Here is a 230,686-nt window from a genome sequence, read left to right on the forward strand (position 1 = left end):
GCGGTGTGGGGGCCGGCGGGGGGGGGGGGCCCCCCCCCCCCCCCGCCGGGGGCCCCCCCCCCCCCGGGGGCGGGGCGGGGGGGGGGGGGGGGCCCCCCCCCCCCCCCCCCCCCCCCCCCCCCCTCTCCATGCCCGCGTTCACTCCCGTACCGCCCCGAAGCGGATGTCGTGCGTGCCCTGTGGGTGCATCACCTTCAGCATCCGCTCGCCCTCCGCGACGAGTTCGCCGCGCTGTCGGTCGTCCAGCCGGCCGAACGGCTCCACGACCAGGGCGTGTTCGTCCAGCCGCCACAGCCCGGCCAGGAACCCGTCGACGAGGAAGGTGCGGTAGGCGATGTTGCCCTGCCAGTGGCGGCCCCGGTGTTCGGGCGGTACGACACGGCCGCGGTCGGCGTGGGAGAGGAGCAGGTTGTCGAACTCGGGCAGGAAGCGCGGCGGGGCCGGGGTGTCCGGGTCGGGGCGGGGCGCCTCCGGGACGTCGAAGAGCTCGACGCCGTTGTCGTCGTGGAAGGTGAGGAGCCGGGGGCGGAGGCGTTCGAAGACCTCGCGCAGCCGGGTCAGGCCGGCCCAGGCCTGCATGTCCTTGACGGACGCCGGTCCGAAGGCGGCGAGATAGCGCAGCACGGTGTCGTCGGGGGCCGGCGCCGGCTCGGCGGGCCTGCCCAGCCAGTGCTCGGCGGTGGTGAGCGTGACCTGGCCACTGCGGCCCCACAGTCCGCGCGGGGTGATCTGCACGAGGGGCAGTTTGCAGCGGGCGGCGACGGAGAGGGACTGCGGGTCGGCGTCGGGCCACACCTTCAGCAGGGCCTCGCGCAACTGCCCCATGGTGCGCGGTTCGGCCTCGACGAGTTCCCGGGCGTGCGCGGCAAGGCGGTCCAGGTCGACACCGGCGAGTCCCTTGCGGAAGACACGGAGCTCGCGGTCGCGGGCGGACTGCACCAGGGGCCGCAGGGTGAGGCAGTCGTCGGCGGTGTGGGTGTGGATGGTCGAGCGCATGGTGACGAGGCGGGCCACCGTCCGGTCGGCCATCGGCCGGGACAGCGCCTCGGGCGTGAAGCCGTCGAGGCGGGCGGCGAGGGCGTAGTAGGGCGGTTTGACGTTCTGCGCCTGGAGGCCGACCAGATGCCCGACCGCTTCCTCGGCGGACATCGGGGAGCGGCTCAGCAGCAGCTGCCGCGCCAGGGTGGCCCGGTTGAGGGCCCGCGTACCGAGGACACCGGCCGGCTTCGTCTTCGTCATGGGAGCACGCTAGCGGTCCTCTAGGTCGGTTTCTGTCCTCGATACGCAGCCGGCGCCGGGCCGATTGCCCTCCCCCGGACCGGGGCACTCGGTGGCACTGTGTACGGACGAGAGCGACCGGGACCGCGAAAGGTCCTGCTGACCGGGTGGTTCAGCTTCCGCGAGGGCGAGGCGACCGCCGGGGACGTGCTGGCGCTGCGCCGGGTGGAGGAGGTGCTGCGGGGCGCAGGGATGGCGTACGACGTCGTATGGAGCCCCGGCTTCCGGCCGGAGGCGCTGCACTTCGACGACGTTCGGCCCGGCGACTACTCGCACCTGGTGTTCGTGTGCGGGCCGCTGCACGGTCCGCAGGTCGAGGAGCTGCACCGGCGCTTCCCGCACTGTGTGCGGATCGCCGTGGGGACGTCGGTGATCGACCCGGACGGCGCCGCCGTGACCGGCTTCCACCGGGTACTGGCGCGGGACGCGCCCGGTACGGCACCGTCCGAGGATCTGGCCGCCCGCGCCCCCGCCGCACCCGCGCGGCCCGTGGTCGGGGTGATCCTCACCGACGGGCAGCGCGAGTACGGGGAGCAGAGCCGGCACGGCCAGGTCGCGCGGGGGGTGACGCGCTGGCTGGCCGGGAAGGACTGCGCCCGGCTGGAACTGGAGACCCGCCTCGACACCCATGACTGGCATCTGAGCGCGACACCGGCGCAGGTGCAGTCGGTGCTGGCCCGGCTCGACCTCGTCGTCACCGACCGCCTCGACGGGCTGGTGCTGGCGCTGCGGGTCGGCACGCCGGTGCTGGCCGTGGACCCGGTGGCGGGCGGTGCGAAGGTGACCGCGCAGGCGCGGGCCTGCGGCTGGCCGGCGCTGCTGGCCGCCGAGGGGCTGGACGCGCGGCGGCTGGACCGGTGGTGGGACTGGTGTCTGACCTCGGGCCGGGTGGCCGCCCGGCAGCTGCGGGACGTGTTCCGCGAGGGCCGGGTGGCGGACGGTGCCGACCGGCTGGTGGAGGTGCTGGCCACGCGCGGGTGACGACCGCGGGTGACGACTCTCACACGCTCCCCCTCACCTGCGTGAGGGCGACCCAAAACGGACTATACAAACCGTGTATAGACGGTACGTATAGTCCGGGCCATGCCTTCTCCCACCAGCAAGACGAAAAGATCGGGGGCCGCGTTCCCGACGGGTGCGATCGTGGTCGCGGCCACGGCTCTGGCGCTGGCGCTGACCGGCTGTACGCGGCTGGAGACGACCGCCCCCAGCGCCGTCCGCGCCACCGACGTCCAGGCCCGTCTCGGCACCGTCGACTGCCGCGAGGTCAAGTGCATCGCGCTCACCTTCGACGCGGGGCCGAGCGAGCACTCCGCGCGGCTGCTGGACATCCTCGAGGAGGAACGGGTCCCGGCGACCTTCTTCCTCCTGGGCAAGGGGCACATCGACACCTATCCGGAAGTCGTGAAGCGGATGGCCGACGAGGGGCACGAGGTGGCGAGCCACACCTGGACCCACCGCCGTCTGACGGAGCTGAGCCCGGACGAGATACGCGAGGAACTCGAACGCACCAACGCGGAGATAGAACGCCTCACCGGCCGCCGTCCCACCCTGATGCGCCCGCCGCAGGGCCGCACCGACGACACCGTGCACGGCATCAGCCGTGAGCTGGGGCTCTCCGAGGTCCTGTGGAGCGTGACCGCGAAGGACTACCAAACGACCGACTCGGATCTCATCACCCGGCGCGTGCTCGCGCAGTCCTCACGTGACGGCGTCATCCTGCTCCACGACCTCTACGACGGCACGGTCCCGGCCGTTCCCGGCATCATCGCCGAGCTGAAGAGGCGGGGGTATGTCTTCGTGACGGTTCCCCAGCTGCTCGCTCCGGGGGTGGCGGAGCCGGGCGAGGTGTACCGCTGACAGGCGGCCCCGCTTTCTAGGATGGCCTCGTGGCCGTCTTCCAGCTCCAGCGCACGGTGCCGCTGCCCCTCGACGAGGCTTGGCGGCGGCTCACCACGTGGTCCCGGCACGGGGAGGTGGTGCCGCTGACCCGGGTGACGGTTCGTACTCCGCCGCCGACCGGGGTGGGCACCCGGGTGGTGGCCCGCACGGGCGTCGGCCCGCTCGCCTTCGACGATCCGATGGACGTGACGGTGTGGCAGCCGCCGTGGGACGACACGCCGGGGGTGTGCCGGCTGGAGAAGCGGGGCCGGGTGGTCATGGGCTGGGCGGAGATCGAGGTACGGCGGGGGCCGGAGGGCGGGGCACGGGTGATATGGCGAGAGGAGATCCGGGTCCGCTTCCTGCCGCCCGTCTGCGACACGCTGCTGGCGCGGGCGGGACGCGGGGTGTTCGGACGCGCGGTGAACGGGTTGCTGCGGCGGGGGTGAGCGGGGGAATTCCAGCAAGCGGTCACACCGCAGCCGCCTGCCCCGCACTCCGCGGCCCTGCCGCCGCCGATCCGCGTTCGGCGTGCTGCCGCCGCCCCTCCGCGGGCAGACGTGCCGCAGGACGGCACGGGTGGGCGCGACGGCACCCCCGTGAGCGCCGGGCCGCGCAACATCCCCCGCTCCCGCCGACCCGCGTTCGGCAATGCCTGCCGCCGCCGATCCGCGTTCGGCGTGCTGCCGCCGCCCCTCCGCGGGCAGACGTGCCGTCAGACGTGCCGCAGGGCGGCACGGGTGGGCGCGACGGCACCCCCGTGAGCGCCGGGCCGCGCAACATCCCCCGCTCCCGCCGACCCGCGTTCGGCATGCCTGCCGCCGCCCCTCCGCGGGCAGACGTGCCGCAGGGCGGCACGGGTGGGCGCGACGGCACCCCGCCGGCGCCGGGTTGCGCAACTCCCCCGCTCAGCCGTCACCCCGGGTGGCTGCTGGACGGGGGTGGGTGAGCGCTCGCCCCGCTGAAGGGGGTGCCGCTGCGCCCACCCTCCCCCACTCTCGGCTTCGCTCGAGCGGGGGGACCCCCATCGCCCCAGCGGCACGACTGCCCGCAGCTGCGCGGCAGAGCCGCCCGCGGCGGCGCGGTGGGCGGGTTACAACGCCCCCGTTGTGAGGTGTTCCGGGCGGATGGGGGTTCTCGTCAGGGCCAGGCCCGTGGCGTTACGGATCGCCGACAGCACCGCCGGGGTCGAGGAGAGCGTCGGGGCCTCGCCCACGCCCCGTAGGCCGTAGGGGGCATGCAGGTCGGCCATTTCCAGCAGATCGACCGGCATGGTCGGGGTGTCGAGGATCGTCGGGATCAGATAGTCCGTGAAGGACGGGTTGCGTACCTTCGCCGTCCTCGGATCCACGACGATCTCCTCCATCACGGCAACACCCAGCCCCTGCGTACTGCCACCCTGGATCTGGCCGATGACGGACAACGGGTTCAGCGCCTTCCCGACATCCTGCGCACAGGCCAGCTCGATGACCTTCACCAGCCCGAGCTCCGTGTCCACCTCGACAACCGCGCGATGCGCGGCGAACGAGTACTGGACATGCCCGTTCCCCTGCCCGGTGCGCGGATCGAAGGGCTCGGTCGGCCGGTGCCGCCACTCCTCCTCCACCTCGACGGCCTCGTCCCCGAGAACGTCCACCAGATCCGCGAGGACCTCCCCACCGTCGGTGACCACCTTCCCGCCCTCCAGCAGGAGTTCGGCCGTCGCCCAGGCCGGGTGGTACGACCCGAACCGGCGCCGCCCCAGCTCCAGCACCCGTTCGCGAACGAGCTCACACGCGTTCCGCACCGCGCCGCCGGTGACGTACGTCTGCCGGGACGCGGAGGTCGAACCCGCCGAACCCACCTGTGTGTTGGCGGGATGGATGGTCACCCGGCCGACACCCAGCTCGGTGCGGGCGATCTGCGCGTGGACGGTGACGCCGCCCTGGCCGACCTCCGCCATCGCGGTGTGCACGGTGACGACCGGTTCACCGCCGGCCACCTCCATGCGCACGCGCGCGGTGGAGTAGTCGTCGAAGCCCTCGGAGAAACCGACGTTCTTGATGCCGACCGCGTAGCCGACCCCGCGTACGACGCCCTCACCGTGCGTGGTGTTGGACAGGCCGCCCGGCAGCTGGCGTACGTCCGCGCCCTCGCTGGACTCCCACTGCCGTTCCGGCGGCATGGGCATCGCCTTGACGCGGCGCAGGAGTTCGGCGACCGGCGCCGGGGAGTCGACGGGCTGACCGGTGGGCATCAGCGTGCCCTGTTCCATGGCATTCACCTGGCGCAGCTCCACCGGGTCCATGCCGAGCCGGGCCGCCAGCCTGTCCATCTGCGCCTCGTAGGCGAAGCACGCCTGCACCGCGCCGAAGCCACGCATGGCGCCGCAGGGCGGGTTGTTGGTGTAGAGGGCGATGGCCTCGATGTCGACGTCGTCGACGGCGTACGGGCCGACGCCGAGGGAGGAGGCGTTGCCGACCACGGCCGGGGAGGCGGAGGCGTAGGCACCGCCGTCGAGGACGATGCGGCACTTGACGTGGGTCAGCCTGCCGTCGGCCGTGGCACCGTGCTCGTAGAACAGCTTGGCCGGGTGGCGGTGGACATGGCCGAAGAAGGACTCGAAGCGGTTGTAGACGATCTTGACGGGTTTGCCGGTGCGCAGGGCGAGCAGACAGGCGTGGATCTGCATGGACAGGTCCTCGCGGCCGCCGAACGCGCCGCCGACACCGGCCAGGGTCATCCGTACCTTGTCCTCGGGCAGGCCGAGCACGGGCGCGATCTGCCGCAGATCGGAGTGGAGCCACTGGGTGGCGATGTAGAGGTGGACGCCGCCGCCCTCCTCGGGGACGGCGAGTCCGGACTCGGGGCCGAGGAAGGCCTGGTCCTGCATGCCGAAGGTGTACTCGCCCTCGACGATCACGTCCGCGCGCTCCCGTGCCGCCGCCACGTCCCCGCGCACGATGGGCTGGCGGTGGACGATGTTGGGGTGCGGGACATGGCCGAGGTGGTGGTCCTCGCGGTTCTCGTGGACGAGGACCGCATCCGGGGCGAGGGCGGAGAGCTCATCGGTGACGACCGGGAGTTCGCGGTACTCGACCCTGATCTTGGCGGCGGCGCGGCGGGCGGTCTCCGGGTGGTCGGCGGCGACGACGGCGACCGGTTCGCCATGGTGGCGGACCTTGCCGTGGGCGAGGACCGGGGTGTCCTGGATCTCCAGGCCGTAGTTCCGCACGTCCGTCGGCAGATCGTCGTACGTCATCACGGCGTGGACGCCGGCCGTGGCGAGGGCCTCAGCGGTGTCGATCGACACGATCTCGGCGTGGGCGACGGTGGAGCGCAGGATATGGCCCCACAACATGTCCTCGTGCCACATGTCGGAGGAGTACGCGAACTCGCCGGTGACCTTGAGGGTGCCGTCGGGGCGGAGGGTGGACTCGCCGATGCCGCCCTTGGTGCGCGAGCCCTGGGTGAGCGTGGCGGGAAGACCGTTGACCGGCATGGTCAGACCCCCTCGGACCCGCGGGCGGCGGCGAGGCGGACCGCGTCCATGATCTTCTCGTAGCCGGTGCAGCGGCACAGGTTGCCCGACAGGGCCTCGCGGATGTCGGCGTCGGTCGGGTCCGGGTCGCGCTCCAGCATCTCGTCGGCGGCGACCAGCAGACCGGGGGTGCAGAAGCCGCACTGGACGGCGCCCGCGTCGATGAACGCCTGCTGGACGGGGGCCAGTCCGGACTCGTCCGGTGGCCCGCCACCGGAGCGCCGCCGGGCGAGGTCCGCCAGGCCCTCCACGGTGACCACCTCGCGCCCCTCCGCCTGACCGGCCGCGACGAGGCACGAGCACACGGGCACGCCGTCGAGCCGTACGGTGCACGACCCGCACTCTCCCTGCTCACAGGCGTTCTTGGAACCGGGCAGACCGAGCCGCTCGCGCAGCACGTACAGCAGCGACTCGCCCTCCCAGACGTCGTCGGCCTCCTGGGGGCGTCCGTTGACGGTGAGGTTCAGGCGCATTACGCGGCTCCCTCCGTGGGGCGGCGGGCGTCGCGGTACGACTCCCACGTCCAGGTCAGCGTGCGGCGGGCCATGACACCGACGGCGTGGCGGCGGTACTCCGCGGTGCCGCGGACGTCGTCGATGGGGTTGCAGGCGCCGGCGCACAGGTCGGCGAACCGCTTGGCGAGCGACGGGGTGATGATCTTCCCGTTGTCCCAGAAGCCGCCCTCCTCCAGTTCCGCGTTCAGGAACTCCTCGGCGGCGAGCGCCCGAACGGGTGTCGGGGCGGCGGAGCCGATCCCCGTGCGCACGGTCCGCGTATCGGGGTGCAGGGCGAGACCGAAGGCGCACACGGCGATGACCATGGCGTTGCGGGTGCCGACCTTGGAGAACTGCTGGGGGCCGGCGGCCTTCTTGATGTGGACGGCGCGGATCAGCTCGTCGGGCGCCAGCGCGTTGCGCTTCACGCCGGTGTAGAACGCGTCGATGGGGATGCGGCGCGTGCCGCGCACCGACTCGGCCTCCACCTCGGCGCCGGCGGCGAGCAGCGCCGGGTGGGCGTCGCCGGCCGGGGAGGCGGTGCCGAGGTTGCCGCCGACGCCGCCGCGGTTGCGGATCTGCGGGGAGGCGACCGTGTGGGAGGCGAGGGCGAGGCCCGGCAGCTCGGCGCGCAGCCGCTCCATGATCCTCGCGTACGGGACGGAGGCGCCGAGCCGCACACTGTCCTCGCCGACCTCCCACTCCCCGAGCTCGGCGATGCGGTTCAGGTCCATCAGGTGGCCGGGTCTGCGGTGATCGAAGTTGATCTCGACCATCACATCGGTGCCCCCCGCGATCGGCACGGCGGCGGGGTGCTCGGCCTTCGCGGCGAGCGCCTCCTCCCAGCTGGCGGGGCGAAGGAAGTCCATGACCGCTCTCTTCTCTTAGGGTCGGGGGCGTCTGGATCAAGCCAATCCGTGTGCGGTGCTCCCGTCTCGTCGACGCGCGGTTCACTCGGCGTGGGGTCAGTACACCGCCGTGTGCTCCACCCGGGTCAGTCACGGAAACCACGAAGGAGTTGGCTGGCCAGCGCAGGCATCTTGTAGATTCGTATGAACGGAGGTCGTCCGTGGCCACCTCACCTTCCTCCGGAAACCGGGGACACGGTCCAGGACACGGCCGGCACCGCTGATCAGCCACCCGACGGGCCCTCGCCGGAAGGTCCCGCCACGGTCCACCGGACCCACCGAGACAAGACACGACGGAGACGAGAATGCGGCTGCGCGCACTGCTGGACACCGACGCGCTGGGCCTCAAGCTGCTCGGCGGCGAGAACGAGCTGGAACGCGGTGTGCGCGGGGTGATGACCACCGACCTGCGGGACCCCAGCCGCTATCTCTCCGGCGGTGAGCTGGTCCTGACGGGGCTGGCCTGGCGTACGGGACCCGCCGACTCGGAGCCTTTCGTACGACGTCTGGTGCAGGCCGGGGTGGCCGCGCTGGCGGCCGGCGAGGCGGAGCTGGGCGATGTGCCGGAAGACCTGGTCGTGGCCTGTGCGCGGCACCGGCTGCCGTTGTTCGTGGTGCACGAGTCGGTGGCCTTCGCGACCATCACGGAGCATGTCGTACGGCAGGTGTCCGGTGAGCGGGCGGGGGATCTGGCGGCCGTGGTGGACCGGCACCGGCGGATGATGACCGCGGGACCGGCGGGCGGCGGCCCCGACGTCGTCCTGGACCTGCTCGGCTCCGACCTGGATCTGCGGGCCTGGCTGCTGTCGCCCGTCGGCCGGCTGATCGCGGGGTCGAAGACCGCCGGGGCCCCGGGCGGGGAACCGGTACTGCCGGCCGAGCTGTGCGCACGGCTGGCGGCGGAGCAGCTGGCGGCCGCCCGCACCGGCCGGCGCCGGCCGCACCGCGTCACGCTGGACGGGACGACGTACAGCCTCTTCCCGGTGCGCCGCGGCGGGCGGTCCGCGCCGGCGTCGGACGACATACGCGAGACGGTGCTGTCGGACTGGGTGCTGGCGGTGGAGGCGGACGCCGGGGACTGGGCCGAGGAGCGCCTCGACCTGCTGCACGGGGTCACCCAGCTGATAGCCGTCGAGCGGGACCGCAGGGACGCGGCGCGCACGGTACGGCGCCGGCTCGCGCAGGAGGTGCTGGAGCTGGTGCAGACGGGCGCCGCGCCCGCCGAGATCGCGGCGCGGCTGCGGGTGGCCGCGCCGGTGCTGCTGCCCGGGCTGGGCAGCGCGCCGCACTGGCAGGTCGTGGTGGCCCGCGTCGACTGGGACGGCGGGGAGGTCGACGGCGGGCCGGTGGCGCGGGCGCTGCTGGAGGAGATCCTGGTCGACCCGGCGTCCACGGGGCCCGAGCCCTCCGACCGCGTCGCGGTGGCCCATGCGGCGGGCGAGGCGATCGCCCTCGTACCGCTCCCGGCGGTCACCGGCGGGCACGACGACTCCGGTACGGGGATTCACGCCGACGCGCTGCTGGAGTCCGTACGCGATCCGCTCACCGCCGGTCTGGACGGCGACGGCCGGCTCACCCTCGGTGTCTCCGCCGCCGTGCACTCCGCGGAGGGGCTGCGCGGGGCGCTGGAGGAGGCACGGCACGCCCGGCGGGTGGCCGCGGCCCGGCAGGGCCGGGTCTGCGCGGCCGGCCACCAGGAGCTGGCCTCGCACGTCCTGCTGCTGCCCTTCGTCCCCGACGACGTACGACGTGCCTTCACCGCCCGTCTCCTCGACCCCCTGCGCGACTACGACCGCCGGCACCGCGCCGAGCTGATCCCCACCCTGGAGGCGTTCCTCGACTGCGACGGCTCCTGGACCCGTTGTGCCTCGCGGCTCCATCTGCACGTCAACACGCTGCGCTACCGGGTCGGCCGGATCGAGCAGTTGACGGGCCGTGACCTGTCGCGCCTGGAGGACAAGCTGGACTTCTTCCTGGCGCTGCGGATGAGCTGATCCGACACGAGCCGTGCGGCGGTTCGGGCCCGTGGACCATGACTTTGTGAAATCCTTCACCCACCCTCTTGGCCGGGCCCTGTGGTTCGTGCTGAGATGCGGCCACCACTCAACAGCTCGATGGCGTGCTCGGGGAGGGCAACGTGGCGCATACCGCCATGTCCGGTGACGGAACGACCGCCGAAGACGATCCTCTCCAGACGGCGGTGTGGCGACTGCGCTCCCGCGCCTGCTGGGCGGACGCGGCCGCCCTGCTCGAGCCCGAGGGGCCGAAGGCGGCGTTGCAGCGGGCGTCACTGCTGGTGGAGCGATGTCTGTACACCGAGGCGGGGTGGGAGCAGGCCGAGGACGCGCTGCGTACGGCCGAGGCGGCCGCGCACTCCGACGACGAGCGGGGTGCGGCCGCTTGTGAACGCGGGTACTTGGCCTATGCCGCCACGTTGTTCCAGGTCCGCGACCGTGCGGACGAGGCGCGGGCGGCGCTGGGGCGGGCGGCGGCGCTGATCGCGCCGGGGGCGGCGGGGCGGGCTCTGCTGGACTTCCGGCGGGGGTTGATCGCGGAGAATCTGACGCGGTCGCCGCAGGCGGCTCGGGCGGCGTATCGGCGGGCCCATGCGGGGGCCACCGCCCACGCGGATCCTCTGCTGCTGTCGGGGACTTGGCGGCATCTGGCCGGACTGGCGTTGCGGGAGGGGGAGCTGAAGGAGGCGCGGCACGGGTTCGCCGAATCCCTCCGCATCCGGGAGGAGTTGGGGTACCTGGTCGGTACGGCGCCGGCGTTGGCGTCTCTCGCGGATACGGAGTCCGAGCCCGAGGCGTCCCGCCTCCGCGAGGAGGCGTCCCGCCTCCTCCGTCTCCTGGGCGGGGTCCCGACATGGCTCGCCCGCCAGCTGGCTCCGCCGGGGGCGGCTACGGCGTAGGGGGTGTCATCGCCCCCGCCACCCCTGCCCGACTCAGCCCCTCCGGCGTTTGAGGAGCGGGGGTCCGGGGGCAGCGCCCCCGGGGGACGGGAACGGGAAGGGGCGGCGGGGGCGAAACAAACCTCACCCGACTCCCCCGAAGTGCTCCCCCACCAACACCCCCACGACATCCGCATCCCCCGCGATCAACGCGTCCAGCAGCGCCGTGTGCTCATGCGCGTCAGCCACCAGCTCCACCCGCCCCCGTACCAACGGCCACTGCGCCCGCCGATGCAGATCCCCCGCGGTCCGCACCAACTGCTCATTCCCCGCAAGGGAAAGCACCGCACCGTGAAACGCCCGATCACACTCCGCATACGTAGCCCGGCACCCCGACGACGCCGCCCGCACCGTCGCCTCCGCCAGCGGCCGCAGCTCGGCCCACCGTTCGGCGGACACCGTCCTCGCCAGCCGCAATATCACCGGCACCTCGACCAGCGCCCGCACCTCCGCCAGCTCGGCCAGCTCCCGCGCCCCCCGCTCGACGACCCGGAACCCCCGGTTGGGCACGACCTCCACCGCGCCCTCGAGCGTGAGCTGCTGCATCGACTCCCGGACGGGCGTCGCGGAGACCCCGAACCGCTCCGCCAGCACGGGCGCCGAGTACACCTCCCCCGGCCGCAGCTCGCCCGACACCAGCGCGGTGCGCAGGGCGTCGAGAACCTGCCCCCGCACGGAGGACCGCTGCACAACGGCCCGGGGCTGCGGAAATCCGGGCTCACCGTGGGTGTGCTCACCACGGGCGTCCCCGTCGGGCCGTTCGCACCGCTCCCGCCCGTTCGCCTGCCCCACCGGCTGGGCCGGCACCCGGACCCGCCCCGTCGCGGCGGATCCCTGCGTGCCCTGCTTCACAAGGTCCTCCTGCGGACGTATCGGTACTTGATGTCATTACGGCGGGTTGTCACCTGTCCGTCAAGCACCTTAAGGGCACAGGGGGCACCGGTTCACATCTCCGCGATCTTCGGTAAGGTGAGCCTTACCTTTATTGCCCGGCTCCTCGAGACCTGAAGGAGTGGTCCCATGCCCGTGCCCGGTTCGGTCGTCGCGGACGCGTACGCCCGCCTGGCGGAGGCCCTCCCCGCCCTGGCCGTCACCGAACTCGGCGCCGGCGAGGAGGCGCCCACGGGCGGCGGCTGGGTCGCCGCGTCGGGCCTGGCCGAGGGCGGAGCCGAGCTGGAACGATTCCTCACCTGGGACGACACCCAGGTGCTGCGGGACTACGGACAGCAGGGCCGTCCGGACGTGATCGCCGGCTTCGGTCTGCACCGGTACGCCTGGCCCGCCTGCCTGCTGATCACCGTGCCGTGGTTCCTGCACCGGCGCGTGCCCCGCTACCCCGTGACACACGTCTCCTTCGACCGTACCGCCGAGGGTCTCGCCGTGGGACGCATGGCCGTACGACCGGAACGTTTCGCCTGTCTGCCCGACGATCCGGCCGCCGCACTGCCCGGCGCCCACGTGGTGCCCGACGAGGAGGCACTGCGGGCGGAGGTGCGCGCGGCGGTCGCCGAGCACCTCGAACCCGTCATGGCCGGTTTCGGTCCTCTGATGCGGCGGCGCGGCCGGGCCCTGTGGGCCACGGCGACCGACGAGATCGTGGAGAGCCTGCGGTACATCGCCCAGCTGCTGGGCGAGGAGGAGCGGGGGCTGCGCGAACTGGAGCTGCTGCTGCCGGGCACCACGAAGCCGTATGTGGGCGCCGCGACGTTCCGCCGGCCGGGCGGGCCCGGAGGCGAGCCGGGACCCGTCACCCGGGACCGGGTCAGTTGCTGCATGTTCTACACGATCCGTCCCGCGGACATCTGCGCCACCTGCCCGCGCACCTGCTCCACCGGGGTCACCAAGGTCACCGCGGCCAACGGGGTCACCGGGAAGCGGGTCAAGGAACTGGCCGCACAGGCGAGTTGACGTTCCGCCGGACGGGACCACACCCGTCCGGCGGGTAAGATCGTCCGGTCTCCGCCCCCACGGAGGTCACAGGTCATTCACAATCCCCTCACCCGCCACGGGAACTATCCGTGGAACCACTCTTACGGGTAGTGTCATTCGAACTCAACTCCTGCCTGTCATGCGGCAGTTCGAGCAGAATGCCGCCCTGGGGTCCCCCTCGCACTTCCTTGGCGGCCTCTTGCCCCGAAACCCCCTGAAGACGGCGGCGGTTGGGCCACTATGGCGGGCGTTACGCCCTATCCCAATGCAAGGGACCCCTAGATGAGACTGACCGACATATCGCTGAACTGGCTCCTTCCGGGCGTCGTGCTGCTCCTGGGCATGCTGGCGGCGGTGGCGGTGCTGGCGCGTGGCAAGCGCTCCTCGGTCAAGAGCACGAGTGCGGACGACTCCTGGGAGCGCAGCGAGGAACGCCGCCGGCGCAAGGAGGCCCTCTACGGGACCGTCTCCTACGTACTGCTGTTCTGCTGCGCCGCGGTGGCCGCCGCGCTGTCCTTCCACGGCCTCGTCGGCTTCGGCGAGCAGAACCTCGGCCTGTCCGACGGCTGGCAGTACCTCGTCCCCTTCGGCCTGGACGGGGCGGCGATGTTCTGCTCGGTGCTCGCCGTACGCGAGGCCAGCCACGGTGACGCGGCGCTCGGCTCACGCATACTCGTATGGACGTTCGCCTTCGCCGCGGCCTGGTTCAACTGGGTGCACGCTCCCCGGGGCCTCGGACACGCGGGCGCCCCGCACTTCTTCGCCGGCATGTCCCTGTCGGCGGCGGTCCTGTTCGACCGCGCGCTGAAGCAGACCCGCCGGGCCGCCCTGCGTGAACAGGGTCTGGTGCCGCGCCCGTTGCCCCAGATCCGTATCGTCCGCTGGCTGCGCGCGCCCCGGGAGACGTACGGCGCCTGGTCGCTGATGCTGCTGGAGAACGTGCGCAGCCTCGACGAGGCCGTCGAGGAGGTACGCGAGGACAAGGCCCGCAAGGACGCGGCGAAGCAGCGCCGGCGTGACCAGCAGCGGGTGGAGCGGGCCCGGCTGAAGGCGATCAGCCGTGGTCACCGCGGTCTCGTGGGCCGGGGCGGCGGACGCGAGCTGGAGGCGCCCACGATGGAGCGCGACTCCGACGTGGTCTCCGCGGAGCCTGCCATATCGTCGCCGGAGGCCCTGCCCGCTCGCGCCGCCCGGCCCTCCCTGCAGCCGGTCCGCACCCGCGGTGACGCGATGACCGTCGACCTCACCGCCGAGGACGACACCCAGGCCCTGCCGCGTCTGGACTCCCTGGAGCGCAAACTCAAGGATCTGGAGCAGCAGTTCGGCTGATGTGCCCTTTGGCGGCCTGAGGGGCGCGGTATCCGCACCCCTCAGGCCGCTTCCGCGTCGAGCTCGAACCAGACGGACTTGCCCACCCGGTGCCTTCTGACGCCCCACTCGTCGGCGAGCGTCTCGACCAGCACCAGGCCCCTGCCGTGCGTACCGTCGTCGATGCTGGGGGCCCTCGGCCTGGGATCCGGTTCGACGAAGTCCCGTACCTCCACCCGCAGTCCACGCGGCCCGACGACGGCGGTCAGGACCGCCTCCCGGCCGGTGTGGACGAGCGCGTTGGTGACGAGCTCGCTGGTGAGCAGTTCCGCGACCTCGGAACGCTCCGGTGAGCCCCAGTGCTTGAGCAGTTCTCTCAGTGCCCTGCGGGACTCGGGCACCGCCCGCAGATCCGCCCGTCCCAGTGTGCGCCTCAGCCGGTCCACCGAAGTCCGGCTCTTCATGGCCCCCGTCATGGCCCCCGCCCCCGCGCCGATTCCCCCTGTGCTCGGACACCTTCACGGGAATGCTTGCCCGGTCACCCACGCGCCAGTCATACCGGACGGTCACGAACGGTGGTTGGCCGAAGTGCGATGGCCACACAGCCGGCCACACGCCTGCGCGGGGCCGTCCTCCCGACCCCCGTGGCGAGAGGACGACCCCGGCTTCTCACGGTGGTCGTGGTGGAACGTGCGGCTCAGTACAGCTTGTTGACGGCCTTCTTCGTCGTCTTCTTGAACGCGCTCACCGGGGCGTCGTCGAAGTCACCCAGCTGTCCCCAGCCGACGACGGTCACGGTCTTCCCGTCGCGCCCCACGGAGAGCAGGTGGATGTCCGTGGCCCCCCAGGACGTCTCGGTGTGCAGCCCGTGCACCTTCGCGCCCTCCTCGACCGGCAGGGCACCGTAGTAGCGGCCCTCGGCCTCGACGTCGGGGTAGGTCTGCTCGATCCGGTCGGCGCAGGAACGGATCTCCTCGTTCAGCAGGGCGGCCAGCGCCTTGCCCTTGGCGGCGGAGCCGGTGACGACGGTGACCTGTACGGCGTTGGTGTCCAGGTCGGTGGAGTAGACGCGGTGCCGGTAGTCGTACGCCGGTACGCCCTCGCCGAGGCAGTAGGCGAGTTCCGCCGGGAAGCCGTCGGTGACCGGGCCCGCGGCCCAGTCGGACGACGGGTGCGGGGGCAGCTCGGACGCCGCGAGGAACTTGGGCGGGGCGGCCGCGCCGGCCGGCGCCGCGAGTGCCGTACCGACGGCGAGGGCGGCGGCCGTGAGGGTCGCGAGGGCGGCGGCGCGGGTGTGCTTGGGCATGGGTGGTCCCCCGTGTGGTGAGCGTGATGGAGAATGCGGGACGGTACGCCCGTGACGGTCCGGATGGTCGTCCGGCGGCCGTCGGGGCGGTCGCGGTGCCAAGAGCATCGGCCGTCCCGGGAGACGGGCGCAAGCGTCGTCGCCGGTTTCGCCGGCATGGAACCATCCCAGCCCGTTTGACGTGCAGATACATGGGGTGCCTGGGATGCCGTCCCAGGGCCCCGACCGGTCCGGACGAGTGCGGGGTGACGGTGTCGGCACAGGACGACGTGGCGGAGTTCGCGGCGCTGCTGCGGAAGCTGAAGGAACGTACGGACCGCAGCTACGGCTCGCTGGCCCGCCGCCTCGGCATGAACACCTCGACGCTGCACCGCTACTGCGCGGGCGACGCGGTCCCGGTCGACTTCGCCCCGGTGGAGCGGTTCGCGGCGCTGTGCGGTGCGTCGCGGGCGGAACGACTGGACCTCCACCACCGCTGGCTCCGCGCGGTGGAGGCACGCCAGCGCCCGCGGGGAGTGCCGGGTTCACCCGCGAACCCGGACGCCGCCCCCGGCGAACAGCACCCGGCGGCACGGGAGGGCACCGGCACCCCGGCCGTCGCCGGGGGTGAGACACCGGGCGGCCCGCCCGGCAGCCCCCGGACACCCCCCACCGGCGAACCCGGCGGGCGCCCCGCAGGCCACAGCGCCGCGGACACCACCGGCGTACCGGATACGACGCCCCGGGCCGAGCCCACGTCGCACGCCGGTGCACGCCTCGGCACCGCACCGCTTTCCGGCGTCCCGAGCGGGCGAAACGACGAGATCCGGCCGACCGACGGACCGGGCACCGCGAGCGGGGCCGACCTCCCCCACCACGGTCGGAAGCCGGGCGCGGACCCCGAAACGGGTGACGCCGCCGCGCCGCCCCCGGACACGGTCACCGGGCCGGGCGCCACCGACGGGCCCTCCGGCCAGGACAAGCCGAACCCCACCACACCAGACCCCGGCAGGACGTCCGCGCAACGGCCCTGGTACCGGCGGCGGGGACGGGTGCTCGTCGCCATGGCCGCCGCCTGCGCGCTGCTCGCCACCGTGGGGAGCCTGTCCGCGCTCCCCGACGACCGGCGGGCGTCCGCCGAGGGCGCGAAGCCCCGGGACGCGGCCCCGAGCGTGTCCAGTGGTTCCCCCACGACATCCCCGAGCCGCACACCCTCGCCCTCCGGCTCCCCCTCCCCGGCCACCAGGACCCACCCGGCCTCCTCCTCGCCCACCCCCCGGCACAAGCCCGCCGCTCCCGGCACCTCCGAGGCCCCCGCCGCCCCTCCCCTCACCTGGTCCGCCGACTCGCAGGCATGGGCGTACGGATGCGGGCACGACTACGTCATCGCCAAGCCCCCGGACCAGGTCCCGCCGCCACCGGCCCCGCAGGACGCCGGGACGTGGGCCGCGACGCAGGCGGCCGTGCACGGGGGCGAGACGCTGGTGGAGCTGTCGGTGCAGGGGACGTCCGAGACGGCCGTCGTCCTCACCGCGCTGCGCGTGCGCGTGGCCGGCCGCTCCGGGCCCGTGCCGGGGAACGCGTACGCCATGGACCAGGGCTGCGGCGGCGCGCTCACCCCGCGCTACTTCGACGTGGACCTGGACAAGGACCGGCCGATCGCCCGCGCGGTCGCCGGGAACGACGCCGGTACACCGATCCCGGCCGTGCGGATGCCCTACCGGGTCTCCGTGAACGACCCGGAGGTGCTGCTGGTCACCGCCCGTGCCGCGGGCTGCGACTGCCGCTGGTATCTGGAGCTGGACTGGTCCTCGCGGGGCCGCACCGGCACGGTCCGGATCGACGACCACGGCCGCCCGTTCCGCACCAGCGGAATCGAGGGCCTGCCCCACTACGAGTACGACACCTCGTCCCGCGGCTGGCAGCCCCGCGCCGGGTGAACGCCGTTACGGACGGGGCACGTTGCGCAGGTTGGAGCGGGCCATCTGGAGCATCCGGCCGACGCCCCCGTCCAGCACCATCTTGGAGGCGGACAGCGCGAACCCGGTCACCATCTCCGCGCTGATCTTCGGCGGGATGGACAGCGCGTTGGGGTCCGTGACGACGTCGACGAGGGCCGGGCCCTTGTGCTTGAACGCCGACTTGAGCGCGCCCGCGAGTTCCTTCGGCTTCTCCACCCGTACCCCGTAGGCGCCGCACGCGCGGGCGACGGCGGCGAAGTCGGTGTCCTTCATGGCGGTGCCGTGCGAGGGCAGTCCGGCGACCAGCATCTCCAACTCCACCATGCTGAGCGAGGAGTTGTTGAACAGGACCACCTTCACCGGCAGGTCGTACTGCACGAGGGTGAGGAAGTCGCCCATCAGCATGCTGAATCCGCCGTCGCCCGACATCGACACGACCTGCCGGCCCCGGTCGGTGAACTGCGCCCCGATCGCCATCGGCAGCGCGTTCGCCATCGAGCCGTGGGAGAACGAACCGATCACCCGGCGCCGGCCGTTGGGGGTGATGTAGCGGGCCGCCCAGACATTGCACATACCGGTGTCGACGGTGAACACGGCGTCGTCGGCGGCGAGTTCGTCCAGTACGGAGGCCACGTACTCGGGATGGATCGGCACATGCTTCTCCACCTTGCGCGTGTACGCCTTCACCACCCCCTCCAGCGCGTCCGCGTGCTTCTTCAGCATCCGGTCGAGGAACTTGCGCTTGTCCTTGGTGCGCACCCGGGGTGTGAGACAGCGCAGCGTCTCCTTCACATCGCCCCACACGGCGAGGTCGAGCTTGGAGCGCCGGCCGAGGATCTCGGGCCGCACATCGACCTGGACGATCTTCACGTCGCCGGGGAGGAAGGCGTTGTAGGGGAAGTCGGTGCCGAGCAGGATCAGCAGGTCGCACTCGTGGGTGGCCTCGTACGCGGCGCCGTAGCCGAGCAGTCCGCTCATGCCGACGTCGTACGGGTTGTCGTACTGGATCCACTCCTTGCCGCGCAGAGCGTGCCCGACCGGGGACTTGATCTTCTGGGCGAACTCCATGACCTCGGCGTGCGCGCCCTTGGTGCCGGCGCCGCAGAACAGGGTGACCTTCTCTGCCTCGTCGATCATGTCGACGAGGCGGTCGATCTCGGCGTCGCCGGGGCGGACCGTGGGCCGGGAGGTGACGAGGGCGGTCTCCGCGGGATTCTCGGGGGCGGCGTGGTCGGCGATGTCGCCGGGGAGGGTGACGACGCTGACGCCGGAGCGGCCGATGGCGTGCTGGATGGCGGTGTCCACCAGCCGGGGCATCTGCTTCGGGCTGGAGATCATCTCGCTGTAGTGGCTGCACTCGCGGAACAGCTGCTCGGGATGGGTCTCCTGGAAGTAGCCGAGGCCGATCTCGCTGGACGGGATGTGCGAGGCGAGGGCGAGGACGGGGGCCATGGAGCGGTGGGCGTCGTACAGCCCGTTGATGAGGTGGAGGTTTCCGGGCCCGCAGGAGCCGGCGCAGGCGCCCAGCCTGCCGGTGATCTGGGCCTCGGCGCCGGCGGCGAAGGCGGCGGTCTCCTCATGGCGCACGTGGATCCAGTCGATGGCGGAGTTGCGGCGGACGGCGTCGACGACGGGGTTGAGGCTGTCGCCGACGACGCCGTACAGGCGTTTGACTCCCGCGCGGGTGAGGAGGTCGACGAACTGCTCCGCGACATTCTGTTTGGCCATGTCTTCCGTCTGCCCCTCGGGGGTCGAAGATGCCTGACGGTTTCCATGAATTCACACCGGGCGCGCTCACGCCTCCCAGACGGCCGCGGCCGTACGGTCGTCCGCGTACCCCTTGACCCGTACCTGGGTGTCGGCGAGGAACGCGGCGAGGCCGGGCGGTTCGGGGCCGGACCACCGGTCGGCGAGGTGGGCGAGGAGCGCCGGTTCGCCGCGCAGGGGGTCGGCTAGGCCGGTGCCGCACATCAGCAGGGTGTCACCCGGGCGGGCGACCGAGGTGCGGAAGCGGAAGGGTTCGCGGGGCGGCTCGGGGGCGGGTTCGTACGGGCTCGGGGGTGTGGGGATGCCCAGGTCCATGGTGAGGCGGTCGCCGTCGGAGGTCTCGGCGGGCGGCGAGCCGAAACCGACCACGGGTTCGCCCCTGGCCTCGGTGGTCCCGGGCTCGATGTCCTGCCAGGCGCCGTCCCGCAACCGGAACAGTCCGCCGGGGCCGACCCCGAAGAAGACCCGGGTACGGCACTCGGGGTCGGCGGGCAGCAGGAGACAGCGCAGGGTGGCCGCGTAGAGGTCCGGTGCGAGGCCCTGTTCGGCCGCACTGGCGCGGAGTCGGCCGAGGCTGCGGTCGGTGAGGCGGTGCAGGCCGGACTTGAGGTCGCCGCGCCGGGCGGCCCCGATGTCGTCGGCGAGGCGCGCGTGGCTGCGGCCCACCGCCGCGCCGATCCACCGGCAGGCCTCGGCGGCGGCCCGGTGCGCGCCGGGGGAGGTACGGGCACCGGTCGCCAGCGCCACCAGGACGAGGGCCTGTTCCCCGGTGCCGAACCGGGCGGTCAGCAGCGCGTCGCGGCGGAGTTCGCCCCGGTAGCGGGCGGAGTCCCCGCGTACGGAGGCGGCGCGCAGGGTGCAGGCCCCGTACCGGGCGCCGTCCAGCACGGTGTCGGACACCAGGCCGTCCAGTGCGTCGGGGTCGGCCGGCGGGAGGGCGGTGGGCTCGGGGTCGTAGGTGGGCGGCCGGGAGCCGACGTGGGCGCGGGACGGGAGCGGGCCGGGGGGCGGTTCCATGCGCGTGGTGCGGGTGGCGGGCGGGCGGGCGGTCGTGGGGGTCCAGGAGCCGAAGGCCGCGCCGGAGGTGGGGGCGGCCGGAGGAGGGTCCACCTGTCCCGCGGGCGGGGCGGTGGCGGGTGGCTGCCCGGGCGGCAGGGGAGCCGTCGGAGGCGAGGCCCTCATCGACGGCCCGGAGGGCTCCGGCCCCCGGGGCGGCGGCTCCCAGGGGGCGCGGGGCGGGCCGCCGCCCGGCCGGGGGTCCGGAATGGTCGGGGTGGGAGGGGGGTCGGCCGGGGCCGGGCCCCCCAGCGTCCCCGACGCCGACGCGAAGCGGTCGTCCAGGGAGTCGGGCGCCGGTACGGGACCCGTGTCGTCGGTGGTCTCGTCGTACAGCTGGCCCCACCAGTCGTCCTCGGGACCGGTGGGCGTTCCCCCCTGCTGGCTCATGCCCTCAATTGTCCACCGCGCGGGCCGCTGGGAAACGGGGCATCGGGAAAATCCCCGTCCCGCGCCACTCCCGGTACGGCGGTTGACCGGAGGTGACCGGGCACGTTCCCGTTCTGCGCCGCTGCCCGGACTCCTGCACCCTGGACAGATGGGAGCCTGGGACCTCCTGCTCACCGGACTGGTGCTCCTGCTCGGACTGTGGGGAGTGCTGGTGCCAGGGGTGCCCGGGTCCTGGCTGGTGTGGGCCGGGGTGCTGTGGTGGGCGCTGAAGGATCCTCGGCCCGTCGCGTGGTGGGTGTGCGTGGGGGCGACCGTGGTGCTGTTCCTGTCGCAGGTGGTGCGCTGGGCGCTGCCGCCGCGCCGGCTTCGGGAGGCCGGCGTCGACGGGCGGCTGCTGACGTACGCGGGCTGCGGCTCGTTCGCCGGGTTCGTCCTGCTGCCCGTGCTCGGCGCGGTCCCGGGTTTCCTCGCCGGGGTGTGTGTGGGCGAGCGGCTGCGGCTGGGACGACGGCGTGAGGCGGTGGCGGCGCTGTGGACGGTGATGCGTTCGGGCGGCTGGAGCCTGCTGACGGAGCTGTTCACCTGCCAGCTGATCACGGCGGCGTGGCTGGGCGCGGTGTTCTGGGGCTGACGGCTCTCAGGCGCGCAGCACGCCCTCACGTGTGAGCAGCTGGACCTTGCGCTCCAGGCCGCCGGCGTACCCGGTCAGCGAGCCGTCGGCGCCGACCACCCGGTGGCAGGGGCGCACGATGAGCAGCGGGTTCGCCCCGATCGCGCCCCCGACGGCCCGTACGGCGGCCCTCGGGGCGCCGATCCGCGCGGCGATCTCGCCGTACGAGACGGTCGCCCCGTAGGGGACGTCGTCGAGGGCGGCCCACACCTTCTCCCGGAACGGGGTGCCGGTGGCGTGCAGGGCCAGCCGGAACTCCTTGAGGTCGCCGGCGAAGTACGCGGTGAGCTGCCGTTCGGCCTCGCGGAACGGTCCGGGGTCGCGCCGCCGGTCGCCGGCCGGGGTGCGTCCGCCCTTCTGTCCGGGGACGGACAGCGACGTCAGTGCGCCGTCCGGGGCGGCGGTGAGCAGCAGCGGCCCGACGGGGCTGTCCACGCTCGTCCAGTAGGTGGTCTCCATGATCTACTCCAACTCTCCTGCGGCGCGCAGGTGGTTCAGGGCGTACGAGCGCCAGGGGCGCCAGCTGTCGGGAACGTCGGGTCCGGGCGGGGCCACGTCCGGGTCGCCGAGGGCGCGGGTGCGGATCGCGGCGATCGTACGGACGTCGAGGCCGGGGACGGCGGCCAGCGCGGTCCGGGCGTCGTCCCGGTCGGCGCCGGGTCCGAGGCGTACGGTGCCGTCGGCGAGGGCGGTGGTGAGCGCGCCCGGGGGACCGTCGGGTTCGGCCTCGGCGAGGACGTCGGCCTCGGGGAACAGGTGGGTGAGGCCGTGGCAGGGGGCGTCGAGCCGCTTGCCGTACGTCTGGACGAGCCGGGCGGCCTCGTCGCGGCCCACCAGCGCGCGTACCGCGAGTTCGCCGGGGTCGACGGTGCCGGGTGAGCGCAGTCCCGGCCGGGCGGCGACCAGCGGGGCGAGCCGGGTGTCGGCGCCGAGCCGTTCGTCGACGGCGTACGGGTCGGCGTCCAGGTCGAAGAGCCGCCGCAGTCGGTGTACGGCGGTGGTCAGGTCGCGGAGGTCGGTGAGGTGGAGGCGGGTGTCGAGCCAGCCGCCGGGCCGGCCGCCGGGCTCGTCGACGGCGGCGATGCCGGTGCCGTGGGGCAGCCGGAGCGTCCGCCGGTAGGTCCGGGTGCCCAGGGTGCCGGTCATCTCCTCGACGCCGGGGACCGTCTCGCGTTCCAGCAGGTCGAATACGGGTCCGGCCTGGTAGGGGCCGCGGTGGGCGAGCCGCAGGGGGATTCCGGCGGAGGGGGTGGCGGTGCGTGCCCGGCCGCTGCGGGGCGCGGTGGCGCGCAGCTCGCTGGGGGTGGTCGCGTAGACGGCCCGGACGGTGTCGTTGAACTGCCGCACGCTGGCGAATCCGGCGGCGAACGCGATCCGCGTGACCGGCAGGCCGGTGGTCTGGAGCAGGACCCGCGCGGCGTGCGCCCGCTGGGCGCGGGCGAGGGCGACGGGTCCGGCGCCGAGCTCGCCGGTGAGCTGGCGCTGCACCTGGCGGGCGCTGTAGCCGAGCCGGGCGGCGAGTCCGGCGACGCCGTCACGGTCGACGACGCCGTCGGCGATCATCCGCATGGCCCGGCCGACGACGTCGGCCCGTACGTTCCACTCGGCGGAGCCGGGCACGGCGTCCGGGCGGCAGCGCCGACAGGCGCGGAACCCGGAGCCCTGCGCGGCGGCGGCGGTCGCGAAGAAGCTCACGTTGTGCCGCTTGGGGGTGACGGCGGGGCAGCTGGGCCGGCAGTAGATGCCGGTCGTCCGCACGGCGAAGAAGAACGCCCCGTCGAATCTGGCGTCCCGGCTGCGCACCGCCTCGTACCTGCTGTCCTCGTCCTTCATGCCGTCCAGTCTCCGCCACCCGGGAGGCCCCGGCTGGCGGAAATCGGACATGGTGTCAGGAGTGGCGTCCCCGCTTGGCCTCCATCGCCGCCCTGCCGATGGCGCCCTTGCGCTTCCAGTCCTTGCGGATCTCCGCCCGGAGCCGGGCGTCGGTCTTGGCGACGATGTACTGGTTCTCCCGGAGCAGCTTGCGGTAGCTGTCCAGGCGGCGCTGCGGGAGGTCACCGGTCCCGATGGCGTCGAGGACGGCGCAGCCCGGTTCGCTCTCGTGGGCGCAGTCGTGGAAGCGGCAGTTCTCGGCGAGTTCCTCGATCTCGGCGAAGACCTGGCCGACACCGGTGCCGGCGTCCCACAGGCCGACGCCTCGCAGGCCCGGGGTGTCGATGAGGACTCCCCCGCCGGGCAGGGCCAGCAGGTTGCGGGTGGTCGTGGTGTGGCGGCCCTTGCCGTCGACGTCCCGGGTGGCCTGTACGTCCATGACGTCCTCGCCGAGGAGCGCGTTGGCCAGGGTGGACTTGCCGGCGCCGGACTGCCCGAGCAGTACCGAGGTGCCGCCGGCCGTGATCGCGGCGAGGACGTCGAGTCCGTCGCCGTCCCGGGCGCTGACGGGGAGCACGGTCACGCCGGGCGCGCTGGTCTCCACGTCCTGGACGAGGTGGGCGCGGGTGACCGCGTCCGGCACGAGGTCGGCCTTGGTGAGGACGACCACGGGCTGGGCCCCGGACTCCCAGGCGAGCGCGAGGAAGCGTTCGATCCGGGCCAGGTCGAGTTCGGTGGCGAGGGAGACGGCCACGACGGCGTGGTCGACGTTGGCGGCGAGGATCTGTCCCTCGGACCGCTTGGAGGAGGTGGACCGTACGAAGGCGGTACGGCGGGGCAGATACGCGCGGACGTAGCGCGGGTGCCCTCCTGGTTCGACGGCGACCCAGTCGCCCGTGCAGACGACCCGCAGGGGGTCGTGCGGGGTGACGAAGGCGGTGTCGGCGCGCAGGGTGCCGGCGGGGGTGAGGACGTCGCACTGGCCGCGGTCGACCCGGAGCACCCGGCCGGGCAGCAGCCCTTCCGCGGCGTAGGGGGCGAACGCGTCCGCCCAGGCGTCGTCCCAGCCGTAAGGGGCGAGTACGGAGGAAACGGAGGTGGAGCTGGAACTCAAGGGGGTGACCCTTCGGGTGGGTGGCCCCGGCGGGCGCGCTCAGGCGCGCGGACATGGGTTCAGCCGGTGGCCACGGAGGTGAACGTGATGGATTCCTGAATGCGGGCAGCGCCCGGCGCAGTGACAGCCATCGGTCGACACCTCCTCACTCCACGAAGTTCCGGTACGGCGGCACGCGGCCGCCGTGTCGTTCTGTGATCCGCTGTCACAGTAGCCCGCGACCGCCCCGGCCCGTCAACCGGTTTTTCCGGCGCTCACACCGGCGCGCAGGTGCGGCCGTTGAGGGTGAAGCCGGACGGCGGGTGGTTCGTTCCGTCCCGGGAGGCGAGGAAGCCGAAGGCGAGTTTCCCGCCGGCGGCGACCGACTGGTTGTAGTCGGCGGCGGTGGCGGTGACCCGGGTGCCGTCCTGGTCGGACGCGGCGTCCCACATCTGGGTGACGCGCTGGCCGTCGGGGAAGGTGAAGCCGACGCGCCAGGAGTCGAGGGGGTCGCGGGTGGTGACGGTGACGGTGGCCTGGAAGCCGTCGGGCCACTCGTTGACCACGTCGTAGTCGGCGCGGCAGGCGGCCGGTTCGCCGCGGGCGGTGCTCGCGGGCGCGGCGGAGGCGGAGTGGGTGCCCTGGGGTTCGGGGTCGGGGTCCTCGGGGCCGGGGTTCTCCGGCCCCGGGGTGCGCTCGGCGGACGGTGTCGCGGAGGCCGACGGGGACGGGGTGGCGAGGGGGTCCCTGGCGGCGGAGGGCAGGGAGGGGCCGGGGTCGGCCGCCGGCTGCCGGTCGGCGTCCGGGCGTTCGGCGCTCTCGTCGGCCCTGTCGCCGAACGGCATCAGGGAGACCACGAGCGCGAGCAGGGACACCAGGAGGGCGGCGACCAGCGGGCCGTGCCGGCCGAGCCGGCTGCGGGGCTCGCCGTCCGCCGGGTGGCCGCCGTCGGTGTCGGCCGGATCCGGGCGGCCGGCCCCGAGCCGTGCCTCGGCTGCGCGGCGGCGGCGTTCCAGATAGGCGAGGCCGCCCCAGCCGATCACGCCGCCGGTGAGCGCGCCGGGCAGTCCGCCGCCGTGCAGGCGAAGGCAGGCGGCGGCCTCGGCGCACCGGTGGCAGGTGGCGAGGTGGCGGGAGAGGTCGTCGGGGGCGTCCGATGCGGGCGAGCGGGTGACGGCGTCGAGGAGCCGGGCGTAGCTGCGGCACTCGGCGTCCAGCGGGGAGTCGATGTGGTTGCGGTGGCAGCGGTCGCGGAACAGGCGCCCCACCTGGGCGAGTTCGTCGGCGGCGGTGGCCGGGTCGAGGCCGAGCCGACGGGCCACGAGGGGCAGCGGGAGGGACTCCGCCTCGGCCAGCCACAGGAGTTCGGTGTCCGCGGGCTGCAGATCGCGCAGTCCGCGCAGGGCGACCGGGCGTTCCAGGGGCGGGCCGGTGTAGCGGGCGGCCTGCTCGGAGTGGAGCCACAGCCGCAGATCGGGGTCGAGCTTGTGGCCCTGCCCCGCCTCCTCCCAGGCGGCGGCGGTGCTGCGGACGGCGGTCAGCAGCAGGGGGATCCGGGGCAGCCGGGAGGAACGGCGGCTGCGGACGGTGGCCGACTCCGCCTCGCGCAGTTCCCTTATGCCCTGCGCGAAGGCCTCGCGGGCGAGTTCGGCCGCGGCGGCGGAACCGGCTGTGCACAGGTCGGCGTAGGAGAGCGCCGCGTCCCAGCACTCGGTGAACAGCGCCGCCTCGGCGGCACCTTGAGGGCTCGGCAGGTCGGGCATGAGACTCCCGCATCACGAACGAGGTCAACTTGCCATCGTGGCAATAAAGTTGGGGGAAACCTCGCGGCAGTGGCAGAGCTTTTCACGACCTCGCTACAAATGACAAGCGCTTCCCTCACTTTGTGTGGCGGCATGGCCACACCTCGCAGGGGCCGTACGCAGGGAGATACGCGCGAAGGACCGGAACGTCTCAGTTCCGGTCCTTCGGGTCCCGCGCCGTGCTCCGCCGGCTCAGACCGTCCCGGCGGGCTCCTGGGCCGGGAGGCTGTCCATGAAGGAGCTGACGGAGAACACCGCGTTGCCGGGTCCGGGCGGGCCGTAGCCGGGGGGCGAGGAGAGGCCGAAGTCCTCCATGGTCTGCCGGTAGGCCTGCAGCAGCCGGATGTGGTACTCCAGCGGCGCGCCGTGCGGGTTGGCCTTGCCGAGCGGGGTGGTGGGCTCGGGGCACCAGGTGGTGAAGCGGGGCGTGATGCCGTGCGACATGAAGAAGCGCAGGCCCTCGGTGGTGGAGTCGATGGCCTCGTCGACGGTCTTGAAGCCGAAGGGCTCGGCCATCTCGACACCGGCGACGAAGTTGGGAATCACGTTGCGCGCGCCGAAGATGTCCGCGGAGTCAAGGATGCGCTTGTGCCACTCGTCACGGCCGACGTACCGCTCCTTGCCGGGGCAGTACATCTTGAACAGGTACTCGTCCCACACCTCGTAGTTGGGGTGGTAGATCTGCACGCCGTAGTCCTTGAAGCGCTGCACGGCGTCCTTGGGCAGCGCCTGGGCGACGACCTTGCCGATCCAGCGGCCCGGGAAGTGCTCCTCGATGGCCTTGGCGTAGCGCCCGTAGAAGTCCGCCTCGTCCAGGCCCTGTACCTTCGACGTGATCGCGCCGCCGGTGAGCGTGTAGGCGGTGGACGTCTTCGCCGTGTCGTACGTGTTGATGATGTCCAGCGCCTCGAGGACCTCGTCGACGTCCTTCACGCCCGTGTACGGACGGCCCGCCGCCTTGTGCTGGCGCCAGTTGTGGTTGATGTCGCAGTACTGGCACTCCTCCTTGGCGCCGAAGTACTGGCAGACCCGGAACGCGGTCAGGTAGATCAGGTAGCCCCACTGGATGGTCGGGGCCACCTCCATGACCGACTTCCCGTTGGCGAGCTTGTGCCGGTAGTACTCCGGCATGGGCGGCACGCCGACGTCGGAGATCCGCTTGCCGTCGAGGTAGAGGCCGAGCCGGCCGTGTTCGTCGGAGGCGACGCGGTACGGGGAGGCCGGGTTCACGCGTACGGACACCACCGTGCGGCGCAGGTCGTAGGGGCCTCCGGTGAGGATGATCTCCTCCGGCGGACGGCGCAGCGCGGCCTCGCCCAGCTCCGGCAGGGTGCCGTGGTCGAAGGAGAAGATGAAGTAGGACTTCGGTTTGACCTCGCCGTCCTCGTTGTCGCTGAGCGCGGAGGGGTCGAAGGCCACACCGCCGCGCAGCAGGTCCTCCTTGAACACGGCCTCGCGCGGCACATGGGGGAACCGCTCCATCAGATCCTCGACCAGCGCGGTGCGGCTGCCCATCGAAGTGTCTCCTCCCGGTTCGGACGTACGACTCCTCACGGTATGCCCCCGCGAGGAGATCCGGGGTGCCGGGTCCCCCCCACGTGGCGTGGACCACTCCCGGGATAGGTTCCGGCGGGGGACCTTTTCGGTCCCGATCGTCAGGAAGGACGAGCGATGGCCGAGACCGTGACCAACTGGGCGGGCAACATCACGTACGCCGCCAGGGAGCTGCACCGCCCGCACAGCCTGAACGCGCTGCGGAACCTGGTGGCCGGGAGCTCACGGGTCAGGGTCCTGGGCAGCGGGCACTCCTTCAACGCGATCGCGGAGCCCGGCGCGGACGGCGTGCTGCTCTCCCTCGACGCGCTGCCGCCGGAGATCGACGTGGACACCACCGCCCGGACGGTACGGGTCGGGGGCGGTGTGCGTTACGCGGAGCTGGCGCACGCGGTGCACCGGTACGGGCTGGCGCTGGGGAACATGGCGTCACTGCCGCACATCTCGGTGGCCGGCTCCGTCGCCACCGGCACCCACGGTTCCGGTGTGGGCAACGGGCCGCTGGCCTCGTCGGTGCGCGCGGTGGAGATCGTGGTGGCGGACGGTTCGCCCGTGCGGTTCACCCGGGGCGTGACGAACCGTTTCGGCGGTGTGGTCACCTCGCTGGGCGCGCTGGGCGTCGTCACCGCGCTCACCCTCGATCTGGAACCCGCCTACGAGGTCGAGCAGCACGTGTTCACCGAGATGCCCCTGGAGGGGCTGGATCAGGCCACGTTCGAGACGGTGATGTCGGCGGCGTACAGCGTGAGCCTGTTCACCGACTGGCGGGCGCCGGGCTTCCGTCAGGTGTGGCTGAAGCGGCGCACCGACCAGCCGCTGCCGGACTTCCCCTGGGCGGCCCCGGCGACGGAGAAGATGCACCCGGTGCCGGGCATGCCGGCGGTGAACTGCACGGAGCAGTCCGGGGTGCCTGGTCCCTGGCACGAGCGGCTGCCGCACTTCCGGGCGGAGTTCACCCCGAGCAGCGGCGCTGAGCTGCAGTCGGAGTATCTGCTGCCGCGCGAGTCGGCCCTCGCCGCGCTGCACGCGCTGGACGGCATCCGGGAGACGCTCGCCCCCGTGCTGCAGACCTGCGAGGTGCGTACGGTCGCCGCCGACGAGCAGTGGCTCAGCCCCTCCTACGGCCGGGACACGGTGGCCCTCCACTTCACCTGGATCGAGGACACCGGGACGGTGCTGCCGGTGGTGCGGCGGCTGGAGGAGGCGCTGGCGCCGTTCGACCCCCGCCCGCACTGGGGGAAGGTGTTCACCACCCCGGCGGCCGGGCTGCGCGCCCGCTACCCGCGGCTGGGCGACTTCCGGGACACCGTCGAGGACCTGGACCCGCGGGGCACGTTCTCCAACACCTTCGTACGGGACGTGCTCGGCCGCTGACAGGACTTCGCTCAGCCCTTTTCCTAACCCCTTGTCGAAAGCTTCGCCCGCGCCATAGCCTTGCCGCGCGCCGGTGCCCGTCGGCGCGGCCCGGCAGGGATGGGGGCGGCTGACGGTGAAGCGCACATCGCGGGACATCCGCACGGCCAACCGCTATCGGGTGCTGCGCCAGATCATCGCCGCGTCACCGACCTCCCGGCAGCGCCTCGCGGCCGCCACCGGTCTCAGTCTCGCCACCGTCGCCACCCTGGTCGGCGAGCTGCTGGACCTCGGCATGATCACCGAGGTCGGCTTCGAGGAGTCGGCCGGTGGCCGTCCCCGGGGGCTGGTGGCGGTCGACGCGCCGGGCGGCGCGCTGATCGGGGTGGATCTCGCCGAGACCTATGTCCGGGTCGAGCTGTTCGACCTGGCGCTGAACGTGCTGGCACGCGCCGAGGAGTCCGTGCGCCCCGGCGAGAGCCGGCCCGAGCGGGTCGTGGGGCAGGTGGCGACGGCGGTGGGGGCGGTGGTCGCGCAGGCCGGGGTGGAGAGCGCGCGGGTGCTCGGGGTCGGGGTGAGCGTGCCGGGCCAGGTGGACCGGGACACCGGGGTCTGCGCGTACGCGCCGAACTGGGACTGGCACGACGTGCCGCTGCTCGATCTGCTCACCGGCCACATCGCCTACCCCCTGTATCTGGACAACCCGTTGCGGGCCTGCGCGGTGGCCGAGCTGTGGTTCGGGGCGGCGCGCGGGCACGGGGACGCGGTGGTGGTGAACCTCGGGACCGGGGTGGGCGCGGGCCTGGTGCTGGGCGGCGCGGTGCACCGGGGGGTGAGCAACAGCGCCGGCGAATGGGGGCACACCACGCTGGTCCTGGACGGGCGTCCCTGCCACTGCGGCAACCGGGGCTGTGTGGAGACGTACATTGGCGCGCCGGGGATCATGCTGAATCTGCGGGAGGTGAGCCCGGACGGTCCGCTGCTGCGGGCCGACGACCAGACGGCCACCGTCGAGGCGCTCGCCCGCGGCGTCAGGGACGGCGATCCGGTGGCACTGAAGGTGCTCGGGCACACCGCCCGTTATCTCGGCGCCGGGATCGCCGATCTGATCAACCTGTTCAACCCGGAGGTGGTCGTGCTCAGCAGCTGGGTCGCGGCCGCGTTCGGCGAGCCGCTGCTCGACGAGGTGCGTACGGCCGTCACCCGGCACGCGCTGCGCCGCCCGCTGGCGGCCACCCGGATCGTCCTCTCCCCGATCCCGACCGACCCGGTGTGCCTGGGTGCGGCGACGTTCGCCCTGGAGGGCGCCCTGCAGTCGGCGGGGAAGCGCGCCAGGAGCCGTACCGCCGGCGGTCGCCGGTAACTCCCGTCCCGCGCCCGTTCGTCATCACAAACGGCGCACAACGCTTCGCACCGGCTTCGCCCAACCCCTTGCCGAAGTATTTGCCGAAGGTTAACGTCCCGCGCACCGCAAGTCCTTGAGCGCCATCCCGCCGACCGCCGCACTCGAGACAAGGACGCCGCCATGCCGGAATCGGGCAACCGCAGCTGGGACCGTCGATCAGCACTCCGCGCCGCGCTCGGCCTCGCCGCCGCCGGCGGTCTGGCCGCCTGCGGCGGCAACAACGGGCGCGGGGGCGGTTCGGGATCGGGCAAGAGCCTGGTCCAGTACTTCCACGCGTACGGCGAGGCCGGCACCGAGCAGGCGATCAAGCGGTACGCGAAGGCCTACAAGGACGCGAACGTGTCCACGCAGTGGATCACGGGCTCCAACTTCGAGAGCAAGCTGTTCGCCTCGCTGCTCACCGACAAGGCGCCGGACGTCTTCGAGTTCCATCCGCAGATCCAGCTGGTCAAGAGCGGCCAGGTCGCCGATCTGACCGAGCTGATCGACCCGGTGAAGGACGACTTCAACCCGGCGGACATCCGGTCGCACACCGTCGACGGAAAGATCTACGGCGTCCGTATGATCGACGACCCGCAGTTCTTCTTCTACCGCAGGTCACTGTTCGACAGGGCCGGGGTCGGCATCCCGCGGACGCTGGACGAACTGGTGTCAGCGGCAGCCGAGTTGACCACCGACAAGGTCAAGGGCATCTATCTCGGCAACACCCTGCACTCGATCGTCAATCCGCTGATCTGGGCGTCGGGCGCCGAGACCCTGGACGAGAACAACGAGATCGCCTACCACACGGACGGTGTCGCCGGCGGTCTCCGCACCCTGCGCAAGCTGTTCACCAGCGGCGATCTGCTGCTCGACGCGCCGACCGACTTCTGGGACCCCTCCGCCCTCAACCAGGGGCTCACCGCGATCCAGTGGTGCGGCATGTGGGCCATGCCGCAGATGCAGCAGGCGCTCGGCGACGACCTGGGGATCTTCCCCTTCCCCAAGGTCACCGACGCGGGCAGACAGACCGTGTACAACGGCGGCTGGTCGATGTTCGTCAACGCCAAGGGCGGGAACGTGGAGGCCGCCAAGGAGTATGTGAAGTGGCTGTGGATCGACCGGAAGGAGTACCAGGAGGACTGGGCGCTCTCCTACGGCTTCCACATCCCGCCGCGCACTTCGCTCGCCGAGTCCGCCGACAAGCTGAAGTCGGGTCTGCCCGCTGAAGGGGTGCGGCTGTTCAACGAGTTCGGGCACTTCGACAACATCGGCTGGACCCAGGCGATGATCAGCGCCCTGGAGGACGTCCTCGCCAACTGTGTCCGCAAGGGCGGTGACCCGGAGGCCGAACTCGGCAAGGCCGACGGGAAGGTGGACCGCGAACTCGACAAGCTCTTCGGCTAGGCCGGCGGACGGGCGGTCACACGATGCCGACGACCACCACCCCCCAGGTCAGCGCACCCGCCCGGTCACGGCGGGGGCTGCGGGCGCGCAGCACCCTCGCCTTCTGGCTGTTCACCGGCCCCTTCCTCATCGGCCTGCTGATCTTCGTCTACGTCCCCATCCTCTGGAGCGCCTGGCTGTCGTTCTTCGAGGCCCGCTTCACCGTCACGCCCAGCGAGTTCGTCGGCTTCGAGAACTACCGGACGATGCTGACGGACGACGACTTCATGGGCTCCCTCGTCACCTTCACCGTCTTCGCGGTGATCATCGTCCCGACCACCTGGGCGCTGTCCCTGGCGCTCGCGCTCGCGGTGAACCGGCTGCGGTTCATGGGGGCGTTCTTCCGCTCGGTGTTCTTCCTGCCGACGGCGGTGAGCTATGTCGCCGCCTCGCTGATCTGGAAGATGTCCATCTTCAACGGTGTCCGGTTCGGGCTCGCCAACACCGTCCTCGGCTGGTTCGGCGCCGACGGCACGGCCTGGCTGGCGAGCCCCGACCCGCCCTGGTACTGGCTGGTCATCGTCACCGTACGGCTGTGGCTGCAGGCCGGGTTCTACATGATCCTGTTCCTGGCGGCGCTGCAGAACATCCCGCCGGAGCTGTACGAGGCGGCGGCCATCGACGGGGCGCGGCCCGGCTGGCAGACGTTCCGGTACATCACCCTGCCGCAGCTGCGGGCGACCTCGACGGCGGTGGTCCTGCTGCTGCTCGTGGCGGCGTACCAGGCGTTCGACGAATTCTTCAATCTGCTGTCGAAGACGACGTGGGGGCGTCCGCCGCTGGTCGAGCTGTACTACAAGGCGCTGGGCGAGAACCAGGACTACGGCGCCGGCAGCGCGGGCGCGCTGATCCTGACGCTGCTGATCTGTCTGGTGACGCTGTTCCAGGGCCGGATCATGGGCTTCGGCAGGGCGGAGGGCTCCACGTGACCACCGGGACTTCGCGCCGGGGCCGGCGGGGGAACGCGCTCGGCTCGGCGGGCCTGTACGCGGCCACGAGCGTCGCCGCGTTCCTCTTCCTCGTGCCCTTCTATCTGATCGTGCGCAACGCGCTGTCCACCGATCCCGAGATCACCGGCGAGGACTGGCAGTTCTTCCCCGGCGACATCCAATGGGGCAACGTCACCGAGCCGTTCGACGATCCGACGGTCGACTTCGCCCGCTCGCTGTGGAACTCGGCGGTCGTGGGCGTGGCGCACACCGTCGGCACGCTGCTGGTGTGCTCGCTCGCCGGCTATGGGCTGGCCCGCATCCCCTACCGGCACGCGAACAAGGTGTTCTACGCCGTACTGGTGACCCTGATGGTGCCGACGGCCGTCACCTTCGTGCCCAGTTTCGTGCTGGTCTCCTCGCTGGGCTGGGTGGACAGTTACCGGGGGCTGATCATTCCGGGGCTCTTCAGTGGTTTCACCTGCTTCCTGTTCCGGCAGTACTTCCTGGGGTTCCCGAGGGAGCTGGAGGAGGCGGCGCGGGTGGACGGGCTCGGTTACTGGGGCGCGTACTGGCGGGTCGTCGTGCCGAACTCGCTCAACTTCTTCGCCGCCATCGCCACGATCACCTTCATCAGCGGCTGGAACTCCTTCCTGTGGCCGCTGGTCATCGGGCAGGACCCGAGCGCCTGGACGGTCCAGGTGGCCCTCTCGTCGTACATGACCAACCAGACCGTCAACTTCCATCTGATCTTCATGGCCACGGCCATATCCATCCTCCCCCTGGTCTGTGTCTTCCTGTTCCTCCAGCGCTGGCTGGTGCAGGGCATCGCCCGGACCGGGATCAAGGGCTGAGCCAGGAGACCCATGACTTCGCGCACCCCGGCCACCGGCTATGTCGAGGACGTTTCCCCCGGCCGCGGGGCCTGCACCGGATGCGGCACCGGCTGGACGCGGTCGAGACGGACGGTGACGCGCTGACCGTACGGACCCGGGTGGCGCCCGCCGGACGCGAGACGGGCCTGCGCACGGTGTACCGGTGGACCTCCGACGGCACCCGGGTACGGCTGACCGTCTCGGTCGTGCCGGAGGGCGACTGGCGGGTGCCGCTGCCCCGGCTCGGCGTCCGCTTCGGTCTCGCGGGCACGCCCGAGGACGCCGTCTTCTGGTACGGCGGCGGCAACGAGGCCTACCCGGACACCAGGGCCGCGTCCCGGGACCTGCTGTGGGACGCGGGCGTGGGAGAACTGCAGACGCCGTATGTGCGCCCTCAGGAGAACGGCGCCCACGCCGATGTGCGCCGGGCGGAGGTCGGCGGTCTCCGGGCCGACGGCGACCCGGAGTTCTGGTTCACGGTCAGGCCGTGGACCACCGAGCACCTGGACGCCGCCCGCCATCGCACCGACCTCGTGCCCGGCGACACGGTGTGGGTCCATCTCGACCACCGGCTGCACGGCATCGGGTCCCAGTCCTGCGGACCGGGCCCGCTGCCCCGGTACCACCTGTGGCCGGAGCCGGTGGAGTTCTCCTTCGTGTTCTCGCGGCCGCGCGACTGACGTCCCCCGGTGGTCGACGGAAGGACGAGCGGTGCGTGCCCGGGGCACGGCGGCTCGCGCACATCTGATCGGTAGGCTGGGGCTTCCTGCTCAGGTCTGCCCCGGAGGCCGTCATTCCCCGCGCCGGACTCACCACCGACCGTCTGGTCGCGGCCGCCGCCGACCTGGCCGACGAGGCGGGCTACCAGAACGTCACGCTGTCCGCGCTGGCCCGGCGTTTCGGTGTGAAGGACGCGAGCCTGTACGCGCATGTGCGCGGGCTGCGGGATCTGCGGACCCGGATGGCGCTGCTCGCGGGCGGGGAGATGATCGACGGGATCGCGGCGGCGGTCGCCGGACGCACCGGCGGGGAGGCGCTGGCCGCGTTCGCCGACGCCTACCGGGAGTACGCCCTGGCCCACCCGGGCCGTTACGCGGCCACCCAGATCCCGTTGGACCAGTCCCTGGTGGCGGACTCCCCCGCGCTGCGCCGCACCGCCGAGATCACCTACGGCATGCTCCGCGCCTATGACCTGGAGGAGCCGGACCTCACCGACGCCGTACGCCTGCTGCGCAGCACCTTCCACGGCTTCTGCGCGCTGGAGGCCCAGGGCGCGTTCGGCGATCCCCGCGAGGTGACGGCATCATGGAACAGGTCGATCGGGGCTTTGCATGTCGCGCTGCTGAACTGGCCGCGGGAGCGGGCGGATTGACCGTCGGGTGAGTGGGCCGGGTGTGAGACGGCGATAACAGCGGTACGGACGTGGAGTCGGAGCCGGTCAGGCAGGAAGGGGGTGCGCGCCTTGTCCCAACCACGCCTGAGGCGGCGCCCCTTGGACCCCCAAGGCCCCGACCCGGCACCCCCCGTGGCGGGAGGCGGCCCCCCGCGTCCCGTGCGGTTCGTGGGCTGGCTCGGCGGTATCGGCTGCGCGGCCGCCGGGTACGGGGTGTTCCAGTTCCTGTTCCAGGTGCTGCCCGACTCGCTGGGCGGGGAGGCGGCGCGGTATCTGATCTCCACGGTGAGCGGCGTCGGCACCGGCCTCGCGGCCTGGCTGGCGGCGGCGCTGGTACGGGCCCGGACGGCCGAGCCCGCTGCCCCGGCCGTCCCGCCGGGGCGCGTCACCGGCCCGGCGCCGGGTCCGCTGCCCGAGGTCTTCGCCTCCGCCTACGACACCCTGGTCGCGCAGGTGGCGGTGGTGGACGACCCGGACCGGGGGCGGCTCACCGGCTGGTCGCACTCGCTGGGCGAGAGCGGCCCCGGGCGACCGACGTCCGTGGGCACGTCGTACGGGCTGCAGACGCTGCTCGACCTGGGGATGACCGACGGCCGGCTGCGGCCGGGCGAACTCGTCGACACGCTGTGGCGGCTGCGGCTGCCGGGCGGTGGCTGGTCGGCCCGGTCACAGGGGGCGGAGGCACGCCCGGAGGTGACCGCCCTGGTGCTGGGCGCGCTGGCCCGCGCGGGGGTGTCACCCGACCGGCTCGCGCAGGAGGTGGACCGCTGCACGACCGCGTTCACACATGAACGGGACCGTGCCGGGCGGGAGTCGACGCATGTGGTGACGACGGTGCTGCGCGGGCTGCTGCGCGCGGCACCCGGCAGCGACGCCCTGCCGCCGCTGCGCGAGGTCCTCGTCGACGGGGCGATCAGCGACCGGGGCCGGGAGCATCTGCGCTGCTGGGGCTACCGCCTCGACGCGCCGTACGGGCCGCCGTCGCCGCTGCACACCGCGCAGGCGGTGGTCGCGCTGGAGCGTGCCGGACGGGTCCTGGGCGAGAGCGCGGGGGTGCGGGCCGCCCGGGAGGACGGTGTGCGCTGGCTGTTGTCCTGCCCCGGCTCCGCACACCACTCCTGTCAGGACCTGGAGAACCTGCGCGAGGAGGTGCGCCGGCCCCGCCCGGACGACCCCGCGCATCACGAGGTCCTGAACGTACGGCACTTCACCGCGACCTGGATCCTGCGGGCCCTGCTCTCCCGGGGCGCGCTGGAGGTGGCCCGCCAGGACGGCCTCGAGGGGACGTGGCGGGAGCTGGTGGACGGGGCCGCCGCGGCGGTGCGGGCGGGGCAGCGGGACGGCATCTGGACCTGGGGCCGGGGCGACAGCACCGAGCTGCGGCACCCGATGTGGATGACGTACCAGGGCCTGTCGGCGCTGCGGGCACACGCTCTGTGGAGCTACCGGCCGGACGACCGTTGAAGCGAAGGGGTGGAGTGCGTGGGGGGACGGCAAGTGGCGGCGGCCCGGCGGTTACTGACGCGGACGCTGGACGGTGGGCTGCCGGAGCGGGAGCAGGTGTCCGCGGCGGGCGCGGTGGTCGCCGAACTGGGTTCACCCGAGCGGTTGTCGGAGCTCGTCGGTGAACTGGTCCGCGGGGAGGGCGATCCGGAGGGCTGTGCCCGGCTGTCGTACCGGCATGTGCTGGGATTCGACAAGCTGTTGCTGATCGACGCCGGTCCGCGGCACATGCTGCGCGTGCATCTGTGGCACGCGGGCGGGGGCGGTACCGGCCGGGAGGACATCCACAACCACCGCTCGGCTCTGGCCTCGCACATCGTACGGGGGCGGCTGTGCATGGAGTTGTACGAGACGGCCGGCGGTGAGGGTTTCGCGGCCGAGCGGTACGAGGAGTCCCTGGCGGACGGGTCCGCGGACTGGCTGCTGACCCCGGCGGGTCCGGCGCGGCTGCGGCTAACGCACACCGGCCGCTATGCGGCGGGGAGCACGTACGCCCTGCCGGCGCACACCCTGCATCGCGCGTGGTGCGACACTCCGATGCCGACGGTGACGCTGTTTCTGGAGACGGGGGCCGAACGGCGGCGGCACACCGATGTGTTCACCGCGGCGGGCCCGCACGCGGGCGCGGTGCCGAAGCAGCCGCTGGACGTGCCCGGCTATCTGGCCGCGCTGAACGGTCTGGCGGAGCTGCTCAGGAGTCCGTGAGGGCCTGGCGTACGACGTCGAGGTTGTAGGCGTCGATGTCGACGCCGGTCAGCTCGGCGGGATACAGCCAGGCGTGGGTCTGGTCGGGGAGGGGGAGGGTGACGCGGTCGGTGAGCGGGCGGACCAGGAAGTTGTCCTGCCAGTTCTTGGTCTCCTGGCCGCGGTAGTCGCTGACGAAGGAGGACTCGCCGACCTTGCGGACGATCTCGCCGAGCAGGCCGGTCTCCTCCTTCAGTTCGCGCAGGGCGCCGTCCCGGGGGTCCTCGCCGGGTTCCAGCTTGCCGCAGGGGACGCCCCAGACCCGGGGGAGGAACTTCTCGGTCTCGCTGCGGCGGACCAGGAGTACGCGGCCCTTGTCGTCCCTCACGACGGCGGCGGCCAGCCGTTTCTCACCGGGGGGTTCCATGTCCATGGTTCCTCGGCTCCTCGGTTCCTCGCCGGAGATGAGTCCAAAGGGTCTGATACCCGCGAAAGGGCCGACTGTACCAAGCTTTCTCCGCCCCCGCCGCCCCTACCCGTCCCGACCTGGGGCTCCGCCCCGGACCCCGCTCCTCGAACGCCGGAGGGGCTGCGTGGTCAGCCCGTGGCGTCACAGGCGCAGGCCTGGGACGCCCCGGTTCCGGTCGGGGCGCCCCAGGGGTTCATCCCACCCCGAGTGTGCCATCGAGCACCAGATGCGGGGGCACCTTGTTTGATCTCATGTCCCGCGATTCCACTGCTGGTTGGTGCCTCCGGTGCAGGTGTACGTGATGATCGCGGCGGAGTTGGCCGTGGATGCCCCGTTCACGTCGAGGCACTCCCCGGTGGCACGGGACCTCACGTTCACGTACGAGCCCGTCGTGGTGAGCGACCACTGCTGGCTCGTCGCGGAGGCGTCGCAGTTCTCCTGTGTGACGGTGCTCGCGTTCTCCCGCACGCACAAGCTGCTGCCCCGGACCATGAGTTGGTAGTAACCATTTCCGACGGACTTGAACCAGAATTTCTGATTGCCGCCCCCGTTGCAGTCGTACTGTTTGATCTGCGCGCCCGCCCACAGCGACTGACCGGTCACATCGGCACATCTGCCGCTGTGCCGGGCGGTCAGCGTGTTGTACGTGGCCGGCGTACCGCCGACCGTGCCCGCGGCCGTGTCGACGGTCAGCTCCGGGGACCAGGTCATGGACAGTGACGTCGACGACGGGAAGGTCAGCGGCAGCCATACGTACCGGGAGTCGTTGACGGTCCCGCCGAAGGAGTTGCCCCAGCGGTCGCCGAGATACAGGTACGAGGTGCCCGACGTGCCCTGTAGCGGCAGCACGTACGCGGTCTGCGAGCCGTAGGCGGTGGAGTCGCCGACGTTGGTCATCGCCGACCAGGGCCCCGAGAGGCTGGTGGCGGTGGCGTACTGCTGCTGGTTGGGGCTCCAGCCGGTGGCGCCCGACGTCAGCATGAAGTAGACGCCGTCGCGCTTGAACAGGGCCGGGGCTTCGCGGTGACCGCCGGGCCAGGGGTTGGCGACGAGGCTCGCGATGCCGGTGTAGTCGGCGGTGAGCCGGTAAATGTGCAGGTCGTAGTTCTCGCGGGCGGCGGAGACCATGTAGCCGGCGCCGTCGGTGTCCGTGAACACGGTGATGTCGCGGGACATGTGCTGTCCCAGCGGCCGGAAGCTGCCCCGCCAGGTGTAGTTCCCGTCCACGGTGTCGGAGACGGCCACGGCGGCGCGGGCCTCGCCGTAGTCGCTGCCGTTCTCCTTGTGCATCCACATCACGAACCGGCCGGTGGACGCGTTGTACATGACCTTGGGCCGCTCGATGTTGGCGGTGGCGAGTTCGGAGTGGCTGTTCTCGGTGAGGACGTGGTTGCGGAACTCCCAGTTCTTCAGGTCGGTGGAACGGTAGGCGTCGACGTAGCGGAAGGTGTTGTCGGCGTTGCGGTGCTCGCCGAACCAGTAGTAGTAGGCGCCGACTTTGAGGACACCGCCCCCGTGGGCGTGTACGGGGCCGCCCGAACCGTCCGTGAACTGGACGCCGTTGGCGACGGTCCCCGGGGCGGCCTGGGCGGGCCCCGCGGTGACCAGGGCGCCGGCGAGCGCGAGACAGAGGGCGAGCAGTAACGCGTGGGCCCGTCTCATGTCACGCCCCCTCGGTGTCGGCCACGGGGACCCCGAAGTCGGGGGTGCCGTCCGGCTTCCAGCCCAGCTTCTGGACACGGGTGTGCCGGTTGGGATCGTGCAGCGGGTCGCCGGTGATCTCCTTGTACTGGCGGGCGTGGTAGACGAGCACGTCGGTACGGCCGTCCTCGGCGACGGTGAAGCAGTTGTGGCCGGGGCCGTACTGCCGGGTGGTGTCGTTGCCGGTGAAGACGGGGACGGGCGACTTGGCCCAGTTCGCCGGGTCCATCAGGTCGCTGTCCTCGTCGGCGGTGAGCAGGCCCACGCAGTAGTGGGCGTCGGTGGCGCTGGCCGAGTAGGTCATGAACAGCCGCCCGTTGCGGTGCAGCACGTAGGGCCCCTCGTTGACGGCGAAGCCGATGCGTTCCCACGCGTACTCGGGTGTGGAGAGCCGTGTCTGGGGGCCGGTCAGGGTCCAGGGGTTCGCCATCTCGGAGAGCCAGATGGCGGTGTTGTTGTCCAGCCCGGGTTCGTGCTGGGCCCAGGCGAGGTAGCGCTTTCCGCGGTGCGCGAAGGTGGTGGCGTCTAGGGAGAAGGTCTCCCAGGCGGTCCTGATCTGACCCTTCTCGACCCAAGTACCCTTGAAGGGGTTGGCGTTGGCGTTCTCCAGGACCCAGATCCGGATCGCCCACACGTCCTCGGCGGGCGCGGCGGCGAAGTAGATGTACCACTTGCCGCCGACGCGGTGCATCTCGGGCGCCCAGATGTGGGCGCCCATGTTCCCGGCCGGGTGCGCCCGCCAGATCACGGACTCGGCGGCCCGCCCCAGCCCGCCGAGCGTCCGGGACCGGCGCAGAATGATCCGGTCGTACTCGGGGGCGGTGGCGGTGAAGTAGTAGAACCCGTCGGTGTGCCGCGCGATATGCGGATCGGCACGGTTGCGCACCAGCGGATTCGCGTAGGCACGTGCTGTGGCGTGAGCGACGCCGGGCGCGGCGACGGCCAGGGCGCCCGCACCGAGGGCCCCCTTCAACAGAACTCTGCGGCCGGAAACCGATGCGTAGCGACTCATACGGACTGCCTCTCGTGGGGGGACAACAATCCCGTTCGCTATACCGAACATCATTTGAAACCACGAACGCCGCCAAGGTAAGGGCGAGCCAGGAAGAGGTCAACGCCTCCCGCACCGCCCCGCCCGCCCCGGTCCCGGGAGCTAGCCCGCCGCCGGTGTGAACCCCGCCATCCTGTCGCCCTCCGGCTGGACGACGCCGCACGTGCCCTCGGGGACGGCGTTCCAGGCGCCGGGCAGGTCGCCCAGGGGTTCGGAGACGATGAGGCGGGCGTCGCCGGAGATCTCGCGCAGGAACTCCAGGTCCGGGTGGAGGGAACGCAGTGTCTCCACGCGCGTGCTGTAGAAGAGCGAACGGGACCGCTGCCGGGTGGAGTAGCGGAACGCCCACAGGCGTACGCCGTCGGTCACCGCGACCGTCATCTGCAGCGGGAACTCCACGCCGTGCTCATGGCCGACGCGTTCCACCAGTCCCGCCATCCGGGCGACGGCGCCGGGCGGATCCTCCATCAGGCCGAGGGTCAGCGACAGGTAGAACATCATCTCCGAGTCCGTGGAACCCTCGACGTACGGAAACAGGTGCGGCGCGACGCGGAGGGCGAGATCCCGCCGGAGCAGGTGGAACTCGGCGATGGCCCCGTTGTGCATCCACATCCAGCGGCCGTACCGGAAGGGATGGCAGTTGGTCTGCTGCACCGCCGTACCGGTCGAGGCGCGGATGTGGGCGAAGAAGAGCGGCGAGACGACGTGCCCGGCGATCTCCCGCAGATTGCGGTCGCTCCACGCCGGGCCGATGTCCCGGACCACCGCGGGGCTGTCCTTGTCCGGCGCGTACCAGCCGACGCCGAACCCGTCGCCGTTGGTCGTCTCGACGCCCATCCTCGCGTGCAGGCTCTGGTCGATCAGCGAGTGCACCGGCCGGTAGAGAATGCTGTCCAGCAGGATCGGCGTGCCCGAATAGGCGAGCCAACGGCACATCGTCCACCGCCTTCCCGGTCACGGCCGCGACCGTCGTGGCACGGACCCCCGGCGTCCCAGCGCGAGCCGGGCCACCCGCAGCCAGTCGGGTGCCCCGCCGCCCCGCCGCGTACGCACCGCATCGCGTGGAACGCGAACCCGCAGCGCCCCGGGAGCGATCCGGCACACCACGGGGGCCGGCAGCAGCACGTGCTCCCCGTCCACACCGGCCGGAACGGCCGGAGTGTCCGCCTCGACCACGACCTCCCCGGCGGTGAGCCGCAGCAGACCGGCCGCGCGGGGGCCGCGCGCCATCCCCGCGGCCCGCACCGCGCCCTCCACCCGCACGCCCAGCACCCCGAGCCGTCCGGAGTCCAGCCGCTCCCTGCGCCCCGGCCGGGACGCGTCGACCGCCCGCAGATACGGGTTGTTGCTGACCAGCAGTGCCTGAAGACCCTCCGCGCGGGTACCGTCGGCCAGCATCCTCAGCCGGGGCGCGGAGGGACCGGACAGCAGACCGGGCATCATGCGCAGCGCGGTCCGCCGCTTCTCGTCCCGGTACGCGGGATCGCCGACGACCTCCGCGTACGTGCCGAAGGAGGCGTTGTTGACGAAGACCCGGCCGGCGGCGAAGCCCAGGTCGACACGGAGTTCGACGCCGTCCGTCAGGGCGTCGAGGGCCTTCGCCGGATCGTCGCGGTCGAGGCCGAGGTCGAGCGCGAAGTGGTTGCGGGTACCGGCCGGGACCACCAGGAACGGCAGCTGGTGCCGGGCGGCCACCTCCGCCACCAGCGCCTGGGTGCCGTCCCCTCCGGCCACCGCCAGCAGGTCGGCTCCGTCGCGTACGGCGTCCTCGGCGAGCGCGGCCACGTCCTGGTGCCCGGGGCCGAGCAGCGTCACCCGCACACCCGCCGCGCGCGCCCGGTCCGCCAGCCCGAAGCGGTCGACCTTGCCGCCGCCCGAACGGGGGTTCATCAGGGCCCAGGGCCGGACCGGCCGCGGCGCGTTGTCGGGTTCGGCGGTCGCGGGCGCCAGTGCCGTCCGTGCCGCGCCCACGGCCAGCGCCCACAGCACCAGGGACGCCACGGCGGGCCCCAGCATGCCGCCGGCCGCGTACAGCGCGAGCACCGTCAGCGGGGCCGCCACACACAGGGCCGCTCCGAGGAGCCGCACCGTTCCCGAGTGGGCGAGCGTCCACCACAGTCCCATGGCCGCGAGGGCGAGCCCGGCGAGGCCGAGCAGCACCCAGAGCACACTGCGCGGACCGGCGGCGACAAGCGGGACCAGCGCCCCCGCCGTGAGGGCGAGGAGCGCCAGTCGCGCCCACGCCGCGTCCCGCGGGACGCCGGTCCGCGCCACGGCCCGGGACTCACCGCCCGGCGCGGGAGTCCGAACGCGGCATGCACAGGGCCCAGATGATGAAGCCCGAGAACGCGATCATCACGACCGACCAGACCGGGTAGTACGGCAGGGACAGGAAGTTCGCGATGATGATGAGACCGGCGATCGTCACACCGGCGATACGCGCCCACATGGCCCCGCGGGCCAGACCGAGGCTGACGAGCACCCCGATCGCGCCGAGCACCAGATGGGTCCAGCCCCAGGAGGTGAGGTCGAACTTGAAGACGTAGTTCTGCGTCGTGACGAAGACGTCGTCCTCGGCGATGCCCATGATGCCCCGGAAGATGTCGAGCACTCCCACGATCATCAGGGTGACGGCGGCGAAGACCGTCAGTCCGCCCGCCCACTCCCGCTTCGCCGACCGTGTGTACGTGCCGGTCGCCGGGCGTGCGCCGTGTGTCGGATGTGTGGCTGCCATCGCGTTGCCTCGATTCGGTGTCGTGCGGTCAGCGCCCCGTGGACGAGGCGTACGGTCCCCGGTGTTCCGCCGGGCCGTGCCCGCTCAGGACCAGTTCCTTCGCCCTGCGGAACTCGTCGTCCGAGATGTCTCCGCGGGCCTTGATCTCGGACAGCCGGGCGAGTTCGTCGACGCTGCTGGTGTGTCCTCCCGCGCCCTTCGCGGTCTCGCGGACGTAGCTGTCGAAGGCGTCCTGCTGTGAGCGCGCCTGCGCGATCTCACGGCGCCCCATGTTCTTGCCGCGGGCGATCACGTAGACGAACACGCCCAGGAAGGGCAGGACCACCGTGAACACCAGCCAGCCGGTCTTGGCCCAGCCGCTCAGGTCGTCGTCGCGGAAGATGTCCATGACGACCCGGAAGAGCAGCACGAACCACATGATCCACAGGAAGATGATCAGGATGGTCCAGAAGGCGCTCAGCAGCGGATAGTCGTACGCGAGGTACGTCGCACCACTCATCTCGGTCCTCCGTTCCGGGCGTGCGCCCGACATGGCCTTCGCCCCCACGCTCAGCGTCCCCCCGGGTGACCGCCGCCGCCTCACCCGGGACGGGTGATCCGCTCGCGGCGCCCGCGCGGTGCGATGGGGGCTCGGATACGTCGTACGGAGGCAGGGATGGCCGTACAGGATTCGTTCAGTGTGTCGCTCTCCCCGGCCGAGCGGGCGGCGCGAGGGAAGTCCGCGCGCGACCGGGCGCCGCGTTCGTGCCACGGCCGGTTCGAGGCGGCCCGAGACAGGCCGGACCCGGTCGACGTGATCGAGCGGCAGTCGGCGACCCGGCTGCCGGAGCTGGTGCCGGTCCGCTACGGACGCATGCTGGAGTCGCCGTTCCGGTTCTACCGGGGCGCGGCGGCCATCATGGCGGCGGATCTCGGCGCGGCCCCGGACACGGGTCTGACCGTGCAGCTCTGCGGCGACGCCCATCTGCTGAACTTCCGCCTGCTGGCCTCCCCCGAACGCCATCTCGTCTTCGACATCAACGACTTCGACGAGACCCACCCCGGCCCCTTCGAATGGGACGTCAAGCGGCTCGCGGCGAGCTTCGCGATCGCCGGCCGGGCGAACGGCTTCCCGGTGGAGGAGCAGAACGGCGCGGTACGCGCGTGTGGGGCGGCGTACCGCGCGCGCATGCGGGAGTTCGCCCGGATGCGCGCCCTCGACATCTGGTACGCGCAGGACGACGCCGACCGGCTGCGGGAGCTGATGGCCTCCTCGATGGACCGCGAGGCCCGCCGCCGTACCGCCGAGGCGACGAAGCACGCGCGGACCCGGACCCATCTCCAGGCCTTCGCGAAACTCACCCGTGCCACGGCCCGGGGCCGGCGCATCGCCCCGGACCCGCCGCTGATCACACCCCTGGACGACCTGGTGGAGGACCCCTCCGCCGAGGGGGAGGCGCTGCGCGCGGTCCTGGACGGCTACGCGCGCTCCCTGCCGTCGGAGCGGCGGCATCTGCTGGGCCGCTACCACCTGGTCGACATCGCCCGGAAGGTGGTCGGCGTCGGCAGTGTCGGCACCCGTTGCTGGATCGTGCTGCTGCTCGGCCGGGACGACGACGATCCCCTGCTGCTGCAGGCCAAGGAGGCGCAGGAGTCGGTACTCGCCGCGCACACGGAGGGCGAGCGGTACGACAATCAGGGCCGCCGGGTCGTCGCGGGTCAGCGGCTGATCCAGACGACCAGCGACATCCTGCTCGGCTGGACCCACACCGTGGGCCTCGACGGCCGCCCCCGCGACTTCTATGTCCGGCAGCTGCGCGACTGGAAGGGCATCGCCCGCCCGGAGACCATGGACCCGGGCCTGCTGCGGCTGTTCGCACGGCTGTGCGGGGCGAGCCTGGCGCGGGCCCACGCCCGCTCCGGCGACCCGGTCGCCATCGCCGCGTATCTGGGCCGCAGCGACCGCTTCGAGCGGGCGCTCACCGGGTTCGCCCAGGACTACGCCGACCGCAACGAGCGGGACTTCGAGACGCTGGGCGAGGCCGTACGCTCCGGCAGGGTGCGCGCCGAGAGCCTGTGACGGGGAGGGCGCCCGCTATTCCGGTGCCTGGCGCAGTTCCAGGATGCGCAGGCCCAGCGACTGGCAGCGGGCGAGCAGTCCGTACAGATGAGCCTCATCGACGATGTGCCCGAACAGCAGGGTCTGGCCGGACATCGTCACATGGTCGAGTTCCGGAAACACCTTGATCAGCGGTTCCGAGAGCTGTCCGTCGACGCGGATCTCGTAGCGCATGTGCCGCTCCCCGGGTGGCCTGCCCGTACCCTGCGATCGTCCGCCGCCGGGCGGCGGCGCGGCTCACCCCGTAGAGGTGACCGGCTCACTTCTTCAGCCAGAGCTTGCAGGAGAGGATCACCAGGCCGAGGACGAGGTTCACGGCCGCCGAGAGCACGATCAGGCGGCGTCCGGCGCCCGCCCGGCGGGCCGCCGCCGCGGACCACCCCACCTGCCCGGCCACGGCGACGGACAGCGCGAACCACTGCGTGCTCTGCACCCCGAGCCCGAGCAGGGGGCTGACGGCCACGGCGGCCGCCGGCGGCACGGCGGCCTTGACGATCGTCCACTCCTCGCGGCAGGCCCTCAGCACGTCGTGCCGGTCGGGGGTGCGCCGCGCCAGCCGCGCCCCGAAGAGCTGCGCGTGCACATGCGCGATCCAGAACACCCCGCCGGTGAGCAACAGCAGCAGCACCATCTCCACCCGCGGGAACGAGCCGAGCGCACCCGCGCCCACGATCACCGAGGCCGCGAGCATGGACCCGTAGACGCCGCCGGTGTAGTCGGTGTGCGCCCGGCGTGCGGCGGCGTGCCCGGGGCCGCGCATCACGGCTTCCCCCGGCCGGGCTCTCGCCGCTCGGGCCCCGGGAGCCGGGGGGTGACGAGGAAGCTCGCGAGGGTGATGCCACCGGTGGCGAGGATCGCCGCCTTCAGCCCCTCGAGCTGAGCCGACGCGTACGAGTCCGTGACGGCGTCCACCTCGTCCGGCGGCAGCCCGGCGCGGGTGGCCGCCGCGCGCACCTGGTCGGTGGGGACGAAGGTGACCCCGGCCTCGAGGGCGACCCCGACCTGCTGCCGGGCCTGCTGCGACAGCCGGGGATCGTCCTCCACGTGCGCGGTGAAGGCGTGCGCCAGGGAGCCGATGAGCAGGGAGCCGATGAGCGCGGTGCCCAGGGCCGAGCCCAGGTTCTGCGCGGTGTACTGCAGCCCGCCCGCCTCACTGCGCTCGTCCTCGCCCGCCGCGGACTGGACGACGTTGCCCAGCTGTGAGGCGAACAGGCCCATGCCGACGCCGAGCAGGGCCATCGCCCCGGCGAAGCCGGCGTCGTCGATGACCGGGTCGATGGTGGCCAGCAGCCATACGACGGCGGCCGCCACGGTGACGAGGGCCAGCCGGACGACCCGCCGGGGTCCGGCCCCGCGCCCCAGCCGGGCCGCGCCCAGCGAGGTCACGAGCATCGTCGCGGACACCGGCAGCAGTCTGAGCCCCGTCTCGAAGGCGTTGAAGCCCTGCACGACCTGGAGGTACAGCGGGATGGTGAAGAACAGCCCGAGCAGGATCAGGTTCTGGCTCACCAGCGACATCAGACCGGAGCCGAGGGCGGGCCGGCGCAGCAGGGACAGGTGCACCAGCGGTTCGCCGCCGCGCTCGTCACGGCGCCGCTCCCAGTGGTGGAAGAGCGCGAGGAGCGCTACCCCGGCGGCGACCACGAACAGGGTCGGCGCGAATCCGAGGACGGTGAAAGGCGGATTGCGCGGCCGTACCCAGCCCCACGTGCCGCTCTGCAGCACCCCGAGCACCCCGAGGGCCAGGCCCGCGGCCGAGAGCACGGCGCCGACGCCGTCCAGCCGGGGGCGCGCCCCGGTCCTCGGCGCCTCGCTGATCACGCCGCGCAGGAGGAGCACGGCGAGGACCACCACGACCTCACCGACGAAGACGAGCCGCCAGGTGAGGTACGTCGTCACCCAGCCGCCCAGCAACGGGCCGACGGCGATCCCGGCACCGGCGAGGCCGCCCACGACGCCGTACGCGACGGCCCGGTCGCGCCCCTGGTAGGACTCGGCGACCAGGGCCGCCATGGCGGGCAGCACCAGGGCGGCGCCGAGTCCCTCGATGACCGACCAGCCGAGGACCAGCACCCACAGGGTGGGCGCGACCGCGGTCAGGGCCGAGCCGGTGGCGTAGACGGCGAGTCCGCCGAGGAAGACGCGCCGCCGTCCGAGGATGTCGCCCAGCCGCCCTCCGATGATCATGAAGGCGGCCATGACCAGCGCGTACAGGGTGATGACAGCCTGGATGGCGGTGACCTCGGTGTCGAAGTCGTCGACCAGTTGGCTGATGGAGACGTTCATGACGGATGTGTCGAGGACCATCAGGAACTGCGCGGTCCCGAGGACGATCAGCGCACGCCAGCGCGTCACCGGTGCTCCCTTCTCGCAGCGGGTGGAGTCTCACAGCAGGTCGAGTTCGCGGGCGCGGCGTACCGCCTCGTTGCGGCGGTTGACCGACAGCTTGCGGTAGACGCTCTTGAGGTGGGTCTTGACCGTGTTCACGGACACGTACAGGTCGGCGGCGATCTCCTCGGTGGACATGGTCAGGGCGAGGCGCCGCAGCACGTCGTGCTCGCGCCCGCTCAGCTCCTCGACGACCGGGGGCGGCGGCTGTGTGTGCGGGGTCGCGCCGGTGCCGGGCTCGAGCCAGCCGGCGGTCAGCCAGTGCAGGGACGCGGCCCCGAGGTGGGGCCGGATCCACGGACCGGCTTCGCGGAAGGGCCGGCGCAGCCGCTCCCGGCGGGCCTCCACCAGCGCCCGCGCCACCAGCCTGCGCGCGGCGACGGCGTCCCCCGCCGCGTCGGCGGCCTGCGCCCGCACGAGCGCGGCCCGTACGGCCACCGCGGGACCGGCGTGCCGCTCCGGGTGGGTACGGTCGAGCAGTCGTACGGCGTCGGCGGCCCGGCCGGTGGCGAGCCGGATCCGCGCGGCGCCCACCGCGCACGCCGGCTGCTCGTCGGGCACGTCGCGCAGCAGGCTCGCGGCCGTCTCCGTACGGCCCTCGGCGAGGTGTGCGGCGGCCGCGACGAGGGCGGTCTGCCCGCGCGCCCACGGCGATACGGCGGCGGCCGCCACCTGCGGTTCGACCGCCTTCAGCGCGGACCCCGGTTCGCCACGCGCCAGATGCAGACGCGCGGTGGTCAGGGCGCGTCCGGCCGCCAGTACGGGGTCCCGCATCGCCGGGTGCGCGTCGGCGGACGTGTCGAGCAGCGCCTGGGCCTGCCCCAGCTCGTCGCGGTCGATGGCGACGGCGGCCAGGACGAGCCGTTCGACACCGGAGCCGGACGGCCGGGGCAGCCCGAAGCGTTCCGTCTCGGCGAGGGCCGCGTGCGCCTTGCGTTCGGCCCTGCCGGGCCAGCCGTCGAGATGGTCGATGAGGGCGAGCCGGCCGAGCGAGTCCTCACGCGGGAGTGCGGTGGCGGCTTCCGGTGCGGAGTCCGCCACCGTGGACAGGGCGTCCCGCGCCTCCTCGAACCGCCCGGCCCACAGACGTGCGGAGCCCAGGTGGTCGAGGAGCAGGGCGGTGAGTTCGGGATGCCGTTCCAGCAGTTCGGCGGGGACCTCGTCCCGCAGTTCCTCGGCCTCCCGCGCGGCGTCCTCCGCCCGCTCCGACGCCCCGGACAGCCGGGCGGCCAGCGCCTCCAGCAGGGCGCAGCTCAGCCGGGCCGCCGCCGTGCCGTCGTACGCGGCCAGTTCGTGCCGCGCGCGGTGCAGATGGGTCAGCCCGTCGTCGATCTCGCTCCGGGCCAGCCGGCCGGCGGCCCGCACGAGCTCCGGGGCCGGACCCGCGCCCTCGCTCCCCATGCGGGCGAACAGTCCGGTCACGGCGTCGGAGCGCGGCCCGGTGAAGAACTGGCCGATGGCGAGGTCGTCGACGAGCGCGCCGGCGGTGAACTCCCAGTCCTCGGCGGCGGCCCCGTGCCCGAGCGCCTCCGGGAGGCGTCCGGAGCGGCGCAGCCAGTCGGCGGCCCGCCGATGCAGTTCGGGTTCCAGACCGGGCAGGCGCAGGCGCAGATGGGCGCGGAGGATCTCGGCGAACAGGGGGTGGAGGCGGTACAGGCCGTGTCCGAGGTGCTCGACGAAGGCGTTGTCGCGGCTCAGCCGTTCCAGGATGGGGGCCGCGTCGGTACGCCCGGTGAGGGCGTCCGCGAGATCGGGGCAGAAGCGGTCGAGCAGGCCGGCGCGCAGCAGGAGGTCCTGGGTCTCGGGGTTCTGCCGTTTGAGGACCTCCGCGAGCAGGAAGTCGGCGATGGTGCTGCGGTCGGCCTCGAACTCCTTCAGACAGGCCTCGGGGTCCGGGCTCTGCTCCGCCGCGAGCGCGGACAGCCGCAGCCCGGCGGCCCACCCGCGCGTGCGCTCCACCAGCGCGCCCACGGCGGCCGGGGCCAGCCGCAGCCCGTGCAGCTCCATCAGACGGGCCGCCTCGGGCGCGGTGAAGGCGAGCTCCGCGCCCCTGATCTCGGTGAGTTCTCCTGCGGCCCGGTAGCGGTGCAGGGGCAGCAGCGGCTCCGTACGGGTGACGAGGACCAGCCGCAGGCCCGGCCCGGCATGCCGCAGGACGAATTCCAGCTGCTCGGCGATCTCGGGGGCGGTGACCCGGTCGAACTCGTCGAGCACGACGACCACGGGCCCCTCCCGGACGCTCAGCTCGGCGGCGAGCCGGGACTGCAGCGCGGGGCTCACGCGGTTCGCGTCCGCCGGAGACCCGATGCCGGCGGGCAGCGGCACCCCGGCGGTGCGCAGCGCCCGCAGCAGGTACGCCCAGAACATGCCGGGCCCGTCCCCGGCGGCCTCGGTGGTGAGCCAGGCGACGGGCAGCCCGTCCAGCCGCTCCGCCCAGTCCGCGACGAGCAGGGTCTTCCCGGCGCCCGCGCTGCCGTTGACCATGGTCAGCGGGGTGCCCAGGGCCTCGTCGAGATGCCTGTTCAGCCGCTCGCGCCGCAGGTAGGTCACCGGGCGCGCGGGTACGGCGAACCGGGTCCGCAGGAACGGGTCCCCGCGGGGGTCGGCGAGGGGTTCCTCGGACGTACCATCCCCTTCGAGCACGGTCATGGCGCTCACCGCCCTGTTCGGCTGTGCCCCCTCCCAGCATCCCAGCACGGGGACCGGAGGGCGCGCTGTGCCGGGCCGCTCGGCTAGCGTCGCCGGTATGAGCAGTACTCCCGCCCTCGCCGAGGCGCTCGCGGACGGCACGGTCGTACTCGACGGAGGCATGTCCAACCAGCTCGCGTCGGCCGGCTACGACCTCGGTGACGAACTGTGGTCGGCGCGGCTGCTCGCCGAGGACCCGGAGGCGGTGACGGCGGCGCACCTCGCCTATTTCGAGGCGGGCGCGGACGTGGCGATCACGGCGAGCTACCAGGCGACGTTCGAGGGGTTCGCGCGGCGCGGCATCGGCCGGGAGGAGGCGGCGGGGCTGCTGGCGCTGAGCGTGGAGTGCGCGCGTTCCGCGATCCGGCGGATCGGTGCTTCCCGTCCCCTCTGGGTGGCGGCATCGGCTGGCCCGTACGGCGCGATGCTCGCGGACGGCTCGGAGTACCGGGGCCGGTACGGGCTGACCGTGCGGGAACTGGAACACTTCCACCGCCCACGCATGGAGGTGCTGGCGGCCGCCGCTCCGGACGTCCTGGCCCTGGAGACGATCCCCGACACGGACGAGGCGGAGGCCCTGCTGCGCGCGGTGCGCGGCCTGGGCGTACCGGCGTGGCTGTCGTACTCGGCGTCCGGCGACCGCACCCGCGCCGGCCAGCCGCTGGAGGAGGCCTTCGCCCTGGCGGCACGGGCGGACGAGGTGATCGCGGTCGGCGTCAACTGCTGCACCCCGGACGACGCCGACCACGCCGTCGCCCTCGCCGCCCGCGTCACCGGCAAGCCGGTCGTGGTCTACCCCAACAGCGGTGAGACCTGGGACGCGGGGGCGAGGGCGTGGACGGGCCGGCCGACGTTCAGCGCCGGGCGGGTGAGGGGCTGGCGTGCGTCGGGGGCGCGACTGATCGGGGGGTGCTGCCGGGTGGGCCCGGACGCGATCGCGTCGGTGGCGTCGGCGCTACGGGCGGCGCGATAGCGAACTCGCACCACACGACTTTCCCGGGGGCCCGCTCTCCTACGCCCCACATGTCCGCGAGCGCGCCCACGAGCAGCAGCCCGCGCCCGCTCTCGTCCGGCTCGTGATCCGGTACGGCGGGCGTGCCGCCCCCGCTGTCGTGCACCTCGACCCGCACACTCTCCGCATACGGCAGCAGCCTCAGCAGAAAGCCCCGGCCGGTCGGGACGCCGTGCAGCAGCGCGTTGGTCGCCAGTTCACTGACGCACAGCAGCACATCGTCGGTGCGCTCGTGCACGTCCCAGTCCTCCAGCGCCCGCCGCGCGAACGCCCGCGCGCCCGGCACGGACCGGCGTTCACGATGGAAGAACCGCTCACGTGGGAGGCTTCTGGTTCTGGGACGCGGGTGAAGTTTCTTGTTTCACGGTACGAGAGTCACGCTCCGTACCCATCATGGAACAGTCCGCGCTCCCGTACGCCTCGGCTGTACGCCTGCGCGACAGCGAACGCATGGGCACGAACGGGGAGTACGGCCTCATGGTCACCACCACACGGAGAAACGCCTCGGCGATGAAGATGGTGGGCGCGCTGCTCGCCCTCTACCGCCAGTCGGCCGGCCACACGCAACGCTCACTGGGCGAACGGTTCGTCATCAGCGAGCAGCAGATCGCGTCGATCGAACAGGGCAGACGCCCCCTGAAACCGGACCTCGCCGAACAACTCGACGAACTCCTCTGCACGAAGGGCGCGTTGTCGGTCGCGCTGAGCAGGATGCCGGAGGTGGATCTGATTCCGTTGTGGGCGGAGGAGTATCTGGACCGGGAGCGGGAGGCGATCGCGATCTCCGTCTACGACAGCTTGGCCGTACCAGGGCAGCTCCAGACGGAGGACTACGCGCGGGCGGTCTTTCACAGTCGCGTGCCGGTGTACGACGAGGGCGAGATCGAGCAACTCGTCGCTACGCGCATGCAGCGTCAGGAGATCCTCCACGGCAAGACACCACCCACCACCAGCTTCGTCATCTGGGAGGCCGCACTGAGGGATCGCCTCGGCGGAAAGGAGGTTTACCTCGATCAAGTGCGCAAACTTCGCGAGTGCGCGGACGTACCTGGCATCACCCTGCAAGTGCTGCCACTCGGGCGCACCTCGCACGCAGGGCTCGACGGACCCTTCGTCCTCCTGGAAACCCCCGACTACCAGCGGCTCGCGTACATGGAAACCCAGCGCGGCAGCCAACTCATCGCCGATCCCGATGGGGTGGGGATCCTGACCCAGAAGTATGCGATGCTGCGGACCCAGGCCCTCAACACCGAGGACACGAGGGCCCTACTGGACCGTCTCGGGGAGAAGCATGAGCGGCACCGAACTTGAATGGTTCAAGTCGAGCTACAGCGGCAGTGAAGGCGGCCAGTGCCTCGAAGTCGCCTACACCTGGCGCAAGTCGACGTACAGCGGCAGCGATGGCGGCAACTGCGTAGAGATGGCCCCCCACCCCACCGCCATCCACATCCGCGACTCCAAGACCCCGAACGCCCCCCACCTCACCGTCACCCCGAAGGCGTGGGCCGCCTTCCTCCCCGTACGGCCGAAGGCGGAGCGCTGACAAACGCCGCGGTGGCCGGCGTTGTCGAGCTGACGTACTACCCGGTCAAGGGGTGTGCCGGGACATCCGCTCGTGAGGTGATGCTCACGCCTGCCGGGCTCGCGTACGACCGGGTGTTCATGGTCGTCGGTGAGGACGGGGCGGGGCGGACACAGCGGCGGGATCCCCGGCTGGCGTCGGTGCGGCCCTGGGTCGGGGACGGTGGGGCGCGGCTCACCCTTCGTGCGCCCGGCGCCGAGGCGTTGGAGCTGCGGATCGACACCGTCTCCGCCCGGCGGAAGGTGGCGATGTTCGGGAACGTGCACCAAGGCATTGATCAGGGGGACGCCGTCGCCGGGTGGTTGTCCGAGGTGCTCCGTGCGCCCAGTCGGCTGGTGCGGGTGCCGCCCGAGCATGACCGGGTGACCGGCGGCCGGACGCCCGGCACCTCCGCCTACGCCGACAGTTGCGCCCTGCACGTGCTCTCAAGGGCCTCGCTCGATCTGCTCAACCGCGAGCTGGCCGGGCGCGGCCTCTCCCCGCTGCCGATGGACCGCTTCCGGCCCAACATCGTGATCGACGGCTGGGAGGAGCCCCACACCGAGGACCGCGCCCACCGCATCCGCGTCGGCGACACCGAGCTGGGCTACGCCAAGCTCGCCATCCGCTGTGCCGTCACCATGGTCGACCAGGGGACCGGGGCGAAGGCCGGCCCTGAGCCGTTGCGTACCCTCGCCGGATACCGGAGGGCCGCCGAGGGCGGTGTCGCCTTCGGGACGAAGTACGCCGTGGTCCGCGCCGGCAGGCTGGCCGTGGGGGACACCGTGACTGTCACCTCGTGGGGTCGGTCCGAGCTGTAGGGAAAGCTTTCCTCAGTCGTCCAGCTTGGCGCAGAGGGTGCTCACCTTGTCGTGGGCGGCGACCGCCTCGGCGCCCTTCACCTTGAAGGTCTGCAGCAGTCGCATGGCCTTCAGCATCGCCTTGTCCAAAGCCTCGTAGCGGTCGTCGACTACAGCCGCGGAGTGGGCCAGGGCCGAGGCGCCGCCGACGCGGTTCCAGTAGGCCTCGGAGACCTTGTCGTCGTCGCCGTACACCTTGTCCAGCGCCGGGACCCTTTCCCATACCTGGCACGCGCCCGCCGCGTCGGCCGCCGCGTCGTCGAGGCCGGTCCCGGAGGCCGCGCTGTCCGGGCCGGACCACAGCAGCCAGCCCACGCCGATACCCGCACCGGCGGCGACGACGGCGGCCACCGACGGCACGATCCACCGGGAACGGACACGGCCTCCGGCGGAAGGCACCGGCGGGGTGGCGGGAGGAGGCGGTATGGGTGCGGGGGCAGTCATCGAACGGAGTCCTTCGGCATAGGCGTACGGGCCGGCGGCCTGGGCGGCCGGGAACCGACCCAGTGAACCACCTCCCTCACCGGCCGCGGAGCCGGATGTCGATCCTCCCGACGTCGGTGCGCGGGTTCAGCCGTACACCACCGACCACGGACGCGGGGTGTCGTCGGGTGGGTGGGTGGTGTCCGCGCGCCGTGAGGTGGCGGTGTGGTGGCGGGCCAGGACGTCGGCGGCGAGTTCGGCGAAGCGGCGGGCGGCCGGGTGGGCACCGCGGCCGGTGGGCCAGGCACCGCCGATGCGCAGGGTGAGAGGGCGGCCCGCCAAAGGGCGCCAGGCGACGCGGGGTTCCTTGCGGGCCGCCGGTCCCTGATCGAAGGCGACTCCGTGTCCTGCCGTCACAAGGGCGAGCAGGAACTCGGAGTTGGAGGCGTGGCGGAGGCGGCCGGGGACGAAGCCTTCCGCGCGGCACGCGTCGAGGATGCGGTCGTGCCAGCCGGGTGCGTGTGCGCGAGGGAAGAGCACCAGGTCGTGGCCGGAGAGGTCGCCGAGCGTCACCTCCGGCAGCCGGGCCAGTGGTGAGGTGCGGGGGAGGACGACACCCAGGTCCAGTGAGACGTCGGGGCCGAGCCGTAGTTCGGTGGCGTCGACGGGGTGGTGCACCAGTCCGACGTCCAGGCCGCCGGAGGCCAGCAGCCGCAGTTGCTCCGCGGTGGTGACCTCCTGGAGGTCGACGGAGAGCTCCGGGGCGTGTTCCGCGCATGTGGAGAGCAGCGCGGACAGTACGGCGGCCGTGGTGTCGGGCGGCACGCCCGCGCGCAGCACGCCGAGGCCGCCGTCGGCGGCGCGACGGGCCAGGGTGCGCAGCCTCTTCTCCCGGGCGAGGAGCTCGTGGGCCTCTTCCAGCAGCGCCGCACCGGCGGCGCTGAGCCGGACGCCCCGCTGCGAGCGGTCGAAGAGTTCGGTGCCGAGTTCCCTCTCCAGCCGGCGGATCGCCTGGCTGAGCGGTGGCTGGGCCATGCCCAGTCGCCCGGCGGCCCGGCTGAAGTGCAGCTCGTCGGCGACGGTGACGAAGAAACGCAGGTGGCGCAAGAGATCCACAATCAATGATCCTATGCCGAAGCGGCCTTGAGATGGATGGACCGGTCGGCCGATGACGGGGAACGTCGATACCCGGGAATGAGCAGCGATGAGCACGCGAACAGCGACCGAGGACCGGATCAGGCAGGTCTTCGCCGAGGCGGGCGCCAGGGGGCAGTTGCACGCTGTTCCCGTCCGGGCGGACATGTCGCCCGCCGGCGGGACCGACGGCGGGCGGGAGGCCCGTGAAGTCGCCGTGGGCGCCGACGACGCCGTCGTCATCGCCTCGATCTTCAAGATACTGCTGGTGCTGGAGTTCGCCCGCCAGGTCGTGGCCGGCCAGCTCGATCCGCGGGAGCGGGTGCGGGTGACCTCGGCCGACCGGCTCGGCGGCTGGGGCACCGCCGGCTGCCTGGACGATGTCGAGCTGTCGCTGCGCGATCTGGCGTACTTCGCGATGTCGGTCAGCGACAACTCGGCTGCCGATCTGCTGCTGGGCCGGGTCGGCCTGGACACCGTGGGACTGCTCGCGAAGGAACTCGGCCTGGACCGGACACGCGTCGTGGGCGGCCCCCGGGAGCTGCTGGATTCGATGCTCGCGGAGGTCGGGGCACGCGACGAGAGGGAGTTCGCCGAGCGCTACCCGGCCCTGCCCGACGAGAGGAAGAGAGCGCTGGCGGTGCTGGACCCCCACCACACCACGGCCAGTACGCCCCGCGAGATCACCCGGCTGCTCCGACTCGTCTGGACCGATGCCGCCGGTCCGCCGGAAGCCTGTGCGCTCGTGCGCGATCTGATGGGCAGGCAGGTCTTCCGCCACCGGCTGGTGTCGGGTTTCCCGGACGACGTCGCGGTCGCGGCCAAGACCGGCACCCTGCCCGGGCTTCATATGGAGGCGGGCGTCGCCCGTTACCCGGACGGCGAGCGCTACGCGATCGCCGTGTTCGCGCGCACGCACGATCTGACCGCCTCCCGTGCCACGGTGGACGCCGCGATCGGCCGGGCCGCCGGAATGGCGGCCGCCTTCCTCCACGGCGACGGCCGCTGACCGGGGCACATATGCGTTCGCGTATCGGACGTGCCCGACTCCGGTCTTGGACACGGGACTTCGCCCCTTGATCTGCTGACGCCATGACCCACGACACACACGCCTCGGGCGGACCAGACGTCTCCTCCGGCCGCCGGTTCGGCCGCCGTACGGTGCTGCGGGGCGCCGCGCTCGGCGCGGCGTCCCCGCTGATCCCGGCCACGGCCGCCACGGCCGCCACCGCGTCCGCGAGCACCGGCCGCGGCGGGACCACTCCTTCCGTCTCGTTCCGCTGGCTCGGCACCGCGGGCTGGCGCATCGACGTGGACGGCCACACCGTGCTCTTCGACCCCTACCTCACCCGCTTCCGGACCGGCCTGTTCGACGACGGCCTCGACTCGGAGACCGAGCTGAAAACGGATCCCGTCGTCGTGGACGCGCACATCGGCCGTCCCGAAGTGGTGCTGGTGAGCCACTCCCACTGGGACCACCTCGGTGACGTGCCGTACATCGCCAAGACCACCGGCGCCCGCGTCATCGGCACCGAGACCACGTATCACCTGCTGGTCGCCCTCGGAGTCGACTCGGGACAGATCTCCGTGGTGAAGGGCGGCGAGGTACTCGACATCGGCGCGCTCACCGTCGAGGTCGTACCCAGTCTGCACAGCCGTAACAAGAAGTGCGCCTACTTCGCCCCGGGCACGCTGAACGCCCCGCCGGCGAAGGTTCCCAGCACCATCTCGGACCTTCCCGAGGGCGACACCCTGGCCTTCCGGGTCACGGCCGGAAAGCACGGCCCGTCGGCGTTCCTGATGGGGGCCAGCGACTTCTCCGAGCGGGCCGTGCGGGGACTGCGCCCCGACCTCGCGATGGTCGCCGTACCCACCGCCACCAGCACCACCCACGACTACGTGTCCCGGCTGCTGAGCGCCCTGGACGCTCCCGATGTGGTCGTCCCCGTCCACTGGGACAACTTCGAGCTGCCGTTGAAGGGGTCCCCGGTCATCGACCCGGCGATGGACCTCGACGCCTTCCTCACCCAGGTCCGGAAGGCGTCTCCGGCGTCACGGATCGTCGTCCCGGACTACCGCACCGTGTACGACGGCGCCATGCGGCCCACGAACCGGTAGGCGAACCCGGCCGGGCCGTACGGAGCCTTGGGCCCGGCCGGGTCCGTTCTCGTGCGGTCCGAAGGACCGAGCCTGAGCTCTGGGAGCGGCCCACCCGCGGGGTGTCTACGCTGGGGCCTCAGGTGAGCGAAGGGAGGCCGTGGTGGCCACGACGACGGCGGCCGAGGTGATGGCCGAGCTGGCCGCGCTGGAGGACCCGAGGATCCGCGCGGTGAACGAGAAGCACGGTGACGATCACGGTGTGAACCTCGGCAAACTGCGCGCGATCGCGAAGCGGCTCAAGACGCAGCAGGAGCTGGCGGGCGAGCTGTGGCGGACGGGCGACGGCGCGGCCAGGCTGCTCGCGCTGCTGATCTGCCGGCCGAAGGCCTTCGAACGCGACGAGCTGGACGCCATGCTGCGCGAGGCGCGCACTCCCAAGGTGCACGACTGGCTCGTCGGCTACGTGGTGAAGAAGAGCCCGCACGCGGAGGAGCTGCGCACGGCCTGGTTCGCCGATCCGGATCCGGTGGTCGCGAGTGCCGGGTGGGCGCTGACCACCGAACGGGTCGCCAAGCGGCCCGAAGGGCTCGACCTGGAGCGGCTGCTCGACATCATCGAGGCCGGGATGAAGGGCGCCCCGGACCGGCTGCAGTGGGCGATGAACCACTGCCTCGCCCAGATCGGGATCGAGCACCCCGAACTCCGTGCCCGCGCGCTCGGCATCGGCGAGCGGCTGGAGGTCCTCAAGGACTATCCGACCTCCCCCGGCTGCACGTCCCCGTTCGCACCCGTCTGGATCAACGAGATGGTGAGCCGGCAGAACTCCTAGGCCCTGTCGTCACATTCCCGCCTGCCGCGCGACGCCATGCGCGCTCCCCCGCTGCCTCAAGGGCGCGGGGTGCCCCGACTCGCCGCACCGGGCCCTGAGCATCCGGTACGAGGCACTGCCCCAGCCTTCGGCCGGGGGGACCTCCGGAACACGCACCTGACGCCGCGCGGCCGGCCCGCCCCACGGGCGGACGCCGGGAATGTGACGACAGGACCTGGCGCTCAGTGCCGGCGCAGTGCGCCGCCGCGGCGCAAGCGGCCTACCACCGAGCGGAGTTCGGGGGCCGTGTCCGAGGCGGTGGGTGTGGTCCACAACGCCAGTTCCCGGTCCCGGGGGCCGAGTTCGACGTGCGGGGCTCCGTCGCCGTAGATCTGCACCGGGTGGTGGGGGCCCCAGCGGTCCCAGCCCGGCGCGCCGTCGGTGACGAAGCGTACCCACGCTCCGTGCATCGCGTCGGCCAGGTCCTGCGGGGCGCCCTCGCCCGCGAGTTTGCGGGCGTCGGGCTCGTCGCCGCTGTCGAAGACGAAGCCGAGTTCCAGCGCGTGGCAGGCGCCCATGCCGGGGCGGCGGGAGGGCCAGGCGAACTCGTAGACGTACGACGGGTCCCGGCGGCCGTCGGCGAGGCGGTGCAGCGGATTGCGGAGCAGGTGGTCGGTGACGAGCTGGCCGACGAGTTCGGCGGTGCCGGCGTCGGGGTTCAACGCACGGTATCCGCGCGGGACTTCGCTGCCGCAGCGGCAGCGGGCCATCGCGCCGGCGAGGGCGACCGCGCCGAGGCGGTCGACGCGTTCGACCAGGCCGCCGGGGACGAGCCAGAGGCGGTACTCGTCGCGGGTCCAGCCGGTCAGCAGGTCGACGCCGGGGGCCGCGCCGTCGATCAGGGCGTCCAGCGGGTCGCGCGGGACCAGATCACCGTCGACGACGACGCCGAACGCCGGACCGCCGAGGATCGGGCTGCTGAGGCGCCCGATATCGGCCTGGACGCGCAGGAGTTGGTCACGGTCGGCGGCGGCGAACGCCTCGGCGGTTGCGGGGATCCTCAGCCGGCCCGCCATACGGCGCACCACGCGCCGTACCTTGTCGCGGTCGGTGGTCTCCGGCGCGCCGCTCTGCAGGACCGCCCGCCGGACCAGTCCCCGCGTCTGCGGGGCGGCGACGAGCGCGCCCGCGCTGATCGCTCCCGCGGACTGGCCGCCGAGGGTGACGCGGTCCGGGTCGCCGCCGAAGGCCCCGATCGACTCGTGGACCCAGCGGAGCGCGGCGAGCTGGTCGCGCAGGCCGGGGTTGGCGGGGGCGTCCGGGAAGAGGCCGTAGCCCTCGACGCCGAGACGGTAGTTCACGGACACGAACACCACGCCGTCACGGGCGAAGGTGCTGCCGTCGTAGACGGGGACCCCCGAGGAACCCCTGGTCAGGGCGCCTCCGTGCAGCCACACGAGGACGGGGAGACGGGCGCCGGGGGCGGGGTCCGGGGTCCAGACGTTGAGGTTGAGACAGTCGTCGCCGGGGACGGCCGGGTCGGCGAGGTACTGCGCGAAGGCCTCGGAGTACGGGGGCTTCGGGGCCGTGGGGCCGAACGCGGCGGCCTCGCGTACGCCCTCCCAGGGCGTCGGCGGGAGCGGTGGGCGGAAGCGGTTCGCGCCGAAGGGGGGTGCCGCGTAGGGGATACCCCGGAAGACGGCCACCTCTCGTTCCCAGCGGCCGCGCACCGCCCCGTACGGGGTTCTGATCAGGGGGTTCGCTCGGTCTGCCGTCATGTGCCCACCAGCCCTTCACCGCGCCGCGCCGCGTCACGCACCGGCCTGACCCGCCGGTGACACAAGAGCGCCACGGAGCCCGTCGGTATTCCTGGGTACGCGTGAGAGTTCTTCCCGCGAAGGGGTGCCGGACCTACAGTAGGAAGCGCTTTCTATCCGGAGAGGTGGGTGCTCGATGGTCCGTGCGGGGAGTGCGGGGAGTGCGGGGAGTGCGGGGAGTGCCGGCGTGACGGCCGGGCCGACGCTGGCGGTGGTGGCCCGGGAAGCGGGGGTGTCCGTGCCGACCGCGTCCAAGGTGGTCAACGGCCGTGAGGACGTGGCCCCGGAGACCCGCCGCCGTGTCACCGAGGCACTCGACCGGCTCGGCTACATCAGGAGACCGCGGTTCGACGGCGGGAGGGCGCCGCGCCTGGTGGACCTCGTCGTGCGCTCGCTGGAGACCTCCGGGGCGGGCTCGGTGCTGCACGGCGCGGAGGACGCGGCGCACGACGCGGGGCTCGAGCTCGTCGTCTCGGCGGCCCTGACGCGGGACCGGCCGGAGGCCTCGGGGCGGGGCTGGCTGGACAAGCTCGTGCTGCGGGGGTCGTGGGGGGTGCTGTTCCACCTCGCCGAGCTGAGCGATCCCCAGTACGCCTGGCTGCGGCAGCACCGCATCCCCTTCGTGATGATCGACCCGGTGCTCGAACCGCCCGCGGGCGTCGTCTCGGTGGGCGCGGCGAACTGGCAGGGCGGGGTGACGGCGACCGAGCATCTGCTGGCCCTCGGCCACGAGCGCGTCGCGGTCGTGGCCGGGCACCGGCACTCGCTGTGCGCCGACGCCCGGATCGCCGGCTACCGGTCGGCGCTGGCGGCGGCGGGCGTACGGCACCGGCCGGAGTACGTCCGGCACGCCGGGGCCGGTGAAAGTGCGGCCGGCCGCCGGATGCGCGAACTCCTAGAGCTGCCGGAGCCGCCCACGGCCGTCTTCGCCGGCTCGGACCGGATGGCACTCGGTGTCTACGAGGCCCTGGCCGAGCGGAAGTTGCGCGTTCCGGACGACATGAGCGTCGTCGGCTTCGGCGATCTGCCCGAGGCCCGCTGGCTCACCCCGGCCCTCACCACGGTCCGCCAGCCGCTCTCCGAGATGGCGGCGACGGCCCTGCGGCTGCTACTGCGCATGATGGACGGCCACCGCCCGGAGAGCACCCGCACCGAGCTGTCCACCCGGCTCGTGGCACGTGCCAGCACGGCACCGCCCCGGGACGTGTCCCGTCCTCCAGGGGAGGTGCGATAGCACAACGAAGCGCCGTTAAGGATCAGTTCGTACGGTAGTCAACCGCACGGGTGACACTCCCCGGTATGTCACCTTGTGCGCCCCTAAGCTGCGCGCGTGACCAACGACGTGTCGAGCGCCACAGTGAGTCCCTCGACGGGCGCCGATCCCCCGGGCGACGACGGTCCTCGTCCCTCGTGGCCGCGGCGTGCGGCGCTGCGGGTCCGCGACGCCGCCGCGGGTGCGTGGGTGATCACCTTCCTGCTGCTGGCCGACCTCGTGACCGTTCTCGGAGCGGGTGCCGTCTGGCTGACGCTCGGCGGGGACGCCACTCTGGTCGGGGTGACGGCCGCGGCTCTGCTGGCGTTCGCCGCCGCGATGCTGCCGCTGATCGGACGCCGGGGCCCCGACGGGCAGGCACCACTGTGGCCGCCGTTCGTCCTCATGGTGATTCCGCTGGCCGTCCTGGCCGTGGGACTGCCGGCCTGGGGCACCTGGGCGTTCCTGGACAGCCGCCCCGTGGATGTGGCGAGCCGCGTCGAGCTCGACACCGCCGCTCCCCTGGTGCACGACGACACCGTCCACGCCTCCCTGCACACCGACGACCCGAAGCCCCGGCTCACCATCACCTTCGACGTCACCCCGCACGACCCCGCCGCCCCGGTGTGCGTGCCCGGCACCGAGCTGACCGTGACCTCCTCGGCCGGCGCCGGGAAGGACCAGGTGCGGACGGGCGCCCCCGGCACGGAGTTCGCCTTCACCCTGGGGCGTGGGGTGACCGAGGTCGAACTGACCGTCCTGCTCGACGCCGAGCAGGGCTGCGAAGTGGACCTGTCCGTCGCCTCCGCGTACCTGGATGACTAGGAAAAGAGCCAGTGACAGCCAAGACGCACGCCCCGCGCCGCCCGCACTCCCTCCGCTCCCCCGGTCACCGGTGCGCGCGGCTCACGGCGGCCGCCGCCCTGCTGTTCACCGTCGCGGCCTGCGGGTGGACGGCGGACGGGGCGGACCAGGAGTCCTCCCTCACCGGCACCGTCTACATCGGCGGCAAGACCGACCAGCCGGGGTTCAACCTGCACAGCGAGCACACCGACCGCGGTTTCGAGCCGGACCTGGCCGCCTATCTCGGCAAGCGGCTCGGCTTCACTCCGAGATGGCACGACGTGGTGTCCGCCAAACGCGAGCAGGAGCTCGTCGAGAAGTCGTCGGCGCTGGTCATCGGCACCTACTCGATCACCCCGTCGCGGGACAGGCAAGTGGACTTCGTGGGACCGTACTTCGTCACCAAGCAGGCGTTCCTGGTCCGCGCGGACTACGACGGCATCACGACCGAGAAGGACGTCGGGGACAAGGTGATCTGTACGGTCGAGGGCTCGACGGCGCTCCGTGCCGCACTGCCCGGCGGCGCGACCCGACACACCGAGAGCGACTACTCGACGTGTGTGCGCAAGGTCCAACAGGGCGATGTCGACGCCGTGTTCACCGATGAGGCGCTGCTCCACGGTTATGTGGAACAGCAGAAGAACAGCCCCACGCCCGTCAAGGTCGTGCCCGACGTGTCGTTCGGCAGCATCAACCGGTACGGCATCGCGCTGCCGGAGGGCCGCCGGGGCGACTGCGACAAGCTGCGGGACGCCCTGCGCCGCTACATCACCGACGAGTGGGCCAGCGATGTGAAGGCCCAGCTGCCCGCCCTGGTCGCCGCCTACCCCGGTGACTGGGAGAACCGCTTCCGTCCCGAGCCGCAGGACGTGAACACGTACTCCTCCTGCAAGGAGTGATCAACGGACGGTGGTGGCCCAGGTGATGCCGCCGAGCAGATGGGCGCGGAAGTCCGGGTCGTCGTAGGCCTCGGCGGCATGGCCGAGGGCGGTGTAGAAGACACGGCCCTCGCCCTGCTCCCTGCACCAGGCGAGCGGGTGGTCGGCGCCCATGCCGCCGCCCTCGTACGACGTCTCGTCGACGGAGACCAACACCCGTACCGACGCACGTGGGTTGGTGCGGAAGTCGTACCACTCGTCGGTGAACTCCCAGACGGCGGGCAGGTGTCCGGTCGCCGGGTGATCGTGGTCCTCGGTCAGGACGCGGCCCGGCTGGAAGGCGGGGTGCTTGTCGAAGCGGGCGCCGAGGAGTTCGCCGTAGTACGGCCAGTCGTACTCGGTGCAGGCGGCCGCGTGTACGCCCACGAATCCGCCGCCCGACTCGACGTACGCCGCGAGCCGTTCCCGTCCCGCCGGGGTGAGGACCTCGCCGCTGGTGGAGAGGAAGACGACGCCGGCGTACGCGTCGAGCGGTGCCTCGAAGGCGGCCGGGTCCTCGGTGGCGTCGACGGTGAAGTCACCGAGGGTACGCAGGGCGGCGACCGCGGCGGGGATGGAGTCGTGGCGGTAGGCGGTGGTGCGGGTGTACACGAGAAGCGCGGTAGCGGACATGGGGCCGAGCCTATGCGGCGGGCGCCGGAAACCCGATGCCGGGCAGGCGGGCCGGTCCTCCAGAATGTACGGATGATCGGCAACCGGATCACCTCTCGCATGGCGGACGGCATACGCGTCCCCGGAACCTGGCGGCACGCCTTCATCCGCAACGGCGACTACCACCTCACCGACCTGTTCATCTACGCGGACGGGCTCATCGACTGCTGGGGACTGGTCACCCTGGAGGAGTTCGAGGAGAAGCTGCGCAGCGGCTGGGTCGCGACCGAACTCCCGGACGGCGCACGGGCGTCCGCCTTCGCACTGGCCCAGTGGAAGTTCACCGAACCGCGGACCTGGCTCACCCCCGAGTTCCTGGTCGCCGAGATACGGGACACGATCGACCAGCTCAACAGGCGTCCGGACTCCACGGACCGCTGTCTCGCGGCGGTCGACGTGTTCCTGGCCGACCGCACCGAGGAGAACCGGGAGACGGCCCGCGAGGCGTACTTCGCCATTCCCGAGACCCAGCGGCACTACGCGCTGGGCGACATGGACCACAAGGACTGGCCGTTGCAGGTCCTGGTGACCGGTCCCGGCGGGGCCGCCGACCGCCGTCCGGACGAGGAGATCACGCAGGAGGACTACGACTGGGCGCTCTCCTACTTCGAGGAGCGGGCCGAGTGGAGGGCGAAGGCGCCTTCGCGCGTCCCGGCCGACGGTCCGGCGACCGGCGTCGCCCCCGCGATCCACCTCTACGAGAGCTACCCGCTCAAGCCGTCCGACGATCCGGGCACGCGGGCACTGCGCAACGAGTACCCGGCGCCCGTCGAGGCCGACGGCGTCACCTACCCGACCGTCGCCCACGCCTACTGGGCGCTCTCCGTCGCCGACCCCGCGCTGCGGGAGGAGATCGCGGGCGCCGACAACACGTTCCATGCCCGGAACCTGGCCGCAGGCGCCGAGCGGAGCGAGGACTGGGAGCGACGGCGGACCGCCGTCATGGCGTCGCTGCTGCGCGCCAAGTTCACCCGGCATCCGTCGCCGGCCCGGGCCCTGCTCGACACCGGGGACGCGACGATCGTCTACGACGACTCCGACTCGGCGTTCTGGGGCGACCGCGGTGGCCGGGGCCGCAACTGGACCGGCCGGCTGCTCGAGCTGGTCCGGTCCGAGCTCGCGTGTCCGATTCCTTCAAGACCGGCGTAGGGGCCCGGCCCTACGGTGGCCGTATGAGTGCACGATTCGATGCCATCGGGCTGGTCGTCTCCGACATGACCGCCGCTGTCCGGTTCTACCGGCGACTCGGGTTCGCCATCCCGGAAGGGGCCGAGACGGAAGGACACGTGGAAGCCGAACTGCCGGGCGGGCTGCGGCTGTTGCTCGACACGGAGGAGGTGGTCCGGTCCTTCCACCCGTCCTGGGAACCGCCGTCGGGCGGGGGCCGGACGTCACTGGCGCTGCGGTGTGACAGCCCCGGGGAGGTCGACTCGCTGTTCGCGGAGCTGACCGGCGCGGGGAGCGGGTTCGAGCTCAAGCCGTGGGACGCGGTGTGGGGACAGCGGTATGCGGTGCTCCTGGACCCGGACGGGAACGGGGTGGATCTGTTCGCGCCGCTAGCCGCTGGTCAGTAGGGCGGTCAGGGGCAGGCCCGTCAGGTCCCGGATGTCGCGGGAAAGGTGGGCCTGGTCCGCGTAGCCGGTCCTGGTGGCCGTTTCCGCGAACGGGACGCCCGCGCGGGCGAGGGTGAGGGCGCGGCGCATGCGGAGGATACGGGCGAGTGTCTTGGGGCCGTAGCCGAAGGCGGTGAGGGAGCGGCGGTGGAGTTGGCGGGGGCTGAGGTTGAGGTCGTCGGCGGTCACCGCGACGGGGCGGCCCGCGTCGAGGGCTGCCACGAGATGGGCGAGCAGGGGGTCGGGTGGGGGTGTTTCCGCCGCTCGGTGCAGGGCGAGGTTCTCCAGGGCTTGGGCGGGGTCGTGTGCGGCGCTCACCCGGGCGGTGAGGTGGCGTACGGCCGTCTGTGGCCAGAGGTCGGCCAGGGGGACCCGGCGGTCGCGTAGTTCGTGGGCGGGGATGCCGAGGAGGGCGGGGGCGGTGCCGGGGTGGAAGCGGATGCCGGCCCATGTACGGGGGGTGGCTTCGGTGAGGTGGGCGTGGGTGTCGGGGCCGGCCACCAGGAGGTGACCTTCGGTCCATAGGAGGTCCATGCAGCCGTCCGGGAGTACGCGGGTGCTGCCGCCGTCGGCGGGGGTGTTGGTCCATACGACCGCGCCCGGCAGTCGTGAGGGCCGCTCGGTGTACACGGGGCCAGGGTACGTCGGGGGGTGTTCATTCGCCCCCGCCGCCCCTTCCCGTCCCCGTCCCCGTCCCCCGGTGGCGCTGCCCCCGGGCCCCCGCTCCTCAAACGCCGGAGAGGCTGACTTACTTCCCCTCCTCCTTCGGCCCCTCCCCGTTCCGCGGGTGCGGGGACTTCGTGTGGGTGCGCAGGCGTGCCGTGACGTCCTCCGGAGGGAGGAAGCGGGACCACCGTTCCGGAAACTCCGACGGCATATCGGGATCGGCCTCACCGGCCGCGGAGGTGCGGGCCACGTACTCCGCCACCTGCGCCTGCCGCAAGCGCTCGTTCGCCTCCCGCGCCGCAGCCGTCGCAGCGGCCGGCCACACCCGGTCGATCGCCGCGTTCACCGCCGCCCCCACCAGCACGGCGAACGCCGACACACCGATCCACAGCAGCACGGCGACCGGCGCCGCGAGCGAGCCGTAGATCGTCGGCCCCTCGACCGTGTTCGTCAGATACAGCCGCAGGAGGAAACTGCCCAGCACCCACATCGCGAGCGCCACCAGCGCACCGGGAACGTCCTCGATCCACGGCGACCGCACCGGCACTGACACGTGGTACAGCGTCGTCAGGAACGCGACCGACAGCACGATCACGACCGGCCAGTACAGAATCTGCACGAGCGTCGTCGACCACGGCACCACCCGGACCACCGCGTCCGGCCCCGCCACCATCAGCGGCAGCGCGATCGAGCCGATCACCAGCGCCACGATGAACAGCAGGAACGCCAGCAGCCGCGTCTTGACGATGCCCCGGACGCCGTCGAGGCCGTACATGACGGTGATGGTCTCGATGAAGACGTTCACCGCGCGGGAGCCCGACCACACGGCGATCAGGAAGCCGAGGGAGATCACATCGGGTCTGCCCCCTTTGGTGACGTCCCGCAGGATCGGCTCCGCGATCTCCGTCACGCCCCGGTCGGACAGCACCGTCTGCGAGGCGTCCAGGAGGTTGCGCTGCAGGCTCTGGATGGTGTCGGCGCCGGTCCAGGCGTCGACGTAGCCGAGCAGGCCGATCATGCTGAGCAGCAGCGGGGGCACCGACAGCAGCGTGAAGAACGCCGCCTCGGCCGCCAGACCCAGGATGCGGTACTCCATGCACGAGTTGACGGTGTCTTTCAGCAGCAGCCAGGCGGTCCTGCGCTTGGAGACGTTCCGGTACAGGGCCCGGGCGCGGTGGAGGCGGCCGGAGGGCTCGTCGGGGGATTCACTTGCTGGCTGCACGACCTAAAGGTATCCGTCGTAGCAGGTGGCACTCACCCACAGGCCGGATCGACGGGTGAGGCCGGCGTACGGCGGGGTACGTTCGTGGACATGGCAGGCACCACGCACACCGTGACCAATCAGGCTCCCCCACTGGTGCAGTACGACGTCTTCCGCGCCGACCGGGTTCTGGTGGAGGCGGTCGAGCGGCATCTGGACCCGGACGTGCTGGACGAGGGCCTCTCCGAACTCTCGGGGCTGGGTCTGACCGCCGGGTCCGCGCAGGTGCAGGAGTGGGGGGTGCTGGCCAACGGGAATCCCCCGGCGCTGCGCACCCACGACCGCTACGGTCACCGGATCGACGAGGTCGACTTCCATCCGTCCTGGCACCGACTGCTCGGCAAGGGCGTCTCGGCGGGGCTGACGGCGGCCTGGGACCGGCCGGGCGGGCATGTGCGGCGGGCGGCGGCGTTCCTGGTGTGGACGCAGGTCGAGGCGGGCAACTGCTGTCCGCTGTCGATGACCCACGCGGCGGTCCCCGCGCTGCGTACCGATCCGGCGCTGGCCGCGGAGTGGGAGCCCCGGCTGACGTCGATGGTCTACGACCGTGCGCTGCGGCCGGCCGGGCAGAAGCCCGGTGCCCTGTTCGGGATGGGCATGACGGAGAAGCAGGGCGGCAGCGACGTACGGGCGAACACGACGGCGGCGCGGCCGCTGGCGGAGGACGGCGCGTACGAGCTGACCGGGCACAAGTGGTTCTGCTCCGCGCCGATGTCCGACGCCTTCCTGGTGCTGGCGCAGGCGCCCGGGGGCCTGACGTGTTTCCTGGTGCCGCGCGTGCTGGAGGACGGCACGCGCAACGTGTTCCTGATCCAGCGGCTCAAGGACAAGCTGGGCAACCGGTCCAACGCCTCCGCCGAGGTCGAGTTCGCCGGGACGTGGGCGCGCCGGGTCGGGGAGGAAGGGCGCGGGGTGTCCGCCATCATCGGGATGGTGGCGGCGACCCGGCTGGACTGTGTGCTGGGCTCGGCGGGGCTGATGCGGCAGGCCGTGGCGCAGGCGGTGCACCACAGCTCGTACCGGGAGGCGTTCGGCGGGAAGCTCGTCGACAAGCCGCTGATGCGGAACGTACTGGCCGATCTGGCGCTCGAGTCGGAGGCGGCCACCACGCTGGCACTGCGGCTGGCGGCGGCGTACGACGACGGCGGCGAGGGCGAGCGGGCGCTGCTGCGGATCGCCGTGCCGGCGGCGAAGTACTGGGTGACCAAGCGGTGCGCCCCGCTCGCGGTGGAGGCGGCGGAGTGCCTGGGCGGCAACGGGTACGTCGAGGAGTCGGGGATGCCCCGGCTGGTACGGGAGTCCCCGCTGAACTCCATCTGGGAGGGCGCGGGAAACGTCCAGGCGCTGGATGTGCTCCGGGCCCTGCGCCGGGAGCCGGCGGCCCTGGACGCCTATCTCCGGGAGGTCGGCCGGGCGCGCGGCGCGGATCACCGCCTGGACGCGGCGATCAAGAACCTCCTGACGGACCTGGCCGACCTGGACGCCGTGGAGGGCCGGGCCCGCCGCCTGGCCGAACGCCTGACCCTGATCCTCCAGGCCTCCCTACTGGTCCGCCACGCCCCACCCGAGGTGGCCGACACCTTCTGTGCCTCCCGCCTCTCCCCCGACGCGGGCACGACCTTCGGCACCCTCCCCCACACCCTGAACCTGAAGTCCCTGGTCACCAGAGCCCACCCGACCGCCTAGGTACACAAGAAACCGCGCACGGCGGCAAAGGAAGGGCCGACCCCTCCCACACACGGCCACACCCACCCCCGCAGGGGCGCGGGGAACCGCGCACGGTGGCAGAGGAGGGGGCGAGCCCTCCAACACAGGCCCACACCCACCCCCTCATCAGGGGCGCGGGGAACTGCGCGACCAGCCACCGACGGCCGGCAGCCGCCGACGCACCCAAAGCCGCACCCCGCACCGCGCCCCAAAAAACAAACCGCGGGGGTGGTGCTGCGCCGACACGGCACCACCCCCGCGTAACTCAATCTTCAAACACCCGCCCGCACCGATCCAGAGTTGCAAGGGGTTGCAACTTCCCGGCACCGCCCCGTACTGAGCCCCAACGCCGTGGGCAGACGGCAGTATGGCTCCGACAGCTTTCTCCCGGGAGGACCGGTGGCGCTCTCGCCGATGGACGTGCCGCATCTGACCGCCGTGGACACCACGCGCGCGGCGCGGGTGCTCGACGAGGTCCGCTCCGCCGCGCTCGCCGGGCAGCGCACCCCGGTGGCGCCCCGCCCGGTGATCGGTCAGTCCTGGCAGCGGATGCTGCGAGGCGGCGTGGACCCGGACCACGGCGTCCGCAGCGGACTGCTCACCCACGAGGAGGTGCAGCGGCGACGCGAGTCGTCGGCGCTGCGGCATGTGCTGCCGATACTGCGCGAGGGCCTGCTGTCCGTCGCGGACGTCGCCCACCACATCATGGTGGTGGCCGACGAGGACGGCCGGCTGCTGTGGCGGGAGGGCAGCGCACCGGTGCTGCGCAAGGCCGACGGCATCGGCTTCGAGGTCGGCGCCGACTGGCGTGAGGAGGTGGTCGGCACCAACGGGGTGGGCACCCCGGCGGTGACGGGCCGGCCCGTACAGGTGTTCGCGGCCGAGCACTTCGTACGGTCGCACGCCGCGTGGACGTGCGCCGGGGCGCCGATCAGGGATCCGCGGGACGGGCGGCTGATCGGCGTGGTCGATGTGAGCGGCCCGCTGGAGACGATGCACCCGGCCACACTGGCGTGGGTCGACTCGGTGGCCAAGCTCGCCGAGGCGCGGCTGCGGGAGACGCACGTACGGTCCCTGGAGCGGCTGCGCGCGGTGGCGGCGCCGGTGCTGGCCAGGACCGGCGGGCGGGCGCTGGTGGTGGACCGGCAGGGGTGGACGGCGGCGGTGACCGGGATGCCGTACACGGAGCGGCTGACGCTGCCCGCGTCGGTGTCGGCGGGGATGCGGTGGCTGCCGGCGCTGGGCCGCTGCTCGCTGGAGCCGCTGGCCGGGGGCTGGCTGGTGCGGGCGGCCGACGGGCCGGTGACACGTGCCGCGACCCGGATCGGGCTGGACCTCAGGGCGTCCCGCCGCTGGTCGGTGACGGCGTCCGGCGGGGCGGGCTCCTGGACCAGGGAACTGAGCCCCCGGCACGCCGAGTTGCTGTATCTGCTGGCCGTGCACCGCGCGGGGCGCAGCGCCGCGGACCTGGCCGGGGACGTGTTCGGCGACCCGGCCCGTACGGTGACGGTCCGCGCGGAACTGTCCCGCGTACGCCGCTATCTGGGCGCACTCCTGGATCACCGCCCCTACCGGTTCACGGAGACCGCCGAAGTGGAACTCCTGCTTCCGGACGACCCCCACGACCTGTTCCCGTACTCCACGGCACCGTTCCTGCGTCCCCGGCGGCAGCCGGTACGGGGCTGCTGACCGGCGTCCGTCAAGGCCGCCCGGAGTCGTACAGACGTACCCGGAGGCACGCTCCGGAGGTCGCTGTTTCGCATATTTGCAGGGTCTTCCTCTTCAGGGCGGGTCGGCTGCCGTAGCATCCGGGTACGGGTCACCCCAACTGCTCCACGGTCAACGCTCGGACCAACGGACGCAGTTGACTCGTCTCGGGAGGGCATCATGAAGCATCGCGGCAGACACCGCCGGCGCAGGCGGGGCAGGGCGCTGCGGGCCACGCTGGCCGGAACCGCCCTCGCGCTGACGGCGGCGGCCACCATGATCAGCGCCTCCCAGGCCACCGACGCCGACGACCCGGGGGCGCTGAAGCCGCTCACCGCGTCCACCGCGACCGCGCCGCTGCGGCTGACCGAGCACCCGGTGCCGGGCGACGCGCTCGACCGGCTGTCCAAGGGAATGGGCAAACCGGTGGGGGTCGCCTCCCTGCTCGCCGATCCCGACGGTTCACTCGGCGGGGCGGAGGACTGTACGGACGACGACCGGCGGGCCCTGCCGGTCGAACCCGCCGCGACGCACGCCTACTGCTGGCCCGGCGCGGACACCGACGGCTGGCGGTCCGGCGCGGTCACCACGTCCGGGGACGCGGACGACGACGGCCGCTGGGGCGAGAACCGGGTGGTCCTCTCGGGCTGGAGCCGCAGCACCGGCACTCCGGCCGAGGACGGGCTCGCCCGCGTCGCCTTCGTGGACGCCGCCGATCCGGACGACCTCCGCTACACATGGGCCCTGCTGGCCGTTCCGGTGGACGGCGGCCGTGACTACCGCGGTCTCGGCTCCACTGTGTCCGGCATGGTCTGGTACCAGGACAAGCTGCTGGTCACCGCCGGTCCGGCGGACGACAGCGCGCTGTATGTGTACGACGTGGACCGGTTCCAGCGGGTGACGGCGGACGGGACGAAGGTCGGCCGGGTGCCCGGCGGCTGGTCGGCGGCCGGTGCGGCGAAGTACGTACTGCCGGCCGTCGCCTCCTACCGGACGAACGGGGCGGGGGCGCCCCGGCCCGGCGGGATCTCCCTGGACCGCAGCACCGCGCCCCACAGCCTGGTCGCGTACGAGGCGATGCCCGCGGACGAGAACGGGCCGACCCGGCTGTGGCGGTACGACTTCACCGGCGAGCCGCAGCGGGCGGGACTGCTCGACACCGATCCGGTCGGGGTGTACGAGACGGAGCTGACCGGGGTGCGCGGCGTACTGTCGTACGGGTCGGGCTGGTATCTGGGCCGGATGACCGGGACGCCGGAGGAGCGCGGCACGCTGTGGCGGCAGGACTCGGACGGTGCCCGTCCCACCCGGTGCGGCGCGGACGAGACGCACCGCTGCTGGAGCGGACCGCCGGCCGCGATGTCGTACTGGCGGGAGACCGGCGAGGTGTGGTCCCAGTCCGGCCGGATGCTGTTCACGCTGCCGCTCGTCTCGGTGGACCGGTCCCTCGACCGGTAGACAGGCGTTCGACAGAAGCTCGTACCGGATGGTTCCCTTTCCGGCATGACGACCATCTCCGTGACCACCTGGTCCCTGGAGCAGACCGCGCCCACCGACCTCCGTCCGGCCACCGTGCCCGACGGGGACGTGCGGGTCGTCCGCTCCGAGGTGCCCTCCCCCGAGTTCAGCCGGTTCCTGTACGCCTCGGTCGGCGGGGACATCCGCTGGACCGACCGGCTGGGCTGGACATACGCGCGGTGGCTGGAGCATCTGGACCGGCCCGAGGTGGAGACCTGGGTCGCCTACGACCGCGGGACGCCGGCCGGGTACATGGAGCTGGAGGCCCAGGCGGACGGGGTCGTCGAGATCGTCTACTTCGGGCTGCTGCCCGCCTTCCGGGGACGGCGCATCGGCGGCCATCTGCTGTCCTACGGCACCGCCCGCGCCTGGGACATCGCGGAACGCCTGCCGGGGCCGAAGCCGACCACGCGGGTGTGGCTGCACACCTGCAGCAAGGACGGCGAACACGCCCTGGACAACTACCGGCGCCGCGGCTTCGCCCTGTTCGACACCAAGGTCGAGGACGAGCCCGAGGTGCCGGCGCCCGGACCCTGGGCCGGGGCCTACCCCGCCTGACCAGCAGCGACAAGAGCGCCTGCGGCGCTTGTGACCAAGCACACCCTTGTCTCGTTCTCCGAGACAAGGGTGTCCGCATCTCGGACGATGCTGGACTGTGTCCAGAACGCCATGACACGCTTCCGTCATGTCTGGAACTGGAATCGCCTTGGTGAGTCGGCGGCACGTCGACCTCGGCCGCATGTCCAGCGCCATCTGTCCGGCGCGCTGAGAGCACCCAGCACCCCCGGCATCCCCTTCTTCGTCTCCCTCCCCGCGCAATGACGCGCACTCAGCTCAGTGCGCACGTATGCGCAGGTCAGAGCCGTACGTTTCCGTCTGTCCCGAAGGGCATATCAACCATGGCCGCCACCCCGCAGAATCCTGCCGCCGCGCAGAAGCCTGCCGCCGCGACTCCCCGCCGCAAGGTGAGCCGTCACCGCGGGGAGGGACAGTGGGCCGTGGGGCACCTGACCCCGCTCAACGGCGCCGAGCAGTTCAAGAAGGACGACGACGGTCTCAATGTGCGGACACGCATTGAGACGGTCTACTCCAAGCGCGGCTTCGACTCCATCGACCCCAACGACCTGCGCGGGCGCTTCCGTTGGTGGGGCCTCTACACCCAGCGCCGCCAGGGCATCGACGGCGGCCGTACCGGGATGCTGGAGCCGGAGGAGCTCGAGGACAAGTACTTCATGATGCGTGTGCGCATCACCGGCGGCCGGCTCACCACCGAGCAGCTGCGGGCGATCGGCGAGGTCTCCGAGTCGTACGCGCGCGGCACCGCCGACATCACCGACCGGCAGAACATCCAGTTCCACTGGGTGCGCATCGAGGACGTGCCCGCCATCTGGGAGCGCCTGGAGTCCGTCGGCCTGTCCACCACGGAGGCGTGCGGCGACTGCCCGCGCGGCATGCTCGGCTCCCCGGTCGCCGGGGTCGCCGAGGACGAGATCATCGACGGCACGGCGGCGCTGGACGAGATCGCCCGCCGCTACATCGGCGACCCGCGCTTCTCCAACCTGCCGCGCAAGTACAAGACGGCCGTCTCCGGCTCCCCGCTGCTCGACGTCGCCCACGAGATCAACGACATCTCCTTCGTCGGCGTGGTCCACCCCGAGCACGGGCCCGGCTTCGACCTGTGGGTCGGCGGCGGTCTGTCCACCAACCCCAAGTTCGGTGTGCGGCTGGGCGCCTGGGTGCCCGAGTCGGACGTGCCGGACGTGTGGGAGGCCGTGACGTCCGTCTTCCGTGACTACGGCTACCGGCGGCTGCGCAACCGCGCCCGGCTGAAGTTCCTGATCGCCGACTGGGGCGCGGAGAAGTTCCGCCAGGTCGTGGAGGACGAGTACCTGGGCCGCAAGCTGATCGACGGGCCCGCCGTCGAGATGCCGGCGCAGCGCTGGCGCGACCACATCGGCGTGCACCGGCAGAAGGACGGCCGCTTCTACGTCGGTTTCGCCCCGCGGGTCGGCCGGATGGACGGCTCGCTGCTCACCAAGGTCGCCGCGCTGGCCGAGGACCACGGATCGGGCCGGGTCTCCACCACCGTCGAGCAGAAGATGATCGTCCTCGACGTTCCGCAGGACCGGGTCGACTCCCTGGTCGACGGGCTGGAGGCGCTGGACCTCAGGGTCAGCCCCTCCCCGTTCCGGCGCGGCACGATGGCCTGCACGGGCATCGAGTTCTGCAAGCTCGCCATCGTCGAGACCAAGGAACGCGGCAGCGACCTGATCGACGAACTCGAGCGCCGGCTCCCCGGCTTCGACGAGCCGCTCACCATCAACATCAACGGCTGCCCGAACGCCTGTGCCCGCATCCAGACCGCGGACATCGGTCTCAAGGGCCAGCTGGTCACCGACGACGAGGGCAAGCAGGTCGGCGGCTACCAGGTCCACCTGGGCGGCGCGCTCGGCCTGGAGCCGTCGTTCGGGCGCAAGGTACGTGGTCTGAAGGTGACGTCGGACGAACTGCCCGACTACATCGAGCGGGTGCTGCAGCGTTTCCAGGAGGAGCGCGAGGACGGCGAGCGCTTCGCGGCCTGGGTCGGGCGGGCTTCCGAGGAGGCCCTGTCATGAGCGAGCGCGCGGCGCCGTTCTACTGCCCCTACTGCGGGGACGAGGACCTGCGGCCCGGCGAGCAGGGCCACGGGACGTGGGAATGCCGTGCGTGCAATCGGGGCTTTCAGCTGAAGTTCACGGGGCTGCTGGCCCGCGGGCTCGAGCGATCCGACACGGGAGGGGACCGGGCATGACGGCGGTTCAGGAAGGGCGCACCACCGAGGAGTTGAAGGCGCTGGCCGAGCGGGCGGGCCGGGACCTGGAGGACGCCTCCGCCCTGGAGATCCTGCGGTGGGCCGCCGAGACGTTCGGCGAGCGGTTCTGTGTGACCTCCTCGATGGAGGACGCGGTGGTCGCCCACCTCGCCTCCCGCGCCATGCCCGGCGTCGACGTCGTGTTCCTCGACACCGGCTACCACTTCCCGGAGACCATCGGCACCCGGGACGCCGTGGGGGCCGTGATGGACGTCAACCTCATCACGCTGACCCCGCGGCAGTCGGTCGCCGAGCAGGACGCGGAGTACGGCCCGAAGCTGCACGACCGCGACCCCGACCTGTGCTGCAAGCTGCGCAAGGTGCGGCCGCTTGAGGAGGGTCTGAAGGGCTATACGGCCTGGGCGACCGGCCTGCGCCGCGACGAGTCCCCCACCCGGGCGAACACCCCGGTCGTCGGCTGGGACGAGAAGCGGCGCAAGGTGAAGATCTCTCCCATCGCCAGGTGGTCGCAGGAGGACGTGCAGGCGTACGTCGACGAGCACGGCGTCCTCACCAACCCGCTGCTGATGGACGGCTACGCCTCCGTGGGCTGCGCGCCCTGCACCCGCCGGGTGCTGGAGGGCGAGGACGCCCGCGCCGGACGCTGGGCGGGCCGCGCCAAGACCGAGTGCGGGCTGCACGGCTGACATGACGACGACCACAGAGATCCAGGAGAACGACGTGACGACCGGAGCCACCGTCTGGCTCACGGGTCTGCCGAGTGCGGGCAAGACCACCATCGCCCACGAGCTGGCCGGCCGGCTGCGCGAGCGGGGCAGCCGCGTCGAGGTGCTCGACGGCGACGAGATCCGCGAGTTCCTCTCCGCGGGCCTCGGCTTCGGCCGCGAGGACCGGCACACCAACGTGCAGCGCATCGGCTTCGTCGCCGAACTGCTCGCCCGCAACGGCGTCGTCGCGCTCGTCCCGGTCATCGCCCCGTACGCGGACAGCCGGGACGCGGTCCGTAAGCGGCACGAGGCGAACGGCACGCCGTACGTCGAGGTGCATGTGGCGACCCCGGTCGAGGTGTGCTCCGTACGCGATGTGAAGGGTCTGTACGCCAAGCAGGCCGCGGGTGAACTCACCGGGCTGACCGGTGTGGACGACCCGTACGAGGAGCCCGAGACTCCCGATCTGCGAATCGAGTCCCAGAACCAGACCGTGCAGGAGTCCGCGGCGTCCGTGTACGCGGCGCTCAGCGAAAGGGGACTGGCATGACGACCGTCGCCACCGTGAAGGAGGGCACGGACAGCCCGTACGCCCTCTCCCACCTGGACGCCCTCGAGTCCGAGGCCGTGCACATCTTCCGCGAGGTGGCGGGCGAGTTCGAGAAGCCGGTGATCCTCTTCTCCGGCGGCAAGGACTCCATCCTCATGCTGCATCTGGCGCTGAAGGCGTTCGCGCCCGCGCCGGTGCCGTTCTCGCTGCTGCACGTGGACACCGGGCACAACTTCCCCGAGGTCCTCGACTACCGGGACCGTACGGTCGCGCGGCACGGGCTGCGGCTGCATGTCGCCTCCGTGCAGGACTACATCGACCGCGGGGCGCTCAAGGAGCGTCCGGACGGCACCCGCAACCCGCTGCAGACCGTGCCGCTCACCGAGAAGATCCAGAGCGAGCGGTTCGACGCCGTGTTCGGCGGCGGGCGCCGCGACGAGGAGAAGGCCCGCGCGAAGGAGCGGGTGTTCTCCCTGCGCGACGAGTTCTCCCAGTGGGACCCGCGCCGTCAGCGGCCCGAGCTGTGGAACCTGTACAACGGCCGGCACGCGCCCGGTGAGCACGTCCGGGTGTTCCCGCTGTCCAACTGGACCGAGCTGGACGTGTGGCAGTACATCGCCCGCGAGCGCATCGAACTCCCGCAGATCTACTACGCGCACGAGCGGGAGGTGTTCAGCCGTTCCGGCATGTGGCTGACCGCCGGTGAGTGGGGCGGCCCGAAGGACGGCGAGAGCGTCGAGAAGCGTCTGGTGCGCTACCGCACCGTGGGCGACATGTCCTGCACCGGCGCGGTGGACTCCGACGCCGACACCATCGAGAAGGTGATCACCGAGATCGCCGCCTCCCGGCTCACCGAGCGCGGTGCCACCCGCGCCGACGACAAGCTCTCCGAGGCCGCGATGGAAGACCGCAAGCGCGAGGGGTACTTCTAGACATGAGCACCATCACCACCGAGGAGCTCGCGGCCACCACGCTGCTGCGGTTCGCCACCGCCGGTTCCGTCGACGACGGCAAGTCCACCCTGGTGGGCCGGCTGCTGCACGACTCCAAGTCGGTCCTCACCGACCAACTGGAGGCCGTGGAGCGGGCGTCGGCGAACCGGGGCCAGGATACGCCCGACCTCGCGCTGCTCACCGACGGACTGCGGGCCGAGCGGGAGCAGGGCATCACCATCGACGTGGCGTACCGCTACTTCGCCACGCCCCGGCGCCGGTTCATCCTCGCCGACACCCCCGGCCATGTGCAGTACACGCGGAACATGGTCACCGGCGCCTCCACGGCCGAGCTGACGGTGATCCTGGTCGACGCCCGCAACGGTGTCGTCGAGCAGACCCGCCGGCACGCGGCGATCGCCGCCCTGCTGCGTGTCCCGCACGTCGTCCTCGCCGTCAACAAGATGGACCTGGTCGACTACCGGGAGCCGGTGTTCGCCGGGATCGCCGAGGAGTTCACGGCGTACGCGACCGAGCTGGGCGTCCCCGAGGTCACCGCGATCCCGATCTCCGCACTGGTCGGGGACAACGTGGTGGAGCCGTCCGCGCACATGGACTGGTACGGCGGGCCGACCGTGCTGGAGCACCTGGAGACCGTCCCGGTCAGCCACGACCTGGCGCACTGCCACGCCCGGCTGCCCGTGCAGTACGTGATCCGGCCGCAGAGCGCCGAGCACCCCGACTACCGCGGCTACGCGGGCCAGATCGCCGCCGGCACCTTCCGGGTGGGTGACCCGGTGACCGTGCTGCCGTCCGGGCGGACGACGACGGTCACGGGGATCGATCTGCTGGGCGAGCCGGTCGAGGCGGCCTGGACCCCGCAGTCGGTGACCCTGCTGCTCGCCGACGACATCGACATCTCCCGCGGCGACCTCCTCGTCCCCAGCAAGGACGCGCCGGCCACCACACAGGACGTCGAGGCCACCGTCTGCCATGTCGCCGACCAGCCGCTGACCGTCGGGCACCGGGTGCTGCTCAAGCACGGCACCCGCACCGTCAAGGCGATCGTGAAGGACATCCCGTCCCGGCTGACGCTGGACGATCTGTCGCTGCACCCGCACCCGGGCTCGCTGAACGCCAACGACATCGGCCGGGTGAAGATCCGTACCGCCGAGCCGCTGCCCGCCGACTCCTACGCGGACTCGCGGCGCACCGGTTCGTTCATCCTGATCGACCCCAGCGACGGCACCACGCTCACCGCCGGCATGGTCGGTGAGTCGTTCGCCGCACCGGAGCCCGTCAAGGACGCGGCCGAGGACGACGGGTGGGACTTCTGAGCATGAACTCTCCCGATTTCTACTCCGAGTTCGCGAAGGAGGGCGGCCGCGTCGGCAGCGGCACCCTCGGCAGCGGGCAGGGCGGGGTCGACCGATGTGTGCGCTGACGTACGCGCACCGCATGCGCGCCCTCACCCCCCACCGCCGTAGACGAAAACCTGCCGACTTCCCGGCCACGGCCTGATCAGACCAGGACCGTGACCGCCGGGCCTCCGAGAGGACCACCTCCCGTGCCTGCACCAACCGCCCTGCGCCGTACCCTCGCGGTGATAGCCGCGCTGCCACTGCTCACCCTGGCCGCCTGCGGCTACGGATCCCAGGCCGAGGACGACGGCTCCGCGAAGGTCGCCGCCGGGGCGAAGAAGATCGACGGACTCGACTCCGTCAGGATCGGCTACTTCGGCAACCTCACCCACGGCACCGCCCTGGTGGGCAACCAGAAGGGCCTGTTCCAGAAGGCACTCGGCGCCACTCAGGCGAAGTACGCCGTCTTCAACGCGGGGCCGTCGGAGATCGAGGCGCTCAACTCCGGTTCCATCGACATCGGCTTCATCGGCCCGTCGCCGTCCGTCAACGGCTACGCCAAGTCCGGCGGCAAGAACCTGCGCATCATCTCCGGTTCGGCGTCCGGCGGGGTGAGCCTCGTGGTGAACCCGGACAGGATCACGTCCCTGAAGGACGTCAAGGGCAAGCGGATCGCCACCCCGCAGCTCGGCAACACCCAGGACGTGGCGTTCCTCAACTGGGTGGCCGAGCAGGGCTGGAAGGTCGACGCGCAGAGCGGCAAGGGCGATGTCACGGTCGTCCGCAGCGACAACAAGGTCACCCCGGACGCGTTCAGGGCCGGGTCGGTCGACGGCGCCTGGGTGCCGGAGCCGACCGCCGCGAAGCTGGTCGCGCAGGGCGGCAAGGTGCTGCTGGACGAGGCGACGCTGTGGCCGGACGAGAAGTTCGTGATCACGAACATCATCGTGCGCCAGCAGTTCCTGAAGGACCACCCGAAGGCCGTCGAGGCGGTACTGAAGGCGTCCGTCGAGGCGAACAGGTGGATCAACGCCAACCCGGACGAGGCGAAGGCCGTCGCCAACAAGCAGCTGGAGGCCGACTCCGGCAAGGCACTGCCCGCCGAGGTGCTCGACCCGGCGTGGAAGTCGATCAGGTTCATCGACGACCCGCTGGCCGCGACCCTCGACTCGCAGGCGGAGCACGCCGTGAAGGCCGGTCTGCTGGAACAGCCCGACCTCGACGGCATCTACGACCTCACGCTGCTCAACAAGGTTCTCAAGGCCGCCGGTGAACCGGTCGTCGACGACGCCGGTCTCGGCGTCGAGTAAGTCCGGATTCCGATGAGTTCCCAGGAGGTGACGACCATGGCCACGACCCTCGCCAAGGCCGCCGACGGCACCCTGGCGGCCACGCACGCCGCCCGGATCGAGCATGTCTCGAAGTCGTTCGCGGGCCCCGCCGGACAGCAGCTCGTGCTGGACGACATCAGCCTCGATGTCGCGCCCGGTGAGTTCGTCACCCTCCTGGGTGCCTCGGGCTGTGGCAAGTCCACGCTGCTCAACCTGGTCGCGGGGCTCGACCGACCGTCGGCCGGCACGATCGGCACGGACGGCCGGCCGGCCCTGATGTTCCAGGAGCATGCCCTGTTCCCGTGGCTGACCGCGGGAAAGAACATCGAACTCGCCCTGAAGCTGCGTGGAGTCCAGAAGAACGAACGCCGTGAGCGGGCCGAGGAGCTGCTCGAGCTCGTGCGGCTGAAGGGCGCGTACGGCAAGCGGGTGCACGAGCTGTCCGGCGGTATGCGTCAGCGGGTGGCGCTGGCGCGGGCGATCGCCCAGGACAGCCGGCTGCTGCTGATGGACGAGCCGTTCGCGGCGCTGGACGCCATCACGCGGGATGTGCTGCACGACGAACTGACCCGGATCTGGCGTGAGACGCGGCTGTCCGTCCTGTTCGTCACGCACAACGTGCGCGAGGCGGTGCGGCTCGCGCAGCGGGTGGTGCTGTTGTCCTCCCGTCCGGGGCGGATCGCCCGCGAGTGGACGGTCGGCATCCCGCATCCGCGCCGTATCGAGGACACCGCCGTGGCGGAACTGTCCGTAGAGATCACCGAAGAGCTCCGGGGGGAGATCCGCCGTCATGGCCAGCACTGAGACGACCGCGAAGGACCGGGACGGGGGCGACCTCGCCGGTCTGGAGGCGGGGCTCGACGCACTGGAGACGGTGCAGACCGGCCGCAAGCCGTTCCGGCAGACCTTCGTGGAGAAGATCCTGCCGCCGGTCATCGCCATCGCGCTGGTGCTGGCGGTGTGGCAGGCCCTGGTCTCCTTCAAGATCGTCGACGATCCGACCAAGCTGCCCTCGCCGGGCGCGGTGTGGGACGTCGTCCGGGACGCGTGGCTGCGGGGCGACCTGCTCGGCTACATCTGGACCAGTGTGTCGCGCGGTCTGCTGGGCTTCTTCTTCGCGCTGCTGATCGGTACCCCGCTGGGGCTGCTGGTGGCGCGGGTGAAGTTCGTGCGCGCGGCGATCGGGCCGATCCTGTCCGGCCTGCAGTCGCTGCCGTCGGTGGCGTGGGTGCCGCCGGCGGTGATCTGGCTGGGTCTGAACAACCAGATGATGTACGCCGTCATCCTGCTCGGCGCGGTCCCCTCGATCGCCAACGGCCTGGTCTCGGGCGTCGACCAGGTGCCCCCGCTGTTCCTGCGCGCCGGGCGGACGCTGGGCGCGACGGGGCTGAAGGGCACCTGGCACATCGTGCTGCCGGCCGCGCTGCCGGGCTATGTGGCGGGGCTGAAGCAGGGCTGGGCGTTCTCCTGGCGTTCGCTGATGGCCGCGGAGATCATCGCCTCGTTCCCGGACCTCGGTGTGGGCCTCGGCCAGCTGCTGGAGAACGGCCGCAACGCCAGCGACATGGCCATGGTCTTCGAGGCCATCCTGCTGATCCTGACCGTCGGTATCGCCATCGATCTGCTGATCTTCAGCCCGCTCGAGCGGTGGGTGCTGCGCAGCCGCGGTCTGCTGGTGAAGAGCTGAGGCACTGAGGGAGCTGAAGGGCATCATGCGCCGTCCGGTACTTCTCGTCGTCGCCCACGGCAGCCGCGATCCGCGGCACGCCGCGACCGTGCACGCCCTGGTGCGACGGGTGCGGGCGCTGCGGCCCGGGCTGCGCGTGGAGACCGGGTTCCTGGACTTCAACATCCCCTCCGTCAAAGGGGTGCTGGAGTCCCTGGACGCGGAGGGCGTCCGCGATGTGGTCGCCCTTCCGCTGCTGCTGACCCGCGCCTTCCACGCCAAGGCGGACATCCCGGCGGTCCTGGCGGAGGCACCCCCGCGGCTGCGGATCCGGCAGGCCGAGGTGCTCGGCCCCTCCCCGCTGCTGCTCACCGCCCTGGAGCGGCGGCTGTACGAGGCAGGCCTCACGCCCGCCGACAAGTCCTCGACCGGGGTCGTCCTGGCCTCGGCGGGGTCCTCCGACCCGGAGGCGATCGCAGTGATCGCAGCAATCGCGCGGGAGTGGCGGCACACCGGTTGGTGCGCCGTGCGGCCTGCGTTCGCCTCCGCATCCCTCCCCCGCACCGAGCAGGCGGTACGCGAACTCCGCGCGCTCGGCTGCACACGCGTCGCCGTCGCCCCGTACGTCCTGGCCCCGGGCTTCCTCCCGGACCGGATCGCCAGGGGCGCGGCGGACGCGGACGTCCTCGCGGACGTCCTCGGCCCGTCCCCGGAGGTGGCCCGGCTCCTGCTGGACCGCTACGACGCGGCACGGGTACCGGTACTGGCCGCGGTGGGCGCCTGACCGGTCAGCGGGTGCGGAACGGCGCGCCCTGCCGGCAGCAGAGGCGCCGTCCCCGCCCGGTGTCAGCCATCGGTGAGCTCCGCCAGTTTGCGTACGGTGTTCCAGTTGCGGCTGGTGGCGATGACGCCCTTGTTGAGGCGGGGCTTGGAGAGGTGTACGGCGAGTTTGGACCGGCCGAGACCTTCGGGGGCGTAGAGGTAGAGGGCACGGTCGCCGAGGCGGAACTCCTCGGGCAGGTAGGCCTGTTGGTCGATCTCGACGAAGCGGTCGGGGGCGACCGGGGTCGAGAAGTAGGTGACGTGGAGCTGCTTGGGCTCCAACTCGGCGGCTGAGAAAGGGCATTGCTCGACCACCGCGCTCAGATAGGCGTGGTCGCGCACGATCACGTCCACGGCGAAGCCGAAGTGCCGCTCGATCGCCGCCGCCAACCCGTCGGCCAATGACCGCTCGTCGCCCTGCTCCGAGGTGAACACCGCCTGCCCGCTCTGCAGATGGGTGCGCACCCCCTGATGGCCGAGGCCTTCCATCAGGGTGCGCAGTTCGGCCATCGGGACTTTCCTGCTGCCGGCCACATTGATCCCGCGCAGCAGCGCCGCGTATCTCGTCTCCATGCCGCCCACCCTAGGACGGCCGGTGTACCTCGTGGGGGTGACGCACACCCTGATCACCGCCCCCGACATCCCGGATACATGTAGGGGCCCGCTGTCCTCCCCAGTGGGGAGGAGGTGAACTCCGATCGGATGAGGCCGGCGCTGTCGGCTTCACCGGACAGCACGACGAGCTGGGCTTATCCGGCCCATACCTTCGAAAGGTCAGGTGGCGGCAGGGGGTCGCTGCCGAACACGAGGGAGCGAGCCCGTCATGGGGAACGGAGAATCACGGGTGCGGGGCCTCGCCGCACGGGCCGGCGGCTGGAGCGCCCGGCACCGCTGGGCGGCCGTCGGCATCTGGGTGCTGTTCGTCGTGCTGGCGATGGGACTCGGTTCCGCCGCGGGCCGGGTCGACGTCGGCGACAGCGATCAGCTCAAGGGTGAGACCCACACCGCCGCCCGCATCATCGAGGACGCCGGTATCGAGGAGCCGGCCAGTGAGACCGTACTGATCCAGGCGAAGGACGACAGCGGTCCGAGGGCCACGGACGCCGCGTTCAGGGCGGCGGTCGACGCGGTCGTCGCGGCCGTGGAGAAGACCGGCGAGGTCACGGACGTCACCTCGCCGTACGAGAGCGACACCATCTCGAAGGACGGGCGCAGCGCGCTGGTCCAGTTCGATGTGCGCGGCGACTCGGACACGGCCGGTGAGCGGGTCGAACCGGTGCTGAACGCGGTCGCGGACGCTCAGCAGGACCACGAGTCGCTGCGGATCGAGGAGATCGGCGGCGCCAGCATGATGAAGACGTTCGACGACGCGTTCGGCGACGACTTCAAGAAGGCCGAGTACTCCGCGGTGCCGGTCGCCCTCGGCATCCTGCTGATCGCGTTCGGCGCGCTGGTGGCGGCGCTGCTGCCGGTGGCGCTGGCAATCACCGCGATCATGGCGACGATGGGGCTGATGGGCCTGGTCAGCCACTTCCAGCCGATGAGCGACACCGCGAACTCGGTGATGCTGCTGGTCGGCCTGGCCGTCGGTGTCGACTACTGCCTGTTCTATCTGCGCCGTGAGCGTGAGGAGCGTGCGGCCGGACGGGACGCCCGGACGGCGCTGCGGATCGCCGCGGCGACCAGTGGCCGCGCGATCGTCGTCTCCGGTGTCACGGTGTGTGTCGCCATGGCGGGCATGCTGTTCACCGGTCTCGCCGAGTTCGAGGCGATGGGGCTGGCCTCGCTGATGGTCGTGGCGGTCGCCATGGTCGGTTCGGTCACCGTCCTGCCCGCGCTGCTGTCGCTGCTGGGCGAGCGGGTCGAGAAGGGCCGCATGCCGTTCCTGCGCCGGCGGCGCACGAGCGGCAGTACGGAGAGCCGGTTCTGGAGTGCCGTACTGAAGCGGGTGCTCGCCAAGCCGGTGCTCGCCGTCGTGGTGGCCACGGGCGCTCTGCTCGCGGTGGCCGCTCCCGCGATCGGGATGAAGACGCAGAACCTCACCCTCGACCAGGAGTTCGGTGACTCGCTGCCGATCGTGCAGACGTACAACCGGGTCAACGACGCCTTCCCGGGCGGCTCCGAGCCGGCCGAGGTGGTCGTCGCGGCCGACGACATCAACGCGCCCGAGGTGAAGGCCGCGCTCGCCGAGTTCCGTGAGCGGGCGGTCAGCTCGGGGGCCTCGCGCGGGCCGGTCGAGATCAAGCTGCACGACCAGCAGAACGTCGCGTTCGTCTACGTCCCGCTGGTGGGCGGCTCCGACCAGGACAGGGCGGGCGAGAGCCTGGAGCTTCTGCGTGACGAGGTACGGCCGGCCACGCTCGGCGAGGTCGACGGTCTCGAGGCGCCGATCACCGGGCAGGTCGCCGGGAACAAGGACTTCAACGACCAGCTGGTCGGCTCCGTGGTCCCGGTCTTCGCGTTCGTGGTGGTCTTCGCCTTCCTGGTGATGCTGCTGTCGTTCCGCTCACTGACGGTCGCGATCACCTCGATCGTGCTGAACCTGCTGTCGGTGGGGGCGGCGTACGGGATTCTCGTGGCGGTGTTCCAGCACGGGTGGGGCGCGTCCCTGGTGGGGGCGGAGGGGGTCGGCGCGATCATCACGTGGCTGCCGCTGTTCCTGTTCGTGATCCTGTTCGGCCTGTCGACGGACTACCACGTGTTCGTGGTCTCCCGGATCCGTGAGGCGCGGCTGCGGGGGCGGTCGACGCGGGACGCCGTCCAGCACGGTGTGGTCACCACGGCCGGTGTGGTCACCAGCGCCGCGATCATCATGGTCGCCGTGTTCGGGATCTTCGGAACGCTGTCGATGCAGTCGATGAAGCAGATGGGGGTCGGTCTGGCGGCGGCTGTGCTGATCGACGCGACGATCATCCGGGGGGTGCTGCTGCCGGCGGTGATGTCTCTGCTGGGTGAGCGCAATTGGTACCTGCCGAAGTGGCTGCACCGCATGCCGGACCTGACCCACGACGAAACGCCGGAGGCGGTGGTGGCGGCGGCGCCGTCGTCGTCACGGGACGAGGGTGACCGCGTACCGGTGTGATCCGCTGCCTGCGGTGGGCCCGGCGGTTCCTCCGCCGGGCCCTTGCCACGTCCACGGCCGTCCGCACGGCACCGCGCGCCTGCGGGCAACTGTCCGCACCACTGCGGGCAATCGTGCCGCAGGGCGGCACGGGTGGGCGCAGTTGGCGCGGCGCGACTGCCCGCAGGGGGCGTGAGGCCGTTGCCCGCAGGGGGTGCGGGGCTGCTGCCCGCAGGGGGCGTGGGGCCGTTGCCCGCAGGGGGCGCGGGGCTGCTGCCCGCAGGGGGAGCGGGGCTGCTGCCCGCAGGGGGTGCGGCTATGCCGGCAGTTCCGCCTCGATCAGGTCTGCCGCTCGGTGTGTGCCGCCCTCCGCCGCCATCTCCGTCCGGATGGACTTCAGGCGGGTGGCGACCTCCGGGGAGTTCAGCAGGGTGAGGGCCGCGGCCCTCAGCGCCTCCGCGCTCGCCTCGGACGACGGAACGTGCCGCGCCACCCCCAACCCCTCCAGCATCTCCGCGTTGCCGAACTGGTCCACGGCCTGCGGTACGGCGATCATCGGAGTGGCCGTGGCCAGCCCCTCCTGGCTGCCGCCGGCCCCGGCGTGCGTGACGAACAGATCCGCCTGCTTCAGGATGGCGAGCTGCGGCACCCAGGACCGCACCTCCACGTTCCCCGGTACGTCCCCGAGTTCGGCGACAGCGACGTGCTTGCCGACCTGAAGCACCACATACCACCCCGGCAGCTCACCGAACGCCTTCACACACTCCCGGTAGAACGCCGGCTGCTTCGTGAAGGACGATCCCAGCGACACAAGGACCACCTTCTCGGCCCCGGCCGGCCGCTCCCAGATGCCCTCGGCGCCCCGGTCCCCCTGGCACGCCCCCACGAACGAGTACACGCTCTCGTCGACCCGGTCGGCGTTGGGCTGAAGCGCCTTCGGGATCAGCACGATCGACCGGGCCGGCCGGCCGGTGAACGGATCGGGATGCTCGGTGATCCCGTTCTCCGCCAGCCACGCCCGGAAGCGGGCGTAGTACGCCTGCCCCCGCTCGGTCTTCAGCGGCCCCTCCCACATCGGCTCCGCCACCTCCTGCTCGTATCCCTCCCAGGCGACGAGGTTCGGCGAGAGGGACACCGCCGGCACACCCCAGCGACGGGCGAGCACCCGCGCCGGATAGGAGGTGATGTCGTGCAGCACGAGGTCGGGCGTGTCCCCCTCGTACGCCGAGATGAGCTGCGGAAGCGCCTGGACGGCGTCCGCGAGGAACGGCTCCACGTTGTCCAGCAGCGTGGAACCCCAGGCCTCCGGATCGTCGTCGGGCCCCGGCAGCGTGCTGTTCCACAGCTTGGGCTCGGCACCGGTCTCGGCGACCTTCTCCGCGAACAGCGGCGGAATCGCGTACGTGACCCGGTGGCCGCGCGCCACGAGCTCGCGGATCACCTCGAGGCTCGGGTTCACGTGCCCGTGGGCGGCGATGGAGAACATGGCGATGTGAGCGGGACTGGTCATGCCCCGACCTTAAGCGAGACGATACGTATCGTGCAATCGACATTTCGGTGTATCGCTCAGCGCTGGTAGCGGGCCAGCACCAGATTCCCGTCCTCCTCCAGCCGCCGGCGCAGCTCCTCGAGACCGATCGCCCCGCTGTAGTACTCCTGGAACGCCGGGGTCGCCACCTTGTCCTTCCATTCGGGATAGCCGCGTACGGTCTGCGCGGGGGCGGGCCGCAGATGCGCGGCGAGTGCCGTGCCGGTGGCCCAGCCGTGTTCGGCGGTGTGCAGGGCGGGGTCGGCGAGGGCCCGGCCGCCGGTGGGGAGCATCCAGTCGCCGAGGGCGAGACGGACCATGTTCTCCGGCCGGAGCAGGAAGTCGAGGAAGGCGGCGGCCTCCTTCTTGTGCGGGCAGTCCTCGGCGATGGAGAGGGTCTGTGGGCTGACGCCCTGGGTGAGTCCGTCCGCGCCGGCCGGGGCGGGCAGCACCTGCCAGTCGAAGCCCTCGGGTGCCTGCTGGACGATCTGCTGCCGGTAGGAGAAGCCGAGCGGCACCATCGCGTACTTTCCGGCGAAGAAGCCGGGCAGGGTGTCGGAGCCGCCGCTGCCGAGCGTGGTGGAGGAGGCGCTGCCGTCGGTGTTCACCTGGTCGTGGACGGTGCGCGGGACGACCTCGTCGCCCTCCTCGAACCGCACGGTCACCTTGCCGTCGTCGCCCCGGTGGAAGAGCCGTCCGCCGGCGGAGAGGGAGAGGTTGAGGGTGGCGGAGACGGGTTCCTTGAGCGGCCAGGCGACACCGTACGTCCCGTCGCCGCTCAGTTCGTCCGTCACCTGCCGGAACTCCGCCCAGCTCCAGGGGTGTTCCGGTGACGGGATCCGGACGCCGGACTTCTTCAGGAGTGCCGCGTTGGCGATCAGCACCCGCGGCTCCTGGAGGAAGGGCACGCCGTACACACCCCCGTCGAAGGTGACGGTCTCCCAACTGCGCGCGGGAATATCGGACTTCAACCGCTCCGGCAGCAGCCCGGTCAGGTCGGCCAGATAACCGCCGTACGCGAAGTCGGCGAGGTCGTCGGAGGCGTCGTGGACGATGTCGGGGGCCTCGCCGCCCTCGAAGGAGGTGAGCAGCTGGTCGTGGACGCTGTCCCAGCTGCCCTGGACGTACTCCACCCGGATGTCGGGGTGCGCGGCGTTCCACTCCTCGACCAGCTCCCTGTTGGCGTCGACCGACTCCTTCTGCCAGGCCAGGGACAGGAAACGCAGGGTGATCCGGCTGTCGTCGCGGGTGCCGCCGGCGGAGCAGCCCGTCAGGAGCAGGGCGACGGCGAGGGCCGCCCCGAGGATTCTGGTCCGCATCAGCTCTTCACCGCCCCGGCGAGCATGCCGCCCGTGATCCGCCGCTGGATGATCGCGAAGACGACCAGGGAGGGCAGCGTCGCGAGGAACGCGGCGGCCGCCAGCGGGCCGAGGTCGGCGACTCCCTCGGCGCCGATGAAGTGGGTGAGGACGACCGGCAGGGTCTGTCTCTCGGGGGTCTTGAGCAGGACGAGGGCGAAGAAGAACTCGTTCCACGCCGTGATGAACGCGAACAGCGCCGTCGCCACGATCCCCGGAGCGAGCAGCGGGGCGGTGACCGACACCAGGGTCCGCAGCCGCCCGGCCCCGTCGACCGCCGCCGCCTCCTCCAGCTCGGCCGGCACGGCACGGACGTATCCGGTCAGCATCCACAGGGCGAAGGGGAGCGCCCAGACGACGTAGACCATCACCAGCCCGGACACGGAGTCGATCAGCCGCAGGTTCTTCAGCACCAGGAACAGCGGGATGATCAGCAGCACGAACGGGAACGCCTGGCTGACCACCACCCAGCCGGACGCGGCCCGGGCGAGCGCGCCGCGCCGGCGGGCCATGACGTACGCCATCGGGGTGGCGATGACGACGGCGACGACGGCCGCCGACAGCGCGGCGGTCAGGGAGTTGAGGGCGGCGCGCAGCAGCGGCTGTTCGTCGAAGGCCTGACGGAAGTTGGCGAGGGTGGGGTCGCGGGGGATCCAGGCCGGGTGCAGACTCCCCAGTTCGGTCGCCGGTTTGAACGCCGTCGAGACCAGCCAGAGGAACGGGAAGGCCAGGAAGACGAGATACGCCAGCAGTGCGGCGTACTGTCCTGCGCGGGCGCGTCGACGGGTCCTCATACCTTGTCACCTCCCCGGAGCCGTCCGGCGAGGAAGACGGCCAGCGCGACCGAGATGGCGGCGACCATGACGCAGCCCATCGCCGCCGCGTAGCCGAACTGTCCGTAGCGGAAGGCCTCTTCGTAGGCGAAGAGCATGGGCAGCCGGGTGCGTCCGCCGGGGCCGCCGTTGGTGAGGACGTAGACCAGGGCGAAGGAGTTGAAGTTCCAGATCAGGTTGAGCGCGGTGATGGCGAGGGCGATGGGGCGGATGGCGGGCCAGGTGACCGTGCGGAAGCGGCGCCAGGGGCCGGCGCCGTCCACCGCCGCCGCCTCGTGCAGTTCGCGCGGGGTGTTCTGCAGCCCGGCGAGCAGGGCGACCGTGGTCTGGGGCATGCCGGCCCACACGCCCACGACGATCACGGCGGGCAGGGCGGTGGCGAGTCCGCTGAGCCAGTCGCGGCCGTCGCCGAGACCGAGGTCGCGCAAGGTCTCGTTGAGGACGCCGGCGTCCGGGTTGTAGACGATGCGCCACATCACACCGACGACCACCTCGGGCATCGCCCAGGGGACGATCGCGAGGGCGCGGGCCGCCCAGCGCAGCCTCAGGTCCTGGTGGAGCAGCAGGGCGAGGCCCAGGGCGAGCAGAAACTGCGGCACCGTCACCCCGACGGCCCACACCAGGCCGATGCGGAACGACTCCCAGAACAGCGTGTCGTGCAGCAGGTCCTGGAAGTTGAGGGTGCCGATCCACCGGGTGGGTTCGGTGCGGCCCGACTGGGCGTCGGTGAAGGCCAGCAGGACGCCGTAGAGGAGCGGGCCGACGCTGAGGACCAGGATCGGGATCAGGGCGGGCAGCACCAGGAACCACGGCCCGTGGTCGGGAGCGCGTCCCGGTGGGCGGCCCGGGCCGGGCGCGTGGGGCGCCGGCCTCCTCGCCTCGGTCACCGATGTCACGGAATCAGCCCCTTTGCGCGGCGCGGGTGGGCCAGATCATGTTCGTGAAGGGGGTCTGCCTCGTCAAGGGACCGCGCACACCGGCCGACCTGTGCGAATGCGACACTGACCGGCGGATGGCCGGATCACGGCGGTCGGACGAGGGTCGGACACGGAGGCGGACGGATGGACGAGGCACGGGCACGGGACGTACTCGCGGCGGCGGGAGTGCTGCCCGGTGCGGCGGTGGACGCGCGGCTGCTCGCCCTCGGCGAGAACGCGGTGTTCGCCGCCGGTGACCTGGTCGTCAAGGTGGGCCGGGACGTCGAGTTGCTGGACCGGGCCCGCCGGGAGCTGGCCGTCGCGGGCTGGCTGGCGGCTGAGGGCGTGCCGGCGGTACGGGCGGCGAGGCCGGAGGCGCTGCTGGTCGACGGGCACCCGGTGACGGTGTGGCACCGGCTCCCCGAGGCCGTACGGCCCGCCGAACCCCGGGATCTGGCCCGACTGCTGCGGCTGGTCCACGCACTGCCCGCTCCCCCCTTCGTCCTGCCGCCCCGCGAACTGCTGGGCGGTGTGGAGCGCTGGCTGCGGCTGGCGGGCGACACCGTCGCCCCGGAGGACGCCGCCTATCTGCGCGAGCGCCGGGACGGATTCGCGGCGGCCGCGGCCGCGCTGACGCCCCGGCTGGCTCCGGGGCCCATCCACGGCGACGCGCTGCCCCGCAATGTGCACATCGGACCGGACGGGCCGGTCCTGGTCGACATGGAGACCTTCTCGTCCGATCTGCGCGAGCACGACCTGGTGGTCATGGCCCTCTCCCACGACCGCTACGGGCTGCCGGACGAGGCGTACACGTCCTTCACCGACACCTACGGCTGGGATGTGCGTACCTGGGAGGGCTGCTCGGTGCTGCGCGGCGCGCGGGAGACCGCCAGCTGTGCCTGGGTCGCCCAGCACGCGCCGGGCAATCCCAGGGCGCTGGCCGAGTTCGAACGGCGGGTGGCGTCCCTGCGGGACGGGGACGAGTCGGTGCGCTGGTATCCCTTCTGACCGGGACCGGGACCGGGACCGGAGCGGCGTCCGCCGGTCAGACCCGCTCCCCCGCCAGTTCCCGCAGCGGCCAGGCGCCGTCGACCAGCGCGGTGGCGTCGCCCTTGCGGCGCAGGAAGCTCTGGAAGTCCGCCGCCCAGGCCGCGTACCACTCGATCTGGCGGAGGTGCAGTTCCGCCGGGGTGAGGGCCGCGACCTTGGGGTGGCGGCCGGCTATCGCACAGGCCAGCCGGGCAGCCGCGAGGGCGTCGGCGGTCGCGTCGTGCGCGGTGCCGAGGACCACGCCGTACTCCGCGCAGACGGCTTCGAGATTGCGCTTGCCCCGGCGGTAGCGGTCGACGGCGCGGTCGATCGTGTACGGGTCGATGACCGGGGCGGGGTCGATGCCGCCCAGGCGGTCGCGCAGGGACGGCAGTCCGTACCGCCGCAGTTCGGCGGAGAGCAGGGTCAGGTCGAAGGCCGCGTTGTAGGCGACGACCGGGACGCCCGCCTTCCAGTGGTCGGTGAGGACGCCGGCGATGGCGTCGGCGACCTGGTCGGCGGGGCGGCCCTCCGCGGCCGCCCGTTCGTTGCTGATGCCGTGGACCGCGACCGCGTCCTCCGGGATCGGTACGCCCGGGTCGGCCAGCCACTCCCTGCGGCCCAGCGGCTCGCCCGCCCTGACCTCGATCACGGCCCCCGTGACGATCCGTGCCTCGCGCGGATCGGTACCCGTCGTCTCCAGGTCGAAGCCGATCAGCGGCTCCCGGTGCCAGCCCATGGGCTGCCCCCCTTCTGTGTGGTGCGTTCCCCCAGTGGTTCCCACCTTCGCACGCACCACTGACAATCAGAGGATCGCGTTCCGCTTGACCGCCCGGAGGGTTCCCCGCGGCCCGTTCACGACACCGGCCGGGAATCCGCCCACATCTGCTCGAACTCCTCGCGATAGGTGGGGAACAGCCCACCTTCCTCGACTTCGCCCGGCTTGACCACTTTGGTCCCGTTGCGCAGGACCAGCACCGGCGCCTCCATGCCGCGGGACCGGCGCAGATGGTTCTGCACGACGGCGACACCGTCCGTGCCGTCGCCGTCCACGAGGTAGGCGGTGCAGCGGGGCGTCTCGTCGTAGACCTGGATCCCGAAGGCCGCGGGGTCGCGCAGCCGGGAGCGGACGCGGCGCATGTGCAGGATGTTCATCTCGACGCTGCGGCCGAGTTCGCCGCGTTTGAGCCCGAGTTCCCGCTCGCGGCGCTTGACCGCGCTGGAGGCCGGGTTGAGGAACAGCAGCCGCACCCGGCAGCCGGCCTCCGCGAGGCGCACCAGCCGGCGCCCGGAGAAGTTCTGCACCAGCAGGTTGAGGCCGATGCCGAGGGCGTCCAGCCGGCGTGCGCCGCCGAAGATGTCCTCGGCCGGGAACTGGCGCAGCAGCCGCACCCGGTCGGGGTGGACGGCGACGACGTCGGCGTACCGGTCGCCGACCAGGTCCTCGACCGCGTCGACGGGCAGCCGGCGCGCGGACGGCACGTCTCCGCCGGCGCCGAGCATCTCGAGGAGCCGCGCGGAGGCCCGTTCGGCCTGGCTGAGGACCGCCTCGGACAGCGCGCGGTTGCGGGAGACGACGTTGCGGGTGACCTCCAGCTCGTCCAGGGCGAGTTCGACGTCCCGGCGGTCGTCGAAGTACGGCTCGAAACAGGGCCAGTGCGCCACCATCAGCTCGCGCAGCTGCGGCAGGGTGAGGAAGGACAGCACGTTGTCGTCGGCCGGGTCGAGCAGATAGCCCTTGCGGCGGCTGACCTCGCGGACGGCGACCGCGCGCTGCACCCACTCCTGTCCGGCGGGCCCTGCGGCGGCGACCACCCAGTCGTCGCCGTGCACGGGCTCGTAGACGGGCCGCAGGACGGCGGCCACGACCGCGCGCAGCCGCTGCTCGACGAGGTTGAGCCAGATGTAGGCACGGCCGGCCCGCTGGGCGCGGGTGCGCACCTCGCGCCAGGCGTCGGCGCCCCAGTCCAGCTCCGGCCCGATCGAACCCGCCGCGTCCATCGGCCGTGCCAGGGACACCGCGCCGGGCGGGGCGTCCGTGGAACTGCTCCCCTCGTGACCGCCGTCACCAGGGGGCAGTTCCAGCCCTCCCGCGCCCACCCGCGTACCGCCTTCCACTCCCCCGGACACTCCCGTCCCAACGATCAAGGAGAGTACTCCGCCAGCGGTGCGCGGTGCAGCCCGATGGACAGGGTCGTTTCCCAACTTCCCGTATCCACGGGACCGTTCCGTCGGGCGGGCCGGCGGGAGTGAGCTGATTCATAGCGGGACCGGGTGGTCGCGGGGGTCGTGGAGGGCCGCGGCGGGGGTACGAGACCGGCACTCCCTTTCGGGGAGACTCGGGGACACTCGGAGCCAAGGCGCCCCCCGGCGCCGTACACCTGGAAGAGTCGTATCCATGCAGGTCTGGCCTGGCGAGGCGTATCCGCTCGGTGCCACGTACGACGGCGCCGGAACGAATTTCGCGGTCTTCACGGAAGCCGCGGACCGAGTAGAGCTGTGTCTGCTGCACGACGACGGCTCGGAGACGGCGATCGAACTGCGGGAGAGCGACGCGTTCGTGCGGCACGCGTATCTGCCCGGTGTGATGCCCGGGCAGCGGTACGGCTTCCGGGCGCACGGGCCGTACGCCCCCGAGCGGGGGCTGCGCTGCAATTCGTCGAAGCTGCTGCTCGACCCGTACGCGCGTGCGATCAGCGGGGCGGTCGGCTGGGGCGAGGAGGTCTACGGCTATCACTTCGGCCGGCCCGAGAAGCGCAACGACCTCGACTCGGCGCCGCACACGATGACATCGGTCGTGGTCAATCCGTACTTCGACTGGGGCGACGACCGGCGCCCCCGGACGGAGTACCACCACACGGTGATCTACGAGGCCCATGTCAAGGGCCTGACCATGCGTCACCCGGGGCTGCCGGAGGAGCTGCGCGGCACGTACGCGGGACTCGCACACCCCGCGGTGATCGATCACCTGACCGAACTGGGGGTGACGACACTGGAGCTGATGCCCGTTCACCAGTTCGTGAACGACCACCGTCTGGTGGACATGGGCCTCAACAACTACTGGGGTTACAACACGATCGGCTTCTTCGCCCCGCACAACGCGTACGCCTCCTGGGGCGACCGGGGCCAGCAGGTGCTCGAGTTCAAGTCGGCGGTGAAGGCGCTGCACGAGGCCGGGATCGAGGTGATCCTCGACGTGGTCTACAACCACACCGCCGAGGGCAACCATCTGGGCCCGACCCTGTCCCTCAAGGGACTCGACAATCCGTCGTACTACCGGCTGACCGAGGACCCCCGGTACTACATGGACACGACGGGCACGGGGAACTCCCTGCTCATGCGGTCCCCGCACGTACTGCAGATGATCATGGACTCGCTGCGGTACTGGGTTCTGGAGATGCATGTCGACGGGTTCCGCTTCGACCTCGCGGCGACTCTCGCACGCCAGTTCCACGAGGTGGACCGGCTGTCGTCGTTCTTCGACCTGGTGCAGCAGGACCCGGTGGTCTCGCAGGTGAAGCTGATCGCCGAGCCGTGGGACGTGGGCGAGGGCGGCTATCAGGTGGGCAACTTCCCGCCGCTGTGGACCGAGTGGAACGGCAAGTACCGGGACACCGTACGGGACCTGTGGCGGGGCGAGCCGCGCACGCTCGCGGAGTTCGCCTCCCGGCTGACCGGCTCCTCCGACCTGTACCAGGACGACGGCCGCCGCCCGCTGGCCTCCATCAACTTCGTGACCTGTCACGACGGTTTCACCCTGCACGACCTCGTCTCGTACAACGACAAGCACAACGCGGCGAACGGCGAGGACAACCGGGACGGCGAGAGCCACAACCGGTCCTGGAACTGCGGGGCCGAGGGCGAGACCTCCGACCCGGAGGTGCTGCGGCTGCGGGCGCGGCAGATGCGGAACTTCATCGCCACCCTGATGCTGTCGCAGGGTGTGCCGATGATCAGTCACGGGGACGAGGTGGCCCGTACCCAGCGGGGCAACAACAACGCGTACTGCCAGGACAACGAGGTGTCCTGGCTGGAGTGGCCCGCCGAGTCCGGTGAAGGGGAGGAGCCGCGGCGGCGGTTGCTGGAGTTCACCCGCGCGATGGTGTGGCTGCGCAAGGACCATCCGGTCTTCCGGCGGCGGCGGTTCTTCCATGGCCGGCCGGTGGAGGGCACGCATGACGATCTGTCCGACATCGCGTGGTTCACGCCGGAGGGGGCGGAGATGACGCAGCGGGACTGGGATTCCGCGCGGGCGTCGGCGCTGACGGTGTTTCTGAACGGGAACGCGATCTCCGAACCGGGGCAGCGGGGGGAGCGGATCACGGACGACTCGTTTCTGCTGATGTTCAACGCGTCGCCGAAGACGTTGGACTTCGTGGTGCCGGTGGATCACGGGCGGGAGTGGGAGGTGGTGGTCGACACCGCACGGGAGGATGGCGTGCCGCCGGGGAGCGGGCGGAAGGTGGGGGCGGGGACGCGGCTGAGTCTGACGGATCGCAGCATGACGGTGTTGCAGCGGCCGGTGTAGTCCCGGGCCTCTTCGCCCCCGCCGCCCTTTCCCTTCCCAACCCGGGGCGCTGCCCCCCGACGGAGGAACCCCCATGACCAGCCCGCCCACCGCCACCTACCGCCTGCAGCTGCACCCCGGCTTCCCGTTCCGCGCCGCCGCCGACGCCGTCCCCCACCTCGCCGGCCTCGGCGTGTCCCACCTCCACCTCTCCCCCGTCCTCGAAGCCGTCCCCGGCTCACAGCACGGCTACGACGTCACCGACCCCACACGCGTACGCGAAGAACTCGGCGGCGAACAGGGGCTACGCGCCCTCGCCCGCACCGCGGGGCGACACGGCCTCGAACTCGTCGTGGACATCGTCCCCAACCACATGGCGATGTCCCCCCGCCACAACCCCGCCCTGTGGGAGGTGCTCCGCGACGGCCCCGCCTCCCCCCACGCACGCTGGTTCGACATCGACTGGGAGGCCCAGCGCGGCCAGGTCCTCCTCCCGGTCCTCGGCGGGCCGCTGGGCCAGGAGGCCGAACACCTCGAACCCGACGGCGACGTACTCCGCTACTACGATCACACCTTCCCCCTGCGCGAGGGCACGGCCGCCCTGCCGCTCCCCCAGCTCCTCGACGCCCAGTGGTACCGCCCCGTGTGGTGGCGTCTGGCCCGCACCGAGCTGAACTACCGCCGCTTCTTCAGCATCTCCGAGCTGATCGGCGTACGTGTCGAGGACCCCGAGGTGTTCGAGGCCACGCACGCCAAGATCCTCGAGCTGTTGAGGGAGGGCGTGATCGACGGGCTGCGTGTCGACCACCCCGACGGGCTCGCCGACCCCGAGGGCTATCTGCGGCGGCTGCACGACGCCACGGGCGGCCGGTGGACGGTGGTGGAGAAGATCCTCTCCGACGGGGAACCGCTGCCCGCCTCCTGGCCGGTGGCCGGCACCACCGGCTACGACGCCCTGCGGCACGTGGACGGCGTGTTCACGGATCCGGTGGGGTTCGGTCGACTGCTGGCCCGGTACCGCCGGTTCGCGGCCCCGCAGACGGACCGGGGCGGCGACTGGGACGCGACGGTGCGGCGGGCCGCGTACAAGGTGCTGACGCACGAACTGGCCGCCGAGGTGGACCGGCTGACCCGCGTGGCGGACCGGCTGTGCGCGACCTCGCCGGAGCCCGCCCTGCGCGACCGCGCGCCCTGGGCGCTGCGCACCGCCCTCCAGGAACTGCTGGTCCGGCTGCGCGTGTACCGCCCCTACGGCACCGCCGACGCGGCCGCTGTCGTCACCGAGGAGGCCGCCGCCGAGGCCCGGTGCGCGTTCGCCGTCCCGGAGGAGGCCGGCGCGGTGGACGTCGTACGGGATCTGGTGCTGGGACGGTACGGGGACGGGCCGGCACATGTGGAGTTCCGTACGCGGTTCGCGCAGACCGCGTCGGCGCTGCGCGCCAAGTCCGTGGAGGACACGGCCTTCTACCGCTATGTGCCGCTGCTGTCGGCGACGGAGGTGGGCGGGAACCCCGGTGATCCGGCGGTGTCCCCGGAGCGGTTCCACGCGTACTGCGCGCGCGTGCAGCGCGACTGGCCGTCGACGGGGACCGTCGTCTCGACGCACGACACCAAGCGCAGTGCGGACGTGCGGGCGGCGCTGCATGTGCTCACCGAGTGCCCGGAGCGATGGGCGGATGTCCTGGCCGAGGTGACGCACAGCGGCGAGGGCGTGCCGGACGCGCAGCTGGCGTGGGCGGCCTGGCAGACGGTGTTCGGGCTCGGGGCGGTGGAGGACGCGGAGGAGAGGGTGCGGGGCGCGCTGCTGAAGCATGTTCGTGAGGCGGGGCTGTACACGAGCTGGACGGAGCAGGAGGCGCCGTACGAGGAGGCGGTGGCGCGGTTCGTGGCGGCGGGGCCGTGTGGGGTGCCGGGGGAAGGGGTGGCGGCGGAGTTCCGGGGCTCGGTGGAGGCGCATGTCTCCGCCAATGTGCTGGGGATGGCGCTGGTGCAGCTGATGATGCCGGGGGTGCCGGATGTCTATCAGGGGGCGGAGCGTGAGTTCCGGGCGCTGGTCGATCCGGACAATCGGCGAGGGGTGCGGTTCGGGGAGGGCGGGGGTGTGAAGGAGGGGGTGACTCGGGGGGCGTTGCGGTTGCGGGCTCGGCGGGCGGATGTGTTCGGGGCGGCGGGGTCGTACGAGCCGCTCGCCGCCGACGGGCCCGGTGCGGCGCATTGTCTGGCCTTCGCGCGGTCGGGTGAGGTGGTTGTCGCGGTGACTCGGCTGTCGTTGCGGTTGGCTGAGGCGGGGGGTTGGCGGGGGACTCGGCTGGTGTTGCCGGCGGGGCGGTGGGTGGATGTGCTGGAGGGGGGGCGGGTGTTCGGTGGGGATACGCCTGTGGCGTCGTTGTTCGAGGGCTTGCCGGTGGCGTTGCTGGAGCGGGTCGGGGACTGACGCACGCCCCCTGCCCGGCGTCGAGGCTGGGCGGGGGGGTGTCGCGCGGCCCGGCGTTCACGGGGTGCCGCTGCGCCCACCCGTGCCGCCATAGCGGCACGATTGCCCGCAGTGACGCGGCGCGTGCGCCCGCAGTCCGACGGCGCGGGTGCCCGCAGCCACGCGGCGTAGGCGCCCGCAGCCACGCGACGCGGGGGCCCGTGACCACGCGGCGTAGGCGGCCGCAGCCACGCGACGCGGGGGCCCGTGACCACGCGGCGTAGGCGGCCGCAGCCACGCGACGCGGGCGGCCGTGACCACGCGGCGCGGGCGGCCCGCGGCCATGCGGCGGTGCGCAGTCAGGGGGTGTGGGTGTTCGTGGGGGCTAGGTCTCGTCCAGGGTGAAGATCGCGCCCGTTTGGGCTGTCATCGTGCAGGGGTTGGGGAAGGTGTGGGTGTAGGTGATCGGGTGGCCCTGCCATTGGCCCGTCGCCTGGGCGGTTACGGGGGCGTAGAGCATGGGGCAGACGGCGTTCTCCCGGGGAGGGATGTCGGGGATGTGGCCGTTCGCCCTGGTCAGGTCGGCGCAGGCTTCGGCCGCGTGGCGGTGGCCGCGCGGCGGGTCGCAGCGGAGCATCGTGCCGTTCCGGGCCGTGGACGGAGTCTCGCCCTGGGTCACCGTGAGCAGCAGCCAGCTGTCCTCGCCGGGGGCGTCCGGCCGCGCGGGTGCCGCGCACGCGAGCAGGACGAGGGCGGCGAGCAGTCCCGCCCGTACGGTTCTCACCGAGGTGTGTGTCATTCCCGATGCATCGGCACGGCGCTCCCCGGACCCCACCCCGGCTCACCCGAACGGAAGGGTCCGCGGCCGGCCAGCTCGAACGCGGCGAGGACGACGCGCGCCTGGTACTCGGCCTGGCGTGCGACCGTGATCCAGCGCGCCCCGAACCCGTCCCGGCAGTCGGCGCACCGCGCGTCGATGAGCCGGTCCAGCTCCGGCAGCGCCCCGCTGGGGTCGCGTCCGGCCCGGGTCACCAGCTGGTGCAGCAGTCCCGCCGTGCGCAGGGCGAGCCGCCGTCCGGCGAGGCGCAGCGCGGCGAGGCCGGCGGTGGTCATGGATGGCAGCGGATGTGCAGAATCGTTACCCCAGTCGGGGTCCCACGCGTCGGCGAGCCCGGGGCAGACCAGGAGATAGTCGTCGACCGGGGCGAGCAGCCGCGCCGCGTCGGGGACGCCGGCGAGGTAGGGCCGGATACGGGCGGTCAGGCCCGTCAGCAGCAGCGTGTCCTGGCGCAGGGTGCGGCTGACGGACCGCAGCTCCGCCTCCGCGTCGGGGTGCGGGGAGCCGTCCCCCACGGCCGCCACGCCCCACATGGGGGCCTCGACGACCGCGGTGACGGTGCCGTACCGGTGCGGGTGGAACCACGTCGACTCGACGGCGGCCTCGGTGATGGCGGCGGCGAGGTCGCGCCGGTGCGGGGGCGGGATGCGGTAGACGGCGGGGCCGAGACGGGGCCAGTACAGGGCGTCGTAGGCGCCGAGCTCGCGTGGGACGCCGAGACGGGTGGCGATGGTCGCGACCCGCCGGTCCAGGCCCGGCAGGTCGTGGGTGAGTTCGACGAAGCCGCCGCCGATGTCGACGCCGTGCAGGGAGCACTGGAGGAAGGGCCGCAGTTCGTCCTGGAGGGCGAGCAGGGTGCGCGTCTCGGGCAGCGCGGCCGCGGCGGCGCCGTCGGGCAGCCATTCGGGCTGCTCCAGGAAGCCGGGCCGGAAGAAGTTCCGGAAGTGCCGGCCGAGCGTGTACGGCCCGGTGAGCCAGCGCTCGTTGCGGCGCAGTCCGTCGGGGTCGAGGCAGAGCAGCAGATTCCAGGTGGCGTCGGCGCCCTCGGTGAGCCGGGGGTCGGCCAGGGCCCGCTCGGCCAGGCGCAGCACGGTGGCGCCGCCCATGGGCTCGTTGGCGTGCGGTCCGGCGACCACGAGGGCCTGGCGGTCGCCGTGGCCGACGCTGAGCAGCCACAGCGGGATGCCCGCGCGGGAGGCGCCGACGCGGCGCAGCCGGGCGTCGTGCGGGTGGCGGGCGACAAGGGCGGCGGCCCGCGCGCCCAGTTCGTCGACGGTCGGGTAGCGCAGGAGGGGCGGCAGGGCACACCTCCGTGAAGTGGCGCCGTCGTATCACCGGGAGTGCGTGGCGTACGCACAGTCAGTCACGACTTCCGGGGTACGTCAACACCGCGACGGCCATGGGGACTTGCCCGGCGTCCGACGGGGTCAGTGCGTGGCGAGCCGGTAGGTGATCCGGCCGAAGCCGATCTGGTCGCCCTCACGGACGACGGCCGCGCCGACCACGCGACGCCCGTTCACCGTGGTCCCGTTGGTGGAGCCGAGGTCGCGCAGCACCCAGACGCCGCCCTGGTGGCGGAGTTCGGCGTGCACGCGCGAGACCGTCTCATGGCTGATCCGCAGCCCGCTGCCGGGGTCGCGGCCTATCCGCAGGGGGTGGCCGGACGCCGGGTGCGGCAGCAGCAGTTTGGGGAGCTTCTCGGCCTGCCAGGCGCGGCGCAGCCGTACGGTGAATCCGGAGACGGCGGCCACGCCGCCGAACACCAGGCGCGAGAGGCGGCTCTCCTGCGGAAGGTCGGCGGTGAGCGCGGCGAGTTCGTCGGAACCGCGTGCCGCGAGGGCGAGTTCCATGCGCCGGACGAAGGTGTCGTGCGACAGGCGGCCCATGGCGACGCCGTCCCGCAGCACGCTCAGCGCTTTGTCGCGCTCCGCGTCGGAGAGCCGCGCGGGGTACGTGTGGAACTCGAAGGACGACGTCACACCGCTGATTGTCGGTCAGTGACGGCCGGGCTGTCCAGAAAGCGGGGAAACGGTCACCACGCGCGCGTGCCGGGCGACACCTGCCGCAAAAGGGCGGATCCCCCGGCGAATTGATCTCCCATGGCGCACGATGGACGCGCTACCTCACAGTGAGCAGACGAAGGGGAACCGTCCGTGCAGTTCGAGGTGTGGGCACCGCAGGCCGGCCGAGTGACGCTCCGGTGCGAGGACGTCACGCGCGGGTTGGAGCGCGATCCGGAGCGGGAGGGGTGGTGGCGGGGGGAGGCCGGGGCGCGCGACGGCTCCCGGTACGGCTTCGCGCTGGACGACGGCCCCGTCCTGCCCGATCCGCGGTCGCGCCGCCAGCCGGACGGGCCGGACGGACTCAGCGCGGTCGTCGACCACGACCGGTTCGAGTGGCGTACGGAGTGGGCGGGGCGTCCGCTGCCCGGCGCGGTGCTGTACGAGCTGCACGTGGGCACGTACACGCGCGAGGGCACCTTCGACGCGGCGGCCGAACGGCTCGGTCGTCTCGCGGACCTGGGTGTGACTCATGTGGAGCTGATGCCGGTGTGCCCGTTCCCGGGTACGCACGGCTGGGGGTACGAGGGGGTGTCGCTGTGGGCGGTGCACGAGCCGTACGGCGGGCCCGAGGGTCTGAAACGCTTCGTCGACCGGGCGCACGCGCTCGGGCTGGGTGTCGTACTGGACGTCGTGCACAACCATCTGGGGCCGTCCGGGAACCATCTCCCCCCCTTCGGACCGTACTTCACGGACACGCATCACACGCCGTGGGGCGCGGCCGTCAATCTGGACGCGCCCGGCTCGGACGAGGTGCGCGGCTTCCTCGTGGACAGCGCGCTGGCGTGGCTGCGGGACTACCGGATCGACGGGCTGCGGCTCGACGCGGTGCACGCGCTGATGGACACGCGCGCGTGCCACTTCCTGGAGGAGCTGTCCGGGGCCGTGGACGCCCTCGCCGCCGACACCGGCCGGCCGCTGTTCCTGATCGCCGAGTCGGACCTGAACGACCCCCGGCTGATCACGCCTCGCGCGCAGGGCGGTCTCGGGCTGCACGCGCAGTGGAACGACGACTTCCATCACGCGCTGCACACCGCGCTGACGGGTGAGGGACAGGGCTACTACGCCGACTTCGCGCGTGACCCGTTCGCGGCCCTCGCCAAAACGCTCACCGGCGGGTTCTTCCACGACGGCACGTATTCCGGATTCCGGGGCCGGCACCACGGCCGCCCGCTGGACCTGGACCGGGTGGCCGGGCACCGACTGCTCGGCTACAGCCAGACCCACGACCAGATCGGCAACCGCGCCCGCGGCGACCGGCTGGCCGCGCTGGTCTCCCCCGGGCTGCTGGCCTGCGCGGCGGCCCTGACGCTGACCGCTCCGTTCACGCCGATGCTGTTCATGGGCGAGGAGTGGGCGGCGGGCACGCCCTGGCAGTTCTTCACCGACCACACGGACCCCGAGCTGGCGAAGGCGGTGAGCGCGGGCAGGCGGCGGGAGTTCGCCGCGCACGGCTGGGCCGAGCAGGACGTGCCGGATCCGCAGGACCCCGCCACCCGCGACCGCTCCTGCCTGGACTGGTCGGAGCCGGAGCGCGAGCCGCACGCGCGCGTACTGTCCTGGTACCGGGACCTGATCGCCCTGCGCCGCGAGCAGCCGGACCTCACCGACCCCGACCTCGGCGACACCAAGGTCGCCCACGACCAGGAGCACCGCTGGCTGGCCTTCCGCCGGGGCGACGTCCGGGTGGCCGTCAACCTCGGCGAGGAACCGGCGGCGATCCCCCTGGGCATCACCGACGCGCGCGTACTCGCGGCGTGGGAGCCGGTGGAGCCCCCGGGCGCGGACGGGGTGCTGCGGCTGCCCGCGGAGTCGGCGGTGGTACTGCTGCGGGCGTAGGCGGCCACGGGGCGGCTCCCCGGCGGTCGCGCCCGGTCAGGGCCGCCGCGCGAAGGCGTGCCGCGGCTGCCCGGTGGGGGCTCTCGAGCGGGCGCGCCCGGTCACTGCGGCCTACGCCCGGACGGGGTACCGCTGCGGGAGCGGGCGGCTACGGGGCCTCGTCGCCCCCGCCGAGGTCGCTCACGCGTTCCAGCATGATCGGTTCCCAGGCGTGGCGCAGCCGGGTGCGCAGGGTGAGGGGCGGGGTGGCCGTGCCGCCGGTGAGGGTGTCGGTGAGGTGGAGGACGGCGTCGCAGCGGGCCAGCCACAGGCCGCGCAGACAGGGGCGGGCGCCGTAGCCGGCGAGGGTGGCGGCGCGTACGGCGGCCGGGGCGCCGACGGCGAGCGCGAGGCCCGCGATGTCCTCGGCGGGGTCGCCGACCACCGCCGCGTCCCAGCCGAGGACACCCCGTACGCGCCCGTCCGCGCTGACCACGAGGTGCCCGCCGGTGAGGGCGTGGTGGACGAGGACGGCCGTACCGGGCTGGCAGGCGAGCTGGACCGCGGCGGGCGGGGTGAGCTGGTTCAGCCGGACCGGGTCGAACTCGTCGGCGGTCGCGAGGTGTTCCGCGGCCCCCACGGCGGCCCTGCGCAGGGCCTCCAGGGAGCGCGGGGGGACACGTGGCACGCCGAGTGTCTCCGCCTGCCGTACCGGCACCTCCCGCAGCCCCGCGAGCAGGCCGGCCAGGTCGGCCTCGCCGACGGCCGACACGGTGTGCTCCTCCCCCGTCCCGCCGGCCAGCCGGGTGTCCAGGGCGCAGAACAGGCCGGGCGCCCACTCGCCGTGTGCCACGGTGGACGGCAGCGCGACCGGGAGGTGGGCGCGTACGAGGTCGCGCAGCCGCAGCTCGCGGCGCCGGAGGGTGCCGGTCTCCCGGTCCGGGGCGAGGCGCAGCACATGGCGGGCGCCGACCCACCAGGTGGCAGGCTCCGCGCCTTCGGCGACGGGCCTGACGTCGGGTCCCGCACCGCCGCCGCCGTCGTTCAGCAGGGTGCGGGCCAGTCGGCGGACGGTGTCCGCGGTGGGGGTCGGTGCCTGGGTCATGGGCGCGCCGTTGCCGTTCGGGGAGGCGGTCGGGGGGACGTGGGGAACCGCTCAGTCCACTATGACCATCTCCCGCTCTGTGTTGTTCAGCCGCCGGCCGCCGTCCTCGGTCACGGTCACGATGTCCTCGATACGCACACCGAACCGGCCGGGCAGATAGACGCCCGGTTCGACGGAGAAGCACATGCCGGGGACGAGGGGCTGCTCCTCGCCCTCGATCATGTACGGCGGTTCGTGCGTGGTGACGCCGATGCCGTGGCCGGTGCGGTGGATGAAGTACTCCCCGTACCCGGCGTCGGCGATGACCGCGCGGGCGGCCCGGTCGACTTCCTGGCAGGCGACGCCGGGCCGTACCGCGCGGAAGCCGGCCTCCTGCGCCTCGCGCACGAGGTCATGCACCCGGCGCTCCTCGTCGGTGGGTTCGCCGACGTGGACGGTGCGGGAGGTGTCGGAGCCGTAGCCGTCCTTGAGGCCGCCGAAGTCGAGGACGACCATGTCGCCGCGTTCGATGACGCGGTCGCCGATCTCGTGGTGCGGGTTGGCGCCGTTGGGGCCGGAGGCGACGATCGTGAAGTCGACCTGGGAGTGTCCGAAGCGGCGCAGCAGGGCGGCGAGATCGGCGGCGACGTCGGTCTCGCGGCGGCCGGCGAAGGCGACCTGCCTGATCTCCTCGAAGGCGGCGTCGGCCGCGGCCCCCGCGGCGGCCAGGAGCTCCAGCTCGGCGGCGTCCTTGACGGCGCGCAGCATGGGCAGAGCCTCGGTGAGGGAGGCGTACGAGGTGCCGGGCAGGGCTGCCTGCAGGCCGAGCAGATGCATGGCCCAGGCGTTGTCGCTGATGCCGAACCGGCCGTTCGCGTCCAGCAGGGCGGCGGTGGCCGCGTAGGGGTCCTTGCCGTCGGTCCAGTCGCGCAGGGTGAGCGCACAGGCGCCCAGGGCGCGTTCGGCGTCGGGGGCCTCCAGGGTGGGGACGACGAGCACGGGGTCGCGGCCGGCGGCCAGGACCAGCAGGGTGAGCCGCTCGGTGGCGGCGGTGGGGGTGTAGCCGGTGAACCACACCAGGTCGGGGCCGGGTGCCACCAGCAGTCCGGCGAGCCCGGCTTCGGCGGCCTGCCGTGCCGCACGCTCCATGCGGGCCCCGTGGTCGTCGGCGGTGAAGGACTCGGACGCGGCGCCGGTCATACAAGGGCCTCCCAGGGCGGACGTCAGGTTACGGGCAGCATCCTGCCCGCCGGACGGGGGTGGCGCGAGCCGGTTGCCGGTGTTCGCCCGGCGGACCACCGAAGCTAACGCCAGATCATTGCATTGCCATTAGAACTAATGGTTTGATCGCACCGAACCGTTACCAGGCACATCCGGGAGGCATACGGCCATGCTCGTACTCGCGCACATCAGCGATCTGCATCTGGACGGCACCGCGCGGGCGACGGAACGTGCCCAGCGGGTGCGGGACCGGCTGTGGGAGCTGCCGGTCGCGCCGGACGCTCTGCTGGTGACCGGCGACATCGCGGACCACGGCGCCGAGTCCGAGTACGAGGAGGCCGCGAGTCTGCTGGGACTGCGCGACGGCACCGCCCCCTTCCCGGTGCTGACGTGTCCGGGCAACCACGACAGCAGGGCCCCGTACCGCAAGGCCCTGCTGGGTGAACCGGCCACCGACGGGCCGGTCAACAGCGTGCGGGTACTGGACGGCGGCGCGGTGCTGATGTGCGACTCCAGCATCCCGGGCCGCGACGACGGAGAACTGGACGCGGAGACCTGCGCCTGGATCGAGTCGGCGCTCGACGGACTCGACGACGGCCTTCCGGCCCTGCTCGCCTTCCACCACCCGCCGGTGTCGCTGCACCACCCCGTGCCCGACTCCTACCCCCTGCGCTCCCCCGACCGGCTGGCCGCCCTGCTGGCCCGCCGCCCCCGGATCGCCGGGCTGATCACCGGTCATGCCCACACCCCGGCCGCGACCACCTTCGCGGGCCGGCCGGTGCTGGTGGGACCGGGCGTGACCTGGACGCTGCGACTGCCCTGGGAGGGCGAGCAGATCGCGGACCGGGACGCCCCGGTCGGCCTCGCCTTCCACGTCCTGGACGACGAGGGCCGGCTGACCACCCACTTCCGGGTGGTCACGTGACGATGCCGGGGACGGCCGTCAACTGCCGGTAGCCGCCGCCTCGATGGCGCACCGTCAGTCTCACCTCGTCACCCGGCCGGGAGCGGGCGACGGCCCGCGCCAGGTCGGCGGCGGAGTCGACCCGGGCGGCGCCGAAGGCGAGGAGGACGTCGCCGCGTACGAGACCGGCCGAGAAGCCGGGCCCGGGGATGTGCACGCCGACGACCAGCGCTCCGGGTCTCCTGTCGTCGGCGACCTCCACGCCGAGCCGGGTGACGGGCGCGGACGGCGCGGCGGACCGCGCCACCGCTGCCGCCATGGGCATCTCCCCCGTCTGCCGCTTCAGCTCGGCCGGCCCGCCCGCGCCGACGACCGTGACCCCCACCGCCCCCAGCCCGGCCCCGGACAGCACCAGCAGCACCCCGGCCAGGACCCTCGGCAGCACGGCCGGCAGCCGCCCGCGCCGCCGGGCGGGCGGGCCGGAGCCCGTTCCGCCGCCGGGCCCCTCGCCCCTGCCGGCCCCGTCGCCGGGCATCGGCCTGGGCCGCAACGCGGTCTGTTCCATGGTTGCCTCCGCCTCCGGGTACGGGCTGGTCGGGTGGGGTCGGGTGTCAGACCAGCACGGGCCGTGCCGGTACGCGGTCCGGTGCGAAGCCGTGGACCCGGCCGGACAGATACTCGTCCTTGTACCGGTCGACGCTGCGGTGCCAGTTGAGGATGCCCGCCATCCAGTTCCGCAGGTCCGCCACATAGCCCCGCATGATCGCCCGCGCCTCGTCCGACAGCTGGAAGTCGTCGTACACGACAGGCAGTTCGTGCTCCACCACATGCTCGAACTGGCGCATGCGCTGGTTCATCAGGTCCTGCACCACGGGCAGCGCGGTCGGATAGTCGACGCCGAAGAAGTTCTGCACGACCAGGACCGCGTTGTGGACCTCGCCCTCGAACTCGATCTCCTTCTGGTAGGAGAAGACGTCGTTGAGGAGGCAGGCGTAGTCGATCGCCGCGTTCTCCAGGGAGCGGACGGGCCCGCTGCGGTAGACCTCCGGCGGCACCGCGGGACCGTGTCCGGCGCGGCACAGCCCGAGCGTGAGGTCGGAGCCGAAGGTGGCGCGCCGCATCTCCAGATAGTCCACGGGGTCCGGGACGCGGTGCTGGATCTGGTTGGACAGCTCCCACACCCAGGACTCGGTCATGACGTCGACGGCCGCCCTCAGGGGCCGGCGCTCGTCGGGCTCCATACCGGCCGTGGTGCGCGCCCACAGGTCGATCAGGGACCGCTCCATGGCGTTGACGGGCGGCGGTGCGACCTCCTCGGTGCCGAGGGGCATGCACGCCGACAGACGGGCGGTGGTGAGCCGGGCGGCGGCCAGATCGCGGCGGTGGCCGTAGACGAGCGGGTAGTAGTCGTCGCCGTAGGTGCCGAAGGCGAGCCAGTCGGAGGCGAGGTCGAGCTGTTCCTGGGTGGCGTCCGGGTCGAGTCCCGCCGCGCACAGGGCGAGGTCGCAGCTCTCCAGCTTGTCCTCGTCCCAGACGCCCTCGCCGAGGATGCCCATCCGCCGCGACCACTCCAGCAGATGCCGCCGCGCGCCGTCGAGGGCGGGGCTGAGCTCCAGCGGGAACGGCATCCGGATGTCGGGGATGACCGAGGGGCCGACCTTCTGGTACGGCACGTGTGTGTGGGCGCGCAGCCGCTCGGCGCCCGCCGTGGCGAGGAGCGCGCCGACGTCGGCGGCCGATGTGCCGGGGCCGGACGGGGACTGCCAGGGGGAGGCGGAACGCGCGCCCTCGTTCATGTAGCGGCTGGAGCGCAGATGCCATTCGTGGCCGCCGGACTGCCAGTCCTGGAGGCCCTTGGTGTACGCCGCGATCGCCGCGGTCCGGTCCGGGGTGAGCCCGTTCTCCAGCGCGACGGCGGGTACTTCGGTGAACGCGGTGTGCTCGAACTGGTGGAGCCGTGAGGTGAGGACGTCATTGACGATGTCGGCGGCCTCCTGGGTGGTGCAGCCGAAGAAGGTCTCCAGGACGAGGACACCGTTGCTGAGTTCGCCCTCGTCCTCGACCTCGCGCTGGTAGGAGAACAGGTCGTTGCGCAGGTGGACGGCGTCGGAGAAGGTCTCCATCAGCACCCTGAGCGGCCTGGTCCCGGCGACGGCCGCGGGGACCTCGGCGGTCGCGTACTCCACGAGTCCGGCCGACCAGGGGGCGCCGCCCACCTTGCGGCGCATCTCGATGTACTCGACGGGGTTGGCGATCCGCCCCTCGTTGATGTTGGACAGCTCCCACATCGACTCGTTGAGGAGATGCTCGGTGGCGACGGCGAACCGGCGGCGCCAGTCGGCGGACATCGCCGGCACGGTGCGGGCCCACAGGTCGGCGAGGCCCGCCTCGACCGGGTTCCGCGGCTCGGGGACGCCGGCCGCCGGGTCGAGCGGCATGAACAGCGGCAGCCGGTCCAGATGGGCCTTGCCGGCGGCCCGGTCCTGGCTGCGCTTGAACTTCTCCAGGAAGTGGTCGTCGAAGAAGAAGACCCACACGTACCAGTCGGTGATGAGCGACAGGGCGGGCCCGTCGCAGTCGGGGTGGGTGTAGGCACAGAGCAGGCCGTAGTCGTGCGCGTCGAGGTCGGCCTGCTCCCAGACCCCGCTGCCCTCCAGCATGCCCATCCCACGCGCCCACTCGGTCGAATGGGCGCGCGCCTCGTCGACATGCGGGTTGAGTCGCGCGGGGTGCGGCAGGTAGAAGTGCGGAAGTTCGAACGGCTGCGTCATGGCCGGGGGCTACCCGTGGCCCGTCGGCGGCATCCGTCCGGCCGGGCATGATCACACATTCGCGTGAACCAGGCCCCGTAAGGGAGTTGGTGACGCTATGTCCTGACCTGGATCAGCGCGTGGGTGCCGCCGGTGCGCCAGCGTTGTCCCTGGGCCGCGACCAGTGCCGCCTCGGTGTCGGCGGTCAGTCCGGTGATCACGTCCGACTTCAGGGTGCGCAGGGCGGCGACCGGTCCCGGGAAGCCGTCCGTGACCTCGGCGAACGGTGTGGTCGGGGGCCAGTACCGGTCGCCCACGAGTCGCCGGTAGTTGAGGTCGCCCTTGACGACGGTGAGCGTGGCGGCGGCGAAGTCCGCGCGGAGGTCGTCCGGCATGTCGGCGTACGGCAGCGGCGCACAGGAGAACGGGTGCGCGCGCAGGACGAGGCGGCCGTCGGTGAGGGCGGACCACAGCCCGCGCCCGTACGCGGCCGCCGCTCCCCCGGCGCCGGTGAGCCGGCGCACCGCGTCCAGGACGTCGGCGGTGGTGGCGTCGGAGACGTAGTACGGGTATGGCTTGACGTGCAGTACCGCCCGGCCGATCCGGCCATGGGCCAGCAGATGGGCGATGAGCAGGAGGTCCGGGACGAGTTCGCGGCCCGCGTTGTCGGCGACGAGACACAGGGTGCCCGTGCCGGAGGCGGTGAGCAGGGACCACAGCCGCTCGCTGTCGTCGGCCACCAGGGCGGGTACGGCGGCCTTCTCCTCGGCGCCCTCGGCGGACATCCGGAAGCCGAGGTCCGCCCGGTTTCCCCACAGGGAGCCGTGCAGCAGGGCGCGCGCCCGCTCGTGCTCCGGGCGGCCGGTGAGGTCGTCGAGCGCGGCCAGTTCCTCGTCAGTGGCCGGTGAACCGAGTTCGGCGAGTTTGGAGGGGCGGAACGGGTCGACGCCCTGCCAGGGCCCGGGGGCGAAGTAGCCCACGGCGTCCAGCAGCCGACGGTAGAACCAGCTCTCGGACCACAGCCACGGCACGTCGAACCAGGAGCGGCCGGCGTAGGTGTCCGTGCCCCAGGTCCGCCAGCGTTCCCGGTCGTGCGCGCCGGCGGGGAGGGGTTCGATCGTGCCCTGCGTGCACTCGGTGAGCAGCGCGTCGAGGGCCCGCTGCCGCTCGGGCCCGTACGGGAGGGCCTCGCGCACCTGCCGGATGATCGCGGGGTGCCGGTCGGCCAGCACGCCGTGCGGGAAGGTGCCGGGTTCGTCGCCGAGGATCACGGGCGCGGTGGGGTGATCGGACATACGGATCACCGTAACGCGGCGTGGTTCAGACCGGTGCGATCTCCCGCTCCAGCCGTGCGGCCAGGCTGAGATAGCGGGCGCGCCGGGTGACGGGGACCAGCCCCCTGATGAGGAGCTGCCACATCTCGGCCGTACGGCGGGGCTGCCTGGCGACGGATTCGCGGGAGCGGCCGACGACGCGGGTGCCGACGAAGAAGCAGACCAGGGAGTGCGCCACGACGTCGATGTCGACGTCCGGGTGGACGTCGGCCTCCTTGACGGCGCCGAGGAGCCGGGCGGTGACGATGTCCAGCCACTCGGTGAAGGGATGGCTGAGCGGGGGGCGCGGGCGGGTGCCGCCGGTGGCGAGCCGCAGTCCGGCCCGCAGCACCGGGTCCTCGGCCGACATCCTGGCTATGCAGAAGGTGAGGCGCATCAGCGCCTCCAGGGAGGTGTGCCCCCGCAACTCGGTGTCCCTGGCCAGCCGTCGGCTGGTGACGGACTGGAGTTCCAGGATGGCGTGGGCGAGGTCCTCCTTCGCCGCGAAGTGGAAGTAGAGGGCCCCCTTGGTGACCCGGGCGTGCTCGACGATGTCGCTGAGACTGGTCGATTCATAGCCCTGCCGGTCGAACAGCTCGGCGGCGGCCGTGATGATCGTCGCGCGGGTCTGTTCGGCTCGTACCTGCCTCGCCATCGCCTGAACTCCTGAGCCGGAAAGGAACGGGTCATGCCGTTTGTTTTAACGCCGAGTACACGATAACTCACCCTGCGGCAATGGCCATCAGGCGGATTCGTCCCGGACTTGGACACAGCGGCCAAAATGAACGCGCCCCCCGAAAGAAAACAGCACGTCCGGTATCTAAGTGTGTCAGGTGCCGGCACAAAAGAGAACGGCGGGCCGACCGGCCACGGAAAACCACGACGGTGAACGCGCCGGGGGTCGCCTCCGTACTGCCCTGAGGAATTCCCGCGTTCCTCCGAAGGAGGCGGTCCGGATGCCCCGGACGACCGCACACCGCACCGCGCTCGCGGCAGCCCTCACGGCCCCGCTGCTGCTGCCGTTGTGGGCCGCGGCACCGGCGGCAGCCCACGGGGCGCCGACGGATCCCGTGAGCCGGGTCGTGGCCTGCTCACCCGAGGGCGGCGACCGCGCGGGCTCGCCGGCCTGCCGGGCGGCCGTGGCCGCGAACGGGGCCGCGTTCACGGCGTGGGACAACCTGCGGGTGGCGGGCGTGGCCGGCCGGGACCGGGAGCGCATCCCCGACGGCAAGCTGTGCAGCGGGGGCCTGCCCGACTACCGGGGGCTCGACCTCGCCCGTGCGGACTGGCCGGCGACCCGGGTGGGACCCGGCGGGGCGCTGCCGATGACGTACGTCTCGACGATCCCGCACACCGGCACGTTCCGTATGTATCTGACGAAGCCCGGCTACGACCCGGCGAAACCGCTCACCTGGTCCGATCTGCCCCGGACGCCGTTCGCCCAGGTCACGGACCCGGCGCTGACGGACGGCGCCTACCGGTTCCGGGCGACGCTGCCGTCGGACCGGACGGGGCGTCATGTGCTGTACACGGTCTGGCAGAACAGCAGTACGCCGGACACGTACTACTCGTGCTCGGACCTGGTGTTCCCCGAGAAGGAGAAGAAGAAGGAGACGGCAGAACCGGCGGCCGGGAAGAGTCCGGTGGGACCGTCCGCGACTCCGAGCCCGAAGACGGCGAACACCCCGGCGGCCCCCGCGCCCCCGGCCACCCCGGCTTCGACCGCACCCGTCGCGAAGACGACCACCGCCGCGAACGCCACCACCGCCGCCGCCCCGTCCGGCCCCTCCGCCCCGCTGCTCGCGGGCGGGGCCGCCGCCGTGCTGGTGGTGACGGGTGGCACGGCGCTCGCGCTGCGCCTGCGCCGGCGCTGAGGGACGGGAGCCGTAGCGGGCCCGTACCGTCCGTTCGGTCCGGAGTCCGCGGGTGGCGTCACCACGCTCACGGTTCATCACAATGCGGCAGCAACGCCTCACTTCACGTGGCTGTTCACTTGACGACCAGTGGTTCCACAGGGTTGGCTCCGGGCCAGTGAGAGTCATCCGTTCGGCGTACACCTGTGTGGTGCCGTCGGGGCTCCCCTCCCTGCTCTTGCTCGGCCGTACAGCGAGGTCCGTACTCGTCATGAACACTCGTCCCCCGTCCCGCCGCCTTCCGAGACGCCGTCTGGTGGCGCTGGCAGCCGCCGTCGGCCTGCTGGCGACCGGCTGTTCCGCCCTCGGCTCGGACGACGACTCCTCGGGCTCCGGCGCGAGCACGTCCGGCTCCAAAGGGATGAAGGTCACGCTGGTGACCCACGGCGACGAGGGCGACGCCTTCTGGGACCGGGTGCGCAAGGGCGCCGAGGCGGCCGCCGCCAAGGACGGCATCGAGCTGACGTACGTCAGCGATCCTGATCCGGCGGGACAGGCGGAACTGGTCCGCGAGGCGGTCCGCGCCGGTGTCGACGGCATCGCGCTGACGCTGGCCAAACCGGCCGCCATGAAGGGCCCGGTGAACGAGGCACGGGCCGCTGACATCCCCGTGGTCGGGCTCAACTCCGGGATCGACGCCTGGAAGTCGTCGGGGCTGCTGGCGTACTTCGGCCAGGACGAGAGCGTGGCGGGCCGGGCCGTCGGCGACAAGCTGAACGAGCTCAAGACCCAGCACGCCGTGTGCGTCGTCCACGAGCGTGGCAACGTTGCCCTGGAGGCCCGCTGCGCCGGCGTGAAGAAGACGTTCGGCGGGACGACCGAGAACCTCTACGTGGACGGCACCGACATGCGGGCCGTCGCCGGCATCATCGCCGCCCGGCTGCGGCAGGACCCGTCCATCGACGAGGTCGTCACCAACGGGGCGGCCTACGCCCTCACCGCGGTCGACGCCGTCGCGGAGGCGGACAGCGAGGCCGACATCGCCACCTTCGACCTCAACCAGGAGATCGTGGACGCGGTGCGCAGCGGCAACGTCCAGTTCGCCGTCGACCAGCAGCCCTATCTGCAGGGCTACCTCGCCGTTGACGCACTGTGGCTGTACAGGACCAACGGCAACATCAGCGGCGGCGGGGTCGCGCCCGTGCTCACCGGGCCGGCGTTCGTCACGAAGTCCAACTCCGCCTCGGTCGCCGGGTTCGCCGCCGCGGGCACCCGCTGACGGGCCCGCCCGTGCGTACCCCTCCCACCAACCGAACGCCCTAGGACCACGATGTCTCCACGGACAGGTGCCCGGCGCCGTCTCGGCTCCATACGTCTCTCGCTGTTCCTCCTCGCCCTGGTGCCCAGCGTCACCCTCGCCGGCATGTGGGGCCTGACGACGATCCAGATGTTCTCCGAGGGGATGCAACTGCGCTCCCAGACCGAACTGAGCCGGTCCACCGGCGCGATGGGCACCCACGCCACGCTCGCCCTGCAGCAGGAGCGCCGGCTCACCGCCGCCTGGCTGGCCGAGCCGAGGAGCTCCCGGACCGCCCTCGACGCCCAGCGCGAGCGGACCGACGAGGCGGTGGCGAAGCTGGTCGGACAGGCCGACGTGATCGCCGAGGCACCGGCCCGCATCTCGGACCGGATGTACGGCGTCCTGGGCTCGGTGGGCAGCCTCGAGTACTACCGGGACCAGGTCGACCAGCCCAGCGACATCACCGCCGAGCAGGCGCTCGACCAGTACACCTCGATCATCGACGACCAGATCCACGCCTTCCAGGAGCTCTCCCAGGTCGACGACGGCGACCTGACCTCCCAGGCCGGACCGCTGGTCTCGCTGGAGCACGCGGCCGAGCTGATCTCCGAGGAGGACGCGCGGCTCACCCTCGCCTGGCCCGCCGGCCGGCTGGACACCCAGGGCTGGAGCGACTTCGCGAAGCTGGTCCACACCCGCCGCTGGCTGGTCGAGGACCAGATCGTGCCGTCCCTGCGCGGCGAGACCAAGACCCAGACCGAGCGGATCCTGCAGAGTGCCGAGTGGCGCGCCCTGGAGGCGGTCGAGGACCAGATCCTCGCCACCCCGCCCACTGGTGAGAAGCGCAGGGTCGACCTGCCGGACCTGCGGGAGCGATGGGAGGAGGCCATGGACCGGGTCTCCCCTCAGTACGCCACCATGATCCGGCAGCAGACCGACGCACTGCTCACCCGCAGCGCCGACGAGGCCCGCAGCCTGCTGGTGACGGCCGCCTCGCTGAGCGCGGCCGGACTGCTCGCGCTGCTGCTGTGCGTCGGCCTGTCCTGGCGCATCACCCGCTCGCTCTCCCGCCGGCTGCGCGGTCTGCGGGTGGCCACCCTGGGCCTCGCCGAGGAACGGCTGCCCGACGTGGTGGCCCGCCTGGAGCGGGGCGAGAAGGTCGACGCCGAGTCGGCCACCACCCCGCTGGACTACGGACACGACGAACTGGGCCAGGTGGCGCAGGCGTTCAACACCGCGCAGCGCACCGCCGTGCACACCGCCGTCGAGCTCGCCGACACCCGGCGCGGTTTCCAGAAGGTCATTCTCGGTATCGCGCGGCAGAGCCAGAACCTGGTCAACCTCCAGCTCAGCAAGCTCGACGCGCTGGAGCGCCGGCACACCGACCCCGAGGTCCTCAAGGGTCTGTACGAACTGGACTCCACGGCCAGCCAGTTGCGCCGGTACGAGGAGAACCTGGTCATCGTCAGCGGTGAGCGCCCCGGCCGTTCCTGGAGCGAACCGGTCGCGCTGATCGACATCATGCGCAGTGCCGTCGGTGAGGTCGCCGAGTACCAGCGGGTGGAGCTGCACACCGAGGAGGAGGTGTCCGTCGCGCCGCCCGCGGTGGCCGACGTCATCCATCTCCTCGCCGAGCTGATCGACAACGCGACCGTGTACTCACCCGCGCCGAGCCCCGTCGGGGTGCGGGCGGCGATGGTGGCCAAGGGCCTCGTCGTGGAGGTCGAGGACCGGGGCCTCGGCATGTCGGACGACGACTACGCCTCCCTGAACGACCAGTTGGCGAAGGCACCGCAGTTCGACGTGGTGGCACTCGCCGACGACCTCCGGCTCGGCATGTTCGTGATCTCCCAGCTCGCGCACCGGCACGGCATCGGGGTGACCCTGCGGCCGTCGCCGTACGGCGGGACGACGGCGATCGTGCTGATCCCGCACGAGATCGTGGTGCGGGACGCGGCGTCCGGCGGTGCGCGGGAAGGAACCGGCGCGGACCGGGCGCACGTCAACGGCCGGGTGGACGACGCCCACCGGGAGAAGGTGACCGCTGGCGCCGCGGTGTCCCGGCCGGCGGCCGCCGTACGGACCGCGCCCGCCCCGGCCGCCGCGCCGGAGCCCGCTCCACGGAAGGACGGACTCATCCCGCTCCCCCGCCGGGTGCCGCAGACCAGTCTGGCCGCCGAACTCCGCGAGGACTCCGCGCCGGACGCCGACGACGGCGTCGCCGACTTCACCGCGGAACACGCCGCCTCCTCCCTCGCCGGCTTCCAGCGCGGCACCTCCCAGGCCCGGGACGACGACACCGACGACGCGGACGGGACGGCCGCGCCGGCACACGTGCCCGCCGCTCCCGACGAGCTTCCGACTCCGCCCGCCGACCGCTGACCGCCGACCGTTCACGAAGGAACACCGTCATGACACGCCCCATCCCCGCCACCCACACCCAGCTGGACCAGCTGCTGACCGGACTCGTCGAACGGGTCGCCGACGTGAACCAGGCCGTGGTGCTCTCCGAGGACGGACTGGTGGTGAGCAAGTCCACCGGCTTCCTGCGGGACGACGCGGAGCGCCTGGCGGCGACCGCGTCCGGGCTGATGAGCCTCAGCAAGGGCGTCAGCATGGACTTCCGCGGCGGCCCGGTGCGCCAGGCCCTCATCGAGATGGCGCACAGCTACCTGATCCTCACCTCGGCCGGTCCCGGCGCCCATCTGGTGGTGCTGACCGGGCCGGGCGCGGACGTCGGCGTGGTGGCGTACCAGATGAACATGCTGGTGAAGAAGATCGGCGAGCACCTCAGCGCCGCCCCGCGGGACATCGCCGGGCCCGCCGCCGACCCCGGCGTGTGAGGTGGGCGGAAGCGACTCGGCGGGGCGCCTCGTACGGCCGTTCACCCTGACAGGTGGCCGGACCCGGCCCAGCCGCGCCGACTTCACGCTCATCACCACGGTGACGGCGGCGGATCCGCAGCCCGAGGGGGCGGCCCGGCCGCAGCCCGAGCATGCCCGGATCCTGCGCCTGTGCGCCGCGCCGGTGGCGGTCGCCGAGCTCGCCGCACGTCTCGACCTCCCCATGAGCGTGGTCGTCATCATGCTGTGCGACCTGCTGGAGGCGGGCCGGATCAGCATCCACCCGCCGCACCCCGTCAACCGCACCACCCCGGATCTGGATCTGCTGCAGAAAGTGAGGGAGGGCCTTGGCCGGCTCTGACACCACCGCCGCGCGTCCGGCACCCGACACGGTCAAGATCCTCATCGCCGGTGGCTTCGGCGTGGGCAAGACGACCATGGTCGGCTCGGTCAGCGAGATCGTCCCGCTGCGCACCGAGGAGCCGCTGACCATGGCGGGCCTCGACGTCGACGACCTCAACGGCGTCGAGGAGAAACGTGCCACCACGGTCGCGCTGGACTTCGGCCGGATCAGCGTCTCGGACGACCTCGTGCTGTATCTCTTCGGTACACCGGGTCAGCAGCGGTTCTGGTTCATGTGGAACGACCTGGCCGTCGGCGCGCTCGGCGCGGTGGTCCTGGTGGATGTCCGCCGGCCGAAGACGAGTTTCGCGGCGATCGACTTCTTCGAGCGCCGGGGCATCCCGTTCGTGATCGCCGTGAACGGCTTCCACGGGGAGCATCCGTACCCGGTGGAGGACATCCGGGACGCGCTGACGCTGCCGGACGGCGTGCCGGTGCTGTTGTGCGACGCGCGGGAGCGGGAGTCGTGCCGGGACGTGCTGATCGCACTGGTCGACCGGCTGATCGCGGAGGCGGAGCCGGAGCCGGCGAGCTGAAGGTGCCGGGGGGTGCGGCGGGTGCGCCGCACCCCCCGGCGCGGGGTCAGTCCAGGCCGGCCGACTTCAGCCAGGCCTTCGCCACGTCCAGCGGGTCCTTCTTGTCCAGCTGCACCTGGGCGTCGAGGTCGAGGAGCGTCTCGGTGTCCAGCTTCGCGGACACGGCGTTGAGCGCCTCCACGCCCTCCTGCGGCAGCCCCTCCTTGCTGACCAGCGGGGTGACGTTGGCGAAGCCGAAGAGGTTCTCCGGGTCCTTCAGGACGACGAACTTCTCCTTGATGATGGTCGGGTCCGTGGTGAAGATGTCCGCGGCCTGGACCTCGTTCCCGGTGAGGGCCGCCTGGGTGAGCGGGCCGCCCGCGTCGAGTGCCTTGAACGACTTGAACTTCAGGCCGTAGACGGTCTCCAGGCCCTTCAGCCCCTGCTGCCGGGTCTGGAACTCGGGCGAGCCGCCGATCACGAGGCCGGGCGCCGCGTCCTTGAGGTCGGCGAGGGTCGACTCGGCGGTGAGGCCGTACTTCTTCGCCGTCGCCGCGTTGACGCTGACCGAGTCCTTGTCCTCGGCGGGCGAGGACTCCAGCAGCGTCAGCGACGTGTCCAGCTTGGCCTTGGCGGCCTCGTTCACCGCCTCGGCCGACTCCTGCCCGGCCTTCGGGTCGAGGTAGGCGAGGAGGGAGCCGTTGTACTCCGGCAGGACCGTGATGGAGCCGTTCTTCATCAGGCCGTACGTCGTCTCACGGCTGCCGATGTTGTGCTTGTAGTCGACCTTGAGGCCCTTGGCGCGCAGCGCCTCGCCGTAGATGTCGGCGAGCAGGGTGCTCTCGGCGAAGTTGTTCGAGCCGACGACGACGGTGCCGGCCTCGGCCTTCTCTCCGTCGAGGGGGTTGTCGGAGGTGTCGCCGGAGGAGGAACAGCCCGCGAGCAGCGCCGCCGCGGCGAGCGCGACAGCCGCCACGCCGGTGGACCTCGTCCTGGACCTGCTGCTTTTCGCGGTAGGAGTCATTCGCCGATCCAATCCAGCCGTTCACGGGGAGTCAAGAACGTCCACGTTACGGTTTGTCGCACACCTGATCGAACATCAGCGCCTGCGTACCCCGGGGGACACCGCCACCCGGGCCACCGCCCAGAACAGGGCGAGGGTGAGCAGCGCCAGGAAGGCCACCAGGGTGGCGCCGCCGACGACCTTCTCGTAGTCGCGTTGGTAGAGGCCGTCGATGATGTAGCGGCCGAGTCCGCCGAGACTGACGTACGCGGCGATGGTGGCCGTGGACACGATCTGGATCGCGGCGGAGCGCAGACCGCTGAGGATCAGTGGGAGCGCCACCGGCACCTCGACCTGGAAGAGGATCCGCGACTCGTGCATGCCCATGCCCCGCGCGGCGTCCACGGGGGCGGGGTCGAGGGAGCGGACCGCCTCGTAGGTGGTCACCAGGATCGGCGGTACGGCGAGGACGACCAGCGGGATCATCACGGGCAGCAGACCGAAGCCGATCAGCAGCACGGCGAGCACCAGCAGTCCGAAACTGGGCAGCGCTCGGGCGGCGTTGGCGATGAAGGCGAGCGCGTTGCCGCCGCGTCCGGTGTGGCCGGTGAGCAGGCCGACGGGCAGGCCGATCGCGGCGGCGATCGCGAGGGCCAGCAGCGAGTACTGGAGGTGCTCGAGGAAGCGCTGCGGGATGCCGTCGTAGCCGTGCCAGTGGGCGCTGTCGCTGAAGAAGGCGTTGCCGAAGTCGATGATGTTCATCGGACCGCGCCCTCCGGGGTGATCTCTTCCCGCCGGGGGGCGGGCTTCGGACGGCTGCCGGCGCGCGGCATCCACGGGGTGAGCAGCACCCGCAGCCCGACCAGCAGGGCGTCGCAGAGGATCGCCAGGACGGCCATCGTGAGCACGGCGTTCACCGCGAGTTCGGGCCGGTCGTACTTCTGCGCGGCGGCGAGCAGATTGCCGAGGGCGCCCTGGTTGCCGATCAGGGCGCCGACGCTGACCAGGGAGATGCTGGAAGCGGTGGCGACCCGGAGTCCGGCGATGATGGCGGGCGCGGCAATCGGCAACTGCACCTGCAGATAACGGCGTACGGGGCCGAAGCCCATGGCGGTCGCGGCGGCGAGGGTCTCGTCCGGCACCGAGCGCACCCCGTCGACGATGGCGGGGACGAGGACGACCAGGCTGTACAGGGCCAGCGGGATCATCACGGTGAGTTCGGTCTGGCCGGTGTAGTCGATGAGGACGACGAAGAACGCCAGGGAGGGGACGGCGTACAGCACGGTCGTCATGCCCAGCACCGGCGGGTACAGCCAGCGGAAGCGCCCGCACAGCTGCGCGATCGGCAGCGCGAGGAGCAGCCCGGCGGCGACCGGCAGCAGGGCCTCCCGCATGTGCAGCCCGATCAGACCGGCCCAGCTGTGCTGGAGGTCGCTGGGGATGTCGAAGAAGCGGCTCATCCCGCGACCTTCTCGTCCTCGGTACGGCCGGTCGCGTGGGCGGCGCGGATCGCCTCGCCGATGGTCTGCTGGGAGACGACGCCGGTCACCCGGCCGCGGTCGTCCACGGCGACCGCCCAGCCGACGGGCGAGAGCACGGCGCAGTCGAGGGCGACGCGCAGGGAGTCGACACCGGGCACGAACGGCCGCCCGTACGGCCGCAGCCGGTCGATGCGGATGTCACCGGCGGTCAGTTCGTCGCGCTCGGCCCAGCCGAGCGGGCGGCCGTCGGCGTCGGTGACGAGGAGGTGGGGGGCCTTGCCGGCGGCGATCCGGCCGGCGCCGGCGTCGGCCGGGACCACCGCGTCGGTGGTCAGTTCCAGTGCGGCGGACGGGACGAAGGACAGGCCCCGGATACCGCGGTCGGCGCCGAGGAAGTCCTCGACGAAGCCGTCCGCGGGGCTCGCCAGCAGCTCGGCGGGCGGCGCGTACTGGGCGAGCCGGCCGCCCTCACGCAGTACGGCGACCATGGTGCCCAGCTTGATCGCCTCGTCGATGTCGTGCGTGACGAAGACGATGGTCTTGCCCAGCTCGTCCTGGATGCGCAGGAGTTCGTCCTGCAGCCCCTTGCGCACCACCGGGTCGACGGCGGAGAACGGCTCGTCCATCAGCAGTACCGGCGGGTCCGCGGCGAGCGCCCGGGCCACACCGACGCGCTGCTGCTGACCGCCGGAGAGCTGGTAGGGGTAGCGCCCGGCCAGCGCCGGGTCGAGGCCCACGCGCTCCATCAGCTCCGCCGCCCGCTCCCGGGCCCGCTGCTTGCCCCAGCCGAGCATGCGGGGCACGGTGGCGATGTTGTCGACGATCGTGCGGTGCTGGAAGAGTCCGGCGTTCTGGATGACGTATCCCATGGACCGGCGCAACGTGGTGACCGGCTGCCGCCGGGTGTCCTCGCCGTCCAGAAGGATCGTTCCCTCGGAGGGTTCGACCATCCGGTTGATCATGCGGAGCGTGGTGGTCTTGCCGCACCCGGAGGGTCCGACGAGGACGGTGATCGAGCGGTCGGGGATCTCCAGCGACAGCCGGTCGACCGCCACCGTGCCGTCCGGGTACCGCTTCGTGACTGAATCGATCCGTATCAAGACGCCGAAAGCCCTTCGGGTGGCAGATGTTCGCGACCGAGGTTGCCCGTTTGTCGCCGGTCGAGTGTAAACGTCACCACCGGCGGAACCCCGTAACCCCGTGCCCCCGGCCGGAGCGGCCCCGGGACTACGCCGCCGCCTGCCCGGATTCGGCCACGGGAAACCCCGCCGTTCGCAGTACGCGCCGGTCCGCGGTCACGGCGAACACCTCGCAGCCGTCCCGCGCGGCCGCCCAGTCGACGCCGTCCCGTCCCAGCGCGAAGGCGGCCGTGGCGACGGTGTCCGCCTCGGTCAGGGTGGGAGCGGTGACCGTCAGGGCGAGCAGGCCGGTGGCCGGGCGGCCGGTGCGGCCGTCGACGATGTGGTCGCCGCGTTCGTAGCGCGCGGAGGTGGCGACCGCGCCGTCGGTGAGCTCGACGACGGCGCACAGCCGGCCGGCGTCCTCGGGGTGCCGTACGCCCACGCGCCAGGGTCCGCCGGCGGCGGTCACGTCACCGCCGGCGTTGAGGCAGAACCGCCGTGCTCCCGCCGCCCGCAGCAGGTCGGCGCCCTTCTGCACCGACCAGCCCTTCACGACGGCGCACGGATCGAGGCCCCGGCCGGGCAGCCGTACGTCGAAGGCGCCCCCGGTGTCGGCCCGGTACCGCTCGCCCAGGGCGAGGACCTCGGCGAGCTCGGGGCTGATCCGGTCCGGGGCCGGCTCGCCCCGGTCCAGGCGGGAGACCTCGCTGTCCTCGCGGAAGGGGCTGAAGCGGGCGTCGACTTCACGCAGCCAGGCGAAGCAGGCGTCGGCAGCGGACTCCCAGGACCCCTCGTCGTCGACGCGCAGCGACACCGGGAAGCCCATGACGTGCTCGACGCGCCGCATGTCAGGAGCCCTGTGCGTCGAGGGCGGCCTGCAGCGACTCGCGGTAGCCGTCGCTGGTGACCGTGGCACCGGAGACCGTGTCGACGTCGGCGCTCTGGGCCTGAAGCGTCTCCTCGATCAGGACCGGTACGGCGGCAGTCGTCTGCGGGTGGTCCGGCTGTTGGAGCATCCGTACGGCGGTGATGCGGTCGCCGTCGAGGGTGACCTCGACCCGCACGGGGCCCTTCTCGGTGTCGATGGTGGGACCGGTGACGACCCGGGTGGTGCTGCCCGGCGCGGTGGACACCGAGGGGGTGGGCGCGGGCTCGGCGACCGCCGGTTCGGGGGCCGCCGGGGTGTAGCGCCAGACCGGGATCAGTCCGGCGATGCTCAGGACCAGGACGGGCAGTGCTCGCTTCACGGTGTTCTCCTTCGTCGCCCCGCGCTCGTCATCCGGCCAGGCTGAAGCGCTCGTAGTGGATCTGCTGCCTCGGTACGCCGAGTTCGCGCAGTCCGCGCAGCACGGCGGTGGTCATGCCGGGCGGGCCGCAGACATAGACGTCCCGGTCGGTGAGGTCGGGGACCAGCCGGGCCAGTTCGGCGGGGGCGAGCCGGTCCGGTACCGGCGGGCCGGTGATCAGGTGCAGTTCGGCGCCCTTGGCGAGGGCGAGTTCGCGCAGTTCCCCGTGGAGTACGGCGTCGGCCTCCGAGCTCACCCGGTAGAGGACGACGGCGTGGCCGTGCAGTTCCTCCAGCAGGGCGCGGATCGGGGTGACGCCGACACCGCCGGCGATGAGCAGGGTGTCGGGGCGGGTGCGGTGGAGGGTGGTGAAGGCGCCGTAGGGGCCCTCGGCGAAGACCCGGGTGCCGGGCCTGAGATGGCGCAGGGCCGCGCTGCCGTCGCCGGCCGCCTTCACGGTGAGCCGCAGGGTGCGGCCGTCGGGGGCGGCGGACAGGGAGAACGGGTTCGCCTGCCACCAGCGGTCCCTCGTCAGGAACCGCCACAGGAAGAACTGGCCGGCGCGGGCGGGCAGCCGGTCCAGATCGCGCCCGGTGATGTGGACGGACACCACGTTGTCGTTCTCGGGGACGACGGCCGTGACCCGGAACCGGTGACGCCGGTTGCGCCACAGCGGGAGGACCAGGCGGCCGGCGACCACGGCGGCGAGGGCGGCGCCCCACAGGCCGTACCAGTAGGCGGTGGCGGCGGCCGAGGCGGTGAACGTGGAGCCGACGGCGACCTGGTGGGTGAAGGCCAGCACCACGGCGACGTACAGGTACAGATGGATGAAGTGCCAGGTCTCGTAGGCGAGTCTGCGCCGCGCGCGGCGGGCCGAGAGGGCGCCGACGACGAGGATCAGCGCCAGTGCGACGACCGCGCGCAGCACGCCCTCGACGGTCTCGGCGAGGTCGACGAGCTGGTTCACCGGGTCCATGGAGGACATCTCGGCGTAGCCGAGGACGATGAAGACCGCGTGTCCCAGGAGCGTCCACAGCAGTCCGAAGCCGACCCAGCGGTGCCACAGGGTCAGCCGGTCCATGCCGATCCTGCGGTCCAGCCAGGGCAGCCGGGCCACCAGCAGCAGCTGGAACGCCATCAGCAGGGCGGCGTACAGGCCGGTGAGGCGGCCCAGTACGACGAGGGCGTTCGCGCCGAAGCCCGCCTGGACGAAGAAGACGGCCACCACCACCGTGTTCGCGGCGAGCAGACCGTACAGGCCGATGCGCGCCACCGCCTTGGGGTGTCGCCTCGCGGTGGGGGGTGCGGGAGGCGATTGGACAGCTGTCACGCCACAAACTCCTTGATCGGGTCCTGGGCCTTCGAGCTTGGTCACGGGCGCTGTCGATCACCTGTCGGTCAACTTTCAAGTTTTTATCGATCGGGATGCGATCGCGCACCGCCTCTGGCGCCGGAGGCGGTGTGCCGCAGTATGGGCGGGTGGAAAAAGTACGACTCCTCGTCGTGGACGACGACCCGCCGATAGCCGACCTGGTGGCGACGGTCGCCCGCTACGAGGGCTGGGAGGCGGTCACCGCCAACTCGGGCGAGGACGCGCTGCGCCGCGCCGCCGAGTTCCGCCCGGACATCGTGGTGCTCGACCTGATGCTGCCGGACGTCGACGGTTTCGGCGTCCTGGACCGGCTGCGGCGCTCCGGGACGATGGTGCCGGTGGTGTTCCTCACCGCGCGGGACGGGGTCGCCGACCGGGTGGCGGGGCTCACCCGGGGCGGGGACGACTACCTGGTCAAGCCGTTCGCCGTGGAGGAACTGATGGCGCGGCTGCGGACGGTGCTGCGGCGCAGCGCCGGGCCCGGCTTCCAGCGGTCGGTGCTGCGGGTGGCGGACCTGTCGATGGACGAGGACACCCGTGAGGTGCGGCGCGGTGAGCGGCTGCTGTCGCTGACGCCGACCGAGTACGAGGTGCTGCGCTATCTGATGCGCCGCTCGCCGACCGTGCTGACGAAGGCGCAGATCCTGGACCATGTGTGGGAGTACGGCTTCGGCGGCCGCTCCAATGTGGTGGAGCTGGTGGTGAGCCGGCTGCGGCGCAAGCTGGACGACACGGGCGAGCCGCTGATCCGGACGGTGCGGGGCTTCGGGTATGTGATCCGGCAGGCCGCCGAGTGACGGCGGCTGCCCGGCGGCTGCGGGAGACGTACCGGCGGACGCGGCTCGGCACCCGGCTGACGCTCGGCCTCGGGATGCTGTCCCTGGCCGTGTTCGCGGTCGTCGGCACCGCCCTCACCACGTACATGCACGACTATCTGGAGCGGCAGCTCGGCGACCAGCTGAAGCTGATCCAGGCCGTGCAGGCCAAGGACGCGGCGGTGCACGGCACGGTCAAGCAGAAGGCGTACTACGGCTGGTACACGGCGGTGTACGACGTCACCGACGACGCCGCCACCCTGCGCAAGCCCTCCGACGTACCCGCCGACACCCGCGCGATGGCCGATCTCGCGCGGGCCATGGCGCACTCCGACACCGAGCTGACGCGCACCGCGCGCATCGACGGGGAGGGTACCTACCGGCTGCGCGGCTGCGAGGTCGAACCGGGGGTGGTGCTGGTGAGCGCCGCGCCCGCGAAGGACGTCGAGGAGACCGTCGAGCAGCTGATCACGGTGCAGGTGGTGGTGTTCGCCCTCGCGCTGCTGGCGCTGGTGGTGTCCGGGCGGCGGATGCTGCGGCGCGGGCTGAAGCCGCTGAGCGACATGGCGCACACCGCGCACGGGATCACCTCGCACGATCTGACCGAGTCGGCGGCCCGGCTGCCGTTGCGCGCGGACGGGCGGGACGGGGGCCGGGAGGTGGCGGACCTGCGCACCGCGTTCAACACGATGCTGGAGCACATCGACGACTCCCTCGCGGTGCGCGCGGAGGCGGAGCTGCGGCTGCGCCGGTTCGTCGCGGACGCCTCGCACGAGCTGCGCACCCCGCTGATGTCGGTACGCGGCTACGCGGACCTGTTCCAGTACGCCGCCGCCAACGAGCCCGCCGAACGCGAACGGCATCTGGCGCGGCTGCGCGCGGAGGCCGCCCGGATGGGCTTCCTGCTCGACGACCTGCTGCTGCTCGCCCGGCTGGACGCGGCGGAGGTGGAGGCACCCCTGCGGACGGCGGACACGGACCTGGTGGACCTGGTCCAGCAGGCCGCCGACGCGTTCCGCGCGGGCCACCCCCGGCATCCGCTCACGGTGGTCTCCGACCCCGGCCGGCTGGTGCTGGGCCTCGACCCGCAGCGCGTACGGCAGGTTCTGGACAACCTTCTCACCAACGCGGCCGTCCACACGCCGCCGGGCACCCGGGTGTCCGTAGCGGTGTCCGTCGCCGATGACTCGGCCTCGGTGCGGGTCACCGACGCGGGACCCGGTATCCCGGCGGAGGACCGCGAGCGCGTCTTCGACCGCTTCTACCGCGTCGACAAGGCCCGCAGCCGGGACCGCGGCGGCAGTGGCCTGGGCCTGGCGGTCGCCCGCTCCCTTGTACGCGCCCACGCCGGCGACATCGAACTGACCAGCACACCGGGATCGACGGTGTTCACCGTCCGCCTCCCACGGCAGGACGGCTGACGCCCCGCCACACACCCCGCGCCACACACCCCCGTCCCCGTCCCCGTCCCCGTCCCCGTCCCCGTCCCCGTCCCCGTCCCCGTTCCCGTTCCCGCGGGCAATCGTGCCGCTGGGGCGGCACGGGTGGGCGCGACGGCACCCCGCAAGCGCCGGGCCGCGCGAACACCCCCCGCCCAGCCCCCACACCGGGCCACCGCCCAACCCCACCCGCACGGGTGGGCGCGACGGCACCCCGCAAGCGCCGGGCCGCGCGAACACCCCCCGCCCAGCCCGACACCGGGCGCCCGCCCAACCCCCTCCGCACGGGTGGGCGCGACGGCACCCCGCAAGCGCCGGGCCGCGCAACCCGCCCCCGGACCACTCCGTCTTACGGACCCATGACGTCACGGGCGCGGCACCCCGCCCACGCGACGTGCACGCCTAGCGTGAGCGCATGCGCGTACTGGTCACCGGCGGCGCCGGTTTCATCGGGTCCCACATCGTCGAGGCGCTGCGCGCCCACGGACACACCCCCGTCGTCTTCGACATCCGCACCGCCCCCAGGGCGGACATCCGCGACCCGCAGGCGGTCCGCGACGCCCTCACCGGCGTCGGCGCCGTCTGCCACCAGGCCGCCATGGTCGGTCTCGGCACCGGCTTCACCGACGCCCCGGACTACGTCTCCCACAACGACCTGGGCACGGCAGTGCTCCTGGCCGCGATGGCGGAGCGGGGAATCCACCGGCTCGTCCTGGCCGGCTCGATGGTGGTCTACGGCGAGGGCCGCTACACCTGCCCCCGGCACGGCCTGGTCCGCCCCGGCCCGCGGGACGTCACCGCCCTGGCGGCCGGACACTTCGAACCCCCCTGCCCCGTCTGCGGCGCGGACCTCGCCCCCGGCCTCGTCGACGAGGACGCCCCCGCGGACCCGCGCAACGTGTACGCCACCACCAAACTGGCCCAGGAGCACCTCGCCGCCGCCTGGGCCCGTTCGACGGGCGGTACGGCCGTGTCGCTGCGCTACCACAACGTCTACGGCCCCGGCATGCCCCGCGACACCCCGTACGCCGGCGTCGCCTCCTTCTTCCGCTCGGCCCTGGCCCGCGGCGAGGCGCCGCGCGTCTTCGAGGACGGCCGTCAGCGCCGGGACTTCGTCCACGTGAGGGACGTGGCGTCGGCGAACGTCGCCGCGCTGACGGCGGACCCGGCGCCCGGAGGACTCACCGCGTACAACACCGGCAGCGGCACCCCGCACACGGTCGGCGAGATGGCCCGCGCCCTGGCCGCCGCGTACGGCGGTCCGGACCCGGTCGTCACCGGCGAGTACCGCCTGGGCGACGTCCGCCACATCACGGCGGACTCCTCCCGCCTCCGCGCCGCCCTCGGCTGGAAGCCGGAGGTGGACTTCGAGGAGGGCATGCGGGAGTTCGCGTCGGCGGGCCTGCGGGGGGAGTGAGTCAGCCGGCCGTCGCCGGCAGGGTCACCTCGAAGCGGCAGCCGCCGGTGACATTGCGGACGGTGGTGCTGCCGCGGTGGGCCTCGACGATGCCCCGGACGATGGCGAGGCCGAGGCCCGCGCCGGCAGGCGGCGTCCGGGCGTGCGTGCCGCGCCAGCCGGTGTCGAAGACGCGGGGCAGGTCCTCCTCGGGGATGCCGCCGCAGCCGTCCGTCACGGACACCACCACGCCGTCGTCCGAACGCTGGGCCGCGACGGCGACCGTGCCGTCGGCCGGGGTCCGGCGGATCGCGTTGACCAGCAGATTGCCCAGCACCCGGCTCATCTCCCGCCCGTCCACCTCCACCGGCACCGGCTCCACCCGGTCGCCGACGAGCCGGACGCCGTGCTCGCGGGCGAGCGGGTCCGCGCCGGCGAGGGCGTCGCCGATCAGGTCGTACAGGGAGATCCGGGAGGGCGAGAGGGTCAGGGTGCCCGCGTGGATGCGGGAGAGTTCGAAGAGGTCGCCGACCATGCCGTTGAGGCGTTCCACCTCGGTACGGATCTGCCGCAGATAGCGGTCGGGGTCGGCGGCGACGCCGTCCTCCAGTGCCTCGGCCATCGCTCGGAGTCCGGCGAGCGGCGTGCGCAGGTCGTGGGAGATCCAGGCGACGAGTTCCCGGCGGGAGGACTCCAGGGCGCGTTCCCGGTCCCGGGACTCGGCCAGTCTGACGCTGGTCGCCGCCAGCTCGCGGCTGAGCGCGGCGAGTTCGGCGGTGGACGGGCGCTCCGGCGCGGCGAAGTCCCCGCCGTCGCCGAACGAGCGTGCGGCGAGGGCCAGTTCGTGGCTGCGGGCGACGACCCAACGGCCCAGCAGCAGCGCGGTGACGGTGGAGACGACGGCGGCCATGGCGACGACCATCGTCACCACGCTCAGGTCGTGCGCGGAGAGGAACATCGCCTGGGCGACGGCCAGGGTGCCCGCGAGCATCGCGGCCACCGCGACCCCGGCGACCACCGCGAGGTGCGCCGTCAGCGACCGCCGCCGGATCAGCAGCAGCACGCACGCGCCGACGAGACCGGCCGCGGCGGCACCGAGGAAGGCGAACAGGGCGATGAGCAGCATGTCCCGCACGCTCACTCCTCCCCCGAGGCGACGGCGGGGTCGAAGCGGTAACCGACGCCCCAGACCGTCTGGATGAGCCGGGGCCGTGCCGGATCGTCCTCGACCTTTCCGCGCAGCCGTCGCACATGGACGGTCACGGTGGACAGGTCGCCGAAGTCCCAGCCCCACACCTCGCGCATCAGCTCCTCCCGGGCGAAGGCCCGCCCAGGGTGCCGCAGAAAGAACGAGAGGAGATCGAACTCTCTGATGGTGAGGGCGAGTTCGGCGCCGTTCTTGGCGGCCCGGCGGGCGGCGGGGTCGACGGAGAGGGCGGCCGCCCGCAGCAGCCCGGACGCGGGCGCCGGGGCGGGGCGGGCGCGGCGCAGCACGGACTCGACGCGCAGGACGAGTTCGCGCGGACTGAACGGCTTGGTGACGTAGTCGTCGGCGCCGACCTCGAGGCCGAGGATGCGGTCGTCCTCGTCGCCGCGCGCGGTGAGCATGATGACCGGCACGGGCCCGCGCCCGCGCATCCGCCGGCACACCTCCAGGCCGTCCATGCCGGGCAGCATCAGGTCGAGGACGACGAGGTCGGGCCAGTGGGCCGCCGCGCGGGCGAGCGCGTCGGGGCCGTCGCCGGCCCGGTCGACGACGTATCCGGCGCGGTCCAGGTAGCCCGTGACGATCTCGGCGACGGTGGGGTCGTCGTCGACGACGAGGACCCGGGCTCCGGCCTCGGCGTTCGGTGGTCGCTGCTCCATGCGGCCAGCCTCGCACCACACGCGCGCGAGCAGCGCGGCCGGGCCGTCGACGTCCGCGTTCCGTAAGGAGCCGATGCCCGGTATGACCGTTTCGTGTTCGTAGGGTGAGAGCCGTGACCACCTCCTCCCCCGCCCCGGAACCGGGCCCGCCGTCCGTGGACGTCGTCCTCCCCTGTCTCGACGAGGCCGCGGCGCTGCCGTGGGTACTGGAACGCGTGCCGCCCGGCTGGCGCGCCCTCGTCGTGGACAACGGCTCCACGGACGGCTCCGACCGCATCGCCCATGAGCTCGGCGCGACCGTCGTGCGCGAGGAACGGCGCGGTTTCGGCGCCGCCTGCCACGCCGGGCTGACCGCCGCCACGGCCGACATCGTCTGCTTCTGCGACTGCGACGCCTCCCTCGACCCGGCGGACCTGGTGCCGTTCGTGCGCGAGGTGTGGTCCGGCGAGGCGGACCTGGTCCTGGGCCGGCGGCGGCCGCGGGGGCGCGGCGCCTGGCCGGCGCACGCCCGCGCGGGCAACCTCGCCCTGTCCCGGCTGCTGCGCCGCCGTACCGGACTGCGGCTGCGCGACCTCGGACCGCTGCGGGCGGCCCGGCGCGAGGAACTGCTCGCCCTGGACCTGACGGACCGGCGCAGCGGCTACCCGCTGCAGATGGTGGTCCGCGCCGCCGACGCCGGCTGGCGGGTCACCGAGCACGACGTCGTGTACGCGCCGCGCACCGGAGCCTCCAAGGTCACCGGCACCTGGCGCGGCACCGTCCAGGCGGTACGGGACATGAGCCGCGTACTCCAGGAAGGGGCGGTCTCGTGACCTCCGTTTCTTCCGTGACGCTGCTCGTCATCGCCAAGGAGCCCCGTGCCGGCCGGGTGAAGACCCGGCTGACTCCGCCGTTCACCCCCGAGGAGGCGGCGGGACTCGCCGAGGCCGCGCTCGCGGACACCCTGGACGTGGTGGCGCGGACGCCCGCGCGGCGCCGGGTGCTGGTGCTGGACGGGACGCCGGGACAGTGGCTGCCGGCGGGCATCGAGGTCGTACCGCAGTGCGCGGGCGGGCTCGACGAGCGGCTGGCCGCCGCGTTCGCCGGGTGCGACGGCCCCGCCCTCCTCATCGGCATGGACACGCCCCAGGTGACCCCGGAGCTGCTCACCGTGGACTTCGACGACTGCGACGCGTACTTCGGCCCCGCCGAGGACGGCGGCTTCTGGGCACTGGGCCTGGCCGAACCCGATCCGGCGCTGCTGCGCGGGGTCCCCATGTCGGTACCGGAGACCGGGGCCGTGCAGCGGCGGCGGCTCTCGGGGCTGCGGGTCCGCGAACTGCCGCCGCTGCGGGACGTGGACACGGCGTACGACGCCACACTGGTCGCCGCCGCGGCGCCCGGCGGGCGGTTCGCGGCGCGGCTGGCCCGGCTGACGGCGGCCCACCGGTGAGCGGGGTGCGTGCGGCAGCGCACGTCGGACACCAGCGGACGGTCCCCGCCGCCGAGCGGGCCTGGTCGGCCGACCCCTACGCCGACGCCCTGCGCGCCGGCCGGGGGCCGCTGTTCCTGCGCCGCGCCGACGGCCGGCTGCTGCCGCTGGACGTGGAGCGCTGGTGCGCGGAGGCCGACGCGGTGGATCTGGAGGTGCTGGGGCGCTGCGAGGGCGCGGTGCTGGACGTCGGGTGCGGACCGGGGCGGCTGGTCGCGGCACTGGCTGCCGAGGGGCGGCGCGCGCTGGGGATCGACGTCAGCGAGGCCGCGGTGGCGCGGACCGTCGGGCGTGGCGGGCAGGCGTTGTGCCGGTCCGTCTTCGACCCGCTGCCGGGGGTGGGGCGCTGGGGTACGGCGCTGCTGCTGGACGGCAACGTCGGTATCGGGGGCGACCCGGTGGCGCTGCTGCGCCGGCTCGGCCGGCTGGTGGCGCCGGGGGGTCTGCTGATCGCCGAGGCGGTTCCGTGTCCGGAGGTCGACGAACGCGTGCTGGTGCGGGTGACCGATGCGCGTCGTCCGCCTGGGCCGGCGTTTCCGTGGGCGCGGGTCGGGGGGCCGGCGCTGGTCCGCTACGCGCGGGCGGTGGGGTGGCGGGTGGAGGACGAGTGGTCGGCTGAGGAGCGGGTGTTCGTGGCGCTGCGGGGGGAGTAAGGGGTGTTTCTCGCCCCCGCCGCCCCTTCCCTTCCCAACCTGGGGCTCCGCCCCCGGGGACGGGAAGGGAAGGGGCGGCGGGGGCGAAACCGACCCACCGTCACCCCCTTCCGCGCCGCACCGCGAACACCACCGCCGAACCCCCGAACAGCACCGCCGTGATGATCAGCCACCGCATCGCGTACCCCTCCGCGGACTGCCCCGCGACGCCGGCGTACCGCTCCGACACCCGCCCGCTGATCAGCGGAAACCACACCAGCAGCAACAACCCGGACAGCGCCGCCGGCACCCGCACGTGGTTGACCCACCGCCCCGCCCCCTTCACCAGCACACGGTCGGCCCCCGCGTACAACGGCAGCAGCACCAGATCGTGGACCACCGCCGCCCCCACGAACCACAGCGCGACCAGGAACCAGTCCCCGTCGAGCAGCCGCACCCCCGCGTACACGCAGAGAACGAACGAACACACCAGCACGGCCGGCTTCACAGCGCACCGAAGGTCAGCCGGGCGACCCACTTGGTGTTGAGCACACCGGGCGCCGCGGGCACGATGATCCGGGCCGGATAGCCGTGATCGGGGGTCAGTTCCTCGCCGTTGACGAACAGGGCGAGCAGGGAACGCGGATCGGCCACCTGATTGGCCCGCAGCGCACCCCGCCGGAACGCGCCACGACGCTGCAGCGACTCCACGAACACGTCCACCGGCTCCTCGTGACCGGCGAGCGCCGCGAGATCCCGCAGCCGTACCCCTCGCCACCACTGGTCGGAGGTGGACCAGCCCTCCACGCAGGCGATGGGCAGGGCCGCGCTGTGCAGCGGCAGTTCGAGCAGGCCCGCTCTGCTGAACCGTAGGGTGCCGGCGGGCCCGGCGACCACCAGCCGCCACGCCTCCTCGGTCGTCTCGGCGGTGCGGATTCCGGCGTACGCGGCCGTCTTGTTGATCTGGAAGCCCCCCGGACCACTACCGGGTTCGGGGCCGCCGTGCGGGGTCAGGACGGCGGTCTCACGCAGCGGTCCGTCGAAGCTGCGCCCGGCGGAGGTGGCGAAGAGCAGCAGCGAACCGCCGCCGACCAGCCCGAGCGCCCCGCGCCGCGAGACGGTCGGCGGATCGGGACGGGGAGCGACCAGCTCCTCACCACCGTCCCGCGGGTTCCGCATGGTGCGCAGGTTCCGCATCGCCGTCGGCGCCTTCAGCACCGCGTGGGCGACGAACGCCCCGATGAACACCCAGGCGCCGTAGAAGTGCAGGGGGTAGAAGGAGCCGGGGAAGACGTAGTCGAGCTGGACGTTGAGGATGCCCGTGGTGAACTCGAACAGCGCCCCGCCGACCAGGAGCAGCAGCGAGATCCGCTCCAGCGCGTGGGTGAGCGAGCGGGCCGGGGGCAGCGTGAACAGCCTGGGCACGACCGACCACAGCTTGGCCAGCAGCACCGGGACGAGCACCAGGCCGAGCGTGACGTGGACGCCCTGGGTGAGCCGGTAGAGCCAGGGCGGGTCGGTGGGCCAGGGGAACAGGTAGAAGCCGAGGAGCCCCTTGCCGGGGGTCTTGTCGTTCACCCGCGCGAGGTCCGGGTTGTACGCGGCGTACGACAGCAGTCCTGTCACGAACAGGATCGTGATGCCGGCGAGGAGGACCACGCCGAGCACCGAGGTGAACCAGGGGCCGCGCAGCGGACTGCGCCAGAAGTCCGGCGCGAACGGACCCCGCGCGGGAACGGTGGGGAGGAATGACCTAGCCATGTCCCGACCGTAGGACCGCGCCACCTCGGGAAGGGGTGCGTGAGCGATGACGAAACGCTGACGTCCGCCCTCGTCAGCCGCTCGGCGCCGCCGCGGCGGCCTAGCGTGACGGCGTGAACCGCGATCTCCCCCGTACCGTCCCCCGCGGCCGTACCGCCCCTCGCGGCGGGCTCGCCCGTGATCTGTCCGCCGTCGGGGCCGCCGCCCTGCTCGTCCTCGCCGCCGTCCTGATCGGCACCCGGATCCAGGACCGTCACGGCACGCTGTACGTGAACTGGCCGCCGCTGGTGGGCGACTGGATGCCGCACACGGGTCCGGGCACCCCGGCCGCGGCGGTCGTCGCCGCGGCCGTCGTGGCGTACGGGCCCGCCCTGGCCGCCCGGCTGTCCTGGCGGCCCCTGCTGCTCGCCACGTGGGGGGCGTCCCTGGCGTGGACCTGGTCGCTCGCCCTCGTCGACGGCTGGTCGCGGGGTGTCGCCGGCCGGCTGACCGCCAAACACGAATATCTGCGGGTCATCGACCGTTTCGGTGACATCCCGGCCGCACTGCGGGACTTCGACGGACACATCCTGCTCGACAGTCCGGACAACTGGCCCGCGCATGTTGCCGGGCATCCGCCGGGCGCCACCCTCACCTTCGTCCTGCTGGACCGGATCGGGCTGGGCGGCGGCGGATGGGCGGGGGCGTTCGTCATCACCGTCGGCACCACGGCGGCGGTCGCGGTCCTGATCGCCGTACGCCGGCTCGCCGACGAGTCGCTCGCCCGCCGTGCCGCGCCCTTTCTGGTCCTGGCCCCGGCGGCGGTGTGGGTGGGCGCGTCCGCCGACGGCTACTTCATGGCGGTGACGGCCTGGGCCGTCGCGCTGCTCGCCCTCGCCGTGACGGGACACCGCCCCGCCTGGACCGGCCTCGGCTCGGGACTGCTGTTCGGGCTCACCGTGTATCTGTCGTACGGGCTGACCCTGTTCGCGGTGACCGGCGCGGCGGTACTGCTGCTGGGCACGCGGCGGCTGCGGGTGCTGCCCTGGGTCGTCGCCGGGTTCCTGGTGGTGCCGGTGGTGTTCGCCGTGCTGGGCTTCGACTGGTGGGAGGCGTACCGCCTGCTCGTCACCCGCTACTACCAGGGTGCGGCCCGGGTACGGCCGTACGGGTACTGGGTGTGGGCGAACCTCGCCTGCACGGTGCTGATCACCGGCCCGGCGACAGTGGCCGGGCTGCGCAGGACCCCGGGCGCGTTCAGGGACCGGGGGGCCGGCGCCCGGCTCGCGGTGCTCATGGCGTCCGCGCTCCTCGCACTGCTGATCGCCGACCTGTCGGGGATGAGCAAGGCGGAGACGGAACGGATCTGGCTGCCCTTCGCGTGCTGGCTGCTCCCCGCCGCGGCCTTCCTGCCGGGCCCGCGCGCCTGGCTGGCCGGGCAGGCGGTCCTCGCACTGCTGCTGAACCACCTGCTGCTCACCGGCTGGTGAGCAGCAGGCCGGTACGGATCAGCCCTCGGTGGGCCGCAGCGACAGCGAGATGCTGTTGATGCAGTACCGCTGGTCCGTGGGCGTCGCATAGCCCTCACCCTCGAACACGTGGCCGAGGTGGGAACCGCAGCGGGCACACCGCACCTCGGTGCGGACCATGCCGTGCGAACGATCCTCGATCAGCTCCACGGCCTCGGTGTCCTTCGGGTCGTAGAAGGACGGCCAGCCGCAGTGCGACTCGAACTTGGTGCCCGAGGTGAACAGCTCGGCACCGCAGGCGCGACAGGAGTAGACGCCCGTCGTCTTCGTGTCGGTGTACTCACCGGTGAAGGCGGGTTCCGTGGCCGCCTGGCGCAGAACGGCGTACTCGGACGGGGACAGTTCCGCGCGCCACTCCTCGTCCGGCTTCTCGACGTCGTACGTCATGAGACTCGAACCCCTTACTTCGTCAGACGGTCCAGGATCCGCGGGCCGAGGTCGGTGACATCGCCCGCTCCCATGGTGAGAACCAGATCACCGGGCTTCGCCATTCCCGCGACCACCTCGGGGATCTCCGCCTTGTCGTGGACGGCGGTGACGTCGGCCCCGGCCGCCCGCGCCGCTTCGATGATCAGCTCGCTGGTGACGCCGGGGATCGGGTCCTCGCGGGCCGGATAGATGCCGAGGACCACCGACGCGTCGGCCAGGGACAGCGACTGCCCCATCTCCTTGCCCAGCTCGCGGGTGCGGGAGAACAGATGGGGCTGGAAGACGACGAGGATACGGCCGTCGCCGGCGGCGGAGCGCATCGCCTCCAGGTCGGCGGTCATCTCGGTCGGGTGGTGCGCGTAGGAGTCGACGACCTGGACGCCGGCCGCCTCGCCCTTGAGCTGCAGGCGCCGCTTCACGCCGGTGTACGCGGCCAGCGCGGGCGCCAGTTCGGCGGCGGGGATGCCGAGCGCCACGCCGGCGGCGAGCGCGGCCACCGCGTTGTGCGCGTAGTGCCGGCCGGGCACGGACACGGTGAACGTGAGCGGGGCGCCGTCGAACTCGACGGTCACCTCGCTCCTCAGCCCCTGCGGGACGACCGACAGCACCCGGACGTCGGCGTCGTCGGACTCGCCGTACGTCACGGTGCGCACCGATCCGTCCAGCCGCCGGGTCAGCTCGCGGGCGCCCTCGTGGTCCGCGGAGATCACCAGGGTGCCGCCGGGCACGATCCGGCCGGCGAACGTCGAGAAGGACTCGTGGATCTCCTCCATGGACGCGTAGTTGGCGTGGTGGTCCAGCTCCACGTTCAGGATGATCGCGACCTCGGGCGCGTACTTGTGGAAGCTGCGGTCCGATTCGTCCGCCTCGGCGACGAAGATCTCGCCCGTGCCGTGCAGCGCGTTGGAGCCGGGGGCGTCCAGGTCGCCACCGATCGCGTACGACGGCTCGCGGCCCAGCGCGGTGAGGGAGACCGCCAGCATGGAGGTGGTGGTGGTCTTGCCGTGGGTGCCGGCCACCGCGATCGGGCGCAGGCCGTCCATCAGGGCGGCGAGGGCGTCGGAGCGGTGCACCACCGGGATACCGAGTTCGGCCGCCCGCACCAGCTCGGGGTTGTCCTCGCGGATCGCGGACGATACGACGACACAGCTCGCGTCGTCGGCGAGGTGCGCGGCGGCGTGCCCGATGTGCACGGTCGCGCCGAGGGCGCGCAGGGCGTCGGCGGTGGCGGAGTTCTTGGCGTCGCTGCCGGCCACCTTCGCGCCGCGCTGGGCGAGGATCTTGGCGATGCCCGACATCCCGGCGCCGCCGATGCCGATGAAGTGCGGTCGGTCCATGGCGGTAGGAAGGCCGGGTGCCATGCGTGTTCTCCCAGTGGTACGACGAGCGGGACGGCGGTCTTCGCGCCCTCGCCGGACGAACCGGGGAAAGCCGGGCAGAGCCGGGAGCGCGCCGCCCCAGCCTATGCCTTGCTGTGGGAGAAGAGTTTCAGCACCGGCACCCCGACCTTGTGGCGGGCCCGGGAGGCCCAGTCGCGGTGGAAGAACTCCTCCACGTAGTGCGGATCGGTCAGGACGATCACCTCGTCCGCGCCGACCTCCTCCACCATGGCCCTGAGCGCGTCCAGCGGGTGGTCGGCGATGAGCCGGCCGTCCGCCGTGTCGCCGGTGGCGCGCAGCGCCCGCAGGGACACCTCCAGGGCCTGCTCCCCCATGTCCTGGGCGTCCTCGCCCTCGGGGGTCTCGCCCTCGCGGGCTGCCTCGTCGAGCTCGCCGAGTGCGACGTCGTCGATGGCTCTCAACAGCCGGTCGGCCTGTTCGCCGCGTGGCTGGAGCAGCACATGGAAGGAGACCGGCTCGTCGCCGTGCAAGGTGGTGACGAAATCCACGTCGGCGGACGTCAGGGCCTTCTCGATCATCAATACGCTGGTGAACACCACGCGCCCCTTCTCCTCGGAGGACCCGCGGGCCCCTTCTCCGCTCCGCGGGCCGCGCCGGGCCCCCGGGGAAACCATCCTGCCCCGTGTGCGCACGGGTACTGCCGGATTCAGTGTTCCCTCTTCCCGCACCGGCGGGACCGATGTGTTCCGCCGATCACCGGACAAGCGGCCACCATCGGGCGCCCGCCCCGGACGTCAGGACCGCTGGTAGCGCGTGAACAGGAAACCGTCCTCCTCCAACATCGACTTCAGCGTGAAACGCCGCGGAAGTGTTACTGAGGGTCCACCGGCGATGCGCTGAGCGTCACCCGCGGTGAGCATCGGTGCGAGGGTCAGACAGATCTCGTCCAGTACCCCGGCCGCGATCAGCTCGCCCAGCAGTCGCGGCCCGCCCTCGGTCAGCAGCCGGGTGTGTCCGAGTCCGGCGAGGGCCCGTACCGCCCGCGCGGGGTCCACCGCGGCCCCCTCCCCGGCGACGACCACCCGGGCGCCCGCCTCCTCGGCGGCGGCGACCCGGTCCGGGGCGGCGGCGGCGCCGGTCAGCAGCAGCGTCGGCACGAGGGGGGAGGTGAACAGCGGCAGCGAGAAGTCCAGGTCCAGGCTCGCCGTCACCACGGCGATCACGGGCGCGGGCCCCTGTCCGGCGGCCTCCCGCGCGGCGGCGAACTCCGCACGCGCGCGTGCAGGACGGTAGCCCTCCTGCCGTACGGTCTGCGCGCCGACGACCACGACGTCGGCGAGGGCCCGCAGCACGCCGAAGATCCGCATGTCGGCCGGGTGGGAGAGCGGCTGCGAACGTCCGTCGTGCTGGGCGGCCCCGTCGAGCGTGGACACCATGTTGGCCCGCAGCCACGGCTCCCGCCCCCCACCGGGATGGGCATAGGCGGCGGCGAGCTCACCGAGCCCCCACTCACGAACGGCCGTCTCGTCGGTCACATCGGTCAAGGGGAACAGGCGTCGCATGTCAGGCAGTGTTCCACGGCCCGTAGCATGGGGGACCGTGTCGTCCTCCTCCGCCGCTTCCCGTCCCGGTCCGACAACCGACGTGGCCCCGCTCTCGCTGTGCGCGCGTGAGCCGCGCGTGCCCGCGGACCGGCTCGTCGCCGAGATGGTGCCGCCGCCGCGGTTCGACTCGGTCCGCTTCTCCACCTACATCCCGGACCCGGGCCGGCCGAGCCAGACCGAGGCCGTGGGCGTCCTCGAGGGCTTCGCGGCGGGCCTGACCGGCGGGGCGGGCGGCGACTCGGGCCGGCGCAGGCTGTTCGGCCTCGGCAAGGCGCCGAAGAGGACCCCGGCCGGTCCGCGCGGTGTCTACCTCGACGGCGGTTACGGCGTCGGCAAGACCCACCTGCTGGCCTCCCTGTGGCACGCCACCCCGGCCGAGCCCGCGCTCAAGGCGTTCGGCACGTTCGTGGAGCTGACGAACCTGGTCGGCGCGCTCGGCTTCCAGCAGACGGTGAAGACGCTCTCCGGACACCGGCTGCTGTGCATCGACGAGTTCGAGCTGGACGACCCGGGCGACACCGTGCTCGTCTCCACCCTGCTCGGGAAGCTGGTCGAGGCGGGTGTGGCGCTCGCCGCCACCTCGAACACGCTGCCGGGCAAGCTCGGCGAGGGCCGGTTCGCCGCCGCCGACTTCCTGCGGGAGATCCAGGGCCTGTCGGCCCACTTCCGCGCGCTGCGCATCGACGGCGAGGACTACCGCCACCGGGGTCTGCCTCAGGCTCCGGCCCCGCACTCCGACGAGGTGGTGACCCGCACGGCGCACACCGTGGAGGGCGCCTCGCTGGACACCTTCCCCGACCTCCTCGACCACCTCGCACGGGTCCACCCCAGCCGCTACGGCGCCCTGACCGACGGCCTCCGCGCGGTCTGCCTCACCGGCGTACGCCCGGTCCCGGACCAGTCGACGGCCCTGCGCCTCGTCGTCCTGGCGGACCGCCTCTACGACCGCGAGATCCCGGTCCTCGCCTCGGGCCTCCCCTTCGACCAGCTCTTCAACGAGGAGATGCTGAACGGCGGCTACCGCAAGAAGTACTTCCGAGCCATCTCCCGCCTGACAGCACTGGCCCGAGACGCGGGAAGGCTCACATGAGAAGCACGGGGACGGCGGCCCCGCAGGGGCGCGGGACTGTATCGATCTGCGGCTCCGCCGCGCGGGCGCAGAACGGGGGTCCGGGGGCGGAGCCCCCGGGGACGGGACGGGAAGGGGCGGCGGGGGCGAGAACACAGCCCACCACCGTGGCCCCACCCCCCACACCGGGCATATCGTTGCATTAGCAGCCGAAGACCTCTGACCGGGAGGTCGACATGCTCGACGAGATCCTCACCGCCGTCGCAGCGACCGGCGCCGCAACCGCCGCCTACCTCGCCGCAGCGGCCCGAGTCGTCAAACAGTACGAACGCGGCGTCGTCTTCCGCCTCGGCCGACTCCACGGCGACGTACGCGCACCCGGCTTCACCCTCGTCGTCCCCGGCGTGGACCGCCTGCACAAGGTCAACCTGCAGATCATCACCATGCCGGTGCCGGCCCAGGAAGGCATCACCCGCGACAACGTCACCGTCCGCGTGGACGCGGTCGTCTACTTCAAGGTCGTGGACGCCTCGGCGGCGATCATCAACGTCGAGGACTACCGCTTCGCCGTCTCCCAGATGGCCCAGACCTCGCTGAGGTCGATCATCGGCAAGAGCGACCTCGACGACCTCCTCTCCAACCGCGAGAAACTCAACCAGGGCCTCGAGCTGATGATCGACAGCCCCGCGATCGGCTGGGGCGTCCAGATCGACCGGGTCGAGATCAAGGACGTCTCCCTCCCCGACACCATGAAACGCTCCATGGCCCGCCAGGCCGAGGCCGACCGTGAACGCCGCGCCCGCGTCATCAACGCCGACGCCGAACTCCAGGCGTCCAAGAAACTCGCCGAAGCCGCCCAGCAGATGTCGGACACCCCCTCCGCCCTCCAGCTCCGTCTGCTGCAGACCATCGTCGCGGTGGCCGCCGAGAAGAACTCCACGCTCGTCCTGCCCTTCCCCGTCGAACTCCTCCGCTTCCTGGAACGCGCCCAGCAGCCGGACCACGCCGTGGGACCCGGCCGGAAGCCCGACGGCGCGTGACACGAGCTACGCGCGTGGTTCCCGTGACCCGCACCAGGTGATAGACACGGCGGGATCACAGTTCCTGTCCGCCAACAGGAAGGTTTCCCCATGCCAGAAACCGGGTCCACCACCGGCTCCCCCGCGACACGACGTCAGCTGCTCGCCCGTTCCGGCGCCCTCGGTGTCGGCATCGCCTTCACCGGCGCCCTCTCCGAGCTCTTCACCGGCACCGCCGCCGCGCAGAAGCTCGGCCACGCCGGCTACGGCCCCCTGATCCCCGACCCCGACGGCCTGCTCGACCTGCCGAAGGGCTTCCGCTACCAGGTGCTCTCCCGCGAAGGCGACCCGCTGCGCTCCGGCGAGGGCCCGGTCCCCTCCAACCACGACGGCATGGCCGCCTTCGCCGGCCGCCACGGCCGTGTCCACCTGGTCCGCAACCATGAGAACCGCGCCAACGGCAGAGTGCCCGTGCCGGTGATCGACGGCCTGACCTACGACCCGGAGGGCAAGGGCGGCTGTACGGCGCTCACCCTCGACCACCACGGCCGGGTGCTGTCGGAGCGGGTCGCGATCGCCGGTACGGCGGTGAACTGCGCGGGCGGGCCGACGCCCTGGGACACCTGGCTGACCTGTGAGGAGACCGAGGACCGGGCCGGCACCAACGGCTACACCAAGGACCACGGCTACATCTTCGAGGTCGACGGCGCCGACCCGCGCCGCACCGGCGCCGTACCGCTGACCGCGATGGGCCGCTTCCAGCACGAGGCGATCGCCGTGGACCCGAAGCGAGGCGTGGTCTACGAGACCGAGGACGCCTTCGAGCGGCCCTTCGGCCTGTTCTACCGCTTCCTTCCGAAGAAGCCGCTGGGCGGCACCGGTTCGCTGCGCGCGGGCGGCCGGCTCCAGGCGATGCGGGTGCCCGGGGTGCCCGACCTGTCCTCGATCCAGGAGATCGGCGCCCGCTTCGACCACATCGAATGGGTGGACGTACCGGACCCGCAGGCAGCCGAAACCCCCATCCGCCACCAGGACTTCGGCGCGAAGGGCATCACCCACGCCCAGAAGCTGGAGGGCTGCTACTGGGGCGGGAGCTCGGTCTACTTCGTCTCGTCGTTCGCCCACAGCGCCGAGGGTTCGGCGGCCGACCACTACGGCCAGATCTGGCGCTACGACCCGGACCGGCGCCGCCTCACCCTCGTGATCGTCTTCGGCCCGGACACCGACGTGCAGCTGCCCGGCGAGTCACCGGACAACATCTGCCTCGCGCCCAGCGGCGGCCTGATGGTCTGCGAGGACGGCAACGGCGCCCAGCACGTCTACGGCGTCACCCGGCGCGGCGAGGTCTACGCGATGGCGCGCGGGAGGCAGAACCTCGGCACGCCCGAGGAACCGGAGTGGGGCGAGTTCGCCGGCGTCACCTTCTCCCCGGACGGCGACACGATGTACGTCAACTGCTACACCCCCGGCACGACGTTCGCCGTGACGGGTCCCTGGCGCGGGTAGCGGGGCGACGACGACCGGGGCGGAGGGCGGCAGGCCCTCCGCCCCGGCGCCGGACTCAGTGCGCGAGGAGGCCGTCCATCTGGCCGATGGCCTGGGTCATCCCCTCCACCATGCCCATCTCGGCCAGCTGCTCCATCTGCTCGCGGGTGTCGAAGACGGAACGCAGTTCCATCCGGGTGCCCTCCCCGTGCCCGGTGAGCGTCATCCGTACCTCGGTGGTCGGCATCTCGGGGTTCGGCCTGCCCTCCTGATCGGAGAAGCCGTCGGTGAACTCGAGGGCCGTCGGCGGGGTGACCGAGGAGATCCGCCACCAGCCGCCGTACTTCTCGCCCTCCGGGCCGGTCATGTGGTACTTCATGCCGCCGCCGGGGGTGAGGTCGTGCTCCTCGAAGGTCGCCGGGTAGCTCGGCGGCCCCCACCAGCGCTCCAGCAGCCGGGGGTCGGCCCACAGCTGCCACACCCGCTCCACGGGGGCGGCGAAGTCGGCGACGAGGGTGAGGGTGAGGGCGTCGACGTCCTTGTCCACGCTGGTGACAGTCATCGGTCCGTTCCTTTCGGGGGGGTGTCGGGGCCGGCGGCCTCCGTGAGCAGGCCGGACATCCGGTCCACCCGGGCCCGCCAGGCCGACTCCAGTTCGTCCAGTGCCCGCCGGGCGCGGGCCAGCGCGTCGGGGTCGGTGCGCACGAGCTGCTCCCGTCCGCGCCGCTCCTTGCCGACCAGTCCGGCCCGCTCCAGCACCGTGACGTGTTTCTGCACCGCGGCGAAGCTCATCGGATACGCCGCGGCCAGACGTGACACGGACAGCTCACCCCGGCCACAGCGACGGAGTATGTCCCGCCGCGTCGCGTCGGCCAGGGCGTGGAACAGCCGGTCCACGCCGTCGGTCTCATCGAACCCATCTACAACCATTTGGTTGTACGTTAATCCCGTACCGGCCGCCGCGCAAGGGGAGGGCCGCGCCACTGAACCCGGCGCACGGGGGTACTCGGCCCCGCATGACGGAGAACCAGCAGGTCGGCGGCTCGTACTGGCTGGAGACGGCACCGGACGGCCGATACCCCGCACCGACCGGGGACCTCGAGGTCGACGTGGCCGTCATCGGCGCGGGCATCGCCGGTCTGTGCACGGCCCGGGAGCTGGCACGGGCCGGGAAGACCGTCGCGGTGCTGGAGGCCGGGCGGGTCGCGGCCGGTGTCACCGGGCACACCACGGCCAAGGTCACCGCCCTGCACACGCTGGTCTACGACAAGCTGCGCCGGACCCGGGGCGCCGAGGGCGCGCGGCTGTACGCCCGTTCGCAGTCCGAGGCGATCGAGCACACCGCCCGGGTCGTGGCGGAGCTCGGCGTCGACTGCGAGTGGGAGCGCCGCAGCGCGTTCACCTACGTCCGTGACGCGGACCGGGTGGAGGAGCTGCGCGCGGAGGCGCGGGCGGCGCGGGAGGCGGGGCTGCCGGCCTCCTTCGTGACGGAGACGGGTCTGCCGTTCCCGGTCGCGGGCGCCGTCGAGGTGACGGACCAGGCACAGTTCCATCCGCGCAAATACCTGCTGGCCCTGGCGGGGGACATCGTCGCGCACGGCGGGCGCGTCCACGAGGACACCACCGTCGTCGGTCTGGAGGAGGGCACGCCCTGCCGGCTGTCGACGGCGGCCGGGGCGACGGTGACGGCCCGGGACGTGGTGGTCGCCACCCACTACCCGGTCTTCGACCGGGCGCTGCTGTTCACGCGTCTCTCCCCGCGCCGCGAACTGGTCGTCGCGGGTCCCCTCCCGGCCGGCCGGGACCCGGGCGGGATGTACATCACCCCGGAGGAGAACACCCGCTCGGTGCGCACGGCCCCCTACGGCGAGGACGGCTCCCGCCGCTTCCTCGTGGTCACGGGTGAGCACTTCACGCCGGGCACGGGCGACCCGCGCGCCCTCTTCGGCCGGCTCTCCGCCTGGGCCCGCACGCACTTCCCGGACGTGGAGCTCACCCACTCCTGGGCCACGCAGGACAACGATCCCACCGACACCGTGCCGCTCGTCGGCCCGCTGCACCCGGGCGCCCGGCACACCTACGTCGCCACCGGTTTCGGTGGCTGGGGGCTGAGCGGGGGCATGATGGCCGGTCTGCTCCTCACCGCTCAGATCACCGGGGAGGAGTGCGCGTGGAGCGGGCTGTACGACCCGCGCCGCCTGGCCTCCGCCGTACGCGAGGCGCCGTCGTTCCTCAAGCACCAGGCGCAGGTCGCCGGGCACTTCGTCGGCGACCGGCTGCGTCCGGCACCGCCGGCGGAGACACTGCCGCCGGGCGAGGGCGCGGTGGTGCGCACCGAGGGCGGCCGGCTCGCGGTGTACCGCGACGACGCCGGCACCCTGCACGCCGTCTCCGCCCGCTGTACCCACCTCGGCTGCCTGGTCGCCTTCAACGCGGCCGAGCGCGCCTGGGAATGTCCCTGCCACGGCTCCCGCTTCGACACGGACGGCAACGTCGTCCAGGGCCCGGCGACGCGCCCCCTGGAGCGGCGCGACATCTGATCCGGGACGGACGCCCACCCGGGTGAGACCGGCTCCGAACCGGCCCCACAAGCCCAGGAACGTCCAGAAACCGCTCATATCGTCATACGGTGATCACTCTCGTACGCCGATCAGCCGCCGTATGCCTCCTGGCCACCGCGCTCGCCGCCTGCGCCACCACCCGCCCCGCCCCGCAGGCACCGCCCCGCCCGGCGCCCTCCGCTCCCTCGGCGCCGCCCACGCTCGCGCCGGGCCCGTCCGGGCTCACCCCGGTCTTCCGGCACGGGCCGCGCACCGGTGGCAGGACCGTCGCCCTCACCTTCGACGCCGACATGACCGCCGACCAGGGGCCGAGGGCGGCGGCGGGCGAGCACTTCGACCATCCGCGGCTCATCACGACCCTGCGGGCGCTGAAGGTGCCGGCGACGGTGTTCATGACGGGCCGGTGGGCCGAGGAGTACCCGGACCAGGCCCGCTCCATCGGCCGGGACCCGCTCTTCGAGGTCGCCAACCACTCCTACAGCCACTACGCGTTCACCGAGGACTGCTACGGCCTGCCGGCCGTCTCCGCCGACCGGATGCGGGCGGACGTGGAACGGGCGTACGACGTCTTCCGGAAGGTGGGCGTGCCCGACGCGAAGCCGTACTTCCGTTTCCCCGGCGGCTGTTACGACCGTACGGCGCTGAAGGCGCTGACCCCGGCCGGGGTGACGGCCGTGCAGTGGGACGTGGTGGGCGGCGACGCCTTCGCGACGGACGCGAAGGCGGTGGCCGCTCAGGTACTGGAGGGCGTACGCCCCGGCTCGGTGGTCGTGCTGCACTGCACCCGCAGCGCCGCCCCGACGACGGAACGGGCCGTACGCGAGGCCGTCCCGGAGCTGCGCCGCCGGGGCTACCGGTTCGTGAAGGTGTCGGACCTGATCGCGGCGGCGAACGGCCGGGGCTGAGCCGTCCTACGCTGGAGGCATGAACGACACCGACGACGACTACTGCCTGATCGACGCGTCCCGGCCGCCGAAGGCCGGCGGCCCGCCGTACGCGGCCTGTGTGCTCTGCCAGGAGCCGACGGAGTACCCGGAGTCGTACAAGGGCATCACGATGTGCCCGGTCTGCGAGTGGCGCGAGGCCGAACGGACGTCCTGCTCGGGCTGAGGGCACGTTCGCGCGGGTTGGCACACTGTCCTCGTGAGCGACAACCGAACGTCTTCCGCCGACAGCCCCTTCCGCCCCGACCCCGGCGCCCGCGACGAGGCACCGCAGTTCGTCCTGCCCCTGGTGGTCCGCATCGAGCGGGCGGCGCCCCCGGCCCGTACGGACGCCCTGGAGACGGCGGCCCGCGCGGTACTGGTGATGCTGACCGACGAGCGGTCGGTGGGCGAGGGCGAGTGGGCGCGGGCGATGCGCGACTGGCAGGACGCCCGGATCCGCAAGGTGGTGCGCCGGGCACGCGGTGCGGAGTGGCGCCGCGCGGAGGCGCTGGACGGCATCACCGTTACCGGCGGGTCCGCCGAGGTCCGGGCCTTCCCGCCGGTGCCGCTGGACGGCTGGCCCAAGGACCTGGCCCGGCTCCAGGTCTCCGGTACCGACCTGGACGACCCCGCCCCCGTACCGCCCGCGGACCCCGCGGTCCCCACCCTCTGGCTCAACCCCGACCTCGGCATGTCGGCCGGCAAGGCCATGGCGCAGGCCGGCCACGCCGCCCAGCTGGCCTGGTGGGAACTCTCCGACGAGGCCCGTACGACCTGGCACGCCGCCGGTTTCCGCCTCGCGGTCCGCACCGCCGCCCCGGCCGACTGGCCCGCCCTGACGGCCGCCGGCCTCCCCACCGTCCGCGACGCGGGCTTCACGGAGATCGCCCCCGGCTCCAGCACGGTGGTGGCCGACCACCCGGCCCTGCGCCGACGGTGAACGCGGGCCACGCGACGGCCGCCGCCGTCCCCCCATGGACGAGGCGGACATCGTCCTGTCGGCGGCCGGTGGCTGATTGACGTCGCAGGCCCGCGCGGGACGCGTAGGGTGCGGCGCCGTGGCTGTGGATTGCGATCATCATCCTGTTCTCTGGCGTGACCGGCGGTTCCTGCTGCTCGCCTCGGCCCGGACCGTCTCGGTCCTCGGCAACGGGTTCGCCCGGGTGGCGCTCGGGTTCGCCGTGCTGGGGCTGCCCGGTGCGACGCCGGGACGGCTGTCGCTGGTGCTGGCCTGTCAGGCGCTGCCGCAGCTGTTGTTCATCCTGGTCGGCGGGGTGATCGCCGACCGGATGTCCCGGGCGCGGCTCATGGTGGTCGCCGACATCGTGGGCGCGGGCGCGTACGCCGGTCTGGCCGCCCTGGTCCTGTCGGGGCACGCCCCGCTGCTCCTCATGTGTGTGCTGGCGGTGGTGGCCGGCACCGCGACCGCCCTGTTCTCCCCCGCGATGGACGGTCTGGTGCCGCTCGTGGTGCCGGCGGGGCGGCTGCAGCGGGCGAACGGGCTGTTGCGGGTGGGCACCAACACGTCCCTGCTGCTCGGGCTCGCCCTGTCGGGGGTCACCGTCGCGTGGATCGGCGCCGGCTGGGCGCTGGCGCTCAACGCCGGCTCGTTCGTCGTCAGCGCGGTGCTCACGGCGCGGCTGCGGGTCCCCGGCCGGGCGGGGAAACCGTCCTCCGCCCTGGACGATCTGAAGGAGGGCTGGCGGGAGTTCGCCTCGCGCCAGTGGCTGTGGGTGGTCGTGGCGCAGTACACCGTCGTGGTGGCCGCGCTGAACGCCAACGCGGGTGTCCTGGGTCCCCTGGTGGCCGAGGAGGAGCTGGGCGGCGCCCGCGCGTGGTCCGTGATCGTCGCCGCGCAGGCGCTCGGCACCATCGCGGGCGCCGGGCTGGCCGCCCGGGTGCGGGTCGGCCGGCCCGTGCTGGTGGCGGTGCTGGCCACGTTCCCCGCCGCGCTGCCGATCGCCCTGCTGGCCGCTTCGGCACCGGTGTGGGTGACCGCCGTGGCCATGTTCTGTTCGGGGATCGCCGCGGACGTCTTCGCCGTGCTGTGGTCCACCACCATCCAGCGCGAGATCCCCGAGGAGTCGCTGTCCCGTGTCGCCTCCTACGAGTGGTTCGGGTCGCTGGCGTTCGCGCCGCTGGGGCTGCTCGTGGCCGGGCCCGCCGCCGATGCCGTCGGAGCCCGGGAGGCGCTGGCGGGGTGTGCCGGGCTGATCGTGGTGGCCACCGCCGCGGCCCTGCTGGCTCCCCAGGTCCGCGGGCGGCGGTGACCGGGGGTCAGGGGGCCGCGGTGAGGGCCGACAGGGCGCCGGCCTGGGTGCGCCAGTCGGTCTGGTTGGGGGTGGTGCCGGACCAGCGTTGGCCGAGACGGTTGAGGGGGTCGCGGTCGGTGGTCCAGATCGAGTCGGACTGGCGGGTGAGGTACGTGCGGTAGGCGGTTGAGCCGGTGGCGTCGGCGAGGTCGGCGAGGTGGCGTACGAAGATGCCCTTGAACTGCTTCTGGTTGTCGTCGCAGGAGGCCGTGCCGATGTCGCAGGACTCGGTGAGGATGCCGTCGCGGGTCAGCCGGGGTGAGGTCGTCGCCGCGTCCGCCAGGCGTCGTGCGGTGTCGAGATAGCGGGCCTCGCCGGTGGAGCGCCAGAGCTGGGTGAAGGCGCCGATGGCCAGGCCCTGGTTGTAACTCCACACCGTCTGGCCGTTGTTGGCACAGGAGCGGGTCAGGCCGTCGTTGACCAGGCCCGAGGAGTTGATCAGCCCGCTGTCCAGGTACCAGTCCGCCGCCGTGGTCGCGCGCTCGCCCCACACCGTGTCACCGGCGAGGCGCTGGTGCAGCGCGGTCGTCAGCCACAGGTACAGGCCGCTGGTGACGGCGTTCTTGTAGGTGTGCTCCCGGTCCCACCACACGCCGCCGCCGCAGGTGGACGGGTCCCAGTGCCGGTGCAGATAGCCGGCGATGGTCACCGCCTCGTCCAGGTAACGCCGTTCACGTGTCCGGTCGTACGCGGTCACCCACGCGATGCCCCACCAGCCCGCGTCGTCGACGGCGCGGCTGATGAAGTGGCCCTCGACCGGGTCCGAACTGCGGGCTCCCGCGGGGAAGACGCCCCTGTTCTGCTCGAAGGTGCGGGAGACGGCCCAGTCGTAGTCGTGCCGTCCGTTCTTCCGGGCGAAGTCCATGACCGTGGTGATCGCGACCGCCGAGTTCCACCAACTGCTGCGCCACCAGCCCTCGTCGGTCCGGTACGACGCCATCAGCGCGTCGGCCGCGGCGCGTGCCCGCGTCGGGGCGGGCCGGGCCCACGCCGTACAACCGCCCTCCTGGTGGGCCGCTTCCCGGCCGCACGCGCGGACCGCGCCGCCGAGGAGGAGGCCGCGCGGGTCCCGGGTGGCGTACATGTCCGTACGGGTGCCGGCCGCGCCGGACGGGACGCCCGTACGGCCCAGGGAGGAGCCCTCGGGCCAGGTCGCGCCGCCGTCCCAGGAGCGGTCGAGCCAGATCTCGTCGCCCGCGCCGCCGTTCTCGATGACGCCCCACGCCATGCCGTTCGCGTGGTCCATGTGGAGGCTGATGGTGCGCCCGAACAGGGTCGCCGCCGGTACCGGGCGGTCGTCGCCGGCCGCGCCGGCCGGGTCGGCGCCGTCGCACGACGTGCCGTCGCAGACCCGCGGGTACACCCAGTCGGTGCAGGCGACCCCGGCCGCGTCGCCGCAGGCGCGGATCCAGCCGCGCCGGTGGCCGACCGGGTCGGTGATGTTGTACATCAGCGTCCGCGTACCGGTCCAGGTGCCGGGAACGGACGCCTTGCCGAGGAGGGGTTCCCAGGTGGTGCCGCGGTCCCAGGAGCGGTCCAGCCATACCGCGTCCCCGGTGACAGCGTTGTCGATGCTCGCCCAGGCCATGCTGTCCGGATCGGACACATGCAGCCGCAGGGTCCTGCCGTTGATGTTCCGGTCCGGTACGGGGAAGGTGTCCCGCGCCGCCCCGGACGGGTCGAGGGTGTCGCAGGCCAGCGCGCACACCGGCGTCGCCGCCTGCGCGGGGGCGGGCAGGGCGACCAGCCCGGTCAGGGCGAGGCCGAGGGCCACGGTGGTGCCGAGGAAGCGGTGAGCGCGGTCGGACATCGTCTCTTCCTTTCCGTCGGTCAGGGTGCGGCGTTGAACAGATCGACGGCGCTGTGCTGACGCGCCGCGTCCACGGTGTCGAGCGGCCCGTACCAGCGCAGCCCGTACTGGTCGAGGCCGTTGCGGTCGCTCGTGTGGGCGCGGTCGGCCTGCCGCCGGAGGTAGGGGGTGTACGGGTGGTCCGCGAGTACGGTGTTCAGCTCCCCGAGCCCTCGTACGTGCGCGCCCTTGAACGACGGCCCGTCCGCGCCGCAGTCGCCGTTCTCGCAGGGGTCGCGCAGTATGCCGTCCGCCGTGTTGAGCGCGGACGAGGTGGTGGCGGCGTCGGCGATCCGGCGTGCGTCGGTGAGCAGGCCGCCGTCGCCGGTCGCCCGGTACAGCTCGGTGAGGGCGCCGAGCAGCACGCCCTGGTTGTACGACCACACCGTGTCGCCGTTGTTGCGGCAGGTCCCCAGGCCGATACCGTCGTTGACCAGGTTCGAGCCGTTCACCATGCCCGTGCCCCTGAACCAGGACCAGCCGGCCCGTGCCCGGTCGAGGTGGGTCCGCTCGCCGGGGATCCGGTTGTGCAGCGCGGCGTTGAGCTCGATGTAGAGGGAGTTGGCGATCGCGTTCTTGTACGTCCGGGCGGTGCTCCACCACACCCCGCCGCCGCAGGTGGAGTCCCAGTGGGCGGCCATGTGGTCGGCGTCGGCGCGGGCGGTGGCGAGATAGCGGCTGTCCCCGGTCAGATCGTAGGCGGCCACCCAGGCCAGGCCCCACCAGCCGGTGTCGTCGATGTACTCGTTGCGGAACTGCCCCTGCCGCGCGTTCACGTTGAGGTCGTACGTGCGGGCGACGGCGTACCGGTAACTGCCCATGCCCGACACGCGGATGTTGTCGATGACGGCGGTGAGCGCGTTCGCCGAGTTCCACCAGCCGGTGGTGGCGAACAGGCCGGTCGAGTAGTCGTAGAGCGTCATCAGCCCGGTGGCCGCCGCGGTGCGCCGGTCGCCGGCGTTCCATGTGGTGCGCGCCCAGGCGGTGCAGGCGATCTCGGGGCGGTCACCGGCCTTGCCGCAGGCCCGCAGCGCGCCGACGCCGTGCGCGCCCCAGTCGTCGACGTTGTACATCGGGGTGCGCCATCCCCGCTGCCCCGACGGTACGGCGGTGGCGCCGAGCCGGCTTCCCGGACTCCAGGTCCGGCCGCCGTCGAAGGAGCGGTCGAGCCAGACCTCGTCACCGGGGCTGCCGTTGCCGACTGAGGCCCAGCCCATCGCGTCGGCGTCGTCGAAGTGCAGGACGACCGACCGTCCGTGGACGCTCGCCGTGGCGGGTGCGCGGTCGCCCGGGGAGAGGGCGGGGTCACGGCCGTCGCAGTACTTGTTGCAGACGGCGGCGGAGGCGGAGGAGACGGACGCGGACGCGGTAGGGGGCAGCAGCGCGCACAGGGTGAGCGCGAGCAGGGCCGCGAGCTGCCGTCGGCGGGTTCTTCGTGCGGAGTTCATGGGCGGACTGCTCCCTCTGTGGGGCGCCCTCCTGCCCTGAGGACACCTGATGGGGCCGCGCGCGGACCCGCCGGCGACAGCGACGGGCCCCTCGCACACGGGGCAGGGTGATAGGCGGAGGTGGGGGGTTGAGAGCGCTCTCGCAAAGTAGTACTGAGCAGGGAGAGCGTCAACGAGTCGGACATGAAAGGAAGTTGCGCGAGAAATCGGAGGTTTGCCGGTAGTTCGTACGGGATCCGCACCGCCACGGCGCGCGTGACGCCGGCCCTCGGCGCAACCTCAAATATTGCTCTGAAGGCGACGGAGGACGGTTCGGGGGCGGGCCGGAGGGTGATACCCCTCTCACTACGGGGGCCGGACGGGGCCGGGAGGGGTGGGGACGATGGTGTGGCTGGGGACGGGGATCGGGTGGCGGCCGGAGATCGCGGAGGCCGTCGAGAACATGCCGGGGATCGACTGGGTCGAGGCCGTGGCCGAGAACGTGTGTCCCGGGCATCTGCCCGAGTCGCTGGTACGGCTGCGCGAGCGCGGGGTGACCGTCGTGCCGCACGGGGTGTCGCTCGGGCTCGGCGGGGCGGAGCGGCCCGACGAGGGGCGGCTGGCCGCGCTGGCGGAGCGGGCCGAGGCGTTCGGGTCGCCGCTCGTCACCGAGCACATCGCGTTCGTCCGGGCGGGCGGCGCGCTGACCGCCTCCGGGCCGCTCGAGGCCGGGCATCTGCTGCCGGTGCCGCGCACCCGCGCCGCCCTCGACGTGCTGTGCGAGAACGTCCGTATCGCGCAGGACGCGCTGCCCGTGCCGCTGGCCGTGGAGAACATCGCCGCGCTGATCTCCTGGCCCGGCGAGGAGATGACCGAGGGCCAGTTCCTCTACGAACTCGCCGACCGGACCGGCGTACGGCTCCTCATCGACGTCGCCAACCTGCACACAAATCACGTCAACCGGGGCGAGGACCCGGCCAGGGCGCTCGCCGAACTGCCCCTGGAGGCCATCGCGTACGTCCATGTCGCGGGCGGGTTCGAGCGGGACGGCGTGTGGCACGACAGCCACGCCCACCCCGTGCCGCGGCCGGTGCTCGATGTGCTCACCGACCTCGCCTCCCGGGTCTCCCCTCCCGGCGTACTGCTGGAGCGGGACGAGAACTTCCCCGGAGCGGAGGAGATGCGGGGGGAGCTGGACGCGATCCGGCGGGCCGTCGAGGAGGGGGCGGGGCGCCGACCGGAGACGGGGGCGGCCCCGGTCGCGGGCGTCCGTCCCGGGGCCCGGCAGGGCGCCGGTGACACCACCCGGCAGCGGCTCGCGCTCGCGCAGACCGCCGTACTGTCCGCGCTGGTCGCCGGGACGCCCGTGCCCGAGGGGTTCGACCGGGTGCGGATGGGGGTGCAGGCGCGGGCGCTCGCCGCCAAGCGGGCCGATGTCGTCGCCAAGGTCGCGCCCGAACTGCCGGTGATCCTCGGCGACGGCTACCGGGCCGCGTTCCTCGCGTACGCGCAGACGCGGCCGATGACGGGCGGCTACCGGCGGGACGCGCTGGACTTCGCCGAGCACGTACTGGCCGAACGGCCGGGGAACACGCGGCGCGAGCTGCGGGAGTGGTGGCTGGAGCGGGCCGGGTCGAGGCCGCGTTCGCGCAGGCCGGCGGTGCGGCTGGCGCGGGCCACCCGGCGGGTGCTGCTGCGGCGCTGAACCCCCACGCACAGTCGGCAATCCAAGCGGAACGTCACATACCCACAACGCTCCGTCCGGATGGTGAACAAGGCATGGCGCGTTCGTGACCGTGTCGCTTACAAACAACTCATGTTCTGGGTCCCTCTGCTGCTCCTGGCCTGGGCCGTCGCCGGTGTGACGTGTCTGCGGCTGTGCCTGGCCGCCGTGCGCGGCGCCGCCGTGGCCGACCCCGGCCCCGACACGGGAGCGGGACGCGATCTGACGCTGTACGAGGCCGCGTTCCTGTCCGGCGGCCCCGCTCGGGTCGCCGACGTCACGCTGATCGCGATGGCCCGCCAGCGGCGGCTGCTGCTCGCGCACACCGGCTGGGCGACCGTGGTCGACCCGCGCGGGCGGGACGAGATGGAACGGTCGGTGATAGGGGCGATAGGGCCGCAGGGACAGTCGCCCCTCGCGCCGGTGCGGGCCGCCGCGGCGGCCGCGGACGCCGTGCGCGGGATATCCGAGCGGCTGGTCGGCGCCGGCCTCGCGGTGCCCGACGGTGCCGGGACGAGCGTCGCGGACGCGGTACGGCAGGTGCGGCTCGCCGTGCCGGCGGTGGCCGGGCTGGGGGCGGTCGCCCTGCTCATGCCGGTCGCGTCGGAGATGCCACGCCTGCTCGTCGCGCTGTGGTTCGTACTGCCGCTGGTGCTCACGCTGGGCTGTCTGGCCATAGCGCGGTTCGAGGTCCTCCCGTACTCGCCCTGGGCCTCCCCGGCGGGAGCGCGCCTGCTGGGCGCGCTGCCGCACGGCGCCGACGACGACCGCGCGTATCTCACCACCGTCGCCGTGCGCGGCCTCCGCGCGGTGGGCGAACCCGAACTGCGCGCCGCCTTCGCGCACCGGGGGTCCCACGAGCCGCATTGACGCCGACACCCCGGCGATCGGTGCTTGCCTGGAGCCGCCGACGTGCGAAACATCCCTTTTGTCGCCACCGTGCACCGAAGGGATCGTCGATGAGAACCGCCGCCGTCCAGCTGGCCGCCGGGTCCTTGCTGCTTACCACCCTGGCCGCCGCCCCGGCCGCCGCGGAACCCGCCGGCGCCGCGGTGCGCGGCACGGCGGCGGCCGCCGCGCGGGCCGCCGCGGAGGGTGTCGACTTCGGCGCGTGCCCCGCCGCGCAGGAGCTCCCGGGCACCGTTCGGTGCGGCACCGTGCGCGTCCCGCTCGACTACGCCCGCCCGGACGGCAGACAGCTCGCACTCACCGTCAGCCGCGTCCGCGCCACCGGCAAGGACCCCGGCAACGGCAGGCGCACGGTGCGCCGGCAGGGCTCGCTGGTCCACAACCCGGGTGGTCCGGGCGCCGGCGGCATGTACTTCCCCATGGTGGGCGTGCTGCCCGAGTGGAAGCGCGTCGCGGCGGCCTACGACCTCGTCGGCTACGCCCCGCGCGGGGTGGGCCGTTCGGCACCGCTGTCCTGCGCGGACCCGGGGACGTTCTTCAAGGGCCCCGCGCAGGCGCCCGTCCACCCGACGGCCGCGGAGAAGCGGGAGCGCGTCGCGCGGGCCGAGGCGTACGCGCGCGGGTGCGCCGAGCGGGGCGGCGACGCCCTGCGGCACTACAACTCGCTGAACAACGCCCGTGACCTGGACGTCCTGCGCGCCGCGCTGGGCGAGAACCGGCTGACGTTCCTGGGCTCGTCGTACGGCACATATCTCGGGGCGCTGTACGCCACCCTGTTCCCCTCGCACGTACGGCGGATGGTGTTCGACTCGGCGGTGAACCCGGACCCGAGGCGGATCTGGTACCGCAACAACCTCGACCAGTCGGCCGCGTTCGAGGACCGCTGGACCGACTTCAAGACCTGGGCGGCCCGGCACGACGACGTGTACGGACTCGGCGGCACCGCGCGCGAGGTGCAGCACGCGTACGAGAAGGCGGCCGCGCGGCTGGCGAAGAACCCGGCGGGCGGGAAGGTCGGGCCGGCGCAGTTGCAGGCGGCGTTCCTCAAGACCGGCTACTACGACGACTACTGGCCGTACCGCGCGCACGCCCTGTCGGCCTATCTGAAGGGCGATCCCGCGCCGCTGGTCGAACAGGCCCAGGAGTGGCCGGAAGCGGCGGCGGAGGCGGAGAACACGCGCGCGGTGTACCTCGCGGTGGAGTGCAACGACGCGCCCTGGCCGGCGGACTGGGAGGTGTGGGACCGGGACAACACCCGGCTCGCGCGCCGGGCACCCTTCGAGACCTGGGGCAATGTGTGGACCAACCTGCCGTGCGCCTTCTGGAAGGCGCCCCGGCAGCGCCCGCTGGACGTGCGCGCGGGGAGCGGCGAGCTGCCGCCGACGCTGATCCTGGCGGCCGAGCGGGACGCGGCCACCCCGTACGACGGCGCCCTGGAGCTGCACCGGCGGCTGGCTGGGTCGACGCTGGTGACCGAGCGGGACGCCGGGAGCCACGGTGTCGCGGGCGGACCCAACACCTGCGTCAACGCCCATCTGGAGGCGTATCTGCTGGACGGCCGGGTGCCGGGGCGGCGCGCCTCCTGCGCGCCGCACCCGGCACCGGAGCCGAAGCCGGTGGCGGCGGGCCGGACGGCCGAAGAGGCCCGGCCCGCCGTCTGATCAGGCCAGGCCGGCGACGAGTTCCGCGACGTCCTTGCGGCGGCCCGTGTAGAACGGCACCTCCTCGCGGACGTGCCTGCGGGCCTCCGAGCCGCGCAGATGGCGCATGAGGTCGACGATCCGGTCCAGTTCGTCGGCCTCGAAGGCGAGGATCCACTCGTAGTCGCCGAGGGAGAACGAGGCGACCGTGTTGGCGCGCACGTCGGGGTAGCCGCGGGCCATCTTGCCGTGGTCGGCGAGCATGCGCCGGCGGTCCTCGTCGGGCAGCAGGTACCAGTCGTAGGAGCGCACGAAGGGGTAGACGCTCACATAGTTGCGGGGCGTCTCGTCGGCGAGGAACGCCGGGATGTGCGACCGGTTGAACTCGGCGGGGCGGTGCAGCGCCATGTTCGACCAGACCGGCTCCAGCGCGCGGCCCAGCTTGGTGCGGCGGAACAGGTTGTAGGCCTCCTGGAGCTGGTCGGCCGTCTCGGCGTGCCACCAGATCATGAGGTCCGCGTCCGCGCGCAGGCCCGACACGTCGTAGGTGCCGCGGATCGTGACGTCCTTGGCGGCGAGCTGGTCGAACAGCTCCTGGACCTCGTCGGCGTACCCGGCGCGGTCCTCGGGCAGGACGTCCTTCAGCTTGAAGACGGACCAGAGGGTGTAGCGGATGACCTCGTTGAGGTCCTTGGCCAGCTTGCCCTTGTTGGGGATGCGGTCGGGGGTGGTGGCGTCGTCGCTCATGTCCTCATTCTCCTGCTCCGCCGTGGAGGCTCTGCACCGGGTGGTCGGTGAGCTGCCGCACAGCGCGCAGGTCACCGTGGATCTGGTCGGCGGCGGCGTACGCGCTCGCGATGCACGCGGGGATGCCGACACCGTCGTAGGCCGCGCCGCACACGGCGAGCCCGGCGAGACCGGCGAGGTGTTCGCGGACCCGGGCGACGCGCGCGTGGTGGCCGACGGGGTATTGGGGCAGACCGTCCTGCCAGCGGGTGACGCGGGTGGCGACGGGGGTGGCGTCCAGGCCGACGGCGGCCTTCAGGTCGTGCCGGGAGACGTCCACGAGGCCGTCGTCGTCGCGGCCGAGGATCTCCGTCTCGCCGTGCCGGCCGACGGAGGTGCGCAGGACGGCCAGGTCCGGGTTCTCGTCGGCGATCCAGGCCCATTTGCGTGAGGCGAAGGTGGACGCCTTGATGGTGTGTCCGTCGACGGGCGGCACCAGGAAGCCGCTGCCGTCGGGCAGGGCGGTCTCCGCGCGGCGGTAGGCGAGGGTGATCAGCGCCATGGAGGCGTACTCGACACCGGCGAGTTCGGCGGCGGCGCCGGGCGCCTCGGCGCGCAGCAGGGCGGCGGCGGCCGGGGCGGGGACGGCGACGACGACCGCGTCGGCGTGCAGCACCCGGTCGCCGGCGACGACCCGCCAGCCGTCCTCCGGCTCGCGGCGCAGTTCGGTGACCGGCGTGCCGGTGAGGATCTCCGCGCCGCGCGCGCGTACGGACTCGGCGACCGCGAGCGGGAGGGTGCCCACACCGCCCGCGATGCCCATGAAGACGGGGCCGGCCTGCTGGGCGGCGGCGGACCGGGCCTGGATCCCGCGCACGGCCTCGGTGAGGGAGGTGTGGGTCCGCGCGGCCTCGAACAGCTGCGGCACCGCGGAGCGCATCGAGATGCGGTACGCGTCACCGGCGTACACCCCGCCGAGCAGGGGCTCGACCAGCCGGTCGACGACCTCCCGGCCGACGCGCGCCGCCACATACTCGCCCACGGCCACGTCGTCGCCGACCTCGGTGCGGGGCAGGCCGGCGTCCCGTCCGATCCGGGCGAGCCCCTCGTCGGAGAGGACTCCGGCGAGGGCTTCGGCGGTGCCGGGTACGCCCATGACATGGCCCTTGGGCATGGGGTGCAGGGCGCCTCGGGTCCACAGGGAGGCGGTGGCGGTGGCCGGCGGCTGAAGGCGGTCGGCGAGGCCCACCTCGCGGGCGAGACCGACCGCTTCGGGGCGGCGGGCCAGCAGCGACTCGGCGCCGAGGTCGACGCGCGCGCCCGCGATCTCGCCCGGCAGCAGCTTGCCGCCGACCCGGTCCGAGGCCTCCAGCACGGTGACCCGCGCCCCGAGCTCCAGCAGCCGGTGCGCGGCGGCCAGCCCGGCGATTCCGGCTCCGACGACGACGATGTGCCGCCCCGGGGCCGCGTGTGTTCCGCTCATGGCTCCACCTTCTCAAACGCCGCCGGTCGTCCCGCCAGGGCCATGTGGCCCTGTCGAGTCCCGACCGTGACCGCATCGGGACCGTTCGACGCCAACGTCCCGCACCCCTCCCGCGTCGAAGGAGCGTCAGTCATCACCAGACGGGGGACTCCCATATGCGTATACGACGATCCCACGCCCTGGCCGGGGTCCTGCTGGCGGCGTCCGTCGCCGTCAGCGGGTGCAGCGGTTCGACGAACGACTCCGGCGGATCGACCGCCGACCGGGCCGCGGACGCCCCCGCGGCGGGGCAGGCCGCGCAGGAGGACGCGAAGCAGGGGGCGGGGGGCGGTTCGGCCGAGGGCGCGAAGGCGACGGCGGCACCGAAAGCCACCGCGAGCCACATCATCCGCACCGCCTCTCTGACCGTGCGGGTCAAGGACGTACCGCGGGCGCTGGACGAGGCCCGTACGGCGACGGAGACCGCCGGCGGCTACATCGGCGACGAGTCCACCCACCGGGACGCGACGGGCCACGAGCGCACACGTGTGGTGCTGCGCGTGCCCGTGGAGAAGTACGACGAGGTCCTCACCGAACTGGAGGGCACGGGCAAGCTCCTCCAGCGCAACGCCAAGGCGCGGGACGTCACCGACCAGGTGGTCGACGTGGAGTCCCGCATCACGTCCCAGCGGGCCAGTGTGGCGCGTATCCGGGAGCTGATGGACCGGGCCACCAGGCTCAGTGACGTGGTCACCCTGGAGGGCGAACTCAGCACCCGCCAGGCCGATCTGGAGTCCCTGCTCGCCCAGCAGGCGTCCCTGAGGGACCGCACCGGACTGGCCACCATCACCCTCACCCTGTCCGGGACGCCGGTGAAGAAGGCGGTGGAGGACGACGACGATCCCGGTTTCACGGACGCCCTCACGGGCGGCTGGGACGCCTTCGTGACGATGCTGCGCTGGCTGGCCGTGGTGATCGGCGCGGTCCTGCCGTTCGCGGCGGTGGCGGCGCTGCTGGTCCTGCTGTGGCTGAAGGCCGTACGGCCCCGGCTGCCCCGGCGTCCGGAGCGGGCGCCCGCGACGGCCGCGCCGGGCCCGCTGCCGGCGCACCGGCCGGCGGCCGAGGGCACGGACGGGAACGGGAAGGGCTGAGAACTCCCGGGCGGGCCTGAAATCCCCTGTCCCCGTAGCGTGTTCCCATGAACATGAGCGACGCGCGCGGTGCGGGGGAACGCCTGGTGGTGATCGGCGGTGACGCCGCGGGGATGTCCGCGGCGTCACAGGCCCGGCGGCTGAAGGGCCCGGACGAACTGGAGATCGTGGCGTTCGAACGCGGTCACTTCACCTCCTTCTCGGCGTGCGGCATCCCCTACTGGGTGGGCGGTGACGTCCCCGACCGGGAGCTGCTGATCGCCCGCACCGCCGGGGAGCACCGCGCACGGGACATCGATCTGCGGATGCGCACCGAGGTCACGGAACTCGACCCGGACCGGGGGCGGGTGCGCGCGCGGGACCTCGATTCGGGCGCCGAGTCCTGGACGTCGTACGACAAACTCGTGATCGCGACCGGTGCGCGGCCGATCCGTCCGGAGCTGCCCGGCATGGACGCCCCCGGCGTGCACGGTGTGCAGACCCTGGACGACGGCCAGGCCCTCCTCGACACGCTGTCCCGCACGCGCGGGCGGCGCGCGGTGGTCGTCGGGGCCGGGTACATCGGTGTGGAGATGGCCGAGGCGATGATCAACCGCGGTTACGAGGTGACGGTCGTCAACCGGGGCAGGGCGCCCATGGCCACCCTCGATCCCGACATGGGACTCCTGGTGCACCGGGCCATGGAGGGCATGGGCATCACCATGGTCAACAACGCCGAGGTCACCCGGCTGCTCACCGGCGACGACGGCAGGGTGCGGGCGGTCGCCACGCGGGACGCCGAGTACCCGGCCGACGTCGTGATCCTCGGTATCGGGGTACGGCCGGAGACGGCCCTCGCGCGGGCGGCCGGACTTCCGCTGGGGGAGCACGGCGGGCTGCTCACCGACCGGTCGATGCGGGTGCGCGGGTTCGAGAACATCTGGGCGGGCGGCGACTGCGTGGAGGTCCTCGACCTGGTCTCCGGGCAGCTGCGGCACATCCCACTGGGCACGCACGCCAACAAGCACGGCCAGATCATCGGCGCGAACGCGGGCGGCGGCTACGCGACCTTCCCGGGTGTGGTCGGTACGGCGGTCAGCAAGGTGTGCGACCTGGAGATCGCCCGCACCGGGCTGCGCGAGAAGGACGCCCACCGCGTGGGGCTGCGGTTCGAGTCGGTCACCATCGAGTCGACCAGCCGCGCGGGCTACTACCCGAACCCTTCCCCCATGACGGTGAAGATGCTCGCCGAACTGCGCACCGGCCGCCTCCTCGGCGTCCAGATCGTCGGCCGCGAGGGCGCGGGCAAACGCGTCGACATCGCGGCGGTGGCCCTCACGGCAGGCATGACCGTCGACCGGATGACGGCCCTGGACCTCGGCTACGCCCCACCGTTCTCCCCGGTCTGGGACCCGGTCCTGGTAGCGGCCCGGAAGGCAGCGACGAAAATCAGGGCGAGCGTGTGAGGAGGGGCGGATCAGCGCCCTGGAAGGGGCGCGGGGCTGTGCCGACATGCGGCTCCGCCGGGTGGGCGCGATCAACCACGCACGCCCGCACCGGCAGACGCGGCCAACCCCTACGGCGTCACGCCGTCCCGTTGATCCGCTCGATCGCCTGCCGAGCCTGCTCCGCCGGCGGGCGTGACGGCAACGACGCCACAGACGCCCCCGAGGCTCCCGAGGCGCCGGCCTCCGGCATGGGCGCGGACGCCGGCGCCGCAGCCGCGGGCCTCGCGTGAGCGGCGCTCTTCACGGAGCGCAACCGATGCCCCACCGCCTCGTCGAGCGTCACCGGCCGCTGCAACTGCGCCGCGAGCCGCCCCGCCTCCTGGCCGAGCCGGGCGACGTCCTCCCACGGAATCCGCACCACGAGCGTGAGTTCGGCCTCGCCGTCCGGAGTCGCGTGCATCGCGGGAGTCACTCGGTCGTTCATCGCCAGTTTCCTCACGTAGGGCCCGCGGCCCCTTCCCCGGGCCGCGGGCGTTGACGACTCATACGCACGGCCGGACGGTGGCGTTCAACGGCGCCCCGGATTCACCTCCCGGCGCCCGGGCAGTAGTGGGATGTGGTCATCCCGGTCCATGACGTGAACCCCGCGCGGCGCACCCCCTGGGTGACGTACGCGCTCCTCGCCGCGAACTTCGTGGTCTTCGTCGTCCTCACGCCCGGCACGGTCGGGGGCGGCGGTCTGGCCGACCTGTGTCATCTGCAGGCGTTCCTGGACCGGTACGCGGCGGTGCCGCAGGAGCTGATCCACCACCGGCTGCCGGACCTGGTGCCCACCGGCGGCACCGGCGTGGGGCCGCGGGGCCCCGGGTGCGTGATCGGCCCGCCGGGCTATGAGAAGTCGCCGGAGCTGAGCGTCCTGACGGCGATGTTCCTGCACGGCGGCTGGCTGCATCTGCTGGGCAACATGCTGTTCCTGTGGATCTTCGGCAACAACATCGAGGACCGCATGGGGCACCTCCGCTACCTGCTGTTCTACCTGGTCTGCGGGTATGCGGCCGCGTACGGTTTCGCCGTGCTCAACGCCGGCTCGGGCGAGCCGCTGATCGGCGCCTCCGGGGCGATCGCCGGCGTGCTCGGCGCCTATCTGATGCTGTATCCGAAGGCCCGCGTCTGGGTCCTCGTCCCGTTCCTGATCTTCCTGCCGCTGCGGCTGCCCGCCTGGATGGTGCTGGGCCTGTGGTTCGTGCTGCAGGCGGTGTACTCGTCCGGGCAGGGCGTCGCCGACGCGGGGACGGTGGCGTACGTGGCGCATGTCGTCGGTTTCGTGGCGGGCATGCTGCTCGCCTGGCCGCTGCGCCCGGGCACTCCCCCGCCGCCCGAGCCGAGGGGTGTGCTGTTCGGCAGGCGGGCGCGGCCGGGGCGGCGGTCCGGGTGGCCCGGTTAGTCCGCCCCGGTCCCCGGCGTACGCGGTGGGTCAGTGTGCCGTACGGGTGTGGACGTACTCCACGAGGCGGGTCAGGGCGTCCGCGTCGGTGTTCGGCATGACGCCGTGGCCGAGGTTGAAGATGTGGCCCTCCAGGCCGGCGGCCGAGTCCAGGACCTCCTGTGCCTTCGTCTCGACGGCCTCCCGGCCGGCGAACAGCACGGTCGGGTCGAGGTTGCCCTGGATCGCCTTGCCGGGGCCGACCCGGCGGGCGGCCTCGTCCAGCGGGACGCGCCAGTCGGCGCCGACGACGTCCGCGCCGGCCTCGCCCATGGGCTTCAGCAGCTCACCGGTGCCGACGCCGAAGTGGATGCGCGGGACACCGTAACCGGCCACCGCGTCGAACACCTTCGTGGAGGAGGCCAGCACCGAGCGCCGGTAGTCGGCCGGGGCGAGGGCGCCCGCCCAGGAGTCGAAGAGCTGGACGGCGGAGGCGCCGGCCTCGATCTGCACCTTCAGGAAGGCGGCGGTGATGTCGGCGAGACGGTCGAGCAGGTCGGCCCAGAGCTCCGGGTCGCCGTACATCATCGCCTTGGCGTTCTCGTACGTACGGGACGGGCCGCCCTCGACGAGGTAGCTCGCGAGGGTGAAGGGGGCGCCGGCGAAGCCGATCAGCGGGGTGGACCCGAGCTCGCGGGTGAGCATGCCGACGGCCTCGGTGACGTAGGAGACGTCCTCGGGGGTGAGGTCGCGCAGCCGGGCGAGGTCGGCGCGGGTGCGCACCGGCTGCTCGACGACCGGGCCGATGCCGGGCTTGATGTCGAGGTCAATGCCGATGGCCTTGAGCGGGACGACGATGTCGCTGAAGTAGATCGCGGCGTCGACGTGGTGGCGGCGCACCGGCTGCAGGGTGATCTCGGTGACCAGGTCGGGGCGCATGCAGGAGTCGAGCATGCCGATGCCCTCGCGGACCTTGCGGTACTCCGGCAGTGAGCGGCCGGCCTGGCGCATGAACCACACCGGCGTGTGCGGCACGGGCTCGCGCCGGCACGCCTTGAGGAAGGCCGATTCCCGGACTGCATCGTTCCTGACGGGAGCGGGGGTCACGGTCGGCGTCTGGCCCGTCGGGCTTGCGTTGGCACTCACCCGGCCAGTCTCCCATGAGCCGCCCGAGTGCCGGGACCCGCCCGTGGGCCGGGGCCTCGCGGGGCGGGATCCGGACACCGCCGGGCGGCGCGGGTGTCCCTCCCTGCGCCGGGGGCCCGTTCCGCTTAACCTTCCCCGCATGGCTGCGGCTCAGGGACGACTGTCGGACGGCGCTGGCGGAATGGACGAACGGAAGGAGAGCGAAGGGGACCCGGGGCAGGGGGGTGCGCCCCCGTTGCCCTTCCGGACCGCTGTCGACGCGCTGCGCGGTGCGCGGCTGCGGCCGCAGATCGAGGTGGATCCCACGCCCGCGCCGAAGCGGCTGGCGCCGTACGCGTACGCGCTGGAGGCGGCGGTCGTCGACGGCGAGGAGGATCTCGCCGACGGCAGGCTCGTCCTGCTGCACGACCCGGCCGGGCACGACGGCTGGCGGGGCACCTTCCGCCTGGTGACGCTGGTGCGCGCGGAGCTGGAGCCGGAGATGGCGGCGGATCCGCTGCTGCCGGACGTGTGCTGGTCGTGGCTGACGGGTGCGCTGACGGCGCGCGGACTGACGTACGGCGAGCCGAGCGGCACGGTGACGCGCGCGAGTTCCCACTACTTCGGCGGGCTGTCCGAGCGGCCCGCCGCCTCGCAGATCGAGATCCGGGCCTCCTGGACGCCCCGGGAGGGTCTGGGCGGGGCTCCGGACACGGCCGCGCATCTGGTCGCGTGGTCCGATCTGCTGGCGCAGGTCGCGGGGCTCCCGCCGGCCGCTGCCGGGGACGCCTCCGTGGTGACGCTGCCGCAGCGCAGGGGCCCGCAGTCGCGCTGAGCTGCCCGCTCGGGGCCGCCGGCAATCATCCACATCCATCTCTTTGTCGATACGGCCACTTTCGGAAGCGTTGTGACCGAGACCGGAACCGTTCGATCTTCGAATGATCGCTCGCGCGTCCGAATTGCTCGGATTGTTACTCATCACTTCGTGATCATTCGTTAAAGGACACCAGGTTTGTTGCCGAAGACGACTGTGACCTTGAAAGCACGGTTCGTCCTGGCTCCGCCCCCCACGAGCCGGCCCCGCCCCGCCCCGCCCCCCAGGAGGCCTGGTGTCCGTTCTCCTCGAGCAGCCCGCAAGCCTGGTCGCCTACCGCCCGAACAAGCCGACCGCCATGGTGGTCGTGGCCGACCCGCGTGTCCGTTCCACCGTCACCCGCCATCTGTGGGCGCTCGGGGTACGCGATGTCATCGAGGCCTCGTCCGTCGCGGAGGCTCGTCCCCGCGTCGGCAACCCCCGCGACATCTGCGTCGCCGAAGTCCATCTGCCGGACGGTTCCGGCCTCACCCTCCTCTCCGAGACCCGCGCCGCGGGCTGGCCCAACGGCCTCGCCCTCTCCGCGGCCGACGACATCGGCGCGGTGCGCAACGCGCTGGCCGGTGGCGTGAAGGGCTACGTCGTCACCGGCACCCGCACCAACCTCGGGCTCCCCACCCGCCCCGGTGCGGCCCCCATCGGCGCCGCCGCCGCACGCCTGCACCGCCGCCCCCCGGGTGCCCCGAGCCACCCGGGCGGCTACCGCGAGCTGTCGGGCCGTGAGGTCGAGGTGCTGCGGCTGGTGGCGGAGGGCCAGTCGAACAAGGCGATCGGTGTGTCCATGGGCCTGTCCGCCCTGACCGTCAAGAGCCACCTCGCCCGGATCGCCCGCAAGCTCGGCACGGGCGACCGGGCCGGGATGGTCGCGGTGGCGCTGCGTACCGGCATCATCCACTGACCACTGTCCGCCCGATCCCCGGCGCCCGTCACGGTCCACGACCGCGGCGGGCGTCTTGGTCGTCTCCGGCGCGGCCTGTTCTCGCTGGTCAGTCATGCCCGCCCGGACGGGGACAGATTCGGCCGCCGTCCGGGCGGATACCCTTGACAGGTGACCGACGCCCACGACACCGCAGCAGACAGTTCACTGCGCACCACCGGAGGCGCCCCTCCGGACGACGGCGGATCTTCTGCTACGGAGGCGCCGATCCCCTTGCTCGAACCCCGCGAGGGCATTCCGCCCGTGATCGCGGACGAGACCGCGCTCGCCGAGGTCGTCGCCGCGTTCGCCGCCGGCACCGGCCCGGTCGCCGTGGACGCCGAGCGTGCCTCCGGCTACCGCTACGGCCAGCGCGCCTATCTGGTGCAGCTGCGCCGCGAGGGCGCCGGGAGCGCGCTGATCGACCCCGTCGCCTGCCCCGACCTGTCCGCCCTGGGCGAGGCGCTGTCCGGCGTCGAGTGGGTGCTGCACGCGGCCACCCAGGATCTGCCCTGTCTGCGCGAGATAGGCATGGTGCCCACCCGCCTCTTCGACACCGAACTGGCCGGCCGGCTCGCCGGGTTCCCCCGGGTCGGGCTCGGCGCGATGGTGGAGAACGTGCTCGGCTTCGTCCTGGAGAAGGGCCACTCCGCCGTCGACTGGTCCACCCGCCCGCTCCCCGAGCCCTGGCTGCGCTACGCCGCCCTCGACGTCGAGCTCCTGGTCGACCTGCGCGACGCGCTGGAGAAGGAGCTGGACCGGCAGGGCAAGCTGGACTGGGCCCGTCAGGAGTTCGACGCCATCGCGTCGGCTCCGCCGCCGGAGCCCCGCAAGGACCCGTGGCGGCGCACCTCCGGCATGCACAAGGTGCGCCGGCGCCGGCAGATGGGCGTCGTCCGGGAGCTGTGGCAGCTGCGCGACCGGATCGCCCAGCGCCGGGACGTCTCCCCCGGCAAGGTGCTCTCGGACGCGGCGATCGTCGAGGCCGCGCTCGCCCTGCCGGCCAACCACCACGCCCTGGCCGCGCTCAACGGCTTCGGGCAGCGGGTGGGGCGGCGCCAGCTGGAGCAGTGGCAGGCCGCCGTCGACCGGGCGAAGGCGCTGAGCGAGGCCCAGCTGCCCCAGCCCGGCCAGCCCGTGACCGGGCCCCCGCCGCCGCGCGCGTGGGCCGACAAGGACCCGGCGGCCGCGGCGCGGCTGTCCGCGGCGCGGGCCGGGGTCAGTGCGCTGGCGGAGCGGCTGGGGATGCCGCCCGAGAATCTGATCACGCCGGACACGGTGCGGAGGGTCTGCTGGGAGCCGCCGCAGCCTGCCGATGGGCAGTCCGTCGCCCTGGCGCTGGCAGGCTGGGGAGCGCGTGCGTGGCAGGTCGAGCAGGTCACGCCGGTGTTGGTGGCCGCACTGTCCGTGTCCGCCTAGTCGCCGTACGGCGGGTTTCGTCGTACGGCGGGGGCCGGCGCCTGCCGTGGCCGGTCGCGCCCACGCGGCGGATCCGCACGTCGATACCGCCGCGCGCCCCTTCGGGGCGCCCGTGTGGGCGCTTCCTGAAGGCTGTCCCTACTTCGTCGCCCCCCTCATGAAGCCGTTGTAGATGAAGCGTTGGAGGAAGAGGAAGACCAGGAGGGTGGGGAGGATGACCAGGACCGCGCCTGCCGAGATGGTCTCCCAGTGGGCGCCGAAGGGGCCCTTGAAGCGGAACAGGGACGTCGAGATCACGCCAAGATCCTCCGAGGGCATGTAGAGGAACGGGATGTAGAAGTCGTTGTAGACGTTGATCCCCTTCACGATGACCACCGTCGCGATCGCCGGTTTCAGCAGCGGGAAGATCACCTTGCGGTAGACGGTGAACGCGCCCGCGCCGTCCAGCCGGGCCGCCTCGTCCAGGGAGATGGGGATGGAGCGGATGAACTGCAGGAAGATGTAGATCGACACGATGTCCGTGCCCATGTAGAGCGCGATCGGCGCCCACAGGCTGTCGAACATGCCGAAGCTGTTGACGATCTGGAAGGTCGCCACCTGGGTGGTCACCCCGGGGACCAGCGCGGCGAGCAGGAACAGGACGACGACCAGTTTCCGGAACCGGAACCGGAAGCGGTCGATCGCGTACGCCGTCATCGAGCCGATGAGGATCGTGCCGCCCACGGCGACGACGAGGATGATCGCCGTATTGCCGAACGCGGACAGCATCCGGCCGTCCCGGAACGCCGTCACATAGTTGCCGAGGTTCAGCGGGTCGTCGGGCAGCGCCAGTGCCCCGCTGCCGTTCGCCATCTCCTCGGACGACTTCAGCGAGGTCAGGAAGACCACGGTGAGCGGCAGCAGGACGACGAGCGTGGCGAGGATCAGGGACACGTACACGAGGGTGCGGGCCACGGTGCGGCGGGTCATACCAGGTCCACCTTTTCGTCGGGGACGACGCGCCGCTGCACCCAGGTGACCGCCAGGACGATCAGCAGGAGGACGACGGCGGCGGCCGAGGCGAGTCCCGTCTTGTTGAACTGGAAGGCCAGCTTCACCGTCTGGATGACGAAGGTCTCGGTACCGGTGGCGCCGCCGGTCATGATGTAGGGGATCTCGAAGACCGACAGCGAGCCGGAGACGGAGAGGATCACGCTCAGGCTCAGTACGGGTCTGATGCCGGGCGCGATGATGTAGCGGAACTGGTGCCAGCGGCTCGCCCCGTCGATCTCGGCGGCCTCGTACAGCTCGCCCGGGATGGACTGGATGGCGCCGAGGAAGAGGACGAAGTTCAGGCCGGTGTAGCGCCAGACGGAGACACCGGCGAGCGACGTGTTCGCGGAGAACGGCGTACCCAGCCAGGCGTGATCGGTCCGGACGCCGAGCAGACCCAGTACCGAGTCGAGGGTGCCGCCGTCCTGGAAGAAGTAGAGGAAGACGAAACCGATCGCCACCCCGTTGATCAGGTACGGGAAGAACAGCACGCCCTTGAAGAAGTTCCGGAAGCGGACGTCGAAGCTGAGGATCGTGGCGAAGTAGAGAGCGGCGACGATCTGCACCACGGAGGCGGCCAGGTAGTAGCCGCTGACGAAGAAGACCTCGAACAGCTCGGAGCGGGTGAGGAGTTCGGTGTAGTTCCCGGTGCCGGTCCAGTTCAGTTCGGGGCTGACGCCGTCCCAGTCGGTGAAGCTGTACGCGATCATGTTGGCGATCGGCGCGTAGGTGAAGGTCAGCAGCAGGGCCAGCGGGGCGATCAGGAAGAGCCACGGGGTGAGGCCGCGCGTCAGCCGGGTGCGGCGCGGGGCGGCCGCGGCCCGTTCCGGCCCGGCGGGCGCGGCCGGGGGAACCGGCCGCGCCGCCTTGCGGGTGATGTCCGTCATCAGGACCCCAGCGAGTTCCGTGCCTCGGCCCAGCGCTCGCCGAGGTCGCCGAGGTAGTCGTCGAGTCCGCCCTCGCGGGCGCCGCGGGCGAGGTCGACGAGTTCCTGGCGGTAGTCGGGCTTGTAGATGCCGACCTCGGACTGGTTGTCGATGGACTTCACCTCGGCGCCCTTGGTGTCGTCGAGGTCGATGAGCTTGACGCCCTTCTCCTCGTACGGCTCGAGGATGTCGGGCAGCGGGGCGTCCTTCAGCGGGGACAGGGCGAGATTGGCCGCCGCGTAGCCGGACTTGTCGGTGAACCAGTCGATCCAGGCGCGGGCGGCCTCCTTGTGGTCGGAGTTGACGTTGACGGCCTGCTGGTAGTCCGGCGAGGTCACCGCGCAGAAGACGCCGTCCCGTTGGGCGGGGAAGGGCATGAAGCCGATGTCGGCGGGGTCGGTGCCGGCCTGCTTCGCGGCGTCCCGCATCTGGACGACGGCCCAGGAGCCGAGCCACATCGTGGCGATCTCGCCCTTGGCCAGCTTGGGCTTGGAACCCTCCCAGTTGGTGGTGGTCGGGTCCTTCTCCACGAGTCCGCCGCGCACGATGTCGTACAACAGGGTGTCGCCCACGCGCAGATCGGCGCCCTCGGCCCACGGGTCGCCGTCGGCGAGCCTGGTGGTGGCGCCGGTGTCGCAGCCGACGGAGCCGTTGACGTTGGTCCACTGGGTCAGCGGCCACATGTCCTTGAAGTTGGTGTAGTACGGCACCGCGTCGGTCCTCGACTTGACCGCCTTCAGATCGGCGAGGAACTCGGCCGGGGTGGTGGGCCATTCGGTGACACCGGCCTCGCTCCACACCTTCTTGTTGTAGATGAAGCCGGGGACCACACCGATCGGGCTCTGGCCGTAGACCTTGCCGTCGACGGTGGAGTAGTCGGTGAAGCGGTACTTGGCGCCGCGCTCCTCCTTGGTGCCCAGCGAGGCGAAGAACCTGGGGTAGTCCTTCTTCTCGATGACCGCCGGGATCATGAGGACGTCGCCGTAGTTCTCCGTGTTCATACGGATCTTGACCTCACCCTCGTAGTCGGTGAGGCCGTCGAACTCGACCTTCACCCCGGGGTAGGTCCTGTTGAACTCGGCGGCGTACTTCTTCATCGTCCCGTCCTGCACCAGGTCCGTACGGTGGGTGAGGACCGTGATGGTGCCCTTGACCTCGGAGGGATCGTCGGGGGCCTTGGCGTCCGCACCCTTCGAGGAACTCCCCGTGCCCGTGCAGGCGGAGGCCAGGAGGGCGAGGACGGCGATCGATCCGGCGAGTACCTTACGGCGGTTCATGTGCACCAGCTCCGTTCACGGGGCGGACGAGCACGAGTGGGTTGGCTGGTTCGGCACTCTGGCAGCCACCTACTGAACCGGTAAAGTCTCAATTGCGCCAACGATGCCAGATCGTTGCCCACACACGGCTCAACCGGTTTAGGGAGTGTGCATGCGTCAGGTCACACCGCTCACCGAGGGATGGACCCTGCGACACCCGGACGGCACGGGGGACGCGCTCCCCGCCTCGGTGCCGGGGTGTGTGCACACCGATCTCCTGGCGGCCGGGCTGATCCCCGATCCGTTCCTCGGCCGCGCCGAGACCGAGGTGGCGTGGGTGGGACGGCGGGACTGGACGTACGACACGGAACTGCGCCCCGGGCCGGACGGACACGAGCGGACGGAGCTGGTCTTCGACGGTCTCGACACCGTCGCCGAGGTCCTGCTCGACGGCCGGACGCTGGGCCGGACGCGGAACATGCACCGCTCGTACCGCTTCGACGTGACGAGACTGAGCGGGCCGCTGACGGTGCGGTTCACCTCCGCGTACACCGAGGCGGAGGCGGTGCGCGACACCCTGGGCGAGCGGCCGGGGGCGTATGCCGAGCCCTACCAGTATCTGCGCAAGATGGCCTGCTCGTTCGGCTGGGACTGGGGGCCGACGCTGGTGACGGCCGGGATCTGGCGTCCGGTGCGGCTGGAGCGGTGGTCGACGGCCCGGATCGCCCGGGTGCGCCCGCTGGTCACCGTCGAGGACGGGGTGGGGCAGGTCGAGCTGGCCGTCGAGGTGGAGCGCTCCCGGGCCGGGGCACCGCTCACCGTGGAGGCGAGCGTCGGCGGTGTCCGCGCCCGCGCGCGGATCGACGGCACGGAGGGCAGCGTACGGCTGCGGGTCCCGGACGTACGGCTGTGGTGGCCCCGGGGGTACGGCGGACAGCCGCTGTACGAGGTCGAGTTGACGCTGCTGCACGGTGAGGAGACGCTGGACTCGTGGCGGCGGCGGATCGGTTTCCGGACGGTGGAGCTGGACACCTCGGCCGATGAGCACGGCACCGGGTTCACCCTGGTCGTCAACGGCGAGCGGCTGTTCGCGCGCGGGGTCAACTGGATCCCGGACGACGCCTTCCCGTCCCGGATCACCCGTGAGCGCTACCGGCGGCGGCTGGAGCAGGCGGCCGCCGCGGGCGTGGACCTGGTGCGCGTCTGGGGCGGGGGGATCTACGAGAGCGAGGACTTCTACGACGCCTGCGACGAGTTGGGGCTGCTGGTCTGGCAGGACTTCCCGTTCGCCTGCGCCGCCTACCCGGAGGAGCAGCCGCTGCGCGGGGAGGTGGAGGCGGAGGCCCGGGAGAACGTCGTACGGCTGATGCCGCACCCCTCGCTGGTGCTGTGGAACGGCAACAACGAGAACCTGTGGGGGTTCAGGGACTGGGACTGGGAGCCGGGGCTGGCCGGGGACTCCTGGGGCGAGGGCTACTACCTCGGCGTACTGCCGCGCGTGGTCGCCGAGTCGGACCCCACCCGGCCGTACACGGCGGGCAGCCCCTGGTCCGGGTCCTGGCTGCACCACCCCAACGACCCGGCCCACGGCACGCATCACTCCTGGGAGGTGTGGAACCGTACGGACTACGCCGGCTACCGGCTCCATGTGCCGCGTTTCGTGGCCGAGTTCGGCTGGCAGGCGCCGCCCGCGTACGCCACGCTGCGCCGTGCGCTGCCCGGTGAGGTGCTCGCGCCGGACTCCCCCGGCATGCTGCACCACCAGAAGGCGGAGAACGGCAACGGCAAACTGGAGCGCGGACTGGCCCGCCATTTCACCGTGCCCGACGGGGACTTCGACCGCTGGCACTATCTGACACAGCTCAACCAGGCACGCGCGATCGCGGCCGGGATCGAGCACTGGCGCTCGCACTGGCCGGTGTGCGCGGGCACGGTGGTGTGGCAGCTCAACGACTGCTGGCCGGTGACGTCATGGGCGGCGATCGACGGGGACGGGCGGGAGAAGCCGCTCTACCACGAGCTGCGGCGGCTGTACGCGGACCGGTTGCTGACGGTGCGGACGGAGGGTGAGGGGCTGGTGGTGGCGGCCGTGAACCAGTCGGCCGAGGAGTGGCGGGGCACGCTGCGGCTGCGGCGGATGTCCGTGGACGGGGCGGTGCTCGGGGAGGCGGGGGCGGTGCTGGCCGCCTCGGGGCGGACGGTGGGGCTGGCCGAGGTGCCCGCCGGACTGGTGCCGGCCGGTCCGGAGGAGTTCCTGGTCGCCGACGCCGACGGCGGAGTGCGGGCGCTGCACTTCCCCGCGCCGGACCGGGAGATCCCGTATCCGCGCCCGGAGTTCCAGATCGCCCTCGTGCCGGACGGGATCACGGTGACCGCCCGCACCCTCGTACGGGATCTGCTGCTCCAGGCCGACCGGCTGGACCCGGAGGCGGTGGCCGACAGGGGGCTGGTGACCCTGCTGCCGGGGGAAGAGGTGACCATCGGGGTGCGCGGCTGGAAGACTCCGGACGCGGACACCGCCCGTTGTGCCCTGTACTGCGTGGAGCCCACTCGATGACGGCAACGCCGACCCCTCGCGTCACCATCAAGGACGTCGCCGCGCGCGCCGGTGTGTCCAAGGGGGCGGTGTCCCTCGCCTTCAACCGGAAGCCCGGACTGTCGGAGGCGACCCGGGACCGGATCTTCCGGGCGGCGCGGGAACTGGGGTGGGCGCCGAGTCCGACCGCGCGCACACTGGCCGGGTCACGGGTGGACGTGGTGGGGCTGGCCGTGTGCCGGCCCGCCCGGCTGCTCGGCCTGGAGCCGTTCTACATGGAGTTCATCTCCGGGGTGGAGAGCGTCCTCGTCGAACGGTCCTGCTCGCTGCTGCTGCGGCTGGTGCGCAGCCCGGAGGAGGAGGTCGGGCTGATGGAGTCGTGGTGGCGGGGCCGCCAGATCGGCGGATCCATCCTGGTGGACTTCCGGGCCGACGACCCCCGCCCGGCGGTGGCGGAGCGGCTGGGCCTGCCGGCGGTGGCCGTCGGGCATCCGTCGCTCACCGGCGGGCTGACCTCCGTATGGACGGACGACGCGACGGCGGTGACGGAGGCGGTGCGGTATCTGGCGGCGCTCGGGCACCGGCGGATCGCCCGGGTAGGCGGGGCGGCGGCGCTCGGGCACACGTCGATCCGTACGACCGCGTTCGACGAGGCGGTACGGGGGCTGGAGCCGGCCGCGCGGGCGTGGCAGGTGGCGACGGACTTCTCGGGGGACGCGGGGGCGCGGGCGACGCGGTCGCTGCTGACCGCCGCGCCGGGCGAGCGGCCGACGGCGATCGTGTACGACAACGACATCATGGCGGTGGCGGGGTTGTCGGTGGCGGCGGAGATGGGGTTGCGGGTGCCGGATGATGTGTCGTTGCTGGCGTGGGACGACTCGCAGCTGTGCAGATTGACTCATCCGACGTTGTCGGCGATGAGTCATGATGTGCACGGGTTCGGGGCGGAGGTGGCTCGGACGTTGTTCGGGCTGATCACCGGGGGTGGGCCGGGTTCGCACCCGGTGCCGACGCCGGTGCTGACCCCGCGGGGGTCGACGGCGCCGCCGTGAGGGTGATTTCGCCCCCGCCGCCCCTTCCCGTTCCCGTCCCCGGGGGCGCTGCCCCCGGACCCCCGCTCCTCAAACGCCGGAGGGGCTGAAATAGGGCGGCGGGGGTGAAAACTCGTGCGGCCGATCGTGTGACGTTCACCGCTCCAGCCACCGGGACTGTGCAGTCACGTTACTCACAAGTAGCATGGCCCGTAAGCAAGCGCTCAGCGTCCCGCACCCTGGAGGAGAGCCAACGTGCCTCGTACCGTCAGGGACGTCGTCTTCGTCGACGGCGTCCGTACCCCGTTCGGCAAGGCGGGCCCGAAGGGCATCTACCACGAGACCCGCGCCGACGACCTCGTCGTGAAGGCGATCCGGGAGCTGCTGCGCCGCAACCCCGGTCTCGACCCGAAGAGGATCGACGAGGTCGCCATCGCCGCGACCACGCAGATCGGCGACCAGGGCCTGACCATCGGCCGCACGGCCGGCATCCTCGCGGGCCTGCCCACCTCGGTCCCCGGCTACTCCATCGACCGTATGTGCGCGGGCGCCCTGACCGCCGTCACCACGGTGGCCGGCTCCGTCGCCTTCGGCGCGTACGACATCGCCGTCGCGGGCGGTGTCGAGCACATGGGCCGCCACCCGATGGGCGAGGGCGTGGACCCCAACCCGCGCTTCGTGAGCGAGAAGCTGGTCGACGAGTCCGCCCTGTTCATGGGCATGACCGCGGAGAACCTGCACGACCGCTACCCGGCCATCACCAAGCAGCGCGCCGACGAGTACGCGGTCCGCTCCCAGGAGAAGGCCGCGAAGGCGTACGCCAACGGCAGGATCCAGGCCGACCTGGTACCGGTCTCCGTACGCCGTACCACCGAGGAGGCCGGTGAGACGGGCTGGGGCCTGGTCACGGCCGACGAGCCGATGCGTCCGGGCACCACCCTGGAGAACCTGGCCGGTCTGAAGACGCCGTTCCGCGTGCACGGCCGGGTCACCGCCGGTAACGCCGCCGGGCTGAACGACGGCGCCACCGCCTCGCTCATCGCGAGCGAGGACTTCGCCCGTGAGCACGGCCTGCCCGTCAAGATGCGGCTGGTCTCCTACTCCTTCGCGGGTGTGGAGCCCGAGGTCATGGGCTACGGCCCGATCCCGGCCACGGAGAAGGCGCTGGCCCAGGCGGGCCTGTCCATCTCCGACATCGGTCTGTTCGAGATCAACGAGGCCTTCGCCGTCCAGGTCCTCGCCTTCCTGGAGCACTACGGCATCGCCGACGACGACGCGCGCGTCAACCAGTACGGCGGCGCCATCGCGTTCGGCCACCCGCTGGCCTCCTCCGGCGTCCGGCTGATGACGCAGCTGGCCCGCCAGTTCGAGGAGCAGCCGGACGTCCGCTACGGCCTGACCACCATGTGCGTCGGCTTCGGCATGGGCGCGACGGTCATCTGGGAGAACCCGCACTTCGAGGGGGACAAGTGAGCACCACCGCAGAGCTTCTGAAGGGTGCGGCCGAGCTGTTCCCCGGCGAGGTCGTCACCAGCGCGCACGTACGCCACTTCGACCTGCCGCTCGGGGCGGGGCGCTTCGCGCTCATCACCCTCGACAACGGCCACGACCACACCAAGCCGACCACCCTCGGCCCGCAGTCGCTGGCGAACATCGACGCCGCCCTCGACCAGGTCGAGAAGGAGGCCGCGGACGGCGGCATCGTCGGCGTCGGCGTCACCGGCAAGCCGTTCATCTTCGCCGTCGGCGCCGACCTCAAGGGTGTCGAGCTGCTGAAGCGGCACGAGGACGCGCTGGCCATCGGCAAGGGCGGCCACGACGTCTTCAAGCGGCTGTCGACGCTCGCCGTGCCGACGTTCGCGTACTACAACGGCGCCTCGATGGGCGGCGGCGTGGAGATCGGCCTGCACTGCTCCTACCGGACGGTGTCCTCGGCCCTCCCCGCGTTCTCCCTCCCCGAGGTCTTCCTCGGCCTGGTGCCCGGCTGGGGCGGCTGCACGCTGCTGCCGAACCTGATCGGCGCCGACAGGGCCGTCTCGGTCATCATCGAGAACAGCCTCAACCAGAACAAGCAGCTCAAGGGCGCGCAGGTCCACGAACTCGGTATCGCGGACGCGATCTTCGAGGGCGCGGACTTCCTGGAGCAGTCGCTGATCTGGACCGCGGCCGTCCTCAAGGGCGAGATCGTGATCGAGCGCCCGGTGATCGACCGCGGTGAGGCCTGGGACCAGGCCGTCGCACGCGGCCGCTTCATCGCCGACTCCAAGGTGCACGGCGCGGCCCCGGCCGCCTACCGCGCCCTGGACATCATCGCCGCCGCCAGGAACGGCGACCTGCAGCAGGGCTACGACGCCGAGGACCAGGCCCTCGCCGACCTCATCATGGGCGGCGAACTGCGTTCCGGCATCTACGCGTTCAACCTGGTGCAGAAGCGCGGCAAGCGCCCGGCCGGCGCCCCGGACAAGAACCTGGCCCGCCCGGTCACCAAGGTGGGTGTCGTCGGCGCCGGTCTGATGGCCTCGCAGCTGGCGCTGCTGTTCCTGCGCCGCCTGGAGGTCCCGGTCGTCCTCACCGACATCGACCAGGAGCGCGTCGACAAGGGTGTGGGCTACGTCCACGCGGAGATCGACAAGCTGCTCGGCAAGGGCCGTGTCAACCAGGACAAGGCGAACAGGCTGAAGGCCCTGGTCTCCGGTGTCCTGGACAAGGCCGAGGGCTTCGCGGACGCGGACTTCATCATCGAGGCCGTGTTCGAGGAGATGGGCGTCAAGCAGACGGTGTTCGCGGAGATCGAGGCGGTCGCCCCGGCGCACGCGATCCTGGCGACGAACACCTCGTCCCTGTCCGTGTCGGAGATGGCGTCGAAGCTGAAGCACCCCGAGCGGGTCGTCGGCTTCCACTTCTTCAACCCGGTCGCGATCCTCCCGCTCCTGGAGATCGTCCGCGGCGAGCGGACGGACGACGCCGCACTGGCCACGGCGTTCGGCGTCGCCAAGAAGCTGAAGAAGACCGCGGTGCTGGTCAAGGACGCCCCGGCGTTCGTGGTCAACCGCATCCTGACCCGCTTCATGGGCGAGATCCAGAACGTCATCGACGAGGGCACGCCCGTCGAGGTCGCGGAGAAGGCGGTGGAGCCGCTCGGTCTGCCGATGTCCCCGCTGGTCCTGCTCGAGCTGGTCGGCCCGGCGATCGGTCTGCACGTCTCGGAGACCCTCAACCGGGCCTTCCCCGACCGCTTCACGGTCTCCCCGAACCTCGCGGCCGTCGTCAAGGCGGGCAAGCGCGGCTTCTACGTCTACGACAGCGGGAAGCCCGAGCTCGACCCGGAGGTCGCCGCGCTTCTCCAGCAGGGCGACACCGTCCTGACGGAGGAGCAGGTCCGCGAGCGCGTCCTGGACGCGGTGGCCCAGGAGATCGGCCTGATGCTCGCCGAGGGCGTCGTCGCCGAGGCCCAGGACATCGACCTCTGCCTGATCACCGGCGCCGGCTGGCCCTTCCACCTGGGCGGCATCACGCCGTACCTGGACCGCGAGGGCGTCTCGGAGCGGGTGAACGGGAAGCGCTTCCTGGAGGCCGGGGTGGCGTCCGTCCCGGCGTAGTACCCGTAGGCAACCGAAGGGCCCCTGGAATTCGCCGCCGAATTCCAGGGGCCCTTGTCATGGGGGCGGGCGGTCAGTAACCGAAGGGCGAGGCTCCCGCCGTGGCGTGCATGACGTCGAACGGGACGAGGGCCGCCGGGGTCTCGGTCCCCACGGCGTCCACGGCGAACACCTCCACGGTGTGCATGCCTTCCTGCCAGGGCCACCCGGCGTCCCAGGCCCACCGTCCGTCGGCCGCGACCGGAGCCGTGCCCAGCAGGGTGCCCCCCGCTCTGAAGCCCACCTGTACCGCTCCCCCGGCGAAGCCGGTGAAGCGTACGGCCGGCCCCGCGACCTGCTCGTAGGCCGCCGGTGTCCGGACCGTCGGTGCCGTCGGCGCGCCGTGCGCCGGGGGCGCCGCCATGGAGGCTCCGGGCTGGGCCGGGACTCCGGGCACGGCGGCGGCCGTCGCACCGGCCACGGCGGTGAACGGGACGACGGTGCCCTTGGTGTGGCGCTTCTCCGCGTCCCAGGCGACGGCCTTCACCAGGTGGTCGCCCGTACTCCAGGGCTTGTCCCGCTTCCACGACCACGTGCCGTCCGGGGCCACCGAGGGGGAGCCCAGGAACTTGCCGTGCTCCCAGAGGCTCACCCGGACCGCTCCGGGGGCGGTGCCGGTGAAGTACACGCCGTCCGCGGGCAGTTCCATGTGCGCGAGCGGGTGCGTCACCACCGGCATGGGAATCCCGCTGGGCCGCTCCGCCGAGGTGGCCGACAGATAGCCCTCGAGGGCGGACCGGTCGCGGTCGGGCTCCTCGTACCCGTTGCGCACCATGCCCAGCCTGGGGGGAAGCCCGTCGGCGAGCATGTTCAGGAGCCCCATGAGGAAGGGGACGTTGCGCCGGGTGACGTCCGAGTGCCGGGTTATGTGGGGGGACTCGCTGAAGACGAAGTTGAAGTTGTCGTACCCCTGGAAGAGGGGGAGGAAGGGCTCGACCTGCTCCTTGTACTGCTCGTCCTGCGGCGAGGAGAGGAGGTAGATGTTGGAGTGCCGGGCGACGCCCGAGCGCACCAGGTCCGGGATGAGCGCGTCGACCGTCCGGACGTTCTCCTCCGGCACTCCGTCGCCCAGCATGAACCGGGCGACCTTGGGGTGCACCCGCTTCACATAGGTGCCGACGAGGAACTGCGGCACGATGGAGACGATGTTGCCGAAGCCGTACCGCATGCCGAAGTAGAGGGCGGCGCTGCCGCCCTTCGAGCCGCCCCACATCGTGACCTGGTCCGGGGTCAGGTCAAGGGCGTTCATCACCTTGGAGACGACCCCGATCACGGACTGCTCCAGGGAGAAGTCCATCCCCTCGCACAGGTAGTAGCTGTTCATGCCGTGGAACTGGTCGCGGATCCACAGGATGTTGGACCGGACGGGGTTGAGGACGCCGTTGGACCAGCCGTAGTCGTCCGTGACCATGAAGTTGGCGAACACGACGAGCAGGTGCCGGTTGCCTCCCTTGGCGTGCGTGAACCGGTACTCGACGGGATACGCGCCGGAGGTGTCGACCCCGGTGATCAGCTCGCGTGTCTTCGGCGCTGCTTTCGGCATGTGTGGTGTCCGCTCGTGGGTTGTCGTCATCGTGGGCCGTCGTCAGTACCGCGGTGTGTAGTGCCCGGCGGGCACGGAGTGGCCGGGGACCGGGGCCGCTCCCGGCCGCTGCCCTGAGACGGCCGGCGGGACCGGGACGGGCTCCCGGTTGACCACGGTGAAGGGGAGTTCGACCCGTGCGGAGTGGAAGCCCGCCGGGTCCACGGCGAAGATCTTGACCACATGCCTGCCGACCGTCCACGGTTCGGCCGGCTCCCAGGACCAGGTGCCGTCCGCGGCGACCGGCGGCGACGCCACGAACTTGCCGTTGCGCCACATGCTCACCCGTACCGCCCCGTAGGCCGTGCCGGCGAACCGCGGTCCCGTGCGCGGGACCTCGCCGTCATGGGCCGGCGTCGTCACCACGGGCGGTGCGAACGCGTCGGCGTTCTGGACCTTGGAGGTGGCGGAGAGATAGGCGTCGATGCCGGACTGATCGCGGTCGAACTCCTCGGCCGCATGGCGTACGAACCCCAGCCGGGGGGCGTAACCGTCGGCGAGCAGGTTGAGCAGACCGACCAGTGCCGGGACGTTCCGCCGGGTCACCGTGGCGTGACCGGTGATGGTCGGCGACTCGCTGTAGAGGAAGTTGAAGTTGTCGTACGCCTGGAACATGCCGAGGAACGGCTCCACCTGCACGGCGTAGTGCTCGTCCTGCGGCGAGGAGAGCACGTAGATGTTGGCGCCGCGGTTGGCGTGGGCGCGCACCAGCTCGGGGAGGAGCGTGTCCAGGACCCGCGCGTTGTGCGCCGGTGCCCCGTCGCCCAGCATGTAGGCGGAGACCTTCGGGTGCCGCTTCTCCAGGGCGTCGCCGATGAGGAACTGCGGGACGATGCCCACGATGTTGCGGTAGCCGTACCGCAGTCCGAAGTAGAGCGCGGCGCTGCCGCCCTTGGAACCGCCCCACAGGGTGACCTGGTCCGGTGTCAGTCCCAGGGACCTCATGACGTTCGCGATGAGGTTCTGCACCGAGTCGGCCAGCCCGAAGTCCATGTTCCGGCACAGGTAGTAGGCGTTCATCCCGTCGAACCGGTCGCGGATCCACAGGATGTTGGCCCGGACGTTGTCGAAGACGCCGTTCGACCACCCGTAGTCGTCGGGCGCGGAGAAGTTGGCGAAGACGACGACGAGGTGCCGGTTGCCGCTCTTGGCATGGGTGAACCGGTACTCCACCGGGAACGGTCCCGAGGCTTCGATCCCGTTGAGCACGTGCCGCCCGTTCGAGGATGCCTTGGACATGTACGGACTCCACTCTCAGATGTGCGTCGAAGACGGGCGGCGGCCGGGGCCGCGCGGTGACGGCTTCCGGAAGACCACCGGAACCCGGGGGTTTTGGCTGGTCATCGACTTGTCGGTCATGATGGCCGGATGTTGTGGACCCGCACTCCGTCGTCCCGCCCGCGGGGACGGCGCCGGCTTGCCGCCGTCGCGTCGGCCGCCGTCCTGGCGGTGACCGCGGGCGACGGCGGCGGACCGCTCCGCTCCCCCGCCGAGACGGGGACACTGACCGTGGCGACCTGGAACATGTGCGGTGTCCGGGACTGGAACTGTGCCGGTACCGGCAGCGGTGAGGCGAAGCGGCGCCGGATGGAGCGCCTGGCCACCGGTGCCGGGGCCCGGGTCCTGTTCCTGCAGGAGACCTGCGCGGCCGACGTCGAGGCGGTGCGCGCGTCCCTCGGGGCCTCCTGGCACTCCGAGTTCAGGGCCTATGTGCGGCGCGGGCGGGACGGACGCCGTACCGCGGTGCGCTGCGGGGCGCCCGAGAGGGGACAGGCCGGTTACGCCCTGCTGTCCGCGTATCCGCTGTCGTCCGTGCGTACGGTCTCCGCGCTCCAGCCCGCGGTCGGGGTGCGGCGCGGGATCCTGTGCGCTTTCGTCGCGGCGCACGACGTCACGGTGTGTGCCGCGCATCTGACCCCGCGCGGTGGTGACCGGGCGCATCCGTCCTGGGAGTTCCGCGACGATCAGCTGAAGGCGCTGGTGGACGCCGTGCCCGGGAAGCGGGTCGTGTACGGCGGAGATCTGAACGTGGATCCGCCCGGGGAGCACAACCCGCTCTCGTGGGTATGGCCGGAGAACGCCCACGGTACGCACCGGGAGTGCGACGCCTCGCGGCCGGCCCGGGCGACGCATGTGTCGGGGCACAAGCTGGACCACCTGTTCACCGGGCTGCCCGTGCTCGGTTGCCGGGTGAGCGGGACCGGGGTGTCCGACCACCGTGCCGTGCTGATCCGGGTGGACACCGGCACCGGCCGAGATCGCGGACGGAACCGGCGTCACACGATCACGCCTTCGTAGTCGCGGTCGCCGGAGGGCTGCGTGGGCACGACGCCGAAGAGTCCCGTGGTCGTACGGGGGCCGCTGAACCATTCCGACACACGCGGCCGCGCGGGGGTCATCGCCCTTCCCGTGTGCCGGGTGCCGACCGTGCCGACGGCGGGGGCGTGTGCCTGTCCGGGGGCGAGGTCACCACCGGCGACCAGCATCCTGTCCGCGAGCCGGGCGGCGGCGTAGCCGTCGTCCAGGTCGCAGAACTCGTTCTGGAACCAGCGGTACCGCTCGGCGTAGAGGTCCTGGATGGCATCGATGTCGCGGATGGCCGCCACCAGTTCCGCGGACGAGTGGAGCAGGGGGCCCGGGGCGCTGCCCTCGAAGTCGAAGTAGAACCCGCGCAGGGTGTCGCGGTAGTGGTCCAGGTCGTAGGTGAAGAACAGGATGGGCCGCCCGGTGTTGACGTAGTCGAACATCAGGGAGGAGTAGTCGGTGATCATCACATCGGTGATCAGCGAGAGGTCTGCCATGTCCGGGTAGTCGGACACGTCGAAGACGAATCCGTCACCGGCGCCCGGCACCGGGTCCACGACGTTGGGGTGGCGGCGCACCATGAGGACGTGGTCGTCCCCGAGCTCCGCGCGCGCCGCCGCCAGGTCGATACGGAAGTCCAGCTTGTACTTGCCGGGCGCGTAGAACTGGTCGTCGCGCCAGGTGGGCGCGTACAGGACGACCCTCTTGCCGTCCGGCAGTCCGATCCTGCGGCGGATCCGCTGCTCCTGGTCCTCCGTGTCCGGCCGGCGCAGGACGTCGTTGCGCGGGTAGCCGCTCTCCACCATCTCGCCGGGGAAGCCGAAGGCGCGTTTGAGGATGGGGGTGGAGAAGCTGTTGGGGGACACCAGGATGTCCCAGTTCTGCACCTCCTTCTCGACGCGTTCCAGATAGCGCTGGTCGGCGAAGTGGATGGACTCGATGTCGTGGCCGATCTTCTTCAGCGGCGTGCCGTGCCACGTCTGCACGACGACCTGGCCGTCCCGCTTCTTGAACCAGTCCGGGAGGTGGTTGTTGGCGACGACGTAGCGGCTGGTGGCGAGGGCCTCGTACCACTGCGGTGACCACATGCGGACGGGTGTCGCCGTCGGCGGGACCTGGACCTGGTCGTCGCGTACCACCCACAGCTGTTCCAGATCGACGCGACGGCGCAGGAGTTCCTCGTGCAGGGCGCGGGGGCTGTCGGAGTACTGGGTGCCCTTGAAGGCGTCGAACAGCACGGCGTCGCGCACCGGTTGCCGGCGGGCGTCGGGGTACGCCTTGGTGCGCAGGATCTTCTGCCGGTAGGGGCCGCGGGCGTGGTCGGGCATCGCCGAGTGGACGAGGAGCGACAGCCGGTCGTAGGCCTCGGCCTGTATCTCGTAGCGGCGCTCGTTCCTCTCGTAGTCCTGGGGGAACGTCTCGATCAGGTCCTGTTCGATCTTCACCATGAGGTCTTCGAGGCGGTCCTCGCGCGCCACGGCGGAGAGGTCCTGCCGGCGCAGGAAGAAGTCCCATCGTCCGGCCGCGAGCGGGATGTCCCCGGCCAGGGTCCGCATGGCGGCGGGGGCCAGGACCGCGCGGAACTCGTCGCCCTCCCAGGTGAGGGGGACGGGGCGTTCGGCGCCGTGGGCGCGCGAACGGATCACCAGATGGGCGGCCCGGTACTCCTCCTCGGTCAGCTGGTCCGCGGCCAGGTAGCGGCCCTGGACCAGCAGTGAGCCGTCGTCCCGCCACTCGCACCGGGACGCGACGGGCAGGGTCGCGCGTTCGAAGAGGACGAGGTAGCCGGAGCCGTTGCGGTGGACGACGACCTCACGGTCGTACTCCCTGGTCTGCAGGGTCGCCGGCATGGGGTAGTGCCCGTCCGGGGTGTCCTCCGCCACGACGGGGTACATGGTCATCTTGCGGCCCTCGACATGGAAGGTGGTCTTCCAGCCGTTGGCGCCCATGTTCCAGGACTGCGGGACGTCGGCGTCCGTCCCGGCGTGCACGCGGGACTTGGGTACGAGGCGGCTCAGGGGAATTCTGGCGGAGAAGGTGCACCAGCCGTCACCGCCCGGGGTGAAGTGGACGCGTGCGTCGTGCCGTCCCGCGCCGCTCAGACTCGTGACGCGGAGCCGGCCCCACTCCGGGACCTTGGGGCCGAGGTAGACGCCGCGCAGCTCGAGCTGGTCGCCGATGAGACGGTGCTGGGTGATCCGGCAGCGTACGACCTCGACGCGCAGCTTGAGTTTGCCCTGGAGGAAGACCGGAAGGATCCGGGTGTTCTTGTCGACGTACCGGTAGGGCGGGTTGGCGGCGCTGCCCGCGCCGCCCCGGTCGATGCCCCGGTAGCGGAACAGCCCGCGGCTGAGGACACCGGCGGCCACGTCCCAGGTGCCCTCGACCCACTGGCCCTTGCGCTTGAGGCGGGCGGTGTCGATACGCGCCTCGAAGCCGGCCCAGTCATAGCAGTAACGATTCTGGTTGCTGTCCTCGGTGGCCTGCGGCGCGTAGACGGTCTTCGCCGTCGTGATCATCATGCGCCCCTGCTTCTTGTTCCGCAGGGCGATCGCCTTCACCGACATGTGCTTCTTGTGCACGTTGATGAACCGGACGTACGCGGTTCCGGTGAGGGTGAGCAGATCGGAGTCGGGGATCCAGCGGGCGCCGGACAGCGAGCCGTGCAGGGACAGTTCCTTGTCCAGGCGGTAGGCCTTCTTGTCCAGGCCCACCTCCCGGTCGCCGAGGTAGGGGTAGTTGAGGTAGCGCCGGAACCGCCGCTGCACGGGCATGGGGCCGCCGCGGCGCTCGAACTCGATGACCTCGAGGAGTTCGGGCAGCCGTCCCTCGCGCACCAGCAGCCATTTGACGCGGGCGTCCGCGGGCAGTTCGTCGATGATGGTGAGGTCGGTCTCGTCGAGGAACTCGTTGGCCCACTGCATGAAGGAGTGCCGGTACTCCTCGTCGGCGTCCGGGAGCACCTTCAGATGGAGCATGAGGTCGGACTTCAGGCAGGCGAGGTCGTACTTCCGCTTGCTGTCCGCGTACTCCCCGGAGTCCTGGTCGCCGAGGAAGCGGCTCACGGACTGCACGGCCGCGACCCGGTCGCGCAGGTTCGACAGTTCCGTGTGCCGCTGGGTGATGGAGGGGGCGGCTCCGCCCTCCCTGCGGCGCCAGAAGTAGACGACGTCGGTGATGACGTCGACCTTGGCGGCGCGGAAGTGGGCGTACATGTTGACCCACGAGTCCTCGTACATGACGCCTTCGGGGAACGCGATGGAGTGCCGGTTCCAGAAGGAGCGCCGGAAGAGCTTGTTCCAGACGGTGCGGTCGTAGATCAGCGCCTCGAACCTGGTGATGTGCGTCCCGCGCCGGTTCTTCTGCATGGGGCCCTTGTGCAGCGGTGACTGCCACTTCTTGGTGGAGTTCATCATCTGCACGTTGCCCGAGACGAAGTCCGCCTCGGATTCCTCGAGGGTGCGCACCAGGAGTTCGTAGGCGTACTCGGGGATGACGTCGTCGCCGTCCACGAAGGCGAGGAACTCCGCCGCGGGATGTGTGTTCCGCAGTCCGGTGTTGCGCGCGTGCCCCGGCCCGTGGGCGTGCTGGCGGACCAGCCGGAAGCGGCGGTCCGCCGCGCAGAAGTCGGCCGCGATCCGCACCGACCCGTCGGTGGAGCCGTCGTCGACGAGCACGACCTCGAAGTCACGGAACGACTGGCGCGCTATCGATTCCAGACATTCGGCGAGATATGCCTCGACATCCTGAAAGGGCACGACAACACTGAGGCGCGGCTGAACCACCAACTCGTACTCCTACCAAGACATTTCGCCCACCAGGACACCGAACGTCCACCATGGACACCCCACCCCTGATGCGGCACATCGCGACTTCTGCCGCCATGTACCGCCAAACCCCTGCGGCCGCGTGAAAGCCCCCCTTCACATCGGTCACAGGTTCGACATATCTTAAGTCACCCTTAAGGATGGTCAAGGTCGGTTCATGTGGCGTTCATCGCTTCGCGGTGCTAATGCCACCCGGTCCGTACCAGGTCGGGGCCACTGCCTATAGTTCTCCCACTGTTGCGATCGCATCAGTGGACCGGTCTTCCCCCCACCCGGGCCCAGCCACTCCGCCGCGCGGAGCCCGTGAGGAGAGGAACCGAACACCATGACGACCAGCGCCACCACGGAGTCACGTGTGCAGCCCGACAGCGGCGGCGGACGTCGCAGGGCGCAGCGCCCCCGTAGACGCTGGGGACGCATCGTGCTGCTGTCGCTCCTGGTCCTGCTGCTCGCGGCGGGCGGCACGGGGTACTGGCTGTACAGCGACCTGAACGGCAACATCGACGGCGTCGACCTGGACAAGGCCCTCGGTGAGGACCGACCGGAGAAGCTGCCGACGTCGGGGCAGAACCTGCTGGTCCTCGGCTCGGACTCACGCGCCGGCGCCAACGCCTCGCTGGGCACCGGCAAGGTGTCGGGCGCCCGGTCCGACACCGCGCTGGTGGTGCACATCCCCGAGGGCCGCGATCAGGCCGTCGCCGTGAGCATCCCGCGTGACACGCTCGTCACCCGCCCGGAGTGCGCCAAGTCCGACGGCTCGACCCTGCCGGCGGCGGAGCGCGTCATGTTCAACTCCGTGTACTCGACGGCCGGTCCGGCCTGTGTGGTGAAGACCGTGGAGAAGATGTCCGGCGTCCGCATGGACCACTACATGGAGATCGACTTCGCCGGCTTCAAGGGACTGGTCGACGCGATCGGCGGCGTGACCGTCACCGTCGACGAGCCCATCAAGGACACCTCCAGCGGCCTGGACCTGAGCGCCGGAACACACAAGCTGGACGGGACCGACTCCCTGGCGTTCGTGCGGACCCGGCACGGCATCGGTGACGGCAGCGACCTGGGCCGTATAGGCCTCCAGCAGCAGTTCATGATCGCCCTGCTGAGCGAGGTGAAGCGGCAGGACCTGTTCGGCAGTCCCACCAAGACCTACAAGATCGCCGACACGCTGACGTCCGCGCTGACCACCGACGCCGAACTGGCCTCCCTGACCAGCCTGGCCAAGTTCGCGCGCAGCATGAACGGGGTCGACCCGGCGACCATGGAGACGATCATGCTCCCGGTGGCGTACGACAAGGTCGACCCGAACCGGGTGGTGGCCGCGCAGCCCCAGGCCGAGCAGCTGTGGAAGGCGATCCGGTCCGACGCGGAGATTCCGGAGTCCGCGAAGAAGTCGCCCGCGACGGGCGGCTGACGCCCCGGCACGACGACGGCGACGGCCGCTCAGCTCCCGAGGACGTCCCACCGGGTGAGCGTGAGGCCGTCGCCGTCCTCCTGGCGGGCGACCCTGGGCGTGCCGTCGGTGCCGATCAGCGCCATCACCACGCGGCCCCGCCCGTCCCGGGCCAGGGCCGGGGAGCCCTGACAGGTCTCGGCCAGCGCGTACCACCAGAACCCTGCGGACTCGTTCTCGGTGCCGCCCATGCCGAGCACGGCCGCGCCGTCCTTGTCACGGCAGGCGAGGACGGCACAGTCGTAGCCGTCCAGCGACGTACGCAGCACCGCGTACGGCCGCTCGGCCGGAGTGCCGCCCAGGGAGACGGGCCAGTCGCCCGCCCGCCAGGCCGCCGCGCCGCCGCTCTCGGCGTCCGTCCAGAAGAACGTGGCCCGGCCGGGTGCCGTCTCCAGGGCCGCGACCGTGCCCGGGGCGGGCCGCAGCGAGAAGCCGCGGGGACCGGTGAAGTCCTCCCCCGGTGCGGACTGGCTCCAGACGAGCACGCCCGTCTCCGCGGCGGCGCAGACCTCGACGCGTCCGTCGGTGAGCGCGATCGCCGCCGGCCGGGCGTCGAGTCCGCCGCCGCGCAGGTCCTCCCACGCCCGCCACTTGCCGTTCGGGGCCTCGCGCCGCAGGACGAGACCGCCGTCCGCGCCACGCAGGAACACATGCACCGTGCCGTCCCCGGCCACCGCCCCGACCGGCGCGGCGAGCATGCCCGGGTCGTCCCGGTCGCGGTGGGGGTTGCCGAGGGACCGCCAGTCGCTGAGGGCGAGTCCGGTCTGGTACTGGACGGCGTGCACGATGTCCGCACCGGTCGTGCCGTCGGCGCCCTCACGTTCCCTGCGGCCGAGGAAGTGGACGTAGCCGTTGGCTCCCTGGGCCACCGACAGATGCGTCAGCCCGGCCACCGGTACGAAGTGCGGCCCGCTCCACCACGGGCCGCCGACGGCGGTCTCCGTCCAGCGCAGCAGACCCCCGCCGGTGGGGGCGTACAGCGTCAGCCGGCCGTCCTTGCCGCGGGTGAGCCACTCTCCGTGGGCCACGCCGGAGGCGGTCCGTCCGTCGTCGACGGGGCCACCCGTGGAACCTGTCGGCCTTCTCCGCATCGCCTGGTGAACCTTCCTGCAGCCCGCCGCATCACCGACACGGGAACCCCGAAACTCGGCACATCATATGTCGATCGTTCGCCGATGCCCCGTGCGTGGGACGCTGGCCCGATGAACGACACCTCCGCCCTGCTCGTGATCGTCGACGCCGCGAATGTCGTCGGGTCGGTGCCCGACGGGTGGTGGCGGGACCGGCGGGGTGCGGCGCGGCGGTTGCGGGACCGGCTCGCGGCCGACGGAGTGCCGGGGCGTCCGGGAGCGGTGGAGATCGTGCTGGTGGTCGAGGGGGCGGCGCGCGGGGTGGAGTCGGTGCCGGGGGTGCGGGTGGAGTCCGCTCCGGGGAGCGGTGACGATCATATGGTCGCCCTGGTGGCGGAGTCGGTGGGCCGGCCGGTTCTCGTCGTCACGGCCGATCGTGAGCTGCGTCGCAGGGTGACCACGCTGGGTGCGGAGGTCGCCGGTCCGCGGTCGGTGCCCCGCTGAGACCGGCGGCCTCCGTCCTGGCTACGCCTCCTGGTCCAGCCGCTGGTGGACCAGGCGTGCGAAGTGGGCCGGGGTCCGGCCGGTGGCCAGGTCGGCCGGGCCGAGGCGGATGCCGAAGCGCTCCCGGGCCTGGACCAGGAACTGCATGCCCAGCAGGGAGTCCAGGCCGTGGTCGGTGACGTTGAGCGTGGGGTCGAGGCCGGCCGGGTCGGTCTGCAGCACGCCCGCGAGGAGCTGGACGACGGTGTCGGTGATCTCGCGGACCGCCTCGTCCGCCGGGAGGTCCGCGAGGGTTTCGAGGAGTGCGTCGCGGGCGTCCGGGGAGGGTGCGGCGGAGGACGGGGCGAGCTGGGCGAACCGGGGGGTGGCCAGGGCCGGCAGCAGGGGGCGGGCGGTTCCCCAGCGGTAGCGGCCCGCTCCGGCGACATCGGTGCCGGCCGCGAGGAGACGGTCCGTGGTGGTCAGGACCTCGGCGGGGGTGAGCGGTTCGAGGCCGCGGGCGGCCATGGCGGACTCCATGCCGCTGCGCGCCACATAGCCGGTCTCACCGATCGGGCCCCAGGCCAGCGCCGTACCCGTCCGGCCGGCCGCGCGACGGGCCCGGACCAGCGCTTCCAGGTGGGCGTTGGCCGCCGCGTAGGCCGCCTGGCCCGGGTTTCCGATGGCGGCGGAGACGGACGAGCAGGTGAGGAACAGGTCCAGGTCGCGGTCGGCGGTGAGGCGGTCCAGTACGGCCGCGCCCTGGGCCTTCGGTGCCAGTACGGCGGCGAAGCGGTCGTCGGTCACATCGGCCAGTGCCGCGTCGTCCATGTGCATCGCCGCGTGCACGATGCCGCGCAGGGGGTGTCCGCCGGCGTCCACGGTGTCGAGGACCCGGCGCAGCGCGGCCTCGTCGGTGACGTCGGCGGCGTGGGCGGTGGCGCGCACTCCCCGGTCGGTGAGGGCCTGGAGGAGGGCGGGTGCGCCGGGGGCGTCGGGTCCGCTCCGGGAGAGCAGGGCCAGGTGGCGGGCGCCCCGGTCGGCGAGCAGGTGGGCGGTGGCGGCGCCGAGGCCGCTCAGTCCGCCGGTGATCAGGTAGGTGCCGTCGCCGTCGAGACGGAGCGTGCGGGGCGCGGGTTCGACGGGGACGGCTTCGTCGAGGGGGTCGAAGGTGACGACGACCTTGCCGGTGTGCCGGGAGTGCTGCAGGAGGTGGAAGGCCTCGTCGACGCGGGCGGCGGGGTAGGTCGTATGGGGCAGGGGGCGGTAGGTGCCGGCCACGGCCTCCGCCTCGAAGGCGGCGAGGAGGCGGGCGGACGCCTTCGGGGCGTCGATGACGGCGTCGAGGTTGAAGCCGACGAAGGTGAGGCTGCGGTGGAAGGGGCGCAGCGTGACGGGGTTGTTGAGGAAGATGTCCTTCTTGCCGAGCTCGATGAAGCGGCCGCCCGGCGCCAGCAGGTCGAGGCCCTGGGCGATGGCCTCACCGCTGAGGGAGTTCACCACGACGTCCACGCCCCGGCCGCCGGTCAGCTCCCGCACGCGGGGCACGAAGTCCAGGCTGCGGGAGTCGAGGACGTGCTCGACGCCGAGGGTGCGCAGCAGGTCCCGTTTGGTCTCCGTGCCGGCGGTGGCGATGACGCGGGCGCCCTGGCGGCGGGCGCACTGCAGGACGGCGAGGCCCACCGCCCCCGCTCCGCCGTGTACGAGTACGGTCTCCCCGTCGTCGAGGCCGGCCTGGTGGACCAGGGTCTGGTGGACGGTGAGGAAGGCGACGGGGAAGGTCGCCGCCTCCGCGAAGCTCATCCCCTCCGGGATGCGGAGGACGGCGGTGGCGGGGGTCGTCGCGTGGGAGGCGAGGGCGGCGGGTACGAGGCCGCAGACCCGGTCGCCCGGCTTGAGGTTCCGTACTCCCTCCCCCACGGCGCGTACGACGCCGGCGCCGTCGGTGCCGAGGCCGCGGCCGATGGGGCTGTTCTCCACGGCCTCGGGCGGCAGCAGACCGTTGGCCCGCATGGGGTCGCGGTAGTTGAGGGCCACGGCCCGCATCTCGAGGGCCACTTCGCCCGGTCCCGGCTCGGTGGGCTCGGTCTCCCGCCAGATCAGGCGCCGGCGCAGGCCGGGGTCGCGGGCCTCCAGGATGTACGGCGTGTCGGCGGGGGTGGCGGACGGTTCGCCGGTGTGCCGCGTACCGGCCGGGGCGGCGAGGGATTCGTCGCTGTACGGCCTGCCGACAGGAATCGCCGGTGGTTCGTCCGCCGGGTGCTGTACCTGCCGGGGGACGAAGCGGCCCCCGGCGGTGAGGACGATCTCGTCCTCCTGGTCCGCCGGGGCGAGGAGTTCCGCGGCGAGACGGCGGGCGTCGGTGGCCGGGTCGCCGGTGCGGTGGCAGGACAGGCGGCGCAGGGTCAGGTCGGGGCGCTCGTTGGCGAGGGTGCGACAGGCCGCCCAGACGGCGGCGTCGGCCGGGTGGGACGGCGCCTCCGGTGCCGGGAAGAGACCGGTCGGGCGGGTGACGAGCCACATCCTGGAGCCGGTACGGCCGTCGAGGCCGTCGCAGGCGGCGGCGAGGGAACGCAGGGTGGCCGCGCGGCGGGTGGTCCGCTCGACGGTGTCGTACGGGCCCGGTTCGGCGAGCAGCAGGACGATGTGCGGGTCGGAGCCCGTGGGCAGGGTGGTGCGCCGGTCGGGCGTGGTGACGACGGTGGCCTCGCCGAGGCGGGCGGCCAGGGCCCGCGCGGTCGCCGTCTCGGTGTCGTCCTCCGCGTGGATCACCCAGGAGGCGGCCGACCGGGGCAACCCGGGTTCCGGTCCTGGCTCCTGGTGCGCCGCCGCATGGAGTACGGAGCGGTCCTCGGGGCCGGTCAGCGCCACGCCGGTGAAGCCGCATCGCTCCAGCAGCGGTGCCCACAGGTCTCGGGGGAGGATGCGGCACGCCGGGCGCAGGGTGTGGTCGGCGCGCTCCCAGAAGTCGTGGGACGTGCCGGACAACAGGGCCTGGAGCGGGGCGTGATGGGGTTCGGTGGCCAGCAGGTGTCCGCCCGGGGCCAGTACGGTGCGCAGTCGGCGCAGGGTGGCGGCGAGGTCGGTGGTGGCGTGCAGGGCGTCGCCCGCGAGGACGAGGTCGAAGGCGCCCGGGCGCAGACCCTGGCCGATCAGGTCGGCGTCCGGGTCGAGGACGCGGTGGTCGACGAAGTCATGGGCGGCGAAACGGTGTTCGGCGCGGGTGAGGACACCGGCCGTGGCTGACGTGCAGGTGTAGCGGGTGCGGTCGGCCGGGAGCAGGGGGAGGACGGCGGCCGTCAGGGCCGTGGTGGTCGCGCCGAACTCGAGGACGCGCAGCGGGCGGTCGGCGGGCCAGCGGGCGACGATGTCACCGAGGAGTGCCTGCACGACGCGGTGGGTGAAGCGGTGGGCGGGGTCCGTCTCCTGGAGTTGCTCGTGGGCGCCCTCCCCGGCCGGCGGAAGCGCGTGGCCCCGCAACACGTCGGGCAGGTGGCGCAGTTGCCGGTTGAGGAGCAGGGTGCGGGCGCCGTATGCGGGGTGGTCCTCGACCAGATTGCGCAGGAGTGCCCCGGACCGGGTTTCCGCGTCGGTCAGCCTCCAGTTCTCGCCCTCCTGCCGGGCGAGGCCGTGTTCGGCGAGCAGGGGCAGCAGCAGCCGTACGAGCCGCCGGTGCCGGGGCTGCGTGCCGCCGGTCACCAGGTCGGCCATGGTGAAGGGGGCGGTGGGGTCGGCGAGGAGGCCGCGCAGGGTCTCGGCCCAGCGGTGGGCGCCCGCCTGTGCGGCGGTGGCGGTGAACCGGCGGTGGCCGGTGTCGTCGAGGGCGGTGCGGGCGGCGGCGATGCGTGGCCCGGCCGCGCGTGCCACCTCGGTGGGCGCGGGGAGCGGGGAGGGCGCGGCGGGGCTCCCCTGGTGGGGTGCGGCGCGCAGGACGGTGCGCTGGACGGTCAGCGGGGTGCGTTCGGCCAGGTGGCCGCGACGGGTGCGGCAGCCGTCGATCTCGACGGTGACGGTTCCGTCGGGGTCGGCGTAGGTGATGTCCCAGCAGATCTCGTGGGCGCCACGGCTGCGGCGGCGCAGATGGACGACGCCGGTGGGCGCGGGGGTGCGCCAGACGCGTACGGCCCCGAACACGGTCGGCAGGAACGCGGCGGACTCCGCCCGCTCACCGGCGAGGGCCACGGTCGCCTGCAGCGGCGCGTCGATCAGGACCGGGTGGGCGGTGTAGGCGTCGGCGGGGTGGGTCAGTCGGTAGCCGACCAGCGCCTCGCCGTCGCCGGCGTCGATGCGGTCGATGAGCTGGAAGTCCGGGCCGCAGTTCAGGCCGATGCCGTGGCAGGTGCGGTAGAAGCCGGGGCCGTCGGTACGGCGGTCGCAGCGTGCCCGGACCGCGTCCACGTCGAGCGGGGCGGGGGCCGTGCCGAGGAGGGTGCGGACCTGGGCGCGTACGACGGGCAGGCACTCGCCGCCGTGTTCCTCGCGGACGCTGATGGTCAGGGCGCCGTCGTCGGGGGTGACCGCCGTCTGCAGGGCGACCGGCGTCGGGTCCGGCCACGGCACGGACAGCGGCCGGCCGATCTCCAGATGCCGTACCTCGACCGGGCGGTCCAGGGCCCGCCGGCCGGCGCTGAGGGCCATCTCCACGTAGGCGGCGGCCGGCATGAGGACGTCGTCCCCGATCCTGTGGTCGCCCAGCCAGGGCACCAGCTGGGGTTCGACGGTGCCGTGCCAGACGTGGTGCGGGGCGGGCATCCGCTCGCCCACCAGGGGGTGGTCGAGGAGGCCGCTGCCGCTGGTGTGGGCGACCAGGTCCTGTGCGGTGCCGTGCCAGTACCGTTCGCGCTGCCAGGGGTAGGCGGGCAGGTCGGCCACCCGGCCGGGGCGGGGGAAGTGGTGGCGCCAGTCCGTGGCGGTGTCGGCGGCGAGCACGGCGGCGACGGCCGACGCGGTCTCGCGGGGGCCGTTCCCGTCGCGGCGAAGGGTGGGGACGCAGATGGCGCCGGTGTGGCGGAGATAGGGGCGCAGGACCGGGTGCGGGCCGATCTCGACCAGGACACCGGCGTGTCCGGCGGCGAGCAGGGCGGCTGCCTCGGCGAACCGGACGGGCTCGCGGACGTTGCGCCACCAGTGGCCGGCGTCGAGTTCGGGCCCGTCGAGCGGGGTGCCGGTGACGGTGGAGAGGAACGGGACGCGGACCGGGGCGGGTGCGAGCCCGGCGAGGGCGTCGAGGAGGGGCTCCCTGATGGGGTCCATGGCCCGGCTGTGGAAGGCGTAGTCGAGGTCCAGTTCGCGGAAGAAGACGCCGCGGGCGGTGAGTCCGGCTCCCCAGGCAGCGAGCGCGTCGGCGTCGCCTGCGATGGTCACATCGCGGTCGCTGTTGATGCCGGCGAGCTCCAACGCGCCTTCGTGGGCACGCAGTTCCTCGCGTGCCTGGGCTTCGGGGAGGCCTACGGCGGCCATGCGGCCCCGGCCCGCCGTGGCGCCCTGGGTGCGGCTGCGCGCGGCGATCACCAGGGCCGCCTGCTCGAGGGTGAGGGCCCCGGCGGTGTGGGCGGCGGCGACCTCGCCGACGCTGTGCCCGGTCACCGCCCGTGGGCGGATGCCGTGCGAGGCGAGCAGTGCGGTGAGGCCCACCTGTACGGCGAACAGGGCCGGTTGGGCGATCTCGGTGCGCGGCCACTTCCTCGGGGACGGGTGGGCCAGTTCCTTGGCGACCGACCAGCCGAGGTGGGGTGCCAGGGCCGCGTCGGCCTCCTCGACGGCCCGGCGGAACGCCGGTTCGCGCTCCAGCAGGTCGGCGGCCATGCCCGGCCACTGGGAGGCGTTGCCGGAGTACACGAACGCGGTACCGTTCCGCTCGGCCGTGCGTACCGTGGCCCCGTGAGCGGGCTCGGCGGCCGCCAGCAGGTCCAGCTGCCGGGCGGCGTCCTGCGGGTCGGCGGCGAGTACGGCGGCCCGGTGCGGGTGTGCGGTGCGCCGTACGGTGCTGGTGCGGGCCACGTCGTAGAACTCGCCGGGCCCGGTGTGCCGCAGCCGCTCCGCCATGCGGCCGGTCAGCTGCTCGAGGGCCTGGGGTGAGCGGGCGGAGACGACGACGGGCAGCGGGCGTCCGTCCGGCTCCGGGCGCGGGTCCGGCCGCCGGGGAGCGGGCGGCGGGACGACGACGGCGTGGGCGTTGGCACCGCCGAAGCCGAAGGCGCTCACCCCGACGGCGGCCCGCTCCCCCACCTCCAGCGGTACGGGGTCGACGGCGGGGGCCAGGCCCAGGCCGTCGAAGTCGATGCGCGGGTTGAGGGGAAGGGCGTGCAGGGTCGCCGGGACCAGCCCGTGGCGCAGCACCAGGATCGCCTTGAGCAGACCCGCCATGCCGGAGGCGGGCTCCAGATGGCCGACGTTCGACTTCACCGAGCCGATCGGCAGCGGCCCGCCACGGCGGCGCCGGCCGAGTGCCCGGCCGATGGCCTCGGCCTCCGCCGGGTCGCCGACCTGGGTGCCGGTGCCGTGGGCCTCGACGTAGACCAGGTCGTCGGCGTCGATCCCGGCCTCCGCGTAGACGGTGTGCAGCAGCGCCTCCTGGGTCTCGGCGCTGGGCACGATCATGCCGGTGCTGCGGCCGTCGGTGTTGTTGCCGGTGGCGGCCAGGACCGCGTGCACCCGGTCGCCGTCCGCCAGCGCGTGCGTGAGTCGCTTGAGGACGAGTACGGCGCCGCCCTCCGCGCGGACGAACCCGTCGGCGTCGGCGGAGAACGCCGCGCAGCGTCCGCGCCGCGACAGCATGCCCGCGTAGGAGAAACCGGCGAACGAGTAGGGATTCGTCAGCACGTTGACCCCGCCGACGAGGGCGACCCGGCTGGAGCCCTCGCGCAGGGTGCGGCAGGCGCGGTCCAGGGCGACCAGGGCGGAGGAGCAGGCCGTGTCGACGGCCATGCTCGGCCCGCGCAGATCGAAGGCGTACGACATGCGGTTCGCCGTGATGGACAGGGTGGCGCCGGGCATGGTGTGCGGGCTGGTGTGGTCCTGCATCATCGACAGGTTCACGCCGTAGCCGGGGTCGGAGACGCCGACGTACACACAGGTGTCGGAGCCGGCCAGTGATCCGGCGGGGAGGGCGGCGTCGTCCAGTGCGTCGGCGGTCATCTCCAGCAGCAGGCGCTGCTGCGGGTCGATGTGCCGGGCCTCCGCGGGCGACATGCCGAAGTACGCGGCGTCGAACGAGGCGACGTCGTCGAGGAAGCCGCCGGCCGCGGTGTAGCTGCGGCCGGGCCGTACGGTCCCCGGGTCGACCGTACGGTCGCGGGGCAGCCGGTCGGCGGGCATCTCGCCGACCATGTCCCGCCCGTCGCGCAGCACCGACCACAGGCCGTCCAGGTCGGTGATGCCTCCGGGAAGCCGGCACCCCACGCCCACTACCGCCACGGCCCGTTCAACCTGCTGCATCGCCAAGTCCCCGCCCCTTCACACCAGTTACCTGTCTCTTGCGGATTGAAAGGGACAACTGGGCGGAAAATCCAGCTCAAATCACTCGTTGGGGTGGAGAACACCATTTAATCGTCATTCCGGTCGGACGGCTGGCTACGGTGACGCAGTGCCCGAAGCCCTCCGTGCCCGTATCGCCGCCGTCTCCGCCCACCTTCCCTCGCGTTACCGGACGTTGGACGAAATCCGCGTCAAGATCACCGAGACGGGTGGCTATGCGCCACCGCCGGGCCTGCTGGAGGATCTCACCGGAGTGCGCGGGGTCCATGTCCACGAGGACGGGGAGAACGCGTCCGATCTCGCGGTGACGGCCGCCCGCAGCGCGCTCGGCGACGCCGGACTGAAGATCGGCGAGGTGGATCTGCTGGTGTTCGCGTCGACCTCGCAGGATCTGGTCGAACCCGCCACGGCCCATCTCGTGGCCACCAAACTGGGCGCCTCCTGCCCGGTGTTCGACATCAAGAACGCCTGCAACAGCTTCCTCAACGCCATGGAGGCGGCCACGTCCTTCATCGAGACCGGCCGCTATCGCACGGTCCTCATCGCCTGCGGCGAACCCTCCACCCTGGCCACCCGCTGGCACGCCCCGGACCGGGAGGACCTGCTGCGGGCCCTGCCCGGCTACACCGCCTCCGACGCCGGCGCGGCGATGGTGCTCACCGCCGGCCCGGCGGGCGACGGCGACCCCGGCATCCTGTCGCTGCGGTTCGTCAGCAACTCCGCCGCCTGGGAGGCCTGCACGGTGTCCGGCGGCGGAAGCATGCACCACCTGTCCGTCCACGACGACCACACCACCCTGCGCCTCAACGGGGACCTGCGGCAGGCCGGGCTCGACGTGCTGCCCAGGATCCTGGAGACCGCCGGAAAGGAACTGGAGGCGGCGCAGGCCGGGGCCTTCTCCTTCATCGCCTTCCACCAGATCGCGATGCCGCAGTACCGCGAGGTGATCGAGACCTTCTCCCTCCCCGAGGACCGCTGTATGCCCGCCGTGGCCGAGCACGGCAACTGCGCGGCGGCCTCACTGCCGCTGCAACTGGTCAAGGCGCGGGAGGCCGACCGGGTCGAGAGCGGGGACCTGGTGGCGATGATCGGCCTGGCCAGCGGTTTCAGCTTCGGTCTGGCGGTCGTCCGGTGGTGACCACAAAGGCGGGGGGCGCCCCGGATCCCGCCGCGCCGCACCAACTGCTGCCGGGCTACCCCGCGCCCCGGCACTGGCGCAGGGTGCCGGTCACCGGACAGCACTACGTCGATCTCGGCTCCGGGCGGCCGGTGCTGCTCCTGCACGGCAACCCGTCGTGGAGCTATGTCTGGCGGGGGCTGCTGCGTCAACTCGCCCCGCACGCCCGCTGCGTGGCCCCCGACCTGCCCGGGTTCGGACTGTCCCGGCAGCTGCGGCCTGCGGACGGGGTGCCCGACCCGTACGAGGCACAACTGGAGGGCCTGGACGGCCTGTACCGCCATCTGGTGCGGGACAGGGGGCTGCCCGAGCGGGGCTGGACGTTCGTGCTGCACGACTGGGGCGGCCCGCTCGGTACCGCCTGGGCGCTGCGCAATCCGGGGGTCGTGTCCGGGATGGTGGTCTGCAACACGGTGGCGTTCCCGTTCCCGGACGGCTTCCGGCTTCCGTTCTGCCTGCGCTGGATCCGCGACCACCGGCCGGTCGCCGAACTCGTCCACGTCACCAACGCGTTCGCCCGTGTCGCCGTACGGAAAGGGGTGCACCGCCCGCTGCTCCCGGCCGAGCGGCGGGCCTTCCTGCGGCCGTACGCCCGCCGTGCGGAACGCCGGGCGGTCACCGACGCCGTACGGGCGATCCCCCGCGGGCCCGCGGACCCCTCGTGGCGGCTGCTCGAACCCGCCGGGGCCGGGACCGGCCTGGCGGACCTGCCTCTGCTCGTCGGCTGGGGCATGCGCGATCCCGTCTTCACTCCGGACCTGGCAACGGAGTGGGAGCGCCGGTATCCGCACGCCGCCGTCCACCGCTTCCCCGACGCCGGGCACTTCGTGATGGAGGACGCCACGGGCGAACTGGGCGACCTCATCCGCGACTTCCTCCAGGGAACCCCATGAGCACGACACTTCCGGGCCTCGCCGCACGCCTGGCCGGGCGGCCCGGCGCCGTCGCCCTCGTCGAGAGCCGCAAGGGGCTCTCCCGGACGACGCGGCGCGGGGAGCTGGTGGGGCACTGTCAGCACATCGCGCGGGCCCTGCACAACGCCGGGGTCCGGGCCGGTCACAAGGCCGTCGTGATGACCCGCGACGCCCACGACCTCACCGCCGTCTCCTACGCGCTGGGTCTCCTCGGTGCCGTGCCCGTGCTGATCGAACCGCGCGCCGAGGTGGGCCGCTGCCTCCAGGACGTCGCCCCGGACGTGTTCATCGGGGAGCCGCCGGCCCAGTGGGGACGCCGGGCGCTGGGATGGGGGCGCCCGCATGTGCGGATCTCCCTGGTCACCGGGGACTCGCCCCTCCCGGCGGGCCGGCGGCTGACCACGCGGACGCCCGCCGACGGCATCCCGCTCCCCTGGGCCGGCGGGCCCGAGGGTGACGGACCGGCGCTCATCGCCTTCACGTCCGGCTCCACGGGACGGCCCAAGGGCGCCGAGTACCGCCACTCCACCCTGGCCGGTCAGCTCGACGCGCTGACGACGCTGATGGACCCGGGGCCGGACGACGTACTCCTCGCCGGGTTCCTGCCGGTGGCGCTGCTCGGCCCGCTGCTGGGCCTCACCACCCTCGCCCCGGCGGTGAACCACCTCGCCCCGGCCCGCACCCCGCCGGAGGAACTCGTCGCACCGCTGCTGGAACACCGGGCGAGCATCGTCCTGGCCTCCCCCGCCGTACTCACCCTGATCGCCCGGCACTGCGCCCGGCACGGCATCACCCTGCCCTCGGTCCGGCAGATCCTGTCCTTCGGCGCCCCCCTGCGCACCGCGCTCGCCTCCGCCCTGCGCAAGGCCTTACCGGACGACGCCGAACTCCTCAGCGTGTACGGCGCCACCGAGTGCCTGCCCGTCTCCGCGATCGGCGACCACGAACTGCGGGCCTCGCGCACCGCACCACCCCCCGGACACGCGGGCACCTGCCTGGGCCGGCCGCTGCCCGGTGTCCGCGCCCGTGTCCTGGACGCCGACGCCACCGGCCTCGGGGAGATCGCCGTCACCGGAGCCACCGTCAGCCCCGCCTATTACGCCCGCCCGGACGCCGACGCCGTCACCAGGAGCGACACCGACGACGTTGTGCTGCACCGCACCGGCGACCTGGGCCGGCTGGACGACGAGGGCCGGCTGTGGTTCCTCGGCCGCCGGGCCCACCTGGTCACGGGCACCGGGTTCAGCCTCGCCACCGAGGACATCGAGGCCACCGCTGACACCGCGCGCGGGGTCCGCCGTACCGCCCTGGTCGGGGTCGGTCCGGCCCTGTGCCAACTGCCCGTGCTGTGCGTGGAACCGCTCCCGGGTGCGTCCCGCGCCGCCGTCCTGGCAGCCGTACGGGCCGTGCTGAAGGACCATCCGGAGGGACATCGTGTCGGCGCCCTGCTGATCCGCCGCGGCTTTCCCACCGACCCCCGGCACAACTCCAAGATCGACCGGATGCGGCTGGCCGGCTGGGCCGCCGGAAGGCTGCGCGGGAGGGGACGATGAAGGTCCTGGTCACCGGCGGGAGCGGATTCCTCGGCCGGGAGATCTGCCGGCAGCTGACCGCGCGCGGCGACGTCGTCTCCTCCCTGGGCCGCCGCCCGAGCGCGGCGCTGGAACACCTGGGCGTCCATCAGCACCTGGGCGATCTCGCCGACGAGGCCGCGGTCTCCCGCGCGGTCGCCGGGTGCGACGCGGTGGTGCACAACGCCGCGCTCGCCGGTGTCAGCGGCCCGCCGAGGCCCTACTGGGCCACCAATGTGGTCGGCACCCGTCATGTGATCGGGCAGTGCCGCGCCCACCGGGTGCGCACGCTCCTGCACACCTCGACCGCCAGTGTCGCCTTCCGGCCCGGCGGTCTGGAGGGCGTCGACGAAAGCCTGCCCGTCGCCCCCTGCCACCTGCCCGCCTACCCCGCCACCAAGGCCCGCGCCGAGGCCCTGGTGCTGGCCGCCCACGGCCCGGAGCTGGCCACGGTGTCGCTGCGCCCGCACATCATCTGGGGGCCGGGCGACCCCCACTTCGCCCCCGCCCTCGTCCGCGTCGTGCGGGCCGGGCTGCTGCCGATGCCCGGCGACGGCGGCAACCTCGTCGACACCACCCATGTCCGCACCGCCGCCCACGCCCATCTGCTCGCCCTGGACAGCCTGTGGCGGTCACCGCGGACGGCGGGCGGCCGCGCCTACTTCATCGCCCAGGACGACCCGCGTCCGCTGCGCGAGCTCACCCGGCACTTCCTGCGGGCCGCCGGCGTCGAAGCCCGCTGGTGTGCCGTACCGCCCCGGCTCGCCACCGCCGGGGCCGCCGCCGCCGAGGCGCTGCTGCGCGCGGCCCGCAGCACCCGCACCCACGCCCTGAGCCGCTTCCTGGTCGCGGAACTGCTCCACCCGCACCACTTCGACCTCACCGCCGCCCGCCGCGACCTCGGCTTCGCGCCGCCGATCGGATTCGACGCCGGCATCGCGGAACTCACCCGCTCGAACGGCAGCGGGGACCCACCGTGCCGGACAGCTACGACACCCTCCGCTCCATCCTGACCGGCGCCTTCCGCGTCCGTAGCGAGGGCCTGAACGGCCGGCTCAGCGGGAGCCCGGGCCGCCGGACGATCCCAGCGGCGTCCCGGGTTCCGCCTCACCGCGGGCCAGCCGGCTGTGGGTGCGGCTGTAGAGGAAGTAGACGACGACACCGATCACCATCCAGACGCCGAAGCGGATCCATGTCTCGGTGGGCAGGTTCAGCATCAGCCACAGCGACGCGGCGACCGACACGACCGGCAGCACCGGCACCCACGGGGTGCGGAACGCGCGGTGCAGGTCGGGCCGGGTCCGGCGCAGGATGATCACACTGATCGCGACGATGACGAAGGCGAACAGGGTGCCGATGTTGACCAGCGCGGCCAGCTCGTTCAGCGGGGTGAAGCCGGCGACGATCGCGATGACGACACCGAGCAGGATCGTCGGCCGGTGCGGGGTCCGGAACCGGGGGTGGACCCGGGAGAAGAACCGGGGCAGCAGTCCGTCGCGGCTCATCGCGAAGAACACCCGGGTCTGCCCGAGCAGCAGGATCATGCATACGGTCGTCAGGCCGACGGCGGCTCCGAAGCTGATGAAGCCCGCGAACCACGGGTGTCCGGTGGCCTTGAAGGCGTCCGCCAGCGGGGCGTCAACGGACAGCTCGGTGTAGTGCTGCATACCGGTGACGACGATCGACACCAGCACGTACAGCACCGTGCAGATGAGCAGGGAGCCGAGGATGCCGCGGGGCATGTCGCGCTGCGGGTTCCTGGTCTCCTCGGCGGCCGTGGCGACGATGTCGAAACCGATGAAGGCGAAGAACACCACCGAGGCGGCGGTGAAGATGCCCATCACACCGAAGTTGGCCGGGGCCCAGCCGAACATCAGCTGGATGAGCGGCGAATCGAGACTGTCCCCGGCGGGGACGGGCTTGGAGTCCGGGATGAAGGGGTCGTAGTTGTCGCTCGTGATGAAGAAGGCACCCGCGATGATCACCACGAGGACCACGGTCACCTTGATGGCGACGACCACCGAGGTGACCCGGGCGGACAGCTTCATGCCGAGGACGAGGATGCCGGTGAGCACCAGGACCAGTGCGGCGGCGAGGATGTCGAACCCGAACACGTCGGAGCCCTCGCGGCTGCCGAGCGCGGCGGGCATCTGCCAGCCCGCGTTGTCCATGAGCGACTGGATGTAGCCCGACCAGCCGACGGCCACCACCGCCGTGCCGAGCGCGAACTCCAGGACGAGGTCCCAGCCGATGATCCAGGCGGGCAGTTCACCCAGGGAGGCGTACGAGAAGGTGTAGGCGGAACCCGCCACCGGCACGGTGGAGGCGAACTCGGCATAGCAGAGCGCGGCGAGCGCGCAGACGACACCGGCCACCACGAACGCCAGGGCCGTGGCCGGCCCGGCGTTGTCCTTGGCGACCGTGCCGGTGAGGACGAAGATGCCGGTGCCGATGATGACACCGACACCGAAGACGGTCAGATCCAGCGCGGAGAGGGACTTCTTGAGCGCATGCTCGGGTTCCTCGGTGTCGCGGATGGACTGTTCTACCTTCTTCGTCCGGAAGAGGGGGCTTGTCACGGGAACCTCCCACGCTTGTCGTCCTCGACATGATCGAGAGGGGGCGTACCTCGTATGCCCCGGCGCGGGCGCTTTCACGCGGACGGGCCGCGCGCGCCACTCTTCACGGTGGCACGGGCGGCCCATCCGGGCGACGTGTGTCGCGGGGTCAGTCGCGGGCGGGTTCCACCGAGTCGACCGCCTCGGCGGCGGAGCGCCCGTAGCCGCCGTCGAGCTTCGCGACCAGACCGGTGACCTGGCGGGCGATGTCGGGGGCGGTCAGCCCGATCTCGGCCATGACCTCGGCGCGGGAGGCGTGGTCGAGGAAGCGCGGCGGGATGCCGAAGTCGCGCAGCGGTACGTCGACGCCGGCGTCGCGCAGCGCCTGCGCGATGGTGGAGCCGACGCCGCCGACGCGCGAGTTGTCCTCGACGGTGACGACGACCCGGTGCTTCTCGGCGAGCGGGGCCATGGCCTCGTCGACGGGCTTGACCCACCGCGGGTCGACGACGGTGGTGGAGATGCCCTGCCGGTCGAGCAGCGCGGCGATCTCCAGGCACATCGGCGCGAGGGCGCCCACGGACACCAGCAGCACGTCCGGGGTGTCGGTGCCGGGTTCGCGCAGGACGTCCATGCCCCCGACGCGCCCCACGGCCGGTACGGCCGGGCCGACGGCGCCCTTGGAGAAGCGCACCACGGTGGGGGCGTCCTCGACGGAGACGGCCTCGCGGAGCTGGGCGCGGACCTGGTCGGCGTCGCGCGGGGCGGCGAGCCGCAGGCCGGGGACCACCTGAAGGATCGACATGTCCCACATGCCGTTGTGGGAGGCGCCGTCGGTGCCGGTGACACCGGCCCGGTCGAGCACGAACGTCACACCGCACCGGTGCAGGGCCACGTCCATGAGCACCTGGTCGAAGGCGCGGTTGAGGAAGGTGGCGTACACGGCGAAGACGGGGTGCACCCCGGCGTGCGCGAGACCGGCCGCGGAGACCGCGCCGTGCTGCTCGGCGATGCCGACGTCGTAGACCCGGTCGGGGAAGCGCTTGGCGAACCGGTCGAGGCCGACCGGCTGGAGCATGGCGGCGGTGATGGCCACGATGTCGTCGCGCTCCTCGCCGAGCTTCACCATCTCCTCGCCGAAGACGCTCGTCCAGTCGGCGCCGGAGCTGGCGATCGGCAGGCCCGTGTCGGGGTGGATCCTGCCGACGGCGTGGAAGCGGTCGGCCTCGTCCTGGAGGGCGGGCTGGTAGCCGCGGCCCTTCTCGGTGAGGCAGTGCACGATGACCGGGCCGCCGAACCGCTTGGCGCGGGTGAGGGCGGACTCCAGGGCCTCGATGTCGTGGCCGTCGATCGGGCCGACGTACTTCAGACCGAGGTCCTCGAACATGCCCTGCGGGGCGATGAAGTCCTTGAGGCCCTTCTTGGCGCCGTGCAGGGTGTCGTAGAGGGCCTGTCCGACGACCGGGGTGCGCTCCAGGAGGTCCTTGGTGCGGGTCAGGAAGCGCTCGTAGCCGTCGGTGGTGCGCAGGGTCGCCAGATGGTTGGCCAGGCCGCCGATGGTGGGCGAGTAGGAGCGCTCGTTGTCGTTGACGACGATGACGAGCGGGCGGTCCTTGGCGTCGGCGATGTTGTTCAGCGCCTCCCAGGCCATGCCGCCGGTGAGCGCGCCGTCACCGATGACCGCGACGACGTGGCTGTCGCGCTTCTTGATCTGGTTGGCCTTGGCGATGCCGTCGGCCCAGCCGAGCACCGTGGAGGCGTGGCTGTTCTCGATGACGTCGTGCTCGGACTCCCCCTGCGAGGGGTAGCCGGACAGGCCGCCCTTCATCTTCAGCTTGGAGAAGTCCTGCCGGCCGGTCAGCAGCTTGTGGACGTAGGACTGGTGGCCGGTGTCCCAGAGCACTTTGTCCGTGGGCGACTCGAAGACCCGGTGCAGGGCGAGGGTGAGCTCCACCACACCGAGGTTGGGGCCGAGGTGGCCGCCGGTCTTGGAGACCGCTTCGACGAGGAAGGTCCGGATCTCCCCGGCCAGCTGGTCGAGCTCCTCCAGGCTGAGCCGGTCCAGATCGCGCGGTCCCCTGATGCGGGTCAGCAGCGGCACCCGTGCCTCCTTGCAGTAGAGCTGATCGAGCTGTTGCCGGGCGGGACGAGTCTAATGTTCCGCTCAACCGTACGGTCCCCGGGCCGTGCGTCATACATCACCCGATCAGCAGTACCCACAATCGACACGACTGTGCCCGGCGCCTACAAGGCACCGGGCACAGTCACACCCTCAAGGGGCGCGGGGAACTGCGCGACAAGCCACAGCGGACCCGCAGCGCAGCTCCTACGCGCGCCCCGCCGTCTTCTGCGTCTTCCGGGTGACCGCGTCGATGACCACGGTCGCCAGCAGAACACCACCGGTGATCATGTACTGCACCGGCGAGGCGATGCCCTCGAGCGCCAGCCCGTACGTGATCGAGATGATCACCATCACACCGAGCAGCGCGTCCCACGTACGGCCGCGCCCACCGAAGAGCGACGTACCACCGATGACCGCGGCGGCGATGACGTTCATCAGGAACTCACCCGTACCCGCGCCCTGGTTGGCGGAGGCGATCTTCGACGCGACGAACAGACCGCCGATCGCGGCGAACGTACCGGCGATCGCGAAGACCGAGATACGGACCATCTCGACATTGATACCGGCGCGGCGGGACGCCTCGACGCTGCCGCCGAGCGCGAAGACCTTGCGGCCGTACGCGGTGCGGCGGAGCACGAAGTCCGTGAACACCAGGAACACGAGGAAGATCACCACGGCCAGGGGCAGGCCCTTGTACTGGTTGAAGACGATCGCGGCGGCGAACGCCAGGATCGCGAGCAGTACGGTCCGCACGATGATCTCGTTCAGCGGACGGGACGGCACTCCGGCGGCCTCGCGGCGGCGGTTGTCGAAGAACGCGAGGAGGAAGTACCCCACGGTCGCGACGACCGCCAGACCGTAGGCGGCGGCCACATCGCTGAAGTAGTAGCTGGTCAGCTTGACGACGATGCCCTCGGAGTCGAGGTTGATCGTGCCGTTGCTGCCCAGGATCTGCAGCATGAAGCCCTGCCAGAACAGCAGGCCGGCCAGGGTCACGGCGAAGGCCGGGACGCCGATGCGGGCGAAGATGAAGCCGTGGACGGCGCCGGCCACCGTGCCGGTGAGGATCGCCAGCACCAGGGCCAGGATCTCGTTCATGCCGTGGGTGACGTTCATGACCGCGAAGGCCGCGCCCGCGACACCGCTGACCGAGCCGACCGACAGGTCGATCTCGCCGAGCAGCAGGACGAAGACGATACCGACGGCGATCATGCCCGTGCCGACCATGGCGACGGACATGTCGGAGAAGTTGCCGGCGGTGAGGAAGTTGGAGTTCAGGCTGGTGAAGATGGCCCAGATGATCAGCAGGCCGACCACGACGGGGATGGAGCCGAGGTCACCGGCCTTCATCTTCCGCTTGAACTCGTTCCAGTAGCCCGCGAGCCCCTGCTCGCGCACCAGCAGCCGGGGGTCGACCACGGTGACGGCCGCGGCGGCCGCCTCGGGGTTCTCGACGGCGTGGTCCCCGGTGGGGGTGGAGGTCTTTTCGGTGCTCACTTCTTGATCTCCCCATTGGTGCGCGCCGCACGACGGGTCACGGCGTTGTCCGTGGCGCCCGTGATGGCGGAGATGATCTCTTCCTGCGAGGTCGACTTGACCTCGAAGACGCCGTTGTTGCGCCCGAGGCGCAGGACGGCGACCTTGTCCGCCACGGCCTTCACATCGGCCATGTTGTGGCTGATGAGGATGACGGCGTGGCCGCGCTCGCGCAGCCGCTCGACGAGGTCGAGGACCTGTGCGGTCTGCTCGACGCCGAGGGCGGCGGTGGGCTCGTCCAGGATCACCAGCTTCGGCTCGCCGAGCATGGACCGGGCGATGGCCACGACCTGGCGCTGTCCGCCGGAGAGGGAGGCGATCGGGATGCGGACGCTGGGGATGCGGATCGACAGGGTGTCGAGGAGCTCGCGGGAGCGGCGCTCCATCTCCACCTCGTCCAGGACTCCGCGCCTGCGGAGCTCCCGGCCCAGGTAGAGGTTGCCGACGACATCGATGTTGTCGCACAGCGCGAGGTCCTGGTAGACCGTCGCGATGCCCAGGTTCTGGGCGTCGTGCGGCCTGCTGATCTGGACGGACTTGCCATCCCACTCGATGGATCCCTCATCGATGGGATGCACGCCGGCGATCGTCTTGACCAGCGTGGACTTTCCGGCGCCGTTGTCGCCCACCAGGGCGACCACCTCACCGGCGTGGACCTCAAGCTCTACGTCGGTGAGCGCCTGGACGGCACCGAAACGCTTGGAGACCCCGCGCAACGCCAGCACGGGCGTAGCGGACACGTGAACCATCTCCTTCGCCGCCTGACCCGGCGGGAGGTTGTGCAGAGAAACTGGGGGGGTGTTCCGTCCGGCGCCCCGCGTAGCTTGCGGGGCTGGTGTGTGCGGGGCGCCGGCGGAGCGTGTGGCAGTCGGTCCCGTGCGGGGAGTCCGGGGCACGGACTCTCTCGTGTGTCACGGGAGGGGGTGACTGCTTACTTGAGGCCGATCTTGTCGCAAGCGGCCTTGTACTTGTCCGTGCAGATCTCCTGGACGGTGTAGATGCCGTCCTTGATCACGGTGTCGTTGATGTTCTCGCTGGTCAGCGAGACGACCGGGACGAGCACGGAGGGGACGGCCTTGGTGGTGGGGCTGTCGACCTTGTCCTTGGCGATGGAGTCCAGCGACTTGCCCTGGGCCAGCAGCACGGCCATCTCCGCGGCGATGTTGGCCTCCTGCGGGTACGGCTTGTAGACGCTCATGTACTGCTCACCGGTGACGATGCGCTGCACACCCGCGAGCTCCGCGTCCTGGCCGGTGACCGGGATGTCGTCGATGCCGGCGGCCTTCAGGGCGGTGATGATGCCGCCCGCCATGCCGTCGTTGGCGGAGTAGACGCCGACGATCTTGTCCTTGCCGATGGCGGAGATGGCGCCCTCCATGTTGGAGTTGGCGTTCTCCGGCTTCCACTCCTTGGTGTCGTACTCGCGGCCGACGTTCACCTTGCCGTCGAGGACGGAGTGCGCGCCTTCCTTGAAGAGCGCGGCGTTCGGGTCGGTGGAGGACCCGTTCATCATGACGATCTGGCCGTCCTTGGCCTTGCCGCCCAGGGCCTTGAGGAGGGCCTCGCCCTGCGTCTTGCCGACGGTCACGTTGTCGAACGAGGTGTAGGCGTCGATCGGACCCTCGGCGAGGCGGTCGAAGGCCACGATCGGGATGCCCGCGTCCTTGGCCTTCTTCACCGAGCCGGCGATGGCCTTGGCGTCCACGGCGTCGATGATGAGAACGTCCACCTTGTTGGTGATCATCGTCTCGACCTGCTGGTTCTGCAGGCTGGCGTCCTGCTTGGCGTTGTTGTAGACAACCTCGCCCTTGTTGTTCGTGAGCTCCTTGACCTTCTTCTCGATCAAGGGCTTGTCGAACTTCTCGTACCGCGCGGTCTGGTTCTCCGGCAGGAGCAGACCGACCTTGATGTCATCGCCCTTCGCGGCGGAGTCGCCGGAGTCGCTCTTGTCGCCGGACTCGGCGGCGCTGCCACAAGCGGCGAGCGAGACGGCCATCGCACCGGCGGCGATGGCAAAGGCAGCACGACGCATACGCGTGTTCACTTCTAGGAACCTCCCTGACGAGGCCGCGTCGTTGCGGCCGAGGTGGCTGGAAGTCAACTCGGCCACACGTGCGACGTCAAGAAGTAAATCCTTAACGAGATGGCAACGGTGCCATCCGTTCTCTAAGTGAAGGCAGGGGTCGCCACGGTGAGGGACCCCGTCGCGGTTCCGTCCAGAAGGGTCGAATCACCCATCTCGCTCAGTGCCAGGGCGAGCGCTCCGAGCACCTCCGCACGGCCCCCAAGTGCCCCGGGGAGAACGGACAGTTGACGTGCCGCGCTGGGGATGGCGTAGCGGCCGACGGACTCCCGTATCGGTCCGAGCACCAGCTCACCGGCCTCGGCGAGATCACCGCCGAGGACCACCCGGCTCGGGTTCAGCAGGTTGCAGAGATTGGCGACCCCGCTGCCGATGTGGCGGCCCACGTCGGCGATCACCCGGCGGCAGCCGGGGTCTCCGTCCCGTGCCAGCCGTACGACGCCCTCCATGGTGAGGTCGGTGCCGTGACTGGGCTGGAGCAAGGGAAGCACATAACGCGCGGCCGTGAAGGTCTCCAGGCAGCCCCGGTTGCCGCAGCGGCAGACGGGACCGGACTCGTCGAGCGTGATGTGCCCGATCTCGCCCGCGGTGCCGCCGGGACCGCGATAGATCTTCCCGCTGATCACCAGGCCGGCGCCGACACCGCTCGCCACCTTGATGTAAGCAAGATCACGCACGCCCCGGCCGCTGCCCCAGACCATCTCGCCGAGGGCGCCGAGGTTGGCGTCGTTGTCCACGTGCACCGGTACGCCGAGCCGCCCCCGCAGCTCCTCGGCGGGCCTGGTGCCGGTCCAGCCGGGCAGGATCGCGGTCGAGCCCAGGGTCCCGGACTCCACGTCGATCGGCCCCGGTACACCGAGACCCACGCCGGCGACCTTGGACGGGTCCACACCGGTGGCCTCGATCAGCCGTTTGACCAGCTGTTCCGCCCGGTCGAAGCCCTGGTCCGCGGAGGCGTCCACATCCAGCGGTTCGGACTCCTCGGCAAGGACCTGATGGGCGAGGTTCCCGACCGCGACCCGCAGATGGGTGTGTCCGAAGTCGACCCCGATCACGATGCCGGCGTCCCCGCTGAGCGAGACGCTGCGCGCCCGGCGGCCGCCCGCCGAGGTGGGGGTGACCTCGACCGTCCCGCCGTCCTTCAGTTCCCGGACGATGTTGGAGACCGTGGCCGCGGACAGGCCGGTCGTCCTCGCGATCTCGGCCTGGGTGAGCGAACCCGCAAGACGTACTGCCCGGACGACCCGCTCCAGGTTGGCTCGGTGCAGCGACGACTGCGACCCCGGAGTCTCCACGACGACCTCCTGCGCGCGGGGGCCGCTTCGGTGAGGCCCCTCATGTCCAACTAGTGAACTCTAAGATGAGCCGTTCGGGTTGCCTCCCGTCAAGAGGTTGAACCGTTTCCGGGTCCATGCACACAGCGACACGCGCCGCTCCCTGGGGCGGGAGCGGCGCGTGTGCGAGGCGTTCCGGTGCGTCACTTCAAGGCCGTACCGATCGGTCGTCCCGCGGCGGTACCGGCCGTCACTTCAGGGTGGCGGAGGTGAGTCCTGCCTGCACCTGCCGCTGGAACGACAGGTAGACCACCAGCATGGGCACCATGGCGATGGTCACGCCGGCGAAGAGCACCGGGAGGTCCGAGGCGTAGCCCTGCTGCTGCTGGAGCTGGATCAGCCCCTGGGTCAGCACATAGCGTTCCGGATCGTCCCCGCTCTGCGGCTGCATCAGCACCGTCGGCAGGATGTACTGGTTCCACTGGCCGAGGGTGTTGAAGATGCCGACGCTGAGCAGTCCGGGCTTGGCCATCGGCAGCATGACCTGGAAGAAGGTCCGGGTGTGCGAGGCGCCGTCGAGGATCGCCGCCTCGAAGACCGCCGAGGGCAGGGTCCGGAAGAAGGCGTGCATGAAGAACACCGTGAACGGCAGCGAGTAGGCGACGTACACCAGCGCCAGGCCGTGGTACGTGTTCAGCATGTCGAGCCGTTTGACCATGAAGAACAGCGGCACCAGGGCGAGGAACACGGGGAACATCGCGCCGGCCACGAAGAAGTAGTACAGCAGGCGGTTGCCCCAGAACTCGTAGCGGGCCAGTACGTACGCCGCCATGGAGCCGAGGAGCATGGTCAGCGGCACGGACATGACGAGGACGATCACCGTGCTGGTGAAGTAGTCCCCGATGCCCTTGTCCCAGGCGCGGGAGAACACGCCCAGGTCCCAGTTCTGCGGCCAGCCGAAGGCGGACGCGCCGATCTGTGTGTCGGTCTTGAAGGAGCTGAGCACCAGCCACAGCAGCGGCAGCACGATCAGCACCGCCCACACGACGAGGAAGCCGTGCGAGAAGGCGTTCAGTACGACGCCTTCGCCGCGCCGGTCGCCGGGGCGGACGGTGCCCTTGGTCACCGGAGGCGGGGGCGGGGTGGTGCCCCCGGTGGGGGCGGATTCCTTGAGGGGTGCGCTCATCGTCGTTACTCCGCCTCAGAACTCGATGCGCTCGCGACGGGTGGCGCGCAGCATGACCACGGACACGATCAGGGTGAGGAGCAGCATGACCACGCCCATGGCGCAGGCGTAGCCGCTCCGGCCGTACAGCAGGAAGTTCCGCATCATCACGGTCGACATGACCTCGCTGTGGTGGTCGGGGCCGCCGCCGTAGTCCCCCGCGGTCATGGTGGAGACCAGGATGAACATGTCCATGGCGGCGATACCGAGGTAGACCCAGGCGGTCTGCACGGAGTCCCACAGCAGCGGCAGGGTGATGCGGAAGAAGGACTGGGCGCGGCCGGCGCCGTCGATCAGCGCGGCCTCGTAGATGTCCCGGGGAATGGACTGCATGGCGGCGGAGAACAGCACCAGATAGAAGCCGACGCCGTGCCAGACGACCACCGCGACGAGTGCCCACAGCACGAAGTTCGGCTCGTTCAGCCATTCCACCGGGCTGTCCGGGTCGACGAGCCCGAGTTTGATCAGGACGCCGTTGAGCATTCCGCCGCCGTCGCTGCGGTACACCGCTCCGAAGAGCACCGCCATGATGGCGAGCGACAGCACCTGCGGGAAGAAATAGATGACCCGGTAGTACTTCGATCCGGCGACTCCCGAGACACCTCCGGAACGTCCGCGTCCGCCCGCGTTCACCATGAAGGCGAAGAACAGCGCGAGCAGAATGGTGATCACCGGGATGAACACCAGGAACAGGATGTTGTGCCAGATGGCACCCATGAAGACGTCGTCCTCGAACAACGCCGTGTAGTTGTCCAGGCCGACGAAACTGAAGGTCTGCGACTGGCCCTTCCAGTCGGTCAGTGAATAACCGAACGTCTGGATGTACGGCCAGATCACGAAGATCAGATAGAGCACCACGGGAAAGAAGAGGAATCCCGCGACGAACCGGTGCTGCCCTTTGCGCATGGCGTTCCTGCCCCTGGGTGTGGCCGCTTCGGGCCGGGAGTCGCCTCCCGGCCCGGAGTGCGGTCGGTCGAGCGAGATCAGTCGCGGTGGTTCTGCTTCGAGGCCGGGTCCTTGGCCTGCTTGTCGACCGCGGCCTGGGCGCGCTTGAGCCATTCCTTGGGCTGGATGCGCTTGGCCATCAGCTCGTTGGAGGCGTTCTCGATGGCGGTGCCCATCTCGCTGTACCACTCGGTGTACAGGAAGCGGAAGGTGTTGTCGCCGGCCGCCTTGGAGGCCTCGACGGTGGACTGGGTGCCCGGACGCAGCTGGACGTTCGGGTCGACGCCGTCCTTGAGGATGGTCAGCGAGTTCGCCTCCTTGGCGAACAGCGTCGACCATTCCTTGGAGAGCATCCTGCGCATGAACTCCTTGGCGGCGGGGAGGTTCTTGGCCTTGGCCGGGATGATGAAGGGCTCACCGGAGCCGGCCCGGATCGCGTCGAACGGCAGCGCGCTGTCCGGCAGCAGCGGCATCGGCAGGAACTTCATGTCGAAGTCCTCCGGTGTCGTCTTGAGCTGCTCGTTCTCGAGCCAGGAACCGCTGGTGATGAAGGCGGCCTTGTACTGGTTCCAGCGGGTCTGCGACTCGGTGTGGGTCAGGCCGTTCGTACCGGGCATCAGATAGCCCTTCTCGACGACCTCGTAGACCGCCTCGATGGCCTCCTGTGCGGCGGCGGAGCCGACGAACGCCTTGGGGTCGAGGTTGTCGATCGCCTTCATGGCGTCCAGGCCGCCCTTCTTGGCGATCAGGTCCATGATGGCGACGTTGATGTAGTACGGGTACTTGCCCTGGTGGGCGAGGCCGCCGATGCCCTCGGACTTGGCGTCCTTGCAGATCGCGAGGAAGTCGTCCCAGGTCTTGGGCGCCTCCCAGCCCTTCTCCTCGAAGAGCTTGCCGGAGTACCACAAACCCCACACCGTGTAGATGTAGTTGAGGGCGACGACCTTGCCCTCCTGCATGCCGGCGTCGAGCGTGCCGGGGATGAGGGTGTCGCGGACCTTCGTGTCCGGGTCGTCGACCGACGGCGCGTCCAGTACCTCGGCGAGGTCGAGGAGCTGGCCGTTCTTGTGCAGGACGTCGATCGGGATCTGCTGGGCGCCGGAGTCGTCGACGATGTCCGGCGGGTTGCCCGCGTTGAACCGGGGCTGGAGCTTGCCCGTGATCTCCTGCGTCCCGGTGTGCACGGAGGTGACGTCCCACTGCTTTTTGAACGCGGCTTCCCACGCCTTGGCGTAGTCGTCGCCGTAACCGCCCTTGAAGATGACGACGTCGAGTTTGCTGCCCTTTTTGACGCCGAACGGGTTGGACTCGGACGTCTTGCCCTCGTTGTCACCGGAGTTGTCGTCCCCGCCGCCGCTGGCACACGCGGACAGGAAGCTCATCGCCGGTACGGAAACCAGGCCGAGCGCGGCGGACCGCTTGATCAGTGCGCGGCGCCCGACGCCGGCCGTGCTGTTCTCGGTGGAACCGGTGCCGTCGTTCTCGGCGGAAGTGGATCCCATGCTCAAGTCCTCGCCTTCTCCAGGACTCAGGCGGTGAACCGGATCCTCCCCGGCACCGCGTTCGGGTCAAGCTGGGTCGTGCAGGAAGTGCGGCTGGTACGTGGTCGGGTGCGGTGAAGATGCCCCGGAGTGCCGACAGGTATAGTCCACTTCCCGCCGACGGAGCAAGATCGAATGCAAGGTTCACCTCCGGTCTTTTCCGAGTTGAGACCTCGCGGAAATATCCGGCTCCGCCGTGTTCACCGGCGGAAGAATCATTGCCGTTGGACCTGAATGCCGCATTCAACCCCCTTGACACCACGCAGCACTTGACGCACTACTAGACCTTGCGCATCTCATTGACAACGTTGTCCGGCGCACGGGAGGGTGCTCACGCATGCGAAGCAGGGTTCGGCACAGATGGGGAAGGGCGGTCGTCGCGGCGACCGCCTTCGCTTTGGCCGCGGGTTCACAGGGCGTCGCGGTGGCGCTGCCCAAGGCGCCGCCGAAGGCGGACCGCGGGTTCGCCTCGTCGTTCGAGTCCGGGGATCCCGCCCCGGACTGGCTCAACACCGTCGACACCACGCGCGGCGGGAAGAAGCGCGCCTCGGGTGTGGACGGCGGCTTCACGTCCGGCATTCCGGGCAATGTCACCGACCATGTCACGGGCGCCCGCGCGAGCGGGGAGAACACCAACGGCAAGGAGGTGAAGGGCAACCTCTTCGACGGCGAGTCGTCCACCAAGTGGCTGACCTTCGCGCCGACGGGCTGGATCGAGTTCGACCTGGACGAGCCGGCGAAGATCGTCAAGTACGCCCTCACCTCGGCCAACGACCACGACGAGCGCGACCCCGTGGACTGGACGCTGAAGGGCTCGACGGACGGCGAGAACTGGCAGACGCTGGACACCCGTTCGGGGGAGTCCTTCGAGGAGCGCTTCCAGACGAAGACCTACGACCTCGCCGGGACGGCCGAGTTCCAGCACTGGCGGCTGGACTTCACCAAGAACAAGGGGGCGGGTGACGCCCTCCAGCTGGCCGACATCCAGCTGTCCACCGGCATCGCCGACCCCATACCCGAGGACATGCTGTCGCTCGTCGACAGCGGTCCGGCGGGCTCGCCGACGGCGAAGGCGGACGCCGGCTTCACCGGTACGCGGGCGCTGCGGTACGCCGGGCGGCACACCGCCGAGGGCCGGGCGTACTCCTACAACAAGGTCTTCGACGTCGATGTGAAGGTCGACCGGCGCACGGAGCTGTCGTACAAGATCTTCCCGTGGATGTCGGACCGTGAGCTCGACTACGACGCCACGAACGTCTCCGTCGACCTCGCCTTCACCGACGGCACCTATCTCAGCGACCTGAGGGCGACGGACCAGCACGGGTTCCCGCTGAGCCCGCGCGGGCAGGGCGACTCCAAGGTGCTGTACGTCAACCAGTGGAACAGCGTGCGCTCGTCGGTCGGTTCGGTGGCCGCGGGCAAGACCGTCGACCGGATCCTGGTGGCGTACGACTCCCCCAAGGGTGAGACCAAGTTCCGGGGCTGGCTCGACGACGTGGTGCTGAAACAGGCGGCGCCCGAGCGGCCGGAAGCCCATCTCTCCGACTACGCGCTGACGACCCGGGGCACCAACTCCAGCGGCGGCTTCTCGCGCGGCAACAACTTCCCCGCGACGGCCGTGCCGCACGGGTTCAACTTCTGGACCCCGGTCACCAACGCCGGCTCCACGAGCTGGCTGTACGACTACGCGAGCGGCAACAACGACGACAACCTGACGACGATCCAGGCGTTCAGCGCGAGCCACGAGCCCAGCCCCTGGATGGGCGACCGGCAGACCTTCCAGGTGATGCCCTCGGCGGCCTCCGGCACCCCTGACACCGGCCGTGAGGCCCGCGAGCTGCCCTTCCGGCACGAGAACGAGACGGCACGGCCGTACTACTACGGAGTGCGGTTCGAGAACGGCGTGAAGGCCGAGATGGCGCCGACGGACCACGCGGCGATGATGCGCTTCACCTACCCCGGTGACGACGCGAGCGTGCTCTTCGACAACGTCACCGACCAGGCCGGCCTGACCCTGGACGAGGAGAACGGCACCTTCACGGGCTACTCGGACGTCAAGTCGGGGCTGTCCACGGGCGCCACCCGCCTCTTCGTCTACGGCGAGTTCGACAAGAAGGTCACCGACGGCGCCGCGAACGGCGTCAAGGGCCATCTGCGGTTCGACGCCGGCAAGGACCGCACGGTCACGCTGCGTCTGGCCACCTCCCTGATCAGCGTCGACCAGGCGAAGGACAACCTGCGCCAGGAGATCGGGAAGCGCACGTCCTTCGACAAGGTCAAGCGCGACGCGCAGAAGCAGTGGGACCGGATCCTCGGCAAGGTCGAGGTCGAGGGCGCCACGCGGGACCAGCTGACCACGCTCTACTCCAGCCTCTACCGGCTGTACCTGTACCCGAACGCGGGCCACGAGAAGGTCGACGGCACCTACCAGTACGCCTCGCCGTTCTCCAAGGCGGTGGGCGCCGACACCCCGACGCACACCGGTGCGAAGATCGTCGACGGCAAGGTGTACGTCAACAACGGCTTCTGGGACACCTACCGGACCACCTGGCCGGCGTACTCCTTCCTGACGCCGTCCAAGGCCGGTGAGCTGGTCGACGGGTTCGTGCAGCACTACAAGGACGGCGGCTGGACCTCGCGCTGGTCCTCCCCCGGCTACGCCGACCTGATGACCGGCACCTCCTCGGACGTCGCGTTCGCCGACGCGTACGTCAAGGGTGTCGACTTCGACGCGGAGGCCGCGTACGACGCGGCGGTGAAGAACGCCACCGTCGTGCCGCCGTCGTCGGGTGTGGGCCGCAAGGGCATGGCGACCTCGCCGTTCCTCGGCTACACCAGCACCGACACGCACGAGGGCCTGTCGTGGGCGCTGGAGGGCTACCTCAACGACTACGGCATCGCGAAGATGGGCGAGGCCCTCTACAAGAAGACGGGCGTCAAGCGCTACAAGGAGGAGTCCGCGTACTTCCTCAACCGCGCCCAGGACTACGTGAACCTGTTCGACTCCGAGGCCGGTTTCTTCCAGGGCAAGAACGCCAAGGGCGACTGGCGGGTCGAGTCGTCGAAGTACGACCCGCGCGTGTGGGGTTACGACTACACGGAGACGAACGGCTGGGGCTACGCCTTCACCGCCCCGCAGGACAGCCGCGGTCTGGCCAATCTGTACGGCGGCCGGGACGGTCTCGGTGACAAGCTCGACGAGTACCTCTCCACGCCCGAGACGGCCTCTCCGGAGCTCAAGGGCTCCTACGGCGGTGTCATCCACGAGATGATCGAGGCGCGCGACGTCCGGCTCGGCATGTACGGCCACTCCAACCAGGTCGCCCACCACGCCCTGTACATGTACGACGCGGCCGGCCAGCCGTGGAAGACGCAGGCGAACGTGCGCGAGGTGCTGTCCCGCCTCTACACCGGCAGCGAGATCGGCCAGGGCTACCACGGTGACGAGGACAACGGCGAGCAGTCGGCCTGGTACCTCTTCTCCTCGCTCGGCTTCTACCCGCTGGTGATGGGCAGTGGCGAGTACGCCATCGGTTCCCCGCTGTTCAAGAAGGTCACCGTGCACCTGGAGAACGGCCGCGAGCTGGTCGTCAAGGCGCCGAAGAACAGCGCGAAGAACATGTACGTGCAGGGTGTGAAGGTCAACGGCAAGCGCTGGAACTCGACTTCGCTGCCGCACTCGGTCGTCTCCCGGGGCGGAACCGTGGAGTTCGACATGGGCCCGCGTCCGTCGTCGTGGGGCACGGGCAAGAACGCGGCGCCCGTGTCGATCACCCAGGACGACGAGGTGCCGACGCCCCGCGAGGACGCGCTGAAGGGCGCGGGCGCCCTGTTCGACGACACATCGGCGACGAACGCCACGGTGTCCGCCGTGGAGCTGCCCGTCACCGGGAACACCGAGGCGGTGCAGTACACGCTGACGTCCTCGGACCACACCAAGGCGCCCACGGGCTGGGTGCTGCAGGGCTCGGCCGACGGCACGACGTGGACGGACCTCGACACGCGAGCCGACGAGTCGTTCCGCTGGGACCGGCAGACGCGCGCCTTCACGGTCGACAAGCCGAAGGCCTACGGCCACTACCGGCTGGTGCTGACCGGTGAGGCGACGCTGGCGGAGGTGGAACTGCTGAGCTGAGCCGACCGGCTCTCACACGGCGGGTCCGGGCATCGCCCGGGCCCGCCTTCGTGTCCGGATCTCCGCAGGCCGGGCGGGTACCTCTCGGGTCGGGGGTAGCCCAGAATGGGGCCTGCCCCCGGTGCTCTCCGGGCGGCGCCCGCGGAGCGAGGGGAGAGCACGGGGATGGATGTCGACGCGGCCTGGCTTCCGGTGGAGGCGTTCCGGGCGGTCGGGAGGCGGCGTTCGCTGGTCCCGGCGGGCGGACGGCTCGCCGACACCGTGCGCCGCGAACTGGTGGACGCCTGCGAGCGGTTCGGCGGTCAGGTCGTACGCGAGGACGCCGAACTGGTCTTCGAGCTCACCGGAGGGCTGGGCGGGGAAGGCTTCGCCCTGACCCGCCGCGACGGCACCACGACCGTCGCCGCGTCGGACGAACGCGGGCTGCTGTATGGCCTGTTCCACGTCGTACGGCTCGGAGAGGACGCCTTCCGCGGTGAGCGCGCCCGTGAGGAGCACCGTCCGGCGTACGCCTCGCGCATGCTGGACCACTGGGACAACGTGGCCGTGCACCCGGTCATGGGCCAGGTCGAGCGCGGCTACGCGGGCGGTTCGCTGTTCTGGGCCGACGGGCGGGCGCGCGGGGATCTCGACCGGGTGCGGGCGTACGGCAGGCTGCTCGCGGCCTGCGGGATCAACTCCGTCGCCGTCAACAACGTCAACGTGCACGCCACCGAGGCGCGGCTGCTCACCGACCGGATCGGCGAAGTGGCCACGATCGCCGACGTGTTGCGTCCGTACGGCATCCGCACCCACCTGTCGGTCACCTTCACCGCGCCGACGGTGCTGGGCGGGCTGCCCAGCGCGGACCCGCTGGACGAGGCGGTGCGCGGCTGGTGGGCGGAGGCGACCCGGCTGGTGTACGAGGAGATCGGCGACTTCGGCGGGTACGTCGTCAAGGCCGACTCGGAGGGGCAGCCCGGCCCGTTCGCCTACGGCCGCTCGCACGCCGACGGCGCCAACATGCTGGCCGCCGCGCTGGAGCCGTACGGCGGCACGGTGCACTGGCGGGCCTTCGTCTACGACCACCACCAGGACTGGCGGGACCGGAGCACCGACCGGGCGCGGGCCGCGTACGACCATTTCACCCCGTTGGAAGGGGAGTTCGCGGCGAACGCGGTGCTTCAGGTCAAGCACGGGCCGATGGACTTCCAGGTGCGCGAGCCGGTCTCCCCGCTGATCGGCGCGATGCCTCAGACCCGGCTGGCGGTGGAGCTGCAGGTCACGCAGGAGTACACCGGACAGCAGCGGCACGCGTGCTGGCTGGGTCCGATGTGGAGCGAGGCGCTGCGGTTCCGGCCGGACGGGGAGGTGAGCGCCGGGCGGGCGGCGGACGGACTGGTGGCCGTGTCGAACGCCGGCGACGACCCGTTCTGGACCGGCCATCCGCTCGCCCAGGCCAACCTGTACACCTTCGGGCGGCTGGCCTGGGATCCGGCGGCGGATCCGCGGGCTGTCCTCGGCGAATGGATCGCGCTGACCCATCCGGGGGCGGAGCAGCGGCTGGCCGACGGGCTGCACTCGGTGCTCGACGGCTCCTGGTCGACGTACGAGAAGTACACCGCGCCGCTCGGGGTGGGCTTCATGGTGCAGCCGGGGCACCACTACGGGCCGAGCGTGGACGGCTACGAGTACAGCCCGTGGGGCACCTACCACTTCGCCGACCGGGACGGTATCGGCGTCGACCGCACCACGGCTACCGGCACCGGGTACGCCGGTCAGTACGCCAAGCCGTGGGCCGAGGTGTACGAGTCGCCGGAGACCTGTCCCGACGAGCTGCTGCTGTTCTTCCACCATGTGCCGTACGGCCATGTGCTGCACAGTGGCAAGACGGTGATCCAGCACATCTACGACACACACTTCGAGGGTGTCGAGGAGGCCGAGGAGGCCCGCCGGGTGTGGGCGGGCCTCGTGGACCTGGTGGAACCGGTCCGGCACGCGCGTGTGGCCGAGCGGTTCGAGGAGCAGCTGCGCAGCGCCCGTGAGTGGCGCGACCAGGTCAACAGCTACTTCCTGCGCAAGTCCGGGGTGCCGGACGAGCGGGGACGGACCGTCTACTGAAGGCGCAGGACCGCCACGCCGAGCGGGTCGAGCGTGAACGGATCGTCCCGTTCGGCGTGTCTGCCGGTGAGCAGCTCGGTGGCGGGGGCGGGGGCCGTCAAGTGGGCTGGCCGTGGGGCGTGGTTGAGGAGGAAGAGCAGGCGGGTGCCGTCGGGGGCGACGCGGGTCGCGGTCTCGACGGCGGTGTGGCCGGCGTAGGGGCCGACGAGGTCGTGGCGGGCGAGGATTTGGCGGACCACGTGGTCGACGCCCGGCTGGTCGAGGGCGGTGGCGACGTACCAGGCCTCGCCCTCGCCGACCCGGTGGCGGGTGACGGCCGGGGTTCCGGCGTAGAAGTCGGCTCCGTACGTGCCGACCGGTTCCGCGCCGCGCGGCTGCACGATCTCGAAGACCAGGCGGGCGTCGGCGGTGAGGTCGCCCAGGTGGACGGGGTTCACGACCTCCTCCCGGCGCGCGTCCCATTCGTCGATCCGGACGCCCATCAGCGGGGCGAGCGGTCCCGGCACGTCGGTGAGGAAGGCCCGGTCGTGTGCGTCGACCCGGCCAGAGAGGAACGTCGCCAGCACGGTCCCGCCCCGCGCGGTGACGGCCTCCAGGCGGGCCGCCAGGTCGTCCTTGATCATGTGCAGGGCGGGGGCGAGGATCACGTCGTACGGGGTCAGGTCGGCGGTGACCGGGACGACGTCCACGTCGGCGCCGGCCTCGCGGGCGGCGCGGTAGTAGGTGTGGACCACCTCCTGGTAGCGGACGAGCCGGGAGGGGCCGTCGGACATCTCCAGGGCCCACCAGCTGTCCCAGTCGAAGAGAAGGGCGGTACGGGCGGGTGTGCGGGCGCCCAGGGTCGTATCGCCCAGGAGTTCCAGCTCCTTCCCCAGCGCGGCGACCTCCCGGAAGACGCGGGTGTCGTCGCGGCCCGCGTGGCCGATGACGGCGCCGTGGTACTTCTCGCAGGCGCCGCGGGAGGCACGCATCTGGAAGTAGAGGGCGGCGTCCGCGCCGTGGGCGATGGCCTGGAAGGTGGCGAGGCGCAGTTCGCCGGGGCGGCGCAGCGGGTTGACGTCACGGCAGGCGGTGGTGGAAGGGGTCTGTTCCATCAGCCAGAAGGGGGCGCCGTCCTTGAGGCCGCGCATCAGGTCGTGGGCGAGGGCGGTGACGGTCGGCGGGGCGTCCAGGGGCGGGTAGCTGTCCCAGGAGGCGAAGTCGAGGTGGGGCGCCCAGCGGTGGTAGTCGAGGGGGCGGAACATGCCCATGAAGTTGGTGGTGACGGGCGTGTCCGGGTCATGGGCGCGGATCGCCTCCTTCTCGGCGAGGAAACAGCCGAGCAGGGCGTCCGTGGTGAAGCGGTGGTAGTCCAGGGTGATGCCCTGGAACGCTGTGTGGTCGGGGCCGCGCCAGTGCTCGGTGAGGGCGCTGGGCGGTTCGATCTGGTCCCAGTCGGTGTAGCGGTGCGACCAGAAGGCCGTCCACCAGGCGTCGTTGAGGGCGTCGAGGGTGCCGTGCCGGTCACGGAGCCAGGCGCGGAACGCGTCGGCGCACAGGTCGCAGTAACACACGCCGCCGTACTCGTTGTTGATGTGCCAGGCGAGTACGGCGGGGTGGCCGGCGTACCGTCCGGCGAGGCGGCGGGCCAGCCCGGTGGCGGCGCTCTTGTACGCCGGTGAGCTGGGGCAGAAGTTGTGGCGCTGGCCGTAGCGGTGGCGGCGGCCCTCGAAGTCGGTGCGGTTGACCTCCGGATACCGCTTCGCCAGCCAGGGCGGGAGGGCGGCGGTGCCGGTGGCGAGGCAGACCTGTCGGCCCTCGGCGGCGGCGCGGTCGAGGATCCGGTCCAGGACCGGGAAGTCGTAGATGTCCTCGGCGGGTTGGATGAGGGACCAGGAGAAGACGCCGACCGTGAAGGTGTCGATGCCGGCCTCGGTGAAGAGCCGGTGGTCCTCGTCCCCCACCTCCTTGGGCCACTGCTCGGGGCTGTAGTCGCCGCCGTAGGGGATCTTCGGGGTGCGGGGCGGGGTCATGCGGTGAACTCCTCCTGGGTCTCGGCGATCACCGGTCGGCAGCTGTGCAGCAGGGAGAGCAGCAGCGGGGCGGCGAGCAGGGCGGGCAGGGCCTCGGTGAGCAGGGCGGTGCCGGCGGCGGTGAGGATCAGCAGGGAGAGGGCGCAGAGGGTGACGCGGGGGTGCCGGAGCAGGAAGTAGGACGCCAGGCGGGCGGTGTCGCGGGTGCGGAAGGTGAACAGGGTGGTGAGGACCAGGGCGTGCGCGCCCCACAGGAGGGAGCCGGTGCCGATGACGGCGAGGAGCGCCGCCCACCAGCCGGGGAGCCCCGTGGCGGCGAAGTGGGTGAGGGTGAAGGCGATCACCGTGAGCCAGGCGAGCAGGGGCGCCCACAGCTTCAGCACGGGTACGGCGTTCAGGCGCCAGCCGCGCAGGAAGGCGCGGGCGGGGTGGAGTTCGGTGAGGTCGCGGCCGCGGTGGTGCAGGGCGTAGAGGGCGGCGGAGGCGGCCGGGCCGAGCGGCAGCAGGCAGAGGGCGGCGATCGGGAGGTTGGCGGGGTCGGGGGCGAGGAGGAAGAGCCCGGCGAGGCCCGGCGCCGCGGTGAGCAGCAGCAGGGCCTCGACGGTGACGAGCGTGTGGATCAGCGCGGCGGAGCGGGACAGCGGGCCGGTGCCGAAGGCGGCGGCCCGTACGGTGCTCACGGCGACTCCCGGCCGAGCAGCCGCCGTTCGTCCCACCAGGGCGGGGTCTCGTCGTGGACGGGGGTGAGTTCTACGAGGGTGATCTCGTGTCGGGCCAGGGTGAGTACGAGGTCCGTACGGCCGTCCTCGATCGGCAGCCGGTGGTGGGCGCGGGCGGGTTCGGAGGCGTCGTGGAGGATGTCGAGCTGTCCGGGCTTGGGCGAGCGGGGGCTGCCCATGTGCCGCCAGGCGGTGTACGCGTTGCCGCGCTCCTCGTCCACGGAGGAGCGGCGGACGAACGCCGTGCCGCGCGGTGCGGTGCCGACCGGCAGGGACAGGCGCAGGGTGTGCCGGTCCGGGCCGGGTGTCTCCCCCGTCGGGTCGACGGGCGCCCAGGCGAGCACGGTGACCCGGCCGTCGGCATGCCGCGTCACCAGGTGGTCGTCGCCCCGGGCCAGCTGCTGCTCGCCCATGCGGGCCATGAAGGCGTACAGGTGGTACGTCGGCTTGCGCAGCTGCCGGTGGGTGAGCAGGCCGAAGCCGCCGTGGAAGAGGGCGGTGGGGATGCCGGACTCCTCGAAAACGTCGCTGAACGTCCAGTAGGAGTACGAGTCCGCGTGGTCACCGCCCGCCGTCACCACCGGGGCGAGGTAGGCGGCGTGGAAGGCGGTGTCGTGGACGTGGTTGTCAGGCCGGTAGGAGGAGTTGAACTCGGTGATGTGGACGGGCCGCCCCTCCAGCCGGGTGCCCTCGAGGGTCCGGCGTGGCTCGGCGAACTGGTCGAGGAGGTCGCTCGCCGGGGCAAGGGTCTGGTGGGCGCCGAACGGGACGTGCTGGGCGGGGCCGGAGCTGTAGGCGTGCCGGGAGACGAAGTCGACGGGCACGTCGCGGTGTTCGGCGAACTCGGCGAACCGTCCCATCCAGCCGTCCGCGCCGGGCGAGAGTGCCGGACCGCCGACCCGCAGCCCGGCGTCCACCTCCTTCACGGCGTACGCGGTCGCCTCGTACAGGCGGTGGTACGCCGGTTCGTCGGCGCCCGCCCAGAAGTCGGGCAGGTCGGGCTCGTTCCACACCTCGACGGGCCAGGTGCGCACCTCGTCGGCGCCGTAGCGGTCGATCAGGTGGGTGAGGGTGACGCGGACCAGGTCCGTCCACTCCTTCTCGTCGGCGGGCGGGGTGACGTTGCCCTTCCACCAGAACACCGTCTTCTCCCCCGAGGCGAGCCCGTCCGGCATGAAGCCGAGTTCGAGGAAGGGGCGGATACCGAGGCCGAGGCAGGCGTCGAGGACCTGGTCGAGGTAGGTGAACGAATGGTGGGTGCGGCGGGCGCCCTGCCACTCGTAGGGGCGGTGGATGCCCACGCCGTCGCTGAGCAGTCCGTGGCCCCGCAGATACCGGAAGCCGATGTCGCGCTGGAGCAGGGCGAGGGAGTCCTGGTAGTCGCGGCGCAGGGCGAGGTCGAGCCGGCCGGTGCCGACACAGCCGCGCCAGGCGGCGGACAGCGGGCCGATCGGCTCTCCGGGGACGCGGATCACGCGTTCTCCTTCTTGAACCGCTCGTAGGCCTGGTTGTGCAGCTCGATGAACCGGTCCATGTTCTTGGCCTTCAGCTCCCTGACGTAGGCGTCCCACTCCGACAGCGGGCGCTTGCCGAGGACGAACCGGAGGGCGTTCTGGGTGACGTGGTCCTTCAGCGGGGTGTCCCAGAGGGTGGCCTGCTCCTGCTCCTCGGCGCGCAGCGGGTGCGGCGGGTCGGTGGGCAGCGGCTCGCGCTGCGCCATGGCGTCGGTGAACTTCCTCTCGTCGGGGCCGAAGGAGGAGGAGACCAGCGCCCAGCTGCCGCCGTACGTGAACACACCGTTGGAGAAGCCGAAGTCCTTCTGGAGGTCCTTCGGGGCGTCCGGGTCGGAGCCCATGAGGCTGATGCCGGGCTCGAGCGCGTACGCGCCGGGCCCGGAGCGGGTGAACGTGGTGTTCTCCACGCCCCACTTGCAGAACTCCTGGCCGGCGTCGGAGTACCAGAGCCAGTCCACGAACTGCATCAGCGCGACGAAGTCGTCGCCCTCCAGGGCCTTGCCGGAGATCATCATGCCGTTCTCCAGGCGGGAGCCGCCCAGTACGACCGGCCCGGCGGGGCCCAGCGGTACCGGGATCATCTCGATGGTGGCGCCCTTGACCTGCTTCTCCAGGTTGTAGCGGTAGTTCTGCACCAGTTCCTGCGGATTGGCGCTGATCGCGAAGGACTTCTCCCCCAGCAGCTTCCTGACCGCCTCGTCGTCGGTCTGGGTGAAACTCTCCGGGTCCATGAGCTTCTCGGCGACCAGCTTGCGCAGATACTCGACGACCTGGCGGAAGGCGTCCGTGGCGCCGGTGAAGACGAACCTGCCCGCCTTGGCGTCCCAGCTGGTGTTCAGATACGACCAGCCGGCCCGGACGCCGTGGGCCTGGCCCAGATACTGGAACAGGGCACCAGCGGGGAAGGGGGTGTTGGTGCTCCAGCGGTCGGTGAACGGGAAGCGGTCCGGATACTCCTCCTTCAGCGCCTTGAAGGTCGTGTACACCTCGTCCCAGGTGGTGGGCAGGCTCAGACCGTGCCGGTCGAGGACGTCCGTGCGGAAGGACAGCGAGTAGCCCTGCTTGACCTTCTCGTGAAGTCCGGGCAGCAGATAGTAGTTGCCGTCGGACTGGCGCAGTGAGTCGACCTCCGGCTGGAGGTTCCATCTCTTCACCTTGTCCCGGAAGTTGGGCATCAGATCCACGTACTCGCTCACGGGGAGAATCGCGCCCGAGGAGACGAACGCGGTCTCCGCGCCCGGGTAGGTCTTGGGAATGAGGAGCGGGGCGTCGCCCGCGCCGATGAGGAGGCTGCGCTTCTTCTCGTAGTCGCTCAGCGGGACCGGGGTGGCCTTGAAGGTGACGCCGGTGCGCCTGGTCAGCTCCTTCCAGAACAGCCAGTCGTCCTTCATCGGGTAGACCGGGTTGTTGTTGTGGAGGATGGAGAAGGTGAGCGGCTCGGTGGCCTTGAACTGCTGGCCGGCCCGGTAGTTCTTCATGGCGCCGTCGCGCTTCTTCGACAGGTCCTTGCCGTCGCCGTCGTCGGCGCCGCCGCAGCCGGTGAGGGCGGCGAGGCCGATGAATCCGGCGGCGCCGAGGATCTGGCGCCGCGACAGCTGTCCGGTGTTCTTCACGGGGACTCCCTTGGTGCGTCGGCGAGTTGTGGGGGCGGCGGGGCGGCGCGAGGGGGGTCAGCCCTTGACCGCGCCGAGCATCACGCCCGAGACGAAGTAGCGCTGCACGAACGGGTAGAGACAGAGGATCGGCAGCGAGGTCAGCACGATCGTGACGGCCTGGATGTTCGCCGAGACCTGGGTGAGCTGCTCGGTGGCCGCACCGGCGCCGGTGCCCGAGGTGGCGCCGGCGAGAAGGTTGCGCAGATAGACCGTGACCGGCATCAGTTCGGTGCGGTCCATATAGAGGAACGCCGAGAACCAGGAGTTCCAGAAGGACACCGAGTAGAAGAGCACCATCGTCGCGACGACCGCCTTCGACAGCGGCAGCACGATCCGCAGCAGGATGCCGTACGTACTCAGGCCGTCGATCTGCGCGGCCTCCTCCAGTTCGGACGGCAGGCTCTCGAAGAAGGCGTTCATCACCAGCAGGTTGAAGACACTGATCGCGTTCGGCAGGGCGATCGCCCACACGCTGTTCTTCAGACCGAGGCTGGTGATCAGCACGTAGTTGGGGATCAGACCGCCGGTGAAGAACATGGTGAAGACGGCGATCCCGACCAGGGCGCCGCGCCCCTTGAGGTTCCTCTTCGACAGGACGTAGGCGTAGCAGGTGGTCAGCACCATGGCGACGGCGGTGGAGACCACCGTGTAGAAGACGGTGTTGCCGTAGTTGCGCCAGAACATCGAGTCGTGGAACACGATCTCGTACGTGGTGAGGTCGAATCCCCTGGGCCACAGGGTCACCTCACCGGCACGGATCTGCCGCTCCCCGCTGAACGAGCGGGCGATGATGTTGAAGAAGGGGTACAGCGTCAGCAGGACGACCAGCGTGAGGATCACCCCGTTGACGCACTGGAAGACGCGGCGGCCGCGGGTCGGCCGGACGGCGCTCACCACAGGCTCGTCCCCACCGTGCGGCGCGACAGCTGATTGGCCGAGGTGATGAGCACCAGGCCGATGACCGCCTCGAACAGGCCGATCGCCGCCGCGTAGCTGAAGCTGTTGGACTCCACACCGGTCCGGTACAGATAGGTGGAGATCACGTCGGCGGTCGGATAGGTCAGCGGGTTGTAGAGCAGCAGGACCTTCTCGAAGCCGACGGCCATGAACGTGCCGATGTTGAGGATCAGCAGCGTGATCATGGTGGGGCGGATGCCGGGCAGGGTGACGTGCCAGATCTGCCGCCAGCGGCCCGCGCCGTCGATGCGGGCGGCCTCGTACAGGTCCTCGTCGATGGTGGTGAGCGCGGCGAGGTAGAGGATCGTGCCCCAGCCGGCGGTCTGCCAGATCTCCGAGCCGACATAGACGGTGCGGAACCAGCCGGATTCCTGGATGAACCGGATCGGATCGTGCCCGAACCAGCTCAGGACATGGTTGACCGGGCCGTCCGTGGCGAGCATCTGCAGCGTGATACCGGCGACGATCACGATCGACAGGAAGTGCGGCAGATACGACACCGACTGCACGAACCGCTTCAGCGACTTCCGGCGCACCTCGTTCAGCAGCAGGGCGAGGACGATCGGGATCGGGAAGCAGAAGACGAGCGTGAGTCCGCCCATCCACAGGGTGTTCCGGAACACCTGCCAGAAGGTCGGGTCGGACAGGAACATCTCGACATAGCGCAGTCCCACCCAGTACTCGCCGAGGATCGAACCGCCCGGCTCGAAGCGGCGGAACGCGATCACATTGCCGATCATCGGCAGATAGCGGAACACCAGGAAGAACAGCAGCGGCAGCACCGCCAGCGAGTACAACTGCCAGTCCTTGCGCAGCGCGCGCCGCCAGCCGGTGCGCGCGGGTGAACGGGTGCGCCGCGGGGGCCTCTTCGTCGGCGGCGGGTCCTGCGTGCCCGGCGGTGGAGCCGACGTGGTGGAGGTGCTCATTGCTCGGGCCTCCCGTACCGATGACGCGGAACCGAAACTTTCGAGCTCTTACCGATAACTTCGCGGCAACCTATGAGCAGCAGTAAGCGCTGTCAATGGGTGGCGCGCGAGGAACTCCAGTGGTCGGGACAGTGGTCGGATCCGGTGCGTACGACTGTGGAAGCGGGCCCTGATCTGTTAACGTCCCCGGAACTTTCCGCATCTCGTCCGCAACGATCGGCCGTATCGCCCCTCAGACTCCGCTTCGACTCCGCGAGGTGTCCCGTGCCCGCGTTCGACCTGCCCCCGGCTGAACTGGAGCGCCACCGCCCGGACATCGAGGAGCCCGCCGACTTCGACGCGTTCTGGGAGCGCACGCTGAAGGAGGCCTCGGCGCAGGGGGATCCGCTGGTGTCGGTACGGCCGGTGGCGAACGGGCTGCGGCTGACGGAGTCCTGGGACGTGACGTTCCGCGGCTTCGCCGGCGACCCGGTGCGCGCCTGGTTCAGCCGCCCGGCAGGAATGACCGGCCCCCTCCCCGCGGTCGTGGAGTTCGCGGGTTACGGTCGCGGGCGGGGCCTGCCGCACGAGCGGCTGACGTGGGTGAACGCCGGGTACGCGCATCTGCTGATGGACAACCGGGGGCAGGGCGACCAGTACGGCTGCGGCGGCGACACCCCCGACCCGCACCCACCGGCGCCGGGCGGCCCCGGTCCGGCGGTGCGCGGGCTGCTGGACCCGCGGGACTACCACTACCGCCGGCTGATCGCCGACGCGGTGCGTGCGGTGGCCGCCGTACGCGCGCTGTCCGGGGTGGACGCCGCGCGTGTCGCCGCCGTGGGCAACAGCCAGGGGGGAGGGCTCGCGCTGGCGGTCGCCGGACTCGTACCGGATCTGGCGGCGCTGCTGGTCACCGCACCGCTGCTGTGCGGCATCCGCCGCGCCCTGGACCTCACCGACGTGCCGCCGTACGGCGAGATCAGCGCCTATCTCTCGGTGCACCGGGGCGCCGAGCAGGCCGCCTACCGCACGCTGGCCTATGTCGAGGGCGTGTCGTTCGCCCGCCGGGCACACGCCCCGGCCCATTTCGGGGTCGGGCTGCGCGACACGGTCTGTCCGCCGAGCGGGGCGTACGCGGCGTTCAACCGGTACGGGGAACGCGCGGGCGGGGGCCCGGCCAAGGTGCTGCACGCCTATCCCTTCAACGGGCACGAGGGCGGGGACGCCGTGCATGTACGGCGGCAACTGGACTGGCTCGCGGCGCTGTCGGGCGGCTGAGCGCGGGTGCGGGCGGCACCGATGACGACCGGACACGCCATCGGGGCCGCCCACGGGGCGGTTCAGCCGACCCGGCAGGGCAGGGTCGTCGTACCGTCACCGCCTGAACCGGTGACCACGTAGCCGAACGTCGCGCTCTCCCCCGGATCGAGGGAGCCGTTGTGGCCGGCGTTGTGGACCATCACGTTCTGGCCGTCGTAGGTGGCGTCGCCGTTCCACAGGCTGGCGACGCTCTGCCCGTCCGGGAGGGTCCAGTCGACCATCCAGCCGAGCATCGGCACGTCGCCGCTGTTGGTGACGGTCACCTCGGACTGGTGGCCGCCGTTCCAGCTGCCCGTCGTACTGCGGGTGGCGGAGCATTCGCCCGGAACGGGTTCGGCCGGGTTGCCGGGGTCCTTGATACCGGTCACCTCGCCGTTGCCGCCGTCGAAGACGACGTCCGAGCAGGAGTAGAAGGTCTCCGCGCTGTCCGAACGCTGCCAGACCATATAGATGATGTGCCGGCCGGACCTGCCGTCCGGAAGCTGTCCGCTCCAGCGGTAGTCGGCCTCGACACTGCCCGGGGACCCGCTCAGCGGCGGGTGGTCGACGGAGAGGAAGGGCTGCTCCTCCATGTCGTCCCAGGTGAGCGCGACCGTCGGGTCGAAGCCGTCCTTGGTGATGTAGACGTGGAACCACCCCGGGTGCGCGGCCCAGGCGTTGTAGGAGAAGTCGACGGTCGCACCCGAGGTGAGATGGGTGACCGGCCAGTCGGCGCTGGGCGTGTCGAAGCCGGTGAAGTTGGTGTTGCCGCCGCTGCACAGCTGCCCGTCGGGCACGAAGCCGCTGGTGCGGCCGGCACCGTCGGAGCGCAACACCGAGAACCAGTTGTAGAAGGCGGTGGTGCCGCTGACCTGCGCGGCGGTCCTGCAGGCCGGGTTGACCGGCTTGATCTCGCCGGTGTCGGACAGCGCGTCCTGCCAGCACAGGAAGGTGCGGCTGCCGGGCTTCATGGGGGTGCCGTGGGCCTCGGCGTCGCCGCCCGCCGTCACGACCAGGCCGATGGCCGGGACGGTGGCGAGCAGGGAGACCAGGACGAGGAAGAGGGCTCGGGTACGGGTGGGAAGCGGCGAGTGGGGAGCGGTATCACTCCTGGATTTTGGTGTGATCATGACATACCTGTCCGTGGGGTGAACGGTCGTCGCAGGCGTGTGGCCGGGCGCGGCGGGAGGACCTCGACGGCGGGTTCCGGTCCACCGAAATATGGGAGCGCTCCCACCACGCCCGTGAGGGGACCGTAGCGCGGAGCGGCGCGGTTGTAAACGCTTACCGCGTCGCGGAGTTGTGTGGTGGGTCAGCCGATGTCGTCGATCACGCGTCGGAGGTTCTGCGCGACGTCGCCGCCTTCGAGGAGGAAGACCAGTCTGGTCAGGTAGGTGTCCCCACGTGGTGTCTTTCGGACGGCGCGGGCGATCGCGACGGCGTCCTCGCGCAGGCGGACACCACGCAGGTCGACCTGGCGGCCCAGCTTCTCGCTCAGGAGGATCGCGAACTGGATCCGGGACTGGGGGTCCTGTACGCACGGGAGGGTGATGAGGGCCTCGGTGAGGCGGAGGAGGGGGTCGAGGGAGCTGTCGTCGTCCGATGTGGCGTTCGGGTGTGCGGGAGGGGGCTCTGCGGGCGGGAATCCGGCGGGCACGGACGAGCGCGGCGGAGGCGCCGGGGCAGGAGCGGACCGGCGCGGCGGAGGCGCCGGGGCAGGACCGGGCCGGGAGGAAGCCCGGTAGGAAGGTGCCACCTGAGCCGACACGGGCGGCATGGGGGCCGGCGCGGGCGGGGCCGGGCTCGACGCGGGCCGTGTCGAGCCCGATGCCCCCGGGCTCAGCACCGAGCGGGCGATCACCACCCGGCGTTCCAGCTCCGCCCACATCTGCGGGCGTTGCCGTACGTCGGCGCCCTGCAGTTCCTCGTAGACGTAGTCGTACAGTTCATGGACGCCGATCCAGCCGTCGCCGTCCCGGTCCGCCTCGCCGGTGCTCAGGCCCTTGATCACGGCTCGGGTGAACCGGGACGACTCCGTCTCCGGCTCCAGCCGCGTGACCCGGTCGCCGCCTTCCCAGGCATACTCCGTGCGGTTCGTCGCGGTGAGCACGGCGCGGCCGTGTCCGGCGAGGTCGTCTCCGAGGTGGACCGTGCCGTCGCCCTTGCTGCCGGTGAGGAAGGCTCCGCTGTAGCAGCAGTCCAGCAGCAGGACGACCGACCGGGCCCGGCACTCGCTGATCCGCTGCCGTACGAACTGGGCGGAGACGGAGGTGGAGGCGAGCCATCGCGCGTCGGTGTCGGTGGCGGCGAAGTGCAGCTCGCCGTTGTGGTTCTTGAGGCCGTGGCACGAGATGTGCAGCAGAAGCACATCGTCCCTGCGCCGGTCCTGGAAGAAGTGCTCGATGGCGCGGGCGACTTCGTGGTGCGGGGCGTCGACGACCATCCCCACCTCGAAGTCCCCGATCCGCGTGTCCTCGAGCACGTCCGCCAGCGCCTGGGCGTCATGGGCGGGTGAACGCAGCTGCCTCAGGGGCTGGTTGTCGTACGTACCCGTCGCGACGAGCAGCGCGTACCGTCGTGCGGCCATGGTCGTACGGCCCTCAGCCGCCCTGGCCCGCGGCCGGATCCGGCTCCGGCTCCGGACCGTGTGCGGCCAGGAAGGCGTCGACGATCCGCCGCTGGTCGGCCGAGGACACGGCCTCCAGCTCCAGGCTGTCGTCGCCGAGGGTGACGCTGACCGAGCGCACCGGGCGGTTCTCGATCCAGGTCCGTACGAGGTCGAGCACGGAGCGGAACGCGATGGGGGCCAGAGTCAGGGCGAGCGCACCGACCGCGATGGCGTCCACGGGCTTGGCCCCGTCGGGAACGTCCCCGGAGCGGACGGTCTCGACGGCGTCGACGTCCAGTTCGAGCAGCCGCTCGCGCAACAGCAGTGTCAGCTCGTCGAGTTCTTCCTGGTCACTGTCCTGACGCCCCGCCAGCTCCAGTCGCATGCGCCGTGTGCCGCCCACCGCCACCCCCGTCGTCCGGTGAGATGTCAGCGTACAACGGGGGCGACGGCGAGGGCCGCGTCCCCGGTCACCCGGGGACGCGGCCCTCGATCGCTGTGCCGTACCGCCTAGTTGCGGATCAGGCTGCGCAGCACGTACTGCAGGATGCCGCCGTTGCGGTAGTAGTCGGCCTCACCGGGGGTGTCGATGCGGACGACCGCGTCGAACTCGACGCCCTTGTCGGTGGTGACCTTCACCGTGCGCGGGGTGGTGCCCTCGTTGAGCTCGGTGACGCCGGAGACGGAGAAGGTCTCCTCACCCGTCAGGCCGAGGGACTCGGCGGTGTGGCCCTCGGGGAACTGCAGCGGCAGGACGCCCATGCCGATGAGGTTCGAGCGGTGGATGCGCTCGTACGACTCGGCGATGACGGCCTTGACACCGAGCAGCGCGGTGCCCTTGGCGGCCCAGTCGCGGGACGAGCCGGAGCCGTACTCCTTGCCCGCCAGGACGACCAGCGGGATGCCCTGGTCCATGTAGTTGCGCGAGGCGTCGTAGATGAACGACACCGGAGCGCCGTCCTGCGTGAAGTCGCGGGTGTAGCCGCCCTCCGTGCCCGGCGCGATCTGGTTGCGCAGGCGGATGTTGGCGAACGTACCGCGGATCATGACCTCGTGGTTGCCGCGGCGCGAGCCGTAGCTGTTGAAGTCGCGGCGCTCGATGCCGTGCTCCGTGAGGTACTTGCCGGCCGGGGTGTCGGCCTTGATGGCGCCGGCCGGGGAGATGTGGTCGGTGGTGACCGAGTCGCCCAGCTTGGCGAGCACCCGGGCACCGGAGATGTCCTCGACCGGGGCCGGCTCCATTCCCATGCCCTCGAAGTAGGGGGGCTTGCGCACGTAGGTGGACTCCGCGTCCCACTCGAAGGTGTCACCGGTCGGGATGGGCAGCGCCTGCCACTGGGCGTCACCGGCGAAGACGTCGGCGTAGGACTTGGAGAACATGTCCTCGCCGATGGCGTTCGCCACGACGTCGTTGACCTCGGCCTCGGAGGGCCAGATGTCCTTCAGGAAGACCGGGTTGTTGTCCTGGTCGTACCCGAGGGCCTCGCGGGTGATGTCCACCTTCATGGAGCCGGCGAGCGCATAGGCGACGACCAGCGGCGGGGACGCCAGGTAGTTCATCTTGACGTCGGGGTTGATCCGGCCCTCGAAGTTGCGGTTGCCGGAGAGGACCGAGGTGACCGCGAGGTCGTGCTCGTTGACGGCCTTGGAGACCTCCTCCGGCAGCGGGCCGGAGTTGCCGATGCAGGTGGTGCAGCCGTAACCGACGAGGTTGAAGCCGACCTTGTCGAGGTACGGGGTCAGGCCCGCCTTCTCGAAGTAGTCGGTGACGACCTTGGAGCCCGGGGCGAGGGTGGTCTTGACCCACGGCTTGCGGGTCAGGCCCTTCTCCACCGCCTTCTTGGCCACCAGCGCGGCGGCGACCATGACGTACGGGTTGGAGGTGTTGGTGCAGGAGGTGATGGCCGCGACCGTCACCGCGCCGTGGTCGAGCGTGTAGGTCGTGCCGTCGGCGGCGGTGACCTCGACCGGGTGGGAGGGCGTGCCGTTGGAGATGGCCGGCGAGTCGGAGGCCGGGAAGGACTCCTTGCTGGCCTCGTCGACGTCGCCGCCGTCCGTGACGTAGTTGCGCACGTCCTGGGCGAACTGGGCCTTGGCGTCGGCGAGGACGATACGGTCCTGCGGGCGCTTCGGGCCGGCGATCGACGGGACGACCGTGGCCAGGTCCAGCTCGAGCTTCTCGGAGAAGTCCGGCTCGGCCTTCGGGTCCAGCCAGAGGCCCTGCTGCTTGGCGTACGCCTCG

Annotated in this window: 194 protein-coding genes and 1 pseudogene (1 of these 195 cut by a window edge); 97 read left to right on the forward strand and 98 right to left on the reverse strand. The window is 71.9% G+C overall.

Features of this window, described 5'->3' with window-relative positions:
- Window positions 1-138 precede the first annotated feature (138 nt).
- Complete coding sequence (locus ACGFR9_RS02425; RefSeq protein ID WP_393202117.1) at window positions 139-1,239, reverse strand: winged helix DNA-binding domain-containing protein; 1,101 nt, start codon at window positions 1,237-1,239, stop codon at window positions 139-141.
- Between the two features lie 99 nt (window positions 1,240-1,338).
- Between ACGFR9_RS02425 and ACGFR9_RS02430 the strand changes: the two genes are divergently transcribed.
- The 3 genes from ACGFR9_RS02430 to ACGFR9_RS02440 all read left to right on the forward strand — a co-directional run bounded on the left by ACGFR9_RS02430 (window position 1,339) and on the right by ACGFR9_RS02440 (window position 3,608).
- Entirely contained in the window at window positions 1,339-2,259 is a 921-nt protein-coding gene (locus tag ACGFR9_RS02430) for a polysaccharide pyruvyl transferase family protein (RefSeq protein ID WP_393202119.1), read from the forward strand.
- Between the two features lie 102 nt (window positions 2,260-2,361).
- Window positions 2,362-3,138: a polysaccharide deacetylase family protein gene (locus ACGFR9_RS02435; RefSeq protein ID WP_393202121.1), complete on the forward strand. Its 777-nt coding sequence runs from the start codon at window positions 2,362-2,364 to the stop codon at window positions 3,136-3,138.
- A gap of 29 nt (window positions 3,139-3,167) precedes the next feature.
- Complete coding sequence (locus ACGFR9_RS02440; RefSeq protein ID WP_393202123.1) at window positions 3,168-3,608, forward strand: SRPBCC family protein; 441 nt, start codon at window positions 3,168-3,170, stop codon at window positions 3,606-3,608.
- Window positions 3,609-4,252: 644 nt separating this feature from the next.
- Here ACGFR9_RS02440 and ACGFR9_RS02445 read toward each other — a convergent pair.
- The 3 genes from ACGFR9_RS02445 to ACGFR9_RS02455 are packed head-to-tail and all read right to left on the reverse strand — an operon-like array spanning window position 4,253 to window position 8,042.
- Entirely contained in the window at window positions 4,253-6,640 is a 2,388-nt protein-coding gene (locus ACGFR9_RS02445) for a xanthine dehydrogenase family protein molybdopterin-binding subunit (RefSeq protein ID WP_393202125.1), read from the reverse strand.
- Window positions 6,641-6,642: 2 nt separating this feature from the next.
- Window positions 6,643-7,152, reverse strand: coding sequence for a (2Fe-2S)-binding protein (locus tag ACGFR9_RS02450; RefSeq protein ID WP_393202127.1), 510 nt, complete (start codon window positions 7,150-7,152; stop codon window positions 6,643-6,645).
- On the reverse strand, window positions 7,152-8,042 hold the full coding sequence (locus tag ACGFR9_RS02455) for an FAD binding domain-containing protein (RefSeq protein WP_393202129.1): 891 nt from the start codon (window positions 8,040-8,042) through the stop codon (window positions 7,152-7,154). The genes ACGFR9_RS02450 and ACGFR9_RS02455 overlap by 1 nt, the downstream gene beginning before the upstream one ends.
- Window positions 8,043-8,386: 344 nt before the next feature.
- On the opposite strand from ACGFR9_RS02455, the gene ACGFR9_RS02460 reads away from it, so the two are divergent.
- Both ACGFR9_RS02460 and ACGFR9_RS02465 read left to right on the forward strand, forming a co-directional pair.
- Window positions 8,387-10,075, forward strand: coding sequence for a PucR family transcriptional regulator (locus ACGFR9_RS02460; RefSeq protein WP_393202131.1), 1,689 nt, complete (start codon window positions 8,387-8,389; stop codon window positions 10,073-10,075).
- Between the two features lie 143 nt (window positions 10,076-10,218).
- Window positions 10,219-10,995 (forward strand): hypothetical protein, encoded by a 777-nt coding sequence (locus tag ACGFR9_RS02465; protein ID WP_393202133.1) that lies wholly within the window; start codon window positions 10,219-10,221, stop codon window positions 10,993-10,995.
- A 123-nt stretch (window positions 10,996-11,118) separates the two neighbouring features.
- Here ACGFR9_RS02465 and ACGFR9_RS02470 read toward each other — a convergent pair whose 3' ends face one another.
- Window positions 11,119-11,886, reverse strand: coding sequence for a GntR family transcriptional regulator (locus ACGFR9_RS02470; RefSeq protein ID WP_393202135.1), 768 nt, complete (start codon window positions 11,884-11,886; stop codon window positions 11,119-11,121).
- A 168-nt stretch (window positions 11,887-12,054) separates the two neighbouring features.
- Between ACGFR9_RS02470 and ACGFR9_RS02475 the strand changes: the two genes are divergently transcribed.
- Together ACGFR9_RS02475 and ACGFR9_RS02480 are read left to right on the forward strand one after the other, a co-directional pair.
- A complete protein-coding gene (locus ACGFR9_RS02475; RefSeq protein WP_393202137.1) occupies window positions 12,055-12,942 on the forward strand; it encodes a (2Fe-2S)-binding protein in 888 nt (295 codons plus the stop codon).
- Between the two features lie 303 nt (window positions 12,943-13,245).
- Entirely contained in the window at window positions 13,246-14,292 is a 1,047-nt protein-coding gene (locus ACGFR9_RS02480; RefSeq protein ID WP_393202139.1) for a DUF2637 domain-containing protein, read from the forward strand.
- A 41-nt stretch (window positions 14,293-14,333) separates the two neighbouring features.
- Here ACGFR9_RS02480 and ACGFR9_RS02485 read toward each other — a convergent pair whose 3' ends face one another.
- Complete coding sequence (locus ACGFR9_RS02485; RefSeq protein ID WP_393202141.1) at window positions 14,334-14,735, reverse strand: ATP-binding protein; 402 nt, start codon at window positions 14,733-14,735, stop codon at window positions 14,334-14,336.
- Window positions 14,736-14,968: 233 nt separating this feature from the next.
- The gene (locus ACGFR9_RS02490) at window positions 14,969-15,577 is read right to left on the reverse strand and encodes a hypothetical protein (RefSeq protein WP_393202143.1); all 609 of its coding nucleotides are present in this window, start codon (window positions 15,575-15,577) and stop codon (window positions 14,969-14,971) included.
- Between the two features lie 245 nt (window positions 15,578-15,822).
- Between ACGFR9_RS02490 and ACGFR9_RS02495 the strand changes: the two genes are divergently transcribed.
- Window positions 15,823-17,496, forward strand: a complete 1,674-nt coding sequence (locus ACGFR9_RS02495; protein WP_393202145.1) for a helix-turn-helix domain-containing protein — start codon at window positions 15,823-15,825, stop codon at window positions 17,494-17,496.
- Window positions 17,497-17,502: 6 nt separating this feature from the next.
- Here ACGFR9_RS02495 and ACGFR9_RS02500 read toward each other — a convergent pair whose 3' ends face one another.
- On the reverse strand, window positions 17,503-19,245 hold the full coding sequence (locus tag ACGFR9_RS02500) for a pyruvate dehydrogenase (RefSeq protein ID WP_393202147.1): 1,743 nt from the start codon (window positions 19,243-19,245) through the stop codon (window positions 17,503-17,505).
- Between the two features lie 66 nt (window positions 19,246-19,311).
- Window positions 19,312-20,730 (reverse strand): protein phosphatase 2C domain-containing protein, encoded by a 1,419-nt coding sequence (locus ACGFR9_RS02505; protein ID WP_393202149.1) that lies wholly within the window; start codon window positions 20,728-20,730, stop codon window positions 19,312-19,314.
- A 148-nt stretch (window positions 20,731-20,878) separates the two neighbouring features.
- Between ACGFR9_RS02505 and ACGFR9_RS02510 the strand changes: the two genes are divergently transcribed.
- Window positions 20,879-21,361, forward strand: a complete 483-nt coding sequence (locus tag ACGFR9_RS02510; RefSeq protein WP_393202151.1) for a DUF456 domain-containing protein — start codon at window positions 20,879-20,881, stop codon at window positions 21,359-21,361.
- A 6-nt stretch (window positions 21,362-21,367) separates the two neighbouring features.
- Here ACGFR9_RS02510 and ACGFR9_RS02515 read toward each other — a convergent pair whose 3' ends face one another.
- The 5 genes from ACGFR9_RS02515 to ACGFR9_RS02535 all read right to left on the reverse strand — a co-directional run bounded on the left by ACGFR9_RS02515 (window position 21,368) and on the right by ACGFR9_RS02535 (window position 27,682).
- Window positions 21,368-21,859: a methylated-DNA--[protein]-cysteine S-methyltransferase gene (locus ACGFR9_RS02515; protein WP_393202153.1), complete on the reverse strand. Its 492-nt coding sequence runs from the start codon at window positions 21,857-21,859 to the stop codon at window positions 21,368-21,370.
- A gap of 3 nt (window positions 21,860-21,862) precedes the next feature.
- Entirely contained in the window at window positions 21,863-23,233 is a 1,371-nt protein-coding gene (locus ACGFR9_RS02520; protein ID WP_393202155.1) for a DNA-3-methyladenine glycosylase 2 family protein, read from the reverse strand.
- A gap of 55 nt (window positions 23,234-23,288) precedes the next feature.
- Window positions 23,289-24,386 carry a ribosome small subunit-dependent GTPase A gene (gene rsgA, locus ACGFR9_RS02525; RefSeq protein ID WP_393202157.1) on the reverse strand — a complete coding sequence of 366 codons (1,098 nt, stop codon included), beginning with the start codon at window positions 24,384-24,386 and terminating at the stop codon, window positions 23,289-23,291.
- A gap of 254 nt (window positions 24,387-24,640) precedes the next feature.
- On the reverse strand, window positions 24,641-26,128 hold the full coding sequence (locus tag ACGFR9_RS02530) for a cellulose binding domain-containing protein (protein WP_393202159.1): 1,488 nt from the start codon (window positions 26,126-26,128) through the stop codon (window positions 24,641-24,643).
- Between the two features lie 231 nt (window positions 26,129-26,359).
- On the reverse strand, window positions 26,360-27,682 hold the full coding sequence (locus tag ACGFR9_RS02535) for a radical SAM protein (RefSeq protein WP_393202161.1): 1,323 nt from the start codon (window positions 27,680-27,682) through the stop codon (window positions 26,360-26,362).
- A gap of 156 nt (window positions 27,683-27,838) precedes the next feature.
- Between ACGFR9_RS02535 and ACGFR9_RS02540 the strand changes: the two genes are divergently transcribed.
- The 9 genes and pseudogenes from ACGFR9_RS02540 to ACGFR9_RS02580 all read left to right on the forward strand — a co-directional run bounded on the left by ACGFR9_RS02540 (window position 27,839) and on the right by ACGFR9_RS02580 (window position 37,309).
- A complete protein-coding gene (locus ACGFR9_RS02540) occupies window positions 27,839-29,095 on the forward strand; it encodes a D-arabinono-1,4-lactone oxidase (protein ID WP_393202163.1) in 1,257 nt (418 codons plus the stop codon).
- Window positions 29,096-29,210: 115 nt separating this feature from the next.
- The gene (locus ACGFR9_RS02545; protein WP_393202165.1) at window positions 29,211-30,437 is read left to right on the forward strand and encodes an ROK family protein; all 1,227 of its coding nucleotides are present in this window, start codon (window positions 29,211-29,213) and stop codon (window positions 30,435-30,437) included.
- Window positions 30,438-30,599: 162 nt separating this feature from the next.
- Complete coding sequence (locus tag ACGFR9_RS02550; protein WP_393202167.1) at window positions 30,600-31,865, forward strand: ABC transporter substrate-binding protein; 1,266 nt, start codon at window positions 30,600-30,602, stop codon at window positions 31,863-31,865.
- A gap of 23 nt (window positions 31,866-31,888) precedes the next feature.
- The gene (locus ACGFR9_RS02555; RefSeq protein WP_393202169.1) at window positions 31,889-32,833 is read left to right on the forward strand and encodes a carbohydrate ABC transporter permease; all 945 of its coding nucleotides are present in this window, start codon (window positions 31,889-31,891) and stop codon (window positions 32,831-32,833) included.
- On the forward strand, window positions 32,830-33,687 hold the full coding sequence (locus ACGFR9_RS02560) for a carbohydrate ABC transporter permease (protein ID WP_393202171.1): 858 nt from the start codon (window positions 32,830-32,832) through the stop codon (window positions 33,685-33,687). The genes ACGFR9_RS02555 and ACGFR9_RS02560 overlap by 4 nt, the downstream gene beginning before the upstream one ends.
- Before the next feature lie 59 nt (window positions 33,688-33,746).
- A pseudogene (locus ACGFR9_RS02565) lies at window positions 33,747-34,388 on the forward strand (beta-galactosidase); the annotation flags it as partial.
- 113 nt (window positions 34,389-34,501) lie between these two features.
- Window positions 34,502-35,080, forward strand: a complete 579-nt coding sequence (locus ACGFR9_RS02570; protein ID WP_393202756.1) for a TetR/AcrR family transcriptional regulator — start codon at window positions 34,502-34,504, stop codon at window positions 35,078-35,080.
- A 180-nt stretch (window positions 35,081-35,260) separates the two neighbouring features.
- Complete coding sequence (locus tag ACGFR9_RS02575; RefSeq protein ID WP_393202173.1) at window positions 35,261-36,565, forward strand: hypothetical protein; 1,305 nt, start codon at window positions 35,261-35,263, stop codon at window positions 36,563-36,565.
- An 18-nt stretch (window positions 36,566-36,583) separates the two neighbouring features.
- A complete protein-coding gene (locus ACGFR9_RS02580) occupies window positions 36,584-37,309 on the forward strand; it encodes a hypothetical protein (protein WP_393202175.1) in 726 nt (241 codons plus the stop codon).
- Here ACGFR9_RS02580 and ACGFR9_RS02585 read toward each other — a convergent pair.
- From ACGFR9_RS02585 to ACGFR9_RS02615, 7 genes are all read right to left on the reverse strand, one after another.
- Window positions 37,296-37,715, reverse strand: a complete 420-nt coding sequence (locus ACGFR9_RS02585; RefSeq protein ID WP_393202758.1) for an NUDIX hydrolase — start codon at window positions 37,713-37,715, stop codon at window positions 37,296-37,298. The genes ACGFR9_RS02580 and ACGFR9_RS02585 overlap by 14 nt on opposite strands.
- 291 nt (window positions 37,716-38,006) lie before the next feature.
- Window positions 38,007-39,419, reverse strand: coding sequence for an RICIN domain-containing protein (locus tag ACGFR9_RS02590; protein ID WP_393202177.1), 1,413 nt, complete (start codon window positions 39,417-39,419; stop codon window positions 38,007-38,009).
- Between the two features lies 1 nt (window position 39,420).
- Entirely contained in the window at window positions 39,421-40,470 is a 1,050-nt protein-coding gene (locus ACGFR9_RS02595; RefSeq protein WP_393202179.1) for a family 43 glycosylhydrolase, read from the reverse strand.
- Window positions 40,471-40,611: 141 nt separating this feature from the next.
- Window positions 40,612-41,445, reverse strand: coding sequence for a class II glutamine amidotransferase (locus tag ACGFR9_RS02600; protein ID WP_393202181.1), 834 nt, complete (start codon window positions 41,443-41,445; stop codon window positions 40,612-40,614).
- Window positions 41,446-41,463: 18 nt separating this feature from the next.
- Window positions 41,464-42,783: a diacylglycerol/lipid kinase family protein gene (locus tag ACGFR9_RS02605; protein ID WP_393202183.1), complete on the reverse strand. Its 1,320-nt coding sequence runs from the start codon at window positions 42,781-42,783 to the stop codon at window positions 41,464-41,466.
- A gap of 10 nt (window positions 42,784-42,793) precedes the next feature.
- Window positions 42,794-43,243 carry a hypothetical protein gene (locus ACGFR9_RS02610; RefSeq protein WP_393202185.1) on the reverse strand — a complete coding sequence of 150 codons (450 nt, stop codon included), beginning with the start codon at window positions 43,241-43,243 and terminating at the stop codon, window positions 42,794-42,796.
- A gap of 28 nt (window positions 43,244-43,271) precedes the next feature.
- Window positions 43,272-43,742, reverse strand: a complete 471-nt coding sequence (locus ACGFR9_RS02615; protein ID WP_393202187.1) for an SHOCT domain-containing protein — start codon at window positions 43,740-43,742, stop codon at window positions 43,272-43,274.
- Between the two features lie 156 nt (window positions 43,743-43,898).
- Between ACGFR9_RS02615 and ACGFR9_RS02620 the strand changes: the two genes are divergently transcribed.
- A complete protein-coding gene (locus tag ACGFR9_RS02620; RefSeq protein ID WP_393202189.1) occupies window positions 43,899-45,302 on the forward strand; it encodes a DUF2252 domain-containing protein in 1,404 nt (467 codons plus the stop codon).
- Between the two features lie 15 nt (window positions 45,303-45,317).
- On the opposite strand, the gene ACGFR9_RS02625 is transcribed toward ACGFR9_RS02620, so the two are convergent.
- The 4 genes from ACGFR9_RS02625 to ACGFR9_RS02640 all read right to left on the reverse strand — a co-directional run bounded on the left by ACGFR9_RS02625 (window position 45,318) and on the right by ACGFR9_RS02640 (window position 50,378).
- Window positions 45,318-45,515, reverse strand: coding sequence for a hypothetical protein (locus ACGFR9_RS02625; RefSeq protein WP_393202191.1), 198 nt, complete (start codon window positions 45,513-45,515; stop codon window positions 45,318-45,320).
- An 85-nt stretch (window positions 45,516-45,600) separates the two neighbouring features.
- Window positions 45,601-46,101, reverse strand: coding sequence for a hypothetical protein (locus tag ACGFR9_RS02630; RefSeq protein WP_393202193.1), 501 nt, complete (start codon window positions 46,099-46,101; stop codon window positions 45,601-45,603).
- Entirely contained in the window at window positions 46,101-47,696 is a 1,596-nt protein-coding gene (locus ACGFR9_RS02635; protein ID WP_393202195.1) for an MFS transporter, read from the reverse strand. Before ACGFR9_RS02635 ends, ACGFR9_RS02630 begins: the two co-directional genes overlap by 1 nt.
- Window positions 47,697-47,726: 30 nt before the next feature.
- A complete protein-coding gene (locus tag ACGFR9_RS02640; RefSeq protein ID WP_393202197.1) occupies window positions 47,727-50,378 on the reverse strand; it encodes a LuxR C-terminal-related transcriptional regulator in 2,652 nt (883 codons plus the stop codon).
- Window positions 50,379-50,475: 97 nt separating this feature from the next.
- Between ACGFR9_RS02640 and mmuM the strand changes: the two genes are divergently transcribed.
- Window positions 50,476-51,390 carry a homocysteine S-methyltransferase gene (gene mmuM, locus ACGFR9_RS02645; RefSeq protein ID WP_393202199.1) on the forward strand — a complete coding sequence of 305 codons (915 nt, stop codon included), beginning with the start codon at window positions 50,476-50,478 and terminating at the stop codon, window positions 51,388-51,390.
- On the opposite strand, the gene ACGFR9_RS02650 is transcribed toward mmuM, so the two are convergent.
- Complete coding sequence (locus ACGFR9_RS02650; RefSeq protein ID WP_393202201.1) at window positions 51,272-51,715, reverse strand: ATP-binding protein; 444 nt, start codon at window positions 51,713-51,715, stop codon at window positions 51,272-51,274. The genes mmuM and ACGFR9_RS02650 overlap by 119 nt on opposite strands.
- 107 nt (window positions 51,716-51,822) lie before the next feature.
- Here ACGFR9_RS02650 and ACGFR9_RS02655 point away from each other — a divergent pair, with 107 nt between their 5' ends.
- Genes ACGFR9_RS02655 through ACGFR9_RS02665 form a run of 3 tightly spaced genes read left to right on the forward strand, consistent with a single transcriptional unit; the run spans window position 51,823 to window position 53,811 of the window.
- Window positions 51,823-52,740: a helix-turn-helix domain-containing protein gene (locus ACGFR9_RS02655; protein ID WP_393202203.1), complete on the forward strand. Its 918-nt coding sequence runs from the start codon at window positions 51,823-51,825 to the stop codon at window positions 52,738-52,740.
- Window positions 52,721-52,972 carry a DUF397 domain-containing protein gene (locus tag ACGFR9_RS02660; protein ID WP_393202205.1) on the forward strand — a complete coding sequence of 84 codons (252 nt, stop codon included), beginning with the start codon at window positions 52,721-52,723 and terminating at the stop codon, window positions 52,970-52,972. The genes ACGFR9_RS02655 and ACGFR9_RS02660 overlap by 20 nt, the downstream gene beginning before the upstream one ends.
- An 11-nt stretch (window positions 52,973-52,983) precedes the next feature.
- A complete protein-coding gene (locus ACGFR9_RS02665) occupies window positions 52,984-53,811 on the forward strand; it encodes an MOSC domain-containing protein (RefSeq protein ID WP_393202207.1) in 828 nt (275 codons plus the stop codon).
- A 12-nt stretch (window positions 53,812-53,823) separates the two neighbouring features.
- Here ACGFR9_RS02665 and ACGFR9_RS02670 read toward each other — a convergent pair whose 3' ends face one another.
- Both ACGFR9_RS02670 and ACGFR9_RS02675 read right to left on the reverse strand, forming a co-directional pair.
- Window positions 53,824-54,201, reverse strand: a complete 378-nt coding sequence (locus ACGFR9_RS02670; RefSeq protein ID WP_393202209.1) for a hypothetical protein — start codon at window positions 54,199-54,201, stop codon at window positions 53,824-53,826.
- Between the two features lie 219 nt (window positions 54,202-54,420).
- Window positions 54,421-55,380 carry a LysR family transcriptional regulator gene (locus ACGFR9_RS02675; RefSeq protein WP_393202211.1) on the reverse strand — a complete coding sequence of 320 codons (960 nt, stop codon included), beginning with the start codon at window positions 55,378-55,380 and terminating at the stop codon, window positions 54,421-54,423.
- A gap of 97 nt (window positions 55,381-55,477) precedes the next feature.
- On the opposite strand from ACGFR9_RS02675, the gene ACGFR9_RS02680 reads away from it, so the two are divergent.
- The 3 genes from ACGFR9_RS02680 (at window position 55,478) to ACGFR9_RS02690 (ending at window position 58,336) form a co-directional block, all read left to right on the forward strand.
- On the forward strand, window positions 55,478-56,416 hold the full coding sequence (locus tag ACGFR9_RS02680; protein ID WP_393202213.1) for a serine hydrolase: 939 nt from the start codon (window positions 55,478-55,480) through the stop codon (window positions 56,414-56,416).
- 83 nt (window positions 56,417-56,499) lie between these two features.
- Entirely contained in the window at window positions 56,500-57,525 is a 1,026-nt protein-coding gene (locus tag ACGFR9_RS02685; protein ID WP_393202215.1) for an MBL fold metallo-hydrolase, read from the forward strand.
- Window positions 57,526-57,694: 169 nt separating this feature from the next.
- On the forward strand, window positions 57,695-58,336 hold the full coding sequence (locus ACGFR9_RS02690; RefSeq protein WP_393202760.1) for a DNA alkylation repair protein: 642 nt from the start codon (window positions 57,695-57,697) through the stop codon (window positions 58,334-58,336).
- Between the two features lie 221 nt (window positions 58,337-58,557).
- Here the strand turns inward: ACGFR9_RS02690 and ACGFR9_RS02695 are convergent, their stop codons facing one another.
- Window positions 58,558-60,093, reverse strand: a complete 1,536-nt coding sequence (locus ACGFR9_RS02695; protein WP_393202217.1) for a carboxylesterase/lipase family protein — start codon at window positions 60,091-60,093, stop codon at window positions 58,558-58,560.
- Between the two features lie 175 nt (window positions 60,094-60,268).
- On the opposite strand from ACGFR9_RS02695, the gene ACGFR9_RS02700 reads away from it, so the two are divergent.
- The 3 genes from ACGFR9_RS02700 to ACGFR9_RS02710 all read left to right on the forward strand — a co-directional run bounded on the left by ACGFR9_RS02700 (window position 60,269) and on the right by ACGFR9_RS02710 (window position 63,126).
- A complete protein-coding gene (locus ACGFR9_RS02700) occupies window positions 60,269-61,366 on the forward strand; it encodes a LacI family DNA-binding transcriptional regulator (protein WP_393202219.1) in 1,098 nt (365 codons plus the stop codon).
- A 96-nt stretch (window positions 61,367-61,462) separates the two neighbouring features.
- Window positions 61,463-62,209, forward strand: a complete 747-nt coding sequence (locus ACGFR9_RS02705; protein WP_393202221.1) for a hypothetical protein — start codon at window positions 61,463-61,465, stop codon at window positions 62,207-62,209.
- A gap of 11 nt (window positions 62,210-62,220) precedes the next feature.
- Window positions 62,221-63,126: a transporter substrate-binding domain-containing protein gene (locus ACGFR9_RS02710; RefSeq protein WP_393202223.1), complete on the forward strand. Its 906-nt coding sequence runs from the start codon at window positions 62,221-62,223 to the stop codon at window positions 63,124-63,126.
- Here the strand turns inward: ACGFR9_RS02710 and ACGFR9_RS02715 are convergent, their stop codons facing one another.
- Entirely contained in the window at window positions 63,127-63,777 is a 651-nt protein-coding gene (locus ACGFR9_RS02715; RefSeq protein WP_393202225.1) for a ThuA domain-containing protein, read from the reverse strand.
- A gap of 72 nt (window positions 63,778-63,849) precedes the next feature.
- Between ACGFR9_RS02715 and ACGFR9_RS02720 the strand changes: the two genes are divergently transcribed.
- Complete coding sequence (locus ACGFR9_RS02720; RefSeq protein WP_393202227.1) at window positions 63,850-64,965, forward strand: NADAR family protein; 1,116 nt, start codon at window positions 63,850-63,852, stop codon at window positions 64,963-64,965.
- A 23-nt stretch (window positions 64,966-64,988) separates the two neighbouring features.
- Window positions 64,989-65,390: a VOC family protein gene (locus ACGFR9_RS02725; RefSeq protein ID WP_393202229.1), complete on the forward strand. Its 402-nt coding sequence runs from the start codon at window positions 64,989-64,991 to the stop codon at window positions 65,388-65,390.
- On the opposite strand, the gene ACGFR9_RS02730 is transcribed toward ACGFR9_RS02725, so the two are convergent.
- Both ACGFR9_RS02730 and ACGFR9_RS02735 read right to left on the reverse strand, forming a co-directional pair.
- Window positions 65,373-66,059 carry a helix-turn-helix domain-containing protein gene (locus ACGFR9_RS02730; protein WP_393202231.1) on the reverse strand — a complete coding sequence of 229 codons (687 nt, stop codon included), beginning with the start codon at window positions 66,057-66,059 and terminating at the stop codon, window positions 65,373-65,375. The two genes, ACGFR9_RS02725 and ACGFR9_RS02730, sit on opposite strands and share 18 nt — an antisense overlap.
- Before the next feature lie 118 nt (window positions 66,060-66,177).
- On the reverse strand, window positions 66,178-67,317 hold the full coding sequence (locus ACGFR9_RS02735) for a YihY/virulence factor BrkB family protein (protein WP_393202233.1): 1,140 nt from the start codon (window positions 67,315-67,317) through the stop codon (window positions 66,178-66,180).
- Between the two features lie 90 nt (window positions 67,318-67,407).
- Here ACGFR9_RS02735 and ACGFR9_RS02740 point away from each other — a divergent pair, with 90 nt between their 5' ends.
- The 15 genes from ACGFR9_RS02740 (at window position 67,408) to ACGFR9_RS02810 (ending at window position 82,431) form a co-directional block, all read left to right on the forward strand.
- Window positions 67,408-69,042 carry an acyl-CoA dehydrogenase family protein gene (locus ACGFR9_RS02740; protein ID WP_393202235.1) on the forward strand — a complete coding sequence of 545 codons (1,635 nt, stop codon included), beginning with the start codon at window positions 67,408-67,410 and terminating at the stop codon, window positions 69,040-69,042.
- Window positions 69,043-69,477: 435 nt separating this feature from the next.
- Window positions 69,478-70,752: a GAF domain-containing protein gene (locus ACGFR9_RS02745; protein WP_393202762.1), complete on the forward strand. Its 1,275-nt coding sequence runs from the start codon at window positions 69,478-69,480 to the stop codon at window positions 70,750-70,752.
- 198 nt (window positions 70,753-70,950) lie between these two features.
- A complete protein-coding gene (locus ACGFR9_RS02750; RefSeq protein WP_393202237.1) occupies window positions 70,951-72,228 on the forward strand; it encodes a hypothetical protein in 1,278 nt (425 codons plus the stop codon).
- A gap of 45 nt (window positions 72,229-72,273) precedes the next feature.
- Window positions 72,274-72,846, forward strand: coding sequence for a GNAT family N-acetyltransferase (locus ACGFR9_RS02755; protein ID WP_393202239.1), 573 nt, complete (start codon window positions 72,274-72,276; stop codon window positions 72,844-72,846).
- Between the two features lie 127 nt (window positions 72,847-72,973).
- Window positions 72,974-73,057 (forward strand): putative leader peptide, encoded by an 84-nt coding sequence (locus ACGFR9_RS02760; protein WP_310591794.1) that lies wholly within the window; start codon window positions 72,974-72,976, stop codon window positions 73,055-73,057.
- 130 nt (window positions 73,058-73,187) lie between these two features.
- On the forward strand, window positions 73,188-74,903 hold the full coding sequence (locus tag ACGFR9_RS02765; RefSeq protein ID WP_393202241.1) for a nitrite/sulfite reductase: 1,716 nt from the start codon (window positions 73,188-73,190) through the stop codon (window positions 74,901-74,903).
- Complete coding sequence (locus ACGFR9_RS02770) at window positions 74,900-75,079, forward strand: hypothetical protein (RefSeq protein WP_393202243.1); 180 nt, start codon at window positions 74,900-74,902, stop codon at window positions 75,077-75,079. Before ACGFR9_RS02765 ends, ACGFR9_RS02770 begins: the two co-directional genes overlap by 4 nt.
- The gene (locus ACGFR9_RS02775; RefSeq protein WP_393202245.1) at window positions 75,076-75,786 is read left to right on the forward strand and encodes a phosphoadenylyl-sulfate reductase; all 711 of its coding nucleotides are present in this window, start codon (window positions 75,076-75,078) and stop codon (window positions 75,784-75,786) included. Before ACGFR9_RS02770 ends, ACGFR9_RS02775 begins: the two co-directional genes overlap by 4 nt.
- Window positions 75,787-75,820: 34 nt before the next feature.
- The gene (gene cysC / locus ACGFR9_RS02780; RefSeq protein ID WP_393202764.1) at window positions 75,821-76,357 is read left to right on the forward strand and encodes an adenylyl-sulfate kinase; all 537 of its coding nucleotides are present in this window, start codon (window positions 75,821-75,823) and stop codon (window positions 76,355-76,357) included.
- Window positions 76,354-77,289: a sulfate adenylyltransferase subunit CysD gene (cysD, locus tag ACGFR9_RS02785; protein ID WP_393202247.1), complete on the forward strand. Its 936-nt coding sequence runs from the start codon at window positions 76,354-76,356 to the stop codon at window positions 77,287-77,289. The genes cysC and cysD overlap by 4 nt, the downstream gene beginning before the upstream one ends.
- A gap of 2 nt (window positions 77,290-77,291) precedes the next feature.
- Entirely contained in the window at window positions 77,292-78,626 is a 1,335-nt protein-coding gene (locus tag ACGFR9_RS02790) for a sulfate adenylyltransferase subunit 1 (RefSeq protein WP_393202249.1), read from the forward strand.
- A 230-nt stretch (window positions 78,627-78,856) separates the two neighbouring features.
- Window positions 78,857-79,960, forward strand: coding sequence for an aliphatic sulfonate ABC transporter substrate-binding protein (locus ACGFR9_RS02795; RefSeq protein ID WP_393202251.1), 1,104 nt, complete (start codon window positions 78,857-78,859; stop codon window positions 79,958-79,960).
- Between the two features lie 36 nt (window positions 79,961-79,996).
- Complete coding sequence (locus tag ACGFR9_RS02800; RefSeq protein WP_030212410.1) at window positions 79,997-80,785, forward strand: ABC transporter ATP-binding protein; 789 nt, start codon at window positions 79,997-79,999, stop codon at window positions 80,783-80,785.
- Window positions 80,772-81,668 carry an ABC transporter permease gene (locus ACGFR9_RS02805; RefSeq protein WP_030212412.1) on the forward strand — a complete coding sequence of 299 codons (897 nt, stop codon included), beginning with the start codon at window positions 80,772-80,774 and terminating at the stop codon, window positions 81,666-81,668. Before ACGFR9_RS02800 ends, ACGFR9_RS02805 begins: the two co-directional genes overlap by 14 nt.
- A 25-nt stretch (window positions 81,669-81,693) precedes the next feature.
- Entirely contained in the window at window positions 81,694-82,431 is a 738-nt protein-coding gene (locus ACGFR9_RS02810) for a sirohydrochlorin chelatase (RefSeq protein ID WP_393202254.1), read from the forward strand.
- A 62-nt stretch (window positions 82,432-82,493) separates the two neighbouring features.
- On the opposite strand, the gene ACGFR9_RS02815 is transcribed toward ACGFR9_RS02810, so the two are convergent.
- A complete protein-coding gene (locus ACGFR9_RS02815) occupies window positions 82,494-83,042 on the reverse strand; it encodes a DUF1697 domain-containing protein (RefSeq protein ID WP_393202256.1) in 549 nt (182 codons plus the stop codon).
- Window positions 83,043-83,292: 250 nt separating this feature from the next.
- Between ACGFR9_RS02815 and ACGFR9_RS02820 the strand changes: the two genes are divergently transcribed.
- Window positions 83,293-85,551, forward strand: coding sequence for an MMPL family transporter (locus ACGFR9_RS02820; RefSeq protein ID WP_393202258.1), 2,259 nt, complete (start codon window positions 83,293-83,295; stop codon window positions 85,549-85,551).
- 295 nt (window positions 85,552-85,846) lie between these two features.
- On the opposite strand, the gene mgt is transcribed toward ACGFR9_RS02820, so the two are convergent.
- The 4 genes from mgt to ACGFR9_RS02840 are packed head-to-tail and all read right to left on the reverse strand — an operon-like array spanning window position 85,847 to window position 90,145.
- The gene (gene mgt, locus ACGFR9_RS02825) at window positions 85,847-87,040 is read right to left on the reverse strand and encodes a macrolide-inactivating glycosyltransferase (protein ID WP_393202260.1); all 1,194 of its coding nucleotides are present in this window, start codon (window positions 87,038-87,040) and stop codon (window positions 85,847-85,849) included.
- A gap of 56 nt (window positions 87,041-87,096) precedes the next feature.
- Window positions 87,097-88,377, reverse strand: coding sequence for an ABC transporter substrate-binding protein (locus ACGFR9_RS02830; RefSeq protein ID WP_393202262.1), 1,281 nt, complete (start codon window positions 88,375-88,377; stop codon window positions 87,097-87,099).
- Window positions 88,377-89,210 (reverse strand): carbohydrate ABC transporter permease, encoded by an 834-nt coding sequence (locus tag ACGFR9_RS02835; RefSeq protein WP_393202264.1) that lies wholly within the window; start codon window positions 89,208-89,210, stop codon window positions 88,377-88,379. Before ACGFR9_RS02835 ends, ACGFR9_RS02830 begins: the two co-directional genes overlap by 1 nt.
- A complete protein-coding gene (locus ACGFR9_RS02840; protein WP_393202266.1) occupies window positions 89,207-90,145 on the reverse strand; it encodes a carbohydrate ABC transporter permease in 939 nt (312 codons plus the stop codon). Before ACGFR9_RS02840 ends, ACGFR9_RS02835 begins: the two co-directional genes overlap by 4 nt.
- A 165-nt stretch (window positions 90,146-90,310) precedes the next feature.
- Here ACGFR9_RS02840 and ACGFR9_RS02845 point away from each other — a divergent pair, with 165 nt between their 5' ends.
- Window positions 90,311-91,174, forward strand: a complete 864-nt coding sequence (locus ACGFR9_RS02845) for a phosphotransferase (protein WP_393202268.1) — start codon at window positions 90,311-90,313, stop codon at window positions 91,172-91,174.
- A gap of 37 nt (window positions 91,175-91,211) precedes the next feature.
- Here ACGFR9_RS02845 and ACGFR9_RS02850 read toward each other — a convergent pair whose 3' ends face one another.
- The gene (locus ACGFR9_RS02850) at window positions 91,212-91,934 is read right to left on the reverse strand and encodes a 3'-5' exonuclease (protein WP_393202270.1); all 723 of its coding nucleotides are present in this window, start codon (window positions 91,932-91,934) and stop codon (window positions 91,212-91,214) included.
- Between the two features lie 116 nt (window positions 91,935-92,050).
- The gene (locus ACGFR9_RS02855; protein WP_393202766.1) at window positions 92,051-93,325 is read right to left on the reverse strand and encodes an SAV2148 family HEPN domain-containing protein; all 1,275 of its coding nucleotides are present in this window, start codon (window positions 93,323-93,325) and stop codon (window positions 92,051-92,053) included.
- Window positions 93,326-93,593: 268 nt separating this feature from the next.
- Here ACGFR9_RS02855 and glgX point away from each other — a divergent pair, with 268 nt between their 5' ends.
- Both glgX and treY read left to right on the forward strand, forming a co-directional pair.
- The gene (gene glgX / locus ACGFR9_RS02860) at window positions 93,594-95,723 is read left to right on the forward strand and encodes a glycogen debranching protein GlgX (protein ID WP_393202272.1); all 2,130 of its coding nucleotides are present in this window, start codon (window positions 93,594-93,596) and stop codon (window positions 95,721-95,723) included.
- 73 nt (window positions 95,724-95,796) lie between these two features.
- Window positions 95,797-98,136, forward strand: a complete 2,340-nt coding sequence (gene treY / locus ACGFR9_RS02865) for a malto-oligosyltrehalose synthase (protein WP_393202274.1) — start codon at window positions 95,797-95,799, stop codon at window positions 98,134-98,136.
- Window positions 98,137-98,500: 364 nt separating this feature from the next.
- Here the strand turns inward: treY and ACGFR9_RS02870 are convergent, their stop codons facing one another.
- The gene (locus ACGFR9_RS02870; RefSeq protein ID WP_393202276.1) at window positions 98,501-98,899 is read right to left on the reverse strand and encodes an SSI family serine proteinase inhibitor; all 399 of its coding nucleotides are present in this window, start codon (window positions 98,897-98,899) and stop codon (window positions 98,501-98,503) included.
- An 11-nt stretch (window positions 98,900-98,910) separates the two neighbouring features.
- Window positions 98,911-100,167 (reverse strand): M14 family zinc carboxypeptidase, encoded by a 1,257-nt coding sequence (locus tag ACGFR9_RS02875; RefSeq protein WP_393202768.1) that lies wholly within the window; start codon window positions 100,165-100,167, stop codon window positions 98,911-98,913.
- Here ACGFR9_RS02875 and ACGFR9_RS02880 point away from each other — a divergent pair.
- Entirely contained in the window at window positions 100,072-100,269 is a 198-nt protein-coding gene (locus tag ACGFR9_RS02880; RefSeq protein WP_393202278.1) for a hypothetical protein, read from the forward strand. The genes ACGFR9_RS02875 and ACGFR9_RS02880 overlap by 96 nt on opposite strands.
- A gap of 111 nt (window positions 100,270-100,380) precedes the next feature.
- Here the strand turns inward: ACGFR9_RS02880 and ACGFR9_RS02885 are convergent, their stop codons facing one another.
- Entirely contained in the window at window positions 100,381-100,932 is a 552-nt protein-coding gene (locus tag ACGFR9_RS02885; protein ID WP_393202280.1) for an FHA domain-containing protein, read from the reverse strand.
- Between the two features lie 174 nt (window positions 100,933-101,106).
- Between ACGFR9_RS02885 and treZ the strand changes: the two genes are divergently transcribed.
- Complete coding sequence (gene treZ, locus ACGFR9_RS02890) at window positions 101,107-102,852, forward strand: malto-oligosyltrehalose trehalohydrolase (RefSeq protein WP_393202282.1); 1,746 nt, start codon at window positions 101,107-101,109, stop codon at window positions 102,850-102,852.
- Window positions 102,853-103,000: 148 nt separating this feature from the next.
- On the opposite strand, the gene ACGFR9_RS02895 is transcribed toward treZ, so the two are convergent.
- Together ACGFR9_RS02895 and ACGFR9_RS02900 are read right to left on the reverse strand one after the other, a co-directional pair.
- The gene (locus ACGFR9_RS02895) at window positions 103,001-103,936 is read right to left on the reverse strand and encodes an aminoglycoside phosphotransferase family protein (RefSeq protein WP_393202284.1); all 936 of its coding nucleotides are present in this window, start codon (window positions 103,934-103,936) and stop codon (window positions 103,001-103,003) included.
- Between the two features lie 51 nt (window positions 103,937-103,987).
- On the reverse strand, window positions 103,988-105,115 hold the full coding sequence (locus tag ACGFR9_RS02900; RefSeq protein WP_393202286.1) for an aminopeptidase P family protein: 1,128 nt from the start codon (window positions 105,113-105,115) through the stop codon (window positions 103,988-103,990).
- Window positions 105,116-105,305: 190 nt separating this feature from the next.
- On the opposite strand from ACGFR9_RS02900, the gene ACGFR9_RS02905 reads away from it, so the two are divergent.
- Window positions 105,306-106,061 (forward strand): phosphodiesterase, encoded by a 756-nt coding sequence (locus tag ACGFR9_RS02905; protein WP_393202288.1) that lies wholly within the window; start codon window positions 105,306-105,308, stop codon window positions 106,059-106,061.
- On the opposite strand, the gene ACGFR9_RS02910 is transcribed toward ACGFR9_RS02905, so the two are convergent.
- The 4 genes from ACGFR9_RS02910 to ACGFR9_RS02925 form a co-directional block, all read right to left on the reverse strand.
- Complete coding sequence (locus tag ACGFR9_RS02910) at window positions 106,054-106,605, reverse strand: PDZ domain-containing protein (protein ID WP_393202290.1); 552 nt, start codon at window positions 106,603-106,605, stop codon at window positions 106,054-106,056. The two genes, ACGFR9_RS02905 and ACGFR9_RS02910, sit on opposite strands and share 8 nt — an antisense overlap.
- A 46-nt stretch (window positions 106,606-106,651) precedes the next feature.
- Window positions 106,652-108,811, reverse strand: a complete 2,160-nt coding sequence (cyc2, locus tag ACGFR9_RS02915) for a germacradienol/geosmin synthase Cyc2 (RefSeq protein WP_393202292.1) — start codon at window positions 108,809-108,811, stop codon at window positions 106,652-106,654.
- A 95-nt stretch (window positions 108,812-108,906) separates the two neighbouring features.
- Window positions 108,907-110,085, reverse strand: a complete 1,179-nt coding sequence (locus ACGFR9_RS02920; protein WP_393202294.1) for a damage-control phosphatase ARMT1 family protein — start codon at window positions 110,083-110,085, stop codon at window positions 108,907-108,909.
- A gap of 25 nt (window positions 110,086-110,110) precedes the next feature.
- Window positions 110,111-110,758, reverse strand: coding sequence for a ScbR family autoregulator-binding transcription factor (locus ACGFR9_RS02925; RefSeq protein WP_393202296.1), 648 nt, complete (start codon window positions 110,756-110,758; stop codon window positions 110,111-110,113).
- A gap of 301 nt (window positions 110,759-111,059) precedes the next feature.
- Between ACGFR9_RS02925 and ACGFR9_RS02930 the strand changes: the two genes are divergently transcribed.
- The 6 genes from ACGFR9_RS02930 to ACGFR9_RS02955 all read left to right on the forward strand — a co-directional run bounded on the left by ACGFR9_RS02930 (window position 111,060) and on the right by ACGFR9_RS02955 (window position 117,037).
- Entirely contained in the window at window positions 111,060-111,977 is a 918-nt protein-coding gene (locus tag ACGFR9_RS02930; protein ID WP_393202298.1) for a lytic polysaccharide monooxygenase, read from the forward strand.
- Window positions 111,978-112,227: 250 nt separating this feature from the next.
- Window positions 112,228-113,235, forward strand: a complete 1,008-nt coding sequence (locus tag ACGFR9_RS02935) for a substrate-binding domain-containing protein (RefSeq protein ID WP_393202300.1) — start codon at window positions 112,228-112,230, stop codon at window positions 113,233-113,235.
- 51 nt (window positions 113,236-113,286) lie between these two features.
- The gene (locus tag ACGFR9_RS02940; protein ID WP_393202302.1) at window positions 113,287-115,638 is read left to right on the forward strand and encodes a nitrate- and nitrite sensing domain-containing protein; all 2,352 of its coding nucleotides are present in this window, start codon (window positions 113,287-113,289) and stop codon (window positions 115,636-115,638) included.
- Between the two features lie 29 nt (window positions 115,639-115,667).
- Window positions 115,668-116,099 (forward strand): roadblock/LC7 domain-containing protein, encoded by a 432-nt coding sequence (locus ACGFR9_RS02945; protein WP_311644532.1) that lies wholly within the window; start codon window positions 115,668-115,670, stop codon window positions 116,097-116,099.
- Window position 116,100: 1 nt separating this feature from the next.
- Window positions 116,101-116,460: a DUF742 domain-containing protein gene (locus ACGFR9_RS02950; protein WP_393202304.1), complete on the forward strand. Its 360-nt coding sequence runs from the start codon at window positions 116,101-116,103 to the stop codon at window positions 116,458-116,460.
- Window positions 116,447-117,037, forward strand: a complete 591-nt coding sequence (locus tag ACGFR9_RS02955) for an ATP/GTP-binding protein (RefSeq protein ID WP_393202306.1) — start codon at window positions 116,447-116,449, stop codon at window positions 117,035-117,037. Before ACGFR9_RS02950 ends, ACGFR9_RS02955 begins: the two co-directional genes overlap by 14 nt.
- A gap of 46 nt (window positions 117,038-117,083) precedes the next feature.
- On the opposite strand, the gene ACGFR9_RS02960 is transcribed toward ACGFR9_RS02955, so the two are convergent.
- From ACGFR9_RS02960 to ACGFR9_RS02990, 7 genes are all read right to left on the reverse strand, one after another.
- Window positions 117,084-118,040, reverse strand: a complete 957-nt coding sequence (locus ACGFR9_RS02960) for an ABC transporter substrate-binding protein (protein WP_393202308.1) — start codon at window positions 118,038-118,040, stop codon at window positions 117,084-117,086.
- Window positions 118,041-118,115: 75 nt separating this feature from the next.
- Complete coding sequence (locus ACGFR9_RS02965; protein WP_030212498.1) at window positions 118,116-118,781, reverse strand: ABC transporter permease; 666 nt, start codon at window positions 118,779-118,781, stop codon at window positions 118,116-118,118.
- Entirely contained in the window at window positions 118,778-119,479 is a 702-nt protein-coding gene (locus tag ACGFR9_RS02970; protein WP_393202310.1) for an ABC transporter permease, read from the reverse strand. Before ACGFR9_RS02970 ends, ACGFR9_RS02965 begins: the two co-directional genes overlap by 4 nt.
- Complete coding sequence (locus ACGFR9_RS02975) at window positions 119,476-120,600, reverse strand: ABC transporter ATP-binding protein (protein ID WP_393202312.1); 1,125 nt, start codon at window positions 120,598-120,600, stop codon at window positions 119,476-119,478. The genes ACGFR9_RS02970 and ACGFR9_RS02975 overlap by 4 nt, the downstream gene beginning before the upstream one ends.
- A gap of 127 nt (window positions 120,601-120,727) precedes the next feature.
- Window positions 120,728-121,468, reverse strand: coding sequence for an FAD:protein FMN transferase (locus ACGFR9_RS02980; RefSeq protein ID WP_393202314.1), 741 nt, complete (start codon window positions 121,466-121,468; stop codon window positions 120,728-120,730).
- A gap of 1 nt (window position 121,469) precedes the next feature.
- Entirely contained in the window at window positions 121,470-121,868 is a 399-nt protein-coding gene (locus ACGFR9_RS02985) for an FMN-binding protein (RefSeq protein WP_393202316.1), read from the reverse strand.
- 28 nt (window positions 121,869-121,896) lie between these two features.
- Complete coding sequence (locus ACGFR9_RS02990; protein WP_393202318.1) at window positions 121,897-123,237, reverse strand: ferric reductase-like transmembrane domain-containing protein; 1,341 nt, start codon at window positions 123,235-123,237, stop codon at window positions 121,897-121,899.
- A gap of 149 nt (window positions 123,238-123,386) precedes the next feature.
- Here ACGFR9_RS02990 and ACGFR9_RS02995 point away from each other — a divergent pair, with 149 nt between their 5' ends.
- The 3 genes from ACGFR9_RS02995 to ACGFR9_RS03005 all read left to right on the forward strand — a co-directional run bounded on the left by ACGFR9_RS02995 (window position 123,387) and on the right by ACGFR9_RS03005 (window position 126,950).
- Entirely contained in the window at window positions 123,387-124,076 is a 690-nt protein-coding gene (locus tag ACGFR9_RS02995; RefSeq protein ID WP_393202320.1) for a response regulator transcription factor, read from the forward strand.
- Complete coding sequence (locus tag ACGFR9_RS03000) at window positions 124,073-125,515, forward strand: sensor histidine kinase (protein ID WP_393202322.1); 1,443 nt, start codon at window positions 124,073-124,075, stop codon at window positions 125,513-125,515. The genes ACGFR9_RS02995 and ACGFR9_RS03000 overlap by 4 nt, the downstream gene beginning before the upstream one ends.
- Window positions 125,516-125,948: 433 nt before the next feature.
- The gene (locus tag ACGFR9_RS03005; protein ID WP_393202324.1) at window positions 125,949-126,950 is read left to right on the forward strand and encodes an NAD-dependent epimerase/dehydratase family protein; all 1,002 of its coding nucleotides are present in this window, start codon (window positions 125,949-125,951) and stop codon (window positions 126,948-126,950) included.
- A 1-nt stretch (window position 126,951) separates the two neighbouring features.
- Here the strand turns inward: ACGFR9_RS03005 and ACGFR9_RS03010 are convergent, their stop codons facing one another.
- Both ACGFR9_RS03010 and ACGFR9_RS03015 read right to left on the reverse strand, forming a co-directional pair.
- The gene (locus tag ACGFR9_RS03010; RefSeq protein ID WP_393202326.1) at window positions 126,952-128,064 is read right to left on the reverse strand and encodes a sensor histidine kinase; all 1,113 of its coding nucleotides are present in this window, start codon (window positions 128,062-128,064) and stop codon (window positions 126,952-126,954) included.
- Between the two features lie 2 nt (window positions 128,065-128,066).
- Window positions 128,067-128,795, reverse strand: a complete 729-nt coding sequence (locus ACGFR9_RS03015) for a response regulator transcription factor (RefSeq protein WP_393202328.1) — start codon at window positions 128,793-128,795, stop codon at window positions 128,067-128,069.
- 104 nt (window positions 128,796-128,899) lie between these two features.
- Here ACGFR9_RS03015 and ACGFR9_RS03020 point away from each other — a divergent pair, with 104 nt between their 5' ends.
- From ACGFR9_RS03020 to ACGFR9_RS03030, 3 genes are read left to right on the forward strand one after another with little or no spacing between them, the layout of a single operon-like run.
- A complete protein-coding gene (locus tag ACGFR9_RS03020) occupies window positions 128,900-129,607 on the forward strand; it encodes a glycosyltransferase family 2 protein (protein ID WP_393202330.1) in 708 nt (235 codons plus the stop codon).
- Window positions 129,604-130,227, forward strand: coding sequence for a DUF2064 domain-containing protein (locus ACGFR9_RS03025; protein ID WP_393202332.1), 624 nt, complete (start codon window positions 129,604-129,606; stop codon window positions 130,225-130,227). The genes ACGFR9_RS03020 and ACGFR9_RS03025 overlap by 4 nt, the downstream gene beginning before the upstream one ends.
- Entirely contained in the window at window positions 130,224-130,919 is a 696-nt protein-coding gene (locus ACGFR9_RS03030) for a class I SAM-dependent methyltransferase (RefSeq protein WP_393202334.1), read from the forward strand. The genes ACGFR9_RS03025 and ACGFR9_RS03030 overlap by 4 nt, the downstream gene beginning before the upstream one ends.
- 100 nt (window positions 130,920-131,019) lie before the next feature.
- Here ACGFR9_RS03030 and ACGFR9_RS03035 read toward each other — a convergent pair whose 3' ends face one another.
- Both ACGFR9_RS03035 and ACGFR9_RS03040 read right to left on the reverse strand, forming a co-directional pair.
- On the reverse strand, window positions 131,020-131,436 hold the full coding sequence (locus ACGFR9_RS03035) for a hypothetical protein (protein ID WP_393202336.1): 417 nt from the start codon (window positions 131,434-131,436) through the stop codon (window positions 131,020-131,022).
- On the reverse strand, window positions 131,403-132,659 hold the full coding sequence (locus ACGFR9_RS03040; RefSeq protein ID WP_393202338.1) for a molybdopterin-dependent oxidoreductase: 1,257 nt from the start codon (window positions 132,657-132,659) through the stop codon (window positions 131,403-131,405). Before ACGFR9_RS03040 ends, ACGFR9_RS03035 begins: the two co-directional genes overlap by 34 nt.
- A 113-nt stretch (window positions 132,660-132,772) precedes the next feature.
- On the opposite strand from ACGFR9_RS03040, the gene ACGFR9_RS03045 reads away from it, so the two are divergent.
- Entirely contained in the window at window positions 132,773-134,128 is a 1,356-nt protein-coding gene (locus ACGFR9_RS03045; protein WP_393202340.1) for a hypothetical protein, read from the forward strand.
- Window positions 134,129-134,146: 18 nt separating this feature from the next.
- On the opposite strand, the gene msrB is transcribed toward ACGFR9_RS03045, so the two are convergent.
- The 4 genes from msrB to ACGFR9_RS03065 form a co-directional block, all read right to left on the reverse strand.
- The gene (gene msrB, locus ACGFR9_RS03050) at window positions 134,147-134,554 is read right to left on the reverse strand and encodes a peptide-methionine (R)-S-oxide reductase MsrB (protein ID WP_393202342.1); all 408 of its coding nucleotides are present in this window, start codon (window positions 134,552-134,554) and stop codon (window positions 134,147-134,149) included.
- Between the two features lie 14 nt (window positions 134,555-134,568).
- Window positions 134,569-135,957, reverse strand: a complete 1,389-nt coding sequence (gene murC / locus ACGFR9_RS03055; RefSeq protein WP_393202344.1) for a UDP-N-acetylmuramate--L-alanine ligase — start codon at window positions 135,955-135,957, stop codon at window positions 134,569-134,571.
- A 101-nt stretch (window positions 135,958-136,058) separates the two neighbouring features.
- Window positions 136,059-136,532: an indole-3-glycerol phosphate synthase gene (locus tag ACGFR9_RS03060; RefSeq protein ID WP_393202770.1), complete on the reverse strand. Its 474-nt coding sequence runs from the start codon at window positions 136,530-136,532 to the stop codon at window positions 136,059-136,061.
- A 198-nt stretch (window positions 136,533-136,730) separates the two neighbouring features.
- On the reverse strand, window positions 136,731-137,498 hold the full coding sequence (locus ACGFR9_RS03065; RefSeq protein ID WP_393202346.1) for a pyrimidine reductase family protein: 768 nt from the start codon (window positions 137,496-137,498) through the stop codon (window positions 136,731-136,733).
- A 37-nt stretch (window positions 137,499-137,535) separates the two neighbouring features.
- Here ACGFR9_RS03065 and zapE point away from each other — a divergent pair, with 37 nt between their 5' ends.
- The 3 genes from zapE to ACGFR9_RS03080 all read left to right on the forward strand — a co-directional run bounded on the left by zapE (window position 137,536) and on the right by ACGFR9_RS03080 (window position 141,134).
- Complete coding sequence (gene zapE, locus ACGFR9_RS03070; RefSeq protein WP_393202348.1) at window positions 137,536-138,630, forward strand: cell division protein ZapE; 1,095 nt, start codon at window positions 137,536-137,538, stop codon at window positions 138,628-138,630.
- A 215-nt stretch (window positions 138,631-138,845) separates the two neighbouring features.
- Window positions 138,846-139,649 carry a slipin family protein gene (locus tag ACGFR9_RS03075; protein ID WP_393202350.1) on the forward strand — a complete coding sequence of 268 codons (804 nt, stop codon included), beginning with the start codon at window positions 138,846-138,848 and terminating at the stop codon, window positions 139,647-139,649.
- Window positions 139,650-139,739: 90 nt separating this feature from the next.
- Window positions 139,740-141,134, forward strand: a complete 1,395-nt coding sequence (locus ACGFR9_RS03080) for a PhoX family protein (protein WP_393202352.1) — start codon at window positions 139,740-139,742, stop codon at window positions 141,132-141,134.
- Between the two features lie 55 nt (window positions 141,135-141,189).
- On the opposite strand, the gene ACGFR9_RS03085 is transcribed toward ACGFR9_RS03080, so the two are convergent.
- Together ACGFR9_RS03085 and ACGFR9_RS03090 are read right to left on the reverse strand one after the other, a co-directional pair.
- The gene (locus ACGFR9_RS03085) at window positions 141,190-141,675 is read right to left on the reverse strand and encodes an SRPBCC domain-containing protein (protein ID WP_393202354.1); all 486 of its coding nucleotides are present in this window, start codon (window positions 141,673-141,675) and stop codon (window positions 141,190-141,192) included.
- Entirely contained in the window at window positions 141,672-142,043 is a 372-nt protein-coding gene (locus tag ACGFR9_RS03090; RefSeq protein ID WP_393202356.1) for an ArsR/SmtB family transcription factor, read from the reverse strand. Before ACGFR9_RS03090 ends, ACGFR9_RS03085 begins: the two co-directional genes overlap by 4 nt.
- 86 nt (window positions 142,044-142,129) lie before the next feature.
- On the opposite strand from ACGFR9_RS03090, the gene ACGFR9_RS03095 reads away from it, so the two are divergent.
- From ACGFR9_RS03095 to ACGFR9_RS03115, 5 genes are all read left to right on the forward strand, one after another.
- The gene (locus tag ACGFR9_RS03095) at window positions 142,130-143,653 is read left to right on the forward strand and encodes an FAD-dependent oxidoreductase (RefSeq protein WP_393202358.1); all 1,524 of its coding nucleotides are present in this window, start codon (window positions 142,130-142,132) and stop codon (window positions 143,651-143,653) included.
- Between the two features lie 89 nt (window positions 143,654-143,742).
- Window positions 143,743-144,579, forward strand: a complete 837-nt coding sequence (locus tag ACGFR9_RS03100) for a polysaccharide deacetylase family protein (RefSeq protein ID WP_393202360.1) — start codon at window positions 143,743-143,745, stop codon at window positions 144,577-144,579.
- Between the two features lie 19 nt (window positions 144,580-144,598).
- Entirely contained in the window at window positions 144,599-144,784 is a 186-nt protein-coding gene (locus ACGFR9_RS03105; RefSeq protein WP_393202362.1) for a hypothetical protein, read from the forward strand.
- A 33-nt stretch (window positions 144,785-144,817) separates the two neighbouring features.
- On the forward strand, window positions 144,818-145,540 hold the full coding sequence (locus ACGFR9_RS03110; RefSeq protein ID WP_393202364.1) for an aminoacyl-tRNA hydrolase: 723 nt from the start codon (window positions 144,818-144,820) through the stop codon (window positions 145,538-145,540).
- Window positions 145,541-145,658: 118 nt separating this feature from the next.
- On the forward strand, window positions 145,659-146,870 hold the full coding sequence (locus ACGFR9_RS03115; protein ID WP_393202366.1) for an MFS transporter: 1,212 nt from the start codon (window positions 145,659-145,661) through the stop codon (window positions 146,868-146,870).
- Window positions 146,871-146,877: 7 nt separating this feature from the next.
- Here ACGFR9_RS03115 and ACGFR9_RS03120 read toward each other — a convergent pair whose 3' ends face one another.
- Window positions 146,878-148,722, reverse strand: coding sequence for a glycoside hydrolase family 76 protein (locus tag ACGFR9_RS03120; protein ID WP_393202368.1), 1,845 nt, complete (start codon window positions 148,720-148,722; stop codon window positions 146,878-146,880).
- Between the two features lie 20 nt (window positions 148,723-148,742).
- Window positions 148,743-150,209, reverse strand: coding sequence for a glycoside hydrolase family 76 protein (locus ACGFR9_RS03125; protein ID WP_393202370.1), 1,467 nt, complete (start codon window positions 150,207-150,209; stop codon window positions 148,743-148,745).
- Between the two features lie 382 nt (window positions 150,210-150,591).
- Here ACGFR9_RS03125 and ACGFR9_RS03130 point away from each other — a divergent pair, with 382 nt between their 5' ends.
- The 3 genes from ACGFR9_RS03130 (at window position 150,592) to ACGFR9_RS03140 (ending at window position 154,481) form a co-directional block, all read left to right on the forward strand.
- Window positions 150,592-151,893, forward strand: coding sequence for a DUF692 domain-containing protein (locus tag ACGFR9_RS03130; protein ID WP_393202372.1), 1,302 nt, complete (start codon window positions 150,592-150,594; stop codon window positions 151,891-151,893).
- Window positions 151,894-152,004: 111 nt separating this feature from the next.
- A complete protein-coding gene (locus ACGFR9_RS03135) occupies window positions 152,005-152,781 on the forward strand; it encodes a TIGR04222 domain-containing membrane protein (RefSeq protein WP_393202374.1) in 777 nt (258 codons plus the stop codon).
- Window positions 152,782-152,870: 89 nt separating this feature from the next.
- Window positions 152,871-154,481 carry an alpha/beta hydrolase gene (locus ACGFR9_RS03140; RefSeq protein WP_393202376.1) on the forward strand — a complete coding sequence of 537 codons (1,611 nt, stop codon included), beginning with the start codon at window positions 152,871-152,873 and terminating at the stop codon, window positions 154,479-154,481.
- On the opposite strand, the gene hemQ is transcribed toward ACGFR9_RS03140, so the two are convergent.
- Window positions 154,482-155,207: a hydrogen peroxide-dependent heme synthase gene (hemQ, locus tag ACGFR9_RS03145; protein WP_393202378.1), complete on the reverse strand. Its 726-nt coding sequence runs from the start codon at window positions 155,205-155,207 to the stop codon at window positions 154,482-154,484.
- A 4-nt stretch (window positions 155,208-155,211) separates the two neighbouring features.
- Window positions 155,212-156,669: a protoporphyrinogen oxidase gene (gene hemG, locus ACGFR9_RS03150; RefSeq protein ID WP_393202380.1), complete on the reverse strand. Its 1,458-nt coding sequence runs from the start codon at window positions 156,667-156,669 to the stop codon at window positions 155,212-155,214.
- Window positions 156,670-156,824: 155 nt separating this feature from the next.
- Between hemG and ACGFR9_RS03155 the strand changes: the two genes are divergently transcribed.
- Together ACGFR9_RS03155 and ACGFR9_RS03160 are read left to right on the forward strand one after the other, a co-directional pair.
- On the forward strand, window positions 156,825-157,799 hold the full coding sequence (locus tag ACGFR9_RS03155) for a DUF4349 domain-containing protein (protein ID WP_393202382.1): 975 nt from the start codon (window positions 156,825-156,827) through the stop codon (window positions 157,797-157,799).
- A 47-nt stretch (window positions 157,800-157,846) separates the two neighbouring features.
- Window positions 157,847-159,244, forward strand: a complete 1,398-nt coding sequence (locus ACGFR9_RS03160; RefSeq protein ID WP_393202384.1) for an FAD-dependent oxidoreductase — start codon at window positions 157,847-157,849, stop codon at window positions 159,242-159,244.
- Between the two features lie 118 nt (window positions 159,245-159,362).
- On the opposite strand, the gene ACGFR9_RS03165 is transcribed toward ACGFR9_RS03160, so the two are convergent.
- Window positions 159,363-159,710, reverse strand: coding sequence for a hypothetical protein (locus ACGFR9_RS03165; RefSeq protein WP_393202386.1), 348 nt, complete (start codon window positions 159,708-159,710; stop codon window positions 159,363-159,365).
- Between the two features lie 132 nt (window positions 159,711-159,842).
- Here ACGFR9_RS03165 and ACGFR9_RS03170 point away from each other — a divergent pair, with 132 nt between their 5' ends.
- The gene (locus tag ACGFR9_RS03170; protein ID WP_393202388.1) at window positions 159,843-160,670 is read left to right on the forward strand and encodes a rhomboid family intramembrane serine protease; all 828 of its coding nucleotides are present in this window, start codon (window positions 159,843-159,845) and stop codon (window positions 160,668-160,670) included.
- A gap of 30 nt (window positions 160,671-160,700) precedes the next feature.
- Here ACGFR9_RS03170 and hemE read toward each other — a convergent pair whose 3' ends face one another.
- A complete protein-coding gene (hemE, locus tag ACGFR9_RS03175) occupies window positions 160,701-161,795 on the reverse strand; it encodes a uroporphyrinogen decarboxylase (protein WP_393202390.1) in 1,095 nt (364 codons plus the stop codon).
- A 139-nt stretch (window positions 161,796-161,934) separates the two neighbouring features.
- Here hemE and ACGFR9_RS03180 point away from each other — a divergent pair, with 139 nt between their 5' ends.
- The 3 genes from ACGFR9_RS03180 to ACGFR9_RS03190 all read left to right on the forward strand — a co-directional run bounded on the left by ACGFR9_RS03180 (window position 161,935) and on the right by ACGFR9_RS03190 (window position 164,983).
- Window positions 161,935-162,609 (forward strand): DUF3000 domain-containing protein, encoded by a 675-nt coding sequence (locus ACGFR9_RS03180; protein ID WP_393202392.1) that lies wholly within the window; start codon window positions 161,935-161,937, stop codon window positions 162,607-162,609.
- Between the two features lie 274 nt (window positions 162,610-162,883).
- Window positions 162,884-163,546 carry a response regulator transcription factor gene (locus tag ACGFR9_RS03185; RefSeq protein ID WP_030212648.1) on the forward strand — a complete coding sequence of 221 codons (663 nt, stop codon included), beginning with the start codon at window positions 162,884-162,886 and terminating at the stop codon, window positions 163,544-163,546.
- A 150-nt stretch (window positions 163,547-163,696) separates the two neighbouring features.
- Window positions 163,697-164,983: a ribonuclease D gene (locus ACGFR9_RS03190; protein WP_393202394.1), complete on the forward strand. Its 1,287-nt coding sequence runs from the start codon at window positions 163,697-163,699 to the stop codon at window positions 164,981-164,983.
- Window positions 164,984-165,121: 138 nt separating this feature from the next.
- Here ACGFR9_RS03190 and ACGFR9_RS03195 read toward each other — a convergent pair whose 3' ends face one another.
- From ACGFR9_RS03195 to ACGFR9_RS03205, 3 genes are read right to left on the reverse strand one after another with little or no spacing between them, the layout of a single operon-like run.
- Window positions 165,122-165,952, reverse strand: a complete 831-nt coding sequence (locus ACGFR9_RS03195; RefSeq protein ID WP_393202396.1) for a carbohydrate ABC transporter permease — start codon at window positions 165,950-165,952, stop codon at window positions 165,122-165,124.
- Window positions 165,949-166,902, reverse strand: coding sequence for a carbohydrate ABC transporter permease (locus ACGFR9_RS03200; RefSeq protein ID WP_393202398.1), 954 nt, complete (start codon window positions 166,900-166,902; stop codon window positions 165,949-165,951). The genes ACGFR9_RS03195 and ACGFR9_RS03200 overlap by 4 nt, the downstream gene beginning before the upstream one ends.
- Window positions 166,902-168,218 carry an ABC transporter substrate-binding protein gene (locus ACGFR9_RS03205; protein WP_393202400.1) on the reverse strand — a complete coding sequence of 439 codons (1,317 nt, stop codon included), beginning with the start codon at window positions 168,216-168,218 and terminating at the stop codon, window positions 166,902-166,904. The genes ACGFR9_RS03200 and ACGFR9_RS03205 overlap by 1 nt, the downstream gene beginning before the upstream one ends.
- Before the next feature lie 151 nt (window positions 168,219-168,369).
- Here ACGFR9_RS03205 and ACGFR9_RS03210 point away from each other — a divergent pair, with 151 nt between their 5' ends.
- The 4 genes from ACGFR9_RS03210 to ACGFR9_RS03225 all read left to right on the forward strand — a co-directional run bounded on the left by ACGFR9_RS03210 (window position 168,370) and on the right by ACGFR9_RS03225 (window position 175,363).
- Entirely contained in the window at window positions 168,370-170,754 is a 2,385-nt protein-coding gene (locus ACGFR9_RS03210) for a glycoside hydrolase family 2 protein (RefSeq protein WP_393202402.1), read from the forward strand.
- On the forward strand, window positions 170,751-171,785 hold the full coding sequence (locus ACGFR9_RS03215) for a LacI family DNA-binding transcriptional regulator (protein ID WP_393202404.1): 1,035 nt from the start codon (window positions 170,751-170,753) through the stop codon (window positions 171,783-171,785). The genes ACGFR9_RS03210 and ACGFR9_RS03215 overlap by 4 nt, the downstream gene beginning before the upstream one ends.
- A 234-nt stretch (window positions 171,786-172,019) precedes the next feature.
- Window positions 172,020-173,237, forward strand: a complete 1,218-nt coding sequence (locus ACGFR9_RS03220; RefSeq protein ID WP_393202406.1) for a thiolase family protein — start codon at window positions 172,020-172,022, stop codon at window positions 173,235-173,237.
- Window positions 173,234-175,363, forward strand: coding sequence for a 3-hydroxyacyl-CoA dehydrogenase NAD-binding domain-containing protein (locus ACGFR9_RS03225; protein ID WP_393202408.1), 2,130 nt, complete (start codon window positions 173,234-173,236; stop codon window positions 175,361-175,363). Before ACGFR9_RS03220 ends, ACGFR9_RS03225 begins: the two co-directional genes overlap by 4 nt.
- Before the next feature lie 73 nt (window positions 175,364-175,436).
- Here the strand turns inward: ACGFR9_RS03225 and ACGFR9_RS03230 are convergent, their stop codons facing one another.
- Window positions 175,437-176,945, reverse strand: coding sequence for a hypothetical protein (locus tag ACGFR9_RS03230; RefSeq protein ID WP_393202410.1), 1,509 nt, complete (start codon window positions 176,943-176,945; stop codon window positions 175,437-175,439).
- A 42-nt stretch (window positions 176,946-176,987) separates the two neighbouring features.
- Window positions 176,988-178,223, reverse strand: coding sequence for a hypothetical protein (locus ACGFR9_RS03235; RefSeq protein ID WP_393202412.1), 1,236 nt, complete (start codon window positions 178,221-178,223; stop codon window positions 176,988-176,990).
- Window positions 178,224-178,352: 129 nt separating this feature from the next.
- Here ACGFR9_RS03235 and ACGFR9_RS03240 point away from each other — a divergent pair, with 129 nt between their 5' ends.
- Complete coding sequence (locus ACGFR9_RS03240) at window positions 178,353-179,282, forward strand: endonuclease/exonuclease/phosphatase family protein (protein WP_393202414.1); 930 nt, start codon at window positions 178,353-178,355, stop codon at window positions 179,280-179,282.
- On the opposite strand, the gene ACGFR9_RS03245 is transcribed toward ACGFR9_RS03240, so the two are convergent.
- Window positions 179,261-183,046 carry a CDP-glycerol glycerophosphotransferase family protein gene (locus tag ACGFR9_RS03245; protein WP_393202416.1) on the reverse strand — a complete coding sequence of 1,262 codons (3,786 nt, stop codon included), beginning with the start codon at window positions 183,044-183,046 and terminating at the stop codon, window positions 179,261-179,263. The genes ACGFR9_RS03240 and ACGFR9_RS03245 overlap by 22 nt on opposite strands.
- Before the next feature lie 394 nt (window positions 183,047-183,440).
- Here ACGFR9_RS03245 and ACGFR9_RS03250 point away from each other — a divergent pair, with 394 nt between their 5' ends.
- Window positions 183,441-184,526 carry an LCP family protein gene (locus tag ACGFR9_RS03250; protein WP_393202418.1) on the forward strand — a complete coding sequence of 362 codons (1,086 nt, stop codon included), beginning with the start codon at window positions 183,441-183,443 and terminating at the stop codon, window positions 184,524-184,526.
- A 29-nt stretch (window positions 184,527-184,555) separates the two neighbouring features.
- On the opposite strand, the gene ACGFR9_RS03255 is transcribed toward ACGFR9_RS03250, so the two are convergent.
- Window positions 184,556-185,593, reverse strand: a complete 1,038-nt coding sequence (locus ACGFR9_RS03255; RefSeq protein ID WP_393202420.1) for a hypothetical protein — start codon at window positions 185,591-185,593, stop codon at window positions 184,556-184,558.
- Between the two features lie 174 nt (window positions 185,594-185,767).
- On the opposite strand from ACGFR9_RS03255, the gene ACGFR9_RS03260 reads away from it, so the two are divergent.
- Window positions 185,768-186,139, forward strand: a complete 372-nt coding sequence (locus tag ACGFR9_RS03260) for an NTP pyrophosphohydrolase (protein ID WP_393202422.1) — start codon at window positions 185,768-185,770, stop codon at window positions 186,137-186,139.
- A gap of 21 nt (window positions 186,140-186,160) precedes the next feature.
- Here the strand turns inward: ACGFR9_RS03260 and ACGFR9_RS03265 are convergent, their stop codons facing one another.
- Window positions 186,161-193,555, reverse strand: coding sequence for an SDR family NAD(P)-dependent oxidoreductase (locus ACGFR9_RS03265; protein ID WP_393202424.1), 7,395 nt, complete (start codon window positions 193,553-193,555; stop codon window positions 186,161-186,163).
- A 148-nt stretch (window positions 193,556-193,703) separates the two neighbouring features.
- Between ACGFR9_RS03265 and ACGFR9_RS03270 the strand changes: the two genes are divergently transcribed.
- From ACGFR9_RS03270 to ACGFR9_RS03285, 4 genes are read left to right on the forward strand one after another with little or no spacing between them, the layout of a single operon-like run.
- Window positions 193,704-194,732, forward strand: a complete 1,029-nt coding sequence (locus tag ACGFR9_RS03270) for a 3-oxoacyl-ACP synthase III family protein (RefSeq protein ID WP_393202426.1) — start codon at window positions 193,704-193,706, stop codon at window positions 194,730-194,732.
- A complete protein-coding gene (locus ACGFR9_RS03275; protein ID WP_393202428.1) occupies window positions 194,726-195,664 on the forward strand; it encodes an alpha/beta fold hydrolase in 939 nt (312 codons plus the stop codon). Before ACGFR9_RS03270 ends, ACGFR9_RS03275 begins: the two co-directional genes overlap by 7 nt.
- Entirely contained in the window at window positions 195,661-197,238 is a 1,578-nt protein-coding gene (locus ACGFR9_RS03280) for an AMP-binding protein (RefSeq protein ID WP_393202430.1), read from the forward strand. Before ACGFR9_RS03275 ends, ACGFR9_RS03280 begins: the two co-directional genes overlap by 4 nt.
- The gene (locus ACGFR9_RS03285; protein WP_393202432.1) at window positions 197,235-198,269 is read left to right on the forward strand and encodes an NAD-dependent epimerase/dehydratase family protein; all 1,035 of its coding nucleotides are present in this window, start codon (window positions 197,235-197,237) and stop codon (window positions 198,267-198,269) included. The genes ACGFR9_RS03280 and ACGFR9_RS03285 overlap by 4 nt, the downstream gene beginning before the upstream one ends.
- Window positions 198,270-198,311: 42 nt before the next feature.
- On the opposite strand, the gene ACGFR9_RS03290 is transcribed toward ACGFR9_RS03285, so the two are convergent.
- The 9 genes from ACGFR9_RS03290 to ngcE form a co-directional block, all read right to left on the reverse strand.
- On the reverse strand, window positions 198,312-199,835 hold the full coding sequence (locus tag ACGFR9_RS03290) for an amino acid permease (RefSeq protein ID WP_393202434.1): 1,524 nt from the start codon (window positions 199,833-199,835) through the stop codon (window positions 198,312-198,314).
- Window positions 199,836-199,983: 148 nt separating this feature from the next.
- Window positions 199,984-201,915, reverse strand: a complete 1,932-nt coding sequence (dxs, locus tag ACGFR9_RS03295; RefSeq protein ID WP_393202436.1) for a 1-deoxy-D-xylulose-5-phosphate synthase — start codon at window positions 201,913-201,915, stop codon at window positions 199,984-199,986.
- A 225-nt stretch (window positions 201,916-202,140) separates the two neighbouring features.
- Entirely contained in the window at window positions 202,141-203,433 is a 1,293-nt protein-coding gene (locus tag ACGFR9_RS03300) for a sugar ABC transporter permease (RefSeq protein WP_030212724.1), read from the reverse strand.
- Window positions 203,430-204,221, reverse strand: coding sequence for an ATP-binding cassette domain-containing protein (locus ACGFR9_RS03305; RefSeq protein ID WP_311643329.1), 792 nt, complete (start codon window positions 204,219-204,221; stop codon window positions 203,430-203,432). The genes ACGFR9_RS03300 and ACGFR9_RS03305 overlap by 4 nt, the downstream gene beginning before the upstream one ends.
- A gap of 182 nt (window positions 204,222-204,403) precedes the next feature.
- Window positions 204,404-205,504, reverse strand: coding sequence for a sugar ABC transporter substrate-binding protein (locus ACGFR9_RS03310; RefSeq protein ID WP_393202438.1), 1,101 nt, complete (start codon window positions 205,502-205,504; stop codon window positions 204,404-204,406).
- A gap of 134 nt (window positions 205,505-205,638) precedes the next feature.
- A complete protein-coding gene (locus ACGFR9_RS03315) occupies window positions 205,639-206,850 on the reverse strand; it encodes an ROK family transcriptional regulator (protein ID WP_030212727.1) in 1,212 nt (403 codons plus the stop codon).
- Between the two features lie 229 nt (window positions 206,851-207,079).
- Window positions 207,080-208,015, reverse strand: a complete 936-nt coding sequence (locus ACGFR9_RS03320; protein ID WP_393202440.1) for a carbohydrate ABC transporter permease — start codon at window positions 208,013-208,015, stop codon at window positions 207,080-207,082.
- A 15-nt stretch (window positions 208,016-208,030) separates the two neighbouring features.
- Window positions 208,031-208,960, reverse strand: a complete 930-nt coding sequence (locus ACGFR9_RS03325) for a carbohydrate ABC transporter permease (RefSeq protein WP_393202442.1) — start codon at window positions 208,958-208,960, stop codon at window positions 208,031-208,033.
- A gap of 77 nt (window positions 208,961-209,037) precedes the next feature.
- Window positions 209,038-210,501: an N-acetylglucosamine/diacetylchitobiose ABC transporter substrate-binding protein gene (gene ngcE, locus ACGFR9_RS03330; protein WP_393202444.1), complete on the reverse strand. Its 1,464-nt coding sequence runs from the start codon at window positions 210,499-210,501 to the stop codon at window positions 209,038-209,040.
- A gap of 376 nt (window positions 210,502-210,877) precedes the next feature.
- Here ngcE and ACGFR9_RS03335 point away from each other — a divergent pair, with 376 nt between their 5' ends.
- Both ACGFR9_RS03335 and ACGFR9_RS03340 read left to right on the forward strand, forming a co-directional pair.
- Window positions 210,878-214,675 (forward strand): GH92 family glycosyl hydrolase, encoded by a 3,798-nt coding sequence (locus ACGFR9_RS03335; RefSeq protein ID WP_393202446.1) that lies wholly within the window; start codon window positions 210,878-210,880, stop codon window positions 214,673-214,675.
- A gap of 165 nt (window positions 214,676-214,840) precedes the next feature.
- Window positions 214,841-216,775: an alpha-glucuronidase gene (locus ACGFR9_RS03340; RefSeq protein ID WP_393202448.1), complete on the forward strand. Its 1,935-nt coding sequence runs from the start codon at window positions 214,841-214,843 to the stop codon at window positions 216,773-216,775.
- Here ACGFR9_RS03340 and ACGFR9_RS03345 read toward each other — a convergent pair.
- From ACGFR9_RS03345 to ACGFR9_RS03370, 6 genes are read right to left on the reverse strand one after another with little or no spacing between them, the layout of a single operon-like run.
- The gene (locus ACGFR9_RS03345; protein WP_393202450.1) at window positions 216,769-218,787 is read right to left on the reverse strand and encodes a beta-galactosidase; all 2,019 of its coding nucleotides are present in this window, start codon (window positions 218,785-218,787) and stop codon (window positions 216,769-216,771) included. The genes ACGFR9_RS03340 and ACGFR9_RS03345 overlap by 7 nt on opposite strands.
- Window positions 218,784-219,467: a hypothetical protein gene (locus tag ACGFR9_RS03350; protein WP_393202452.1), complete on the reverse strand. Its 684-nt coding sequence runs from the start codon at window positions 219,465-219,467 to the stop codon at window positions 218,784-218,786. Before ACGFR9_RS03350 ends, ACGFR9_RS03345 begins: the two co-directional genes overlap by 4 nt.
- The gene (locus ACGFR9_RS03355; RefSeq protein ID WP_393202454.1) at window positions 219,464-220,981 is read right to left on the reverse strand and encodes a xylan 1,4-beta-xylosidase; all 1,518 of its coding nucleotides are present in this window, start codon (window positions 220,979-220,981) and stop codon (window positions 219,464-219,466) included. The genes ACGFR9_RS03350 and ACGFR9_RS03355 overlap by 4 nt, the downstream gene beginning before the upstream one ends.
- Entirely contained in the window at window positions 220,978-222,633 is a 1,656-nt protein-coding gene (locus ACGFR9_RS03360; RefSeq protein ID WP_393202456.1) for an extracellular solute-binding protein, read from the reverse strand. The genes ACGFR9_RS03355 and ACGFR9_RS03360 overlap by 4 nt, the downstream gene beginning before the upstream one ends.
- A gap of 57 nt (window positions 222,634-222,690) precedes the next feature.
- Window positions 222,691-223,572 carry a carbohydrate ABC transporter permease gene (locus tag ACGFR9_RS03365; protein ID WP_393202458.1) on the reverse strand — a complete coding sequence of 294 codons (882 nt, stop codon included), beginning with the start codon at window positions 223,570-223,572 and terminating at the stop codon, window positions 222,691-222,693.
- Window positions 223,566-224,558: an ABC transporter permease gene (locus ACGFR9_RS03370; RefSeq protein WP_393202460.1), complete on the reverse strand. Its 993-nt coding sequence runs from the start codon at window positions 224,556-224,558 to the stop codon at window positions 223,566-223,568. Before ACGFR9_RS03370 ends, ACGFR9_RS03365 begins: the two co-directional genes overlap by 7 nt.
- Window positions 224,559-224,822: 264 nt before the next feature.
- Between ACGFR9_RS03370 and ACGFR9_RS03375 the strand changes: the two genes are divergently transcribed.
- A complete protein-coding gene (locus ACGFR9_RS03375) occupies window positions 224,823-225,815 on the forward strand; it encodes an acetylxylan esterase (RefSeq protein WP_393202462.1) in 993 nt (330 codons plus the stop codon).
- A 62-nt stretch (window positions 225,816-225,877) separates the two neighbouring features.
- Here the strand turns inward: ACGFR9_RS03375 and ACGFR9_RS03380 are convergent, their stop codons facing one another.
- The 4 genes from ACGFR9_RS03380 to acnA all read right to left on the reverse strand — a co-directional run.
- The gene (locus ACGFR9_RS03380) at window positions 225,878-226,966 is read right to left on the reverse strand and encodes a lytic polysaccharide monooxygenase (protein WP_393202464.1); all 1,089 of its coding nucleotides are present in this window, start codon (window positions 226,964-226,966) and stop codon (window positions 225,878-225,880) included.
- Between the two features lie 182 nt (window positions 226,967-227,148).
- The gene (locus ACGFR9_RS03385) at window positions 227,149-228,423 is read right to left on the reverse strand and encodes a caspase family protein (RefSeq protein ID WP_393202466.1); all 1,275 of its coding nucleotides are present in this window, start codon (window positions 228,421-228,423) and stop codon (window positions 227,149-227,151) included.
- Between the two features lie 13 nt (window positions 228,424-228,436).
- Window positions 228,437-228,829: a hypothetical protein gene (locus ACGFR9_RS03390; RefSeq protein ID WP_393202468.1), complete on the reverse strand. Its 393-nt coding sequence runs from the start codon at window positions 228,827-228,829 to the stop codon at window positions 228,437-228,439.
- A gap of 125 nt (window positions 228,830-228,954) precedes the next feature.
- Window positions 228,955-230,686 carry the 3' portion of an aconitate hydratase AcnA gene (gene acnA / locus ACGFR9_RS03395; protein WP_393202470.1) on the reverse strand. The gene runs 992 nt beyond the window's last position, so the window shows 1,732 of its 2,724 coding nt (coding positions 993-2,724); its start codon lies beyond the right edge, outside the window; it ends in the stop codon at window positions 228,955-228,957.

Source organism: Streptomyces sp. NPDC048584 (assembly GCF_043199595.1).
Lineage (GTDB): Bacteria > Actinomycetota > Actinomycetes > Streptomycetales > Streptomycetaceae > Streptomyces > Streptomyces edwardsiae.

Coding starts and splice junctions, on each gene's coding strand:
- ACGFR9_RS03340 (WP_393202448.1), top strand. CDS start 214,841: ATGGATGTCGACGCGGCCTGGCTTCCGGTGGAGGCGTTCCGGGCGGTC.
- ACGFR9_RS03320 (WP_393202440.1), bottom strand. CDS start 208,015: ATGAGCGCACCCCTCAAGGAATCCGCCCCCACCGGGGGCACCACCCCG.
- ACGFR9_RS03105 (WP_393202362.1), top strand. CDS start 144,599: ATGAACGACACCGACGACGACTACTGCCTGATCGACGCGTCCCGGCCG.
- ACGFR9_RS02520 (WP_393202155.1), bottom strand. CDS start 23,233: ATGAAGGACGAGGACAGCAGGTACGAGGCGGTGCGCAGCCGGGACGCC.
- ACGFR9_RS02940 (WP_393202302.1), top strand. CDS start 113,287: ATGTCTCCACGGACAGGTGCCCGGCGCCGTCTCGGCTCCATACGTCTC.
- ACGFR9_RS03265 (WP_393202424.1), bottom strand. CDS start 193,555: ATGCAGCAGGTTGAACGGGCCGTGGCGGTAGTGGGCGTGGGGTGCCGG.
- ACGFR9_RS02460 (WP_393202131.1), top strand. CDS start 8,387: ATGCGGCTGCGCGCACTGCTGGACACCGACGCGCTGGGCCTCAAGCTG.
- ACGFR9_RS02720 (WP_393202227.1), top strand. CDS start 63,850: ATGATCGGCAACCGGATCACCTCTCGCATGGCGGACGGCATACGCGTC.
- ACGFR9_RS02450 (WP_393202127.1), bottom strand. CDS start 7,152: ATGCGCCTGAACCTCACCGTCAACGGACGCCCCCAGGAGGCCGACGAC.
- ACGFR9_RS03180 (WP_393202392.1), top strand. CDS start 161,935: ATGGCTGCGGCTCAGGGACGACTGTCGGACGGCGCTGGCGGAATGGAC.
- ACGFR9_RS02815 (WP_393202256.1), bottom strand. CDS start 83,042: ATGGAGACGAGATACGCGGCGCTGCTGCGCGGGATCAATGTGGCCGGC.
- ACGFR9_RS02820 (WP_393202258.1), top strand. CDS start 83,293: ATGGGGAACGGAGAATCACGGGTGCGGGGCCTCGCCGCACGGGCCGGC.
- ACGFR9_RS02595 (WP_393202179.1), bottom strand. CDS start 40,470: ATGAGTCGCTACGCATCGGTTTCCGGCCGCAGAGTTCTGTTGAAGGGG.
- cysD (WP_393202247.1), top strand. CDS start 76,354: ATGACGACCGTCGCCACCGTGAAGGAGGGCACGGACAGCCCGTACGCC.
- ACGFR9_RS02480 (WP_393202139.1), top strand. CDS start 13,246: ATGAGACTGACCGACATATCGCTGAACTGGCTCCTTCCGGGCGTCGTG.
- ACGFR9_RS03305 (WP_311643329.1), bottom strand. CDS start 204,221: ATGGTTCACGTGTCCGCTACGCCCGTGCTGGCGTTGCGCGGGGTCTCC.
- ACGFR9_RS02610 (WP_393202185.1), bottom strand. CDS start 43,243: ATGGCAGCCACACATCCGACACACGGCGCACGCCCGGCGACCGGCACG.
- ACGFR9_RS02655 (WP_393202203.1), top strand. CDS start 51,823: ATGGAACAGTCCGCGCTCCCGTACGCCTCGGCTGTACGCCTGCGCGAC.
- ACGFR9_RS02935 (WP_393202300.1), top strand. CDS start 112,228: ATGAACACTCGTCCCCCGTCCCGCCGCCTTCCGAGACGCCGTCTGGTG.
- ACGFR9_RS02680 (WP_393202213.1), top strand. CDS start 55,478: ATGAGCACGCGAACAGCGACCGAGGACCGGATCAGGCAGGTCTTCGCC.
- ACGFR9_RS02905 (WP_393202288.1), top strand. CDS start 105,306: ATGCTCGTACTCGCGCACATCAGCGATCTGCATCTGGACGGCACCGCG.
- ACGFR9_RS02550 (WP_393202167.1), top strand. CDS start 30,600: ATGCCGGAATCGGGCAACCGCAGCTGGGACCGTCGATCAGCACTCCGC.
- ACGFR9_RS03390 (WP_393202468.1), bottom strand. CDS start 228,829: ATGCGACTGGAGCTGGCGGGGCGTCAGGACAGTGACCAGGAAGAACTC.
- ACGFR9_RS03280 (WP_393202430.1), top strand. CDS start 195,661: ATGAGCACGACACTTCCGGGCCTCGCCGCACGCCTGGCCGGGCGGCCC.
- ACGFR9_RS02535 (WP_393202161.1), bottom strand. CDS start 27,682: ATGGGCAGCCGCACCGCGCTGGTCGAGGATCTGATGGAGCGGTTCCCC.
- ACGFR9_RS03015 (WP_393202328.1), bottom strand. CDS start 128,795: ATGGAGCAGCGACCACCGAACGCCGAGGCCGGAGCCCGGGTCCTCGTC.
- ACGFR9_RS02725 (WP_393202229.1), top strand. CDS start 64,989: ATGAGTGCACGATTCGATGCCATCGGGCTGGTCGTCTCCGACATGACC.
- ACGFR9_RS02425 (WP_393202117.1), bottom strand. CDS start 1,239: ATGACGAAGACGAAGCCGGCCGGTGTCCTCGGTACGCGGGCCCTCAAC.
- ACGFR9_RS03240 (WP_393202414.1), top strand. CDS start 178,353: ATGTTGTGGACCCGCACTCCGTCGTCCCGCCCGCGGGGACGGCGCCGG.
- ACGFR9_RS02600 (WP_393202181.1), bottom strand. CDS start 41,445: ATGTGCCGTTGGCTCGCCTATTCGGGCACGCCGATCCTGCTGGACAGC.
- ACGFR9_RS02485 (WP_393202141.1), bottom strand. CDS start 14,735: ATGAAGAGCCGGACTTCGGTGGACCGGCTGAGGCGCACACTGGGACGG.
- ACGFR9_RS02850 (WP_393202270.1), bottom strand. CDS start 91,934: ATGGGCTGGCACCGGGAGCCGCTGATCGGCTTCGACCTGGAGACGACG.
- ACGFR9_RS03205 (WP_393202400.1), bottom strand. CDS start 168,218: ATGAACCGCCGTAAGGTACTCGCCGGATCGATCGCCGTCCTCGCCCTC.
- ACGFR9_RS03080 (WP_393202352.1), top strand. CDS start 139,740: ATGCCAGAAACCGGGTCCACCACCGGCTCCCCCGCGACACGACGTCAG.
- ACGFR9_RS02910 (WP_393202290.1), bottom strand. CDS start 106,605: ATGGAACAGACCGCGTTGCGGCCCAGGCCGATGCCCGGCGACGGGGCC.
- ACGFR9_RS02810 (WP_393202254.1), top strand. CDS start 81,694: ATGCGCCGTCCGGTACTTCTCGTCGTCGCCCACGGCAGCCGCGATCCG.
- ACGFR9_RS02755 (WP_393202239.1), top strand. CDS start 72,274: ATGACGACCATCTCCGTGACCACCTGGTCCCTGGAGCAGACCGCGCCC.
- ACGFR9_RS02695 (WP_393202217.1), bottom strand. CDS start 60,093: ATGACGGCAGACCGAGCGAACCCCCTGATCAGAACCCCGTACGGGGCG.
- ACGFR9_RS02775 (WP_393202245.1), top strand. CDS start 75,076: ATGACGGCGGTTCAGGAAGGGCGCACCACCGAGGAGTTGAAGGCGCTG.
- treY (WP_393202274.1), top strand. CDS start 95,797: ATGACCAGCCCGCCCACCGCCACCTACCGCCTGCAGCTGCACCCCGGC.
- ACGFR9_RS02585 (WP_393202758.1), bottom strand. CDS start 37,715: ATGGAACCCCCCGGTGAGAAACGGCTGGCCGCCGCCGTCGTGAGGGAC.
- murC (WP_393202344.1), bottom strand. CDS start 135,957: ATGGCACCCGGCCTTCCTACCGCCATGGACCGACCGCACTTCATCGGC.
- msrB (WP_393202342.1), bottom strand. CDS start 134,554: ATGACGTACGACGTCGAGAAGCCGGACGAGGAGTGGCGCGCGGAACTG.
- ACGFR9_RS03065 (WP_393202346.1), bottom strand. CDS start 137,498: ATGCGACGCCTGTTCCCCTTGACCGATGTGACCGACGAGACGGCCGTT.
- ACGFR9_RS02540 (WP_393202163.1), top strand. CDS start 27,839: ATGGCCGAGACCGTGACCAACTGGGCGGGCAACATCACGTACGCCGCC.
- ACGFR9_RS02700 (WP_393202219.1), top strand. CDS start 60,269: ATGGTCCGTGCGGGGAGTGCGGGGAGTGCGGGGAGTGCGGGGAGTGCC.
- ACGFR9_RS02805 (WP_030212412.1), top strand. CDS start 80,772: ATGGCCAGCACTGAGACGACCGCGAAGGACCGGGACGGGGGCGACCTC.
- ACGFR9_RS02515 (WP_393202153.1), bottom strand. CDS start 21,859: ATGGAGACCACCTACTGGACGAGCGTGGACAGCCCCGTCGGGCCGCTG.
- ACGFR9_RS02760 (WP_310591794.1), top strand. CDS start 72,974: ATGTCTGGAACTGGAATCGCCTTGGTGAGTCGGCGGCACGTCGACCTC.
- ACGFR9_RS03200 (WP_393202398.1), bottom strand. CDS start 166,902: ATGACGGACATCACCCGCAAGGCGGCGCGGCCGGTTCCCCCGGCCGCG.
- hemQ (WP_393202378.1), bottom strand. CDS start 155,207: ATGAGCGACGACGCCACCACCCCCGACCGCATCCCCAACAAGGGCAAG.
- ACGFR9_RS03260 (WP_393202422.1), top strand. CDS start 185,768: ATGAACGACACCTCCGCCCTGCTCGTGATCGTCGACGCCGCGAATGTC.
- ACGFR9_RS02965 (WP_030212498.1), bottom strand. CDS start 118,781: ATGAACATCATCGACTTCGGCAACGCCTTCTTCAGCGACAGCGCCCAC.
- ngcE (WP_393202444.1), bottom strand. CDS start 210,501: ATGGGATCCACTTCCGCCGAGAACGACGGCACCGGTTCCACCGAGAAC.
- ACGFR9_RS03310 (WP_393202438.1), bottom strand. CDS start 205,504: ATGCGTCGTGCTGCCTTTGCCATCGCCGCCGGTGCGATGGCCGTCTCG.
- ACGFR9_RS02590 (WP_393202177.1), bottom strand. CDS start 39,419: ATGAGACGGGCCCACGCGTTACTGCTCGCCCTCTGTCTCGCGCTCGCC.
- ACGFR9_RS03165 (WP_393202386.1), bottom strand. CDS start 159,710: ATGAACGACCGAGTGACTCCCGCGATGCACGCGACTCCGGACGGCGAG.
- ACGFR9_RS03040 (WP_393202338.1), bottom strand. CDS start 132,659: ATGGCTAGGTCATTCCTCCCCACCGTTCCCGCGCGGGGTCCGTTCGCG.
- ACGFR9_RS02530 (WP_393202159.1), bottom strand. CDS start 26,128: ATGCCCGACCTGCCGAGCCCTCAAGGTGCCGCCGAGGCGGCGCTGTTC.
- ACGFR9_RS02830 (WP_393202262.1), bottom strand. CDS start 88,377: ATGCGGACCAGAATCCTCGGGGCGGCCCTCGCCGTCGCCCTGCTCCTG.
- ACGFR9_RS03005 (WP_393202324.1), top strand. CDS start 125,949: ATGCGCGTACTGGTCACCGGCGGCGCCGGTTTCATCGGGTCCCACATC.
- ACGFR9_RS02690 (WP_393202760.1), top strand. CDS start 57,695: ATGGCCGAGCTGGCCGCGCTGGAGGACCCGAGGATCCGCGCGGTGAAC.
- ACGFR9_RS02445 (WP_393202125.1), bottom strand. CDS start 6,640: ATGCCGGTCAACGGTCTTCCCGCCACGCTCACCCAGGGCTCGCGCACC.
- ACGFR9_RS02770 (WP_393202243.1), top strand. CDS start 74,900: ATGAGCGAGCGCGCGGCGCCGTTCTACTGCCCCTACTGCGGGGACGAG.
- ACGFR9_RS03095 (WP_393202358.1), top strand. CDS start 142,130: ATGACGGAGAACCAGCAGGTCGGCGGCTCGTACTGGCTGGAGACGGCA.
- ACGFR9_RS02505 (WP_393202149.1), bottom strand. CDS start 20,730: ATGAGCCAGCAGGGGGGAACGCCCACCGGTCCCGAGGACGACTGGTGG.
- ACGFR9_RS03140 (WP_393202376.1), top strand. CDS start 152,871: ATGAGAACCGCCGCCGTCCAGCTGGCCGCCGGGTCCTTGCTGCTTACC.
- ACGFR9_RS02660 (WP_393202205.1), top strand. CDS start 52,721: ATGAGCGGCACCGAACTTGAATGGTTCAAGTCGAGCTACAGCGGCAGT.
- ACGFR9_RS02765 (WP_393202241.1), top strand. CDS start 73,188: ATGGCCGCCACCCCGCAGAATCCTGCCGCCGCGCAGAAGCCTGCCGCC.
- ACGFR9_RS03125 (WP_393202370.1), bottom strand. CDS start 150,209: ATGAACTCCGCACGAAGAACCCGCCGACGGCAGCTCGCGGCCCTGCTC.
- ACGFR9_RS03230 (WP_393202410.1), bottom strand. CDS start 176,945: ATGCCGAAAGCAGCGCCGAAGACACGCGAGCTGATCACCGGGGTCGAC.
- ACGFR9_RS02845 (WP_393202268.1), top strand. CDS start 90,311: ATGGACGAGGCACGGGCACGGGACGTACTCGCGGCGGCGGGAGTGCTG.
- ACGFR9_RS02900 (WP_393202286.1), bottom strand. CDS start 105,115: ATGACCGGCGCCGCGTCCGAGTCCTTCACCGCCGACGACCACGGGGCC.
- ACGFR9_RS03195 (WP_393202396.1), bottom strand. CDS start 165,952: ATGACCCGCCGCACCGTGGCCCGCACCCTCGTGTACGTGTCCCTGATC.
- ACGFR9_RS02555 (WP_393202169.1), top strand. CDS start 31,889: ATGCCGACGACCACCACCCCCCAGGTCAGCGCACCCGCCCGGTCACGG.
- ACGFR9_RS03155 (WP_393202382.1), top strand. CDS start 156,825: ATGCGTATACGACGATCCCACGCCCTGGCCGGGGTCCTGCTGGCGGCG.
- ACGFR9_RS02625 (WP_393202191.1), bottom strand. CDS start 45,515: ATGCGCTACGAGATCCGCGTCGACGGACAGCTCTCGGAACCGCTGATC.
- ACGFR9_RS02945 (WP_311644532.1), top strand. CDS start 115,668: ATGACACGCCCCATCCCCGCCACCCACACCCAGCTGGACCAGCTGCTG.
- ACGFR9_RS02510 (WP_393202151.1), top strand. CDS start 20,879: ATGGGAGCCTGGGACCTCCTGCTCACCGGACTGGTGCTCCTGCTCGGA.
- ACGFR9_RS02500 (WP_393202147.1), bottom strand. CDS start 19,245: ATGGCCAAACAGAATGTCGCGGAGCAGTTCGTCGACCTCCTCACCCGC.
- ACGFR9_RS02800 (WP_030212410.1), top strand. CDS start 79,997: ATGGCCACGACCCTCGCCAAGGCCGCCGACGGCACCCTGGCGGCCACG.
- ACGFR9_RS03160 (WP_393202384.1), top strand. CDS start 157,847: ATGAACATGAGCGACGCGCGCGGTGCGGGGGAACGCCTGGTGGTGATC.
- ACGFR9_RS02685 (WP_393202215.1), top strand. CDS start 56,500: ATGACCCACGACACACACGCCTCGGGCGGACCAGACGTCTCCTCCGGC.
- ACGFR9_RS03135 (WP_393202374.1), top strand. CDS start 152,005: ATGTTCTGGGTCCCTCTGCTGCTCCTGGCCTGGGCCGTCGCCGGTGTG.
- ACGFR9_RS03235 (WP_393202412.1), bottom strand. CDS start 178,223: ATGTCCAAGGCATCCTCGAACGGGCGGCACGTGCTCAACGGGATCGAA.
- ACGFR9_RS02475 (WP_393202137.1), top strand. CDS start 12,055: ATGCCCGTGCCCGGTTCGGTCGTCGCGGACGCGTACGCCCGCCTGGCG.
- ACGFR9_RS03380 (WP_393202464.1), bottom strand. CDS start 226,966: ATGATCACACCAAAATCCAGGAGTGATACCGCTCCCCACTCGCCGCTT.
- ACGFR9_RS03370 (WP_393202460.1), bottom strand. CDS start 224,558: ATGAGCACCTCCACCACGTCGGCTCCACCGCCGGGCACGCAGGACCCG.
- ACGFR9_RS02920 (WP_393202294.1), bottom strand. CDS start 110,085: ATGTCCGATCACCCCACCGCGCCCGTGATCCTCGGCGACGAACCCGGC.
- ACGFR9_RS02455 (WP_393202129.1), bottom strand. CDS start 8,042: ATGGACTTCCTTCGCCCCGCCAGCTGGGAGGAGGCGCTCGCCGCGAAG.
- ACGFR9_RS03345 (WP_393202450.1), bottom strand. CDS start 218,787: ATGACCCCGCCCCGCACCCCGAAGATCCCCTACGGCGGCGACTACAGC.
- ACGFR9_RS02835 (WP_393202264.1), bottom strand. CDS start 89,210: ATGAGGACCCGTCGACGCGCCCGCGCAGGACAGTACGCCGCACTGCTG.
- ACGFR9_RS02925 (WP_393202296.1), bottom strand. CDS start 110,758: ATGGCGAGGCAGGTACGAGCCGAACAGACCCGCGCGACGATCATCACG.
- cyc2 (WP_393202292.1), bottom strand. CDS start 108,811: ATGACGCAGCCGTTCGAACTTCCGCACTTCTACCTGCCGCACCCCGCG.
- ACGFR9_RS02630 (WP_393202193.1), bottom strand. CDS start 46,101: ATGCGCGGCCCCGGGCACGCCGCCGCACGCCGGGCGCACACCGACTAC.
- ACGFR9_RS03215 (WP_393202404.1), top strand. CDS start 170,751: ATGACGGCAACGCCGACCCCTCGCGTCACCATCAAGGACGTCGCCGCG.
- ACGFR9_RS02715 (WP_393202225.1), bottom strand. CDS start 63,777: ATGTCCGCTACCGCGCTTCTCGTGTACACCCGCACCACCGCCTACCGC.
- ACGFR9_RS02895 (WP_393202284.1), bottom strand. CDS start 103,936: ATGACCCAGGCACCGACCCCCACCGCGGACACCGTCCGCCGACTGGCC.
- ACGFR9_RS02930 (WP_393202298.1), top strand. CDS start 111,060: ATGCCCCGGACGACCGCACACCGCACCGCGCTCGCGGCAGCCCTCACG.
- ACGFR9_RS02620 (WP_393202189.1), top strand. CDS start 43,899: ATGGCCGTACAGGATTCGTTCAGTGTGTCGCTCTCCCCGGCCGAGCGG.
- ACGFR9_RS02745 (WP_393202762.1), top strand. CDS start 69,478: ATGGACGTGCCGCATCTGACCGCCGTGGACACCACGCGCGCGGCGCGG.
- ACGFR9_RS03250 (WP_393202418.1), top strand. CDS start 183,441: ATGACGACCAGCGCCACCACGGAGTCACGTGTGCAGCCCGACAGCGGC.
- ACGFR9_RS03325 (WP_393202442.1), bottom strand. CDS start 208,960: ATGCGCAAAGGGCAGCACCGGTTCGTCGCGGGATTCCTCTTCTTTCCC.
- ACGFR9_RS02750 (WP_393202237.1), top strand. CDS start 70,951: ATGAAGCATCGCGGCAGACACCGCCGGCGCAGGCGGGGCAGGGCGCTG.
- ACGFR9_RS03085 (WP_393202354.1), bottom strand. CDS start 141,675: ATGACTGTCACCAGCGTGGACAAGGACGTCGACGCCCTCACCCTCACC.
- ACGFR9_RS02740 (WP_393202235.1), top strand. CDS start 67,408: ATGGCAGGCACCACGCACACCGTGACCAATCAGGCTCCCCCACTGGTG.
- ACGFR9_RS02615 (WP_393202187.1), bottom strand. CDS start 43,742: ATGAGTGGTGCGACGTACCTCGCGTACGACTATCCGCTGCTGAGCGCC.
- ACGFR9_RS03090 (WP_393202356.1), bottom strand. CDS start 142,043: ATGGTTGTAGATGGGTTCGATGAGACCGACGGCGTGGACCGGCTGTTC.
- ACGFR9_RS03285 (WP_393202432.1), top strand. CDS start 197,235: ATGAAGGTCCTGGTCACCGGCGGGAGCGGATTCCTCGGCCGGGAGATC.
- mmuM (WP_393202199.1), top strand. CDS start 50,476: ATGAGCAGTACTCCCGCCCTCGCCGAGGCGCTCGCGGACGGCACGGTC.
- ACGFR9_RS02490 (WP_393202143.1), bottom strand. CDS start 15,577: ATGCCCAAGCACACCCGCGCCGCCGCCCTCGCGACCCTCACGGCCGCC.
- ACGFR9_RS03210 (WP_393202402.1), top strand. CDS start 168,370: ATGCGTCAGGTCACACCGCTCACCGAGGGATGGACCCTGCGACACCCG.
- ACGFR9_RS03335 (WP_393202446.1), top strand. CDS start 210,878: ATGCGAAGCAGGGTTCGGCACAGATGGGGAAGGGCGGTCGTCGCGGCG.
- hemG (WP_393202380.1), bottom strand. CDS start 156,669: ATGAGCGGAACACACGCGGCCCCGGGGCGGCACATCGTCGTCGTCGGA.
- ACGFR9_RS02980 (WP_393202314.1), bottom strand. CDS start 121,468: ATGCGGCGCGTCGAGCACGTCATGGGCTTCCCGGTGTCGCTGCGCGTC.
- ACGFR9_RS03075 (WP_393202350.1), top strand. CDS start 138,846: ATGCTCGACGAGATCCTCACCGCCGTCGCAGCGACCGGCGCCGCAACC.
- ACGFR9_RS03385 (WP_393202466.1), bottom strand. CDS start 228,423: ATGGCCGCACGACGGTACGCGCTGCTCGTCGCGACGGGTACGTACGAC.
- ACGFR9_RS02640 (WP_393202197.1), bottom strand. CDS start 50,378: ATGACCGTGCTCGAAGGGGATGGTACGTCCGAGGAACCCCTCGCCGAC.
- ACGFR9_RS02435 (WP_393202121.1), top strand. CDS start 2,362: ATGCCTTCTCCCACCAGCAAGACGAAAAGATCGGGGGCCGCGTTCCCG.
- ACGFR9_RS02970 (WP_393202310.1), bottom strand. CDS start 119,479: ATGAGCCGCTTCTTCGACATCCCCAGCGACCTCCAGCACAGCTGGGCC.
- glgX (WP_393202272.1), top strand. CDS start 93,594: ATGCAGGTCTGGCCTGGCGAGGCGTATCCGCTCGGTGCCACGTACGAC.
- ACGFR9_RS02790 (WP_393202249.1), top strand. CDS start 77,292: ATGAGCACCATCACCACCGAGGAGCTCGCGGCCACCACGCTGCTGCGG.
- mgt (WP_393202260.1), bottom strand. CDS start 87,040: ATGACCAGTCCCGCTCACATCGCCATGTTCTCCATCGCCGCCCACGGG.
- ACGFR9_RS03120 (WP_393202368.1), bottom strand. CDS start 148,722: ATGTCCGACCGCGCTCACCGCTTCCTCGGCACCACCGTGGCCCTCGGC.
- ACGFR9_RS03130 (WP_393202372.1), top strand. CDS start 150,592: ATGGTGTGGCTGGGGACGGGGATCGGGTGGCGGCCGGAGATCGCGGAG.
- ACGFR9_RS02960 (WP_393202308.1), bottom strand. CDS start 118,040: ATGACTCCTACCGCGAAAAGCAGCAGGTCCAGGACGAGGTCCACCGGC.